The organism is Pseudomonas sp. NKUCC02_KPG (genome assembly GCF_019345465.1).
Lineage (GTDB): Bacteria > Pseudomonadota > Gammaproteobacteria > Pseudomonadales > Pseudomonadaceae > Aquipseudomonas.
Genome location: NZ_JAHKRC010000005.1, coordinates 1 through 225,401, shown reverse-complemented (window position 1 = coordinate 225,401; position 225,401 = coordinate 1). Strand labels below are relative to the sequence as shown.

General features: G+C 58.5%; 214 protein-coding genes and 2 pseudogenes (1 of these 216 running past the window's edge). 141 read left to right on the top strand and 75 right to left on the bottom strand.

What is annotated here, in order from left to right; genetic code table 11:
* From KO536_RS08970 to hisC, 10 genes are all read left to right on the top strand, one after another.
* On the top strand, window positions 1–476 hold the 3' portion of the coding sequence (locus KO536_RS08970) for an ATP-binding cassette domain-containing protein (protein ID WP_046809022.1). The gene continues 334 nt to the left of window position 1, outside the view; only the last 476 of its 810 coding nucleotides appear in the window; the start codon falls outside the window, past its left edge; the stop codon is at window positions 474–476.
* Window positions 476–1,273 (top strand): lipid asymmetry maintenance ABC transporter permease subunit MlaE, encoded by a 798-nt coding sequence (gene mlaE, locus KO536_RS08965; protein ID WP_133076362.1) that lies wholly within the window; start codon window positions 476–478, stop codon window positions 1,271–1,273. Before KO536_RS08970 ends, mlaE begins: the two co-directional genes overlap by 1 nt.
* The gene (gene mlaD / locus KO536_RS08960) at window positions 1,273–1,740 is read left to right on the top strand and encodes an outer membrane lipid asymmetry maintenance protein MlaD (RefSeq protein WP_019825010.1); all 468 of its coding nucleotides are present in this window, start codon (window positions 1,273–1,275) and stop codon (window positions 1,738–1,740) included. Before mlaE ends, mlaD begins: the two co-directional genes overlap by 1 nt.
* 11 nt (window positions 1,741–1,751) lie before the next feature.
* Window positions 1,752–2,411, top strand: coding sequence for a phospholipid-binding protein MlaC (locus KO536_RS08955; RefSeq protein WP_133076361.1), 660 nt, complete (start codon window positions 1,752–1,754; stop codon window positions 2,409–2,411).
* Window positions 2,408–2,713: a lipid asymmetry maintenance protein MlaB gene (locus tag KO536_RS08950; protein WP_019825006.1), complete on the top strand. Its 306-nt coding sequence runs from the start codon at window positions 2,408–2,410 to the stop codon at window positions 2,711–2,713. The genes KO536_RS08955 and KO536_RS08950 overlap by 4 nt, the downstream gene beginning before the upstream one ends.
* A gap of 115 nt (window positions 2,714–2,828) precedes the next feature.
* Window positions 2,829–3,068: a BolA family protein gene (locus KO536_RS08945; protein WP_003439919.1), complete on the top strand. Its 240-nt coding sequence runs from the start codon at window positions 2,829–2,831 to the stop codon at window positions 3,066–3,068.
* Between the two features lie 31 nt (window positions 3,069–3,099).
* Entirely contained in the window at window positions 3,100–4,365 is a 1,266-nt protein-coding gene (gene murA / locus KO536_RS08940) for a UDP-N-acetylglucosamine 1-carboxyvinyltransferase (protein ID WP_133076360.1), read from the top strand.
* A gap of 183 nt (window positions 4,366–4,548) precedes the next feature.
* The gene (hisG, locus tag KO536_RS08935; protein ID WP_133076359.1) at window positions 4,549–5,184 is read left to right on the top strand and encodes an ATP phosphoribosyltransferase; all 636 of its coding nucleotides are present in this window, start codon (window positions 4,549–4,551) and stop codon (window positions 5,182–5,184) included.
* Between the two features lie 147 nt (window positions 5,185–5,331).
* Window positions 5,332–6,657: a histidinol dehydrogenase gene (gene hisD / locus KO536_RS08930; RefSeq protein ID WP_133076358.1), complete on the top strand. Its 1,326-nt coding sequence runs from the start codon at window positions 5,332–5,334 to the stop codon at window positions 6,655–6,657.
* A 2-nt stretch (window positions 6,658–6,659) separates the two neighbouring features.
* Complete coding sequence (hisC, locus tag KO536_RS08925) at window positions 6,660–7,715, top strand: histidinol-phosphate transaminase (protein WP_219261678.1); 1,056 nt, start codon at window positions 6,660–6,662, stop codon at window positions 7,713–7,715.
* Window positions 7,716–7,841: 126 nt separating this feature from the next.
* Here hisC and algW read toward each other — a convergent pair whose 3' ends face one another.
* Entirely contained in the window at window positions 7,842–8,999 is a 1,158-nt protein-coding gene (algW, locus tag KO536_RS08920) for a Do family serine endopeptidase AlgW (protein ID WP_133076356.1), read from the bottom strand.
* 100 nt (window positions 9,000–9,099) lie between these two features.
* On the opposite strand from algW, the gene KO536_RS08915 reads away from it, so the two are divergent.
* From KO536_RS08915 to cysN, 3 genes are all read left to right on the top strand, one after another.
* Window positions 9,100–9,858: a Nif3-like dinuclear metal center hexameric protein gene (locus tag KO536_RS08915; protein ID WP_219261677.1), complete on the top strand. Its 759-nt coding sequence runs from the start codon at window positions 9,100–9,102 to the stop codon at window positions 9,856–9,858.
* Between the two features lie 169 nt (window positions 9,859–10,027).
* On the top strand, window positions 10,028–10,945 hold the full coding sequence (gene cysD, locus KO536_RS08910) for a sulfate adenylyltransferase subunit CysD (RefSeq protein ID WP_095028988.1): 918 nt from the start codon (window positions 10,028–10,030) through the stop codon (window positions 10,943–10,945).
* A 9-nt stretch (window positions 10,946–10,954) separates the two neighbouring features.
* Window positions 10,955–12,853, top strand: a complete 1,899-nt coding sequence (cysN, locus tag KO536_RS08905; protein ID WP_133076354.1) for a sulfate adenylyltransferase subunit CysN — start codon at window positions 10,955–10,957, stop codon at window positions 12,851–12,853.
* A gap of 226 nt (window positions 12,854–13,079) precedes the next feature.
* Here cysN and KO536_RS08900 read toward each other — a convergent pair whose 3' ends face one another.
* Genes KO536_RS08900 through KO536_RS08890 form a run of 3 tightly spaced genes read right to left on the bottom strand, consistent with a single transcriptional unit; the run spans window position 13,080 to window position 16,483 of the window.
* The gene (locus KO536_RS08900) at window positions 13,080–13,985 is read right to left on the bottom strand and encodes an acyltransferase (protein WP_133076353.1); all 906 of its coding nucleotides are present in this window, start codon (window positions 13,983–13,985) and stop codon (window positions 13,080–13,082) included.
* On the bottom strand, window positions 13,986–16,085 hold the full coding sequence (gene pta / locus KO536_RS08895) for a phosphate acetyltransferase (RefSeq protein ID WP_219261676.1): 2,100 nt from the start codon (window positions 16,083–16,085) through the stop codon (window positions 13,986–13,988).
* Between the two features lie 59 nt (window positions 16,086–16,144).
* Window positions 16,145–16,483, bottom strand: coding sequence for a DUF3565 domain-containing protein (locus tag KO536_RS08890; RefSeq protein WP_133076351.1), 339 nt, complete (start codon window positions 16,481–16,483; stop codon window positions 16,145–16,147).
* Between KO536_RS08890 and KO536_RS08885 the strand changes: the two genes are divergently transcribed.
* Both KO536_RS08885 and KO536_RS08880 read left to right on the top strand, forming a co-directional pair.
* The gene (locus tag KO536_RS08885) at window positions 16,452–16,937 is read left to right on the top strand and encodes a peptidylprolyl isomerase (RefSeq protein WP_019824979.1); all 486 of its coding nucleotides are present in this window, start codon (window positions 16,452–16,454) and stop codon (window positions 16,935–16,937) included. The two genes, KO536_RS08890 and KO536_RS08885, sit on opposite strands and share 32 nt — an antisense overlap.
* A 133-nt stretch (window positions 16,938–17,070) precedes the next feature.
* Window positions 17,071–17,553 (top strand): glutathione peroxidase, encoded by a 483-nt coding sequence (locus KO536_RS08880; RefSeq protein ID WP_133076350.1) that lies wholly within the window; start codon window positions 17,071–17,073, stop codon window positions 17,551–17,553.
* Here KO536_RS08880 and KO536_RS08875 read toward each other — a convergent pair.
* Together KO536_RS08875 and cysZ are read right to left on the bottom strand one after the other, a co-directional pair.
* On the bottom strand, window positions 17,550–18,740 hold the full coding sequence (locus KO536_RS08875; RefSeq protein WP_257622856.1) for a glycosyltransferase family 1 protein: 1,191 nt from the start codon (window positions 18,738–18,740) through the stop codon (window positions 17,550–17,552). The genes KO536_RS08880 and KO536_RS08875 overlap by 4 nt on opposite strands.
* 64 nt (window positions 18,741–18,804) lie before the next feature.
* Window positions 18,805–19,554 carry a sulfate transporter CysZ gene (cysZ, locus tag KO536_RS08870; RefSeq protein ID WP_133076348.1) on the bottom strand — a complete coding sequence of 250 codons (750 nt, stop codon included), beginning with the start codon at window positions 19,552–19,554 and terminating at the stop codon, window positions 18,805–18,807.
* 310 nt (window positions 19,555–19,864) lie between these two features.
* Between cysZ and trxB the strand changes: the two genes are divergently transcribed.
* Window positions 19,865–20,827, top strand: coding sequence for a thioredoxin-disulfide reductase (gene trxB, locus KO536_RS08865; protein ID WP_133076347.1), 963 nt, complete (start codon window positions 19,865–19,867; stop codon window positions 20,825–20,827).
* A gap of 70 nt (window positions 20,828–20,897) precedes the next feature.
* Here the strand turns inward: trxB and KO536_RS08860 are convergent, their stop codons facing one another.
* The 6 genes from KO536_RS08860 to KO536_RS08835 all read right to left on the bottom strand — a co-directional run bounded on the left by KO536_RS08860 (window position 20,898) and on the right by KO536_RS08835 (window position 23,883).
* Entirely contained in the window at window positions 20,898–21,239 is a 342-nt protein-coding gene (locus tag KO536_RS08860) for a HopJ type III effector protein (protein ID WP_219261674.1), read from the bottom strand.
* Window positions 21,236–21,529, bottom strand: coding sequence for a DUF1244 domain-containing protein (locus tag KO536_RS08855; RefSeq protein WP_133076345.1), 294 nt, complete (start codon window positions 21,527–21,529; stop codon window positions 21,236–21,238). The genes KO536_RS08860 and KO536_RS08855 overlap by 4 nt, the downstream gene beginning before the upstream one ends.
* A 14-nt stretch (window positions 21,530–21,543) precedes the next feature.
* Entirely contained in the window at window positions 21,544–21,930 is a 387-nt protein-coding gene (folX, locus tag KO536_RS08850) for a dihydroneopterin triphosphate 2'-epimerase (protein WP_133076344.1), read from the bottom strand.
* The gene (gene folE / locus KO536_RS08845) at window positions 21,930–22,490 is read right to left on the bottom strand and encodes a GTP cyclohydrolase I FolE (protein WP_133076343.1); all 561 of its coding nucleotides are present in this window, start codon (window positions 22,488–22,490) and stop codon (window positions 21,930–21,932) included. Before folE ends, folX begins: the two co-directional genes overlap by 1 nt.
* Before the next feature lie 24 nt (window positions 22,491–22,514).
* Window positions 22,515–23,225 carry a dihydromonapterin reductase gene (folM, locus tag KO536_RS08840; RefSeq protein WP_133076342.1) on the bottom strand — a complete coding sequence of 237 codons (711 nt, stop codon included), beginning with the start codon at window positions 23,223–23,225 and terminating at the stop codon, window positions 22,515–22,517.
* A gap of 88 nt (window positions 23,226–23,313) precedes the next feature.
* Window positions 23,314–23,883 carry an antibiotic biosynthesis monooxygenase gene (locus KO536_RS08835; RefSeq protein ID WP_219261673.1) on the bottom strand — a complete coding sequence of 190 codons (570 nt, stop codon included), beginning with the start codon at window positions 23,881–23,883 and terminating at the stop codon, window positions 23,314–23,316.
* Window positions 23,884–24,144: 261 nt separating this feature from the next.
* Here KO536_RS08835 and KO536_RS08830 point away from each other — a divergent pair, with 261 nt between their 5' ends.
* Complete coding sequence (locus tag KO536_RS08830) at window positions 24,145–25,077, top strand: MerR family transcriptional regulator (RefSeq protein WP_133076340.1); 933 nt, start codon at window positions 24,145–24,147, stop codon at window positions 25,075–25,077.
* 6 nt (window positions 25,078–25,083) lie between these two features.
* Here the strand turns inward: KO536_RS08830 and KO536_RS08825 are convergent, their stop codons facing one another.
* Together KO536_RS08825 and KO536_RS08820 are read right to left on the bottom strand one after the other, a co-directional pair.
* Entirely contained in the window at window positions 25,084–25,689 is a 606-nt protein-coding gene (locus KO536_RS08825; protein ID WP_133076339.1) for a hypothetical protein, read from the bottom strand.
* A 58-nt stretch (window positions 25,690–25,747) separates the two neighbouring features.
* Window positions 25,748–26,215: a PAS domain-containing protein gene (locus tag KO536_RS08820; protein ID WP_133076338.1), complete on the bottom strand. Its 468-nt coding sequence runs from the start codon at window positions 26,213–26,215 to the stop codon at window positions 25,748–25,750.
* Window positions 26,216–26,325: 110 nt separating this feature from the next.
* Between KO536_RS08820 and KO536_RS08815 the strand changes: the two genes are divergently transcribed.
* A complete protein-coding gene (locus KO536_RS08815) occupies window positions 26,326–26,781 on the top strand; it encodes a flavodoxin (RefSeq protein WP_133076337.1) in 456 nt (151 codons plus the stop codon).
* On the opposite strand, the gene KO536_RS08810 is transcribed toward KO536_RS08815, so the two are convergent.
* Window positions 26,762–27,658 (bottom strand): LysR family transcriptional regulator, encoded by an 897-nt coding sequence (locus tag KO536_RS08810; protein ID WP_133076336.1) that lies wholly within the window; start codon window positions 27,656–27,658, stop codon window positions 26,762–26,764. The genes KO536_RS08815 and KO536_RS08810 overlap by 20 nt on opposite strands.
* Window positions 27,659–27,757: 99 nt before the next feature.
* On the opposite strand from KO536_RS08810, the gene KO536_RS08805 reads away from it, so the two are divergent.
* The 3 genes from KO536_RS08805 to KO536_RS08795 all read left to right on the top strand — a co-directional run bounded on the left by KO536_RS08805 (window position 27,758) and on the right by KO536_RS08795 (window position 29,605).
* The gene (locus tag KO536_RS08805; protein WP_133076335.1) at window positions 27,758–28,144 is read left to right on the top strand and encodes a CidA/LrgA family protein; all 387 of its coding nucleotides are present in this window, start codon (window positions 27,758–27,760) and stop codon (window positions 28,142–28,144) included.
* The gene (locus KO536_RS08800) at window positions 28,134–28,820 is read left to right on the top strand and encodes an LrgB family protein (protein WP_133076334.1); all 687 of its coding nucleotides are present in this window, start codon (window positions 28,134–28,136) and stop codon (window positions 28,818–28,820) included. Before KO536_RS08805 ends, KO536_RS08800 begins: the two co-directional genes overlap by 11 nt.
* Before the next feature lie 410 nt (window positions 28,821–29,230).
* A complete protein-coding gene (locus KO536_RS08795; RefSeq protein ID WP_133076333.1) occupies window positions 29,231–29,605 on the top strand; it encodes a hypothetical protein in 375 nt (124 codons plus the stop codon).
* A 12-nt stretch (window positions 29,606–29,617) separates the two neighbouring features.
* On the opposite strand, the gene KO536_RS08790 is transcribed toward KO536_RS08795, so the two are convergent.
* The gene (locus KO536_RS08790; RefSeq protein ID WP_219261672.1) at window positions 29,618–30,412 is read right to left on the bottom strand and encodes an IclR family transcriptional regulator; all 795 of its coding nucleotides are present in this window, start codon (window positions 30,410–30,412) and stop codon (window positions 29,618–29,620) included.
* A gap of 164 nt (window positions 30,413–30,576) precedes the next feature.
* Here KO536_RS08790 and hmgA point away from each other — a divergent pair, with 164 nt between their 5' ends.
* The 4 genes from hmgA to KO536_RS08770 all read left to right on the top strand — a co-directional run bounded on the left by hmgA (window position 30,577) and on the right by KO536_RS08770 (window position 35,084).
* Window positions 30,577–31,881 (top strand): homogentisate 1,2-dioxygenase, encoded by a 1,305-nt coding sequence (gene hmgA, locus KO536_RS08785; protein ID WP_133076331.1) that lies wholly within the window; start codon window positions 30,577–30,579, stop codon window positions 31,879–31,881.
* Between the two features lie 3 nt (window positions 31,882–31,884).
* Window positions 31,885–33,189: a fumarylacetoacetase gene (fahA, locus tag KO536_RS08780; protein WP_133076330.1), complete on the top strand. Its 1,305-nt coding sequence runs from the start codon at window positions 31,885–31,887 to the stop codon at window positions 33,187–33,189.
* A 12-nt stretch (window positions 33,190–33,201) separates the two neighbouring features.
* Window positions 33,202–33,840, top strand: a complete 639-nt coding sequence (gene maiA / locus KO536_RS08775) for a maleylacetoacetate isomerase (protein ID WP_219261671.1) — start codon at window positions 33,202–33,204, stop codon at window positions 33,838–33,840.
* Window positions 33,841–34,058: 218 nt separating this feature from the next.
* A complete protein-coding gene (locus tag KO536_RS08770) occupies window positions 34,059–35,084 on the top strand; it encodes a Glu/Leu/Phe/Val dehydrogenase dimerization domain-containing protein (RefSeq protein ID WP_133076466.1) in 1,026 nt (341 codons plus the stop codon).
* Here the strand turns inward: KO536_RS08770 and KO536_RS08765 are convergent.
* The 3 genes from KO536_RS08765 to KO536_RS08755 all read right to left on the bottom strand — a co-directional run bounded on the left by KO536_RS08765 (window position 35,060) and on the right by KO536_RS08755 (window position 36,403).
* Window positions 35,060–35,452, bottom strand: coding sequence for a MerR family transcriptional regulator (locus KO536_RS08765; protein WP_133076328.1), 393 nt, complete (start codon window positions 35,450–35,452; stop codon window positions 35,060–35,062). The genes KO536_RS08770 and KO536_RS08765 overlap by 25 nt on opposite strands.
* A gap of 39 nt (window positions 35,453–35,491) precedes the next feature.
* Window positions 35,492–36,067 carry an NAD(P)H-dependent oxidoreductase gene (locus KO536_RS08760; RefSeq protein ID WP_133076327.1) on the bottom strand — a complete coding sequence of 192 codons (576 nt, stop codon included), beginning with the start codon at window positions 36,065–36,067 and terminating at the stop codon, window positions 35,492–35,494.
* Window positions 36,068–36,145: 78 nt separating this feature from the next.
* On the bottom strand, window positions 36,146–36,403 hold the full coding sequence (locus KO536_RS08755) for a YebG family protein (RefSeq protein ID WP_019410845.1): 258 nt from the start codon (window positions 36,401–36,403) through the stop codon (window positions 36,146–36,148).
* Window positions 36,404–36,659: 256 nt separating this feature from the next.
* Between KO536_RS08755 and KO536_RS08750 the strand changes: the two genes are divergently transcribed.
* On the top strand, window positions 36,660–37,160 hold the full coding sequence (locus KO536_RS08750) for a phosphate-starvation-inducible PsiE family protein (protein WP_133076326.1): 501 nt from the start codon (window positions 36,660–36,662) through the stop codon (window positions 37,158–37,160).
* A gap of 70 nt (window positions 37,161–37,230) precedes the next feature.
* Here KO536_RS08750 and KO536_RS08745 read toward each other — a convergent pair whose 3' ends face one another.
* From KO536_RS08745 to KO536_RS08730, 4 genes are all read right to left on the bottom strand, one after another.
* Window positions 37,231–37,659, bottom strand: a complete 429-nt coding sequence (locus KO536_RS08745; RefSeq protein ID WP_133076325.1) for an HPF/RaiA family ribosome-associated protein — start codon at window positions 37,657–37,659, stop codon at window positions 37,231–37,233.
* A gap of 202 nt (window positions 37,660–37,861) precedes the next feature.
* Window positions 37,862–40,198 carry a TonB-dependent Fe(3+) dicitrate receptor FecA gene (fecA, locus tag KO536_RS08740; RefSeq protein ID WP_133076324.1) on the bottom strand — a complete coding sequence of 779 codons (2,337 nt, stop codon included), beginning with the start codon at window positions 40,196–40,198 and terminating at the stop codon, window positions 37,862–37,864.
* Between the two features lie 109 nt (window positions 40,199–40,307).
* A complete protein-coding gene (locus KO536_RS08735; RefSeq protein ID WP_219261670.1) occupies window positions 40,308–41,273 on the bottom strand; it encodes a FecR domain-containing protein in 966 nt (321 codons plus the stop codon).
* Window positions 41,270–41,758 (bottom strand): sigma-70 family RNA polymerase sigma factor, encoded by a 489-nt coding sequence (locus tag KO536_RS08730; protein ID WP_219261669.1) that lies wholly within the window; start codon window positions 41,756–41,758, stop codon window positions 41,270–41,272. Before KO536_RS08730 ends, KO536_RS08735 begins: the two co-directional genes overlap by 4 nt.
* Before the next feature lie 176 nt (window positions 41,759–41,934).
* Here KO536_RS08730 and KO536_RS08725 point away from each other — a divergent pair, with 176 nt between their 5' ends.
* The 3 genes from KO536_RS08725 (at window position 41,935) to KO536_RS08715 (ending at window position 46,098) form a co-directional block, all read left to right on the top strand.
* A complete protein-coding gene (locus KO536_RS08725; protein WP_133076321.1) occupies window positions 41,935–42,495 on the top strand; it encodes an RNA polymerase sigma factor in 561 nt (186 codons plus the stop codon).
* Entirely contained in the window at window positions 42,492–43,478 is a 987-nt protein-coding gene (locus KO536_RS08720; RefSeq protein ID WP_219261668.1) for a FecR family protein, read from the top strand. Before KO536_RS08725 ends, KO536_RS08720 begins: the two co-directional genes overlap by 4 nt.
* A 202-nt stretch (window positions 43,479–43,680) precedes the next feature.
* Window positions 43,681–46,098 carry a TonB-dependent receptor gene (locus KO536_RS08715; RefSeq protein ID WP_219261726.1) on the top strand — a complete coding sequence of 806 codons (2,418 nt, stop codon included), beginning with the start codon at window positions 43,681–43,683 and terminating at the stop codon, window positions 46,096–46,098.
* A 54-nt stretch (window positions 46,099–46,152) separates the two neighbouring features.
* Here KO536_RS08715 and KO536_RS08710 read toward each other — a convergent pair whose 3' ends face one another.
* Window positions 46,153–47,025 carry a helix-turn-helix domain-containing protein gene (locus KO536_RS08710; RefSeq protein ID WP_133076319.1) on the bottom strand — a complete coding sequence of 291 codons (873 nt, stop codon included), beginning with the start codon at window positions 47,023–47,025 and terminating at the stop codon, window positions 46,153–46,155.
* 134 nt (window positions 47,026–47,159) lie between these two features.
* Here KO536_RS08710 and KO536_RS08705 point away from each other — a divergent pair, with 134 nt between their 5' ends.
* A complete protein-coding gene (locus KO536_RS08705) occupies window positions 47,160–48,056 on the top strand; it encodes a DMT family transporter (RefSeq protein ID WP_219261667.1) in 897 nt (298 codons plus the stop codon).
* Between the two features lie 109 nt (window positions 48,057–48,165).
* Here the strand turns inward: KO536_RS08705 and KO536_RS08700 are convergent, their stop codons facing one another.
* Both KO536_RS08700 and KO536_RS08695 read right to left on the bottom strand, forming a co-directional pair.
* Entirely contained in the window at window positions 48,166–49,155 is a 990-nt protein-coding gene (locus KO536_RS08700) for a D-glycerate dehydrogenase (RefSeq protein ID WP_133076317.1), read from the bottom strand.
* Window positions 49,156–49,319: 164 nt separating this feature from the next.
* The gene (locus KO536_RS08695; RefSeq protein ID WP_133076316.1) at window positions 49,320–50,252 is read right to left on the bottom strand and encodes a LysR family transcriptional regulator; all 933 of its coding nucleotides are present in this window, start codon (window positions 50,250–50,252) and stop codon (window positions 49,320–49,322) included.
* Between the two features lie 220 nt (window positions 50,253–50,472).
* On the opposite strand from KO536_RS08695, the gene KO536_RS08690 reads away from it, so the two are divergent.
* The 4 genes from KO536_RS08690 to KO536_RS08675 are packed head-to-tail and all read left to right on the top strand — an operon-like array spanning window position 50,473 to window position 55,265.
* A complete protein-coding gene (locus KO536_RS08690) occupies window positions 50,473–51,984 on the top strand; it encodes an efflux transporter outer membrane subunit (protein ID WP_133076315.1) in 1,512 nt (503 codons plus the stop codon).
* Window positions 51,985–52,014: 30 nt separating this feature from the next.
* Window positions 52,015–54,201: an FUSC family protein gene (locus KO536_RS08685; RefSeq protein ID WP_133076314.1), complete on the top strand. Its 2,187-nt coding sequence runs from the start codon at window positions 52,015–52,017 to the stop codon at window positions 54,199–54,201.
* Window positions 54,191–54,391 (top strand): DUF1656 domain-containing protein, encoded by a 201-nt coding sequence (locus KO536_RS08680; RefSeq protein ID WP_016781859.1) that lies wholly within the window; start codon window positions 54,191–54,193, stop codon window positions 54,389–54,391. The genes KO536_RS08685 and KO536_RS08680 overlap by 11 nt, the downstream gene beginning before the upstream one ends.
* A gap of 10 nt (window positions 54,392–54,401) precedes the next feature.
* Entirely contained in the window at window positions 54,402–55,265 is an 864-nt protein-coding gene (locus KO536_RS08675) for an HlyD family secretion protein (protein ID WP_133076313.1), read from the top strand.
* Between the two features lie 103 nt (window positions 55,266–55,368).
* Here KO536_RS08675 and KO536_RS08670 read toward each other — a convergent pair whose 3' ends face one another.
* A complete protein-coding gene (locus KO536_RS08670; RefSeq protein WP_133076312.1) occupies window positions 55,369–55,764 on the bottom strand; it encodes a DUF4440 domain-containing protein in 396 nt (131 codons plus the stop codon).
* A gap of 13 nt (window positions 55,765–55,777) precedes the next feature.
* On the bottom strand, window positions 55,778–57,001 hold the full coding sequence (locus KO536_RS08665) for an MFS transporter (RefSeq protein ID WP_133076311.1): 1,224 nt from the start codon (window positions 56,999–57,001) through the stop codon (window positions 55,778–55,780).
* Window positions 57,002–57,110: 109 nt separating this feature from the next.
* Here KO536_RS08665 and KO536_RS08660 point away from each other — a divergent pair, with 109 nt between their 5' ends.
* Window positions 57,111–57,995 (top strand): LysR family transcriptional regulator, encoded by an 885-nt coding sequence (locus tag KO536_RS08660; RefSeq protein WP_219261666.1) that lies wholly within the window; start codon window positions 57,111–57,113, stop codon window positions 57,993–57,995.
* Window positions 57,996–58,026: 31 nt separating this feature from the next.
* Here KO536_RS08660 and KO536_RS08655 read toward each other — a convergent pair whose 3' ends face one another.
* Together KO536_RS08655 and KO536_RS08650 are read right to left on the bottom strand one after the other, a co-directional pair.
* The gene (locus tag KO536_RS08655; protein ID WP_219261665.1) at window positions 58,027–58,851 is read right to left on the bottom strand and encodes an SDR family oxidoreductase; all 825 of its coding nucleotides are present in this window, start codon (window positions 58,849–58,851) and stop codon (window positions 58,027–58,029) included.
* Between the two features lie 10 nt (window positions 58,852–58,861).
* Complete coding sequence (locus tag KO536_RS08650; RefSeq protein ID WP_133076308.1) at window positions 58,862–59,326, bottom strand: multidrug transporter; 465 nt, start codon at window positions 59,324–59,326, stop codon at window positions 58,862–58,864.
* Between the two features lie 212 nt (window positions 59,327–59,538).
* Between KO536_RS08650 and KO536_RS08645 the strand changes: the two genes are divergently transcribed.
* On the top strand, window positions 59,539–62,394 hold the full coding sequence (locus tag KO536_RS08645; protein WP_219261664.1) for an RHS repeat domain-containing protein: 2,856 nt from the start codon (window positions 59,539–59,541) through the stop codon (window positions 62,392–62,394).
* A 48-nt stretch (window positions 62,395–62,442) separates the two neighbouring features.
* Here the strand turns inward: KO536_RS08645 and yaaA are convergent, their stop codons facing one another.
* Entirely contained in the window at window positions 62,443–63,222 is a 780-nt protein-coding gene (yaaA, locus tag KO536_RS08640) for a peroxide stress protein YaaA (protein ID WP_133076306.1), read from the bottom strand.
* Window positions 63,223–63,356: 134 nt separating this feature from the next.
* Here yaaA and KO536_RS08635 point away from each other — a divergent pair, with 134 nt between their 5' ends.
* The 3 genes from KO536_RS08635 (at window position 63,357) to KO536_RS08625 (ending at window position 67,269) form a co-directional block, all read left to right on the top strand.
* A complete protein-coding gene (locus KO536_RS08635; RefSeq protein ID WP_219261663.1) occupies window positions 63,357–64,475 on the top strand; it encodes a polysaccharide deacetylase family protein in 1,119 nt (372 codons plus the stop codon).
* A 259-nt stretch (window positions 64,476–64,734) separates the two neighbouring features.
* Entirely contained in the window at window positions 64,735–66,129 is a 1,395-nt protein-coding gene (locus KO536_RS08630; RefSeq protein WP_133076304.1) for a PhoH family protein, read from the top strand.
* Window positions 66,130–66,357: 228 nt separating this feature from the next.
* Complete coding sequence (locus KO536_RS08625) at window positions 66,358–67,269, top strand: LysR family transcriptional regulator (RefSeq protein ID WP_219261662.1); 912 nt, start codon at window positions 66,358–66,360, stop codon at window positions 67,267–67,269.
* Here the strand turns inward: KO536_RS08625 and KO536_RS08620 are convergent.
* Window positions 67,258–67,704, bottom strand: a complete 447-nt coding sequence (locus tag KO536_RS08620; protein WP_133076301.1) for a DMT family transporter — start codon at window positions 67,702–67,704, stop codon at window positions 67,258–67,260. The two genes, KO536_RS08625 and KO536_RS08620, sit on opposite strands and share 12 nt — an antisense overlap.
* Window positions 67,705–67,849: 145 nt before the next feature.
* On the opposite strand from KO536_RS08620, the gene moaC reads away from it, so the two are divergent.
* From moaC to moaE, 3 genes are read left to right on the top strand one after another with little or no spacing between them, the layout of a single operon-like run.
* Window positions 67,850–68,323: a cyclic pyranopterin monophosphate synthase MoaC gene (gene moaC / locus KO536_RS08615; RefSeq protein WP_133076300.1), complete on the top strand. Its 474-nt coding sequence runs from the start codon at window positions 67,850–67,852 to the stop codon at window positions 68,321–68,323.
* Window positions 68,320–68,565, top strand: a complete 246-nt coding sequence (locus KO536_RS08610; RefSeq protein ID WP_133076299.1) for a MoaD/ThiS family protein — start codon at window positions 68,320–68,322, stop codon at window positions 68,563–68,565. Before moaC ends, KO536_RS08610 begins: the two co-directional genes overlap by 4 nt.
* 2 nt (window positions 68,566–68,567) lie before the next feature.
* Entirely contained in the window at window positions 68,568–69,017 is a 450-nt protein-coding gene (gene moaE / locus KO536_RS08605) for a molybdopterin synthase catalytic subunit MoaE (protein WP_133076298.1), read from the top strand.
* A gap of 97 nt (window positions 69,018–69,114) precedes the next feature.
* Here moaE and rhlB read toward each other — a convergent pair whose 3' ends face one another.
* Window positions 69,115–70,617, bottom strand: a complete 1,503-nt coding sequence (gene rhlB / locus KO536_RS08600) for an ATP-dependent RNA helicase RhlB (protein ID WP_219261661.1) — start codon at window positions 70,615–70,617, stop codon at window positions 69,115–69,117.
* Between the two features lie 84 nt (window positions 70,618–70,701).
* Complete coding sequence (locus tag KO536_RS08595; protein ID WP_133076296.1) at window positions 70,702–71,358, bottom strand: alpha/beta hydrolase; 657 nt, start codon at window positions 71,356–71,358, stop codon at window positions 70,702–70,704.
* A gap of 420 nt (window positions 71,359–71,778) precedes the next feature.
* Here KO536_RS08595 and KO536_RS08590 point away from each other — a divergent pair, with 420 nt between their 5' ends.
* The 4 genes from KO536_RS08590 to KO536_RS08575 all read left to right on the top strand — a co-directional run bounded on the left by KO536_RS08590 (window position 71,779) and on the right by KO536_RS08575 (window position 75,939).
* Window positions 71,779–72,810, top strand: a complete 1,032-nt coding sequence (locus KO536_RS08590) for an amino acid ABC transporter substrate-binding protein (protein ID WP_133076295.1) — start codon at window positions 71,779–71,781, stop codon at window positions 72,808–72,810.
* Window positions 72,811–72,875: 65 nt separating this feature from the next.
* Window positions 72,876–74,057, top strand: coding sequence for an amino acid ABC transporter permease (locus tag KO536_RS08585; RefSeq protein WP_133076294.1), 1,182 nt, complete (start codon window positions 72,876–72,878; stop codon window positions 74,055–74,057).
* Window positions 74,058–74,067: 10 nt separating this feature from the next.
* Window positions 74,068–75,165 carry an amino acid ABC transporter permease gene (locus KO536_RS08580; RefSeq protein ID WP_133076293.1) on the top strand — a complete coding sequence of 366 codons (1,098 nt, stop codon included), beginning with the start codon at window positions 74,068–74,070 and terminating at the stop codon, window positions 75,163–75,165.
* Window positions 75,166–75,174: 9 nt separating this feature from the next.
* On the top strand, window positions 75,175–75,939 hold the full coding sequence (locus tag KO536_RS08575; RefSeq protein ID WP_133076292.1) for an amino acid ABC transporter ATP-binding protein: 765 nt from the start codon (window positions 75,175–75,177) through the stop codon (window positions 75,937–75,939).
* A 40-nt stretch (window positions 75,940–75,979) separates the two neighbouring features.
* Here the strand turns inward: KO536_RS08575 and KO536_RS08570 are convergent, their stop codons facing one another.
* Both KO536_RS08570 and KO536_RS08565 read right to left on the bottom strand, forming a co-directional pair.
* The gene (locus KO536_RS08570; RefSeq protein ID WP_133076291.1) at window positions 75,980–76,450 is read right to left on the bottom strand and encodes a type II toxin-antitoxin system MqsA family antitoxin; all 471 of its coding nucleotides are present in this window, start codon (window positions 76,448–76,450) and stop codon (window positions 75,980–75,982) included.
* A complete protein-coding gene (locus tag KO536_RS08565; protein WP_133076290.1) occupies window positions 76,447–76,758 on the bottom strand; it encodes a type II toxin-antitoxin system MqsR family toxin in 312 nt (103 codons plus the stop codon). The genes KO536_RS08570 and KO536_RS08565 overlap by 4 nt, the downstream gene beginning before the upstream one ends.
* Before the next feature lie 164 nt (window positions 76,759–76,922).
* Between KO536_RS08565 and KO536_RS08560 the strand changes: the two genes are divergently transcribed.
* The 4 genes from KO536_RS08560 to KO536_RS08545 all read left to right on the top strand — a co-directional run bounded on the left by KO536_RS08560 (window position 76,923) and on the right by KO536_RS08545 (window position 79,727).
* The gene (locus KO536_RS08560; RefSeq protein WP_133076289.1) at window positions 76,923–77,582 is read left to right on the top strand and encodes a FadR/GntR family transcriptional regulator; all 660 of its coding nucleotides are present in this window, start codon (window positions 76,923–76,925) and stop codon (window positions 77,580–77,582) included.
* Complete coding sequence (locus KO536_RS08555; protein WP_133076288.1) at window positions 77,572–78,891, top strand: CynX/NimT family MFS transporter; 1,320 nt, start codon at window positions 77,572–77,574, stop codon at window positions 78,889–78,891. Before KO536_RS08560 ends, KO536_RS08555 begins: the two co-directional genes overlap by 11 nt.
* Window positions 78,892–78,957: 66 nt before the next feature.
* On the top strand, window positions 78,958–79,428 hold the full coding sequence (locus tag KO536_RS08550; RefSeq protein ID WP_133076287.1) for a nuclear transport factor 2 family protein: 471 nt from the start codon (window positions 78,958–78,960) through the stop codon (window positions 79,426–79,428).
* Window positions 79,429–79,430: 2 nt separating this feature from the next.
* Entirely contained in the window at window positions 79,431–79,727 is a 297-nt protein-coding gene (locus KO536_RS08545; protein ID WP_338648707.1) for a GIY-YIG nuclease family protein, read from the top strand.
* On the opposite strand, the gene KO536_RS08540 is transcribed toward KO536_RS08545, so the two are convergent.
* Together KO536_RS08540 and yejK are read right to left on the bottom strand one after the other, a co-directional pair.
* Window positions 79,693–80,043, bottom strand: coding sequence for a glutaredoxin family protein (locus KO536_RS08540; protein ID WP_133076285.1), 351 nt, complete (start codon window positions 80,041–80,043; stop codon window positions 79,693–79,695). The two genes, KO536_RS08545 and KO536_RS08540, sit on opposite strands and share 35 nt — an antisense overlap.
* Window positions 80,043–81,047: a nucleoid-associated protein YejK gene (yejK, locus tag KO536_RS08535; protein ID WP_133076284.1), complete on the bottom strand. Its 1,005-nt coding sequence runs from the start codon at window positions 81,045–81,047 to the stop codon at window positions 80,043–80,045. The genes KO536_RS08540 and yejK overlap by 1 nt, the downstream gene beginning before the upstream one ends.
* Before the next feature lie 386 nt (window positions 81,048–81,433).
* Between yejK and KO536_RS08530 the strand changes: the two genes are divergently transcribed.
* Window positions 81,434–81,715, top strand: coding sequence for an HU family DNA-binding protein (locus KO536_RS08530; protein WP_003440137.1), 282 nt, complete (start codon window positions 81,434–81,436; stop codon window positions 81,713–81,715).
* Between the two features lie 174 nt (window positions 81,716–81,889).
* Here the strand turns inward: KO536_RS08530 and rlmF are convergent, their stop codons facing one another.
* From rlmF to KO536_RS08505, 5 genes are all read right to left on the bottom strand, one after another.
* Window positions 81,890–82,906: a 23S rRNA (adenine(1618)-N(6))-methyltransferase RlmF gene (rlmF, locus tag KO536_RS08525; protein WP_133076283.1), complete on the bottom strand. Its 1,017-nt coding sequence runs from the start codon at window positions 82,904–82,906 to the stop codon at window positions 81,890–81,892.
* A 98-nt stretch (window positions 82,907–83,004) separates the two neighbouring features.
* Window positions 83,005–85,851 carry a valine--tRNA ligase gene (locus KO536_RS08520; RefSeq protein WP_133076282.1) on the bottom strand — a complete coding sequence of 949 codons (2,847 nt, stop codon included), beginning with the start codon at window positions 85,849–85,851 and terminating at the stop codon, window positions 83,005–83,007.
* 172 nt (window positions 85,852–86,023) lie between these two features.
* Window positions 86,024–86,407 carry a DNA polymerase III subunit chi gene (locus tag KO536_RS08515; RefSeq protein WP_219261660.1) on the bottom strand — a complete coding sequence of 128 codons (384 nt, stop codon included), beginning with the start codon at window positions 86,405–86,407 and terminating at the stop codon, window positions 86,024–86,026.
* A 7-nt stretch (window positions 86,408–86,414) separates the two neighbouring features.
* Window positions 86,415–86,843 carry a DNA polymerase III subunit chi gene (locus KO536_RS08510; protein WP_219261725.1) on the bottom strand — a complete coding sequence of 143 codons (429 nt, stop codon included), beginning with the start codon at window positions 86,841–86,843 and terminating at the stop codon, window positions 86,415–86,417.
* Between the two features lie 83 nt (window positions 86,844–86,926).
* Window positions 86,927–88,417, bottom strand: a complete 1,491-nt coding sequence (locus tag KO536_RS08505) for a leucyl aminopeptidase (protein ID WP_219261659.1) — start codon at window positions 88,415–88,417, stop codon at window positions 86,927–86,929.
* A gap of 309 nt (window positions 88,418–88,726) precedes the next feature.
* Here KO536_RS08505 and lptF point away from each other — a divergent pair, with 309 nt between their 5' ends.
* From lptF to pdxJ, 8 genes are all read left to right on the top strand, one after another.
* Window positions 88,727–89,845, top strand: a complete 1,119-nt coding sequence (lptF, locus tag KO536_RS08500; protein WP_133076463.1) for an LPS export ABC transporter permease LptF — start codon at window positions 88,727–88,729, stop codon at window positions 89,843–89,845.
* Window positions 89,838–90,899: an LPS export ABC transporter permease LptG gene (gene lptG / locus KO536_RS08495; RefSeq protein WP_133076279.1), complete on the top strand. Its 1,062-nt coding sequence runs from the start codon at window positions 89,838–89,840 to the stop codon at window positions 90,897–90,899. Before lptF ends, lptG begins: the two co-directional genes overlap by 8 nt.
* A gap of 161 nt (window positions 90,900–91,060) precedes the next feature.
* Window positions 91,061–92,860 (top strand): translation elongation factor 4, encoded by a 1,800-nt coding sequence (gene lepA, locus KO536_RS08490; protein ID WP_133076278.1) that lies wholly within the window; start codon window positions 91,061–91,063, stop codon window positions 92,858–92,860.
* A 5-nt stretch (window positions 92,861–92,865) separates the two neighbouring features.
* On the top strand, window positions 92,866–93,720 hold the full coding sequence (gene lepB, locus KO536_RS08485) for a signal peptidase I (RefSeq protein ID WP_019822043.1): 855 nt from the start codon (window positions 92,866–92,868) through the stop codon (window positions 93,718–93,720).
* Between the two features lie 218 nt (window positions 93,721–93,938).
* Window positions 93,939–94,628: a ribonuclease III gene (rnc, locus tag KO536_RS08480; RefSeq protein WP_003440162.1), complete on the top strand. Its 690-nt coding sequence runs from the start codon at window positions 93,939–93,941 to the stop codon at window positions 94,626–94,628.
* Window positions 94,621–95,523: a GTPase Era gene (gene era, locus KO536_RS08475; protein ID WP_019822047.1), complete on the top strand. Its 903-nt coding sequence runs from the start codon at window positions 94,621–94,623 to the stop codon at window positions 95,521–95,523. The genes rnc and era overlap by 8 nt, the downstream gene beginning before the upstream one ends.
* A gap of 95 nt (window positions 95,524–95,618) precedes the next feature.
* Complete coding sequence (gene recO / locus KO536_RS08470) at window positions 95,619–96,308, top strand: DNA repair protein RecO (RefSeq protein ID WP_219261658.1); 690 nt, start codon at window positions 95,619–95,621, stop codon at window positions 96,306–96,308.
* A gap of 50 nt (window positions 96,309–96,358) precedes the next feature.
* Window positions 96,359–97,102, top strand: a complete 744-nt coding sequence (gene pdxJ, locus KO536_RS08465) for a pyridoxine 5'-phosphate synthase (protein WP_133076276.1) — start codon at window positions 96,359–96,361, stop codon at window positions 97,100–97,102.
* A gap of 21 nt (window positions 97,103–97,123) precedes the next feature.
* Here pdxJ and mltF read toward each other — a convergent pair whose 3' ends face one another.
* Window positions 97,124–98,581, bottom strand: coding sequence for a membrane-bound lytic murein transglycosylase MltF (gene mltF / locus KO536_RS08460; RefSeq protein WP_133076275.1), 1,458 nt, complete (start codon window positions 98,579–98,581; stop codon window positions 97,124–97,126).
* Window positions 98,582–98,866: 285 nt separating this feature from the next.
* On the opposite strand from mltF, the gene purL reads away from it, so the two are divergent.
* Both purL and KO536_RS08450 read left to right on the top strand, forming a co-directional pair.
* Window positions 98,867–102,763, top strand: coding sequence for a phosphoribosylformylglycinamidine synthase (gene purL, locus KO536_RS08455; protein WP_133076274.1), 3,897 nt, complete (start codon window positions 98,867–98,869; stop codon window positions 102,761–102,763).
* 21 nt (window positions 102,764–102,784) lie between these two features.
* Window positions 102,785–103,096 carry a YqfO family protein gene (locus KO536_RS08450; RefSeq protein WP_133076273.1) on the top strand — a complete coding sequence of 104 codons (312 nt, stop codon included), beginning with the start codon at window positions 102,785–102,787 and terminating at the stop codon, window positions 103,094–103,096.
* 72 nt (window positions 103,097–103,168) lie between these two features.
* On the opposite strand, the gene KO536_RS08445 is transcribed toward KO536_RS08450, so the two are convergent.
* Together KO536_RS08445 and KO536_RS08440 are read right to left on the bottom strand one after the other, a co-directional pair.
* Window positions 103,169–103,735, bottom strand: coding sequence for a murein L,D-transpeptidase family protein (locus tag KO536_RS08445; RefSeq protein ID WP_133076272.1), 567 nt, complete (start codon window positions 103,733–103,735; stop codon window positions 103,169–103,171).
* Window positions 103,736–103,770: 35 nt separating this feature from the next.
* A complete protein-coding gene (locus tag KO536_RS08440) occupies window positions 103,771–104,328 on the bottom strand; it encodes an NUDIX hydrolase (RefSeq protein WP_133076271.1) in 558 nt (185 codons plus the stop codon).
* Between the two features lie 145 nt (window positions 104,329–104,473).
* Here KO536_RS08440 and KO536_RS08435 point away from each other — a divergent pair, with 145 nt between their 5' ends.
* From KO536_RS08435 to purT, 5 genes are all read left to right on the top strand, one after another.
* A complete protein-coding gene (locus KO536_RS08435; protein WP_133076270.1) occupies window positions 104,474–105,076 on the top strand; it encodes a CoA pyrophosphatase in 603 nt (200 codons plus the stop codon).
* 40 nt (window positions 105,077–105,116) lie between these two features.
* Window positions 105,117–105,644 (top strand): gamma carbonic anhydrase family protein, encoded by a 528-nt coding sequence (locus KO536_RS08430; RefSeq protein WP_133076269.1) that lies wholly within the window; start codon window positions 105,117–105,119, stop codon window positions 105,642–105,644.
* A complete protein-coding gene (locus tag KO536_RS08425) occupies window positions 105,637–105,846 on the top strand; it encodes a DUF1289 domain-containing protein (protein WP_133076268.1) in 210 nt (69 codons plus the stop codon). The genes KO536_RS08430 and KO536_RS08425 overlap by 8 nt, the downstream gene beginning before the upstream one ends.
* A 93-nt stretch (window positions 105,847–105,939) precedes the next feature.
* The gene (locus KO536_RS08420; RefSeq protein WP_019822065.1) at window positions 105,940–106,401 is read left to right on the top strand and encodes a VUT family protein; all 462 of its coding nucleotides are present in this window, start codon (window positions 105,940–105,942) and stop codon (window positions 106,399–106,401) included.
* An 83-nt stretch (window positions 106,402–106,484) separates the two neighbouring features.
* Window positions 106,485–107,666, top strand: a complete 1,182-nt coding sequence (gene purT / locus KO536_RS08415) for a formate-dependent phosphoribosylglycinamide formyltransferase (protein ID WP_133076266.1) — start codon at window positions 106,485–106,487, stop codon at window positions 107,664–107,666.
* Window positions 107,667–107,774: 108 nt separating this feature from the next.
* Here the strand turns inward: purT and KO536_RS08410 are convergent, their stop codons facing one another.
* The 3 genes and pseudogenes from KO536_RS08410 to KO536_RS08400 form a co-directional block, all read right to left on the bottom strand.
* Window positions 107,775–109,091: an MFS transporter gene (locus KO536_RS08410; RefSeq protein WP_133076265.1), complete on the bottom strand. Its 1,317-nt coding sequence runs from the start codon at window positions 109,089–109,091 to the stop codon at window positions 107,775–107,777.
* Between the two features lie 258 nt (window positions 109,092–109,349).
* Window positions 109,350–110,054: pseudogene (locus KO536_RS08405) on the bottom strand (transporter associated domain-containing protein); the annotation flags it as partial.
* Between the two features lie 186 nt (window positions 110,055–110,240).
* Entirely contained in the window at window positions 110,241–111,053 is an 813-nt protein-coding gene (locus KO536_RS08400) for an inner membrane protein YpjD (protein ID WP_133076264.1), read from the bottom strand.
* Window positions 111,054–111,261: 208 nt separating this feature from the next.
* Between KO536_RS08400 and ffh the strand changes: the two genes are divergently transcribed.
* From ffh to KO536_RS08370, 6 genes are all read left to right on the top strand, one after another.
* The gene (ffh, locus tag KO536_RS08395; RefSeq protein WP_016781914.1) at window positions 111,262–112,638 is read left to right on the top strand and encodes a signal recognition particle protein; all 1,377 of its coding nucleotides are present in this window, start codon (window positions 111,262–111,264) and stop codon (window positions 112,636–112,638) included.
* 249 nt (window positions 112,639–112,887) lie between these two features.
* On the top strand, window positions 112,888–113,139 hold the full coding sequence (gene rpsP, locus KO536_RS08390; RefSeq protein WP_095001251.1) for a 30S ribosomal protein S16: 252 nt from the start codon (window positions 112,888–112,890) through the stop codon (window positions 113,137–113,139).
* Between the two features lie 5 nt (window positions 113,140–113,144).
* Window positions 113,145–113,684 (top strand): ribosome maturation factor RimM, encoded by a 540-nt coding sequence (rimM, locus tag KO536_RS08385; protein ID WP_133076263.1) that lies wholly within the window; start codon window positions 113,145–113,147, stop codon window positions 113,682–113,684.
* Window positions 113,685–113,686: 2 nt separating this feature from the next.
* Window positions 113,687–114,439: a tRNA (guanosine(37)-N1)-methyltransferase TrmD gene (trmD, locus tag KO536_RS08380; protein ID WP_003440270.1), complete on the top strand. Its 753-nt coding sequence runs from the start codon at window positions 113,687–113,689 to the stop codon at window positions 114,437–114,439.
* A 45-nt stretch (window positions 114,440–114,484) separates the two neighbouring features.
* Entirely contained in the window at window positions 114,485–114,835 is a 351-nt protein-coding gene (gene rplS / locus KO536_RS08375) for a 50S ribosomal protein L19 (protein WP_003440273.1), read from the top strand.
* Between the two features lie 95 nt (window positions 114,836–114,930).
* Complete coding sequence (locus KO536_RS08370) at window positions 114,931–115,344, top strand: acyl-CoA thioesterase (RefSeq protein WP_019822086.1); 414 nt, start codon at window positions 114,931–114,933, stop codon at window positions 115,342–115,344.
* A gap of 137 nt (window positions 115,345–115,481) precedes the next feature.
* On the opposite strand, the gene KO536_RS08365 is transcribed toward KO536_RS08370, so the two are convergent.
* Window positions 115,482–117,281, bottom strand: coding sequence for a sodium:proton antiporter (locus KO536_RS08365; RefSeq protein ID WP_219261656.1), 1,800 nt, complete (start codon window positions 117,279–117,281; stop codon window positions 115,482–115,484).
* Window positions 117,282–117,401: 120 nt separating this feature from the next.
* Here KO536_RS08365 and xerD point away from each other — a divergent pair, with 120 nt between their 5' ends.
* The 6 genes from xerD to KO536_RS08335 all read left to right on the top strand — a co-directional run bounded on the left by xerD (window position 117,402) and on the right by KO536_RS08335 (window position 124,831).
* On the top strand, window positions 117,402–118,298 hold the full coding sequence (xerD, locus tag KO536_RS08360; RefSeq protein WP_133077779.1) for a site-specific tyrosine recombinase XerD: 897 nt from the start codon (window positions 117,402–117,404) through the stop codon (window positions 118,296–118,298).
* Between the two features lie 123 nt (window positions 118,299–118,421).
* A complete protein-coding gene (locus tag KO536_RS08355) occupies window positions 118,422–119,153 on the top strand; it encodes a thioredoxin fold domain-containing protein (RefSeq protein WP_133077778.1) in 732 nt (243 codons plus the stop codon).
* Between the two features lie 136 nt (window positions 119,154–119,289).
* On the top strand, window positions 119,290–120,594 hold the full coding sequence (locus KO536_RS08350) for a homoserine dehydrogenase (RefSeq protein WP_133077777.1): 1,305 nt from the start codon (window positions 119,290–119,292) through the stop codon (window positions 120,592–120,594).
* 61 nt (window positions 120,595–120,655) lie between these two features.
* Window positions 120,656–122,065: a threonine synthase gene (thrC, locus tag KO536_RS08345; protein ID WP_133077776.1), complete on the top strand. Its 1,410-nt coding sequence runs from the start codon at window positions 120,656–120,658 to the stop codon at window positions 122,063–122,065.
* A gap of 119 nt (window positions 122,066–122,184) precedes the next feature.
* Window positions 122,185–124,278 carry a transporter substrate-binding domain-containing protein gene (locus tag KO536_RS08340; RefSeq protein ID WP_219261655.1) on the top strand — a complete coding sequence of 698 codons (2,094 nt, stop codon included), beginning with the start codon at window positions 122,185–122,187 and terminating at the stop codon, window positions 124,276–124,278.
* A 136-nt stretch (window positions 124,279–124,414) separates the two neighbouring features.
* Window positions 124,415–124,831, top strand: coding sequence for a response regulator (locus tag KO536_RS08335; RefSeq protein ID WP_219261654.1), 417 nt, complete (start codon window positions 124,415–124,417; stop codon window positions 124,829–124,831).
* A gap of 165 nt (window positions 124,832–124,996) precedes the next feature.
* On the opposite strand, the gene KO536_RS08330 is transcribed toward KO536_RS08335, so the two are convergent.
* Together KO536_RS08330 and KO536_RS08325 are read right to left on the bottom strand one after the other, a co-directional pair.
* Window positions 124,997–125,809 (bottom strand): TIGR02285 family protein, encoded by an 813-nt coding sequence (locus tag KO536_RS08330; RefSeq protein ID WP_219261653.1) that lies wholly within the window; start codon window positions 125,807–125,809, stop codon window positions 124,997–124,999.
* Window positions 125,810–125,851: 42 nt separating this feature from the next.
* Entirely contained in the window at window positions 125,852–127,051 is a 1,200-nt protein-coding gene (locus tag KO536_RS08325; RefSeq protein ID WP_133077772.1) for a CaiB/BaiF CoA-transferase family protein, read from the bottom strand.
* 135 nt (window positions 127,052–127,186) lie between these two features.
* Between KO536_RS08325 and KO536_RS08320 the strand changes: the two genes are divergently transcribed.
* The 12 genes from KO536_RS08320 (at window position 127,187) to KO536_RS08265 (ending at window position 142,238) form a co-directional block, all read left to right on the top strand.
* On the top strand, window positions 127,187–127,729 hold the full coding sequence (locus KO536_RS08320) for a YaeQ family protein (protein ID WP_019822101.1): 543 nt from the start codon (window positions 127,187–127,189) through the stop codon (window positions 127,727–127,729).
* A 42-nt stretch (window positions 127,730–127,771) separates the two neighbouring features.
* Window positions 127,772–129,481, top strand: coding sequence for a single-stranded-DNA-specific exonuclease RecJ (recJ, locus tag KO536_RS08315; protein ID WP_133077771.1), 1,710 nt, complete (start codon window positions 127,772–127,774; stop codon window positions 129,479–129,481).
* A 230-nt stretch (window positions 129,482–129,711) separates the two neighbouring features.
* Window positions 129,712–130,818, top strand: a complete 1,107-nt coding sequence (locus KO536_RS08310; protein WP_133077770.1) for an NADH:flavin oxidoreductase/NADH oxidase — start codon at window positions 129,712–129,714, stop codon at window positions 130,816–130,818.
* A gap of 80 nt (window positions 130,819–130,898) precedes the next feature.
* Window positions 130,899–131,618, top strand: coding sequence for a tellurite resistance TerB family protein (locus KO536_RS08305; protein WP_133077769.1), 720 nt, complete (start codon window positions 130,899–130,901; stop codon window positions 131,616–131,618).
* 209 nt (window positions 131,619–131,827) lie between these two features.
* Entirely contained in the window at window positions 131,828–133,498 is a 1,671-nt protein-coding gene (locus tag KO536_RS08300; protein ID WP_219261652.1) for an acid phosphatase, read from the top strand.
* A 278-nt stretch (window positions 133,499–133,776) separates the two neighbouring features.
* The gene (locus KO536_RS08295) at window positions 133,777–135,399 is read left to right on the top strand and encodes a methyl-accepting chemotaxis protein (RefSeq protein WP_133077767.1); all 1,623 of its coding nucleotides are present in this window, start codon (window positions 133,777–133,779) and stop codon (window positions 135,397–135,399) included.
* Complete coding sequence (locus KO536_RS08290; protein WP_133077766.1) at window positions 135,399–135,914, top strand: chemotaxis protein CheW; 516 nt, start codon at window positions 135,399–135,401, stop codon at window positions 135,912–135,914. The genes KO536_RS08295 and KO536_RS08290 overlap by 1 nt, the downstream gene beginning before the upstream one ends.
* Window positions 135,911–137,185: a CheR family methyltransferase gene (locus KO536_RS08285; protein WP_133077765.1), complete on the top strand. Its 1,275-nt coding sequence runs from the start codon at window positions 135,911–135,913 to the stop codon at window positions 137,183–137,185. Before KO536_RS08290 ends, KO536_RS08285 begins: the two co-directional genes overlap by 4 nt.
* Window positions 137,182–137,868 (top strand): chemotaxis protein CheW, encoded by a 687-nt coding sequence (locus KO536_RS08280; protein ID WP_219261651.1) that lies wholly within the window; start codon window positions 137,182–137,184, stop codon window positions 137,866–137,868. The genes KO536_RS08285 and KO536_RS08280 overlap by 4 nt, the downstream gene beginning before the upstream one ends.
* The gene (locus tag KO536_RS08275; RefSeq protein WP_133077763.1) at window positions 137,865–140,177 is read left to right on the top strand and encodes a hybrid sensor histidine kinase/response regulator; all 2,313 of its coding nucleotides are present in this window, start codon (window positions 137,865–137,867) and stop codon (window positions 140,175–140,177) included. Before KO536_RS08280 ends, KO536_RS08275 begins: the two co-directional genes overlap by 4 nt.
* Window positions 140,174–141,184, top strand: a complete 1,011-nt coding sequence (locus KO536_RS08270; protein ID WP_219261650.1) for a chemotaxis response regulator protein-glutamate methylesterase — start codon at window positions 140,174–140,176, stop codon at window positions 141,182–141,184. The genes KO536_RS08275 and KO536_RS08270 overlap by 4 nt, the downstream gene beginning before the upstream one ends.
* A gap of 52 nt (window positions 141,185–141,236) precedes the next feature.
* Window positions 141,237–142,238, top strand: coding sequence for a PleD family two-component system response regulator (locus KO536_RS08265; protein ID WP_133077761.1), 1,002 nt, complete (start codon window positions 141,237–141,239; stop codon window positions 142,236–142,238).
* Window positions 142,239–142,965: 727 nt separating this feature from the next.
* Here the strand turns inward: KO536_RS08265 and KO536_RS24250 are convergent.
* Window positions 142,966–143,301 carry a DUF3077 domain-containing protein gene (locus KO536_RS24250; protein WP_257622855.1) on the bottom strand — a complete coding sequence of 112 codons (336 nt, stop codon included), beginning with the start codon at window positions 143,299–143,301 and terminating at the stop codon, window positions 142,966–142,968.
* Window positions 143,302–143,677: 376 nt separating this feature from the next.
* Between KO536_RS24250 and prfB the strand changes: the two genes are divergently transcribed.
* The 7 genes from prfB (at window position 143,678) to KO536_RS08225 (ending at window position 150,506) form a co-directional block, all read left to right on the top strand.
* Window positions 143,678–144,773 (top strand): peptide chain release factor 2 gene (gene prfB / locus KO536_RS08255; protein ID WP_133077759.1). Its coding sequence is split into 2 segments (ribosomal slippage): window positions 143,678–143,749 and window positions 143,751–144,773, totalling 1,095 coding nucleotides; the frame shifts between segments, so codons are not numbered across the junction.
* Window positions 144,774–144,886: 113 nt separating this feature from the next.
* Entirely contained in the window at window positions 144,887–146,389 is a 1,503-nt protein-coding gene (lysS, locus tag KO536_RS08250) for a lysine--tRNA ligase (protein ID WP_219261649.1), read from the top strand.
* A gap of 178 nt (window positions 146,390–146,567) precedes the next feature.
* On the top strand, window positions 146,568–147,284 hold the full coding sequence (locus tag KO536_RS08245) for a TetR family transcriptional regulator (protein ID WP_219261648.1): 717 nt from the start codon (window positions 146,568–146,570) through the stop codon (window positions 147,282–147,284).
* A gap of 12 nt (window positions 147,285–147,296) precedes the next feature.
* Entirely contained in the window at window positions 147,297–147,845 is a 549-nt protein-coding gene (locus KO536_RS08240; protein WP_219261647.1) for a hypothetical protein, read from the top strand.
* Between the two features lie 25 nt (window positions 147,846–147,870).
* Window positions 147,871–149,148, top strand: a complete 1,278-nt coding sequence (locus KO536_RS08235; RefSeq protein ID WP_219261646.1) for a flavohemoglobin expression-modulating QEGLA motif protein — start codon at window positions 147,871–147,873, stop codon at window positions 149,146–149,148.
* Window positions 149,149–149,271: 123 nt separating this feature from the next.
* A complete protein-coding gene (locus KO536_RS08230; protein WP_219261645.1) occupies window positions 149,272–150,183 on the top strand; it encodes an alpha/beta hydrolase in 912 nt (303 codons plus the stop codon).
* Window positions 150,180–150,506 (top strand): hypothetical protein, encoded by a 327-nt coding sequence (locus KO536_RS08225; protein WP_219261644.1) that lies wholly within the window; start codon window positions 150,180–150,182, stop codon window positions 150,504–150,506. Before KO536_RS08230 ends, KO536_RS08225 begins: the two co-directional genes overlap by 4 nt.
* 77 nt (window positions 150,507–150,583) lie before the next feature.
* Here the strand turns inward: KO536_RS08225 and KO536_RS08220 are convergent, their stop codons facing one another.
* Window positions 150,584–151,363: an OmpA family protein gene (locus tag KO536_RS08220; RefSeq protein WP_133077753.1), complete on the bottom strand. Its 780-nt coding sequence runs from the start codon at window positions 151,361–151,363 to the stop codon at window positions 150,584–150,586.
* Between the two features lie 66 nt (window positions 151,364–151,429).
* A complete protein-coding gene (locus KO536_RS08215) occupies window positions 151,430–151,843 on the bottom strand; it encodes a DUF4398 domain-containing protein (protein ID WP_019822131.1) in 414 nt (137 codons plus the stop codon).
* Between the two features lie 270 nt (window positions 151,844–152,113).
* On the opposite strand from KO536_RS08215, the gene ppc reads away from it, so the two are divergent.
* From ppc to KO536_RS08190, 5 genes are all read left to right on the top strand, one after another.
* Window positions 152,114–154,744 (top strand): phosphoenolpyruvate carboxylase, encoded by a 2,631-nt coding sequence (gene ppc, locus KO536_RS08210; RefSeq protein WP_219261643.1) that lies wholly within the window; start codon window positions 152,114–152,116, stop codon window positions 154,742–154,744.
* A 287-nt stretch (window positions 154,745–155,031) separates the two neighbouring features.
* A complete protein-coding gene (gene adk / locus KO536_RS08205; RefSeq protein ID WP_095001284.1) occupies window positions 155,032–155,679 on the top strand; it encodes an adenylate kinase in 648 nt (215 codons plus the stop codon).
* A gap of 95 nt (window positions 155,680–155,774) precedes the next feature.
* Window positions 155,775–156,458 carry a tRNA (adenosine(37)-N6)-threonylcarbamoyltransferase complex dimerization subunit type 1 TsaB gene (gene tsaB / locus KO536_RS08200; protein ID WP_219261642.1) on the top strand — a complete coding sequence of 228 codons (684 nt, stop codon included), beginning with the start codon at window positions 155,775–155,777 and terminating at the stop codon, window positions 156,456–156,458.
* Window positions 156,459–156,583: 125 nt separating this feature from the next.
* Window positions 156,584–156,880 (top strand): hypothetical protein, encoded by a 297-nt coding sequence (locus tag KO536_RS08195; protein WP_219261641.1) that lies wholly within the window; start codon window positions 156,584–156,586, stop codon window positions 156,878–156,880.
* A 3-nt stretch (window positions 156,881–156,883) separates the two neighbouring features.
* Complete coding sequence (locus tag KO536_RS08190; protein WP_219261640.1) at window positions 156,884–157,753, top strand: DUF72 domain-containing protein; 870 nt, start codon at window positions 156,884–156,886, stop codon at window positions 157,751–157,753.
* On the opposite strand, the gene KO536_RS08185 is transcribed toward KO536_RS08190, so the two are convergent.
* Window positions 157,750–158,370, bottom strand: coding sequence for an energy transducer TonB (locus KO536_RS08185; RefSeq protein WP_219261639.1), 621 nt, complete (start codon window positions 158,368–158,370; stop codon window positions 157,750–157,752). The two genes, KO536_RS08190 and KO536_RS08185, sit on opposite strands and share 4 nt — an antisense overlap.
* A 93-nt stretch (window positions 158,371–158,463) precedes the next feature.
* Here KO536_RS08185 and KO536_RS08180 point away from each other — a divergent pair, with 93 nt between their 5' ends.
* The gene (locus tag KO536_RS08180) at window positions 158,464–159,246 is read left to right on the top strand and encodes a class I SAM-dependent methyltransferase (RefSeq protein WP_219261638.1); all 783 of its coding nucleotides are present in this window, start codon (window positions 158,464–158,466) and stop codon (window positions 159,244–159,246) included.
* A gap of 19 nt (window positions 159,247–159,265) precedes the next feature.
* Here the strand turns inward: KO536_RS08180 and KO536_RS08175 are convergent, their stop codons facing one another.
* Window positions 159,266–159,904: a TetR/AcrR family transcriptional regulator gene (locus KO536_RS08175; protein WP_133077747.1), complete on the bottom strand. Its 639-nt coding sequence runs from the start codon at window positions 159,902–159,904 to the stop codon at window positions 159,266–159,268.
* A gap of 89 nt (window positions 159,905–159,993) precedes the next feature.
* Between KO536_RS08175 and KO536_RS08170 the strand changes: the two genes are divergently transcribed.
* Together KO536_RS08170 and KO536_RS08165 are read left to right on the top strand one after the other, a co-directional pair.
* Entirely contained in the window at window positions 159,994–161,094 is a 1,101-nt protein-coding gene (locus KO536_RS08170) for an efflux RND transporter periplasmic adaptor subunit (RefSeq protein WP_219261637.1), read from the top strand.
* A 5-nt stretch (window positions 161,095–161,099) separates the two neighbouring features.
* Window positions 161,100–164,174: an efflux RND transporter permease subunit gene (locus KO536_RS08165; RefSeq protein WP_219261636.1), complete on the top strand. Its 3,075-nt coding sequence runs from the start codon at window positions 161,100–161,102 to the stop codon at window positions 164,172–164,174.
* A gap of 110 nt (window positions 164,175–164,284) precedes the next feature.
* Here the strand turns inward: KO536_RS08165 and KO536_RS08160 are convergent, their stop codons facing one another.
* The 3 genes from KO536_RS08160 to plsB are packed head-to-tail and all read right to left on the bottom strand — an operon-like array spanning window position 164,285 to window position 167,909.
* Entirely contained in the window at window positions 164,285–164,974 is a 690-nt protein-coding gene (locus KO536_RS08160; RefSeq protein ID WP_133077744.1) for a DUF4197 domain-containing protein, read from the bottom strand.
* Window positions 164,975–164,988: 14 nt separating this feature from the next.
* Window positions 164,989–165,387 carry a YbaY family lipoprotein gene (locus KO536_RS08155; RefSeq protein ID WP_219261635.1) on the bottom strand — a complete coding sequence of 133 codons (399 nt, stop codon included), beginning with the start codon at window positions 165,385–165,387 and terminating at the stop codon, window positions 164,989–164,991.
* Window positions 165,388–165,398: 11 nt separating this feature from the next.
* Entirely contained in the window at window positions 165,399–167,909 is a 2,511-nt protein-coding gene (gene plsB / locus KO536_RS08150) for a glycerol-3-phosphate 1-O-acyltransferase PlsB (RefSeq protein WP_219261634.1), read from the bottom strand.
* 240 nt (window positions 167,910–168,149) lie between these two features.
* Between plsB and KO536_RS08145 the strand changes: the two genes are divergently transcribed.
* The gene (locus KO536_RS08145) at window positions 168,150–168,359 is read left to right on the top strand and encodes a cold-shock protein (RefSeq protein ID WP_219261633.1); all 210 of its coding nucleotides are present in this window, start codon (window positions 168,150–168,152) and stop codon (window positions 168,357–168,359) included.
* 111 nt (window positions 168,360–168,470) lie between these two features.
* Here the strand turns inward: KO536_RS08145 and KO536_RS08140 are convergent, their stop codons facing one another.
* The 4 genes from KO536_RS08140 to KO536_RS08125 form a co-directional block, all read right to left on the bottom strand.
* Window positions 168,471–168,848, bottom strand: a complete 378-nt coding sequence (locus KO536_RS08140; RefSeq protein ID WP_219261632.1) for a hypothetical protein — start codon at window positions 168,846–168,848, stop codon at window positions 168,471–168,473.
* 80 nt (window positions 168,849–168,928) lie between these two features.
* On the bottom strand, window positions 168,929–169,738 hold the full coding sequence (locus tag KO536_RS08135; RefSeq protein ID WP_219261631.1) for a putative RNA methyltransferase: 810 nt from the start codon (window positions 169,736–169,738) through the stop codon (window positions 168,929–168,931).
* Window positions 169,738–170,889, bottom strand: a complete 1,152-nt coding sequence (gene dapE, locus KO536_RS08130; RefSeq protein ID WP_219261630.1) for a succinyl-diaminopimelate desuccinylase — start codon at window positions 170,887–170,889, stop codon at window positions 169,738–169,740. The genes KO536_RS08135 and dapE overlap by 1 nt, the downstream gene beginning before the upstream one ends.
* A 104-nt stretch (window positions 170,890–170,993) precedes the next feature.
* Window positions 170,994–173,585, bottom strand: coding sequence for a glycosyltransferase (locus KO536_RS08125; RefSeq protein ID WP_133077737.1), 2,592 nt, complete (start codon window positions 173,583–173,585; stop codon window positions 170,994–170,996).
* A gap of 275 nt (window positions 173,586–173,860) precedes the next feature.
* Here KO536_RS08125 and tcdA point away from each other — a divergent pair, with 275 nt between their 5' ends.
* Window positions 173,861–174,670 (top strand): tRNA cyclic N6-threonylcarbamoyladenosine(37) synthase TcdA, encoded by an 810-nt coding sequence (gene tcdA, locus KO536_RS08120; RefSeq protein ID WP_133077736.1) that lies wholly within the window; start codon window positions 173,861–173,863, stop codon window positions 174,668–174,670.
* Window positions 174,671–174,845: 175 nt separating this feature from the next.
* Here tcdA and KO536_RS08115 read toward each other — a convergent pair whose 3' ends face one another.
* The 4 genes from KO536_RS08115 to KO536_RS08100 are packed head-to-tail and all read right to left on the bottom strand — an operon-like array spanning window position 174,846 to window position 177,889.
* Window positions 174,846–175,250 carry a SufE family protein gene (locus KO536_RS08115; protein ID WP_133077735.1) on the bottom strand — a complete coding sequence of 135 codons (405 nt, stop codon included), beginning with the start codon at window positions 175,248–175,250 and terminating at the stop codon, window positions 174,846–174,848.
* Window positions 175,247–176,452: an aminotransferase class V-fold PLP-dependent enzyme gene (locus KO536_RS08110; RefSeq protein ID WP_219261629.1), complete on the bottom strand. Its 1,206-nt coding sequence runs from the start codon at window positions 176,450–176,452 to the stop codon at window positions 175,247–175,249. Before KO536_RS08110 ends, KO536_RS08115 begins: the two co-directional genes overlap by 4 nt.
* A gap of 58 nt (window positions 176,453–176,510) precedes the next feature.
* Window positions 176,511–177,545, bottom strand: a complete 1,035-nt coding sequence (dapD, locus tag KO536_RS08105; protein WP_133077733.1) for a 2,3,4,5-tetrahydropyridine-2,6-dicarboxylate N-succinyltransferase — start codon at window positions 177,543–177,545, stop codon at window positions 176,511–176,513.
* Window positions 177,546–177,580: 35 nt separating this feature from the next.
* Window positions 177,581–177,889 (bottom strand): arsenate reductase, encoded by a 309-nt coding sequence (locus KO536_RS08100; protein WP_228795906.1) that lies wholly within the window; start codon window positions 177,887–177,889, stop codon window positions 177,581–177,583.
* 282 nt (window positions 177,890–178,171) lie between these two features.
* Here KO536_RS08100 and KO536_RS08095 point away from each other — a divergent pair, with 282 nt between their 5' ends.
* On the top strand, window positions 178,172–179,818 hold the full coding sequence (locus KO536_RS08095) for a Na+/H+ antiporter (protein ID WP_133077732.1): 1,647 nt from the start codon (window positions 178,172–178,174) through the stop codon (window positions 179,816–179,818).
* A 155-nt stretch (window positions 179,819–179,973) separates the two neighbouring features.
* On the opposite strand, the gene dapC is transcribed toward KO536_RS08095, so the two are convergent.
* The 3 genes from dapC to map are packed head-to-tail and all read right to left on the bottom strand — an operon-like array spanning window position 179,974 to window position 184,812.
* Window positions 179,974–181,173 carry a succinyldiaminopimelate transaminase gene (dapC, locus tag KO536_RS08090; RefSeq protein WP_219261628.1) on the bottom strand — a complete coding sequence of 400 codons (1,200 nt, stop codon included), beginning with the start codon at window positions 181,171–181,173 and terminating at the stop codon, window positions 179,974–179,976.
* 26 nt (window positions 181,174–181,199) lie between these two features.
* Window positions 181,200–183,902 (bottom strand): [protein-PII] uridylyltransferase, encoded by a 2,703-nt coding sequence (locus KO536_RS08085; RefSeq protein ID WP_219261627.1) that lies wholly within the window; start codon window positions 183,900–183,902, stop codon window positions 181,200–181,202.
* Between the two features lie 55 nt (window positions 183,903–183,957).
* Window positions 183,958–184,812, bottom strand: a complete 855-nt coding sequence (gene map, locus KO536_RS08080) for a type I methionyl aminopeptidase (RefSeq protein ID WP_257622854.1) — start codon at window positions 184,810–184,812, stop codon at window positions 183,958–183,960.
* Between the two features lie 489 nt (window positions 184,813–185,301).
* Between map and rpsB the strand changes: the two genes are divergently transcribed.
* From rpsB to ispD, 23 genes and pseudogenes are all read left to right on the top strand, one after another.
* A complete protein-coding gene (gene rpsB, locus KO536_RS08075; protein ID WP_016781981.1) occupies window positions 185,302–186,045 on the top strand; it encodes a 30S ribosomal protein S2 in 744 nt (247 codons plus the stop codon).
* A 206-nt stretch (window positions 186,046–186,251) separates the two neighbouring features.
* Complete coding sequence (gene tsf / locus KO536_RS08070; RefSeq protein ID WP_133077728.1) at window positions 186,252–187,121, top strand: translation elongation factor Ts; 870 nt, start codon at window positions 186,252–186,254, stop codon at window positions 187,119–187,121.
* 208 nt (window positions 187,122–187,329) lie between these two features.
* Window positions 187,330–188,073: a UMP kinase gene (gene pyrH / locus KO536_RS08065; protein ID WP_003440426.1), complete on the top strand. Its 744-nt coding sequence runs from the start codon at window positions 187,330–187,332 to the stop codon at window positions 188,071–188,073.
* Window positions 188,070–188,627, top strand: a complete 558-nt coding sequence (gene frr, locus KO536_RS08060; protein ID WP_019822187.1) for a ribosome recycling factor — start codon at window positions 188,070–188,072, stop codon at window positions 188,625–188,627. Before pyrH ends, frr begins: the two co-directional genes overlap by 4 nt.
* A gap of 15 nt (window positions 188,628–188,642) precedes the next feature.
* Window positions 188,643–189,398 carry a polyprenyl diphosphate synthase gene (uppS, locus tag KO536_RS08055; RefSeq protein WP_133077727.1) on the top strand — a complete coding sequence of 252 codons (756 nt, stop codon included), beginning with the start codon at window positions 188,643–188,645 and terminating at the stop codon, window positions 189,396–189,398.
* Entirely contained in the window at window positions 189,398–190,204 is an 807-nt protein-coding gene (locus KO536_RS08050) for a phosphatidate cytidylyltransferase (RefSeq protein ID WP_219261625.1), read from the top strand. The genes uppS and KO536_RS08050 overlap by 1 nt, the downstream gene beginning before the upstream one ends.
* Window positions 190,201–191,388 carry a 1-deoxy-D-xylulose-5-phosphate reductoisomerase gene (ispC, locus tag KO536_RS08045; RefSeq protein WP_133077725.1) on the top strand — a complete coding sequence of 396 codons (1,188 nt, stop codon included), beginning with the start codon at window positions 190,201–190,203 and terminating at the stop codon, window positions 191,386–191,388. The genes KO536_RS08050 and ispC overlap by 4 nt, the downstream gene beginning before the upstream one ends.
* A gap of 43 nt (window positions 191,389–191,431) precedes the next feature.
* Entirely contained in the window at window positions 191,432–192,784 is a 1,353-nt protein-coding gene (rseP, locus tag KO536_RS08040; RefSeq protein WP_219261624.1) for a sigma E protease regulator RseP, read from the top strand.
* A 75-nt stretch (window positions 192,785–192,859) separates the two neighbouring features.
* On the top strand, window positions 192,860–195,208 hold the full coding sequence (bamA, locus tag KO536_RS08035; protein WP_133077723.1) for an outer membrane protein assembly factor BamA: 2,349 nt from the start codon (window positions 192,860–192,862) through the stop codon (window positions 195,206–195,208).
* 44 nt (window positions 195,209–195,252) lie between these two features.
* Entirely contained in the window at window positions 195,253–195,756 is a 504-nt protein-coding gene (locus KO536_RS08030) for an OmpH family outer membrane protein (protein ID WP_003440444.1), read from the top strand.
* Window positions 195,757–195,758: 2 nt separating this feature from the next.
* Window positions 195,759–196,813: pseudogene (lpxD, locus tag KO536_RS08025) on the top strand (UDP-3-O-(3-hydroxymyristoyl)glucosamine N-acyltransferase).
* Window positions 196,814–196,922: 109 nt separating this feature from the next.
* A complete protein-coding gene (gene fabZ / locus KO536_RS08020) occupies window positions 196,923–197,363 on the top strand; it encodes a 3-hydroxyacyl-ACP dehydratase FabZ (protein WP_016781990.1) in 441 nt (146 codons plus the stop codon).
* On the top strand, window positions 197,360–198,136 hold the full coding sequence (gene lpxA, locus KO536_RS08015; protein WP_133077721.1) for an acyl-ACP--UDP-N-acetylglucosamine O-acyltransferase: 777 nt from the start codon (window positions 197,360–197,362) through the stop codon (window positions 198,134–198,136). Before fabZ ends, lpxA begins: the two co-directional genes overlap by 4 nt.
* Window positions 198,137–198,138: 2 nt before the next feature.
* Window positions 198,139–199,269 carry a lipid-A-disaccharide synthase gene (gene lpxB, locus KO536_RS08010; protein WP_219261622.1) on the top strand — a complete coding sequence of 377 codons (1,131 nt, stop codon included), beginning with the start codon at window positions 198,139–198,141 and terminating at the stop codon, window positions 199,267–199,269.
* Window positions 199,270–199,280: 11 nt separating this feature from the next.
* A complete protein-coding gene (gene rnhB / locus KO536_RS08005; protein WP_133077719.1) occupies window positions 199,281–199,898 on the top strand; it encodes a ribonuclease HII in 618 nt (205 codons plus the stop codon).
* Between the two features lie 78 nt (window positions 199,899–199,976).
* Window positions 199,977–203,498, top strand: coding sequence for a DNA polymerase III subunit alpha (dnaE, locus tag KO536_RS08000; protein ID WP_133077718.1), 3,522 nt, complete (start codon window positions 199,977–199,979; stop codon window positions 203,496–203,498).
* Between the two features lie 184 nt (window positions 203,499–203,682).
* The gene (locus KO536_RS07995) at window positions 203,683–204,630 is read left to right on the top strand and encodes an acetyl-CoA carboxylase carboxyltransferase subunit alpha (RefSeq protein ID WP_046810490.1); all 948 of its coding nucleotides are present in this window, start codon (window positions 203,683–203,685) and stop codon (window positions 204,628–204,630) included.
* A gap of 108 nt (window positions 204,631–204,738) precedes the next feature.
* On the top strand, window positions 204,739–206,055 hold the full coding sequence (tilS, locus tag KO536_RS07990) for a tRNA lysidine(34) synthetase TilS (protein ID WP_219261621.1): 1,317 nt from the start codon (window positions 204,739–204,741) through the stop codon (window positions 206,053–206,055).
* A 272-nt stretch (window positions 206,056–206,327) separates the two neighbouring features.
* The gene (locus tag KO536_RS07985; RefSeq protein WP_019822213.1) at window positions 206,328–207,959 is read left to right on the top strand and encodes a CTP synthase; all 1,632 of its coding nucleotides are present in this window, start codon (window positions 206,328–206,330) and stop codon (window positions 207,957–207,959) included.
* 5 nt (window positions 207,960–207,964) lie between these two features.
* Window positions 207,965–208,810, top strand: a complete 846-nt coding sequence (kdsA, locus tag KO536_RS07980) for a 3-deoxy-8-phosphooctulonate synthase (RefSeq protein WP_019822215.1) — start codon at window positions 207,965–207,967, stop codon at window positions 208,808–208,810.
* Between the two features lie 153 nt (window positions 208,811–208,963).
* Window positions 208,964–210,253, top strand: a complete 1,290-nt coding sequence (gene eno / locus KO536_RS07975; protein ID WP_133077716.1) for a phosphopyruvate hydratase — start codon at window positions 208,964–208,966, stop codon at window positions 210,251–210,253.
* A 168-nt stretch (window positions 210,254–210,421) separates the two neighbouring features.
* On the top strand, window positions 210,422–210,700 hold the full coding sequence (gene ftsB, locus KO536_RS07970) for a cell division protein FtsB (RefSeq protein WP_019822218.1): 279 nt from the start codon (window positions 210,422–210,424) through the stop codon (window positions 210,698–210,700).
* Window positions 210,697–211,401, top strand: a complete 705-nt coding sequence (gene ispD, locus KO536_RS07965) for a 2-C-methyl-D-erythritol 4-phosphate cytidylyltransferase (RefSeq protein ID WP_219261620.1) — start codon at window positions 210,697–210,699, stop codon at window positions 211,399–211,401. The genes ftsB and ispD overlap by 4 nt, the downstream gene beginning before the upstream one ends.
* Window positions 211,402–211,425: 24 nt before the next feature.
* Here the strand turns inward: ispD and KO536_RS07960 are convergent, their stop codons facing one another.
* The gene (locus KO536_RS07960; protein ID WP_219261619.1) at window positions 211,426–212,331 is read right to left on the bottom strand and encodes a LysR substrate-binding domain-containing protein; all 906 of its coding nucleotides are present in this window, start codon (window positions 212,329–212,331) and stop codon (window positions 211,426–211,428) included.
* Window positions 212,332–212,439: 108 nt separating this feature from the next.
* Between KO536_RS07960 and KO536_RS07955 the strand changes: the two genes are divergently transcribed.
* From KO536_RS07955 to rpoS, 8 genes are all read left to right on the top strand, one after another.
* A complete protein-coding gene (locus tag KO536_RS07955; RefSeq protein WP_219261618.1) occupies window positions 212,440–213,552 on the top strand; it encodes an S-(hydroxymethyl)glutathione dehydrogenase/class III alcohol dehydrogenase in 1,113 nt (370 codons plus the stop codon).
* Window positions 213,553–213,644: 92 nt separating this feature from the next.
* A complete protein-coding gene (gene fghA / locus KO536_RS07950; protein WP_374105698.1) occupies window positions 213,645–214,487 on the top strand; it encodes an S-formylglutathione hydrolase in 843 nt (280 codons plus the stop codon).
* Between the two features lie 62 nt (window positions 214,488–214,549).
* Window positions 214,550–215,023 (top strand): 2-C-methyl-D-erythritol 2,4-cyclodiphosphate synthase, encoded by a 474-nt coding sequence (gene ispF / locus KO536_RS07945; protein ID WP_095001325.1) that lies wholly within the window; start codon window positions 214,550–214,552, stop codon window positions 215,021–215,023.
* Window positions 215,020–216,078 carry a tRNA pseudouridine(13) synthase TruD gene (truD, locus tag KO536_RS07940; protein WP_219261617.1) on the top strand — a complete coding sequence of 353 codons (1,059 nt, stop codon included), beginning with the start codon at window positions 215,020–215,022 and terminating at the stop codon, window positions 216,076–216,078. The genes ispF and truD overlap by 4 nt, the downstream gene beginning before the upstream one ends.
* On the top strand, window positions 216,066–216,815 hold the full coding sequence (gene surE / locus KO536_RS07935) for a 5'/3'-nucleotidase SurE (RefSeq protein ID WP_219261616.1): 750 nt from the start codon (window positions 216,066–216,068) through the stop codon (window positions 216,813–216,815). The genes truD and surE overlap by 13 nt, the downstream gene beginning before the upstream one ends.
* Before the next feature lie 41 nt (window positions 216,816–216,856).
* The gene (locus tag KO536_RS07930; RefSeq protein ID WP_219261723.1) at window positions 216,857–217,492 is read left to right on the top strand and encodes a protein-L-isoaspartate(D-aspartate) O-methyltransferase; all 636 of its coding nucleotides are present in this window, start codon (window positions 216,857–216,859) and stop codon (window positions 217,490–217,492) included.
* 209 nt (window positions 217,493–217,701) lie between these two features.
* A complete protein-coding gene (locus tag KO536_RS07925; RefSeq protein ID WP_133077708.1) occupies window positions 217,702–218,529 on the top strand; it encodes a peptidoglycan DD-metalloendopeptidase family protein in 828 nt (275 codons plus the stop codon).
* A 106-nt stretch (window positions 218,530–218,635) separates the two neighbouring features.
* Window positions 218,636–219,640: an RNA polymerase sigma factor RpoS gene (gene rpoS, locus KO536_RS07920; protein WP_046810484.1), complete on the top strand. Its 1,005-nt coding sequence runs from the start codon at window positions 218,636–218,638 to the stop codon at window positions 219,638–219,640.
* A gap of 627 nt (window positions 219,641–220,267) precedes the next feature.
* Here rpoS and KO536_RS07915 read toward each other — a convergent pair.
* The 3 genes from KO536_RS07915 to KO536_RS07905 are packed head-to-tail and all read right to left on the bottom strand — an operon-like array spanning window position 220,268 to window position 222,818.
* Complete coding sequence (locus tag KO536_RS07915) at window positions 220,268–221,317, bottom strand: alkene reductase (protein WP_133077706.1); 1,050 nt, start codon at window positions 221,315–221,317, stop codon at window positions 220,268–220,270.
* Between the two features lie 20 nt (window positions 221,318–221,337).
* On the bottom strand, window positions 221,338–222,504 hold the full coding sequence (locus KO536_RS07910) for an MFS transporter (protein ID WP_133077705.1): 1,167 nt from the start codon (window positions 222,502–222,504) through the stop codon (window positions 221,338–221,340).
* Window positions 222,505–222,515: 11 nt separating this feature from the next.
* Complete coding sequence (locus KO536_RS07905; protein WP_019822239.1) at window positions 222,516–222,818, bottom strand: helix-turn-helix transcriptional regulator; 303 nt, start codon at window positions 222,816–222,818, stop codon at window positions 222,516–222,518.
* A gap of 155 nt (window positions 222,819–222,973) precedes the next feature.
* Between KO536_RS07905 and KO536_RS07900 the strand changes: the two genes are divergently transcribed.
* Both KO536_RS07900 and KO536_RS07895 read left to right on the top strand, forming a co-directional pair.
* On the top strand, window positions 222,974–223,561 hold the full coding sequence (locus KO536_RS07900; RefSeq protein ID WP_133077704.1) for an ACP phosphodiesterase: 588 nt from the start codon (window positions 222,974–222,976) through the stop codon (window positions 223,559–223,561).
* A 424-nt stretch (window positions 223,562–223,985) separates the two neighbouring features.
* Entirely contained in the window at window positions 223,986–224,255 is a 270-nt protein-coding gene (locus KO536_RS07895) for a short-chain dehydrogenase (RefSeq protein ID WP_219261615.1), read from the top strand.
* The last annotated feature ends 1,146 nt before the right edge of the window (window positions 224,256–225,401 follow it).

Below are 225,401 nucleotides of genomic sequence, written 5' to 3'. Positions count from 1 at the left end.
TGCATACCCAGCTGCCTGAAGAAATGATTCGTGACATCGTGCTGCTGAAATTGCAGGCGGTGGGCTTGCGCGGGGCTATCGATTTGATGCCCGACGAGTTGTCCGGCGGCATGAAGCGTCGGGTGGCCCTGGCGCGGGCGATTGCCCTGGATCCGCAAATCCTGATGTATGACGAACCCTTCGTGGGCCAGGATCCCATCGCAATGGGAGTGCTGGTGCGGCTGATTCGCCTGCTTAACGATGCGCTGGGCATCACCAGTATTGTGGTGTCTCACGACCTGGCTGAAACCGCGAGCATCGCTGACTATCTCTATGTAGTCGGTGACGGTCAGGTGCTGGGGCAGGGTACGCCTGAAGAGTTGATGAACGCCGATAACCCGCGCATTCGCCAGTTCATGACCGGCGATCCGGATGGCCCGGTTCCGTTTCACTTTCCGGCGTCGGACTACCGAACCGATCTACTGGGGAAGCGCTGATGCGCAGACATTCATTAATGGACCGTATCGGTTTGTTTGGCCGAGCCGGGATCGACATCGTCGCGGTGCTGGGGCGTTCGACGATTTTCCTGTTTCATGCACTGCTGGGGCGAGGCGGTATCGGCGGCGGTTTCGGGCTGCTGATCAAGCAGCTGCACTCCGTTGGCGTCATGTCGCTGGTCATTATCGTGGTGTCCGGCATATTCATCGGCATGGTGCTGGCGCTGCAAGGCTTCAGCATTCTGTCCAGCTATGGTTCCGAGCAGGCGGTTGGGCAGATGGTGGCCCTCACCCTGTTGCGCGAATTGGGGCCGGTGGTGACTGCCTTGCTGTTCGCCGGTCGCGCGGGTTCTGCCTTGACCGCTGAAATCGGCAACATGAAATCGACAGAGCAGCTGTCCAGCCTGGAAATGATTGGGGTCGACCCACTCAAATACATTATCGCGCCGCGGTTATGGGCCGGTTTTATTTCCCTGCCTGTGCTGGCGATGATTTTCAGTGTGGTCGGCATCTGGGGCGGTTCGTGGGTTGCAGTGGACTGGCTGGGTGTCTATGACGGTTCCTACTGGGCCAATATGCAAAATAGCGTGACCTTCAGTGGTGACGTACTTAACGGGATCATCAAAAGTATCGTCTTTGCTTTCGTGGTGACCTGGATTGCCGTGTTTCAAGGTTATGACTGTGAGCCCACATCAGAGGGGATCAGCCGTGCCACTACCAAGACCGTGGTGTATGCCTCTCTGGCAGTCCTCGGGCTGGACTTCATTTTGACTGCCTTGATGTTTGGAGATTTCTGATGCAAAACCGCACCATGGAAATCGGTGTCGGCCTGTTCCTGCTGGCTGGCATCCTGGCTTTGCTTCTGCTTGCCCTGCGGGTCAGCGGACTGTCCCCGACCGCCAGCACTGACACCTACAAGCTGTACGCCAATTTTGACAACATTGCCGGCCTCACCGTGCGCGCCAAAGTCACCATGGCGGGCGTGACCATCGGCAAGGTTACGGCGATTGACCTGGACCGTGACAACTACATGGCCCGTGTCACCCTGCAGCTCGAAAAAGCTGTGGATAATCTGCCGACCGATTCGACTGCGTCTATTCTCACAGCGGGTCTGCTGGGCGAGAAATACATCGGTCTAAGCGTGGGTGGTGAAGACACTGTGCTCAAGGACGGTGGCACCATTCACGACACTCAGTCGTCGCTGGTCCTTGAAGACCTGATCGGTAAATTCCTGCTCAATACCGTTAGCAAAGACGCCAAATAAGGAGCTTTAAGATGATTTCTCTCTTGCGCCGTGGCCTGTTGGTAATTATGGCTGCAGCCCTCCCTCTGGTGGCAAATGCTGCGCCGGGGCAGTCTGCTCACGACATCGTTTCAGACACAACCACCCGGTTGCTGGCTGACCTGGCTGCCAATAAAGAGCAGTACAAGCAAAACCCGAGCAAGTTCTACGATGCCCTGAACGGTATTGTCGGGCCGGTGGTGGATGCCGACGGTATTTCGAAAAGCATCATGACCGTGAAGTACTCCCGTAGTGCGAGTCCTGAGCAAATGCAGCGCTTTCAAGAGAACTTCAAGCGCAGCCTGATGCAGTTCTATGGCAATGCCTTGCTTGAGTTCAAAAACCAGGGCATCACCGTTGCCCCGGCCAAGGATGAAAGCGGCGATCGCACCAGCGTCGATATGACCGTCAAGGGTGATAACGGGGCGATTTACCCGCTGTCCTATACCCTCAACAAGGTTAACGGCGAGTGGAAAGTGCGTAACGTGATCATTAACGGCATCAACATCGGCAAGCTGTTCCGTGATCAGTTCGCCGACGCCATGCAGCGCAACGGCAACAACCTGGATAAAACCATCGATAACTGGGCTGGCGAAGTAGCCAAGGCCAAGGAAACGACCGATGCAGCTTCGCCCAAGGCTGCAGGCCAATGAGTGAAGCGGCTGTAACCCTGGCCGGCGAGAGCGAGTTGCGCCTCAGTGGCGTACTCGATTATCAGACCGGCCCCCGCTTGCGCACTGAAGGTCAGGCACTGATCAAAAAAGCTCTGGCCAAGGCGTTGGTCGTTGACTGCTCGGGTGTCACCAAATCCAGCAGCGTCGGTTTGTCGCTGTTGCTGTGTTACATCCGTGATGCGCAAGCCCTGAACAAGCCATTGAGCATTCGTGACATGCCCGAAGACATGCGCGAAATCGCCCAGGTCTCGGGCTTGACCGAATTGCTGGCACATCATTAATAGCCACGTATAGAAAAGTCCCCCCGTCAGAGTCCTGTTATACGGGGTTCGCAGGCGCGGGGCTTTTTTGTATGATGGCCGACCCGCGCGCGTTAGGCGCCGATTGAGGTTGAGCATGCAGGCCGTAGAAGTGAAGAGCTTTCTTGAGGGAAAGCTGCCTGGAACCCAGGTAGAAGTTGAGGGCGAAGGCTGCAACTTTCAGCTGAACGTGATTAGTGACGAACTGGTGGCCTTGAGCCCGGTCAAACGTCAACAAAGCATCTATGCCCATTTGAACCCGTGGATCGCTGATGGCAGCATCCATGCGGTCACTATGAAATTCTTCAGCAGCGCGGCCTGGGCCGAGCGCACCTGAGCCCCCTGAGCCCATTGGCGTCGAGATTGTTATGGATAAATTGATTATTACCGGCGGCGTTCGTCTAGATGGCGAAATCCGCATTTCCGGGGCGAAGAACTCCGCCCTGCCGATTCTGGCAGCGACCTTGCTGTGCAATGGCCCGGTCACTGTAGCCAACCTGCCGCACTTGCATGACATCACCACCATGATCGAGCTGTTCGGTCGCATGGGCATTGAGCCGGTGATCGATGAAAAGCTGAGCGTCGAAATCAACCCGAACACCATCAAAACCCTGGTCGCACCGTACGAACTGGTTAAAACCATGCGTGCCTCGATCCTGGTTCTGGGCCCGATGGTTGCGCGTTTCGGTTATGCCGAAGTGGCCTTGCCTGGTGGTTGCGCCATTGGTTCGCGTCCGGTTGACCTGCACATCCGCGGCCTTGAAGCCATGGGCGCAGTGATCGACGTGGAAGGTGGCTACATCAAGGCCAAGGCTCCGGAAGGCGGCTTGCGCGGTGCCAACTTCTTCTTCGATACCGTCAGCGTGACCGGTACTGAAAACATCATGATGGCCGCCGCTCTGGCCAATGGCCGCAGCGTTTTGCAGAACTCTGCACGCGAGCCTGAAGTCGTCGACCTGGCCAACTTCCTGAACGCCATGGGCGCCAAGGTCAGCGGTGCAGGCACGGACACCATCACCATTGATGGCGTCAAAGAGTTGCACACCGCGACCTACCGCGTGATGCCGGACCGTATCGAGACCGGTACCTACCTGGTAGCCGCTGCCGTGACTGGCGGCCGTGTGAAGGTCAAGGACACCGATCCGACCATCCTCGAAGCCGTTCTTGAAAAACTCAAGGAAGCGGGCGCCGAAGTCACTACCGGTGAAGACTGGATCGAGCTGAACATGCACGGCAAGCGTCCTAAAGCGGTGAACGTGCGTACGGCTCCGTACCCGGCGTTCCCGACTGACATGCAGGCGCAGTTCATCTCCCTGAACGCCATTGCCGAAGGCACGGGCGCAGTGATCGAGACCATCTTCGAAAACCGCTTCATGCACGTGTACGAACTGCACCGCATGGGCGCCAAGATCCAGGTCGAAGGCAACACTGCCATCGTCACCGGTACTGAAACCCTCAAGGGTGCGCCAGTCATGGCTACCGACCTGCGTGCTTCGGCCAGCCTGGTTATTTCGGCTCTGGTCGCTGAAGGCGATACCCTGATCGACCGCATCTACCACATAGACCGTGGTTACGAGTGCATCGAAGAAAAACTGCAAATGCTGGGCGCCAAAATTCGCCGCGTTCCGGGCTAGTTTTTTGTTGTTTGGCATCATGGGCACAGGGATAGTGTCCAGCCGCCAGGTGACGTAACGGCTTGCAAGCGTTACCTTACCTGGCCTCGAATCGTTCAAGTCGAGCCTGATATCAGGCTCGATGCTTGTCCGGCGCCGATTGCGCCCGGGCAAAAAGTACCCTGATAAGGACTTACGTTTCCCATGTTGACCATTGCACTGTCCAAGGGCCGTATCCTTGACGACACCCTGCCGCTTCTCGCTGAAGCGGGCATTGTGCCGACCGAGAATCCGGACAAAAGCCGCAAGCTGATCATTCCGACTACCCAACCCGATGTACGTCTGCTGATCGTACGCGCCACCGACGTGCCGACGTACGTTGAACATGGCGCGGCAGACCTCGGTGTCGCGGGTAAAGACGTGCTGATGGAGTACGGCGGCCAGGGCCTTTACGAGCCGCTGGACCTTCAGATTGCCCAGTGCAAGCTGATGACTGCCGGTGCCATTGGTGTTCCCGAGCCTAAAGGCCGCCTGCGTGTTGCCACCAAGTTCGTGAATGTCGCCAAGCGCTACTACGCCGAGCAAGGCCGTCAGGTCGACATCATCAAGCTGTACGGCTCGATGGAGCTGGCGCCGCTGATTGGCCTGGCCGACAAGATCATCGACGTGGTCGACACCGGCAACACCTTGCGCGCCAATGGCCTGGAACCTCAGGAATTCATTGCCGCCATCAGCTCCCGTCTGGTGGTTAACAAGGCTTCGATGAAAATGCAGCACGCCCGTATTCAAGCCCTGATCGATACCCTGCGCAAGGCAGTGGAATCGCGACACCGCGGCTGACTCACCTGCGCGACCTTGAGTCGCGCCCATCTATCCGTGTAATAGCCAGAAATTTCAGCGACCTGCGCGGATGGCTTGGTAGTCTTGCTGCCTTCACTGTGTAACATCATTCATTCTAAGCATTCGCCCAATACCGAGGCCCTCGCTATGACCGCTCCCACTGCAATTCGCCGACTCAACGCTGCTGACCCGGATTTCGCGCAGCATCTGGATCATCTGCTGAGCTGGGAAAGTGTGTCTGACGACTCGGTCAACCAGCGTGTGCTCGACATCATCAAAGCCGTGCGTGAGCGTGGCGATGCTGCACTGGTTGAGTTCACCCAGCGCTTTGACGGGCTGAGCGTCAACTCGATGGCCGACTTGATCCTGCCCCGCGAGCGCCTGGAGCTGGCCCTGACCCGTATCACCGCGCCGCAACGTGAAGCGCTGGAAAAAGCCGCACAGCGTGTGCGCAGCTATCACGAAAAACAGAAGCAGGACTCCTGGAGCTACACCGAAGCCGACGGCACGGTGCTGGGCCAGAAAGTCACGCCACTGGACCGTGCAGGCTTGTATGTACCGGGCGGCAAAGCCTCTTACCCGTCATCGGTGTTGATGAACGCCATTCCGGCCAAGGTCGCAGGCGTTACCGAAGTGGTCATGGTGGTGCCGACCCCTCGTGGCGAAATCAATGAGCTGGTGCTGGCTGCCGCCTGCATTGCGGGCGTTGACCGAGTGTTCACCATCGGCGGTGCACAGGCCGTTGCGGCACTGGCCTACGGCACAGAAAGCGTTCCGAAAGTCGACAAAGTGGTCGGCCCGGGCAACATCTATGTCGCCACCGCCAAGCGCCACGTGTTCGGTCAGGTGGGCATCGACATGATCGCCGGCCCTTCGGAAATTCTGGTGGTGTGCGATGGCCTGACCGATCCGGACTGGATTGCCATGGACCTGTTTTCCCAGGCCGAGCACGATGAAGACGCACAGGCGATTCTGGTCAGCCCCGACGCCGAGTTCCTCGACAAGGTCGCGGCGAGCATTGCCAAGTTGTTGCCGACCATGGAGCGGGCCGACATCATCGAAACGTCGATCAATGGCCGTGGCGCACTGATTCTGGTGAATGACATGCAGCAAGCCATCGACGTTGCCAATCGCATTGCTCCGGAGCACCTGGAGTTGTCGGTGGCTGACCCGCAAGCCTGGCTGCCGCAGATCCGTCACGCTGGCGCGATCTTCATGGGCCGACACACGTCTGAAGCCCTGGGTGATTACTGCGCGGGCCCCAACCACGTATTGCCAACTTCCGGCACGGCACGTTTTTCGTCGCCGCTGGGGGTGTATGACTTCCAGAAGCGCTCCTCGATCATCTTCTGCTCCGAGCAGGGTGCTTCCGACCTGGGCAAGACCGCATCGATTCTCGCCCGTGGTGAGTCGCTGACCGGTCACGCCCGCAGTGCCGAATACCGCATCATCGCCGACGACAAGGGGCAATAAACATGAGCAAATTCTGGAGTCCATTCGTCAAGGATCTGGTGCCTTACGTGCCGGGTGAGCAGCCGAAGCTGACCAAGCTGGTCAAGCTCAACACCAACGAAAACCCTTATGGGCCTTCGCCCAAGGCCCTGGCGGCGATGCAGGCCGAGATCAACGACAACCTGCGTTTGTACCCTGACCCGAACAGCGACCTGCTCAAGCAGGCGGTGGCCGAGTACTACGGTGTACAGACTGCCCAGGTGTTTCTGGGCAACGGTTCGGACGAAGTCCTGGCCCATGTATTCAATGGCCTGTTCCAGCACGACAAGCCGCTGCTGTTCCCGGATATCAGCTACAGCTTCTATCCGGTTTACTGCGGTTTGTACGGCATCGAATTTGACGCCGTGCCTCTGGATGAGCAGTTCCAGATCCAGCCTGCGGACTATGCCAGGCCTAATGGCGGGATCATCTTCCCGAACCCGAATGCCCCGACCGGCTGTCTTTTGGCGCTGGAGGCCATCGAGCAGATCCTCAAGGCCAGCTCTGATTCAGTGGTTGTCGTGGATGAAGCGTACATCGACTTTGGTGGCGAGACGGCCATCAGCCTGGTGGATCGCTACCCGAACCTGCTGGTGACTCAGACCCTGTCCAAATCGCGCTCCCTGGCCGGCTTGCGGGTCGGGTTGGCAGTGGGCCACCCGGATCTGATCGAAGCGCTGGAACGGATCAAGAACAGCTTCAACTCCTACCCGCTGGACCGTATCGCCATTGCGGGCGCTGCGGCTGCGTTTGCCGACCGTGAATACTTCGAGCACACCTGCAAGCAGGTAATCGACAGTCGCGAACACGTGGTAGGGCAGTTGCAGGCACTGGGTTTTGAAGTGCTGCCGTCGGCGGCGAACTTTATCTTTGCCCGTCATCCGGAACACGATGCGGCGGCGCTGGCGGCCAAGTTGCGGGGGCAGGGCGTGATCGTGCGCCACTTCAAGCAATTGCGCATTGCCCAGTTCTTGCGCATCAGCATCGGTACGCCGGAGCAGAATGCGGCGTTGATTGAAGGGTTGTCGGATATCGAATAGAGGTTGACCGCGGCTCTTGTGGGAGCGGGCTTGCTCGCGATGCAGGCGCCGCGGTAGTTCAGGCAAACCGCGGCGATACCATCGCGAGCAAGCCCGCTCCCACATCAGGTGGTGAGGGCGCGTTACTTATTCTTCCTGCTGCGGCGGCTGTTCCTGTGGCGGTCGCAGGCCCACCTCGGCGGTGAGCTTAAGCTCTTTGCCGTTACGCATGACCTGGATCGTGATCTTGTCCGAAGGCTTGATCCGCGCCACCTGATTCATTGAGCGGCGCCCATCGCTGGCAGGCTCGCCATCGATGCTCAGAATCACGTCTCCCAGTTCAAGACCGGCTTTTTGCGCCGGACCCCCACGGAAAATGCCCGCGACAACAATTCCAGGGCGTCCACTGAGACCAAACGACTCGGCCAGTTCCTGGGTCAAGGGTTGAACCTCAATCCCCAGCCAGCCGCGAATGACCTGGCCGTGCTCGATAATCGACTTCATGACCTCCATCGCCAGATTGATCGGGATCGCGAAGCCGATGCCTTGCGAACCGCCTGACTTGGAAAAAATCGCGGTGTTAATGCCGGTCAGGTTGCCGTTGGCATCTACCAGTGCGCCGCCCGAGTTGCCCGGGTTGATCGCGGCATCGGTCTGGATAAAGTCTTCGTAGTTGTTCAGGCCCAACTGGTTGCGGCCTGTGGCACTGATGATGCCCATTGTGGTGGTTTGACCCACGCCGAACGGGTTGCCAATCGCCAGGGCGATATCACCGATACGCAAGGTGTCCGAGCGGCCGATGGTGATTGCCGGCAGATTCTTGAGGTCAATCTTTAGCACCGCGAGATCAGTTTCCGGGTCGCTGCCAATGACCCTGGCGTGTGTTTCACGACCGTCCTTCAGCGCCACCACAATCTGGTCGGCCCCTGCGACCACGTGGTTATTGGTCAGCAAATAGCCTTCGGGACTCATCAGAACCGCCGAACCCAGGCTGGACTCCATACGTTTTTGCTTGGGCTCGTTGTTGCCGAAAAAATGCCGGAACTGCGGGTCTTCGAACAAGGGCCTGGCGTTTTTGTTCACCACTTTGGTGGTGTACAGGTTGGCTACGGCAGGCGCGGCACGCACTACCGCGTCGGCATAGGTCACCGGTCCTTGCTGCATGTAACTGGTTTGCGGGGCTTGTTGCAGATTGACGTCCAGGCTCGGCAGTCCAACCCATTGCGGGTAACGCTGAATAATCAGCAAAGCGATAAGCACGCCAGCCAGCAATGGCCAGCCAAAAAAACGCAAAGCCTTAAACATTGAACTCAGTCCTGAAGGTTGCAGAGCCATTCTGACGGCCCATAATGGCGCCATTATACGAGGGCCGCCCGGCTCTGAACGCTATATTTAGGAGTCTTTTATGGCTGTCGCCCTGAGCACGCTGGTAGAAGAAGCAAATCGTTACCTCAATTGCGCCACCATCAATGATTACTGCCCCAATGGCCTGCAGGTCGAAGGTCGCCCCCAGGTGATGCGCATCGTCAGTGGCGTGACCGCCAGCCAGGCACTGCTGGATGCTGCAGTCGAGGCCCAGGCCGATCTGGTGCTGGTGCATCATGGTTACTTCTGGAAGGGTGAAGATCCCTGCGTGACCGGGATGAAGCAACGTCGCCTCAAGACGCTGCTCAAGCACGACATCAGCCTGCTGGCCTATCACTTGCCACTGGACCTGCATCCCGAGGTGGGCAACAACGTGCAATTGGCGCGGCAGCTGGACATCACCGTCGAAGGCCCGCTTGATCCTGGCAATTCGAAAGTGGTGGGGTTGGTGGGCTCTCTGGCCGAGCCTGTGACCGCCCGTGATTTTGCACGCCGTGTTCAAGAGGCGCTTGGGCGCGAGCCGCTGCTGATTGAAGGCAGTGAAATGATCCGCCGCGTGGGTTGGTGTACCGGTGGCGGGCAAGGCTATATCGATCAGGCGGTGCTGGCGGGCGTTGATCTGTACCTGAGTGGCGAAGCTTCGGAGCAGACTTTCCATAGTGCCCGGGAAAACGACATCAGCTTCATTGCCGCGGGGCACCATGCTACCGAACGCTATGGCGTGCAGGCATTGGGTGACTACCTGGCGCGGCGCTTTGCTTTGGAACACCTGTTTATCGATTGCCCGAATCCGATCTGATTATTGGAATCCAGCCCGCTCCCACATGGAGTAATCGCCCAAACTCCGGGGTCTATTCTTAGACCGTTTCGATCTAGTTGGGGTCATCTATAGAAGAGGACGCTGTGCTAGCATTCGACCCTCGAACACGGCCCGCAGGCCGTTCATAAGATAGCTTTCGTGAGTAGCCATGGTCGACAAACTGACGCACCTGAAACAGCTGGAGGCGGAAAGCATCCACATCATCCGCGAGGTGGCCGCCGAGTTCGATAACCCGGTGATGCTGTACTCGATCGGTAAAGATTCCGCCGTGATGCTGCACCTTGCACGCAAGGCGTTTTTCCCAGGCAAGCTGCCGTTTCCGGTGATGCATGTCGACACCCAGTGGAAATTCCAGGAGATGTACAGCTTTCGCGACAAGATGGTTGCCGAGCTGGGCCTGGACCTGATCACTCACGTCAACCCTGACGGCGTGGCTCAAGGGATCAACCCCTTCACCCACGGCAGTGCCAAGCACACCGACATCATGAAAACCGAGGGCCTGAAGCAGGCTCTGGACAAATACGGCTTCGATGCCGCCTTTGGTGGTGCCCGTCGCGACGAAGAAAAATCCCGTGCCAAAGAGCGCGTCTATTCCTTCCGTGACAGCAAGCACCGCTGGGATCCGAAAAACCAGCGCCCCGAGTTGTGGAACGTCTACAACGGCAACGTCAACAAGGGCGAATCCATTCGTGTGTTCCCGTTGTCGAACTGGACCGAGCTGGACATCTGGCAGTACATCTACCTTGAGGGCATCCCGATTGTGCCGCTGTACTTTGCGGCCGAGCGCGACGTCATCGAGAAGAACGGCACGCTGATCATGATCGACGACGACCGTATCCTTGAGCACCTGTCTGACGAAGACAAGGCTCGCATCGTCAAGAAAAAGGTCCGCTTCCGTACTCTGGGATGCTACCCGCTGACCGGCGCGGTGGAGTCAGAGGCTGAAACCCTGACCGACATCATCCAGGAAATGCTCCTGACGCGAACTTCCGAGCGCCAGGGCCGAGTCATCGATCACGATGGCGCAGGCTCAATGGAAGATAAAAAACGTCAAGGTTATTTCTAAGGGGTTGTCATGTCGCATGTATCTGATTTGATCAGCGAGGACATCCTCGCCTACCTGGGCCAGCACGAGCGCAAAGAGATGTTGCGCTTCCTGACCTGCGGCAACGTCGACGACGGCAAGAGCACCCTGATCGGGCGCCTGCTGCACGACTCCAAGATGATCTACGAAGACCATCTGGAAGCCATTACCCGCGACTCGAAAAAAAGTGGCACCACGGGCGACGATATCGACCTGGCACTGCTGGTTGACGGTCTGCAAGCCGAGCGCGAGCAGGGCATCACCATTGACGTGGCGTATCGCTATTTCTCTACCGCCAAGCGCAAATTCATCATTGCCGACACCCCAGGCCATGAGCAGTACACCCGCAACATGGCCACCGGTGCGTCCACCTGTGACCTGGCGATCATTCTGGTCGATGCCCGTTACGGCGTGCAGACCCAGACCCGTCGCCACAGCTTCATTGCCTCGTTGCTGGGCATCAAGCATATCGTCGTGGCCATCAACAAGATGGACCTCAAGGGTTTTGATGAAGGTGTGTTCGAGTCGATCAAGGCCGACTACCTGAAGTTTGCCGAGGGCTTGAAGCTCAAGCCGACCAGCCTGCACTTTGTGCCGATGTCTGCCCTTAAAGGCGACAACGTGGTGAACAAGTCCGAGCGCTCGCCGTGGTACACCGGTCAGTCGCTGATGGAAATCCTTGAAACCGTGGAAGTGGCGGCCGACCGCAACCTCACTGACCTGCGCTTCCCGGTGCAGTACGTGAACCGTCCGAACCTCAACTTCCGTGGTTTTGCCGGCACCCTGGCCAGCGGCATCGTGCACAAGGGCGATGAAATCGTCGTGTTGCCGTCGGGCAAGAGCAGCCGCGTCAAATCCATCGTCACTTTTGAAGGTGAACTGGAGCACGCAGGCCCCGGTCAGGCAGTTACCCTGACCATGGAAGACGAGATCGACATCTCCCGTGGCGACTTGTTGGTGCATGCCGACAACGTGCCGCTGGTGACTGACAACTTCGAAGCCATGCTGGTGTGGATGGCTGAAGAGCCGATGTTGCCGGGCAAGAAGTACGACATCAAGCGCGCTACCAGCTACGTACCGGGTTCGGTTGCCAGCATCGTCAACAAAGTCGATGTGAACACCCTGGAAGAAGGTCCGGCCAGTGCTTTGCAGCTGAACGAAATCGGCAAGGTCAAAATCAGCCTCGACGCGCCGATTGCGCTGGATGGTTATGACAGCAACCGCACGACCGGCTCGTTCATCATCATCGACCGCCTGACCAACGGCACCGTGGGTGCAGGCATGATCGTTGCCCAGCCGTTGAGTCATGGCAGCGCAACTCATCACGGCAAACTGGCCCATGTGGCTGTTGAAGAACGTGCCCAGCGTTTTGGCCAGCAACCGGCCACCGTGTTGTTCAGCGGGCTGTCGGGTGCCGGCAAAAGCACCTTGGCCTATGCGGTTGAACGCAAGTTGTTCGATATGGGACGTGCGGTATTCGTGCTGGATGGCCAGAACCTGCGCCATGACCTGAACAAGGGTCTGCCACAGGACCGTGCCGGACGTACTGAAAACTGGCGTCGTGCTGCTCACGTGGCGCGCCAGTTCAACGAAGCAGGCCTGCTGACACTGGCCGCCTTCGTGGCCCCGGACGCTGAAGGCCGTGAACAGGCCAAGGCGCTGATTGGCAGCGACCGTCTGGTGACCGTTTATGTTCAGGCATCCCCGGCCGTGTGCGCCGAGCGTGACCCGCAAGGGCTGTATGCAGCGGGTGGTGACAACATCCCGGGTGAATCCTTCCCGTACGACGTGCCGTTGAATGCCGACCTTGTGGTCGACACGCAATCGCTGTCCCTGGAAGAGAGCGTCAAACTGGTGCTCGACCTGTTGCGCCAACGCGGCGCGATTTAAGCCGCACTAAAAAGCCCGCCACCGAGAGATCGGTGGCGGGCTTTTTATTGGGTGCGGTTATCCACTACCTGTAGCCGCTGACGAGGTACGAAGGCTGCGATCGGCGGCGAAGCCGTCGTAAATAAGCCACCCCGGTGTTTCAGATCCATTCGGGACTGAGGTTGTACGGGCTCTTCGATCCCTATCGCAGCCTTCGGACCTCGGCAGCGACTACAGGGTTGAATCGTCAGGTGTTGGGAAACTCGCGATGCAACTCCTCCAGCAGCCGGTCCTTGTCTTCCCACAACTGGTTGATCCAGCCTTGGAATGCCAGCCGGTACTCGGGGTCCTGATCGTAGTTTTTACCCAGAAACTCAGCCGGGATATTCAGCTCTTCAAACACCACGACCACGTCTTTCACATTGCCGCACAGCAAGTCCCAATACCCTGGACGCCCGCCCGGATAGTGGATGGTCACGTTGATGATGGACTGCAGCTGTTCGCCCATTGCATCCAGCACAAAGGCGATGCCTCCGGCCTTGGGCTTGAGCAGGTAGCGGAACGGCGAGTTCTGCTGCGCGTGCTTGGCTTCTGTAAAGCGCGTGCCCTCGACGAAGTTGAAGATCCCCACGGACTGGTTTTTGAACTTGGCGCAGGTTTTACGTGTGGTCGCCAGATCCGCGCCTTTTTTCTCCGGGTGCTTGGCCAGGTAGGCCTTGGAGTAGCGTTTCATGAACGGAAAGCCCAGCGCCCACCATGCCAGGCCAATGACCGGCACCCAGATCAGCTCCTGCTTGAGGAAGAATTTGAGCGGGCGGATGCGTTTGTTGAGCACGTATTGCAGCACCATGATGTCGACCCAGCTCTGGTGGTTGCTGGTCACCAGATACGAGTGCTCATAGTCCAGCCCCTCAAGGCCCTTGATATGCCAGCGGGTCTTGCGCAGCAAGTCCATCCAGCGATTGTTGTTGGCGATCCAGGCTTCGTGGATACGGCGCATCAATTCATCGGTCACCCGTTGAGCTGCCGCAAAGGGCAGACACAGCTTGAAAATCGCGACGATGAACAGCGGCGTGCAACACACGATGGTGTTGATCGCCAGCAGCAGCGAAGCAATGACGCCGCGTAGCGGTGCAGGCAAGAAGTCCAACATTTAAATATCCATAGGTCGGTTGGCGGCTTGAATGGCCGTGAGGGCGATGGTGTAGACGATATCGTCCACTTGAGCGCCGCGTGGCAGATCGTTCACCGGCTTGCGCAGGCCTTGCAGCATTGGCCCGAGGCTGACGCAATCGGCGCTGCGTTGCACGGCTTTGTGAGTCGTATTGCCGGTGTTCAGGTCCGGGAACACAAAAACGGTGGCTCGGCCTGCCACCTGGCTGTTGGGGGCCAGTTGCCTGGCAACTACCTCGTTGGCGGCGGCATCGTATTGCAGCGGGCCGTCGATCAGCAGTGAGTGCTGGGCTTCGTGGGCCAGCAAGGTGGCTTCGCGGACTTTTTCGACCTCTTCACCGCTGGCCGATTCGCCGCTGGAATAGCTGATCATGGCCACCCGCGGGGTGATGCCGAACGCCGCGGCAGAGTCGGCGCTTTGCAGGGCGATTTCCGCCAGTTCAGAGGCGCTCGGGTGCGGGTTCATCACGCAGTCGCCGTACACCAGCACCTGCTCGGGGAACAGCATGAAGAACACCGACGATACCAGCGTGCAGCCCGGTGCCGTCTTGATCAACTGCAGGGCAGGCCGGATGGTGTTGGCGGTGGAGTGGATAACCCCTGAAACCAGCCCGTCGACCTCGTCCAGTGCCAGCATCATGGTGCCAATCACTACCGGGTCTTCCAGCTGCTGCTCGGCCATCGGCGCGTTGATGCTCTTGGTCTTGCGCAGGGCCACCATCGGTTCGACGTACCGGGCGCGAATCAGGTCCGGGTCGAGAATTTCCAGACCCTCGGGCAGTTCGAAACCGTGGGCCTTGGCGACCGCGTGGACTTCTTCGGGCTTGGCCAGCAATACGCAGCGGGCGATGCCGCGAGCCTGACAAATAGCTGCCGCCTGTACGGTCAGGGGCTCGCTGCCTTCGGGCAAAACGATGCGCTTTTTGGCCTGCTGGGCGCGCTGGATCAGTTGATAGCGGAAGACGGCAGGGGTCAGGCGCATTTCCCGTGGCGTGCCGCAGCGTTGATGCAGCCAGTGGGCGTCCAGATGGCTGGCAACAAAGTCGGTGATGATTTCCGCACGTTCGCGGTCATCGATCGGGATTTCCTTGTTCAGGCCATTGAGGCGGTTGGCGGTGTCGTAGGACCCCGTGCTCACCGACAGTACTGGCAGCCCGGCCTGCAACGCACCCCGGCAAAGCTCCATCAGGCGCGGATCGGGCTGGGTGTCGCTGGTCAGCAGCAGGCCCGCCAGCGGAACGCCATTCATCGCGGCCAGGCTGACGGCCAGGATGATGTCGTCGCGATCGCCGGGGGTGACGACCAGCACGCCCGGTTTGAGCAGTTGCAGGGTGTTGAGTACCGTGCGGGCGCACAGGATGATTTTCGACATGCGCCGGGTTTCATAGTCCCCGGCATTGAGCACCTGGGCGCCGAGCAGTTCGGCTACATCGCGGGTGCGCGGGGCGTTGAGTTCGGGTTGATACGGAATGCAGCCCAGTAGCTTGAAATCACCACTGCGCAGCAATGGGGAATGCTCTTTGAGGCGTGCCGAGAAGGCTTCCATGCTTTCGTCGGTGCGTACCTTGTTGAGGATCACACCGAGTACTTTAGGGTCCTTGGGCCCGCCAAACAGCTGCGCCTGTAACTCCACCCGTCCGGAAAGTTCGGTCAGCACTTCGTTTTCAGGGGCCGAGACCAGAATCACTTCGGCATCCAGGCTCTTGGCCAGGTGCAAGTTGACCCGAGCCGCGTAGCTGGCGGTACGGGTGGGCACCATGCCTTCTACGATCAGTACGTCCTTGCCGATGGCAGCCTGTTGATAGAGGTTGATGATCTCTTCGAGCAGCTCATCCAGCTGGCCGTCACCGAGCATGCGTTCGACATGGGCCAGACCCAGTGGTGTCGGCGGCTTGAGGCCGTGGGTGCGGGCGATCAGCTCGGTGGAACGTTCAGGGCCGAAGTCACCCGGATGCGGCTGGGCAATGGGCTTGAAAAACCCGACTTTCAACCCGGCGCGCTCCAGGGTGCGAACCAGGCCCAGGCTAATAGAGGTCAGACCCACACCAAAGTCGGTGGGAGCGATAAAGAAAGTTTGCATGCGAGCTTCCTGACGTGGCAGTGCAAGGGCAACACCCTTTAACCGGGCTTGTGCCTGAATCAATTGCCAAGATTAGCGCTATCCGCGTCTTGAGCACACCAGCCACAGTCAAAGGGCTGGCCTATTTTTGCCTGGCGCTGCTCAGGGTCAAGCACCCAGGGTCTTGATTGCCAGGGCGGTTGGTGACGCTGGTGCTGGGTGTGGCCACAGGAGAGCACGACAACCCAGTGCTGCTCTTCATCCTGACGCCAGCCAATGATCGTTGAAGTTTTCAAAATTATCCGTTGGTCTTTGTTGTGTTCGCTTTCGGGCGATTGCTTGGTTAAACTTGCGAACTCATTATTTTTTTGCAAAAGGTCTCGCCCCATGACGATCGCCGCCAATAAGGCTGTCTCCATCGACTATACCCTGACCAATGACGCTGGTGAGGTCATCGACAGCTCTGCCGGCGGCGCGCCGCTGGTCTACCTGCAAGGTGCAGGTAACATCATTCCGGGTCTGGAAAAGGCTCTGATCGGTAAGGCTGTTGGTGACGAGCTGGACGTTAGCGTTGAACCTGAAGACGCTTACGGCGAATACTCCGCCGAGCTGGTAAGCACCTTGAGCGCCAGCATGTTCGAAGGCGTTGACCAGCTGGAAGTTGGCATGCAGTTCCACGCTTCGGCGCCGGACGGCCAAATGCAGATCGTGACCATCCGTGATCTGGACGGCGACGATGTGACCGTTGATGGCAACCACCCACTGGCGGGTCAGCGTCTGAACTTCAAGGTCAAGGTTGTTGCAATTCGTGATGCAAGCGAAGAAGAAATCGCTCACGGCCACGTCCACGGTGAAGGCGGTCATCAGCACTGATAAGTGCTGCTACGCTCACTTGTGAACTAGCCAGGAAGGCGCCTACGGGCGCCTTTTTTGATCCTGGGAGATTACGGTAATCGGTACGTCGGACGATTGCTTGAACGTGGATACGGGAATTTTGGAGTCCGTCATGAGTGCTTTTCACGAACTTACCTTAGACGCGCTGGATGGCAAGCCGCTACCACTGGACACCTTTAAAGGCAAAGTGGTGCTGGTAGTGAACGTGGCCTCCAAGTGCGGTTTGACCCCTCAGTACGCAGCGCTGGAAAACCTGTATCAGCAATTCAAGGGCCAGGGTTTCAGCGTTTTGGGCGTGCCATGCAATCAGTTCGCCGGGCAAGAGCCGGGTACCGAGGAGCAAATTCAGGCGTTTTGCAGCCTCAACTACGGTGTCAGTTTTCCTCTGAGCAGCAAGCTTGAGGTCAACGGGCCTGACCGTCATCAGCTCTATCGTTTGCTGGCAGGCGAGGGGGCCGAGTTTGAGGGGGAAATCACCTGGAACTTCGAGAAGTTCCTGGTCGGCAAAGATGGGCGGGTGTTGGCGCGATTCTCACCGCGCACCGCGCCAGACGATGCGACGGTGATTCAGTCGATTGAAAAATCCCTGGCTTAAGGTTTTTTTACCGCGACGTGAATAGGCTCCGGGGCTTCGCACATGGAGCCCTGTCGAGCTCGCAACAACTGGCTTTCGAACTGCTCGACAATGCCTGGCCAGCTTTGGCGGCTGGCATGACGTCGGGCATTGAGGCGCAGGGTACGTAAGGTCTCTGGGTCTTCAAGGAGCCAGCAGGCGGCTTCGATCCAGGCGTATTCGTCCCCCGGCATGGCCAGTACGCCATTGTATCCATGGCGGATATGCAGGCCAGCAGCGGCCTCGTCATAGGCCACTACGCCCAAGCCAGAGGCCTGGGCTTCAAGCACCACATTGCCAAATGTCTCGCTCAGGCTCGGAAACAGAAACACATCCCCGCAGGCGTAGTGACAAGCCAGGGCGTGTCCTGACTGTTGCCCGCAAAAAATCGCTTCGGGCAATGAGGCTTCCAGGGCCGCACGTTTTGATCCGTCACCCACCACGATCAACTTGAACCGGCGCGCCGGATAGCGGGCTTGCAGCGCATCAAGACAGCGCTTGAGTGCATCCAGGTTTTTTTCCGGTGCCAGGCGCCCCACATGTAACAGCGCAATGTCGTTTTCCCTGAGTCCCCAGCTCTGGCGCAAGGCGTCCTGGCGTTTTGCCGGGCTGAACAACTGGCTGTCAACACCGCGAGGGAGCAGATCCAGGCGTTCAAAATGCCTGCGCGCAAGCTCCACGCGCTGGCTGGTGCTGGGGACCAGGGTCAGTGCAGAGCGGTTATGGAACCAGCGCAAGTAGTGCGTCAGTGCACGGGTGAACAGGGTCAGGCCGTGTTGACGCAAATACTGCTGGAAGTTGGTGTGAAACCCCGTGACCGCTGTAATGCCCAGGCGACGTGCAACCCGCAATGCACACAGGCCCAACGGTCCCTCTGTGGCGATGTAGACCACATCCGGAGGTTGTTGGCGCCAGCGTTTGGTCAGGCGATGGGTGGATGTCAGGCCCCACTGCAGGCCGGGGTAGCCGGGTAGCGGCAAGCCCCGGCACAGCATCAGTTCGTCGTTGCTGCGCTGGCCGCCATCGTCGGCCTGGCGCGGGCGTACCAGTTCCACGCGATGATTGCGCGCACGCAAGCCATCACACAGCTGGCCAAGGGTATTGGCGACACCATTGATTTCAGGCGCGAAGGTTTCGGTGATCAGGGCGATGTGCAGGGCTGTGGTCATGACCCCAGTGTGTTCTGGGGTCATGACGCCCGTGTGTCACGGTGATGATGGATTTATGAAGTCGTTAGCGAGATGCCAGCGCTTCATCGCCCCGCTCGCGCACCCAGAACAGGGTGGCGCCAGCGACAGCAGCGGGCATCATCAGCACATTGACCACCGGGATCAGCAGCACCAGATAGACGATGCCGCCGAAGCTCATGCTCTGCCAGCGCTTCTCGCGCAACCAGGCGAGCATCTCGTTCCAGCCCAGCTTGTGGTTATCAGCGGGGTAGTCGATGTACTGAATGGCCATCATCCAGACCCCGAACAGCAGCCACAACGGGGCCGCAATCAGGTTGAGCACCGGTATGAACGACAGGATCAGCAGCGCAACGGCCCGTGGCAGAAAGTAGCCCAGCTTGCGCATTTCCCGGGCCAGGGTGCGGGGCACCATCGCAGCCAGTTCGCCCCAGCTGAAGGGCGGTGAGTTATCGACCCCGCGTACGACGGCCTCGACTTTTTCCGAGAGAAAACCGTTGAACGGCGCCGCAATGATGTTGGCCAGCATGGTGAACGTGAAAAACACCATCAACGCCACCAGCACGACAAACAACGGCCACAACAGGTAGTTGAGGAAGCTGAGCCAGCTTGGCAGTGACGGCATCAGGGTATCGACCCAGAGGCTGAACTGATGCCCGGCGAAATAAATCAACCCGACGAACAGCACCAGATTGATCAGCAACGGCAGCAGCACGAACAAGCGCAGGCCAGGACTGAGAACCAACGTCAGGCCTTCACGCAGGTACTGCGGGCCAGAAAGAACGGGGGCGGGCATAGAGTGCTCCGAGCAGTGGAAAACCGGGCGACCTTAACGGCTTTATCTGTAGGACGAAAGCCTTGTCGCACTATCGACAATAACTGTAACAAAGCCGTCTAAAATCGAATTCGACTACATAGAGACCCGCTATGAGCTGGATTGTTAATGCGTATTTCCTTACTCTCTGCGGCCTCTATATGCTTCACCCATATTTTTCAGGACCTGCGTTTTTCAGGCTTGGCCTGGGCAGGTTTACGGTTTCTTTTTATTCCAGCCGGTAAACGGCGTTCCGACCCGGTTCCAATGCGGGCGGTCATAGGAGTGAGTCATGTCTGAAGTACGTCATTCGCGTGTGATTATTCTGGGTTCCGGCCCTGCCGGTTACAGCGCCGCGGTCTACGCGGCCCGCGCCAACCTCAAACCACTGCTGATCACGGGCATGCAGGCTGGCGGTCAATTGACCACCACGACTGAAGTCGACAACTGGCCAGGTGATGTTCACGGCCTGACCGGTCCGGCCCTGATGGACCGCATGCGTGAGCACGCCGAGCGCTTTGAGACTGAAATCATTTTCGACCACATCAATGAAGTGGATCTGAAAAACCGTCCGTTTACCTTGAAAGGTGACAGCGGCACGTTCACGTGTGATGCCCTGATCATTGCGACCGGCGCCAGCGCCCGTTACCTGGGCCTGCCGTCCGAAGAAGCGTTCATGGGCAAGGGCGTTTCCGCCTGTGCAACCTGTGACGGTTTCTTCTATCGCAACAAGCCGGTTGCCGTGGTCGGTGGTGGTAACACTGCCGTTGAAGAGGCGCTGTACCTGGCCAACATCGCCAGCAAAGTGACCCTGGTTCACCGTCGCGAAACCTTCCGCGCCGAGAAGATCCTGATCGACAAACTGCACGCCCGTGTCGCTGAAGGCAAGATCGAACTCAAGCTGAACGCAACCCTGGACGAAGTGTTGGGCGACAACATGGGTGTGACCGGCGCGCGCCTGAAAAACAACGATGGCAGCTTTGACGAGCTGAAAGTGGACGGCGTATTCATCGCCATCGGCCACACGCCGAACACCTCGTTGTTCGAAGGCCAGCTGGAGCTTAAAGACGGCTACATGGTTGTGCAGGGCGGCCGTGAAGGCAACGCTACGGCTACCAGCGTCGAAGGCGTGTTTGCTGCCGGCGACGTGGCTGATCACGTTTACCGTCAAGCCATCACCTCGGCTGGCGCCGGTTGCATGGCCGCGCTGGATACCGAGCGCTACCTGGACGGCCTGCAGAACGCTCAGTTCTGATAGCCCGCCCCAATAAAAAAACCGGCTTCGGCCGGTTTTTTTGTGTCTGCCCTGTGGGGCAGAGGCTGGCTTACGCCTTGCGGGTCAGCGGCTGTGCGTCGAGTTTGACACCTGCCAGGCCGTGGGCAATCAGCGCACGGATATTGCTGTGGTCTGTGCCTTCAGGCGTGGCAAGCACCGAACGGTAATGCTCGCCAAACGCCAACAGCGCCTGCTGATCACTCAAACCTTCCAGCAGCGCCAGGCCCAGGGTCTTGCACGAACCTTCATTCTGCCCGGCAGCGTTTTCCACGCCGCCGTTATTGAAGGCCTGCGGCTGGTAATCGTAGTGCGCTGCGATAAATGCCAGGGTGTCGGCGAAGAGGTGTTCGCCGCTGTCGAGGCTGGCGCGCAGGGTGTTCACATCAGTCATTGCTTTTTTCCTTGGGCAAACGCCGCGGCTTGTTCGGCGCTGGCTTCTTTCTGGTATTGGGATTTCCAGTCGGCATACGGCATGCCGTACACCGCTTCACGGGCGTCATCGAGGCTGATGTCGATCTGGCGCTCGTCAGCGGCAGCCTTGTACCACTTGGACAGGCAGTTGCGGCAAAAACCCGAGAGGTTCATCAGGTCAATGTTTTGCACGTCCTTGCGGCTGTCCAGATGTGCGACAAGGCGGCGGAAGGCGGCCGCCTCCAGTTCAAGCTGTTCTTGAGGAGTCATGGGGTTCACCGGGGTTATGAAGTTGCAGCCTGGCGGCTCGCCGCCAGCGTAATCGAGACCGATTCGGCAAAGCGCAGCGCGTGCGGCTTGTCGACTTCGACTTCGGCATACAGTACCGCGCCATTGGCCATTACCAGGTCCAGCAACTCCTGGGTCAGGCGCTCAAGCAGGGCGAAGCGGTTCTCTTCGACGTGCTGGATCACGGCCTTGGTGATGGTGCGGTAATTGAGCGCGTGGTCGATGTCGTTATCGCGCACCGCCTCTTGCGCGGCATAGAGGATGGTGAGGTTGATCAACACATCCTGCTTGTTGAGGATTTCTTCCTCATTGATACCGATGTAGGTGCGCAGGCACAGGTCCTTGACGCGAATACGGGCCATTCCTGGCTGAAGTTGTGGCATTACGACTTGCTCCGTCCAATCAGTTGCAAGAACTCCATGCGGGTGCTCGGCTCGCGAAACGCGCCAAGCATGACCGAGGTGTTCATGGTCGAATTCTGTTTTTCTACGCCGCGCATCATCATGCACATGTGCTGAGCTTCAATCACAACGGCTACGCCTGCGGCCTGGGTCACGCTTTCAATGGCGTCGGCGATTTCACGGGTGAGGTTTTCCTGAATTTGCAGGCGACGGGCAAACATGTCGACGATGCGGGCGATTTTCGACAACCCCAGTACTTTGCCCGTCGGGATGTAGGCCACATGGGCCTTGCCGATAAACGGCAGCAGGTGATGCTCGCACAGTGAGTACAGCTCGATATTGGCCACGATCACCATTTCGTCGCTGTCAGAGGCGAACAGGGCGCCGTTGACGATGGTCTCCAGGCTCTGCTCATAGCCATGACACAGGTACTGCATGGCTTTGGCTGCGCGCTTGGGGGTGTCGAGCAAACCTTCGCGGTCAGGGTCTTCACCGATATCGATGAGGATTTCGCGGTAATGCCCGGGCAGTGATGCGCTCATGAAAATACTTCCTCGCGGGGCGGCTTATTTTAGATGCCGGCCGCCATTGACGGTCAGGGTAGTGCCGGTCACATGGGGGTTGTCCAGCAGATAACGCAGGCTCTGGTAAATCACCTCGGCGCCGGGCTCTATGCCCAGCGCAGACTTGGCCAGCGCTTTGGTGCGGTACGCCGCATCGTCGTCAGGGTTGAACAACAGCATGGCCGGGGCGATGCCGTTGACTTTGATCTGCGGGGCCAGTTTAGCCGCGAATGACAGGGTCAGGCTGTCGAGCCCGGCCTTGGTGGCGCAATAGGCAATGTGCTTGCTGCTGCCCTTGCGGGTCACATCGTCGCTGATATGCACGATATCCGCCGGGGTCGAGCGCTTGAGCAGCTCGCTGCAATGCAGGTTGATCAGGTAAGGCGCGAGCATGTGCACGCTGAACATGTGCGTAAAGGCGTCGGTTTCTGTCTGCGGGGTTTCTGCCAGCCAGGCCGATGCGTTATGCACAATTGCCCGCAAGCAGTCGGTGTGCTCTTTAAGTCGCTGGATAAAATCCAGAATGCCAGCTTCGGTGGAGAAGTCGGCAAACAACGCAACAGCGCCCAGGTCACGCAGGGTTTGCACCCCGGGTTTTTCGCTGCGATAGGTAAAAACCACCGGGTAGCCGTCTGCCAGCAATTGCTGCGCGCAGTACAGGCCGATGCGCTGGCCGGCACCCGTGATCAGGATCGGAGCAGAAGAAGTGGGCATGACAGACTCGGAGCAGGTAAGCCGGAAACAGTCGCGGCGCAATGGCAAAACTATACCAGCGTCCGCGACGTAAAGCCCAAGCCCGAGCTTAGTTGCGCTGGGTTGCGATTGCGCTGCGCAGGGGTTTGCCTGGCGAGCTGTGCAGCCAGTTGGCCAGCAGGTGCGTGGACAGTGGAATAAACAGATAAACCATCAGCGGCGTCAGGGCCAGGGTGCTGACCAGGACCCGATGCAACAGGCTCAGCTCGCTCAATAAGGGCGCGCACACAAAATTGAACAGCAGCGATACGGGGAAGAACGCCAGCCAGATGGCAACGGCTTGTTTCCAGCGTGGTGGTCTTTGTCCGGCAGCGCCAAACCAGCCGTCGATCCCGCTGACGCGGTGCTCCGACGGGTTGGCAAACAAATCGCTGCCGCGCAGCAACCAGGCCTTGCGCGATACCGAGTGCTCCCAGGCATGCAAGGTGGTTTCGTCGGCAAAGCGGAAGATGATTTGAAATTCGTCGTCGCCCGGTGGCGGGGCCAGTACGCCGGAACCCAGGTATCCGGAAAAGTCCGTGGCCAGTTGTTCGCCTTCATGCAACCAGGCAATCAACTCCTGGTAGCGACCTTTGGCGACACGGCGCGCAACCATCAACGTGACAGGGGAGGTAGACATTGTGTATCTCCATGAGGCTAATGCTGCCCGGGTAGGGCAGGCACAAAACACAGCGCCGGGGTGGTGGGCTGAGTGATGAAAAACAAGCAAGTATTGTTCCTGAATGCTCACGGCGCCGTTTGTGGGGCGGGCGTGCCCGCAATAGCATCACCGCCGCTTATCTGGCAGGCAGCTCGGCCTGCATCGCGAGCAAGCCCGCTCCCACAGCGTCTGGATTGAGGGGTAGAATCCTGTCATCCCTTTCTGACTGTTGCCCGCCCAATGTCCGTGATTACTGAAGTTGAGCCCATTACACAGGCTGATGATTGCCAAGGTCTCTACCCGATCAGGGATGTGGCCAGGCTCACCGGCATCAACCCGGTGACCCTGCGTGCGTGGGAGCGGCGTTATGGTTTGATCGAACCAAAACGCACCGAAAGTGGGCATCGGCTGTATTCAGTGAGCGATATTGAGTCAATTCGCCTGATCATGGGCTGGCTTGAGCGTGGGGTTGCTGTCAGCAAAGTCGCGCAATTGCTCGCAAACACGAAGCCCGCTGACAATCCGCAACCCGAGGCCAGCGAGTATGGCGAATGGCAAACCCGTATAAGCAGCGCGCTCGCGGCCTTCAATGAGTCGGAGCTGGAGCGACTCTACGGTCAGATTTACTCCAGTTACCCGGTCGAAGTGGTGTTTCAGGGGATCTTCCTGCCCCTGTGGCAACAGTTGTCAAAAGCTCGGGATGTGTTTGGCCGAACCAGCGAATGGCTGATGCTGGATGGATTCTTGCGCGGGCGGGTGCAGCATCGCCTGCAGTTGCAGGCGGCAGATGCCAGGCAGTGTGTGATGGTGGTGGCGATGCCCGAGCTGTGCCGCGAGCTGGAACTGTTGGTGACGGGCTTGCTGTTGACCCGTAATGATCGCGTAGTCCGGGTTTTGGCCATCGGCCAACCCTTGGAAGAGCTGTCACTGGTCTGCGAAAAACTGGAGCCTCAGGCTGTCGTACTGTTTGCCAGTCATGCCCTGGGGACGGCGCACCACCGCCGGCTGATGCGGCTGGCGCAGACCTTGAATTGCTCGATGTCATTGGCCGGGGCCGGTTCGAACGTGGCCCAGGAGGCGCTGGCGGGTTCATCCATTGCTTGCCTGGGCAGTGAGGCCCGGTTGATGAATCAGCGATTGGACGCTGATCTCAAGGCAACACTGGGCAGCTGATCGAGATCAGCCGTGCAGGCTTGGGTGCGTCAGGCGGTGTTGCTGCAAGATGTATTGGCGCAGGCGTTCAGTCTCGCCCTTGTTACGCTGACTGAGCTGGTAGGCGTAAAGGCCCAGTTCGGTTTTACGTTCAAGGGTGCCGCGCAGGGCAATTCGCTCATGGCCGCCTGGGCTGAACCACTGTGCAAACTGGCGGGGTGGCTCGCTGTCGTGACGCATTTCAACCAGCATCCCTTTGAACGAAAGTTCGGTGACCCACAGGTGTCCGGCTTTGCCCCTGATGTTTTCCAGGGGGACTGGTTCTGCCAGGGTGAGGCGCCAGGGGCGGGATTTGGGCCCGTCTTCGAAGATGCTTGGCGTTCCGAGTTGCAGATGCTGGGCATGGAACTCGTCTTCAACCAGGCGCAGTGGAAAGCTCATTTGCTGGTTGGCGAATTGCGCCAGGATGGTGACCTGTTCATGGGCCGCCAGGCGTGTCAGCAGATCACGGATTTGCGACATCCCGTTGACCGTCAGGCTGGACGACGCATCCCGCGTATTGAGCAGCGGGTTTTGGTGAATCGTTCGGATGAAATCCAGCTCGTCCTGAGTCAAAAGGGCATCGTGAGACATGGATGGGGCTCAAAAAAAGGTCAGAAAAATCGTCATTGCGATTATCAGACCGCTCTTTTTACGTTTTGTTTGATCCGCTCGTCGCCTTGAGTGCCTGCAACTCGGCCTGGACAGCAGCCAGCTGGGCTTCGAGCTGCGCGACACGCTGTTCGGCCTTGACGTGCTGGGTGACATCTTTCTGCACGCCAATAAAGTAGGTCAGCTGGTCGTTCTCGTTGAACACCGGCGTGATCGACAGCTCATTCCAGAAGTGCGTGCCGTCCTTGCGATAGTTGCGCAGCACCTGGCGAGTCGGTTGCCCGCTGGCAATGGCTTCGCGGATCAACTGCAGGCCACGCTGGTCGCGGTCGCCAGCCTGCAAAAAACGGCAGTCCTGATACAGGATGTCGTCGCGGCTGTAGCCGGTGAGGGCCTCAAACGCATCGTTAACATAAATCAGAATGTTGTCTTCGCCTTCTTGTTCGGCCACCACAATGCCGTCCTGGGACGCGTCTACCATGCGCTGCAACAAGCGGGCGTTGATCATCGTGCAATTCTCTTTAGTCGAACAGATTGCTGCATCTTAAGGCATAGGTACGAGAGCTGTGTCGCACCTGTTAATATCCCAGCCTTTTAGTCAGTTACAGGATCAGATTGATGAAAGTCGCCATCCTTTGCGGCTCGGTGTACGGCACTGCTGAAGAAGTCGCCCGTAATGCCAAGCAACTGCTCACTGATGCCGGTTTTGAGGTGTTTCTCAATTCCCGCGCCACCCTTGCCGATCTCCAGGCGTTCGGCCCTGAGGCTTTGTTGGCCGTGACCTCGACCACGGGCATGGGCGAGCTGCCCGACAATCTTGTGGCGTTGTACAGCGCCATTCGTGACCAACTGCCAGCCGCCTGGCGCGGTTTGCCCGGTGCCGTGATCGCCTTGGGTGACGAGAGCTACGGCGATACGTTCTGTGGCGGTGGCGAGCAACTGCGCGAACTGTTTGCCGAGCTTGGCGTGGGCGAAGTACTGCCGATGCTGCGCCTGGACTCCAGTGTCACGGTGACGCCAGAGGAAGACTCCGAGCCCTGGATTGCAGACTTGATCAAAGCACTGAGCCAATAACCGGGCGTTCACGCAGCAGCTCAAGCCAGGCTTGGGCTGCCCGTGACAAATACGCGCCTTCGCGCCAGATGAACGCTATATCCCAGCGCAAATAGTCCGGTGCCAGCAGCTTTACCCGCACCACGCCGGGGCGCACCAGCCCGCGGGCAACCACGCTGGGCAGCAACACCACGCCCTGGCCTGCGGCCACCAGTGCCACCAAAAAATCCGCCTGCCCACTGCGTCCGCCTTCAATGGGGGTAAAGCCCGCTTGCTGGCAGGCCTTGAGCACGCGATCGTTGAGCACAAAACTGCGCTGATAGAGCAAAAAAGGAGTATCGGCCAATTGTTCAAGGCGCACGCTGGGGCCTTCTGCCAGCGGGTGATCTACCGGGATCAAAACGTCCAGAGGCTCGTCACAAAAGGGCTGATAAGCAAATGCGGGATTCTTCGGCGTCAAGCTACCGCCCAGTTCCAGCTCGCCGCTCAAAACCGCCTTTTCAATATTCAAGCTGCCTTCTTCCAACAACTGCACCTGAATATTCGGATAACGTCGCCGGTATTCGGCAAATAACCCGGCAAACAGCGTATTGCTGCCCAGCAATGGCAGGCCTACTCGCAGCTCGCCCCGGGTCAGATGGCTCAAATCGTCCAGCTCGCTCAGCAACTCGTTGTGCAAACGCAGCATGTCCTCGGCTCGCTGTAGCACCACCGTACCCGCAGCCGTCAGCCTGACCTGTGAGCCCAGGCGATCGAACAGGGGCGTGCCAAGGCTGTGCTCGAGCTGTGCCACCTGCTTGCTGACCGCCGACTGGCTGATATGCAGGCCGCTGGCGGCCTGGGTGAAGCCGCCCAGGCGTGCGACTTCAATAAAGGTGCGCAGGTGTTTGAATTCCATCGTCGTGATTCCGTTTTGGAATGGCTATAAGTCTGACAATTCGTTTTCGGGATGGTAGCAGGCTCTTTAGACTGATGGCCTGTCAGGAATGGAAAGATCATGAAACGCTTCGATGTAAAACGCTTGGGTCGGATGATCAGTGAGCTGGCGGTGTTGTTGGCGCTCTACTTCTTGGGCTGCCAGCTCGCGGCCTGGTGGCACCTGCCAATACCGGGAGGTGTTGTGGGCATGGCGTTGTTGCTGCTGGCGTTTGCCCTGGGCTGGGTCAAGCCTGCGACCCTGCAACTGGGGGCCGGCGTGTTGATGACTGAAATGCTGTTGTTTTTTATTCCCGCGCTGATGAGCCTGCTCGACTACGGCGTGATCATGCGTGATGACGGCTGGCGCATCCTGCTGGTGATTGGCGTCAGCACCCTGCTGGTGATGGTTGTGACGGCGTTTACCGTTGAGGCGGTATGCCGCTGGAGAGTGCGCCATGAAGTTTGAACTGATGCCCATGTTCTGGCTGTTGTTCACTCTGGCCACCTACGGTTTTAGCCGCTGGTTGTATCAGCGCACCGGCCGCTATCTGCTGTCACCGCTGATTCTGGTACCTGCCTTGCTGCTTGCCGTAGCCGTCCCGTTACACACCGCCTATGCCGAGTACTCCAGCAACACCCATTGGCTGATGCTGGTGTTGGGGCCTGTGACGGTCGCCTTCGCTGTGCCTATCTGGCAGCAGCGCAGGTTGCTGGCCCGGCATTGGGTGGCTTTGCTGCTGGGCATGCTGGCAGGCAGCGCAGCGTCCATCGGCAGTTCATTCTGGCTGGCCAGGGCGCTGTCACTCGATACTGAGCTCACCATGTCATTGGTGCCGCGCTCCATCACCACCCCGTTTGCCATGCCGCTGGCCCAGGGTTTGGGTGGTGTACCGGAGCTGACGGCTGTGTTTGTGATGTTTACCGGAGTATTTGGCGCATTGCTGGGCGGCATCCTGCTCAAGTGGTTGCCGCTGCGCAGCAGTCTGGCACGGGGTGCGCTGTTCGGTATCGGTGCCCATGGGGCGGGCGTGAGCCGCGCCCGGGAAGTGGGGAGCGAAGAAGGTTCGGTGGCAGGGCTGGTGATGGTGTTGACCGGCATTCTTAACCTGTTCGCCGCGCCGCTGCTGGCGATGGTGTTCTAGTTTGTACCGTTGCCACACAATCTGCGGGCATAAAAAAGGCCGCTGAAAACAGCGGCCAAGGAAGACGTTCATCAAGGAGCTACAAATCAACGTCAGGGTAAATCGGGTGCAGAGTCGATGCGACTCGATGCGTTGGACGTGTGTCCGTGCTGGAAAGTTCGACAAGAATAAGGACTTGCCCGCTGCGGAGTAAGGCCGCTTTACGACAATCTCTTTTACAGCTTCGACAACAGTGGTGGAGCAAAAAAGTGCTGTAGCTCAGAGGGTTATATGTCTGATGAGGGCGTGATAACTATGTACTTCATGCCCTGCATATTGGCCGTGTTGAATGCGCTTTCACATGATTTCTCCCGGCTGATCTGATGCAGCACGAGGCTGCACAGGCCGGGAGCAATGACAGGAGGTTCATCATGAGCGATATGGATAAGCGCGTGTTCGATGCTGCAAGCTTCACCCTCAAGCCGAGCCCGGACGTACTCGAGCGGGTACGCTCGTTTCTGAATGAGCAGTTGCTGCACCATGCAATAGATTGCGAAAGCATTTACATCAACACGGTCAACAACATCGTTGACCTGACATTGACCTACAGCCAGGACCTGCAGGGTCTTGGCATGGACACGCTGGAGTGGGGCACGGTCCAGTTGCACAACGACTGGGAAACAGGCGTGTTCTCTAAACCCTGGACGTTCCAGGACAGCCACCGAATGCATCAGTTTGCCATCGAGGACATCGAACAACTGATGAGAGACCTGCTCGATGAAGCCAAATACAAATGGATGATTTGACACCGCTGATCGTCAGCCCGGCTGATAGCCCATTCGCCAACTGATGGCCTGGCTGGCAGCCAGCAAACGCTTGGCTGCCGGCCCGTTTTCATCGGCGTGGAACAGTGATGTGGGGCCAACCACGGTCAGTACGCCGGCAACCTTGCCGGTAGCATCGAATACCGGGGCCGACAGTGCATCAACACCGGGCATCAGCAAGCCATGCACAAAGTGCAAGCCACGCTGACGGATGTGCTCACAAAGCCGGGTATAGGCCTCGGGTTTTTCCAGCGGGTGAACCAGATCGGTTTTTAATTCCAGTTCGCGCAAATCGGCGGTTTCGCGGTCCGGCAAAAAGGCGTTGAACACCAGCCCCGTTGATGAACTCAGCAGCGGTAAAACCGAGCCTAGCTGAGTGACCACCGTGATTGCCCGCACCGCCGGTTCGATATGCACCACCGTGGCCCCCTGATTGCCCCACACGGCCAGAAAGCAGGTTTCGTTCAAGTCATCACGCAACTCGGCCAGGGGCAGGGCGGCGACCTTTAGCACATCCATGCTGTTGAGCGCGGCCAGGCCCACTCGTAACGCCTCACGCCCCAGGCCGTAATGGTTGGTGGCGATATTCTGCTCGGCAAACCCGCTGGAAATAAGCGCCTGTAGATAGCGATGTACCTTGCTGGCGGGCATCTGCACGTGTTCGGCCAGGCGCGACAGCGAGGTCGAGGGTGACAGCTCGGCCAGGGCCTTGAGGATGTCTGTGCCGACCTCGGCCGAACGCACTTTTTGTTTGCCGGCACTGTCATTGCTGCTACGGGGCTTTTCCATGGTGATGCTTATATCTCGGGACGAATGGGCGTCTTTATAGCTTGACGCTTAATACCAATCAAATTACGTTATGCGTAATTGAATTACGATAAAAATAACGCAGCGACGCGCAGGTTGTCTCACAGCAATGCGCAGTCCACTGTCTTCTCCACTCTGGAGGCTCCATGAACCTCGACGCGTCTTCGCCAGTCCTTGGCTATCAATCCGGGTTTGGCAATGAATTCAGCAGCGAAGCACTTCCCGGCGCCTTGCCGGTCGGTCAGAACTCTCCGCAAAAAGCCCCGTACGGCCTGTACGCCGAATTGTTGTCCGGCACTGCATTCACCATGGTCCGCAGCGAGTCGCGGCGGACCTGGATGTACCGCATCCAGCCGTCCGCCAATCATCCTGCGTTCGTTAAACTGGAGCGGCAATTGGTCGGCGGCCCACTGGGCCCGGTGACGCCTAATCGCTTGCGATGGAATCCGCTGCCGATCCCTGCCGAGGCCACTGACTTTATCGATGGCCTGGTGGGCATGGTGGCCAATAGCGGGGCGGAAAAGCCCTCGGGCATCAGCATTTACCATTACCGTGCCAATACCTCGATGCAGCGTGTGTTTTTCAATGCTGACGGCGAGTTGCTGCTGGTGCCTGAGCAGGGTCGCTTGCGTATCTGCACGGAGCTGGGGCGTCTGGACCTGGAGCCTTTGGAGATTGCGGTCATCCCCCGTGGACTAAAGTTTCGCGTTGAGTTACTCGACCCGCAGGCCCGTGGTTATGTCGCCGAAAACCATGGCGCGCCGTTGCGTCTTCCGGACCTGGGGCCGATTGGCAGCAATGGTCTGGCCAACCCCCGCGACTTCCTGGCGCCGGTCGCCCATTACGAAGACGGCCAGGGCAGCACGACGCTGGTGCAAAAGTTTCTCGGCGAACTGTGGGGCTGCGAGCTGGATCACTCGCCGCTGAATGTGGTCGCGTGGCATGGCAATAACGTGCCCTACAAATACGACTTGCGCCGCTTCAATACCATTGGCACGGTCAGCTTCGACCATCCCGATCCGTCCATTTTTACCGTTCTGACTTCGCCGACCAGCGTGCCTGGCCTGGCCAATCTGGACTTCGTGATTTTTCCGCCGCGCTGGATGGTGGCTGAAAACACCTTCAGGCCACCGTGGTTCCACCGCAACCTGATGAACGAATTCATGGGCCTGATCCAGGGCAGCTACGATGCCAAGGCCGAAGGCTTCTTGCCGGGAGGCGCCTCTCTGCACAGCTGCATGAGCGCCCACGGCCCGGACGGCGAAACCTGTACCAAAGCGATTGCGGCTGAGCTGCAACCGGGCAAGATCGACAACACCATGGCTTTCATGTTTGAGACCAGCCAGGTGTTGCGTCCCAGCCGGTTTGCGCTTGAGTGCCCGCAACTGCAATCGAACTACGACGCTTGCTGGGCCTCCTTGCCCGCAACCTTCACCCCGAATCGGAGATAACCCATGACCCAGTCCACCTTCCCCCGTAGCTGGATTGCCTCCGCCAACGGTCACAGCGACTTCCCGCTGCAAAACCTGCCGATGGGCATTTTCAGTATTGATGGATCTGCTGCGCGCAGCGGGGTTGCCATTGGCGATTCCATTTTTGACCTTGAAGCCGGACTGGCGGCGGGTCTGTTCGAAGACCAGGCGAAGGCTGCAGTAGAAGCCTCGTTGGGCGGGGCCTTGAATGCCTATTTTGAGTTGGGCCGCAGCGCCCGGGTTGCCCTGCGCGAGCGCCTGCTTGAACTGCTGGTTGAAGGCAGCACCCTGCGTGGGAAAATCGAAGCCCAAGGCGCAAAGCTGCTGCCGTTGGCGGCGGATTGCCAGCTGCATCTGCCTGCCAGAATCGGTGACTACACCGACTTTTATGTCGGTATCGAGCACGCAAAAAACGTCGGCAAACTGTTTCGTCCCGACAATCCGCTGCTGCCCAACTATAAGTATGTGCCGATTGGCTATCACGGCCGCGCCTCTACCATTCGTGCGTCGGGTGCCGACGTACGCCGTCCAAAAGGGCAAACCTTGCCAGCGGGTCAGACTGAACCGACCTTTGGTCCATGCGCGCGCCTGGACTATGAGCTGGAGCTGGGGATCTGGATTGGCCAGGGCAATGAGATGGGGGACGCGATCCCTGTCAGCGAAGCAGGCAAGCACATTGCCGGTTTTTGCTTGCTCAACGACTGGTCGGCCCGGGATATCCAGGCCTGGGAATACCAGCCGCTGGGCCCGTTTCTGTCCAAGAGCTTTATCACCAGCATCTCGCCGTGGGTGGTAACGGCTGAAGCGCTGGAGCCGTTCCGCCGTGCGCAACCGGCCCGTCCTGAAGGTGATCCGCAGCCGTTGCCGTATCTGCTTGATCCCAAGGACCAGGCCGGTGGCGCCCTGGATATTGAACTTGAAGTGCTGTTGTTGACCGAGTCGATGCGCCAGCAAAATCTGCCCGCCCATCGCCTGGGGTTGAGCAATAGCCTGAACATGTACTGGACCGCTGCGCAGCTGGTGGCTCACCACAGCGTCAATGGGTGCCAATTGCAGTCAGGCGACCTGTTCGGTTCGGGGACTTTGTCGGGCCCTGACCGCTCGCAGCTGGGCAGCCTGCTGGAAATCACCGAAGGCGGCAAACTCCCGATCGAGCTGGCTTCGGGAGAGGTGCGCAAATTTTTGGAGGACGGTGATGAAATCATCCTGCGTGCCCGCTGCACCCGTGAAGGTCATGCCTCCATTGGTTTCGGCGAGTGCCGGGGCAAGGTTGTCGCAGCGCGTTAAAAGGAGCGGGTCATGGAACTCTTTACCTATTACCGCTCCACGTCTTCTTACCGGGTGCGGATCGCGCTGGCGCTCAAGGGACTGGATTATCAGGCAGTGCCGGTCAACCTGATTTCGCCGCCTGGCGGTGAACACCGCCAGGCGGCATATCTGGCGATCAACCCGCAAGGCCGCGTGCCGGCCTTGCGCACCGATGAGGGCAGCGTCCTGACCCAGTCGCCGGCGATCATTGAATATCTTGAAGAGCGTTACCCGCAGGTAGCGCTGCTGTCCCCGGACCTTACCGTCCGCGCTCACGAGCGGGCGGTGGCGGCCCTGGTGGCCTGCGATATTCACCCGTTGCACAACGTCAGCGTGCTCAATCAACTGCGTCAATTGGGGCAGAGCGAAGAGCAAGTGGTGCAGTGGATCAGTCACTGGATCACCCAAGGGCTGGGAGCCATTGAGCAATTGATCGGTGACAGCGGATATTGCTTCGGGTCGCAGCCAGGGTTGGCGGATGTGTACCTGATCCCGCAGTTGTACGCCGCGCATCGTTTTGGCGTGCCAATGGCGGCGTACCCGCGCATTGCCCGTGTGGCAGCGCTGGCTGAGCAACACCTGGCGTTTATCCAGGCGCATCCAGCCAATCAGCCCGATACACCTGCCTGAACTCACTGTGGGGCGGGCTTGCTCGCGATCGAATCAACGCGGTCTTGCTGGATAACCTCGTTGTCAGTATCGCGAGCAAGCCCGCTCCCACAGAATCCAATCCCGCCGGGATATGTCCGAAACCCCGAAAACCGCACAGGCTTATTCCTGCGCACTTCAACGATTTTTCTGGCGCCGCCTATACTGGCGATTACCCATAATCGTTCGAGGGCCTGATGATGTTTGCTCTCATGCAAAGCGCTCAGATGGAGTCGCTGCACCTTAGTGTGGACCCCGTTACAGGCCTCAAGGCCGTGATTGCGATTCATAACACTCATTTGGGTCCAGCATTGGGTGGCTGCCGTTATCTGGCGTATCCCAACGACGAAAGTGCTGTGAACGATGCCATTCATCTGGCTCAAGACATGAGCTACAAGGCGGCTCTGGCCGGTCTTGCCGTTGGGGGTGGGCAGGCAGTCGTCATTCGTGCGGCCCATGTCGAAAGCCGTGCGCAGCTGTTTGAAGCGTTTGGCCGCTGCGTGGAGCAACTGGACGGGCGCTACATCACCGCCATCGACAGCGGCACCTCTACCGCCGATATGGATTGCATTGCCCAACATACCCGACACGTCACCAGTACCAGCGCTGCAGGCGATCCTTCGCCCCATACGGCAATGGGTGTGTTTGCCGGTATTCGCAGCACCGCCTCGTCGCGCTTGGGCAGCGACAATCTCGAAGGTTTGCGGGTAGCGGTACAAGGGTTGGGCAAGGTGGGGTATGCGCTGGCCGAGCAACTGCATGCTGCGGGAGCCGAGTTGCTGGTCTGCGATACCGATCCGGTTAAAGTGCGCCTGGCCATGGAGCAACTCGGAGCGCATCCCATCGCGTGCGAAGCCTTGCTTAGTACCCCGTGCGATATTCTGGCGCCGTGTGGTCTGGGTGGCGTGCTGAACTGGCACAGTGTGGCGCAACTGCGCTGCTCGGCTGTGGCCGGATGTGCGAATAACCAGCTGACCAACCTGCAAGTGGCAGATCAGCTCGAGCGGCGTGGCATTTTGTACGCGCCCGATTACGTCATTAATTCTGGCGGCTTGATCTATATGGCGCTGACCCATGAAGGCGCAACGCCCGAGGCCATCAATGAGCAGTTATTGCGTATCAGCCGGCGATTGACCGGCATCTACGCCCATGCCCAGGCTGAAAAGCGCTCACCGGCACGGGTTTCGGATGAGCTGGCGCATCAATTGCTGTACCCCAAGGATTGAACGCAGGCCAAATCCAGCTCCAGGCCTCCCATGGCAAAGCGTGACTCAAACTCAACCAGCCCCGCATGCACCTGCTGCAATGCCTCGATCTGGCTTGCCACAGCGTGTTTTTTGCGGGCAATTGCGTTGCTGACGACTTCCCAGGGCAGTGTCTGGCCACGGTGCTCATCGAGAATGGCCTGCATCTCCTTGAGTTTGAAACCCAATTGCTGCGCGCACTTGATAAACATCAACAGCTCAACGCTCTGCTCGCAGTAGACGCGATAAGCCCCCCGGCGTTGCGGTGGTGGCAACAGGCCGATGTCTTCGTAATGGCGAATGCTTTTGACGGTGGTGCCCGACAGCTGGGCGGCTTTGCCGATGTACATGAAAAGTCCTTTTTCAATGGTCGCCCGCAAGGCTGATGCTCAGCGGATCGCGAGCGTGCGGGCTTGCTGCAGCCATGTGTTTTTTTGTGCGTGCGTGGCGTCCAGAAGCGGGCCGAACGTCAGGGTGGCGAGGGGCTTTATGCCACAAAACGCGAGGGTGGTTTTGCGTATTTGATGCAGCCCCGGCATGCGGTAAACCCATTTGTAGTACCAGGGGGGCGTGTCCATCGTCACCAGCAGGTGGGCACTGCGACCTTTCAGGAGCTTGTCGGGGAATGCCTTGCCCTTGCGGTACTGAAAGGCAAAGCCGGGTAGCAGGATCCGGTCGAAAAAACCTTTCATTAATGCGGGGATTCCACCCCACCAGATCGGGTAGACCAGGACCAGATGCTCAGCCCAGAGGATGTCTGCCTGAGCGTTGAGCAAATCAGGCTCCAGTGCCTGGATCTGCCTGTAACCCTCATGGAGTACCGGATCGAAGTGCAGGGTGCCCAATTGCATGACGCGAACATCATGGTTGGCACTCCTGGCAGCCTCAACATAGCTGTCTGCCAGTGCACCACAGAAACTGTCGGTGCCGGGGTGACCCAGGATCACCAGTACTCGCTTGCTCATCGTGACGCCAACCTGAAAGGGGGCCTTCGAGGTTAGGGGCTGCCCCATAGGGGAGAGTCAAGCGAGGACTGGGTGCGATTACTCGCTGTCGACCAGCAACTCGGACAGGGCGTCCGGCTGGCTCTTGAAGGCCTTGGCAAACACATCGCGATTTTTCGCCATGTAAATACCGGCTTCCTCGACTTGTTGCTCGCTCAGGGACGGCACAGCTTTTTGTAACACTTCGGCCAGCAATTCTGCCAGTTCCAGCATTTTGTCATGACGGTCAGCTTCGGCTTTATCCATGAACAAACGCTCCAGATCTCGGCTGCTGCGGTATACCACTTCGACGGCCATTTACCACCTCATATGCCTTCACGTAAATTATCTTGCGATTACTGTATTTATATACAGCTAAAAGGATAGTCCAATCACCTGGATTTGAATAGCGGCTTTTTCACTCTAGCTGCAATTGGTAGGTGCAACGGTAGCCTGACGTGTCTAATAGCCGCCCGCCATCATCTCACCAGGGGTCGCTGGCCTTTTTTCTGCATGTAAAAAGCGTCATGTGCATCGCGGATGATCCGTTCGAGTCGATTCAAGGAGCTGCATCGTGAGAGTTAACAAAGCTGAGAAGCTACGTCGCCAGGTTCATGAACTGGCCGAATCGATGGGCAATCTGTTCGTCGAAACCTTCCATTACCTGGCGTTGTTTGCCATTGGAGCGGTCACTGCCTGGGCGGCGGTGATGGAATTTCTGGGGATGGTGGAGAAAGGCAACATCTCGATTGATGACATCCTGCTGCTGTTCATCTACCTGGAACTGGGCGCCATGGTAGGCATTTATTTTAAAACCAACCACATGCCCGTGCGCTTCCTGATTTACGTGGCAATTACGGCGCTGACCCGCTTGCTGATTTCCAACGTGTCACACCACAACCCGCCGGACATGGGCGTGGTGTACCTGACCGGGGCAATCCTGTTGCTGGCGTTTGCCATCCTGGTGGTGCGCTATGCGTCTTCGCAGTTCCCGTCGGTGAAGATCGAGAATCCCCATCGCAAGACCGGTACCGGCTCCAGTGAGCATCCGGAAGTGGAGAAGGGCGAGTTGTAAGGGCTCTTCATGAAAAAGGGCGGGCTTACCGAAGTAAGCCCGCCCTTTTTTATGCGTCCTGGACGCGGTATCAGCTATTGAGTTCGAGTTCTTTTTCTTTTTCCAAAAACTCTTCTTCCAGCAAAGCGTCAGCGCTCTGCTTTGGTTCTTTTGCCTCAAACCCTTCCGGGGCGAGGGCCGCAGTGCGTTTGCCACGCAGCTTGCCAAACAGGTGTTCCAGAGCGTGCTCCAGCTTTTCAGCTGCACCCTCCACAGCCTGGGTCAGCGAATCAGCGTCGTGGGATACAAGAATCGGCTGGTGTCCTTTAGGTCGAGCCTCCATTTTGCAGCGTTTGTCCTTCGGACCAGACTTGCCACCATTTTCATCACTGAGATGGACCTCGACCCGGGTCAGATCTTCCAAATGGCGTTCGAGCGTTACTTCAACAGTAGCGGTGACCCAGTCTTGGGTGCGTTTGTCACTGTCGATATGTTTATCGGAAAAGACGTGAGTAAGCATAGTTCTTCCCTTATATAAGCGTGCTCGTGTGAGGTCTGACGGCCTCGTGTGTACAAAGGTTCATCGTCATTGCTCAGTTACAGTGTTTGGGCCGATGAGCAAATATTTCAAGCACTATTTTCAGGAAGTCTTTCAAGTCGTGATCGGCGTCAGTCTTTGCCGGTGAGAAAAGCCCGCGTGTGCGGGCTATGATCGATTTATATCAAAATGCGACAGAAGTCTGGACGTAGAGCGTGCGCGGTTCGCCCACGTATTTCCCCTTGTTGTTATCGTCAAACGAGCGTGTGTAGTACTCGTGATTGAGGATGTTTTTGACGCCCACCGCCACGTTCAGGTCAGACAGCTGATGACCGAAGTCATAGCCCACGCGGCTGTTGAACACCATGTAACCGGGGATTAGACCGGTGCTGCCGTCAGCGCTTTCGGCACGTGTGTTGGCGTTGTCGGCGAACTGGTTGCTCTGGAAGGTACTGTCCAGATTGGCTTTCCATTGGCCTTCGGTATAACCGACTCCGATGCTGCCTTTGTTTTTCGAGGAGAACGGCACACGATTGCCTTTGTTCGGTCCATCTTCGCGGATGGTCGCGTCAACATAGGCGTAGGTGGCGTATACGTCGAAACCCGCCAGTACCGGGCTCAGGCCATCCAGTGCGTAATTGATGCTGGCCTCGATGCCCTGGTGCCGTGTCTTGCCCCGGGCGATCACCGTATCGGTGGTCTGGTTGCTGTCGTACTGATTGTTGAAGTTGATGAGAAATGCGCCGATCTCCGCGCGCAGGTTGCCATTGTCATAGCGTGTGCCGATTTCCCAGGTGCGGGCTTTTTCCGGTTTTACTTCGCCGCCGGTGACGCGGTTGGGCATCTGGCTGTACTGCACGCTGCCGAAAGAACCTTCGGTATTGGCGTAGAGATTCCAGCTGTCTGTCACGTGGTACATCACGTTCAAGGCAGGCAGCGGAGTGTTGTAGTCGCCCTTGTATTTGACGTGGGTCAGCAGGTTGGTTTGCTGCTGTTCAATCATTTCGTAGCGAATGCCGGGGGTGAACGTCCACTTGCCGATGTCGATCTTGTCGTCGATAAAGAACGCATGGGCCTCGGTGGCGCCCCGGGTGTCGCGGTCATTGCGGCTATTGGTGGTAGGCAGCTGGTTGGCTGCAATGGGCGTGCGGTAGCGCAGTTCATGGCCGGCTTCGTTGATATAGCGATAGCCCGCGCCCACTTCGTGGCTGGTGTTGCCCAGATCAAAGCCCTGGGCTATGCGTGTTTCGATCCCCCGAACCCAGTATTCCCGTGGTGACAGCGAGAGAAAGGTGCCCTGGTCCAGGTAACCGCTGCGCAGGGTTTTGGTGAAGAAGCTGTTGACCGTGAATTCACGGCGGTCTTCCTGGTAGCGATAACCGAAGTTGACCAGTGTGCGGCGGCCCCAGAACTTGTCGTTCGGGCGGGTCGATTGATACGGGTCAGCCTTGTAGGCTGCTGTGCTCAGGCCGCCGGGCATATCGGCTTCGCCATCGTAGTACTGGGCCATGGCGTTCAGGCTGTTGGCTTCGTCGATCTGGTAATTGCCTTTGAGGATCAAGTCGTCGATGCGCGTGTCGCTGTGTTCGCGCCAGTCACCGCCGCGGGTACCGGAGTACAGCAAGGCGCCGCCCAGGCCATTGTCAGCGGTACCACCGGCCAGCAGGTTGGCGGTTTTCTTGAAGCCATCCTGTGTGGACGAGGGGCTGGTCTCGGTCTGGAAACCCGCCTTGACGGTAGGTTCGTCAGGAATGGCACGAGTCACGAAATTGACGATACCGCCTACGTTTTGCGGGCCATAACGCACTGCACCGCCGCCGCGAACCACGTCGACCGCATCCATGTTGCCCATGCTGATCGGGGCAAACGACAACTGCGGCTGACCGTAGGGCGCGAAGGGCACGGGGATGCCGTCCATCAACACGGTCGAACGGGTCGCCAGCCGTGGATTGAGCCCGCGAATACCGAAGTTGAGGGCCATATCATGGCTGCCAGTACCGTTGTTTTCCGGGGCGTTGACGCCGGGAATGCGATTGAGCACTTCCCGGGCAGTGGTCGCGCCCTGGCGTTCGAAGTCTTCGCGGCGGATCACGTCACGGGCGCCGGGGTGTTCGAATACATTGGTCTGCGCCGCGTCTCCCAGCCAGTCGCCGACCACGCTGGAAGCGCCCAGCTCAATGCTTGCCGGCGCTGTGGAGGCGGTCACCGGTTGCAGGCTGAACGCACCCTGGCCTTCGGCACGGGCTTGCAGGCCGGTGCCTTCGAGCAAGGCGTGCAAGCCTTGCTCGGGGTCGTAGGTGCCTTCCAGGCCCTTGCTCTGAATACCGCTGGCGGCGGTTGAACTGAAGGAAATCAGCACCCCGGCTTCACGACCGAACTGGTTCAGGGCGTTTTCCAGCGATGAGGGGGCGATGTGATAGGCCTTGGCGTCGGCCAAGGCCATCGGCAGAACGCTGAAACTCAAACTGGCACCCAGTAGCAAACGGGTCAGGGACATGAGACGCAAGGGCTGAGCAGGCATGAAAGGATCCTGAGAAGATGAAAAACGAAGTGGCTTGCCTTCTCTGTCACGCCAGATTTGAAATCAGCTCACAGTGTTTGAAATTTAAATTGCCCCTGTGTGGGCGTTATCAGGCCTTTGCTTCGACCGTCACCCAATACCGGGTGAAGCGCTTGATCCGCACCGGCAGGCTGACCGCCAGCAGGTCCAGCACGCGCTCGCTGTTGTCTACCGGATAGGTGCCTGAAATCAGCAAGTCGGCGACGTTCGGGTCACAGTGGAGCTGGCCCCGACGATAGCGTCCCAGCTCGGCCAGAAAGTCGGCCAGGCGCATGTGGGCGGCAACCAGCATGCCGTCGGTCCAGGCACCGCTCCCCGCATCCAGTGGGCGCGGCGGCTTCCAGTCCAGGCGATTGAAGCTCAGTTGCTGGTGGGGCTCGATCCACAGCGGGCTACCCGAATGCGCCGTTGGGGTGAGGGCAACCCGGCCATCAAATACGGCGACCTCCGTGCGATCGCTGAACTGGCGCACATTCAAGCGTGCGGCCTGGGGCTGCAGGGCGCCGTGGGCGGTAAGTACCTGTAAGGGACGCGGATCCTGGGCTGCGGTCAGCAGCATCTCGCCTTCGAGCAAGCGAATCACCCGCTGTTGACCGTCAAGCCTCACATCAACCGAACTGGCCGTGTTGAGCTGGATCTGGCTGCCATCGTGCAATTGCAGCGTGCGGCGCTGGCCCACCGGGCTGCTGAAGTCCGCCAGCAGCGGGGTGATGGGCAATTGATCGCGCAAGCCGTAGGTCAGCGCAGAACCGGCGCCCAACAACAGCAACAGTTTCAGGGCCTGACGGCGGCTGGTGCCTTTGGGTGCATTCAAGGCGGCATGGGCCAGTGGTGACGACAAACCGCGCAAACGCTGGTTGATCCGTTGAATATGCTCCCACGCCCGCTCGTGTTCGCTGTGGGCCTGCAGCCATTGCTGCCATGCCTGCTGGCGCCGTGGACTGAGCTCGCCGTCCTGCATTTCGATCAGCCAGTTCACGGCCTGCTCGGCGACAGCCGAACCAATGTCGGGTGCCTGGGGGAAGGCGCCGTTCACAGGGCGAAGTAGCAGCGCAGGGCCGCCTTGTTTAGATGGCGTTTGACGGTGGCGACCGAAATGCCCAGCCGGGCGCCGATTTCGGCGTGGCTCAGGCCGTCGATCTGGGCCAGCAGAAAGGCGCGCTTGACCGGGGAGGGCAAACCGTCGAGCAACTGATCCAGTTCCATCAGGGTTTGCAGGATGATTGCCCGTTCTTCTTCGCTGGGGACCACCTGTTCCGGCATTTGGGCCAGCGCCTGCAGATAGGCGCGCTCCAGATCCTGGCGGCGGTAGTGATTGAACAACACACGCTTGGCAACAACCGTCAAAAAAGCCCGGGGCTCGGCCAGGGTCGGGGTTTCGCGGGCGGTCAGCAGCCGCATGAACGTGTCCTGGGCCAGGTCGGCGGCGCTTTGCGGGCAACCCAGCTTGCGCCGCAACCAGCCCGTGAGCCAGCTGTGGTGGTCCTGATACAGAACCTCGACGGTGTTTGACTGCGACAACGACCACTCCAGCTGCGCTGAAAACGCTTTAGAGAACAAGAATTGTTCGCATTGTAGTGGTGCCTGATTGCATTGAGCAATCACCACTGATCAATGACAGCAGCGCACCCCGTCATCTGCTTTTGCATATGAGAATATTTATCATTAGTATCGCTTTCCTTTTAACCTGCGCGCCGATGTCCATGATCCCACCCGAACCTGAGAATGGTCCCACCCGCGAAGCCCGCCAAGGACGTGCGCATTTTCTGCAGGTGTTTTTATCCCAGCGTCCGCAAATGGAAGCGCTGGTGAGCCGTCGCGTCGGATGCCGGGCAACGGCTGCCGATCTGGTTCAGGATTTGTTTCTGCGTTTCTGGCGGCGGCCCCTGGTGCAAGTCGAAGAACTCAGCACCTATTTGCTGCGTTGCGCGGGCAACATCGCCATCGACCACTTGCGCAGCGAAGGTACGCGCGAGCGGATCAACCATCACTGGCAGCCCGAGCCGGACGCCAACGGTTGCGAGCCCCAGGCGGCGCTGGAGGCGGGCAATGATTTGCGTCAGGTCGAGGCCGCCTTGCGCAGCCTGCCTGAGCGCACGCGGCATATCTTCTTGCTCAACCGGATTCACGGTCGTACCTATGCCGAGATCGCCAAGGTCATGGGCCTGTCCCAAAGTGCCGTCGAAAAACATATGATGCGCGCCCTGGAGGCCTGCAAGGCCAGTCTGCGTGAGCCGCCATCAGAGACAGCGTTGTGATCAGTCGTTCGAAAGTTTCCGTCCCCCCCGAGCAAGAGCGCACCGCACTGGCGTGGCTCAGTGTGCTGCACGATCAGCCCGATAGCGGTGACCAGGCCACATTCAGCCGCTGGCTGCAGGCCGATCCTGCCCACGCCGAGGCCTACGCCCAGGCGCAAGTGGTGTGGGAGTTGAGCGAAGTGGCGGGCAGCACCCTGGCGGCCGAAGAAGCACGGGTCATGCAGCGTTATCTGTCAGCGATGAACACTTCCCGACGCAGCCGCGTCAGCCACTGGTCCGGCGGTCTGGCCATTGCTGCGTGTTTGCTGATGGTGGTCGGCGTGTTTGCCGGTTGGCAGCCAGCGCGATGGCTGGATGATCTGGGCGCTGATTATGTGAGCGCGCCGGGGCAAGTACGCACCGTAATTTTGGCCGATCAATCCAGGGTTACGCTCGATGCCGACAGCGCCATCGCGGTGAACTTCAGCGCTGGCGAACGGCATGTCGAGTTGCGCCGCGGCGTGGCCTTTTTTCACGTCACCCACACCGGTGATCCCTTTGTCGTTGATGCCGAGGGCGGCGAAGCGAGGGTGCTGGGTACCGAGTTCGAGGTGCGCCTGCAACCCGGTGGCGCGCAAGTCACGGTGCTGTCCGGGCGGGTAGGGGTCAAGGCGAGCAAGGACGCTGCGCAGCAGATTCTGATCGCCGATCAGCAAATGGCCTACGACGCTGGAGTGACCGATGCGGTGCATCGTGTCGACAGTGAGGCCCAGCTGGGTTGGCGCTCGGGCTGGCTGACCTACTACAAAACGCCGCTGGTCGACGTCGTGGCAGACCTGAAGCGCTATTACCCCGGTCAGATCGTGTTGCTCAACAGCCAGTTGGGCGCCAGGCGGATCAGCGGCAGCTTTCCCAGCCAGGACCCGCAGGCGGTGCTCAATTCGTTGCAGGGCGTGCTCGGGTTCGAGCAGCACAGCGTGCTTGGGCTGATTGTGTTGCGTTGATGCCTGTGGGAGCGGGCTTGCTCGCGATGCAGGCAGCTCGGTTCGCCAGGCACATCGCGGTGATCCGATCGCGAGCAAGCCCGCTCCCACATACGAAATTTTTTTTCAGCATCAGGTGAGGTATCCCCCGGCCGCATCCGTGTAGTGCTTGAAAATGCGAAAAATTCGTATTCCGTATCAGGTCGACACACAGGTCATGAGCATGAAGTCCAGGGCAAGTTCGGTGAAACAGTGGTTGGGGGCTTCTGCTTTAGTGATGACCGGGTTGGCACTCAACCCGCTTTACGTCGCGATGGCCGCCGAGGTTGCGCAGCAGCAGGTCAGCGCGTTGTTCGATTTCAACCAGCCGGCCAAACCGCTGCCCCAGGCCCTGAACGACTTCTCACGTTTGACCGGTCTCAGCGTGGTCTATACCGACGAAGCCCCTTTCGGCCTGCAGGCTCCCGCCATCAAGGGCCGCATGAGTGCTGATCAGGCCTTGCAGCAGTTGCTCGCGCAGTCGGGCTTCAATGCGCGCCGTACCGACGCCAACACCTTCGCCCTCGAACCCCAGCCCACGGCAGGCGCCCTGAACCTGGGTGCCACCAGCATCACCTCGCTGGCCTCAACCGACACCAGCTACCAGCCACCGGCCACCACTTCGGTCATGCGCGGCACGGGCTCGTCCATGGAAGTCCCGCAAACCATCAACGTGGTTGCCGCCCAGGTGATTCGCGATCAGGCGCCGCGCAATCTGGATGACGCGCTGAACAACGTCAGCGGTATCACCCAGGGCAATACGCTGGGCAGCACCCAGGACTCGGTGATGAAGCGCGGTTTTGGCGACAACCGCGACGGTTCGATCATGCGCGATGGCATGCCGCTGGTGCAGGGGCGGGCGATGAATGCCACCACTGAGCGGGTCGAAGTGCTCAAGGGGCCGGCCTCGTTGCTCTACGGGATTCAAGACCCGGGCGGCGTGGTCAACGTGGTCAGCAAAAAACCGCAGCTTGAGCAGTACAACGCACTGACGGTACGTGGCTCAACCTATGGCTCGGGCAAAAACGGCAGTGGTGGCAGCCTGGACAGCACCGGCCCGCTGGGTGATTCGGGGCTGGCTTACCGGATGATCATCGACCATCAGGACGAAGATTACTGGCGAAACTTCGGTGTGCACCGCGAGACGCTGATTGCACCGTCGCTGGTCTGGTATGGCGACAACACGCAGGTGTTGCTGGCATACGAACATCGGGAATTCTTGACGCCTTTTGATCGCGGTACGGCGATCAACCCGGCCACCAATCATCCGCTGGATATTCCGGCCACGCGCCGACTGGATGAGCCGTTCAACAATATGGAAGGGCGCTCTGACCTGTACCGTCTCGAAGTCGATCACGACCTCAACGACGACTGGAAAGCCCATTTCGGCTACAGCTGGAATCGTGAGACCTACGATGCCAGTCAGGTGCGCGTCACTCAGGTCAACTCCAATGGCACCCTGACCCGTAAAATGGACGGCACCCAAGGCGCACTCACCACCGACCGCTTCTCGACCTTCAGCCTGCAGGGCAAGGTCCAGGCGGCGGGGATGCAGCATGACCTGGTGTTTGGCGTGGATGATGAATACCGCAAGATCTACCGCGCCGAGCTGATCCGCCAGGACAGCCAGTCCGTGTTCAACTATGAAAACCCGGTGTATGGCAAGGAAGTTGCCGGCACCACCGTGAGCGCCAGTGACAGCAACCAGACCGACTTGCTGCGCAGTGACTCGCTCTTTGCCCAGGACTCCATCCACCTCACCGACCAATGGATTCTGGTAGCCGGGGCACGTTTTCAGAAGTACGACCAACTGGCAGGCAAGGCCATTCCGTTCAAGGCCAACACTGACACCAATGGCGTGAAATGGATCCCCCGTGCCGGACTGGTTTATCGCTACACCGATGAACTGTCGTTCTATGGCAGCTACACCGAATCGTTCAAACCCAACTCCACCATCGCGCCGCTGACAGGGGGTGTGGTACTGGATTCGGCCATTGCGCCGGAGGAGTCAAAATCCTGGGAACTGGGCGCCAAGCTCGATCTTCCCGGGCGTATCACCGGCAGCGTTGCGCTGTTCGACATCCAGAAGCGCAACGTACTGGTTTCCACCACCGAGGGCCGCAATACCGTGTATTCGGCTGCCGGTGAAGTTCGATCGCGAGGGCTGGAACTGGACGTGAGCGGCCAGTTGAGCGAACAGTGGAGCCTGATCGGCAGTTACGCCTACACCGATGCCGAAGTGACCAAGGACACTAAATACGAAGGCATGCGATTGCAGAACGTGGCCAAAAACAGCGGCTCGGTGTCGGCGGTGTATGACTTTGGCAACATCGTGGGCGGTGACAAATTACGGGTTGGTGCCGGTGCCCGCTATGTGGGCGAGCGGGCGGGGGATGCCCTGAACGACTTCGACCTGCCGGGCTACACCGTGGCCGATGCCTTCGCCACCTATGACACCCGGATCGAAGGGCAGAAGGTCAAATTCCAGGTCAACGTCAAAAACCTTTTCGACCGCACTTACTACACCTCGGCGGCCAGCCGGACCTTCGTCTCGATCGGGGATGCGCGGCAAATGACATTCTCCAGCACGCTGGAGTTTTAAGGGCCGGAACCTGTGGGTATGACTCGTTGAGGGAGCAAGCTTGCTCCCTCAACGTTACCTGAACGCCACTCGATACTCCCCCGGTGTACTGCCCAGGCTTTGCTTGAAACGGTTGGCGAAGTGGCTGGCGCTGGCAAAGCCGCAGGCCAGTGCCACGTCGCCCAGTGCCAGGGCGCTGTGGCGCAGCAAGTCGCGGGCGCGGGCCAGGCGGCGGGCCAACAGGTACTGGTGGGGCGGCACGCCGAAGCTTTCGCGGAACATGCGCGCAAAGTGATAAGGCGACAGCGCACACTGGGCCGCCAGTTGGCCGATGCTCAGGGGCTCGGCCAACTGGTGTTCGATGTAGTCGACCAGTTGGCGCCGTTGATAGGCCGCCAGCCCGCCCTTGAGTTGCAACCCGTCGCGCAAGCCCACTTGTGTCAGCACGGCATGGTCGAGCAGCGCGCCCGCCAGGCTGCTGGTCAGCAGGCGTTCGCCGGGTTCGTTCCAGTTCATGCCAATCAGTTGGTGAAAACGCCGGGTCTGCTGCTCGTCATCCTGAAAGGTGATTTCACGCAGTTGCAGTTCCCGTGGTTCGCGGTCGAGCAGGGTGATGCAGCTCAGCGCAAACTGCTCCTGGCTGACATAGACATGGGCCAGGCGAATCTCGCCATTGATGATCCAGGCCGATTGATGCCCGGCGGGCAGCACGCATAACTTGCCCGGAGCGCCTCTGGCGCCGGGTGTCTCACGACGAAAAGTGCCAGTGCCGCCAGAGATGTAGCACGACAACGTGTGGTGGGTCGGTGCTTCATAATCCCGGGTGTCGTGGTGATTGCTCCACATGGCCGCAGACATGCCGTCACCCAGTTCGGCACTGTTCTCCAGGCGCGCATTGGGCGAGCGGCCCATGGCTTGAAAGACTTGTAGGGTGTGCAGTGTGTGCATGGTCAGTTCTCCAACGCCTTGCATCCTACTCCGTAGCGCCCGGGCTGCCAGCCCCGGGCCAACAAAAGCGCAAGAATCTGCAAGTGCGCGCACAGGCTCGGGCACAGACTGAAAGCCATTGTCTGGAGTGCGCCATGAATCTTTTTTTGTATGTGTTGACCGTGCTGATCTGGGGGACCACGTGGATCGCCCTGAAGCTGCAACTGGGAGTGGTGGCGATTCCGGTGTCCATCGTGTATCGCTTTGGCCTGGCGGCGCTGGTGCTATTTGTTGTGCTGCTGCTCAGCCGCAAATTGCAGGTGATGAACAGGCGCGGGCATCTGATATGCCTGGCTCAGGGGCTGTGTTTGTTTTGCGTCAATTTCATGTGTTTTCTGACCGCCAGCCAGTGGGTGACAACGGGGTTGATCGCGGTGGTGTTTTCCACTGCAACGTTGTGGAACGCGCTGAATGCGCGGATTTTCTTCAAGCAGAAAGTCGCCCGTAACGTCATTGCCGGTGGTGCTCTGGGGATGCTCGGACTGGGTTTGTTGTTCTGGCCGGAATTAAGCGGGCATACGGCGACGCCGCAGATTTTGCTCGGACTGGGCCTGGCGTTGATCGGCACCCTGTGTTTTTCGGCGGGCAACATGCTGTCGAGCTTGCAACAGAAGGCTGGCCTCAAGCCGCTGACGACCAATGCCTGGGGCATGCTCTATGGCGCCAGCATGCTGGCGGTGTACTGCGTGTTCAGGGGTATCCCGTTCGACATGGAATGGAACGCGCGTTATGTCGGTTCGTTGCTGTATCTGGTGATACCGGGGTCGGTGATCGGTTTTACCGCGTACCTGACGCTGGTCGGGCGCATGGGCCCGGAACGCGCGGCGTATTGCACGGTGTTGTTCCCGCTGGTGGCGCTGAATGTGTCGGCCTTTGCAGAGGGCTATCAGTGGACGGCTCCGGCTTTGGCCGGGCTGGTGCTGGTGATGCTGGGTAACGTACTGGTCTTTCGCAAGCCCAAACCGGTGGCACTGAACGCCAAGCTGGCGTGAGCCTCCCCCCTGTGGGAGCGGGCTTGCTCGCGATCGGATCGCCGAGGTGTGACTGATACACCGCGTCGCTGCCATCGCGAGCAAGCCCGCTCCCACAACAGGCCCAGTGTCAGCCCTTGAACACCTGCGGGTTGACCAGGTCTTGCGGGCGATCACCCAGCAGGGCGCTGCGCAGGTTGGCCAGCGCACGGTTGGCCATCGCCTCACGGGTTTCATGGGTGGCCGAGCCGATGTGGGGCAGGGTTACGGCATTCTTGAGCTGGAACAGCGGTGAATCGCTCAGGGGCTCCTTCTCGTAAACGTCCAGGCCCGCGCCACGGATGGTGCCGTTTTGCAGGGCTTCGATCAGGGCCGGCTCGTCGACCACCGGGCCACGGGAGATGTTCACCAGAATCGCACTTTTCTTCATCAGGCCCAGTTCGCGATGGCTGATCAAGTGTTTGGTCTTCTCGCTGAGCGGCACCACCAGGCAGACGAAATCCGCCTCGGCCAGCAGTTGGTCCAGGCTGCGAAACTGAGCGCCCAGCTCTTGCTCAAGCTCGGTCTTGCGGCTGTTGCCGCTGTACAGGATGGGCATGTTGAAACCCAACCGTCCCCGGCGAGCAACCGCTGCGCCGATATTGCCCATGCCGACGATTCCCAGGGTTTTGCCGTACACATCGCTGCCGAACAAGGCCGGCGGAACACTGGCCTGCCACTGGCCGGCCTTGGTCCATGCGTCCAGCTCCGCGACCCGGCGGGCGCTGCTCATGATCAGGGTAAAACCCAGGTCAGCCGTGCTTTCAGTGAGGACGTCCGGGGTGTTGGTGAGCATGATGCCGCGCTCGTTGAAATAGTCGACATCGTAGTTGTCGTAGCCCACCGACACGCTGGACACCACTTCCAGCTGTGTAGCGTTTTCCAGCTGCTTGCGTCCCAGCTTGCGGCCGACGCCGATCAATCCGTGGGCGTGGGGCAGGGCCTCATCGAACTGTGCGTTGATATCCCCCAGCTTGGGGTTGGGGGCAATGACGTTGAAGTCCTGTTGCAGGCGCTCGATCATCTCGGGGGTGACGCGGCTGAAGGCGAGTACGGTTTTCTTTGTGCTGGAAAGGCTCATCGGAACAAGGCTCATCGGCTGTCGGGAATGTAAGCACGCTAACATTCCCGCCCGCCTTGCGCCAATCCCTGTAGTCGCTGCCGAAGGCTGCGAAGGGCTGCGTAGCAGCCCGTTTTCCGGAGCCAGTGAAGATCCTCTCGCAGCCCCCGGCAGCGTCTACAGGGTTAGCTGTAGGTGGTCAGCTCAGTCTGGTGTGCGGTCAAAATTTCCGGCAGCGAGCCGCGCAAGTACTCGACCCAGGTCTTGATCTTGGCATCCAGGTACTGGCGCGACGGGTAGATGGCGTACAGGTTCAGTTCCTGGGAGCGGTACTTGGGCAGCATGCGCACCAGTGTGCCGTTGCGCAGGCCCTCGATGGCGGCATAGACCGGCAATACGCCCACACCCATGCCGCTGGTGATCGCGGTTTTCATCGCATCGGCTGAGTTGACCAGAAACGGCGAGGAGTTGATCAGGACCATTTCCTGGCCTTCCGGCCCTTCGAACACCCATTTGTCCAGTGCAATCACCGGGCTGACCAGGCGCAGGCAGGCGTGGTTGAGCAGGTCACTGGGTGTGGTTGCGGTGCCGTTGGCTTTCACGTAACCGGGCGATGCGCAGACGATGCTGTAGGTGATGCCCAGGCGCTGGGACACAAAGCCCGAATCCGGTAGCTCACTGGCCAGCACGATGGAGACGTCGTAACCCTCATTGAGCAAGTCCGGCACGCGATTGGCCAAGGTCAGGTCGAAGGTCACATCCGGGTGAGTCTTGCGATAGCGGGCAATGGCGTCGATCACAAAGTGCTGGCCGATACCGGTCATGGTATGCACTTTCAACTGGCCGGCAGGGCGCGAGTGGGCGTCGCTGGCCTCGGCTTCGGCTTCCTCGACGTAAGCCAGGATTTGCTCGCAGCGCAGCAAGTAACGCTTGCCGGCTTCGGTCAGGGCGATGCGGCGGGTGGTGCGGTTAAGCAGACGTGTTTGCAGGTGGGCCTCAAGGTTGGAGACCGCGCGCGAGACGTTGGCAGTGGTTGTGTCCAGCATGACGGCAGCAGCCGTGAAACTTCCGGCTTCGGCCACGCAACTGAAGGCGCGCATGTTTTGCAAAGTGTCCATGAAGTGCTCTCAAGGGGCGATATAGGGGACAGCAACCGATTACACATCAACAAATTGTGACATGAAGTTTCGGACATTACTGGCCGGTTTTCATTCGACTAACGGATTATCCCAAGAACGGTAATAAAGATTCACATTTATGCCCGCTTATCGTGGTGCCTGCCAAGCCATAGACTTCTCTATCTCAAGACCCCCCCCTCCTTTTCAGGAATTTGCAGCAGTGCAGCGTCGCATCAGCAGAGAGCTTAAAGCCCTCAGTGTTCTGGCTTTATCGTTAGCATTAAATGGCTGCATCGGTTTTGGTGGTATTGCGCCCAAGGGCACGATGTTGCCAGCCAATGCCCTGGCCACCGACGAGGCGATTCAAAGCGCCGCGAAAGACGCAAACTGGCCCAAAGCCCAATGGTGGCACGCTTACGGCGACCCGCAACTGGATGAGTGGGTCAGTCTGGCTGTTCAGGGTAGTCCAACCCTGGCAATGGCTGCTGCCCGAGTACGCCAGGCCAGGGCGATGGCGGGGGTTGCCGAGTCGGCCGAGTCATTGCAAATCAACGGTGAGTCGACCCTCAAGCGGCACAACTGGCCGTCGGACCAGTTCTATGGCCCCGGCGCGCTGGACAACTCCACGACCTGGGACAACAACGCCGCACTGGGCTTCAGCTTTGCGCTGGACCTGTGGGGCCGTGAAAGCAATGCCACCGAGCAGGCCCTGGACATGGCGCACATGAGTGCAGCAGAGGCCCGTCAGGCCCAGCTCGAACTGCAGAACAATGTGGTTCGCGCCTATATCCAGCTGTCCCTGCATTACGCTCAGCTCGACATCATCGAATCGACCCTGCATCAGCAGGAGCAGATCCTCGATCTGGCGCAAAAGCGTCTGGACGGCGGCATCGGTACACATTTTGAAGTCAGTCAGGCGCAAGCGCCGCTGCCCGAGATCCATCGCCAGATTGACGCCCGGGAAGAAGAAATCGCCCTGACCCGCAACCAGTTGGCGGCGCTGGCCGGTAAAGGTCCGGGCGAGGGCGCACGGCTGAAACGTCCGACCCTTGCCTTGAACACGGCACTCAAGCTGCCATCGGCCTTGCCTGCGCAATTGCTGGGCCAACGTCCGGACGTGGTCGCCAGCCGCTGGGAAGTGGCGGCGCAGGCCCGAGGCATCGATGTCGCCCATGCCGGCTTCTACCCCAACGTGGACCTGGTTGGCAGCATCGGTTTCATGGCCACCGGGGGGAGCGCGCTGGGCTTTTTGACCGGCAAGAAACTCAACTACAACGTCGGTCCGGCGATTTCGCTGCCGATTTTTGACGGCGGCCGTCTGCGCTCGGAACTGGGCGTGGCGTCCGGTGGTTACGACATGGCCGTGGCCAAGTACAACCAGACGCTGGTGACAGCGCTCAAGGGTATTTCAGATCAGTTGATCAAGCGCGAATCGATGGAAAAACAGCAGGTCTTCGCCGCCGAGTCGGTGCAAGTGGCACAGAAAACCTATGACATCGCCGTGGTCGCGTTCCAGCGCGGGCTGACCGACTACCTCAACGTACTGAATGCCCAAACCCTGCTGTTCAAGCAGCAGCAGATCGAGCAGCAGGTCCAGGCGGCCCGCCTGAGTGCCCATGCCGAGCTGGTAACTGCTCTGGGTGGCGGCCTTGGGGCAGGTTTTGATGTCCCCAGGGATGATCGCTATGTCCCCGACAAACCCCCGGCCGTCATGGCGCTGTTCAATCACTAACCCCCCGATGGCCATTTTGAGAGCCTGTAGATGAACCACTTGCCCGCCCCGGTACGCTGGCTGTATTCCCTGGAATGGCGCCGTGGCTTTTTTGACTGGGCACGCAGTGATGGCGTGACCTGGGTGCATATTTTCAAAGTGCTGGTCGCGGCCTTCCTGACCCTGTGGCTGGCCATGCGTCTTGAGCTGCCGCAACCGCGCACGGCGATGATCACCGTGTTTATCGTGATGCAGCCGCAAAGTGGCCAGGTGTTCGCCAAAAGCTTTTACCGGTTTTTGGGCACCCTGACCGGCTCGGCAGTGATGGTCGCGCTGATCGCCTTATTTGCACAAAACACCGTGTTGTTTCTCGGTGCGATGGCGATCTGGGTAGGTATCTGCTCGGCCGGTGCAGCCCGTTGCCGCAACTTTCGCGCCTATGGTTTTGTGCTGGCCGGCTACACCGCGGCTATGGTTGGCCTGCCTGCGCTGGCGCATCCTGAAGGGGCCTTCATGGCTGCGGTGTGGCGGGTGCTCGAGATCTCGCTGGGCATCCTGTGTGCCACGGTGGTCAGCGCTGCCATTTTGCCTAAAACCGCAGGCGCGGCCATGCATGACGCGCTGTATAAGCGCTTTGGTGTGTTCGCCGGTTTCGTTGCCGAAGGCTTGCGCGGCCAGTCCTCCCAGGAGGCTTATGAAGCCAGTAATGTGCGCTTTATCGCTGAGAGCGTAGGGCTGGAAGGCATGCGCAGCGTAACGGTGTTTGAAGACCCGCACATGCGTCGTCGCAGTGGCCGCCTGAGCCGCCTGAACAGCGAGTTCATGGCCATCACCACGCGCTTCAATGCCCTGCACCAGTTGCTCGCACGTTTGCGCAGCCGTGGCGTGGTGGACGTGGTGTCGGCCATTGAGCCCGAGCTGGAAATGCTCGCTCAATTGCTCGACACCTACTCCGGTCGCTCGATGACCGATAAAGATGCGGCCTTGCTGGCCGAGCAACTGGATGTGTTCAAGGCGAGCCTGCCGGGGCACGTCCGTGCACTGCGGGTGAAGTTCCTGGAAAGTGAGCCCGGCTCATCGGACCTTCTGGACTTCAATACGGCTTACGAGCTGTTGTTCCGTTTTGTCGATGACTTGCACAACTATGCACTGACCCACGCCTCGCTGGCCGATCACACCCACGAACGGGAGCGCTGGGATCAGCCCTTTATCTCGCAAACCAACTGGTGGTCTGCCGCTGCCTCGGGGATCAGGGCCGCGTTCATTCTGGTGGTGCTCGGCACCTACTGGGTAATGACCGCCTGGCCCAGCGGCGCCACCATGACCCTGGTCGCTGCCGCCACCGTGGGCTTGTCTGCCGCCACGCCAAACCCCAAGCGCATGGCGTTTCAGATGGCTTGCGGCACCTTTATCGGGGCGCTGGTGGGTTTTGTCGAAATGTTCTTCGTACTCCCCAACATCGACGGCTTCCCGCTGCTGTGCCTGGTGCTGACGCCGGTGATTGTTTTTGGTTCGTTCCTGACTTCGCGGGCCAATTACGCCGGGGTCGGCCTGGGCCTGCTGATTTTTTTCAGCATCGGTTCGGTCCCCGACAACCTGACGATCTACAACCCGTACCAGTTCATCAATGACTACATCGCAATGGTGCTGGGCATGCTGGTCTGCGCTGCTGCGGGGGCAATTATTTTGCCGCCCAACAGCCGTTGGTTGTGGAGCCGTCTGGAGCAGGACCTGCGCGAGCAAGTGGTGTACGCCATCAGCGGCAAGTTGCGTGGCCTGAGCTCCAGCCTGGAAAGTCGTACCCGCGACCTGATGCACCAGGCCTATGGCCTGGCCGCCGGCAAACCCCAGGTACAGCGTGAACTGTTGCGCTGGATGTTTGTGGTGCTGGAAGTCGGTCACGCGATTATCGAGTTGCGTAAAGAGCAGGCGATTTTGCCGGTTCACCCGGCTTACGCCCCGGCCCAGCCGTGGCGTCAGGCCATTCGGGTGATGGGCCGGGCACTGGTCCGGCTGTTTATCGCCCCCAGCGAGAGCAACCTGGAGCGTGCGCTGATTGCCGTCGACCACGCCATTGGCCGGGTGCAATCCACCGACGAACCGTTTGCCCGCAACTTCGACACCTCGGCGCTGGTCCGGGTGCAAAGCTACCTGCACTTTATCCGTACTTCACTGCTCGACCCGCAATCGCCGCTGGCCGCCTACGCCCAGCCGCAAGGACTAGAACATGCCTCGTGAAATCGCCTTCCACGGCGTCTACATGCCCACCATGACCCTGATGTTTTTTATCGCGGCGGGGTTGGCATGGGGCTTTGACCGACTGTTTTCCGGCTACGACCTGTACCGCTTCTTCTGGCACCCGGCGCTGCTGCGTCTGAGCCTGTTTGCCTGTCTTTTTGGCGCCATGGCGCTCACTGTTTACCGTTGAGACCGATCCGATGAAAAAGTTCTTCAGCCTGCTCGCCACCTTGCTGGTTTTGGCCCTTGCGATATGGATCGGCCGAACCCTGTGGGAACATTACATGAACACCCCGTGGACCCGTGATGGACGGGTGCGGGCCGATATCATCAACGTTGCGGCCGACGTCAACGGCTATGTGGTCGGCGTGCCGGTCAAGGATAACCAGTGGGTGAAAAAGGGCGACGTGCTGCTGGAAATCGACCCCGAGCATTACCAGATCGTGGTCAGGCAGGCACAGTCCCTGGTGGCATCCCGCAAGGCGACCTGGGAAATGCGCAAGGTCAACGCCCATCGCCGGGCCGACATGGACAGTCTGGTGATCTCCCGCGAAAACCGTGACGACGCCAGCAACATCGCCGACTCGGCCCTGGCCGATTATCAGCACGCCCTGGCTCAACTGGACGCTGCGCAGCTCGATCTCAAGCGCACCAAAGTGTTGGCCACCGTCGACGGCTATGTGACTAACCTCAATGTGCATCGCGGTGACTATGCACGGGTGGGGGATCCGAAAATGGCCGTGATCGACCAGGATTCGTTCTGGGTGTATGGCTTTTTTGAAGAAACCAAGCTGCCGCACATCCGCGTGGGCGACAAAGCCGATCTGCAAATGATGAGCGGTGAAGTGTTGAAAGGCCACGTCGAGAGCATCTCCCGCGGCATCTACGACCGCGACAACCCCGAGAGCCGTGAACTGGTGGCGGACGTAAACCCTACGTTTAACTGGGTGCGCCTGGCGCAGCGGGTGCCGGTGCGCATCCACATCGATGAAATCCCGGAAGGTTTCCTGCTGGCAGCGGGTACGACGTGTACGGTGATCGTGGATCAGGGCAAGGCCGAGTAATGTGGGAGCGGGCTTGCCCGCGATGGCCACGACGCCGTTTAACTGAAACTGCGCAGTGACTGCATCGCGAGCAAGCCCGCCCCCACACGATCGAGACCGGGGTTCAAACCGCGCAAAACGTCTCGTGCAAATGCCGCCACAGTACCTTGCCGCTGGCGTCTTTCTCGAATACCACGGTGGCGCGGCGGTCGGTGCGGTTGCCGTTATGCTCTTCCTGCAGCTCGCGGTAACTGACCACTGCACCGCCCGCGTGCAGGGCAATACCCTTGAACTCGCTGAGGGTGATGTTCAGGCCCGGGCGCGCACCGCGCAGTTGTTCAAACAGTGCTTCAACGCCATCGATATCCAGCACTGTGCCGCTGGGTGCAATCATCGAAAACTGCGGCGAAAAACGTCCCAGTAGAACTGGCAACACGCCGGGCTCCAGCCCGGAAAACCAGCCTTCAATCTCGACGTGGGTTTCGGTTACAAGGTCGAAGTAGCTCGCATAATCAGTCATCAGGATCTCCAGGTCAGGGTGCGAGCAAGGCAAGCACGCGGGGTGTATTGAGGCGTAGAACGGGAATAAGCGGCACCAGCGTCAATGCGCACCCGATGGCAAAGCATAGGGCAAAGGCGTGGTGCGTCGAGGTGATCGCGGTCAATGCACCAAACAGGGCCATCATCAGCGCCGGGCCAAGCAGAAAACTCAACTGACGGTTGATATTGAAGAGTGCGCTGGCATGACCCATGTGCTCGGGCGAGATGTCGATAAATGCCGTGTTCTGCGCGGTACTGCTGCTCAGGCTGCCGCCAAATCCCATCAGTGCGTACAGCGCCATTGGCAGCCAGGTGCTGGAAGCATCGATCTGGATCAACAGGGCAATGCCCACGGCTTGTGCGCTCATGCCCAGCAGCAACAAGGGTTTGGGGCCAAGGCGGTTGAACTGGTAACGGCTCAATGTAATGCCCAGCGCCGACGCCAGCGCCCAGGGCAGCATCAGCGCACCGGTTTGCGTGGCGCTGAAACCCAGTTGGTGCAAATACAAAATACTCACCAGTTGCGTGCCGATAAAAATGCCGGGAATAAACAGGTAGGCAAGCATCGCCACTTGCAGCAACGGGCCTTTGAGCAAGCGGCCCATGCCGATGGCGCCCGCCCGGACACGTTGATAATCCAGAGGAGGCGGGTTTTGCAGGCGTGGTTCGGATTTTAGCCAATAACCGGCCAGCAGCAGGGTGAGCAGGGCCAGCGGCAGATTGGCGTAAAACACCCAGCGCCAGGACATCGCTTCGACCATCCAGCCCCCCAGAGCTGGCGAGAGTGCGGGCACCAGCAGGGCTACCAGCAAGATCACTGAAGTCAGGCGCGCCCGGTCACGGATCGGAAAGTGCCGATAGGCCATGGCCTGACCGACCGGTATCAGCAGTCCGCCACCGAGCCCCTGAAGCAGGCGCCAGCCAATCAGTGCCTCGATCGAAGCCGCCCGGGCCACGCACCACGACGCCACACTGAACAGCAGCAGGGAAAGTACGATCAGGCGTTTTTCCCCCACCCGCTGTGTCAGCCAGACACTGGGCACGATGATCAGGATCAGCCCGAGCATGTAGGCATTGCCGATCCACGCCAGCTGAGTGACTGAAGCCTGCAGCTCCTGGCTGATGTCCGGGTAGGCAATCGAGGCGGCGAACATGTTGACCAGGTCCAGCGCAAAGCCCAGTAGATACACCCCTGCGATTTTGTTGCGGTAGGCCATGGTCGGCTCCTTGACTGGAGGCCGCACAGTAAGCAGCTTTTGCGTGTGGAGGAACCGTCCGCTCGCTGCTAGATTGTCAAAAATATTTTGACAATAGGTGGGATGTTGCATGGTTAGCCTCGATCGATTCGACACCTTCAAAGCCGTTGTCGAGGCTGGTTCGCTGACGGCGGCCGCAGATCTGCTGGGACAAACCCGTGCTGTGGTCAGTTTCAATATCAAGCGGCTCGAGGCCGAACTGGGTGTGACCTTGCTGACGCGCAACACCCGAAGGCTGGCCCTCACCGAGGCCGGTGAGCGTTTCTATGTGCATTGCCTGAGCATGCTGCAGGCGGCCAGGCTGGCGATTGACGAAGCCCGCAGCGAACACACCCAACTCAAGGGCACCCTGCGTATCACCACCACGGTGGAGTATGCGCTGGCCAAGGTCGTGCCGGCGCTTGAGCTGTTTCGCACCGTGCACCCCGATCTCAATGTGCATTTGTCGACATCGTCGACCCACGCGGATCTGATCTCGGAGCGTTTCGATGTGGCCTTGAGACTGGGCCGGGTTCTTGATTCCAGTCATCGTGCCGTGCAGTTGAGTACGTTCGAGATTGTGCCCGTGGCGTCCCCGTCCTTTGTCGCCAGCGTGGCGCCCATCAACAGCGTGCAGGCCCTGGAGCAAACGCTGTGGCTGGAGCATGGTCGGGTAGGGGAATTGAACATTACCGAGTTGAGCAGTGGCCTGGTCAGGCCTTACCAGCCCAACCCTTCGCGGGCGCGGATCAAAGCGCAAAACTCATCGGTACTGCAGGCTTTTGCCTTGACGGGGCAGGGTGTGGCGATCTTGCCCGACTGGCTGGTCGAGGAGGACTTGCGGGCCGGGCGACTGGTGCGGCTGCTGCCCGGCTGGCAACTGACCCGCCAGGGGGTTTATGCGCTTTACCCTGACACCCGTCATCTACCGCTGAAAGTGCGGGTATTTATCGATTTCATGAAGGCCCATGCTTGAACGTGGTTTCGTTCCCACAAGTGCCTGGACATCACAACGATGCGTTCAGCCCAAAGCGTTTCATCAGGATTTTGTGCAGCAGCCTGCGGGGCACCAGTGCCGCCAGCAACGGCATGGCACGGCTGCCATTGCCGTAACGCAGCACCATCGGCGGGGAAGGTTTTTGTACGGCCTTGAGCACCGCTTGAGCGAAGTCTGTTACCGGGGTGGGGTTGTCTTGCGAGGCTTTTGCCCGGGCGCGAATACCCTCACGCACGGGCCACCAGGCGGACTGCTGGTCGATTAACTGTTCGGCCTGGGCACTGGCATTTTTGGCAAAGTGGGTGTCGATAGCGCCAGGCTGCACTTCCAGTACGCGAATGGCAAAAGGTGCCAGCTCCATGCGCAGGGCATCGCTCAATGCATGAACGGCGGCTTTTGAGGCGCAATAGGCTCCCGCAAACGGGGTCACCAGTACACCGGAGACACTGCCGATATTGACCACCAGGCCCTTGCTGCGGCGTAGCGCCGCAAACAGGGCACGGGTGACACCGACCACTGAAAACACATTGGTTTCAAACTGCTGTTGCAAGCCCTCGACGCCGCCATCGAGCAACGGACCCATGGCGCCGAAACCTGCGTTATTGATCAGTACGTCCAGCCCGCCACCGTCTCGTGTCAGGCGTTCGGCCAGCTGTGCCAGCGCCTGAGGGTCGTTCACGTCCAGCAGGACCGCGTTAAATCCCGCCGCTGCCAGTCGGGCCACATCTTCAGGCTTGCGGGCGCTGGCCCACACCTCATGACCCGCCGCCTTGAAGGCGTCGGCCAGGGCGCGACCAATACCACTGGAGCAACCGGTGATCAAAACACGCAGCATGGAAAAATCCTTAGTTGGAAAAACTGCCCTGCAGGCGTTCGGCCCGGAATTCCAGGGTTTGTGGACGATAACCGGCACGCAGGGGCGGCATCGGCAAGCAATCCTGCCAGCTTGCACCCGCCTGCAGTTCTCCGGGGCCGCGGTAGCGAGGGGCGGTATAGAGGTTGTCGGCAAGGTTGACGGTATCGCCCGGAGCATAGGCAGCAATGCGCCAGCCGAGTTCGACCAGTGGTACGTCATTGCTGTTTTTCAGGGTCAGCTGCAATGGCCGGTCTGCCGGGCATTGCGCGGGGTCATAGACGATACGCAGCTCCAGGCGTGCCAGTTGCGCATTTTCGCGGCTGTCCAGCCACGCTACCGAGGCTGCGACTACCGCAAGCCCGAACACTGCCGCCAACGAAACCGGCAAGGCCTTGGCCGGATAGCGCAGCAGCAGGACAAGCCAGGTGATGATCAGTAACACGCCGATAAGCATTGCAAGGTCTCGTTATACGACTGTGGACGCGTAGCGGATTCGCCCAGGCTCACTACCCAGTTTAGGCCCAGGCCCGGGTTTACGGACGATTTAACTCACAACCTTACCTGAGCCGGGGCAATGCCGTTAGTCGTAACTGTCATAGTTGACAGTCGCAGCGCGGCAGCCCCGAGGATTAACTATCGATAACTTCCCGCCTGCGAGTAGTGATGATGTTGGATCAGGATCGTTATACGCCCACCCTGGCTGTTTCGGACCCGCAAGGCCGGACGGTGCGCTCGGTCGCTTATTGCAGTGCTGCCAGCAGCACGGTTGCGGAGGCGCGTGTCAGTCGAATCAAGTTCGATGCAGTGGGCAGGGCTGCGACGCAATGGGATCCGCGGTTATGGGCGTTGCGGGCAGAGGATCCATCGACCCCGAGCAACCTTGAGAATATGTATTCCCTGTCGGGAGTGCTGTTGACCTCGCGCAGCGTGGATGCCGGTGTGCGGGTCAATCTGACCGGTGAGCTCGGGCAGGTGCTGCACAGTTGGGACGGGCGCTGGAGTCAGCAAAAGGTCGAGTACGACGAATTGCTGCGTCCCACGGCTGTTTTTGAACAGGCGTTGAACAGCTCTGAATCCTGCATTGCGCGTTACGTGTACGGCGCGGCGGATGGGGCTTTTGCCGGGCGTAACCAGTATGGCCAGGTAATCCGCCTCGATAGCCCGGCAGGCACCTGTCATTTCAGTCACTTCTCAATCAAAGGGGCGTTGCTTGCACAACAACAGTATTTTTTGCGGGCGCTGGAGCCGCCGCACTGGCCAGAGCCACTGAGTGATCGCGATGAGCTGCTTGAGTCCGGGGAGGGCGCCACCACGCAGATGGTCTTCAACGCCTTGGGTGAGCTTGTGATGCAAACCGATGCCCAGGGCAACCAGCAGCAGTTTGATCACAACGTGGACGGTCAGCTGCGCCAGACCCGGTTGCGCCTCAAGGAGGCCGAGCCGAAAGTGCTGGTGCGCGATATTCATTACAACGCCCAAGGTGAGGTCACGGGTCAAACCGCTGGCAATGGTGTTGTCAGCCTGTTTGATTACGCGCCTCGAACAGGCCGGATTTTACGTCTGTACGCCAGCCTGCCACAGCAACAACCCTTGCAGGACTTGAACTACGTCCATGACCCGGTCGGCAATATCCTGAGTATCGAGGACAAGGCCTTGGCGGTTCGTCATTTCGCCAACCAGCGCATCGAGCCGATCAACCACTACACCTACGACAGCCTTTACCAGCTGGTCGAGGCCACGGGGTGGGAGGCCGGAAGTGACAACCGTGGGCCAGACCAGATTGCGGATCCTCAGGCAGTGGCCTCATACCATCAAGCCTACCGTTACGACGGGGGAGGCAATTTACTGGAACTGGTTCACAAGGGGCCGCAAAGGCATGGGCGCGTGCTGACAGCTGGAAAATACAGCAATCGGTGCCTGGCCGAACACAATGGACAGGCACCCACGCAAGACGAGATTGAGGCAGGTTTTGATCCGTGCGGCAATCTGCGATCTCTGGATAATGCGCGGGCTCTGGGGTGGAATCTGCGCAATCAGCTAAGCGAAGTCAGACCGGTTGAGCGCGAGTCGGGACTCGATGACCGCGAGCATTATATTTACGATGTTGACGGCTTGCGTCAGCGCAAGATCCGTTCGGTACAAACCAATGTCCGTACCGTCATCAGCGAGACTCGCTATCTGCCGGGGCTGGAAGTTCGCATCAACAACGCCACCGGCGAAACCTTGTACGTGATCAGCGCGCAGGCGGGTCGCAACAGTGTGCAGGTGTTGCACTGGAAAGACTCACCCCCCAAAGGGCTAGCCAATCGACAATATCGCTACTCTCTTGGCGATCTTCTGGGCTCTTGCACCCTTGAACTGGACAGCCAGGCCAAGGTAGTCAGTCGCGAAACCTATCATCCGTTTGGCACCACGGCGTTCAGTGAGAGAGGAGATTCGAGCGAAAGCAGCTATCGCACGTTGTGTTACTCGGGCAAGGAGCGGGATGCAACGGGGCTTTATTATTACGGGCTTCGCTATTACATGCCCTGGCTACAGCGATGGGTCAACCCTGATCCCAAGGGTTATCTGGATGGGCCTAATATCTATGCGTTTGTTGGAGGCAACCCGATAACCTTCATGGACGGTGATGGTGCCGTACGCATTGACGTCAGTAACTTGACCAAAGAGCAAAAGAAAGCGATCGACCTTGAGGGGCCGCAGGTCAAGCCTGCCTGGAAGGTACATGATGCCGGTCGGGGCGAAGTAAAACCCAGCAGCAAGACACGAGAGTTGAGTTCTGAAATGTACAACTCTTTCAAACAGGGGCATGCGACTAACCTGATCACTAAAACCCTGTTGATTGAAGGTTCGCCCAATCAATTTGTTGATTTGTGGCGATCACGCAGGGATCCGGCAGACTTTCTCCAGCAGCGTCAGTTTAAACAGGGTACGAGCGCTTATATTCAATGCCGGACCGGTAATTGCGGTGAACACTCGGAAATTGCCTTTAGCCTGCTGGCCAGCACCAAAACCGAGCAACCGGTATTTCGCGTTAATGCTCAGGGCGTTGATCATGCTTTTGTAGTGATCGGCGACCGTCGCCAGATGAGCGATGAAAAACTGGTGATTGTTGATCCGTGGCCAAACTTTCCCATGGTGCATACCGCCGATGTCGGGGAATTCAGAATAGGCAATACGGCAGAAACAGCAGGCAGGGACGCGGATCCTGCGTTTCGATTGGATGATGCAACATTGAAGGGCAACAGCGAAATGTCGTTCCCTGTGTTAGCGATCACGGGAGGTGTCAGCGATAAGCGTAGAAAACTAATCAAGGAATATGATGACAACGCCAAAGCCCGGAGCCGAACAGGCAAGTCGCCGCTCTTTGAACAGTTGTTTTCAATTGAAGATAAATATCGGGGCATGTTGTACATGAAGTCGGGCAAGGAAAAAGTATTCAATAACTTGCCTGCCAGTTATGTGAATGACCGCATGAAACATTACTCAAGTTACATGAATGTTCACTACGGTTTGCAGTGACGTCAGTGAGGCGGGTGCAGTCAGCATTGGCTGGCTGCACCGCGTCCGTCATTGTGGGGCGTGGTCGCGCAAAAACACCAACAGATCAGGCCTGGACTGTTCAGCGCTAAAGCGATAGCCCTGCTCATCGAACTGCTTGAGGTGATCCGGGTTGTTGATGCGCTCCTTGATCACAAACCGGCTCATCATGCCGCGGGCTTTTTTCGCATAAAAGCTGATGATCTTGTGCTGGCCGTTTTTCAGATCCTTGAACTCGGTATTGATGATGCGTGCGTTCAAAGCCGACTTTTTGACCGCCGAGAAATACTCGTTGGACGCCAGGTTGAGCACGACGTCATCGCCCTGTTCGGCCAGGGCCTCGTTGAGCCATTCGCTGATTTGCGTGCCCCAGAACGCGTACAAATCCTTGCCCCGGGCATTGGCCAGCTTGGTGCCCATCTCCAGGCGATACGGCATCATCAGGTCCAGCGGGCGCAGCAGGCCATACAGCCCGGAGAGCATGCGCAGATGGGTTTGCGCGTAGTCAAAATCCGCTTCGCTGAAGTCGACGGCATTGAGGCCGGTGTACACATCACCCTTGAAGGCCAGCAGTGCCTGCTTGGCATTTTCGGGGGTGAAGGCGGGAGTCCAGCTGCCGAAGCGCGCCGCATTGAGGCCCGAAAGCTTGTCGGACAAGTGCATCAGCTCGCCAATCTGTTGCGGGCTCAGTTCGCGCAATTGTTCGATCAGTTCCTGGGAGTGGTCCAGATACTGTGGCTGGGTGAAACGTGCTGTTGCGGGCGGCGTTTCGTAATCGAGGGTTTTAGCGGGTGAAATCACCATCAGCATGAGTTCGTCTCCTTTTAGCGTCGGGGGATTCTAGGGGGTTGGGCGGTTTGACTCCACCTATGACGTTGATAGAGGGCAAATACAAAATCCTGTAGCCGCTATAGTGCTGCCAGTTTTCACAGGGAGATTGACCCGTGCGCATTGCTCTTTTTTTCTCGGCCTGGCTGGTGTGCCTGGGGGCTGTTGCAGCACCCAATGAACCGGCGACGCTGGGTCGCGACGCCTGGCCCGAGCAGTTGATCAGCCCGGCCTTGTTCGATGTGGCCTCAAGGGCCGAAATTCTTGCCTTCGCCCATGCCTTGCTGGCCAGCGAGGTGCTGGATGAAAACGCACTGAAACAGCGCCTGGGTCTGAAAAACATCAACCAGGATGCCATCAATCATGTGCGCAAGCGGATGTGGCAGCGGCTGTTGGCCAACTACAACGTTGCCCAGCAAAGCTGTGATCAGGATGCCTCGTTTTGCTATTACGTTGACGGCATGGACAGCTTGCGCGAGCAGGCGGGCAAGTTTGCAGTGGCCGATGACTCGTTTTATGCGGCCTGGGCTGAGCCAAGCCGTGAGTTTCACCGGCGTTATCTGGATGAGCAACTGCGCAAGGCCGCGCTGTTCCCGCAAATCAGCAGTGAAATCGAGCTGTTCGGCGAGCAGGAAAGTAACGGCGTCGGGATGCATGATCGGCTGTTTGTACTGACCTTCGACAGTGGTCCCTCCCAATTGCCGGGTACTACCGACTGGTTGACCGATTACTTGCGCAAGCAGTCCCTGAGTGCGAGGTTTTTTGTGTTGGGCAACAGCCTGCAAGTACGACTGGACAAAGGCGGTGAGCGGGCGCTGCAAGCACTGTACAAGGGTCAGTGCGTGGGTGTGCAGGGCTGGGAGTATCGCTCCCACAGTCATTGGCAAGAGTGGCAGGACTCGATTTTACGCAGCGTTGCCCTGGTCAAACAGGTTGTGCCGCACAACTATCTGGCACAGTTTCGCCCGCCCTACGGGCAGCGGCGGGCAGATAGCGGGGCGTTTTTCCAGGGACAGGGCTTGCAGGTGTCGCTGTGGGATATTGATGCCCAGGACATGGCGGCCAACCTGAGTGGCGAGGAGTCGGCACAGCGGGTGTTGAGTCTGATGCTGCTGTGGCGTCATGGCGTGATCAAGTTTCACGACACCCAGGACAAAATTCGTACCGCGTTGCCCTGGTTACTCAAGGCGACGGCACAGAGCGGGCTGGGTTGGGAAGACTGCGAAGTGCTGTAGAAACATGCAGTTAATATATGACTTTAGCCCTGCTTAAGGCATTCGCCAAGGCGATTCGTCACTCAAAAAAATAAAGTGTGTTATCGCTAAAAAAGCTTTTTTTTGTCACACATTTAGGAGTATTACGAAGACAGACGGCCGAAACCTGCGACACAGGTGGCGTCTTCCAAGACCCATCGGGCAGGGTATACGGCAGTCACTTCGAGGCGCAGCACTGTTGTGGTATTGCGTCGACTGGCTCCCACAAAGGTGACCGAGTATGGATGATCACGGACGCACTCCTTCTTCCAACCAGCCAATCCTTTATGTACTCGATACCAATGTTCTGATTCACGATCCAAACGCACTGCTTAACTTCGAGGAACACCACGTCGCGATCCCGATGACGGTGCTCGAAGAACTCGACAAGCTCAAGACCGGCAAGTTACTGGTGGCAGCCGAGTGCCGTCAGGCCATCCGTTTGATTGACCAGTTGTTGGGGGTTGCCAGCCCTGAGGATGTCGAAAAGGGTGTGCCGATCCAGCGAGGCAAAGGCGCACCCAAGGGCTTTCTGTCGATCATGATGAGCAAGCGCCGGGAACCCAACGCGCTGTTGCCTGAAAACCTCAACGACAACATCATCATCAACCAGTTGATTGACCTGCACGCCCGTGAGCCGAAGTTGCGCGTGGTGCTGGTCACCAAAGACATCAACATGCGCCTCAAGGCCCGGGCTTGCGGGATCGAGTCCGAGGATTACAGCACCGACCAACTGGTTGACGACGTGTCGATGTTGTCGCGCGGTTATCACACCATGACCGGCTCTTTCTGGGACCGGGTCAACAAAGTCGAAACCCGTCAGGGGCATGGCCGTACCTGGCATCAGGTACAGATGAACGAAAACCTGCCGGCGGTGCATATCAATGAATTCATCATCGATGAGCAGGGCTTTGTCGGCTGGATCAAAGAGGTGCGCAAGGACCAGTTGCTGATTCTGGACATGCATCAGGAGCCGTTGCTGCATCAGGAAGCCTGGGGTTTGAAACCACGGGATATTTACCAGGGGCTGGCGCTGTTTGCCTTGCTTGACCCGGATATTCATCTGGTCAACCTGTCGGGTGCGGCGGGTTCGGGCAAGACCATCCTGGCGCTGGCGGCGGCGATTGAACAAACCATGGTCAGCAAGCGCTACCGGCGGATTATCTGTACCCGCAGCGTGCAGGGCCTGGATCAGGAAATCGGCTTTTTGCCAGGCACCGAAGCCGAGAAAATGGAACCTTGGCTGGGGGCCATTACCGACAACCTCGAAGCTCTGCACATGGATGACGAAAACACCCACGGCAGCGTCGACTACATCCTGAGTAAAGTGCCGTTGCAGTTCAAATCCCTGAACTACATTCGCGGTCGCAGCTTCCAGCAAAGCCTGATTTTGATCGATGAGTGTCAAAACCTGACACCGCACCAGATGAAAACCATCATCACCCGTGCGGGCGCCGGTTCCAAAGTGGTGTGCCTGGGCAACCTGGCACAGATCGATACACCGTACCTGTCAGCCACCAGTTCGGGGCTGACCTACCTGACGGAGCGTTTCAAAGACTTCCCCAACGGCGTGCACATCGCGCTGCAAGGGGTGCCACGTTCGATTCTGGCCGAATACGCCGAATCTCATTTGTAACCGTTTGAAGGTGGGAGCGGGCTTGCTCGCGATGAAAGTGGCCGGTGTTTCAGATTGCACCGCGCCGTCTTCATCGCGAGCAAGCCCGCTCCCACCGTTGTTTTGGCTACATGTCTGGTAACCCGGTTTGTAAGGTAAGCTGGCGGAGGTTGCGCGCCGGGCCCTTGGGTCTTGTTGAATCTGGTAATGCAGCGCTGCCCTGGAGTTGACCAAGACAGGAGCGTCGGGGTGTTACTGCGCAATATTGATTTGAATCTGCTGGTGGTGCTCGATGCGCTGCTCACGGAAAAACACGTGACCCGCACCGGTGTCCGTTTGCACCTGAGTCAGCCAGCCATCAGTCATTCGCTGAGCAAACTCAGGGTGTTGCTCGATGATCCGTTGTTGATTCGTCAGGGCAACGACGTGGTGCTGAGCGCGTTGGCGCAAAATCTTCAGGCACCGCTCAAGGCGATCCTTGGGCAGATCGAAGCGCTGCTCGGCCAGTCCATCGATTTTGTGCCGGCCGACTCACAGCGCACCTTTCGCGTGGCGATGTCCGATTACGGCGCCGCTATTGTGTTGCCCAAATTGCTGGTGCAATTGCGGGCCAAGGCCCCTGATACCTCGCTTGTGGTGGTCCAGGACAGCCGCCTGGGCATGCTGGAGCAGATCGAACAAGGCAAGATCGACCTGGCCCTGGGGGTTTTTGCGGGGTTGCCGGCGGATGTTTCCAGCGATGTGCTGTTTGAAGAAACCTTCACGTGCCTGCTCGATCGTCGCTCGCTTGCGGACAATGCCGTGCTCGATCTGGAGAGTTATCTGGCTCGCCCGCACCTGTTGGTGTCGACGGATGGCAACACACAGGGCGAGGTCGACAACGTATTGCGCGCCCAGGGCCTGCATCGACGGGTTGCGGTCAACGTCCCTCATTGGGGCGCGGCGCCAGGGATGATTGCCGACACTGACCTGATTCTCACGGTGGCCACTCGTACGCTGGACAACCTGTCATATGGCGACACCCTGATAGCGCGGGCGCCGCCCATGACGGTGGCGCCGTTCAACTATGTGCAGGTCTGGCATCAACGTTTCAATGAAGACCCGGCCCATCGCTGGCTGCGAGATCTGATCAGGCAGGTGAGCCCGTCCTCAGCCCCGTGATGCAATGAAAAACCCTGCCAGCACCACGCTGACCCCGAGCAGTTTTTGCAGGCCAGGTGTGTTTTTAGGCAAGCCCAGCAGTCCGAAATAATCGATGAGCAGTGAAATGATCAGCTGGCCCACTACCACTGCCATGATGAAATTCAGCGCACCCAGTCGCGGTACGGTGATCAGAGCCACCGTGATGTAAAACACCCCGGCCAGCCCGCCCAGCCAGATCCACCAGGGACCGGTGATCAAGGCCTCGAGGTTGGGCCGTGGCACTTTGACGATCAGCATCACCAGCGCAATCGCGATACCACTCACCAGCAATGAGATCACGGTGGCCCAAAAGGGATGCCCCAGCATCAGGCCCAGTCGTGCGTTGCTGCCTGCCTGCAGGGGCACCGCAGCACCGGCCAGCAGGCTCAGGGTAATGGCTATAAAAAGTGGCATAAGGGCTTCTCCAGAGTTTCAACCGTTGTACGGCGAATGGTCGTGGGCGGCCAATTCGATGTTCTGATGCGCGGTATTCGCGGGGTCGATGGCCTTCCACTGAAACTCGGGTTTACAATCGAGTCTCCTGTCTGGAGTACCCCCTGTGCTGACACACTTAGATTCCCAAGGCCGCGCCAACATGGTCGATGTCACCGATAAAGCAGTGACTTCCCGTGAGGCCGTGGCACAAGCGGTGGTGCGCATGCGCCCTGAAACCCTGGAAATGATCGTCAGTGGCGGTCACCCCAAGGGTGATGTGTTCGCGGTGGCGCGCATTGCCGGGATACAGGCGGCGAAGAAAACCTCGGATTTGATCCCGCTGTGCCATCCCCTGATGCTCACCAGCGTCAAGGTTGAACTCAGCGCCCGTGGCAGCGATGCCGTGTTGATCGTGGCGCGTTGCAAATTGTCCGGGCAGACCGGTGTCGAGATGGAAGCCCTGACTGCCGCCAGCGTTGCGGCACTGACGATCTATGACATGTGCAAGGCCGTGGATCGCGGCATGACCATCGAAAACGTGGGTGTGCTGGAAAAGCTCGGCGGCAAGAGCGGGCACTTTCAGGCTGACCTGTCATGAAGCTCAACGTGGTGTTTTTTGCCCGCTACCGTGAAGCCCTGGGGCTGGATGGCGAATCAGTGGAAGGTGAATTCACCTCCATCGACGCGTTGCGCACGCACCTGACGCAACGCGGGGGTGCCTGGCAGGTATTGGCTGAGTCCAACCTGATGTGTGCGCGCAACGAGGAGCTGTGCAAGCTGGATGAAGGGGTGGCAGATGGCGATGAAGTCGCGTTCTTTCCGCCTGTGACCGGAGGCTGAACATGGCGATTCGGGTGCAAGCGGCAGCCTTTGACCCGGGCGCCGAAGTCAACGCGTTGCACGCGGCCGATATGGGCGTGGGGGCGGTGGTGAGTTTTGTCGGTTATGTGCGCGACTTCAATGACGGGCGTGACGTGGCGGGGATGTTTCTGGAGCACTATCCGGGGATGACTGAAAAGGCGCTGACCAACATCATGAATGAGGCCGGGCAGCGTTGGCCCTTGCTCAGGCTTGAAGTGCTGCACCGGGTGGGAGCGCTGGAGCCGGGTGAGCCAATTGTGTTTGTAGGTGTGGCGAGTGCCCATCGCCAGGCGGCATTTGATGCCTGTGCATTTGTGATGGACTACCTGAAGACCCGTGCCCCGTTCTGGAAAAAAGAACAGACCAATGACGGCCCGCGCTGGGTTGAAGGGCGGGCCAGCGATGAAGCGGCGGCGGATCGCTGGAAGTAGTCGCTGCCGAAGGCTGCGAAGGGTTGCGTAGCAACCCGTTTCTTGAAGACCCCAGGATCTCCATCGCAGCCTTCGGCAGCGACTACAATTGCGCTACCTAGGCGATTGACGCCGGATCGTGGGGCTTGCGCACGGCCCGTACAACAGGGCGCAGCAGTTCGGTCGGTGGTGTTTCGCAGCTGATTTTGCGGCCCAGCAAAGCTTCGATCGACGGCAGTTGATACGAGTCGTCCTCACCGGCAAAGCTGATGGAAACGCCGCTGGCGCCTGCACGGCCAGTACGACCAATGCGGTGTACGTAGTCGTCGGGCATTTCGGGCAGGGTGAAGTTGATCACATGGCTGATGCCGTCAATGTGAATCCCGCGTCCTGCCACGTCGGTGGCCACCAGTACGCGAATCTTGCCTTCGCGAAAGCCTTCGAGGGTCTTGATACGTTTGTGCTGCGGCACGTCACCCGACAGTTGGGCGGCGTTGATGCCATCACGCACCAGGCGTTCCTCAATGCGGCGTACTTCGTCCTTGCGGTTGGCGAAGACGATGACCCGCTCCCAACCATTGTCGTTCACCAGATTGAACAACAGTTTGTACTTGTCGGCACCGGCAACGGCATACACGTGCTGCTCAACCATGTCGCTAGCGACATTGACCGCCTCGATTTCGACGATGGCAGGGTCGGTGGTCCATTGCTTGGCCAGGTTCATCACGTCCTCGGTAAAGGTCGCAGAGAACAGCAGCGTCTGGCGCTCGGCTTTCGGCGGCGTTTGACGAATGATTTGACGTACTTGCGGGATGAAGCCCATATCCAGCATGCGGTCGGCTTCGTCGAGCACCATCACCTCGACCATGTCCAGATGCACTTCGCCGCGCTGGTTGAAGTCCAGCAGGCGGCCCGGCGTGGCGACCAGGATGTCGCAATGACGCGCTTCAAGCTGCTTGAGCTGCTTGTCGAAGTCCATACCGCCCACGAACGTCATGACGTTGAGGTCGGTGTATTTGGTCAGGTCGGCGGCGTCCTTGGCGATTTGCACCACCAGCTCGCGGGTCGGCGCGATGATCAGTGCGCGCGGCTCGCCCATGTAACGTTCTTTGGGTGGCGGGGTCTGGGTCAGCTGGCTGATGATCGAGATCAGGAATGCAGCGGTTTTACCCGTACCGGTCTGGGCACGGCCAATGGCGTCGCGACCGCTCAGGGTATAGCCCAGCACTTCAGCCTGGATCGGCGTGCAGTACGGAAAGCCCAGGTCTTGAATGGCGTGCATCAGCTCGGGGGTGAGCTTGAAATCGTGGAACCGGACTTTGCCTTCTTGTGGCTCGACCGCAAAATCTTCGAGCTTCCAGGGAATGACCGGTGGCTTGGGCGCTACTTCACGCCGTGGTTTTGCAGCTTTTGGTTTTTCGAGGCGTGGTTGTTCAGCAGCAGGTTGTGCGTCAGGAGTGCTCACCGGCGCAGCGGCTGGAACAGGAGCAGGAGCAGCACGGCCAGACTGTTGCGCGTCGGTTCGCGGGCCGGGGTTGCTCACAGGTGCGATGGATGCTGGCGCGAGCGGCTCAGCCTCGCTTTTACCGAATATTTTTTTGAGTGCTTTGAGCACGGTCATCTCATCAGTTGGTTAAGGAGTGTACGCCGGGCAGTGTAATGCAAGTCGGGTGCTCGGCGTAGTGAACGACAGGATGTTTCGGTTTTAGCCCAGGCGTTTCGCCAGCCAGGTGCCGATGTCGCGAATTTCTTCGGGTAACACTTCATGGCCCATTGGGTATTCCTGCCATGTAACCGCCACACCTGCGGCTTTTAAGCGTTCATAAGCCGTACGGCCCATAGCGTTTTGGACTACTTCGTCGTACTGCCCATGCAAGCAGAGCGCCGGGATGCGTTGCTGGCTGGCTGACAATGGCAGGGTTTCGCTGAAGGTCGGGGCATAAGTGGAGAGGGCAAGTACGCCACCCAATGGTCCCTGCCATTTCAGGTAGGCGGTGTGCAAGACCACGGCGCCGCCTTGGGAGAAACCGGCCAGAAAAATCCGGTTGGAGTCGATACCGCTCTGGCGCTGGGCCTCGATCAGTTGAATGACCATGTCGGCCGACTCTTCCAGCTCTTCTTCGCTGATGGAACGGGCAGGGCTCATGGCCTTGATGTCGTACCAGCTCGGCATGGCATAACCGCCATTAATGGTCACCGCGCGGGTCGGTGCCTGTGGCAATACGAAGCGTGTGGTCAGCAACGACTGTTGCAGTATTTCGGCCACCGGCATGAAGTCATAGCGGTCGGCACCCAGACCGTGGAGCCAGATAACACAGGCGTCTGCGGTCTTTTGGGGTTGGATGACAAGAGGTTGGGTCATGACTGCTCCATCGTTGTGCATGTGCGCAAACCGGGTGCGCTACAAATGTGCTTGATCGGTTAAAAGTTACAGAAAATGTCGCTTGCTTGAACGTTTTTTCCTGCATTACCTACTGAACTTACTTAAGCAGCAGGAGTGGTACGCGCTTTGCTTTGTGGACAGGGACGTGAATGCGCTCACCTTCGGCGGTAACACTAACAGGCTACTGCCGGTGGGGGGACAGCAAAAATCCCGAGGTTGAAGTTAGACAAGGAATTCAACAGCTCAAGTGAGCGCTTCAGTTTGACGGTTCGTGCGATGCACCCATCGCTCAAGACTTATGCCGCTTGACCCAATAAAAAGCCAACACGGGTCAACAGTGCCTCACAAGGGGGCGGCGGGTCTTGTTCAAACACAACAAAAGCATCACTGGAGGTTTGAATGAAGCAGTTGAAATCCACCCTGGCTCTGGCCACCGCAGCCATCGTGTTACTCAGTGCCAGTGGTTTTGCCCACGCAGGCGCAACCCTGGACAGCGTTAAAAAGAAAGGGTTTGTGCAATGTGGTGTCAGTGACGGATTGCCGGGTTTCTCGGTGCCGGATGCCACTGGCAAGATTCAGGGTATTGATGCAGACATTTGCCGAGCAGTGGCCGCCGCTGTATTTGGCGATGCAACCAAGGTCAAGTTCAGCCAGTTGAACGCCAAGGAGCGTTTCACCGCGCTGCAATCGGGCGAAGTGGACGTGCTGTCGCGCAACACCACCTGGACCAGCTCCCGTGATGCGGGCATGGGCATGGTGTTCGCAGGCGTTACCTATTACGACGGCATCGGTTTTTTGGTCAACAAAAAGCTGGGGGTTAAAAGTGCCAAGGAGCTGGACGGTGCAACCATCTGTATCCAGGCAGGTACCACCACCGAGTTGAACGTGTCGGATTACTTCCGCGGTAACAACCTCAAATACACCCCAATCACTTTCGATACCTCCGATGAAAGCGCCAAGTCGCTGGAAAGCGGCCGTTGCGACGTGCTGACCTCCGACAAGTCGCAGTTGTACGCACAGCGCAGCAAACTGGCGAACCCGAGCGACTACGTCGTATTGCCTGAAACCATCTCCAAGGAGCCGCTGGGCCCTGTCGTGCGCAAGGGCGACGAAGACTGGTTCAGCATTGTGAAGTGGACTCTGTTCGCCATGCTCAATGCTGAAGAGGCGGGCATCACCTCCAAAAACGTCCTGGCTGAAGCCAAGTCGACCAAAAACCCTGATGTGGCCCGTTTGCTGGGTGCTGACGGCGAATATGGCAAAGACCTGAAACTGCCAAAAGACTGGGTAGTACAGATTGTCAGCCAGGTCGGTAACTACGGCGAAGTCTTCGAGAAAAACCTCGGCAAAAATACCCCTTTGGCCATCGACCGCGGGCTGAACGCTCTGTGGAATAACGGCGGCATTCAATACGCACCACCTGTGCGCTGATAGCCCTTTCACCCGGCAGGCCAACTGCCGGGTGATGTTGTCTGATCCATTTTTAGGGGCACTTCATGCAAATTAAAGTCGGCGCACCCAAGCCAAGGCTCAGCCTCGGCGATCCACGTGTGCGTGCGTGGTTATTTCAGCTCATCACCGTTGCGCTGGTGGTGTTCATGGGCTGGTATCTGTTCAACAACACCCAGACCAACCTGCAGCATCGCGGCATTACTTCGGGTTTTGACTTTCTGGAACGCAGTGCCGGTTTTGGCATTGCGCAGCATTTGATCGATTACACCGAGTCCGACAGTTATGCCCGGGTTTTTCTGATCGGTTTGCTGAACACATTGCTGGTGTCGGTCATCGGTATTGTCCTGGCGACGGTTCTGGGCTTTATCATCGGTGTCGCGCGCCTGTCGTCGAACTGGATGATCAGCAAGCTGGCCACGGTGTATGTCGAGATCTTCCGCAATATCCCGCCTCTGCTGCAAATCCTCTTCTGGTACTTCGCGGTCTTTCTGACCATGCCGGGGCCACGCAACAGCCACAACTTTGCCGACACCTTTTATATGAGCAGCCGCGGCCTGAACATGCCTGCAGCTGTTGGTACCGAGGCCTTCTGGCCCTTTGTGGGCAGTGTGGTGCTGGCGATTGCAGCCGTGGTGCTGATGGTTCGCCGGGCCAACAAGCGCTTCGAAGAGACCGGCGTACCGTTTCACAAGTTCTGGGTCGGGCTGGCTCTGATGCTGGTGATTCCGGGCTTGAGCATTGTGTTGTTCGGCACTCCGGTGCACTGGGAAATGCCAGAGCTCAAGGGTTTCAACTTTGTTGGCGGCTGGGTGCTGATTCCGGAGCTGCTGGCGCTGACCATTGCATTGACGGTGTACACCGCGGCTTTCATTGCTGAAATCGTACGTTCGGGGATCAAGTCGGTCAGCCATGGCCAGACCGAGGCTGCCCGCTCGCTGGGTCTGCGTCCGGGGCCAACACTGCGCAAGGTGATTATTCCGCAAGCACTGCGGGTGATTATTCCGCCACTGACCAGCCAATACCTGAACCTGGTGAAAAACTCGTCGCTGGCGGCGGGCATCGGTTATCCGGAAATGGTTTCACTGTTTGCAGGCACGGTGCTTAACCAGACCGGGCAAGCGATTGAAGTCATTGCCATCACCATGAGCGTGTACCTGGCCATCAGTATCAGCATTTCGCTGCTGATGAATTGGTACAACACGCGTATTGCGCTGATCGAGCGATGAGGACGGGACTATGACAACTCATGTTTTTAAACCCGACATGCCGCCGCCGGGCAACCGCATCGGTATCGTTGCCTGGGCGCGGGCCAATCTGTTTTCCAATTGGCTCAACACCTTGCTCACCCTGTTTGCCTTTTACCTGATCTGGCTGATCGTGCCGCCGCTGCTGAGCTGGACGATCCTTGACGCCAACTGGGTCGGCAGCACCCAGGCGGACTGCACCAAGGAAGGCGCCTGCTGGGTGTTTATCCAGCAGCGTTTTGGCCAGTTCATGTATGGCTACTATCCGACCGGACTGCGCTGGCGTGTAGACCTGACCGTGTGGCTTGCCGTGGTGGGCGCCGCGCCGTTGTTTATCTCGCGCTTCAAGCACAAGGCCATCTGGGGACTGGGCTTTTTGGTGGTCTACCCGATTCTGGCATTCACCTTGTTGCATGGCGGCTACTGGGGCCTGAGCAACGTGGCCACGAGCCAGTGGGGCGGCCTGATGCTGACGCTGGTCATTGCCACCGTGGGCATTGCCGGTGCCTTGCCATTGGGGATTTTGCTGGCGTTGGGCCGACGTTCGGACATGCCCGCCATTCGTGTGGTGTGCGTGACCTTCATCGAGTTCTGGCGCGGCGTTCCTCTGATTACCGTGCTGTTCATGTCCTCGGTGATGTTGCCGTTGTTTCTGCCTGAGGGCATGAACTTCGACAAGCTGCTGCGTGCCTTGATCGGCGTGATCCTGTTTCAGTCGGCGTATGTGGCTGAAGTGGTACGCGGAGGCCTGCAAGCCATTCCCAAAGGGCAATACGAAGCGGCTGCGGCGATGGGCCTGGGTTACTGGCGCAGCATGGGCCTGGTGATTTTGCCGCAAGCCCTCAAGCTGGTGATCCCCGGCATCGTCAACACCTTTATTGCCCTGTTCAAGGACACCAGCCTGGTGATCATCATCGGTCTGTTCGATCTGCTCAACAGCGTCAAGCAAGCCGCCGCCGACCCGAAATGGCTGGGCATGGCTACTGAAGGCTATGTGTTTGCAGCGTTGGTGTTCTGGATTTTCTGTTTTGGTATGTCCCGCTACTCCATGCATCTGGAGCACAAGCTGGACACTGGCCACAAGCGTTAGGAGTGCGACATGAGTGAAGCAATCAAAAAGCCTGCAAGCGCCGAAGGCATTATTCAGATGCAGGGCGTCAACAAGTGGTACGGCCAGTTCCATGTGCTCAAGGACATCAACCTGAACGTCCAGCCAGGCGAGCGCATTGTGTTGTGCGGGCCTTCGGGCTCCGGCAAGTCGACGACCATTCGCTGCCTCAATCGCCTCGAAGAGCACCAGCAGGGGCGTATCGTGGTTGACGGTGTAGAGTTGACCAACGACATCAAGCAGATCGAGACGGTACGGCGCGAAGTGGGCATGGTGTTTCAGCACTTCAACCTGTTTCCGCACCTGACCATTTTGCAGAACTGCACGCTGGCGCCGATGTGGGTGCGCAAGATGCCCCGGCGCCAGGCTGAAGAAATCGCCATGCATTATCTGGAGCGGGTTCGAATTCCGGAGCAGGCGCACAAGTTTCCGGGGCAGTTGTCGGGCGGCCAGCAACAGCGTGTGGCGATTGCCCGGGCGTTGTGCATGAAACCAAAAATCATGCTGTTCGATGAGCCGACTTCAGCGCTCGATCCGGAGATGGTGAAAGAGGTGTTGGACACCATGATCGGCTTGGCCGAAGACGGCATGACCATGCTCTGCGTGACCCACGAAATGGGCTTTGCCCGCACAGTGGCCAACCGGGTGATCTTTATGGACAAGGGCGAAATCGTGGAAGAGGCTGCCCCGAATGACTTCTTCGACAACCCGCAGAATGACCGGACCAAATTGTTCCTGAATCAGATTTTGCATTGATTCAACCGCTGTAGCCGCAGCCCAAGGCTGCGGCTACAGGCTATTCGTGTCGCTGCTGTTGTTTTTGCACCAGCAGCGCATTGATATCGGTGCACTCATTGATGGCCTGTAATTCCCGAACCAGTTCGGGATGGCGATCCAGCAAGCGCATCAGCACAAACAAGGGTTTCGGTGGTTCGACCTCGGCACGTTCATAACGGCTGAACGCATTGTGGCCACCCCCCGACAGCAGTTGCACAGCACTTTTTTGAGTGAAATGTAGTTTGCGCCGAATGCGCTTCATCTCATCAGCTATCACCTGCTTGGCATCTTCAATCAGTTCATCTCCTGCCCGGGCATAACGCTCTGCACTGGGAGCATCGAACTCGACCTCTGCGCACTCCGTGCATTCATGGCCGCTCAGGCTGTGCACCATCCGGTTCATTTGCTTGAAATTCACATTGAAGCTACGCCCTTTGAAGGCGTGCATCGCGTTGGGGGCCCCGCAGGCGTAACAGTCATGTTTGCTCATAGGTCTTTTTCCTTGAAAGCGATGACTGGCGGCCCTCCACTCGGGCGAGAAGTCACCTTGATATAAATAGCCAAACCGTAGGCCTGTGCGTGATAGACGTCTTGCCAGACCTTGTGGTCTGAGTGGGTCGACATCGATTTGTACAGCGCCCGGCGTTCTAAAGAAGCAATGACCCGCTGCATTTGCGCCAGGGTCAGGCCCATGGTTCGTCCGCCATCCAGGGCGCTTTTGGTAAACGCTACAGCGCCAAGCCGTTGTACGTCGGCTTGAATGCACTGGAGGTTGTAGTGAGGTGTTTTCTTTTCCATAAGAGGCAGCCTCGATTTTTTTAAAATACCCTTTAAGGGTTGTTAATTCAATGCTCAATCAGCATTTTTTTGGGGCACTTAATCTGTAGTTGATTGCCGATGTGAAGACGTCTGGCTAACATGTAGGAAAATTCATCCTATGATTGGATGAAAAGGTAAATTCGATGACAGATGCTTCTCCACTGATAAAACGTTCCCTGGTTGACCAGGCGCTTGAGCAACTGCGTGCGCGAATAAACAACGGCACCTGGGCGGTGGGGCAGCGTTTGCCGACCGAGCCGGAGCTTGCGGCGCAACTGAACATCAGCCGTAACACCGTGCGTGAAGCCATGCGCGTGCTGGCATTCGCCGGGCTGATCGAAATCCGTCAGGGCGATGGCAGTTATCTGCGAGGGCGAGTCGACCCGATGGACACGTTGCGTGCCTTGTCATCCTGCTCAATGGAGCAGGGTCGGGAGATGCGGCACATCCTTGAGGTTGAAGCCGTTGGCCTGGCGGCCTTGCGTCGTACGGACGAGGACTTGCGGCTGCTGCATCAGGCGCTCGATGCAAGTGGCGAGCACTATCACGGTGAGCTCGATACCTATATTTGTTGCGACCTGGTGTTTCACCAGCGGCTGATAGATGCCGCACACAACCCGGCCTTGAGCGAGCTGTATCGCTACACCTCCAGCGTTGTGACCAACCATTTGCGCAAGACGATGGATGTTCATCCCAGGCGTCAATTGGTGTTCGACCTGCACGTCGAGCTACTCGAAGCCGTAGAACAACAAAACCCGCAACGGGCCATGGCGTTATGCCGGACGTTGATCAATGAACCCTGAGCCGGAGCACGCCATGACTCAACCTTTGTCAGTCGCCAATGCCAGCGCCGAGCCCGCTCGTCATCTGGATGAGCTGGAAGCGTTGCTGATCGATGCTGAGATAGACGACGAACAGGTGCAGCAAACGCCCCCGGTCGTGCTGAGGCCGTGGTTGCTGCTATTGGGCCTGGTACTGGTGGCGCTGAACCTGCGTCCGGCATTGTCGAGCATGGCGCCGCTGCTGGGAGAAGTGTCGGACAGCCTGGGGCTGTCGGCAGCGCAGGCCGGTTTATTGACCACTTTGCCGGTGCTTTGCCTGGGACTGTTCGCGCCTTTGGCACCGATTCTGGCCCGGCGTTTTGGTACTGAGTGGGTGGTACTGGGGATTCTGGTGGCACTGGGCGGCGGCATCGTTCTGCGCAGTTGCCTGGGAGAGGCAGGGCTGTTTGCCGGGAGCATTCTGGCGGGCGCCAGCATTGGCATCATCGGCGTGCTGTTGCCGGGCATTATCAAGCGTGATTTCGCAGGGCATGCCGGGACCATGACCGGTGTCTACACCATGGCCTTGTGCCTGGGCGCGGCACTGGCGGCGGGCGCGACGGTACCACTGAGCGAGTCGTTGGGTCAGAGCTGGGCACTGGGACTCGGCTTCTGGGCCTTGCCGGCTCTGGTTGCGGCCATTTTCTGGCTGCCCCAAGTGGGCAAGCGTCAGGGCTCACACAATGTTGCTTATCGGGTGAGTGGCCTGCTGCGTGATCCGCTGGCCTGGCAAGTGACGCTTTACATGGGCTTGCAGTCCTCGTTGTCCTATATCGTTTTTGGCTGGTTGCCCTCCATTCTGATCGGGCGCGGTTTGACCCCGACCCAGGCCGGGCTGGTGATGTCGGGCTCGGTCATCGTGCAATTGCTGACTGCACTGACAGCGCCCTGGCTGGCCACGCGGGGCAAAGATCAGCGGCTGGCCATTGTGCTGGTCATGAGCATGACCCTGGCCGGGCTGTTCGGCTGCCTGTATGCCTCCATCGAGGGCTTGTGGGGCTGGGCGATTGTGCTGGGCCTGGGGCAGGGCGGTACGTTCAGCCTGGCGCTGACGCTTATCGTATTGCGTTCGCGGGACGCTCATGTTGCGGCCAACCTGTCTGGCATGGCCCAGGGTATTGGTTACACCGTGGCCTCCATGGGGCCGCTGGCGGTCGGGATCGTGCATGAAGTCACGGGCGGCTGGAGTGCTGTGGGCTGGATTTTTGCCGTGGTGGGCCTGGGGGCTATCGTCGCCGGGCTCGGCGCGGGACGTTCCCTGTATGTGAATGTGCAGAGCGAGAAAATCTGAGGGCCATAGTGTTTCTGTTCATGGCAGATTATCGTGCACAGATTACTGACCCGCACGGACCCTGCCATGAGCCAAGACCATCAAGCATTGATCACTCGTTTCTACCAGGCCTTCCAGCAGCTCGATGCACAAGCGATGGCGGCCTGCTACACCGATGACGTCTTGTTCAGCGATCCGGTTTTTGGTGAATTGCGTGGCCAGGATGCCGCAGACATGTGGCGCATGCTGACCTCGCGGGCCAAGGATTTCAGCCTGACTTTCGATCAGGTCCAGGCTCAGGGGCAGCGCGGCAGCGCACACTGGGTGGCAACCTACGTGTTTGGCCAGACCGGGGCCACGGTGGTCAATGATATTCAGGCGCAGTTTGTGTTTCGCGACGGCAAGATTTGCGAGCACCACGATCACTTTGACCTGTGGCGCTGGTCGCGTCAGGCATTGGGCACCAAGGGCTTGTTGCTGGGGTGGACGCCGCTGGTGAAGAACGCCATCAGGGCTCAGGCGCAAAAAGGACTCAAGGCCTTTCAGGGCAGCCGTTGAAAGTGAGCGAAAAACCGTGGTTCGTTTATCTGGTGCGGGCCGCCAATGGCGCTCTGTACTGCGGGATCAGCGATGACCCGGTGCGCCGTTTTGCCAAACATCAAAGCGGTAAGGGCGCACGCTTTTTTGCTTCAAGCCCGGCAGTGGCCTTGGTGTATGTCGAATCCTGGCCTGACAGGGGCGAAGCCTTGCGCCAGGAACGACTGATCAAAAAACTCAGGAAGAGCGCCAAGGAATGCCTGGTGCAAAGTCAGGCGCAAGGGGTTATTTCAATGCCGCCAGTATCGCATCCGGCTTGAAGTCCCTTATCAGCGTGCCGTTCACGTCCAGTATCGGAATTCCGCGTCCGCCCAACGCTTCGTAAGCCTGGCGGGCGACCGCGTCTTTCTCGATATCAAACTCCTTGAACGGGATGCCTTTCTCATCCAGAAACCGGCGCGTCGCCTTGCAGTAGCCACACCATTGCGTGGAGTACAGCACCACACGGGCGCTGGCCCGGGTTTGCTCGGAGACGACACCCGAGGGATTGAGTACACGCTCGATCTTGCCCCAGTTCTGGAAGATGACCACCACCACCAGAACAAACAGGACTTTCTTCAAAATACCGTTGAGCATTATTTGCTGCGCTTGAGCTGGTCTAGCAGTTGGGTCGGCAAGCCCTTGATCACCAGCGTGCCGGCTTCTTCGTCGAACTCTACCTTGGAGCCCAGCAGGTGGGCTTCAAAGCTGATAGACAGGCCCTCAGCGCGCCCGGTGAAGCGGCGGAACTGGTTCAGGGTGCGTTTGTCTGCCGGGATCTCGGGAGAAAGGCCGTAGTCCTTGTTGCGGATATGGTCGTAGAAGGCTTTCGGACGCTCTTCGTCGATCAGCTCGGACAATTCGGCCAGACCCATCGGTTCGCCGATTTTGGCCTGGCTGCTGGCGTAGTCGACCAGGGTCTTGGTTTTTTCGCGGGCGGACTCTTCGGGCAGGTCTTCGCTTTCAACGAAGTCGCTGAAGGCCTTGAGCAGGGTCCGGGTTTCGCCTGGTCCGTCGACACCTTCCTGGCAGCCGATAAAGTCGCGGAAGTACTCCGAAACTTTCTTGCCGTTTTTGCCTTTGATAAACGAAATGTACTGCTTGGACTGCTTGTTGTTTTGCCACTCGGAAATGTTGATCCGTGCCGCCAGGTGCAGTTGGCCAAGGTCCAGGTGACGCGATGGGGTCACGTCCAGATCCGAGGTCACCGCCACGCCATCGCTGTGATGCAGCAGGGCGATCGCCAGGTAGTCGGTCATGCCTTGCTGGTAATGGGCAAACAGTACGTGACCACCGACGGAAAGGTTGGACTCTTCCATCAGCTTCTGCAGATGCTCGACGGCCACGCGGCTGAATGCGGTGAAGTCTTTGCCGCCGTCCAGGTACTCCTTGAGCCAGCCGCTGAACGGATGCGCGCCGGATTCAGCATGGAAGAGGCCCCATGCTTTGCCTTGCTTGGCGTTGTAGCTTTCGTTGAGGTCCGCGAGCATGTTCTCGATGGCTTGAGACGCGGCCAGTTCAGAGTCGCGGGCATGGAGAACAGCGGGCGTACCGTCGGGTTTTTTGTCAATCAAATGGACGATGCAATGACGGATCGGCATGGGCTTCTCGGCGAGTAATGAGAGGACAGGGGGCGCACCCCGCAAAGGCGCCAAGTGTACCGCACCTGAGCGCTGGGTCGGTGTTTGGGGGGCTTGAGACCACCCGGGACGGCTTTTTTACGGTTTTAAGGCGATAAAGCTGACCAAAAGCCCAGGTAGAGGCGGATATTTAACCGTCTCTGTGCTAGTTTTGCCCGGTCTTGCGCTCGGAAACGGCGTAAAGCGTGCATTCAGCATGTGTCAGGTCGAACCAAACCCCGTTTTAGCTATCTACATCCGCGATTCGTCGTGAAAGCTGGCGGGTGTGCCAGACCCTTGAGATCTGGCTCGATGGCTGACATTGCACTCTGCAAACCAAATGAATTTGATAGGGAAGGAACATCTCAATGGCTATTACTAAAGACCAACTGATCGCTGATATCGCTGAAGCCATCGACGCGCCGAAAACTACCGCGCGTAACGCTCTGGACCAACTGGCTCAGATCGTTGCTGATCAATTGGAAAATGGCGGCGAAATCACTCTGCCAGGTATTGGCAAACTGAAAGTGACCGAGCGTCCTGCCCGTACTGGCCGTAACCCTTCGACTGGCGCTGCCATCGAAATCGCTGCCAAAAAAGTTATCAAGCTCGTTGTGGCCAAAGGCCTGACTGACGCTGTTAACAAGTAAGCATTAAAAAAGCCGCGCTTCGGATCACTCCGAAGCGCGGCTTTTTTATGCCCGCAATTTGTGTAGTCGCTGTCGAGGCACGAGGCTGCGATGGGCTGCGAAGCGGCCCCGCTTTCTCAGGGCCCCTCAGCTCTTATCGCAGCCTTCGGCAGCGACTACAGGATTGCGCGGGGCTTACTTCCAGTTCTTCTCGCGCCACATCTGCTGCTGGTCCTTGTCATGGAAGGTCCAGGCCACAAAGCGGCTTTGCTTGTTGCCCTGGGACATTTCCACCACCTGGCTTTCCCGTGCACCGGCTTTTTTCAGCGCGGTCTGGATGGCTGGCAAGTTGGAAGCCTTGGACACCAGCACGCTGAACCACAGGATTTGACGCGCAACGTGGACGCTTTCGCGGATCAGTTGCGTGACAAAGCGCTGTTCGCCGCCTTCGCACCACAATTCGGCCGCCTGGCCACCAAAGTTCAGAACCGGCAGCTTGCGCTTTGGATCTGCCTTGCCCAGTGCGCGCCATTTACGCTCACTGCCGCGTGTGGCTTCGTCCAGCGAGGCGTGGAACGGCGGGTTGCACATGGTCAGGTCGAAACGTTCGCTGCTTTCCAGCACGTCCAGCAGGATTTTCTGCGGATTAGGCTGAAGGCGCAGGCTGATGGCTTTGTTCAGACCGTTGGACTGCACAATCGCCTTGGCCGCTTTAACGGCAGTCGGGTCGACTTCCGTACCCAGGAACTGCCAGCGATAGTCGCTGTGGCCGATCAGCGGGTAGACGCAGTTGGCACCCATGCCGATATCCAGCACGCGAACGTTTTGCCCGCGAGGGATCTCGCCGTCGTTCATGGTGGCCAGCAGGTCGGCCAGGAAGTGCACGTAGTCAGCGCGACCCGGTACGGGCGGGCACAGGTAGTCGGCCGGGATATCCCAGTGAGCAATGCCGTAGAACGCCTTGAGCAGGGCACGGTTGAATACGCGCACGGCACTCGGGTTGGCGAAGTCGATGCTTTCCTTGCCGTACGGGTTGATGATCACGAATTCGGCCAGTTCCGGGCACACCGAAATCAGCTGTGGGAAGTCGTAGCGGCCCTGGTGGCGGTTGCGCGGGTGCAGGCTGGGCTTGACGCGCGGCTCGACCGGTTTGGCATCGCTGGCAGCCTTGGGCTTGTGGCGTGTGGCTTTGGAAGTGCGTGGGGTAGTCATGTTCAATTCATTCCACAAAAGCAATCGCGGGCAAGCCCGTTCCTGCAGAGTTGAACCCTGCGGGAGCGGCCTTGCCCGCGATCAGGTGCGCAGCGTTATTACAGGCTGGAAATCCGCGCGTGCTGGTCTGCCAATTTGCTCAAGGCCTGTTCGGCTTCGGCCAATTTGGCACGTTCTTTTTCGATGACTTCGGCCGGGGCCTTGTCAACGAACGCGGCATTCGACAATTTGCCGCCCACTCGCGCAACTTCGCCGTGCAAGCGCTGGATTTCCTTGTCCAGGCGCGCCAACTCTGCATCTTTGTCGATCAGGCCGGCCATCGGCACCAGCACTTCCATCTCGCCTACCAGAGCGGTAGCGGACAAAGGTGCTTCGGCGCCGTCTTGCAGCACGGTGATCGATTCGAGTTTAGCCAGCTTTTTGAGCAAGGCATCGTTCTCGGTCAGACGGCGCTGGTCTTCGCTGCTGACGTTTTTCAGGTAGAGCTGCAATGGCTTGCCCGGGCCGATGTTCATTTCGCCACGGATGTTACGCGTGCCGAGCATCAAGCCCTTGAGCCATTCGATATCGTCTTCGGCCGCCTGGTCGATGCGTGCTTCGTTGGCCACTGGCCACGGTTGCAGCATGATGGTCTTGCCTTCAACGCCGGCCAGCGGCGCGATGCGCTGCCAGATCTCTTCGGTGATGAACGGCATGAACGGATGCGCCAGACGCAAGGCAACTTCCAGTACACGAACCAGCGTGCGACGGGTGCCGCGCTGACGTTCTACCGGAGCGTTTTCGTCCCACAGCACAGGCTTGGACAGTTCCAGATACCAGTCGCAGTACTGGTTCCAGATGAACTCGTACAGCGCTTGGGCGGCCAGGTCGAAACGGAACTGGTCGAGGTGACGGGTCACTTCGGCTTCGGTGCGCTGCAGTTGCGAGATGATCCAGCGGTCGGCCAGTGACAGCTCGTAGGCTTCGCCGTTCTGGCCGCAGTCCTCGCCCTTGTCCAGCACGTAACGTGCGGCGTTCCAGATCTTGTTGCAGAAGTTGCGATAGCCTTCAACGCGGCCCATGTCGAACTTGATGTCGCGACCGGTAGATGCCAGCGAGCAGAAGGTGAAGCGCAAGGCGTCGGTGCCATAGCTGGCGATGCCGTCTGCGAATTCGTCGCGGGTCTGTTTCTCGATTTTCTTCAGCAGTTTTGGCTGCATCAGGCCGGTGGTGCGTTTGGCCACCAGGTCTTCGAGTTCAATGCCGTCGATGATGTCCAGCGGGTCCAGGACGTTGCCCTTGGACTTGGACATCTTCTGGCCCTGACCGTCACGTACCAGGCCGTGTACATACACGGTCTTGAACGGAACTTGCGGGGTGCCGTCTTCGTTTTTCACCAGGTGCATGGTGAGCATGATCATCCGGGCAACCCAGAAGAAAATGATGTCGAAGCCCGTCACCAGCACGTCAGTGGAGTGGAAGGTTTTCAGCGCGTCGGTTTTTTCCGGCCAGCCCAGGGTGGAGAACGTCCACAGGCCCGAACTGAACCAGGTGTCGAGTACGTCGTTGTCCTGTTGCAGCGCAACGTCCGGGCCCAGGTTGTTTTTGGCGCGGACTTCAGCTTCGTCGCGGCCTACATAGACCTTGCCCGACTCGTCGTACCAGGCCGGGATGCGATGGCCCCACCACAGCTGGCGGCTGATGCACCAGTCCTGGATGTCGCGCATCCACGAAAAGTACATGTTTTCGTACTGTTTAGGCACAAACGCGATGCGCCCGTCTTCCACGGCTGCAATGGCTGGTTCTGCCAGAGGCTTGGTCGATACGTACCACTGGTCCGTCAGCCACGGCTCGATGATGGTGCCGGAGCGGTCGCCTTTCGGTACTTTCAGGGCGTGATCGTCAACGCTGACCAGCAGGCCTGCTTCGTCAAAATCAGCAACGATTTGCTTGCGCGCTTCGAAGCGGTCCAGGCCGGCGTATTTGGCCGGCAGGGTGCCGTCGACGGTTTCGTTGAGCTTGCCGTCGAGGTTGAACACCTGGGCAGCAGCCAGCACTTTGGCGTTTTTGTCGAAGATGTTCAGCAGCGGCAGGTTGTGGCGCTTGCCGACTTCGTAGTCGTTGAAATCGTGGGCCGGGGTGATCTTCACGCAACCGGTGCCGAATTCAGGGTCGCAGTAGTCGTCCGCGATGATCGGGATACGACGGCCAACCAGTGGCAGCTCGACGAACTTGCCGATCAGGGCCTTGTAGCGTTCGTCTTCCGGGTTAACGGCAACAGCGGCGTCGCCCAGCATGGTTTCCGGACGGGTGGTAGCAACCACCAGGTAGTCCAGACCTTCTGCGGTCGTTGCGCCGTCAGCCAGCGGGTAGCGCAGGTTCCACAGGAAACCTTTCTCGTCGTGGTTTTCCACTTCAAGGTCGGAAATGGCGGTGTGCAGCTTGGTGTCCCAGTTGACCAGGCGCTTGCCGCGATAGATCAGGCCGTCTTCGTGCAGGCGTACGAAGGCTTCTTTCACGGCTTCTGACAGGCCGTCATCCATGGTGAAGCGTTCGCGGCTCCAGTCTACGGACGAGCCAAGGCGACGGATCTGACGGCTGATATTGCCGCCGGACTGGTCTTTCCATTCCCAGATTTTATCGAGGAATTTTTCGCGACCCAGGTCGTGGCGGTTCAGACCTTGTGCTTCGATCTGACGCTCAACCAGCATCTGGGTGGCGATACCCGCATGGTCGGTGCCCGGCTGCCACAGGGTGTTGCGACCCTGCATGCGGCGGAAACGGATCAGGGCGTCCATGATCGCGTTGTTGAAACCGTGACCCATGTGCAAGCTGCCGGTGACGTTCGGCGGCGGGATCATGATGGTGTACGGGTCGCCCGCGCCTTGCGGGGCAAAATAATTCTCTTCTTCCCAGGTTTTGTACCAGGAAGTTTCAATGGCGTGCGGCTGGTAGGTCTTATCCATGCGCGGCGGGACCCTATTGGCATTAATTCAGGAAAGCCGACAAGTATAGCGGGGTGGGACTGCGCGGGGAACCTATTGCTGTTGTGGGAGCGGGCTGGCTCGCGATACGGGCGATGCGGTGCATCTGGTTCATCAAGGCGCTGCAGTCGCGAGCAAGCCCGCGGCCACAGGGTCAGCTTTGATGTTGTGCGAGCAAGCGCTCCATATGCGCATCGAGGCGGCGTTTGATCTCGGTTTCGATGTGCGGGGCGAAGTCGTTGATCACGTCCTGCATGATGGCCTGGGCTGCCGTGCGCAGCTCTTTGTCCAGATGCACCAGCAGTGCGTCCGGAGTTTTTTCTGCCACGGGTGCCGGGGTAATGCCGACCAGCGGTATTTGCTCGGGCTCGGGTTCTTCGCTGATGACTTCAGACAACAATGGAATCTGCGCGTCTTCGCCGCCCACCATCTCTGTCAGCAGCGGCGGTTGCAGGCCCTCATCGCCGAGCAGCTTGCGAATGGACTCAAGATCATCGAGCAGGTGTGCAGCTTTTTGCGGCGAATTGGAGGTGTCCATCGTGTGCTCAGAGTCGTTGTAGCTTGTGGTCTTGCAGAGGATAGCCCTGTTCACGGTAGAAGCGGAAACTCTCCCGTGCGGCCAGTCGGACGGCGGGGTCTTCGACCACCACTTCAGCCACGCGGGCGAAGCGTTTGAAGAATTCGGGGACTTTGAGGTCCAGGTTGATCAGTAAGTCCTGATGGCTTGGCGGTGCTTCTGTGCAGCCCATGACAACGACGCCGTCGGGTTCGTCTTCGGTGTTGCTGTGGGGCACGAAGCTTTCGCCCTTGAAGCGCCACAGGCGTTCATCCAGATCCTGACGTTGAGCGCTGTCGGTGCAGTGTAAATACACCCTGTGGCCCAGACGCCAGGCCTTTTCGGTGAGTTTGCAGGCGAAATCCAGCCGCGCGGAAGGTTCGGCGCTGGGCAGGATATAAAAGTCGACCTTGGTCAACTCGGCGTTGGGTTCCGGGGTCATTGCGGTTCCTGAATCGGGACCGCGCCGCCGTCAGGCGGCGCAGCCTTCGATTGTCAGCTTCAAGCGTTGGCGCGATCGAGCAGGTATTGAGTCAGCAGGGGGACCGGGCGGCCACTGGCACCCTTGTCCTTGCCGCCGCTGACCCATGCCGTGCCGGCGATATCCAGGTGAGCCCAGTTATAGGCCTTGGCGAAGCGCGACAGGAAGCAGCCTGCGGTAATGGCGCCACCTTTGGGACCGCCGATGTTGGCCATGTCAGCGAACGGGCTGTCCAGCTGTTCCTGGTACTCGTCGAACAACGGCAGTTGCCATGCACGGTCGTCTGCCAGTTTGCCGGCTTCCAGCAGTTGGCCGATCAACTCGTCGTTGTTGCCCATCAGGCCGGAGGTGTGAGCGCCCAGTGCAACCATGCAAGCGCCGGTCAGGGTGGCGATGTCGATCACGGCCTGAGGCTTGAAGCGCTCGGCGTAGGTCAGTGCATCGCACAGCACCAGGCGGCCTTCGGCGTCGGTGTTGAGGATTTCGACCGTCTGGCCGCTCATGGTGGTCACGATGTCGCCCGGGCGTGCAGCACCACCGCTCGGCATGTTCTCGGCGCACGCCAGGATGCATACCAGGTTGATCGGCAGTTTCAGTTCCAGTACGGCGCGCAGTGTGCCGAACACGCTGGCAGCACCGCCCATGTCGTACTTCATTTCATCCATGCCGGCGCCCGGCTTGAGGCTGATGCCGCCGGTGTCGAACGTAATGCCCTTGCCGACCAGTACGTACGGTTTTTCGGATTTCTTGCCGCCGGCGTAGTTCATTACGATCAGGCGAGGTGGCTGGTCACTGCCCTGGCCTACGGCATAGAACGCGCCCATGCCCAGATCCTTGATTTTCTTCTCATCAAGAATCTCGACTTTCAGGCCTTTGAATTCCTTGCCCAGATCCTTGGCCTGTTCGGCCAGGAAAATCGGATGGCAGATATTGGGTGGCAGGTTGCCCAGATCGCGGGTGAATGACATGCCCGAAGCGATCGCCTGGGCGTGGGTCACGGCGCGCTGAACTTCAGCCTGTGCTGCTTTAATGGTCAGCAGGGTGATTTTCTTCAGGGCACGAGGTTCGGCTTTCTGGCTTTTGAAACGGTCGAAGGTGTATCCGCCGTCGATCAGGGTTTCTGCCAGCAGGCGGTTTTTGCTGTAGCTGTCACGACCCTTGACCACCAGTTCGTCGAGAGCAAACACCGCATCGCTGCCGCCCAGGCCTTTTAATACGCCCAGTGCGCCGCTGATGATTTTACGGAACGGGCGGTCGCCCAACTCGTCATCCTTGCCGGTGCCCAGCAGCAGCACGCGCTCGGCCTTGAGGTTGGGCAGGCTGTGCAGCAGCAGGCTTTGACCGGTTTTACCCGCCAGATCCCCGCGCTTGAGTACTGCGCTAATGGCGCCGCCGGTGAGTTCGTCGATGATGGTGGCGGTAGGGCCCAGCTTGCGGCCTTCGCCGATGGCGACCACCAGAGTGGCGGTTTTCAACGTTTCTGGGCTAACGCTTTTTACAACCAGTTCCATGTCGGGGTCCCTGAATCAAATGGTCAACATGCGCACAAACAGTACTGTTTGCTTGCTTGATAGATGAAGCGCTTCACCTGTGATTAAGGCTGGCGTCAAGGCGGGCAGTTTGAACCCCGCCGCAGGAGCCTGACAACCCCGGTATTTGGCCAGCGGGGTACTTTCAAGACTGCGCAGTGACAGGGGCGGTCATTCACAGGATAATGCGCCATCTTTTTAGACGGCCCGTCTCATCTATGATGAGGTATGGGCCGACTCGTTATGCTGTTTGTTTGGCCGCCTTAGCCTGACGACCCTGGAGTGTCTGGTTTGATCGTCTTCCGTTATCTATCCCGCGAAGTCCTGCTTACATTGAGCGCTGTCAGCGCTGTGCTGCTGGTCATCATCATGAGCGGTCGTTTCATCAAGTATCTCGCTCAGGCCGCCTCGGGTGCCCTGGATCCGGGGTCATTGTTCCTGATCATGGGGTTCCGCCTGCCAGGCTTCATGCAGCTGATCCTGCCGCTGGGGCTGTTTCTGGGTATTCTGCTGTCCTACGGTCGCTTGTACCTTGAAAGCGAAATGACCGTTCTGTCGGCCACCGGCATGAGTCGTCAGCGCTTGCTGGCCATCACTATGGCTCCTGCTGCGCTGATTGCCCTGATCGTGGCCTGGCTCAGCCTGAGCCTGGCACCCCAGGGCGCCAATGAATTTCAGCTGTTGCTCAATAAGCAAGATGCCCTGACCGAGTTCGACACCCTGGAGGCTGGTCGTTTTCAGTCCTTGAGTGACGGCACGCGGGTGACTTACACCGAAGAACTGAGCAATAACCGTAGCCTTTTGTCCGGCGTCTTCATTACTCAGAAGAAGCTCGGAGAGGATGCTGCGGACCGCAGTATTTCTGTGCTGCTGGCGCAAAAGGGTCGCCAGGAGATTCGTCCTGACGGCAGTCGCTGGTTGATTCTGGACGATGGCTATCGCTATGACGGCAATCCGGGGCAGGCCGATTACCGTGCCATCAAGTACGACACCTACGGTGTATTGCTGCCAAAACCGGAAGTCAGCAATGATGTGACCGATCGTGACGCCATCCCGACTCCGGACCTTATCGGCAACCCGGCACCCCGTGCGGTCGCCGAGTTGCAATGGCGTATAGCTTTCCCGCTGCTGGTATTTATCGTGACCCTGATCGCGGTGCCGTTGTCGCGGGTCAATCCTCGCCAGGGGCGCTTCCTCAAGCTGTTGCCGGCCATTCTGCTTTATATGGGCTACCTCAGCATGCTGACCTGGGGGCGAGGCCTGCTTGAAGGCGGCAAAATCCCGTTGGCGCTGGGCTTGTGGTGGGTGCATGGCCTGTTCCTGGTCATTGGCCTGGGGCTGATGTATTGGGAGCCGCTGCGCTTGAAACTGGCAAGTCGCCGTAGTGCCGAGGAGATGGCCCGTGGTTAAGCTCGACCGCTACATTGGTAGCAGTGTGTTATTTGCGATTTTGGCCGTGCTGGGGATTATTCTGGGTCTGGCGCTGCTGTTTGCGTTGATCGATGAGATGCGCAGTATCAGCAGCAGCTACACCATCCTGGATGTGTTCAGTTTTGTCATGCTGACCGCGCCGCGCCGCTTGTATGAAATGCTGCCGATGGCAGCGTTGATTGGCTGTCTGATTGGCCTGGGTGGCCTTGCCAGCAACAGTGAACTGACCATCATGCGTGCTGCGGGCGTGTCCCTGGGGCGCATTGTTTGGGCCGTCATGAAGCCGATGCTGGTGCTGATGCTGGCGGGCGTGCTGATTGGCGAGTACGTGGTTCCGGCCACCGAGAACATCGCTCAGGCCAATCGCGCGCTGGCGCAGGGTGGCGGTGATTCCCAAAGCTCCAAGCACGGTCTGTGGCATCGTCAGGGGGACGAGTTCATCCACATCAACGCTGTTCAGCCCAATGGCCTGCTTTACGGCGTGACCCGGTATCGTTTTGACAAAGATCACCAGATGCAGTCGGCCAGCTTCGCCAAAAAGGCGCAGTTCGACCAGGGTAACTGGCAGTTGAGCGACGTGAGCACCACGCTTTTTCACGGTAACAGCACTGAAGTTGTAAAGACCCCTGAAGAGCGCTGGGATGTGTCATTGAGCCCGCAGTTGCTCAATACCGTGGTCATGGCTCCCGAGTCGCTGTCGATCGCGGGTTTGTGGAGCTACATCCATTACCTCAAGGATCAGGGGCTGAATAATGGCCGTTACTGGCTGGCCTTTTGGGTCAAGGTGTTGCAGCCGCTGGTAACGGCTGCGCTGGTGTTGATGGCCATATCCTTCATCTTCGGCCCGTTGCGCTCTGTTACTCTGGGCCAGCGGGTATTTACCGGGGTGCTGGTCGGATTCGTCTTCAAGATCGCGCAAGACCTGTTGGGGCCATTGAGCCTGGTGTTCGGTTTCTCGCCGCTGTTCGCGGTGCTGGTACCGGCTGCCATCTGTGCTCTGGCCGGTTTCTGGCTGTTACGCCGGGCGGGTTGATGAGCGGTCATTGAGTCAATCAAGAGCCTCTATCTCGCGATAGGGGCTTTTTTGTAGGTGTCCATTGGCCTGTGAACGTGACGCTTGGCGAGAGGATCAGGTACAATTCCCGGCTATTTTTCGGCGGGCAGTCTGCCTGCGACTTTTTTGAGTGTTGACCCGTGAGTGATTTGAGTCATATCCGCAATTTCTCCATCATCGCCCACATTGACCATGGCAAGTCGACGCTGGCCGATCGCTTCATCCAGATGTGCGGTGGCCTGAGTGCCCGCGAAATGGAAGCCCAGGTACTGGACTCCATGGACCTCGAGCGTGAGCGCGGGATCACTATCAAGGCCCACAGCGTCACCTTGTATTACACGGCCAAAGACGGCATTACCTATCAATTGAACTTCATTGATACGCCGGGACACGTTGACTTCACCTACGAAGTCAGCCGTTCCCTGGCAGCCTGTGAAGGTGCCTTGCTGGTAGTCGATGCGGGGCAGGGCGTAGAAGCCCAGTCCGTTGCCAACTGCTACACCGCCATCGAGCAGGGCCTTGAGGTCATGCCGGTGCTGAACAAGATCGACCTGCCGCAGGCCGATCCTGATCGCGTGAAGGAAGAAATCGAAAAAATCATTGGCATTGATGCCACTGATGCCGTGACCTGCAGCGCCAAAACCGGCCTGGGCGTCGACGAAGTGCTTGAGCGCCTGGTGCACACCATTCCTGCGCCAACCGGTAACTACGAAGATCCGCTGCAAGCGTTGATCATCGACTCCTGGTTCGACAACTACCTGGGCGTTGTGTCCCTGGTTCGCGTGCGCCACGGCCGCGTGAAAAAGGGCGACAAGATCCTGGTCAAGTCCACCGGCAAGATGCACCTGGTAGACAGCGTGGGTGTGTTCAACCCCAAGCACACGGCTACCACTGACCTGAAGGCCGGTGAAGTAGGCTTCATCATTGCCGGCATCAAGGACATTCATGGTGCGCCAGTGGGCGATACCCTGACCTTGAGCACGACGCCTGACGTCGACGTACTGCCAGGTTTCAAGCGTATTCAGCCTCAGGTTTACGCGGGTCTGTTCCCGGTAAGCTCTGACGACTTCGAAGACTTTCGCGAAGCCCTGCAAAAGCTCACGCTGAACGATTCGTCGCTGCAGTACACCCCGGAAAGCTCCGATGCACTGGGCTTCGGCTTCCGTTGCGGCTTCCTGGGCATGTTGCACATGGAGATCATCCAGGAGCGCCTTGAGCGCGAGTACGACCTGGACCTGATCACCACGGCCCCAACCGTAATTTTCGAACTGCTGCTCAAGACGGGCGAAACGATTTACGTCGACAACCCGTCCAAGCTACCAGACGTCTCTTCGATTGAAGACATTCGCGAGCCAATCGTGCGCGCCAATATCCTTGTGCCTCAAGAGCACCTGGGTAACGTCATTACCCTGTGCATTGAAAAGCGCGGCGTTCAGCACGACATGTTGTTCCTGGGTTCTCAGGTGCAAGTGACCTACGATTTGCCGATGAACGAAGTGGTTCTGGACTTCTTCGACCGTCTCAAATCCACCAGTCGCGGCTATGCTTCGCTTGATTACCATTTCAACCGTTATCAGTCGGCCAATCTGGTCAAGCTCGATGTACTGATCAACGGCGAGAAAGTTGATGCTCTGGCACTGATTGTTCACCGCGACAACGCTCACTACAAAGGGCGTGCGTTGACCGAGAAGATGAAAGAGCTGATTCCGCGTCAGATGTTCGATGTGGCAATTCAGGCTGCCATTGGCGGCCAAATCATTGCGCGCTCGTCTGTTAAAGCGCTCCGAAAAAACGTACTGGCCAAATGCTACGGTGGTGACGTTAGCCGTAAGCGCAAGCTGTTGGAAAAGCAGAAAGCCGGTAAAAAACGCATGAAGCAAGTGGGTAACGTGGAAATTCCACAAGAAGCCTTCCTTGCAGTGCTCAGGTTGGATAGCTAGGTCCTATGTCACTAAATTTCCCGCTGTTGCTGGTCATTGCTGTTGCCGTGTGCGGTTTGCTGGCGCTGCTCGATTTGGTCTTCCTGGCTCCTCGCCGGCGCAAGGCCATTGCCAACTATCAAGCCAGTGTTACTCCGGTTGATATGCAGGTAGTCGAAAAGCTCAACAAGGAACCGCTGCTGGTTGAATACGGCAAGTCGTTCTTCCCGGTGTTGTTCATCGTGCTGGTGCTGCGTTCGTTTCTGGTTGAGCCGTTCCAGATCCCGTCCGGTTCGATGAAGCCGACCCTGGATGTGGGCGACTTCATTTTGGTGAATAAATTTTCGTACGGGATCCGCTTGCCGGTACTGGACACGAAAATCATCGAAGTGGGTGATCCGAAGCGGGGCGATGTGATGGTGTTTCGTTACCCAAGCGATCCGACAGTCAACTACATCAAGCGTGTAGTGGGTCTGCCGGGCGACAAGATTCGCTACACCAGCGACAAGCATCTCTATGTCAACGACAAGCCGGTAGCCGAGCAATTGGTGGGTGTCGAAGCTGGCACCCTGGGCAGTGCCGAGTTGTACAAAGAGAAGCTGGGCGAAGTCGAGCACATGATCCGCAAGGAAATGAGCCGCTATCGTGCGCCGCCTGACAAGGAGTGGACGGTTCCGGCCGGGCATTACTTCATGATGGGCGACAATCGCGACAATTCGAACGACAGCCGTTACTGGGATGATCCGAACATTCCCAAAGACGAGCTGGGCATGGTCCCCGACAAGAACATTGTCGGCAAGGCCTTCGCTGTTTGGATGAGCTGGCCGGAGCCCAAGGCGAGCAACCTGCCGAACTTCTCGCGGGTTGGTCTGATCAAGTAGCCAAAAACGGCGCTGTTAATAACAGCGCCGAATGCTTTTCAGGTGTACGAATAAGTCGTATGCCTGAGTATTCAGGATGTGGATTTGAACAAAGCGTTAAGTGTGACGGCGGCGAACAGCCTGTTCCCTGTCCATTTGCTATGCGATAAACGAACATCACTGATCCCTAATATCGGTCCGGTGGTGACATTCGGCCACGAACTCAGCGTGGGTAAATCGTGAGTTTTTCTTTAGAACGTTTAGAGCGTCAGCTCGGCTACACCTTCAAAGACCAGGAACTGATGATTCTGGCCCTGACACACCGCAGTTTCGCGGGGCGCAATAACGAGCGCCTTGAGTTCCTGGGTGATGCCATTCTCAATTTTGTTGCCGGTGAAGCACTGTTTGACCGCTTCCCGTTGGCCCGAGAAGGCCAGTTGTCGCGTCTGCGCGCACGCCTGGTAAAAGGCGAAACCCTGGCCGTACTGGCCCGTGGTTTTGAGTTGGGCGAGTACCTGCGCCTGGGCTCGGGTGAGCTCAAAAGCGGTGGTTTTCGCCGCGAATCGATCCTGGCTGATGCCCTTGAAGCGCTGATTGGCGCCATTTACCTGGATGCGGGCATGGACGCCGCCCGTGACCGCGTACTGGCCTGGCTTGCCAGCGAGTTCGAGACGTTGACCCTGGTCGACACCAATAAAGATCCAAAGACCCGTCTGCAAGAGTTCTTGCAGTCGCGTGCCTGCGATCTGCCGCGTTACGAAGTGGTAGATATCCAGGGCGAACCGCATTGCCGCACATTCTTCGTTGAGTGCGAAATTGCCCTATTGAATGAAAAAAGCCGAGGTCAGGGTGTGAGTCGTCGTATTGCCGAACAGGTAGCGGCCGCCGCAGCACTGATAGCCCTTGGCGTGGAGAATGGCCATGACTGATACAACTGCAACTCGCTGTGGCTACGTTGCCATTGTTGGTCGACCAAACGTGGGTAAATCCACACTGCTGAACCACATTCTGGGTCAAAAGCTGGCGATCACTTCGCGCAAACCCCAGACCACCCGTCACAACATGCTGGGCATCAAGACCGAAGGCAACGTGCAAGCGGTCTACGTTGATACCCCGGGCATGCACAAGGGCGGCGAAAAGGCCCTTAACCGCTACATGAACAAAACCGCTTCGGCGGCGTTGAAAGACGTCGACGTAGTGATCTTCGTTGTCGACCGTACCAAGTGGACCGACGAAGATCAGATGGTGCTGGAACGTGTGCAGTATGTGACCGGACCGCTGATCGTAGCGCTGAACAAGACCGACCGCATCGAAGACAAGGCCGAGTTGATGCCGCACCTGAGCTGGCTTCAGGAGCAACTGCCGAACGCCCAGATCATTCCGATCTCCGCTCAGCATGGTCACAACCTTGAAGCCCTGGAGCGCGTGATCGCCGATCACCTGCCGGAAAACGATCACTTCTTCCCGGAAGACCAGATCACTGACCGCAGCAGCCGCTTCCTGGCTGCCGAGCTGGTGCGTGAAAAAATCATGCGCCAGATGGGCGCCGAGCTGCCGTACCAGATCACTGTCGAAATCGAAGAGTTCAAGCAGCAGGGCAAAACCCTGCATATCCATGCCTTGATTCTGGTTGAGCGTGACGGTCAGAAGAAAATCATCATTGGCGACAAGGGCGAGCGTATCAAGCGCATCGGCACCGAAGCGCGCAAGGACATGGAGCTGCTGTTCGACTCCAAGGTCATGCTGAACCTGTGGGTTAAAGTCAAAGGCGGCTGGTCCGACGACGAACGCGCCCTGCGTTCTCTGGGCTACGGCGACCTGTAAGCACGGCACTACCCCCTGTGGGAGCACCGCCGCTCCCACTTTGGTTTTGTGCTGTTCTTCCTGGCAGTGTTTGCCTTCTGAGATAGCTGAGTTCCATGTCCAGCAAAGCCCCCACAGCCCAACTCGCCTACGTCCTGCACAGTCGTCCCTATCGTGAGACCAGCGCTCTGGTGGATTTCATCACGCCTCAAGGTCGCCTGCGGGCAGTGTTGCGCAGTGCGCGGGGCAAGGCGGGCTCGTTGGCCAGGCCCTTTGTCCCGCTGGAAATCGAGTTTCGCGGGCGGGGCGAGTTGAAAAACGTAGGGCGCATGGAGAGCGCGGGTATCTCTACCTGGCTCAATGGCGAAGCGCTGTTCAGCGGTCTTTATCTCAACGAACTGCTGGTGCGGCTTTTGCCTGCCGAAGACCCTCATCCGGCGGTCTTCGACCACTATGCGGCAACGCTTTTGGCATTGGCTGAAGGGCGACCGCTGGAGCCACTGCTGCGGGCGTTCGAGTGGCGCTTGCTGGACGATTTGGGCTATGGCTTTTCCCTGGCTCATGACATTCACGGCGAGCCGGTGGCGGCTGATGGCATGTATCGGTTGCAGGTAGATGCGGGGCTTGAGCGGATTTATCTGGTGCAGCCCGGGCTGTTTCATGGCGCAGAACTGCACGGGATGGCCGAGGCTGACTGGACCGTTCCTGGCGCCTTGTCTGCTGCCAAGCGCCTGATGCGTCAGGCACTGGCCGTGCATTTGGCTGGCAAGCCCCTGGCCAGTCGCGAGTTGTTTCGCAAGCCCTGAATAGACCGGTATGCTGTGCGCCGAATCGTCAACTCTTCAGGAGAGCCCCAGTGACCCAAAGCAATCGCATTCTTCTCGGCGTGAACATCGACCACGTAGCCACGCTGCGTCAGGCTCGCGGCACGCGTTACCCTGACCCGGTCAAGGCTGCGCTGGACGCCGAAGAGGCGGGCGCCGACGGCATCACCGTACATCTGCGCGAAGACCGTCGGCACATTCAAGAGCGTGATGTGTTGCTGCTCAAGGACGTGCTGCAAACGCGCATGAACTTCGAAATGGGCGTGACTGAAGAAATGATGGTATTTGCCGAGCACATTCGCCCGGCTCATATCTGCCTGGTGCCCGAAACCCGTCAGGAACTGACCACTGAAGGCGGTCTGGATGTAGCCGGGCAAGAGGCGCGGATCAAAGCCGCTGTCGAGCGTCTGGCCAAAATCGGTTGTGAAGTGTCGCTGTTCATCGATGCGGACGAGCGTCAGATTGAAGCGTCAAGGCGTGTCGGTGCACCTGCTATCGAACTGCACACTGGCCGCTATGCCGACGCGCAAACCCCTTCCGACGTCGCTGAAGAGTTGCAGCGCGTGGCACAGGGGGTGGCGTTTGGTCTGGCCCAGGGGTTGATCGTCAACGCCGGCCACGGCTTGCACTACCACAACGTGGAAGCGGTAGCGGCAATCAAGGGGATTAACGAGTTGAACATTGGCCATGCGCTGGTGGCGCATGCGTTGTTCGTGGGCTTCAAATCAGCTGTGGCCGAGATGAAAGCGCTGATAGTGGCTGCTGCTAAGGTTTAAGTAGATCAGGCATGAATCGCTCTACAGCTGTGGCTCTTCCTTGGGCTTGGTCTTGTCGATACCGGGGATGTGCAGCTTGCTGTCAGCAGCCTGATCGCCTTCAAGTTGCGGCTGTGTGGCCCATGTCAGGATGTCGTAGTAACGACGGATGTTGGCCACAAAATGCACCGGCTCACCGCCTCGTGCGTAGCCATAGCGTGTCTTGCTGTACCACTGCTTCTGCGCAAGGCGAGGCAGCATCTTCTTCACGTCCAGCCACTTGTTCGGGTTCAGGCCTTCTTTCTTGGCCAGTTTGCGTGCGTCTTCCAGATGTCCGCCGCCAACGTTGTAGGCCGCCAGCGCAAACCACGTGCGGTCAGGCTCCTCAATGTCATCGTCCAGCTCGCTCTTGATCAGCGCGAGGTATTTGGCGCCGCCCATGATGCTCTGCTTTGCATCCAGGCGGTTGGAAACGCCCATGGCTTGCGCAGTGTTCTGGGTCAGCATCATCAGGCCGCGAACGCCGGTCTTGGACGTTACCGTGGGCTGCCACAATGATTCCTGGTAGCCCATGGCTGCGAGCAGGCGCCAGTCGATCTGTTCTTTTTTTGCGGCATCCTTGAAGAACTTTTCATACTTGGGCAGACGCTGCTGCAGGTGCTGGGCGAAGGTGTAGGCACCCACGTAGCCCAGTACATCCACGTGCCCGTAATAGCGGTCTTTGAGGCGTTGCAGGGTGCCGTTCTTCTCGACCTTGTCCAGGTACGCATTGATCTCGTTGAGCAGGCTGTTGTCTTCACCTGCGGCAACTGCCCAGCGCTGGCTGCGTGCGTCGCCCAGATCAAATGCCACACGAACATTGGGGAAGTACACCTGGTTCATGGCCACTTCGTTGGAGTCGACGAGTGTGAGGTCGATCTGGCCTTCATCGACCATGCGCAGCAAGTCAACGACTTCGACAGCGTCGGACTCGTCGTATTCAATCCCGGGGTATTGCTTCTTGAGTTCGGCAAGCTGCTCGGCGTGGGAGCTGCCTTTAAGTACGGTGATGCGTTTGCCAACCAGATCGGCTGGGGAGGTCGGACGCGATTGCCCGTTGCGATAGATGATCTGCGGCGTGACTTCAAGGTACGGGTGGGAGAACTTGGCTTGTTGCAGGCGCTTCTCGCTGCTGACCAGACCGGCAGCAGCCAAAACAGGGCCGTCGGGTTGGCTCAACTGATTGAACATTTCATCCAGGTTGTCAGCCGTTTCGATTTTAAGCTCTACCCCCAGATCGTCGGCAAAGCGCTTCACCAGCTCATATTCAAAGCCGGTTTCGCCATTGCGATCCTCGAAATAGGTCGCTGGGCTGTTACGGGTGATCACCCGCAGTACCCCGTCCTCCTTTACGCGCTCAAGGGTGCTGGGTTTTTCAACGCAGGCACCGAGCATCAGGAAGAGTCCGGTTGCGAAGAGCCATCTGGCGCAGCGCTGGCGGAATACAGTTAGAGAAAACATCCGCGCAGTATACGCAAAGCTGCGCAGGTGCCATATCTCGACAATTTTTGATCATTCTGATATTGGCTGCAAAAAACCCTGAAACCCCTGTGGAATGGGGGTCGGGTCACTGTCTAAAGATCATAAAAGACCATCTCTGAAGCGGCTGATAGCTATAAAGAATAAGGGTTTGGTCGATTAGCGACGTCTGGTGTGCGTCAGGTGTACCGTTTCGGGTGCCGAGGCGAACGGTTTAGGCTAGAATGCCGGGCCTCAAAGCATACCCCTCCCGAGGCTGTCCCGAAGATGTTGATCCTGCGCGGCGCTCCTGCCCTTTCTGCCTTTCGCCACAGCAAACTCCTTGCACAACTGAGCCTGAAGGTTCCGGCTGTCACTGGTTTGTATGCTGAATTCGCCCACTTTGCCGAAACGACCGGTGAGCTGACCAGCGATGAACAGCAGGTACTGGCTCGTCTCCTGAAGTACGGTCCAAGCGTACCGGTCCAAGAGCCGAGCGGCCGACTGTTCCTGGTGTTGCCGCGGTTTGGCACCATTTCCCCCTGGTCCAGCAAGGCCAGCGACATTGCCCGCAACTGTGGCCTGGCTAAAGTCCAGCGCCTGGAGCGAGGCATTGCGTTCTACGTGGCTGGCCAGTTCAGCGACGCTGATGCCGAGCTGATTGGTGCTGCACTGCATGACCGCATGACGCAAATCGTGCTGGGTAATCTCGAGCAGGCCAGCGGTCTGTTCAGTCACGCCGAGCCCAAGCCGCTGACAGCGATTGACGTGCTGGGTGGCGGTCGCGCCGCGCTGGAAAAAGCCAACGTCGAGTTGGGTCTGGCACTGGCTGAAGACGAAATCGACTATCTGGTCAACGCCTTCAACGGTTTGGGTCGCAACCCGCACGACATCGAACTGATGATGTTTGCCCAGGCCAACTCCGAGCATTGCCGTCACAAGATCTTCAACGCCAGTTGGGATATTGACGGCCAGAGCCAGGACAAAAGCCTGTTTGGCATGATCAAGAACACCTACGTGATGCACAGCGAGGGCGTTCTGTCTGCTTATAAGGACAACGCTTCGGTCATCGTAGGCAGTGTTGCCGGGCGTTTCTTCCCGGACCCTGAAACCCGCCAGTACGGCGCGGTGCAGGAGCCTGTACACATCCTGATGAAGGTCGAAACTCACAACCACCCAACCGCAATCGCCCCGTTCCCGGGTGCTGCGACCGGTTCCGGTGGCGAGATCCGTGACGAAGGCGCAACCGGTCGTGGTGCCAAGCCCAAGGCTGGCCTGACCGGCTTTACCGTATCCAACCTGCAGATCCCAGGCTTTGTACAGCCGTGGGAAGTGCCATACGGCAAGCCAGAGCGCATTGTTACCGCGCTGGACATCATGATCGAAGGCCCTCTGGGCGGTGCTGCGTTCAACAACGAATTCGGTCGTCCGGCCCTGACCGGTTACTTCCGTACCTTCGAGCAGTCCATCACGACTCCCCGCGGCGAAGAAGTCCGTGGTTACCACAAGCCCATCATGCTGGCTGGCGGCATGGGCAACATCCGCGCCGAACACGTACAGAAAGCCGAAATCACGGTTGGCTCCAAGCTGATCGTGCTCGGTGGCCCGGCGATGTTGATCGGCTTGGGCGGCGGCGCGGCTTCCTCGATGGCCACCGGCGCAAGCTCGGCTGACCTGGACTTCGCTTCGGTTCAGCGCGAAAACCCGGAAATGGAACGTCGTTGCCAGGAAGTGATCGACCGTTGCTGGCAGCTGGGCGACAAAAACCCGATCAGCTTCATCCACGACGTGGGTGCGGGCGGTCTGTCCAACGCTTTCCCGGAGTTGGTGAACGACGGTGAGCGTGGCGGTCGTTTTGAACTGCGCAATATTCCAAACGACGAGCCGGGCATGGCCCCGCACGAAATCTGGAGCAACGAATCCCAGGAACGTTACGTTCTGGCCGTGGGCGTCGAAGATTTCGACCGCTTCCAGGCGATTTGCGAACGCGAGCGTTGCCCGTTTGCCGTCGTCGGCGAAGCCACTGCCGAGCCGCAACTGACCGTCACCGACAGCCACTTCGGCAACAACCCGGTGGACATGCCACTGGAAGTGTTGCTGGGCAAGGCGCCGCGCATGCACCGTTCAGCAGTACGTGAAGCAGAGCTGGGCGATGATTTCGACCCGGCAGCGCTGAACATCGGCGAATGCGTTGAACGCGTCCTGCATCACCCGGCTGTAGCGAGCAAGAGCTTCCTGATCACCATCGGCGACCGTACCATCACCGGCCTGGTTGCTCGCGACCAGATGGTGGGTCCGTGGCAGGTGCCTGTGGCTGACGTTGCCGTCACCGCCACCAGCTTCGACGTCTACACCGGTGAAGCCATGGCCATGGGCGAGCGTACTCCGCTGGCACTGCTGGATGCCCCGGCATCGGGCCGCATGGCGATCGGCGAAACCCTGACCAACATCGCAGCTTCGCGGATCGGCAAGATCAGTGACATCAAGCTGTCTGCCAACTGGATGTCCGCTGCTGGTCACCCGGGTGAAGACGCCCGCCTGTACGACACCGTTAAAGCGGTCGGCATGGAGCTGTGCCCTGAGCTGGGCATCACCATTCCGGTGGGCAAGGACTCGATGTCCATGCAAACCCGCTGGAGCGAAGAGGGTACTGACAAGACGGTCACCTCGCCGCTGTCGTTGGTCGTTACCGGTTTTGCCCCGGTGCTCGATGTGCGCCAGACCCTGACCCCCGTGCTGCGCATGGACAAGGGCCTGACCGATCTGGTTCTGATCGATCTGGGTCGTGGCCAAAACCGTATGGGCGCCTCCATCCTGGCTCAAACCTACGGCAAGCTGGGTAAACAGGCTCCCGACGTTGATGACGCAGAAGACCTCAAGGCTTTCTTCGCCGTGATCCAGGGCTTGAATGCCGACGGCCATCTGCTGGCTTACCACGACCGTTCCGACGGTGGTTTGCTGACCAGCGTGATGGAAATGGCGTTTGCCGGTCACTGTGGTGTCAACCTGGTCCTCGACGGCCTGGCTGAAACTGCTGCCGACATTCCTGCGATCCTGTTCAACGAAGAGTTGGGTGCAGTGATCCAGGTTCGCCAGGACTCCATGGCAGACATCCTTGCGCAGTTCAGCGCTGCCGGTTTGGGCGACTGCGTATCGGTCATTGGCCAGCCGCGCAACTGTGACGATGTAAGCATCGAGTTCAATGGCGAGACCGTGTTTGAAGGTCAGCGCCGTCTGCTGCAACGTCAGTGGGCTGAAACCAGCTACCAGATCCAGCGTATGCGCGACAACGCCGAGTGCGCGGAGCAAGAGTTCGCCGTGTTGCTTGAAGAAGACAATCCGGGCCTGAGCGTCAAGCTGAGCTTTGATGTCAACGAGAACATCAGCGCGCCGTACATCAAGACAGGCATTCGCCCTCAAGTGGCCGTACTGCGTGAGCAGGGTGTAAACGGTCAGGTTGAAATGGCAGCGGCGTTCGATCGCGCCGGCTTCAATGCCATTGACGTCCACATGAGCGACATTCTGGCCGGCCGTGTCGACCTGAACGAGTTCAAGGGCCTGGTTGCCTGCGGTGGTTTCTCCTACGGCGACGTGCTGGGTGCCGGTGAAGGCTGGGCCAAGTCGGCTCTGTTCAATGCCCGTGCCCGTGATGCGTTCCAGAGCTTCTTTGAGCGTACCGACAGCTTCTCCCTGGGTGTGTGCAACGGTTGCCAGATGATGTCCAACCTGAGCGAATTGATTCCGGGCAGCGAGCTGTGGCCACACTTCGTGCGCAACCGCTCCGAGCAGTTCGAAGCCCGTGTGGCGATGGTCCAGGTGCAGGAGTCGAACTCGATCTTCCTGCAGGGCATGGCCGGTTCGCGCATGCCAATCGCCATTGCTCACGGTGAAGGTCATGCCGAGTTCGCCAGCGAAGAAGCCATGCTGCAAGCGGATCTGTCCGGTTCTGTGGCGCTGCGTTTCGTCGACAACCACGGCAAGGTCACTGAAAACTACCCGGCCAACCCGAACGGCTCGCCGCGCGGGATTACCGGCCTGACCAGCAGTGACGGGCGTGTCACCATCATGATGCCGCACCCTGAGCGTGTGTTCCGCGCCGTACAGAACTCGTGGCGTCCAGAAGAGTGGAACGAAGATGCGCCGTGGTTGCGCATGTTCCGTAACGCTCGTGCTTGGGTCAATTAAAGGCTGGGTAGATTAAAAGCGATGTACAAGCTCAGCTTCTTCGTTCCCCCAAGCCACGTGGACGTGGTCAAAAATGCCGTATTCGCCGCCGGTGGCGGACGAATCGGCAATTATGACCACTGCGCCTGGCAGACCTTGGGCCAGGGCCAGTTTCGCGCGCTGGACGGCAGTCAGCCGTTTATCGGGCAAACCGGCCAGGTCGAATATGTCGGGGAATGGAAAGTTGAGCTGGTCGTCGCAGACGATCTTGTCCACGACGTGGTGGCTGCGCTCAAGCACAGCCACCCGTATGAAACGCCCGCTTATGAAGTGTGGCGTTTGGCTGATCTCTAGCTGCAATGCGTATAAAAAACCCGCTGAACCGGTAACGGTCAGCGGGTTTTTTGTTATGTGCGTGGCGTGGGGCTAAGGGCGGATTTCAACCATCGTGCCGTCCTTGACCAGGTTCCAGACTTCGCGCATTTCGTGGTTTTTCATTGCGATGCAGCCATCGGTCCAGTCCAGGGTGTGGAACAGTTCTTCAGGGTTTTCTTCGCTGTCCGGCGTGCCGTGGATCATGATCATCGACCCGGGGTTCACGCCTTCACGCCGGGCGGTGGCCGCGTCGCTGATATTGGGGTAGTTGATGTGCATGGCCAGGTTGAACTTGTCGCTTTTTTTGCGCCAGTCGACCCAGTACAGCCCCTCAGGTGTGCGTTTGTCTCCCTCGCGCATTTTTGGCCCCTTGGGTTGTTTGCCCAGGGAGATGCGGTAGGTCTTGATCGGTTTGCCATCGCTGATCAGTTGCAACTTGCGGGCAGACTTGAGCACAAGAACCTTGTCGATACTTTGCCCGGCGTGCGCAGAGGGTGCCGATGGGGTTGACTGGAGTACCTGATTCTTATCGACGGGTTTGCCGTTTACGGTGATGACAACAGAAGCCTGGCAGGTAACGGCAAATGAAAAGCAAAGAGCAGCGAGCAACCAACGCATTAGAGGGATATTCCTGAGGTGCAAGGCGAACAGCATTATTGTTGGGGTTTGATCAGGCTGGACAGGGGCGCTACAGCCTCGCTGCGCACGGGGTAGGTGTTGTCCCGGCGGTCAGCGAAAAAGCATTCTAGGGTACGGCTGACCGTGCGGAAAGCCAGCTCTGACCAAGGGATGTCAGCTTCTTCAAAAAGCCGGACTTCAAGGCTCTCTTCACCGGCTGAAAAATCGAGGCTTTGCAGCTCGGCACGATAAAAAATATGCACCTGATTAATGTGCGGTACATCGATCAGGGTGTAGATGTTCAGGTTTTCAACTGCAGCGCAGGCTTCTTCGAGGGTTTCACGTCGAGCTGCATTTTCGACCGTCTCGCCGTTTTCCATGAAACCTGCGGGCAGCGTCCAGTAGCCTTTGCGCGGCTCGATGGCGCGACGGCACAACAGCACTTGTGTGCCCCAGGTCGGCAGGCAGCCGGCAACGATATTCGGGTTCTGATAGTGAATGGTCTGGCAGTGGTCGCACACATACCGCAGGCGTGAATCGCCTTGTGGGATGTGTTGGCTGACGGAGTGGCCGCACTGGCTGCAAAATTTCATGCTGGGGTCTCTGGCTCTGGCGCCTATCTTGGGGGCTGAGGCGGCCTCGCGGCAAGTGCGATATGGCGGCTGCGACACTGTGGGGCTTGGGTGCTGCCCACGATTTGGTGCATGATGCCCGATAAGTGACGGATCGAGATGACCTATGCTGGACGAGCTGCTTGGCCGTGTAAGCCGCTACACCCCGCGCACGCTGGAAACGGAACGGAATTTCCCCGAGGCTGCCGTGCTGTTGCCGGTGACGCGCAGCGCTGAACCCGAACTGATTCTGACCCTGCGTGCCAGCGGGTTGTCGACCCACGGCGGTGAAGTGGCTTTCCCGGGCGGGCGCCGCGATCCTGAAGACCCGGATCTGGTATTTACCGCCCTGCGTGAGGCCGAAGAAGAGATCGGTCTGCCGCCCGGGCTGGTCGAAGTCATCGGGCCGCTGAGCCCTTTGATTTCGTTGCACGGTATCCGTGTGACGCCCTACGTTGGCCTCGTCCCGGACTACGTTGAATACCTGGCCAACGACGCCGAAATTGCTGCCGTGTTCAGCGTACCTCTGGAGTTTTTTCGCCAGGACCCCCGTGAGCACACCCATCGCATCGATTATCAGGGGCGCAGCTGGTATGTGCCGAGCTACCGTTTTGGGGTTTATAAAATCTGGGGGCTCACGGCAATCATGATCGTTGAGCTGATGAACCTGCTGTACGACGACGTCAATATCAATCTGCATACCCCGCCTGAGCGTTCCATTCCAATCTAGAGCCGTCAGCAGACGGCCACGCTGCCTTGAGGACATCTGCATGAAATACAGCCTGGGCGACTCGCTCGTCGAAACCCATCCAGAAAGCTGGACCGCGCCCAACGCCACCCTGATCGGCAAGGTGCGCCTGGAGGAGGGTGCCAGTGTCTGGTTCAACGCCGTGTTGCGCGGTGATAACGAGCTGATCCTGATTGGCAAGAACAGTAACGTGCAAGATGGCGCGGTGATGCATACCGATATGGGCTACCCGCTGACCCTGGGGACGGGGGTGACCATTGGCCATAACGCCATGTTGCATGGTTGCACGGTGGGAGATTACAGCCTGATCGGGATCAATGCAGTCATCCTCAATGGCGCCAGAATCGGCAAGCATTGCATCATTGGCGCCAACTCGCTGATTGGTGAAGGCAAGGAAATCCCGGACGGTTCGCTGGTCATGGGGTCGCCGGGCAAGGTGGTGCGTGACTTGACCGACGAACAGAAAAAACTGCTGGAGGCCAGTGCCGCGCATTACGTGCAGAACGGCCAGCGTTATGCCCGTGATTTGAAGGTGCAGAGCAATGACTGAAGTGGAGCGCCCGGTCGCCTCTCCCTGTGTGAACATTTGCGCATTGGATGACGACGATGTGTGCAGTGGTTGTCAGCGTACCGTGGCTGAAATCACCCGTTGGAGCCGCATGACCAACGTCGAGCGCCGGGAAGTGCTGGTGCTGTGTCATGAGCGGGCCAAGTCCAGTGGCCTGGTGTGGATGCAGGGCGCCAGTACCTGACAAATACCGCTGCCACAGGGGCATGTGGCGGGTACAAAATCGGGTGCGACTCAAGTACCCTGTGCGCCTTATTCAGAGGTGTCGCCCGCTCCCATGCTGTTTCTTATCGCTTATATCGCCAGCGTCGTGCTGATCAACTTCGCGTTCTCAACGGCGCCGCACCTGGACATTATCTGGTCGGCCTGGGGCGGGCTGGTGTTTGTTTTGCGCGACATGGTGCAAACCCGCTTTGGCCACGGTGCGCTGTTGGCCATGCTGGCGGCACTGGTGCTGTCATACATCACCTCTGATCCTTCGATTGCCCTGGCCAGCGCCACCGCGTTCGCCGTCTCCGAATGCATCGACTGGCTGGTGTTCAGCATCACCAAGCGACCCTTGCATGACCGCTTGTGGATCAGCTCTGCGCTGAGTATCCCGATTGATACCTTTATCTTTTTCGGCATGATCGATGCGTTTACCCCGGGCGTGATTCTCATCGCCATGGCGTCGAAATTTGCCGGAGTGACCTGTGTGTGGCTGGCAATGGCCTGGCGACTGCGCAAAGCCGCCGTTTAGTCAGGTAAAATGCCGGCCTTTCTTCCCCTGCAGGCGCAGGTTGTGTGCGCGCCTTCGATGATTTGTTTCCATGAGGACCTGAAATGACCCGTATCGGAACCCCACTGTCGCCGACCGCGACCCGCGTATTGCTGTGTGGCTGCGGCGAACTGGGCAAAGAAGTTGTCATCGAATTGCAGCGTCTGGGGGTCGAAGTGATCGCTGTCGATCGCTATGCCAACGCACCGGCCATGCAGGTTGCCCATCGCAGCCACGTCATCAATATGCTCGATGGCGCAGCCTTGCGTGCCGTAATCGAAGCAGAAAAGCCGCACTTTATTGTTCCTGAAATCGAAGCCATTGCCACCGCGACCCTGGTTGAGCTGGAAGCCGAAGGCTTTACCGTCATTCCGACCGCCCGCGCCACTTCGCTGACCATGAACCGAGAAGGCATTCGACGTCTGGCGGCAGAAGAGTTGGACCTGCCAACCTCGCCGTATCACTTTGCCGATACCTTTGAAGACTACAGCGCCGCCGTGCTGGACCTGGGCTTCCCGTGTGTGGTCAAGCCGGTGATGAGCTCGTCGGGCAAGGGCCAGAGCCTGCTGCGCAGCACTGATGATGTGAAAGCTGCCTGGGACTACGCACAAGAAGGCGGTCGTGCGGGCAAGGGGCGGGTCATTGTCGAAGGCTTTATCGACTTCGACTACGAAATCACCCTGCTGACCGTACGCCACATCGGTGGCACCACGTTCTGCGCGCCGGTCGGTCACCGTCAGGAGAAGGGCGACTACCAGGAGTCCTGGCAGCCGCAGGCCATGAGCCCGATTGCTCTGGCCGAGTCCGAGCGTGTTGCCAAAGCCGTGACCGAGGCGCTGGGCGGCCGCGGCCTGTTTGGCGTTGAGCTGTTCATTAAGGGCGATCAGGTGTGGTTCAGCGAAGTCTCGCCGCGCCCGCACGATACCGGTCTGGTTACGCTGATTTCCCAGGACTTGTCCCAGTTCGCCCTGCATGCACGAGCGATTCTGGGCTTGCCGATTCCGCTGATCCGTCAGTTCGGGCCATCGGCCTCGGCGGTGATTCTGGTGGAAGGGCAGTCGACCCAGACTGCGTTCTCCAACCTGGGTGCGGCCTTGAGCGAGCCGGATACGGCCTTGCGCCTGTTCGGCAAGCCAGAGGTCAATGGCCAGCGCCGCATGGGCGTGGCCCTGGCCCGTGATGAGTCGATTGAAGCTGCACGCGCCAAGGCGACCCGTGCAGCCAAGGCTGTAGTGGTCGAGCTGTAAAAAAAACATCCCCGTAGTCGCTGCCGAGGCACGAAGGCTGCGAGCTTTTAAACTTTAAGAGCTCGCAGCCTTCGTGCCTCGACAGCGATTACGGATTTCCTGCGCCGATCAGGCCACCTTGTTCAGGTCAGCCTCTTTCGTTTCTTTCAGGCACAGCACAGCGATCAGGCTGAGCACTGCCGCACCCGAAACATACCCGCCCACCCAGCTCAAACCGCCCATGCTCACCAGCTTCTGGGCAAAGAACGGTGCGGCCGATGCGCCCACAATCCCGCCCAAGTTGTACGCCGCCGATGCGCCGGTATAGCGCACGCGGGTCGGGAACAGTTCAGGCAGCAGGGCGCCCATGGGGGCAAAGGTCACGCCCATCAGAAATAGCTCAATGCACAGAAACAGCGCCACGCCCCAGGTCGAACCCTGGGTGAGCAGAGGCTCCATCAGAAAGCCCGACAAGATCGCCAGTACACCGCCGACAATCAGCACCGGCTTGCGTCCATATCTATCGCTGGCCCAGGCTGAAAGAGGTGTTGCAGCGGCCATGAACAGCACGGCAAAGCACAGCAGGCCGAGGAAGGTCTCGCGGGTATAGCCCAGCGTGGACACGCCATAACTCAGCGAAAACACGGTCGAGATATAGAACAGTGCATAGCACACGACCATGGAGGCGGCGCCCAGCAGCATCGGTGCCCAGTATTGGCTGAAGAGCTCAACGATGGGCATTTTCACCCGCTCGTGTTGCGCTACGGCTTTGGCAAACACCGGTGTTTCTTCCAGTTTCAGGCGCACATACAAGCCGACCATCACCAGCGCCGCACTCAGCAGGAAGGGGATGCGCCAGCCCCATGAGCGGAACTGCTCATCGCTCAGGCTCATGGCCAGAATCAGGAACAGGCCGTTGGCTGCCAGAAACCCGATCGAGGGCCCCAGTTGCGGGAACATGCCATACCAGGCGCGCTTGCCTTTGGGAGCGTTCTCGGTGGCCAGCAATGCTGCGCCGCCCCATTCCCCGCCCAGCCCGAGCCCCTGACCGAAGCGCAGCACGCACAGCAGGATCGGAGCCCAGGCGCCGATCGTGGCGTAACCTGGCAGCACGCCGATCAGCGTGGTGCACACGCCCATCAGCAGCAGGGAGGCGACCAGTGTGGATTTGCGCCCGATACGGTCACCGAAGTGGCCAAACAGGAAAGAGCCCAGCGGGCGGGCGAGAAAGGCAATGCCGAAGGTCAGGAACGCCGACAGCATCTGCGCCGTGCCGGAGGTCTGCGGAAAAAATACCGGGCCAATGACCAGTGCGGCGGCGGTGGCATACACGTAAAAGTCGTAGAACTCGATGGCCGTGCCGATAAAACTGGCCGTGGCAACGCGGGTTGCGGAGTTGGCCGGCTTGTCGGGCGAGGCTTCGCTGTAAGTAGTGCTGGAGGTCATGCGTAAATCCCTGACAGTTATGAGCTCATTGGCCGATGCCAGCCTTTGCGGCGTGACGTGGCGAGCAATTTTTATGGTCGTTTGCCCTGAGGGATAACAGGGTGCAAGCGCAGTTCAGGATGGGAACGTACGCAGGTACTGCGTAAAGCAACGCGCCGACAGCGCTGGGTGCGGGTAGCACGCGTGTCGGCGAGGCTTGGGTAAGCGAGGAAGATTATAGGGAGGCCCGTTTAAATGTAACAAGACCTTACGCGGCGATTAAGCCGCGGGCTTGACGCTGTTGTGCCAGATAAGCACTCGGCTGACGCGGTTATCTTCGGTCTGGAGGATCTCCAGGCGGTAGCCGCCGATCTTCAGGCATACCGTGGTTTCCGGGATGGTTTCCAGCGCTTCGGTGACAAGGCCATTGAGGGTTTTGGGGCCGTCGCAGGGCAGGTGCCAGCCCAGGGCTTTGTTCAGCTCGCGTATGGAGGCTGCGCCATCAATCACATAGCGTCCGTCGGGCAGGGGATCGATATGGGGGTTGTCGATGTTTTGCTCATCTTCGAACTCGCCCACGATTTCTTCGAGGATGTCTTCAAGTGTCACGATGCCCAGCACTTCGCCGTACTCATCGACCACCACGCCCAGCCGACGCTGCTGCTTGTGGAAGTTCAGCAGTTGCAGTTGCAGCGGGGTGCTTTCGGGGATGAAGTAAGGTTCATGGCAGACGGCCAGCAATGCCTCTTTGGTCAGGCTGGCATCAGGCAGCATGTGTTGAATGTGGCGGGTGTTGAGGATGGCTTCGACCTGATTGATGTCGTTGTGAAACACCGGCAGGCGCGTGCGTGTGGTCTGGCGTAGTTGTTCGATCAGGTCTTCGATCGGATCATCCAGATTGAGGCCCTCGACTTCGCTGCGCGGGATCAGGATGTCGTTGACCGTGATGTTGTCCAGCGCATGGATACCGGAAAGCAGGTGCGGGCGACTGTTGTTTTGCTCGTCCAGTTGCTGGGGCGCTTCCTCGCGCGGTTGCAGGGCTTCTGCACGCTTGGCCGCTGCGCCAGTCTTGCCCAGAAAATAGCCGACAAGTATCCCGGCTCCTGCGATCAACAGCGCCGAGACCGCCAGAATCGGCCCAGGGGGCAAGCTATCCATAATTATCGCCCGTCAGATATGCAGAATGTATTCACGAACCAGCTTGCTGCCAAAGTAGGCCAGCATCAACAGGCAAAAGCCGGCAAACGTCCAGCGGATGGCTTTGTGGCCGCGCCAGCCGAGGTGATAACGGCCCAGCAGGAGCACGCTGAATACGATCCATGCCAGGCATGCCAGCAAGGTTTTGTGCACCAGGTGCTGGGCGAACAGGTTGCCCAAAAACAGCCAGCCGGAAATCAGGGACATCGAGAGCAGTGACCAGCCGGCCCACAAGAAGCCGAACAGCAGGCTTTCCATGGTTTGCAGCGGCGGGAAGTTCTTGATCAGGCCCTTGGGATGCTTGTGCTTGAGCTGATAGTTCTGCAGCGACAGCAGCAATGCCTGGAACACCGCGATGGTGAACATGCCATAGGCCAGGATCGACAGCAGGATATGCGCGAGTATGCCGGGCTCTTCATTAATGACCTGAACCGTGCCGGGCGGCGCGAATTCGGACAGCAGCACTGTCAGCATGCCCAGCGGATATAAAAGCAGCAGCAGGTTCTCGACCGGTATCCGTGCGCAGGCAACCAGGGTCACGGTGATCACGGCCGCGGCAATCAGGCTGGCTGCACTGAAAAAGTCCAGTTCAAGGCCGGCAGGCGTCATCAGGTGGGTAAACAGGCTGGCGGCGTGGGCGAGCACGGCAAGAATGCCAAGCGTCACCAACAGGCGTTTGTTCGCCTTTGCGCCTTGGCGCAGGCAAGAGCCTTGATAGAAGGTCGCAGCGGCATATAAGCAGGCGGCGGCGAGGCTGGGTAGCAAGCTGGGTGACAAGGGGAGCATAAATCCTGTTAGGCAAGCCCGAAAGGACTGAGTTTGGCATACAACCGCCTGTACACGAAAGACCACATAAGCCGACGGCAAGGTGTCGGACACGGCCAGTCTTCGCTATAATCCGCGACCTGCCCACGCCGCAGGCTCGCCGAGCATCAGTTTTACACGGGCTGGGCCGCAATAACCCCGGTCTACTTTGGGCCTGAAAGGATCGCGCATGTTTGAAAATTTAACCGATCGTCTCTCGCAGACGCTGCGCCATGTCACCGGCAAGGCCAAGCTGACCGAGGACAATATCAAAGACACCCTGCGTGAAGTGCGCATGGCGTTGCTGGAAGCCGACGTGGCGTTGCCAGTCGTCAAAGACTTCGTCAACGCGGTCAAAGAGCGCGCTGTAGGCACGGAAGTGTCCCGCAGCCTGACGCCTGGCCAGGCGTTTGTGAAGATCGTCCAGGCTGAGCTTGAAAGCCTGATGGGCGCTGCCAACGAGGATCTGGTCCTCAATGTCACGCCGCCAGCCGTTGTATTGATGGCCGGTTTGCAGGGTGCGGGTAAAACCACCACCGCCGGCAAGCTGGCGCGCTTCCTTAAAGAGCGCAAAAAGAAAACCGTGATGGTGGTCTCGGCCGACGTTTATCGTCCGGCAGCGATCAAGCAGCTCGAAACCCTGGCCAATGAAGTCGGCGTGACCTTCTTCCCGTCCGACTTGAGCCAGAAGCCGGTAGACATCGCTCGCGCAGCCATTGCTGAAGCGAAGCTGAAGTTCATCGACGTGGTCATCCTCGATACCGCGGGCCGCCTGCATATCGATGCCGAGATGATGGCTGAGATTCAGGAACTGCACGCGGCCGTCAAGCCTGCTGAAACCCTGTTTGTCGTTGACGCCATGACCGGCCAGGATGCGGCCAACACCGCCAAGGCTTTCGGTGACGCATTGCCGCTGACCGGCGTGATCCTGACCAAGGTCGACGGTGATGCCCGTGGCGGTGCGGCGCTGTCCGTGCGTGCCATTACCGGCAAGCCGATCAAGTTCATCGGTATGGGCGAGAAGAGCGACGCGCTTGAGCCTTTCCACCCGGACCGTATCGCTTCGCGCATCCTGGGCATGGGCGACGTGCTCAGCCTGATCGAGCAGGCCGAACAGACCCTCGATAAAGACAAAGCCGACAAGCTGGCCAAAAAGCTCAAGAAAGGTAAAGGCTTCGACCTCGAAGACTTCCGCGACCAACTGCAACAGATGAAGAACATGGGCGGCCTTGGCGGTCTCATGGACAAGCTGCCGAACATGGGCGGCGTCAATCTGGCGCAAATGGGCAATGCCCAGGGCGCAGCTGAAAAGCAGTTCAAGCAGATGGAAGCCATCATCAACTCCATGACCCCGGCCGAGCGCCGCGACCCTGAGCTGATCAGCGGTTCGCGTAAACGCCGTATTGCCATGGGTTCCGGCACTCAGGTGCAGGACATCGGTCGCTTGATCAAGCAGCACAAGCAGATGCAGAAGATGATGAAAAAGTTCTCCACCAAAGGTGGGATGGCCAAAATGATGCGCGGCATGGGCTCGATGATGCCCGGCGGCGGCATGCCAAAAATGTAATTTACCCGCCCGTACGCTTGCGTGCGGGCAACTCGCAGCAATGCGAGACACCCGGCAAACCCGCACTGTGCGGGAGCTGACCTGTCACCATTCATGGTGATCTCGTTGCAAGTCTGTACGGCATGCCGATAGGCGCCAGAAAAAGACATTTGCAAAAGTCCGGATATTCCTTAGAATATGCGGCCTTTCGGGCACCTATGCCCGCTGTGCCTTTAGATTTGCAGCACCGACTACAGGAACGATGTTCACATGCTAACAATCCGTCTTGCCCTTGGCGGCTCCAAAAAGCGCCCGTTTTACCACTTGACCGTTACCGACAGCCGTAACCCACGTGACGGTTCCCACAAGGAACAAATTGGTTTCTTCAACCCGGTTGCCCGTGGTCAGGAAATCCGTTTCTCCGTTAAAGAAGACCGCCTCGCCTACTGGCTGAGCGTTGGTGCTCAACTGTCTGAGCGTGTTGCTCAGCTGGTTAAAGAAAACGCTAAGGCTGCGGCCTGAGCAATATGAGCGTGACGCCTGAAACTGCTGATGATTTGATCGTTATCGGCAAAATCTATTCGATTCACGGCGTGCGCGGCGAAGTGAAGGTTTATTCCTTTACGGATCCAATTGATAACCTGTTGGACTACAAAAAGCTGACGCTTCGGCGCGGCAATGATGTACGACAGGCAGAGCTGGTCAGTGGCCGTTCTCATAACGGCAAGTTTCTGGTTGTGAAGCTCAAGGGTCTCGATGACCGTGATGAAGCTGGTCTTCTTCGTGAATTCGAAATCTGCGTGCCGCGTAACCTGTTTCCTGAACTGACCGACGGCGAGTACTACTGGTACCAGCTGCAGGGACTGAAAGTGACCAACCTTGAAGGGCAATTGCTCGGCAAGATTGTTGACCTGATGGAAACTGGCTCGAACGATGTCATGGAAGTCAAACCTTGCCCAGGTAGCCTGGATGATCGCGATCGCTTGTTGCCCTATACAGAGCAATGCGTGCTGAGCGTCGACCTGGTAGCGGGCGAGATGAAGGTGGATTGGGATGCGGACTTCTAAGCGTGGCTAAATTGCGCGTAGAAGTGATCAGTTTGTTTCCCGAAATGTTTTCCGCCATCAGCGACTACGGCATCACTAGTCGTGCGGTGAAACAAGGGCTCTTGCAGCTGACTTGTTGGAACCCGCGAGACTACACAACGGACCGACATCACACTGTGGACGATCGCCCATTTGGCGGTGGTCCGGGCATGGTGATGAAGATCAAGCCTCTGGAAGATGCACTGGTTCAGGCCAGAGAAGCAGCCGGAGAGGCGGCGAAGGTTATTTACCTGTCGCCCCAAGGCCGTCAACTGAATCAGTCGGCGGTACGCGAACTGGCGAATGAGGAAGCATTAATCCTCATTGCAGGTCGTTATGAAGGCATTGACGAGCGTTTTATAGACGCTTATGTCGATGAAGAGTGGTCGATTGGTGACTATGTACTCTCTGGTGGCGAGCTACCGGCGATGGTTCTGATTGATGCGGTTACACGACTGCTGCCTGGAGCTTTAGGGCATGCGGACTCCGCGGAGGAAGATTCCTTCACGGATGGTTTGCTGGATTGCCCGCACTACACCCGACCGGAGGTGTATGCGGATCAGCGTGTTCCCGACGTATTGCTTAGTGGCAATCATGCACACATCCGGCGTTGGCGTTTACAGCAGTCCCTTGGGCGGACCTTTGAACGACGCGCCGATCTTCTGGAAAGCCGCTCGCTTTCTGGAGAAGAGAAGAAGCTGCTCGAGGAATATATCCGCGAGCGGGACGATAGTTAACAACGTATCGATGGTAGATCAGTTGATCTACCTTAGGAGCACAGCATGACTAACAAAATCATCCTTGCACTCGAAGCAGAGCAGATGACCAAAGAGATCCCTCCTTTTGCCCCGGGCGACACCATTGTCGTTCAGGTGAAAGTGAAGGAAGGCGATCGTTCGCGTCTGCAAGCTTTCGAAGGTGTAGTGATTGCCAAGCGTAACCGTGGCGTGAACAGTGCTTTCACTGTTCGTAAAATCTCCAACGGTGTTGGCGTAGAGCGTACTTTCCAGACCTACAGCCCGCAAATCGACAGCATGGCAGTGAAACGTCGCGGTGACGTTCGTAAAGCCAAGCTGTACTACCTGCGTGACCTGTCCGGTAAAGCAGCTCGCATCAAGGAAAAACTGGCTTAAGTCCAGCTTCCCGATGCAGAAAAAAGCAGCCTTCGGGCTGCTTTTTTGTTGCCTGAGATTTGTCATACCTTTGTCCAGTTGTAGGTAGTAAAAGCATGACTTTGCGTGAGCAAGAGATTCAACGTCGTACTGAATTGTCCGTTACCCGTATTACCAAAGCGGTTTTCCCATCGACCACCAATCACCACAACACCCTGTTTGGCGGCACTGCGCTGGCCTGGATGGACGAAGTATCGTTTATCGCCGCCACTCGTTTTTGTCGTCTGCCGCTGGTGACGGTGTCTACCGATCGCATTGACTTCAACCACCCCATTGCCGCGGGTTGCATCGTTGAGCTGGTGGGGCGAGTGGTTAAAGTCGGCAACACCAGCCTCAAGGTCGAGGTTGAGGTGTATGTCGAAAGCATGAGTTGCGATGGCCGCGAATTGGCCATCCAGGGTTTGTTCAGCTTTGTTGCCATCGATGATGACAAGCGCCCGGTGCCGGTGTTGCCAGGGTTTGCCTCGTAAAACGGCATTGCGCAGTTTTGTGAGCAGCGCATTACATGTGGGAGCTGACTTGCCTGCGATGCAAGCGCCGCGGTCTGGCTGGCACACCGCAGGGATGCCATCGCGAGCAAGCCCGCTCCCACAAGGAAGGTGGGGCTTCAGCTCTGCTGCCTGATCAGTGCCAGCAACGTCCACCCGGTTCCCGGTTTCAGCTCGCTGTCGGGTGTTACCACATGGACCCAGCCATTCCCGTCTCGGGCGAACAGCAAGGTGACGCGTTTACCGTGCAGGTTCTGGTAGTCCTCCCAGGTGAAGTTGTCGGTCAAGTTCGTGCTGTACAACTCGGCACCCTGACTCAGTTCACTGGCCAGCTGGCCATAGGTCAGTGCCGGGTTGCCCAGCGCTTGCCCACGGTACTCGTGACTGGCGCGATGTTTGTCGGTGCGCCGGCTTTCCTGGCCATTGGTCAGGGCAAACAAGCGCTGGGGGCCGAACTCGTGGTGAAAACGAACCGCTGCCAGGGTGTTCAGCTCGCCAGACGGCGACAGGGCGAGCAAATACCCCAGGCCCACCAGGTCAAGATGGGATTCGGCGTGCTCTGATGCCGGGTTGCCAAAGTAAGTCGGCAGGTTTTCCATGCGCGCTGAGCGAATGTTTTCCCAGTTGGAGTCGGTCAGCAGTACCCGGCTGCCCAGTTGCTGAAGGGCTTTGCCAATGATCCGGGCCGGGCCATTGGCGCCGACGATCAAAAAGCCGCTGGGTGCGGGCTCGGCCACTTTCAGCAGGCGGGCCAGAGGCCGTGCCGTGGCGCTTTGCAGTACCACGGTGCCAATGATCACCGCAAACGTAAGCGGCACCAGCAGCAACGCGCCTTCGTGACCAGCTTCGTCCAGCCTGATTGCAAAAATCGCTGAAACGGCAGCCGCGACAATTCCGCGCGGAGCAATCCAGGCCAGTAGAGCGCGTTCACGCCAGTTCAGTTTTGAGCCAAACGTTGAGAGCACGACGTTCAGTGGACGAGCAATAAACTGAATAATCAGCAGCAACACCAGCACCACCGGCCCGAGGCCGATCATGGCGTTCAAGTCCAGGCGCGCGGCGAGCAGAATGAACAGGCCCGAGATCAGGAAAATGCTCAGGTTCTCCTTGAAGTGCAAGATGTTGCGTACATCCACGCCTTTCATGTTGGCCATCCACATGCCCATCAGCGTGACCGCCAGCAAGCCCGATTCATGCATGGCCTCATTTGCGCCAATAAACACAGCCAGCACCGCCGCCAGTGTTGCCAGGCTTTGCAGATACTCGGGCAGCCATTGGCGGCGCACGATATGCCCCATGATCCAGCCGCCCACGATGCCGAACACGCTGCCGCAGACAATCACCCCGGCAAAGGTCAGCAGGCTGTGGCTCAGGCCTTCGCCCGTGGCGCTGGCGATGATGAAGCTGTAAACCACGACCGCGAGCAACGCCCCAATCGGGTCGATGACAATGCCTTCCCAGCGCAGGATAGTGGCAATAGACGCCTTGGGCCGCACGACACGAAGCATCGGCACAATCACCGTCGGCCCTGTGACCAGCGTCAGGGTGCCGAACAGCAAGGCCAGCAGCCAGTCAAAGCCCAGCAGCCAATGGGTAGCCAGGGTGATCACCGCCCAGGTCGAGAGCGCTCCGATCGTGACCAGTCGATGCACCACTGTGCCGATTTCGCGCCACTCGGACAGGTGAAGGGTCAGGCTGCCTTCAAACAGAATCAACGCTACAGCCAGAGAAACCAGCGGCATCAGCAAGGGGCCGAACAGCTCTTGAGGGTTAAGCCAGCCTAATACGGGGCCCACTAAAATCCCGGTCAACAGCAAAAACAGAATGGCCGGCAACTTCAGTCGCCAGGCCAGCCACTGGGAGCCCAGGGCTGCGATGCCGATACCGCCGAAAGACAGCAAAATCTGTTGTTCGGTCATAAGGTGATCCTGTAGGAACTTGGGGTTTATGGCGTGCGCCGGCTATGAAAGACTAGCGGCCACTTTTGCACTTCACTTTTTATTTGTGCGCAGCCTCTGGCCTGCGCATTTCGAGAGCCAATGCCCGCTATAGACGATCCACTTATCGACCGTTTCCTGGATGCCTTGTGGTTGGAAAAAGGCCTTTCGGACAACACTCGCGGCGCTTATCGCAGTGATTTGGCCTTGTTCAATGGCTGGTTGGGCGAGCGCGACATTGCGTTGATCAATGCCGGGCGCGAATTGATCCTCGATCACTTGGCCTGGCGACTGGAGCATGGCTACAAGCCCCGATCCACCGCGCGCTTCCTGTCAGGCGCGCGGGGGTTCTATCGTTACTTGCTGCGAGAAAGGCTGATTGCCGTCGACCCGACGCTGCAGGTCGATATGCCGCAGTTAGGCCGGCCGTTGCCCAAGTCCCTGTCAGAGGCCGACGTTGAGGCGCTGCTCGCCGCTCCGGATCTGAGTGATGCCATCGGTCAGCGTGATCGGGCCATGCTCGAAGTGTTGTATGCCTGTGGCCTGCGGGTGACAGAGTTGATCAGCCTGACCCTGGAGCAGATCAATCTGCGTCAGGGGGTGTTGCGGGTGATGGGCAAGGGCAGCAAGGAGCGCCTGGTGCCGATGGGGGAGGAGGCCATCGTCTGGGTTGAGCGCTACATGCGCGATGCCAGGCATGAGCTGCTCGCAGGGCGCCCCAGTGATGTGATGTTTCCCAGCCAGCGAGGTGAGCAAATGACTCGCCAGACCTTCTGGCACCGCATCAAGCATCAAGCCAAAGTCGCGGGGATCGACAAGTCACTGTCGCCTCATACCTTGCGTCACGCCTTCGCCACCCACCTGCTCAACCACGGCGCCGACCTGCGTGTGGTGCAAATGCTGCTGGGGCATAGCGACCTGTCCACGACCCAGATCTACACCCATGTGGCCCGTGCCCGCCTGCAGGACCTCCACGCCCGCCATCACCCGCGTGGCTAGTGGTAGTCGGTCATGCAAGCCATCTGTGGTAGGCTTTGCCGGTTCAGAAAGCGCGCCGCCCCTACTCGAAGTTCCATGACGGGTATTGCGGGTTGGCCGCGTTGCCCGTCTTCAGGAGTTCCCATGCGCGTGACCCAGATTTTTGCCGCCGCAGCCATTGCGTTGGTCAGTACGTTTTCGTTCGCCGACACCGGCGCCGAGCAAGCTATTCGCAAGAGCCTCGAAACGTTACAGCTGGATGTTCCGGTCGAGAGCATCAGCGCAAGCCCGATGGCCGGCCTGTATGAAGTCAAACTCAAGGGCAGCCGCGTTCTGTACGCCAGTGCGGATGGACAGTTCATCGTTCAAGGCTATATGTTCCAGCTCAAGGACGGTAAGCCGGTCAATCTGACCGAGCAGGCAGAGCGTGTTGGCGTCGCCAAATTGATCAATGGCATTCCGGTGGCAGAGACCGTCGTTTACCCTGCAATCGGTGAAACCAAGTCGCACATCACGGTCTTTACCGACACCACTTGCCCGTATTGCCACAAATTGCACGCCGAAGTCCCTGAGCTGAACAAAATGGGGATCGAAGTGCGCTATGTTGCATTCCCGCGTCAGGGCCTTGGTTCTCCAGGTGACCAGCAACTGCAGGCCGTCTGGTGCTCCAAGGACAAAAAGTCGGCGATGGACAAGATGACTGACGGTAAAACGGTCGAGGCGCCAAAATGCGCCAACCCGGTCGCCAAGCAGTTCGCGATGGGCCAGTCCATCGGTGTAAATGGCACGCCAGCCATTGTTTTGGCTGACGGTCAGGTAATTCCGGGTTATCAGCCTGCTGCACAGGTTGGCAAGCTGGCACTCAGTGTTAAATAATCCTGCATCGTCACGGTAAGCCTTTGACGATCATGGCGGGGCAGTCCAACTGCCCGGCTATTAATAGAGAACCGTGGCAATCCACGGTTGTTTTCCACGGCCGACCTTGAGTCGGCCGTTTTATGGGGAGTTCAGCGTGAATCCGGTCAAAGTAGGTATCTGTGGGCTCGGGACCGTCGGTGGCGGCACCTTCAACGTACTAAAGCGTAACGCCGAAGAGATTGCGCGCCGTGCCGGGCGTGGTATCCAGGTTGCGCAAATTGCAATGCGTACGCCAAACCCTCAGTGCGACATTACCGGTACCCCCATTACCAACGATGTATTCGCTGTTGCGACCAACCCTGAAATCGACATTGTCATCGAGCTGATCGGTGGTTACACCATCGCTCGTGAGCTGGTGCTCAAGGCCATCGAGAACGGCAAGCATGTCGTGACTGCGAACAAGGCACTGATTGCCGTTCACGGTAACGAAATCTTCGCCAAGGCCCAGGAAAAGGGCGTGATCGTTGCGTTCGAAGCGGCCGTTGCAGGCGGCATCCCGGTGATCAAGGCCATTCGTGAAGGCCTGTCGGCCAACCGCATCAACTGGGTTGCGGGCATCATCAACGGTACCGGTAACTTCATCCTCACCGAGATGCGTGAAAAAGGCCGTACGTTCGAAGACGTGCTGGCTGAAGCGCAAGCGCTGGGGTATGCCGAAGCCGACCCGACGTTCGACGTTGAAGGGATCGATGCAGCACACAAGCTGACGATTCTGGCGTCGATTGCCTTCGGTATCCCGTTGCAATTCGACAAGGCCTACACCGAAGGCATCACCAAGCTGACAACCGCTGACGTGAATTACGCTGAAGCCCTGGGTTACCGCATCAAGCACCTGGGTGTTGCGCGCAGCACGGCCAATGGTATCGAACTGCGTGTTCACCCAACGCTGATTCCGGCTGATCGCCTGCTGGCCAACGTCAATGGCGTCATGAACGCCGTCATGGTCAATGGCGATGCTGCCGGTTCGACCCTGTTCTACGGCGCAGGTGCGGGCATGGAGCCAACGGCTTCGTCCGTGATTGCCGACCTGGTGGACGTGGTTCGCGCCATGACCAGCGACCCTGAAAACCGTGTGCCGCACCTGGCCTTCCAGCCAGACCTGTTGTCCGATCACCCGATCCTGCCGATCGATGCGTGTGAAAGCGCCTACTACCTGCGTATCCAGGCGAAGGATCATCCGGGCGTATTGGCTCAAGTGGCCAGTATCCTGTCCGAGCGCGGTATCAACATCGAGTCGATCATGCAAAAAGAGGTCGAGGAGCACGATGGTCTGGTGCCAATGATTCTGCTGACCCATCGGGTCATCGAGCAGCACATGAACGATGCGATCACGGCGCTTGAAACGTTGCAGGGCGTAGTGGGGCCAGTGGTTCGTATCCGAGTTGAACATCTCAATTAATTGATAGCGCCAAGCGGCAGGTTCCCGGCCGCTTGGCGCTCAAACCGAAGGTTTGAAAAACATGCGCTATATCAGCACCCGTGGCCAGGCACCGGCCCTGAATTTTGAAGATGTATTGCTGGCCGGGCTGGCCAGCGATGGCGGTTTGTATGTGCCGGAAAACCTGCCGCGCTTTACCCAGGAAGAAATCGCTTCCTGGGCCGGTTTGCCGTACCACGAGTTGGCGTTTCGGGTCATGCGCCCGTTTGTGACCGGCAGTATCCCGGACGCGGACTTCAAAAAGATTCTCGAAGAAACCTACGGCGCGTTTTCCCACGCAGCGGTAGCGCCGCTGCGTCAGCTCAATGGCAATGAATGGGTACTTGAGCTATTCCACGGCCCGACCCTGGCGTTCAAGGATTTCGCCCTGCAACTGCTCGGTCGCTTGCTCGACTACGTGCTGGCAAAGCGTGGCGAGCGCGTGGTGATTGTCGGAGCAACCTCAGGTGATACCGGCTCGGCTGCCATTGAAGGCTGCAAGCATTGCGAGAATGTCGACATTTTCATCCTGCACCCCAATAACCGGGTGTCGGAAGTTCAGCGTCGCCAGATGACTACGCTGTTCGGTGACAACATTCATAACATCGCCATCGAAGGCAACTTCGATGACTGCCAGGAAATGGTCAAGGCCAGTTTTGCCGACCAGGGTTTCCTCAAGGGCACACGCCTGGTCGCGGTGAACTCGATCAACTGGGCGCGGATCATGGCCCAGATCGTTTACTACTTCCATGCAGCCCTGCAACTGGGCGGACCGCACCGATCAGTGTCGTTCTCGGTGCCTACCGGCAACTTTGGCGACATCTTTGCGGGTTACCTGGCGCGCAACATGGGCTTGCCGATCAACCAGTTGATCGTTGCCACCAACCGCAACGACATCCTGCATCGCTTCATGAGCGGCAATCAGTACGCCAAGGACACCCTGCACGCGACCCTGTCGCCGTCGATGGACATCATGGTGTCTTCGAACTTCGAACGTTTGCTGTTCGATCTTCACGGTCGCAATGGCGCGGCGGTTGCAGCCCTGATGGACACGTTCAAGCAAACCGGCAACTTCAGCGTTGAAGATGATCGCTGGACCGAGGCGCGCCGTCTGTTCGACTCGTTGGCAGTCGATGATGAGCAGACCTGCGAAACCATCGCCCAGGTGTTTGCCGAGAGCGGTGAAGTGCTGGATCCGCACACTGCCATTGGCGTGCGTGCAGCTCGCGAATGCCGTCGCAGCCTGGATATTCCGATGGTTATCCTGGGCACGGCACACCCGGTCAAGTTCCCGGAAGCGGTTGAGAAAGCCGGCATAGGAAAAGCGCAGGAGTTGCCGTCGCACCTTTCCGACCTTTTTGAGCGAGAAGAGCGCTACACCGTGTTGGCAAATGATCTCAAGGCTGTTCAAGCCTTTGTCAGCCAGCATGGCAATCGAGGCAAGCCTCTTTAAGAGCATTTGTCTTACGCGTTTTGAAGCCCGTCATCTGACGGGCTTTTTTGTTTGCGCATGGCATCCTTGGCCGCTTTTAGACCCCGCATGTTGGCGGGTTTGTGGCCAAGGATTCTGTCATGTCACCACTTCACCAGGCATTTGAATCAGGGGCGCGCCTATTGCTGGCGATGGTTCTCCTGACCTGTATGCAGCCGGCCATTGCCAGCCATGGTTTGCCCTTCAGGCTTGCAACAAGCTTTATCGAGTTCAAGCCGCTGCAACTGGATGCCTCTGAACAGCAATGGCTGGCCGATCACCCAACGCTGCGTGTGGGTATCGCCCTCGGCGATTACGAACCTGTCGATATCACCAATGATCGCGATTACTACCAGGGCCTTAGCGCCGATTACCTGGGGCTCGTTCGTGACAGGCTGGGAGTGTCTGTCGAGCTTTTGGGCTACAAAAAGCGAGACCAGGCAGTGGCCGAGCTGCTGGCCGGGAAAATCGACATCCTGACCAGTGCCAGCGGCTTTGAACGGGGGATTGAAGGCATCGCTTTTTCCCGCAGCTACATGGTTGATCAAGGGGTCATCGTCGTGCGTGCCAGTGACTTCGAGCCGATTACGCGCTGGGCGGGTAAAAAGATCGGCTTTGTCGATGGTTACGTCGATATACAGACCGCCCATGGGTTTTACCCCGACAGCGAGCTCATCCTCACCCCCCATTTGCAGAGTGCCATGGAAGCGCTGGCTGAAGGGGATATCGATGCATTCATCGGTAACGAGCTCATGGTGCAGGCATTCAAGAATGTTCGGCCTTACTCAGGGGTGCGCATTATGGGTGATAGCGTTTTGCCGGCTGACGGGTTTGCTTTTGCCACTCGCCGCTCCGAGCCCCAGCTAGCAGCGTTGATTGAAAAGGCATTCGGCAGCATTGATGACGCAACGAGGCAGATGGTCCTGGCCCGCTGGACGACCGGGCTTGAAGGGAGCAGCGGGCAGCAGCCCATCGATCTGTTGCCCGACGAGCAGGAATGGATCAAGCGTCATCCGGTCGTGACCCTCGCCACCCAACAGTTTCCGTTGTACGCGTTCAGGGCTGGAGACGGTCGCTGGGTGGGGCTGAGCGTTGACATTCTGGCGCGTATATCTCGAATGACCGGGCTGCAGTTTGTGCACAAGGAAGCGTTTTCAACGGTGAACATTCTGGACATGCTCAAAAGTGGCGAGGCGCAAATGAACTCCAGCCTCTCCCGAAACCGTGAGCGTAGCGCTTTTCTGGACTTCACCTATTCCTACGGAGGGGCACCCTGGGTATTTGTGGTGCGCGTCAATGATTCCCGGCTGGGTTCGCTGGACCAGTTGGCGGGTAAGGTGCTGGTGCTTCCCGCCAGGCACGCCCTCGAAGACTTGATTCGACGAGAGTACCCCGCAATCACCTTGCTGCTGGTGGATACCTACGCCCAGGCACGCCACGCAGTGGCCACGGGTGATGCGGATGCAACGATCCAGAGCGAGACACAAGCTCACCTCTATCCGCCGGGGCGTCTAAAGGTCGGGCGCAGTGTGGATGGACGATGGACCGCTGCCAGTTTTTCGGTATCGACCCAATACCCTGAGCTGCTTGGCATCATGAACAAGGCGCTTGAGGCCATTCCGGTGGCCGAATTTCGAGCGCTGAGAACCCGATGGTTGGGAGGCGTTGGTCAACCACTTGTTATCGAGGGGGGGTCTTACCCTTCAGTCTGGTTGTATTGGGCATTTACAGCGTTGTTTACCGCTGGCCTCATGCTGTTTTCATGGAACCGGTCTCTGCGCAGGCAGCTAGGGATCAGGCGCCGGTTTGAGCAATCCCTGCGTGAGGAGTTGGAACTCAATCGACGTTATTTGGATGGCATCCCCAGCCCGATATTCGTGGTGGGCCTGGAAGGTGAGTTGCTCGCCTGCAATAAAAGCTATGAAGAGCGCTTGTCGGTGCAACTGGAGCAGATATGCGGATTGAAGGTCACGGACGTCAATTTATTTCCTGATGAGCTGGCTGAGCAGTTTCAGCAAGAGCTTATGCGCATGATCCAGAGCCGTAAGCCTTGCTACAAAAAACGGTGGGTGGAGTTTAAAGCGGGAGGTATGGAAATCTACCAGTGGACTGTCCCGTTTTACTCCGTATCAGGGCGGCTGGAAGGGCTGGTAGGCGGGTGGTTTGATACCTCCGAGACCAGGAAGTGGAGCTAGCAGGCTCACTTAAACGTTAAAAACAAACTTTGTATAAAACAGCACAACTTTCAGAAATTTCCTATGTTTCTTGGCTGCTGGGCCTACTAAAGTTCACACACTCTGTAACAGCAGGTTTATGCCCTGAAGGTTCAAGATGCGGCCTCTGAAAGTATTGATTCTTGAAGACAACCCGTTTCAGTTAATGGCGTTGCACCAAATGTTGAACGCTTTTCGGATTTTTGACGTCCTGACGGCTGAAAGCGTGGACTCGGCCCGGGAGTCCCTGCTCAAGTGCGGGGCAATCGATCTTGCCATTTGCGATCTCTACATGGACGGCACATCGGGGCTTGAGTTGATCAGCGAACTGGCCTGCGCGCGCAGTGCGAGGGCGGTGATCATTTTGAGTGCGGCGGCGCCCCCTGTGATCGAAAGAGCGGCCCAGCTGGCCCGCAAGCAAGGCCTGAGGGTGTTGGGCTGCTTGTCTAAACCCCTGACCCTGGGCAGCTTGGGGCAATTGCTGGACTCATATCAGCGCACGTGCTCAAGCGCTGGTGCTGCCAAGGGGAATTAACTGCTGGTATCGGGGAACTTTCAGCGGGCTTGGTGTGTCAGATTTTCCATCAACAGGAGCAAGTCTATTGCTCCGATGCTTGTAGCCTGTTGAGCGGGTCGTCAAGACCTTGTTAAAACCCGAGTAGCTTCCCCACTGCTCGGGTTTTTTTTATTGTTTTTTTTGTCATTGCGAATCCAGGTGCGACACGGGGGCTGGCCCCAATGTGTTGAGCAGGGTATTGACGCTGCGAATGACCTCGCGACCTTCAGGTGTGGCCGAACAACCAATGTAAATGGACTGAAACTCGGGTGCGCCCTGAATCGGGTAAAACGTCAGTGAGTCGGGCGGCAAACCTTGTTCGTTGGCCTTGGCCTGGATCTCCGGCCAATACCCCAGCAGTGCCGGCATGCGGCCAGCCTGCTGCATTTGCAGCAGGCTGCTCAGCGGATCGTTGCCGTAATGCATGACAATCTGGCTGGCAGGGGCCTGGGTCAGCTGGGCGTCAATCCACTCGCCGTAGCTGCGCTTGGCAATGACTCCAAGCTTCATGGTTTGAGCCTTTAGCAGCCCTGGCAGGTCAACCTTGTTGTTCTGGATGAAGGGTTCGACCAGGTGCCGGTTCTCACTCAGAATGGCCATGCCATTACTGTGCATGACTGCAACGGGTGCGGAGTAGACAATCGACTGGGCGCGAGCGGGGTTCCAGATCAAGGCCGGATCGCAGGCCAGTGCCCGTTCACCCAGCATCTGCAGGGCCCGCGCCCGGTTGACCTGCATGATGACGTGCTGGTACTGCGGCATGCTTTCGATCAGCACGGGCATCATTTGATCGATGACCCCCTGACCTTTTTGCTGCCCGTGAAACACCGTGAGCGGCGGCAGATCGCGCAGCAGCCAGATCAGCTTTGGCTCGGCCTGACTGCCGGAGGCCCAGACCAGAAGCAGCGGCGTTATCAGGCCTGCCCAAAGGCTTCGCCACTTCAAGCGATGAGTCATCGTGCTGATCTCCTTCGGTTGCCACTCAACGTGGCAACGGGCCTAAATGGCGCCCGCTTGCTTGAGGTTGGCGATGGCTGCTGCGTCGTAGCCCAGCGCGCTCAACAACTCATGATTATGGGCGCCCAACTCAGGCCCGACCCAGTCGGCCGAGCCGGGAGTCTCGGACAGCCTGGGCACGATACCGGGCATTTTGAAGTCTTTGCCGTCAGGCAGCTTGGCTTGCAGAAACATTTCACGGGCCAGAAATTGCGGGTCAGTGAACATGTCTTCTGCTGAAAAAATGCGGCTGGCGGGGACTTGCGCCGTGCTCAACTGCTCCAGCACCGTCTCAAGCGGCAGCGAGCCGACCCAGCGGTCAATCACGCCATACAGCTCATCACGACGGGCGTCACGGCCATCGTTGCTGGCCAGTGCCGGATCATTCGCCAGGTCGTCACGGCCAATGATGTGCATGAAACGCTTGAAGATAGCGTCGCCGTTGGCGCCGATCTGTACGTGCTTGCCGTCCAGGCTGGTATGAATCGAAGACGGGGTAATGCCCGGCATGATGTTGCCCGTGCGCTCGCGGATAAAACCGAACACATCGAATTCGGGGACCATGCTCTCCATCATGGCAAAAATGGCCTCGTAGAGTGCTACGTCCACCACCTGGCCTTGCCCGCCGTTGACCTCGCGATGACGCAACGCCATCAGGGCGCCAATGACGCCCCACAGCGCGGCAATCGAGTCGCCAATGGAGATGCCGGTTCGCACCGGAGGGCGGTCTTCAAAACCGGTGATGTAGCGCAGCCCGCCCATGGACTCGCCTACCGCGCCAAAGCCCGGCTGGTCTTTCATGGGGCCGGTCTGGCCAAAGCCGGACAGGCGCACCATCACCAGTTTCGGGTTCAGGGCATGCAGCACATCCCAGCCCAGGCCCAGTTTTTCGAGCACGCCGGGGCGAAAGTTTTCGATCAGGATATCGGCGTCAGCCAGCAAGGCCTTGAGGATGCCCAGGCCATCGGGATGCTTGAGGTTCAGGGTCAGGGATTTTTTGTTGCGCGCCTGGACGAACCACCACAGCGACGTGCCTTCGTACAACTTGCGCCATTTTCGCAGAGGATCGCCACCATCCGGGGACTCGACCTTGATCACCTGTGCGCCAAACTCAGCGCAAATGCGCGATGCAAAAGGCCCCGCGATCAGAGTGCCCAGTTCGACGACCTTTAGGCCTGATAGGGGTTTGGTGGCAAGCGGCATGTGGAATCCTTGTCCTGGGGGCGAGCGAGTACAGCCTTTTAACATAGCTGGTCGCTGGCAAGAAGCGGGTCGATTCGTTCAATGACAGCGTATCGGTTAGACTTGCCGCCTTTCTCAGTATCAAGAAGCCCGTTCATGGCACAGCCGTCCACGACCTACAAGTTTGAACTCAACCTGACCGATCTCGATCGCGGGGTTTATGAAAGCGTCAAGCAGACCATCGCCCGTCATCCTTCGGAAACCGAAGAACGCATGACCGTGCGCCTTCTTGCCTACGCCTTTTGGTACAACGAGCATCTGTCTTTTGGTCGTGGCCTGTCTGATGTAGACGAACCAGCTCTGTGGGAAAAAAGCCTGGATGACCGTGTTTTGCACTGGATCGAAGTTGGCCAGCCCGACGCCGACCGCCTGACCTGGTGCTCGCGCCGTACCGAGCGCACCAGTTTGCTGGCCTATGGCAGCTTGCGTGTGTGGGAAGGCAAGGTGATCCCGGCGATCAAAAACCTGAAAAACGTCAACATTGCTGCCGTCCCGCAAGAGATTCTTGAAGTGCTGGCCAAAGACATGCCACGGGTTATCAAGTGGGATGTCATGATCAGCGAAGGCACTATCTTCGTGACCGACGATCGCGGCCAGCACGAAGTGCAGTTGCAGTGGCTGCAAGGCGAACGCGGCTAAGCCACTCCACTTTATTACGACCAAGAGACTCTTCACCCGCTTATGCGCATCGAACCTCGTCCACTGCCTCAAACCCTGCCTTTTTTGGGCGAAATGCCAACCCTGCTGACGCGTCTCTACGCGGCACGGGGTGTGCAGTCGCAAGCTGAGCTGGACAAAAGTCTGGCGCGACTTATCCCGTACCAGCAGCTCAAGGGCATCGATGCGGCCGTGGATTTGCTGGTGGTGGCGCTCGAGCAGCGCCAGCGCATTCTGATCGTGGGCGACTTTGACGCCGACGGGGCTACGGCCAGTACGGTGGGCATGCTGGGCTTGCGTTTGCTGGGGGCGGCCCATGTCGATTATCTGGTGCCCAACCGCTTTGAATACGGCTACGGCCTGACCCCGGAAATCGTCGAAGTCGCGCTGACGCGTACCCCGCAGTTGCTGATTACGGTCGACAACGGGATCTCCAGTATTGAAGGCGTGGCCGCGGCCAAAAAAGCCGGATTGAGCGTGCTGGTTACCGACCACCACTTGCCGGGCAACGAACTGCCGGCAGCGGATGCCATCGTCAACCCCAACCAGCCCGGCTGCGAATTCCCCAGCAAAGCGCTGGCGGGGGTCGGGGTCATCTTTTACGTACTGATCGCCTTGCGTGCGCGCTTGAACAGCCTGGGCTGGTACCAGGACAGCAAGGCGCCGAACATCGCCGAGTTGCTGGACCTGGTGGCATTGGGCAGTGTGGCGGACGTGGTGCCGCTGGATGCCAACAACCGGATTCTGGTGCATCAAGGGCTTGAGCGAATCCGTGCCGGGCGCGCGCGTCCGGGGCTGAAGGCCATTTTGGAAGTGGCCAAGCGCGATCACTCAAAAATCACCTCGACCGATCTGGGCTTTATCCTGGGGCCGCGCCTGAACGCCGCCGGGCGACTGGACGACATGAGCCTGGGCATCGAGTGCCTGCTGACCGATGACGCCAATGCGGCTCGGGAAATGGCCGCGCAACTGGACGAGATGAACCAGGACCGAAAGTCCATCGAGCAGGGTATGCAGCGTGAAGCGCTGGCCCAACTCAAGGATCTGACAATCGACAGCATGCCGTTTGGCCTGTGTCTGTTTGATCCTGAGTGGCACCAGGGGGTGATCGGGATTCTGGCTTCGCGCCTCAAGGAGCGTTACTTCCGCCCAACCTTCGCCTTTGCCGATGCAGGCGACGGCATGCTCAAGGGGTCGGGGCGTTCGGTTCAGGGTTTTCATATCCGCGACGCACTCAGCGTAGTGGCCGCCCAGCATCCGGACTTGATCAGTAAATACGGCGGCCATGCGATGGCGGCCGGATTGACCTTGCCCGAGGCCAACTTCACGCTGTTCTCTCAGGCATTTGATGCCGAAGTCCGACGTCAACTGCGTGAAGAGGACCTCACCGGGCGTATGTTGTCCGACGGCAGCCTGGCAGTTGAAGAGTTTCACCTGGAGCTGGCGCGGGCCCTGCGCAATGCCGGGCCGTGGGGGCAGCACTTCCCGGAACCGTTGTTTCACGGGGTGTTCCAGTTGGTTGAGCAGCGCATCGTTGGCGAGCGGCATTTGAAAGTGGTGCTCAAAACTGAATGCGGCAGTGTGAAGCTCGACGGCATTGCCTTCGGGGTCGATCGCGAAGTGTGGCCGAACCCGACCATTCGCTGGGTTGAGCTGGCCTACAAACTCGACCTCAACGAGTTTCGCGGCAACGAAACCGTGCAACTGATGATTGCCCATATCGAACCACGTTAATACCTCCAGTCCCCCCTTTGTGGGAGCGGGCTTGCTCGCGATAACATCTCCCCGGGTTGTCTGACAGGTCGCGGCGCTTGTATCGCGAGCAAGCCCGCTCCCACAAAAAACGGGTTACTCGTACAGGAAATTTACTCCTGCCCTGTGCGATTTGAACTCGCCCTCATCCAGTGTTGTCGACTAGTCTCTAGAAGTACTTGGAGCCTACCCACTGGAATTAGAGGTGACCCATGAGTCTGCTGCTCGAGCCCTACACTCTGCGACAACTGACCCTTCTTAACCGCATTGCGGTCTCTCCCATGTGCCAGTACTCCAGTGTCGACGGACTGGCCAATGACTGGCATCTGGTCCATCTGGGCAGCCGTGCCGTAGGCGGCGCCGGACTGATTTTTACCGAAGCCACCGCCGTAAGCCCTGAAGGGCGAATCACCGCCCAGGACCTTGGCTTGTGGAACGACGAACAGATCGAACCCCTGCAGCGCATCACCCGCTTTATTCGGGCACAAGGTGCGGTGGCCGGTATTCAGTTGGCCCATGCCGGGCGCAAGGCCAGTACCCATCGTCCGTGGCTGGGCAAGCATGGCAGCGTCAAAGTGGAGGAGGGCGGCTGGGTGCCCGTCGGACCTTCACCGATTGCTTTCGATCCGCAACACACCGCGCCGACACAATTGGACGAAGCCCAGATACAGGATGTGATCCAGGCTTTCGTCGATGCCGCCAAGCGGGCGCTGGAAGCGGGCTTTTCGGTGGTTGAGGTGCACGCTGCCCACGGCTACCTGTTGCATCAATTCCTTTCGCCACTGAGCAATCAGCGGCGAGACCAGTACGGTGGCTCCTTCGAAAACCGCATTCGCCTGGTGCTGGAAGTCACCGAGGCCGTGCGCGGGGTGTGGCCACAAGAGTTGCCGCTGTTTGTGCGAGTGTCGGCCACCGACTGGGTCGAAGACGGCTGGAACCCCGACGAAACCGTTGAGCTGGCACGACGCCTCAAGGCGTTGGGTGTCGACCTGATCGACGTCTCCTCAGGCGGAACGGCGGCCAATGCCGAAATTCCGGTGGGGCCGGGTTACCAGACCCGTTTTGCCGAGCGCGTGCGCAAAGAGGCCTGCATCGCCACCGGCACGGTGGGGATGATCACCGAGCCTGCTCAGGCCGAACATATTCTGCGCACCGGTCAGGCCAATCTGATTCTGCTGGCTCGCGAGCTGTTGCGTGATCCGTATTGGCCGTTGCACGCCGATGATGACCTGGGTGGCAAAAAGGCCACGTGGCCTGCCCAGTACCAGCGTGCCACCCACCGTGACCAACCGATTCATGAGTCTGACTTGCGTGACTGAAACGCGTCTGTTTCCACCACAAGCCCGCCTGTTTGGCGGGCTTTGTGGCTTCCCTTGAACCCTGTTGCGAGAGGCTGCGTATGAGTACCCGTGGATTGCTTGATCAGTTACTGAAATCCGGCCAGCAAATGCTGGAGAAGAAAGCCGGCGCTCAAGGCAACGCTTCCAGTGCCGGAAAAGGTGGGTTGGGCGGGCTGCTGGGGGGTTCCGGTGGGCTGGGCGGCTTGCTTTCAGGTGCCGGTGGCGGCGCACTGGCGGCCAGTGCACTGGGCCTGCTGCTGGGTAACAAGAGTGCGCGCAAATATGGCGGGCAAGCTCTGACTTACGGCGGTCTGGCCGCCCTGGGCGTGCTGGCCTACAAGGCCTACGGCAACTGGCAGGCCAGCCAGGGCACTGCACCGCAAACCGAGCCGCAAACCATTGACCGAGTACCGGCGCCACAGGTTGAGCAACACAGCCAGGCGATTCTCAAAGCCCTGGTAGCGGCCGCCAAGGCCGATGGTCATGTGGATGAGCGCGAGCGCCAGTTGATCGAGGGCGAACTCAGCAAACTCAACGGCGACCCTGCACTGCGGCAATGGCTGCAGGCCGAGCTGAACAAACCCCTGGACCCTGCCGAAGTGGCCAGTGCTGCCAGCACCCCGGAAATAGCCGCCGAAATGTATATCGCCAGCCTGATCCTGGTGGATGAAGAGCACTTCATGGAGCGTGCCTACCTGGAAGAACTGGCCAAACAGCTCAAGCTTGACCCGGGCCTCAAGCTTGAGCTCGAAGCTCAGGTCAAGCAGGCGAGCAGCTAAAGTCCTTCTGCAGCCCTATGGGGGCAGGCTTCACCCCATGTTTTTTTCAGCGCCCCGGTCCGCAATGGTCCGGGGCGTTTTTTATGTGTGAAAACACCACACGAGCCAATTCGTGGTTCTTTTCTTCGAACCGTTGCCACTTCCTCGTCATAATCCCCTGATAGCGTGCCCGCAAGAAACATTTTGTTACGTTTGATCAGGAATGTGTAATGAGTGACGAGAAAGACAAGGCTCTCCAGGTCGATAGCAGCCGCCGTCGTTTCCTGGCCGGTGCTGCGGCAATGGGCGCAGGAGCGGCCACCTTGAGCGCTTGTGGCGGTTTTGAGCACGACGCTCCCACCAATCCGCAGCCATTGTCCCCGGTCGAGCTGGACAAAAAGCTCCACGAACAGGTCAAGACCATCGTGGTGATCTATGCCGAGAACCGCAGTTTCAACAACCTGTTCGCCAACTTTCCGGGTGTAGAAAAACCGTTGTCGGCACTCAAGCCCGCCGACTATCAGCAACGCGACCGCGATGGCAGCCTGTTGCAGACCTTGCCGCCAGCCTGGGGCGGGGTGCTGCAAGTGGGGCCGCAGACGGTCGATGGCGTGACCTATGCCCCGGGTGTGCAGTTCCAGGAAAACCTGCCCAATGCCCCCTTCGCCCTGAAGGGGCCGAATCAGGAAGACCTGCCGCTCAACCTGATCACCCGCGACTTGTGGCACGTGTTCTATCAGAACCAGATGCAGATCAATGACGGCAAGAATGATCAGTTCGTTGCCTGGGGAGACTCCGGTGGGTTCACCATGGGCTATTACGCCCAGTCCCAGTATTCCCTGCGTCTGTGGGACGTTGCCCGTGAGTTCGTGCTGTGTGACAACTTCTTCCAGGGCGCCTTTGGTGGCTCGTTTCTCAACCACCAGTACCTGATCAGCGCCACCGTGCCGTTCTATCCCAACGCGAACACCTCAGTGGCCGAGGCCCAGATCGCGGTGTTGCAAGGTGATGATCCCACCGGCACGCGCCTCAAACCCCTGGGCAAGTCCCCGGCCAGCGCCATGACCGGTGCTCCTCAGTTCGGCCCCAGCGCCCTGACGCCGGACGGCTTCGCGGTGAACACAATGGCCCCGCCCTACTGGCCGACCTGGATTCGCGACCCTGAACGACCGGACTACGCCAAGCCCGACCTGCCCAGTGTGCTGGTGCCACAAAGCCACGAGCATATTGGCGACAAGCTGAGTAAAAAGAACATCGACTGGGCCTGGTACGCTGGCGCCTGGCAGGCCACGCTGGAGCAGTATAAAGGGTCTGAAAGCCTCCCCAGGATCCCTAACTTCCAGTACCACCATCAGCCGTTCAACTACTTCGAGCGACAAGGCCCGCACAACCCGGCAGAGCGCAACAAGCGGCTGCGCGACGGTGGCCTGGGCGACGAGGCGACCACCAACCGCTTTCTGGCCGACGCCGAAGCCGGAAAACTGCCCGCAGTGAGCTTTTACAAGCCCCAGGGCAACCTCAACCTGCACGCGGGCTATGCCGATGTGGCCGCCGGTGATCGCCATCTCGACCGCACACTCAAGGTGCTGCGTAACAGCCCTCAATGGAAAAACATGGTGGTAGTGCTCACGGTGGACGAGAACGGTGGCTGGTGGGATCACGTTGCACCGCCCAAGGGGGACCGTTGGGGGCCGGGTACGCGAATTCCTGCCTTGGTGGTATCACCCTTCGCACGCAAGGGGACGGTGGATCACACGGTGTATGACACTGCTTCGATCCTTCGCCTGATCACCCGCGTGCACGGGCTGGAAGTCCTTGATGGGCTCAAACAGCGTGACGATGCAATGAAAGCGCGCGGACAGACGCCGATGGGTGACCTGACCAATGCCCTGATGTTTTGACTGGCAACCCCCGGGTTGTATGAGTGACATCTGACCTGCGGGAGCGCGCTTGCTCGCGATGAAAACAACGCGGTTTGCCAGATCCACCGCGTCGCCTGAATCGCGAGCAAGCCCGCTCCCACAGATTGAGCACAATTTGTGATCTCCTACTTATTTAGTCTGTTTTTATGCGTAGGCTTTTTTGTTTGTTGCTGTGAGATCTGTCTCAACGTCTGTACGAATCCTTGCGTACCCTCGGCTATACTCGCCTTCATTTGAATGGCTCCCGAGGATCGACTGTGAAGAACTGGACGTTACGCCAACGCATCTTGGCGAGCTTTGCTGTAATCATCGCCATTATGTTGCTGATGGTTGTGGCGTCTTACTCGCGCCTGCTCTCAATCCAAAGCAGCGAAGAGAAGGTGCAAACCGACTCGATCCCCGGGGTTTATTACAGCTCGATGATTCGCAGTGCCTGGGTCGACAGCTATGTCTTGACCCTGGAACTGGTGGGTTCGCTCAACCAGCGTGATCTGACCAACGAAGACCAAAAGCTGTACGCCAATTACGAAGACCGCTTGAACAGGGAACTGAAGAACTATCGCAGCACCATTTTTGAAGGTGACGACAACGCTCACTACGAGAGCTTCGTACGTCTTCATGAGGAATACGGCCTGGTGTTGGCGAAGGTTCTGGACCTGTATCAGAACAAGGACTTTGCACAGGCCCACAAGGTGCTTGGCGAGGAACTTGCCCCGGCCTGGATGGCTGGACGCAAGGCCCTCAACGATATTATCGATGGCAATCGCGAGTCCGCTGTTCTTGCAACCGACAACATTGGTCAAGCGGTAATGACTGCCAAGATCAGCATGATTGTTTCGCTGGTGATTGCCGTACTGGCCGCGGCGCTGTGTGGCTTCCTGTTGCTGCAGGCGATCATGTCGCCGATGCAGCGCATCGTTTCGATTCTCGAAGTCATGCGCTCCGGTGACTTGAGCTCGCGCTTGAACCTGGAGCGCAAGGACGAGTTCGGTGCAGTTGAAACCGGCTTTAACGACATGATGGCGGAGCTGACTTCGCTGGTATCCCAAGCCCAGCGCTCTTCGGTGCAGGTCACCACCTCGGTCACTGAAATCGCCGCCACCTCCAAGCAGCAACAGGCCACGGCCACTGAGACCGCTGCGACCACTACCGAGATCGGCGCCACGTCCCGTGAAATTGCAGCCACGTCCCGTGACCTGGTGCGCACCATGACCGAAGTGACTTCGGCAGCGGATCAGGCTTCGATACTGGCCGGTTCCGGGCAGCAAGGCCTGGCCCGCATGGAAGAAACCATGCACTCGGTCATGGGCGCCGCCGATCTGGTCAATGCCAAGCTGGCCATCCTCAACGAGAAGGCCGGCAACATTAATCAGGTGGTCGTGACCATCGTCAAAGTGGCCGACCAGACCAACCTGTTGTCGCTCAACGCCGCCATCGAAGCTGAAAAAGCCGGTGAATATGGCCGTGGTTTCGCCGTGGTCGCCACGGAAGTCCGGCGTTTGGCTGACCAGACCGCTGTGGCCACTTACGATATCGAGCAGATGGTGCGCGAAATTCAGTCGGCGGTCTCTGCAGGCGTAATGGGCATGGACAAGTTTTCTGAAGAGGTGCGTCGCGGCATGTCCGAGGTGCAGCAGGTGGGCGAGCAATTGTCGCAAATCATCCATCAGGTCCAGGCCCTTGCGCCGCGTGTGCTGATGGTCAATGAGGGCATGCAGGCTCAGGCCACGGGTGCCGAGCAGATCAACCTCGCGCTGGTACAACTGGGTGATGCCAGCAGCCAGACCGTCGAGTCCTTGCGCCAGGCCAGCTTTGCGATCGACGAACTCAGTCAGGTTGCCGTCGGGCTGCGCAGCGGCGTTTCGCGCTTCAAAGTCTGATGAGCGAGCCTCTAGCCAAGCACGCGGGCGCGAAGGTGCCCAAGCAACGCCTGTTTCTGGTGTTTTACATTGGCAACGAGCGCTATGCCCTGGCCGCCACCGATGTCGTCGAGGTGCTGCCGCGCTTGCCGCTCAAGCCCATTGCCCATGCCCCTGCGTGGGTGGCCGGGGTGTTCGCTCACCGTGACCGAATGATTCCGGTGATCGATATCAGCGCCATGACGTTTGGCACCGACGCCGTGGCCCGCACCAGCACCCGTCTGGTGCTGGTCAACTATCGCGGGCAATTGCTCGGTCTGCTGCTTGAGCAGGCCAGCGATACCTTGCGCTGTGATCCTGCGGAGTTTCAGCCCTATTGCATCGATAACTGCGATGCGCCTTATCTGGGGCCCGTGCGCAAAGACGAAGCGGGGCTGTTGCAGTGGTTGAGCGTCGATGAGTTGCTGAGCCCGGCGGTGTATGCGTTGCTTTTTGCCCAAGGTGAAGATGACGCCTGCGCGCAGGTGAGCCCATGAGTACCGATCAACGCTTTTTCGATTTTCTGAAGCAGCGAATCGGCCTGGATGTGGCTTCGGTCGGTCCGGCCATTATTGAACGTGCCGTTCGCCAGCGTTGCATTGCGCTGCACATGGTCGACAACGATCGCTACTGGCAGCACCTGCTCAGCTCCCAGGATGAACAGCAGGCCCTGATCGAATCCGTGATCGTGCCCGAAACCTGGTTTTTTCGTTATCCCGAGTCCTTTGTCACGCTGGGACGCCTGGCCAGACAGCGCCTGGCCCAAATCGGCAATCGGCGCGCCCTGCGAATCCTGAGCGTGCCGTGTTCGACCGGCGAAGAGCCGTATTCGATTGCAATGGCGCTGTTCGATGCCGGTTTTGCTGCGCATCAATTTAAAGTCGAAGCGCTGGATGTCAGCCCGCTTTCAGTCCAAAGGGCCCAGACTGCCCTGTATGGCAAAAACTCTTTTCGTGGTCAGCAAACTGATTTTCGCGAGCGCTACTTCAGCCTTGAGACTGACGGTTATCAACTGTCCGGGCGGGTCTGCGAACAGGTCCGCTTCACTGTCGCCAACTTGCTGGACCCGGCGCTGGCAGGCAGTCATGCGCCTTATGACTTTGTGTTCTGCCGCAACCTCTTGATCTACTTTGATCTTAAAACCCAGCAGAAGGCACTGGATGTGCTCAAGCGTCTGACCTGTGAGGACGGCGTTTTGTTTATTGGCCCGGCCGAGGGCAGCCTGCTCAGCCGCTTGGGCATGCGTTCGATCGGTGCGCCACAGTCGTTTGCCTTTTGCCACAGCCACGAACCTGCTCCTGCGGCTCGTCCTGTACTGGCAGAGTTCAAACCGCTGATGCGCCCCCAGCCGCCCACCCCGTTGCCTCCACCGGCCAACCGACCCTTTGCGCCGAGGCCCCAGGCCCATGCGGCGCCAAAAGCCCCTTCGACGGCTGAAGATCCGATGGTTTTGCTGGAGCGAATCGCGACCCTGGCCAACGAAGGTAAAAGCACAGAGGCCCGTGCGGTCTGCGAGCAGTTCTTGCAGCGCCATGACCCGCAGGCAGAAGTCTTTTACTGGCTGGGCCTGCTCAGTGATGTTCAGGGCCAGACGGCCGAGGCCCAGGTTTTTTATCGCAAGGCGCTGTACCTGGAACCCCAGCATTCGCAGGCATTGGCCCATCTGGCGGCCCTGCTGGCTTCGCAAGGCGATACGGCAGGCGCTCAGCGCTTGAACGAGCGCGCTGCCCGTAACGGGCGTTCGGCCCAAAGTGAGCGTAAACAATGAGCACTTTAGCCGCACAGAGCTTGATCCACTCCGAAGCGCAGGCTATCGATGACTGCTGGAACCGCATTGGTATCTACGGTGACAAGAGCTGTACGGTGTTGCCCCAGCATATCCATTGCCGTAACTGCGCCGTGTATTCGAGTGCTGCGACCCGTTTGCTGGATCGCTACGCCTTTGAGCACGAGAGCCAGGAAATACAGGCCTCCCAGGGGCATGAGCAGAAAGTGGCGACCTGCTCGCTGGTGATTTTTCGTTTGGGCGATGAATGGCTGGCGCTGGTCACGCGGTGTCTGGATGAAGTCGCGCCGATGCAGTCGATCCACTCCTTGCCTCACCAGCGCTCCAGCGCCTTGCGCGGGGTGGCGAATGTGCGCGGCACCCTGGTGCCGTGCCTGTCACTGGTTGAGCTGTTGGGGCTCGCCCCGGGAGTGCCCGGTGCAACATCGCTGCGGGTCATGCCGCGCATGTTGATTGTGGCGGCCCACGGCGGAGCGGTCGTGCTGCCGGTGGATGAAGTGGATGGCATCCACAATATCGCCGAGGGTGACATCAACGCAGCGTCAGTCTCTGGCGGGCATGCCAGCGCCAAATACACCCGGGGAGTGCTGCAGTGGAAAACCCGCAGTCTGCGTTTATTGGATGAAGAGCAACTGTTGAGTGCAATCACCCGGAGCCTTACATGACCCCTGAGCAAATGCGCGACGCCTCGTTGCTTGAGCTGTTCAGTCTTGAGGCCGAGGCGCAAACCCAGGTGCTCAATGCCGGTTTGCTCGCGCTGGAACGTAACCCGACCCAGGCCGACCAGCTTGAAGCCTGCATGCGTGCCGCCCATTCGCTCAAGGGTGCGGCACGGATTGTCGGGGTGGACGCCGGGGTCAGCGTGTCCCATGTCATGGAAGATTGCCTGGTCAGTGCCCAGGAAGGCCGTTTGTACCTGCAGCGCGAGCATATTGATGCCTTGCTGCAAGGGACTGACCTGCTGATGCGTATCGCGACCCCCGGCAACACGGTGGGCCCGCAAGATATCGACGCCTATGTGGCGCACATGAATGAACTGCTGGACCCTTCGGCCCCGGTGGCCCCGTCTGTGCAGGTAGCGCCCCCCGATTTTGACGTGTCGCAACTGCTGCTGATGCCGACGCCGGTTGCGCCAGAGCCCGTGATTGACGTGCCTGCGCAGGCTCAGGTCGAGCCCCAGGTGTCGCCAGAGCCGGTGCGTCGCCCGCAACGCCTGACCGAAAGCGGCGAACGGGTCTTGCGGGTCACGGCGCAGCGCCTGAACAGCCTGCTGGATCTGTCCAGTAAATCCCTGGTGGAAACCCAGCGGCTCAAGCCCTTTCTGGTGACATTGCAGCGCCTTAAACGCATGCAGAGCACCAACCTGCGGGCGATGGACACCCTCAGTGAGCAGCTCAAGGTCATGGGGCTTGGCCATGAAGCTGAAGAGGCGTTGATAGACGCCCGGCGGATCCTGGCGGAGTCCCAGCAATTGCTTGGCGAACAGACCGCCGAACTCGACGAGTTTTGCTGGCAGGCGGGTCAGCGTGCGCAAATGCTCTACGACACGGCCCTGGCTTGCCGCATGCGCCCGTTTGCCGATGTTCTGGTGGGGCAGGAGCGCATGGTGCGTGATTTGGGCCGCGCCCTGGGTAAACAGATTCGCCTGGAAATCGAAGGCGAGAAAACCCAGGTTGACCGCGATGTGCTGGAAAAGCTCGAAGCGCCATTGATCCATTTGCTGCGCAATGCCGTCGATCACGGCATTGAGACGCCGGAGCAGCGACTGCTGGCCGGCAAGCCGGCCGAGGGCCTGATTCGCTTGCGCATCTCCCATCAGGCCGGGCTGCTGGTGCTGGAGTTGAGCGATGACGGAGCCGGTGTCGACCTGGAACGTTTGCGCCGCACCATCGTTGAACGTCAGCTGTCCACCGAGCTTACAGTGGCGCAACTGAGCGAAGAAGAACTGCTGAGCTTTCTGTTTTTACCGGGCTTTAGCCTGCGCGACACCGTGACCGAAGTCTCGGGGCGCGGCGTGGGGCTGGATGCCGTTCAGCACATGGTGCGCCTGCTGCGCGGTGCCATTGTGCTGGAGCACACCCCCCAGCATGGCAGTCGCTTCCATCTGGAAGTACCGCTGACCTTGTCAGTGGTGCGCAGTCTGGTGGTGGAGGTCGCAGACGAGGCTTACGCGTTCCCGCTGGCGCATATCGAGCGCATGCGCGATGTGCATCCGGATGACATTGTGCAACTGGAGGGGCGCCAGCATTTCTGGCATGAGGGTCGGCATGTGGGGCTGGTGGCCGCCAGTCAATTGCTGCAGCGCCCGCCCAGTCAGAGCGATGACGAAACCCTCAAGGTGGTCGTGATTCGCGAGCGCGACGCCGTGTACGGCGTGGCTGTCGAGCGCTTTGTGGGTGAGCGTACCCTGGTGGTATTGCCCCTGGACCCGCGTTTGGGCAAGGTGCAGGACATTTCGGCCGGGGCCTTGCTTGACGATGGCTCGCCGGTGCTGATCGTGGATGTCGAAGACATGCTGCGATCGGTGGACAAACTGCTCAACACCGGGCGTCTGGAACGTATCGACCGGCGCAACCGGCACACCGCCGAACTGACTCGCAAACGTATCCTGGTCGTGGATGACTCCCTGACAGTGCGCGAGTTGCAACGCAAGTTGCTGCTCAATCGTGGCTATGAAGTCGCTGTGGCGGTTGACGGCATGGATGGCTGGAATGCCTTGCGTGCCGAACACTTTGATCTGTTGATCACCGACATCGATATGCCGCGCATGGATGGCATCGAACTGGTTACGCTGTTACGTCGCGACAGTCGATTGCAATCGATGCCGGTGATGGTGGTGTCTTACAAAGATCGTGAAGAAGACCGTCGGCGCGGCCTGGATGCAGGAGCCGACTATTATCTAGCCAAAGCCAGTTTCCATGACGATGCGCTGCTTGATGCAGTGGTTGAGCTGATTGGAGGAGCCCAGACATGAGAATAGCCATCGTCAACGATATGCCCTTGGCGGTTGAAGCCTTGCGTCGAGCCCTTGCATTCGAACCTGCCCACCAGGTGGTCTGGGTCGCCAGTGATGGCGAAGAGGCCGTGCGCCTGTGTGCCGAAAACACGCCAGACCTGATCTTGATGGACCTGATCATGCCGGTCATGGACGGGGTCGAAGCGACACGCCGGATCATGGCCGAAAGCCCGTGTGCCATCGTCATTGTGACCATCGACCGTGAGCAGAATGTCCACCGGGTGTTCGAAGCCATGGGCTTTGGCGCGCTGGACGTGGTGGATACCCCCGTGCTGGGTGGCAGCAATCCCAAAGAGGCCTCGGCGCCACTCCTGCGCAAGATCCTCAATGTCGGCTGGTTGATGGGCCAAAGCGAAAAACGGGTCTCCCCGGTTTCTGCTCAGCCACGTGTTCCGGGTTTACGGGGCGGGCTGGTGGCCATCGGTTCGTCGGCGGGCGGGCCGGCAGCGCTCGAAACATTGCTCAAGGGCCTGCCGAGGAACTTTGGTGCGGCCATCGTGCTGGTCCAGCATGTGGATCAGGTCTTCGCTGCCGGCATGGCCGAGTGGCTGAGCAGCTCGTGCGGGCTTGACGTGCGTTTGGCCCGTGACGGCGAAACCCCTCAGGTGGGGACAGTCCTGCTGGCAGGGACCAACCACCACATACGGTTATTGAAAAACGGCACGCTGGCCTATACCGCCGAGCCGGTTAATGAAATCTACCGACCTTCGATAGATGTTTTTTTTGAAAGTGTTGCCCAGTACTGGAATGGTGATGCGGTAGGGGTGCTGTTGACCGGCATGGGACGTGACGGGGCTCAAGGTCTCAAACTCATGCGTCAGCAGGGTTTTCTCACCATTGCCCAGGATCAACAGAGCAGCTCGGTGTACGGCATGCCCAAAGCGGCGGCCGCCATCGATGCAGCGGTTGAGATCCGCCCCTTGGACAAGATTGCGCCACGCTTGCTGGAGAAATTTGCCAAATGACTGGTAAAACCCGGCAGGTCTGGCTTGAAGGAAGTAATTCAGGTGAACGCGCATGAGCGACTTGCAGTTGGACGACGTTAAAACTGACGAAAACGCGGCCATGGTGTTGCTGGTGGACGATCAGGCAATGATCGGCGAAGCCGTGCGCCGTGGGTTGGCCCTTGAGCAGAACATTGATTTTCACTTTTGTGCGGACCCGCATCAGGCCATTGCTCAGGCCATCCGCATCAAGCCCACGGTGATCTTGCAGGATCTGGTGATGCCGGGTCTGGACGGGCTGAGCCTGGTGCGCGAGTACCGCAATCACCCTGCGACCCAGAACATCCCGATCATCGTGCTTTCCACCAAAGAAGACCCGCTGATCAAGAGCGCGGCGTTTTCGGCGGGGGCCAATGATTACCTGGTGAAACTGCCGGACAACATCGAGCTGGTGGCGCGGATCCGCTATCACTCGCGGTCCTACATGACACTGTTGCAGCGGGATGCCGCCTACCGTGCGCTACGAGTCAGCCAGCAGCAGTTGCTGGACACCAACCTGGTGCTGCAGCGGCTGATGAATTCCGACGGCCTGACCGGACTGTCCAACCGTCGGCACTTCGATGAGTACCTGGAGCTGGAGTGGCGCCGAGCCCTGCGCGAGCAAACCCAGTTGTCGTTGCTGATGATCGATGTTGATTACTTCAAGTCCTACAACGACACCTTTGGTCATCTGGACGGTGATGAAGCGTTGCGCAAGGTGGCAGGGGCCATTCGTGATGCCAGCAGCCGACCGTCTGACTTGCCGGCCCGCTACGGTGGCGAGGAGTTTGCCATCGTGCTGCCCAATACGTCCCAGGGTGGCGCCCGACTGGTGGCTGAAAAACTGCGGATGTCGGTTGAAGCCATGAACATTCCGCACATTTCGCCGGTCGCTGGCAGCAGCCTGACCATCAGCATTGGTCTGTCGACCATGACCCCGCAGCAGAACAGCAACTGCCGCGAGCTGATTTCGGCAGCGGACAAGGGGCTTTATCTGGCCAAGAAGAATGGGCGTAATCGGGTGGGGATTGAGTAGAGGGGCGAGGTACGCCGATCTTTGTAGTCGCTGACGAGCCGTGCGAGGCTGCGTTCGGTTTGGTGAGTCGTTCGGATATAACGAGGACTACGGTGTTAACTGGAATACCGAGTACATATCCGGCATTTGGTTCTAACTGAAAGATTGGTTTCGCTCTTACAGCGAGTCCCTTTTTGAAGGACCAAAAAGGAACCAAAAAGTCCTCGCCCCAGCGTACGGCCTTCGCTTCGCTCAGGTTCCCTCGTTCCGGCCCCGCTCCGTGGGTCCGCCGTGACGGGCCGTCCCTGGCCCAACACGGCTCTCCCGGCATCCATGCCGGTCGACCCACTGCGCAGAACCTCCTCTCGGCCTCCCGAAGGGGCGGGCAGATCAACAGCAAACCCGCCGAGGCGGCCAACCGGCCGGCCTGTTTTGTGTAAGTGTGCGCTGCTCAATCTGTAGTCGCTGACGAGCTGTGCGAGGCTGCGTTCGGTTGCGAAGCGACCGTAAAACCTGAGTCCGGGTTTTACCTGAACGACCGTAGTATCCGGTTTTACGACTGCAACGTCGCAGTGGCGCACCAAACCGGACGCAGCCTCGTTCTACTCGTCAGCTGCTACAGATTTTGCGCGGGGTTCTGTGACGCATTTTTAAGAGTGAAACCCATCTTTCAGTTGGACGGCAATGCTGGATATGTACTCGGTATTGCAGTGAAAACCACCGAGTACAAACCCAATCGATGCATCACTTACCCGGCACGTTCCAGCAATGAGTCCACCACGGCGCGCGCCATTTCGACCGAGTGCACCATCGACCAGATCAGGCCGCGTTCAACACCGCTGCCCAACTCGGTAATGTCATCACTGGTTTGTTCCGCGCAGAGCAAAAGCAATGAAACATGGGCCAGCGCATCCTGTGCGCTGATACCGGCACGCAAGGTGAACATGGGTTGCAAGGTCGAATCGACCGGGCCGAAGGCACGTTCGGTGGTCGCGGGAAGGGTTGAAACAATCGTGGGGGCTGGGGCTTTAAATGCTTTGAGTACGCGGGTTTGGGTAGTTTTAAGGGTTTGAAGTGTCGGCAAGTTGGGGATTTTTTTTCAAGAGGTGAAAGCTCCGTTGGTTAATTCCCGTGTGCTTGATTAGCTTCGGACTTCCACTTCCGTCCGCTGAAAGGTCAGCGAAGAGCGCACACTAAAGCTCCGTTTTTCCAAGGTGCAAGCTGATCTGGACCGGGGACAAACTTCCAGGATCTAGCCTTCACCGGAAAGAGGAAATCTCTGACGGAATGCGTCAATAAGCTATTACCCCTGATCATCTGTGAGCGAGATCGTTCGAGATTGGATCGGTGCGGTTTATCTGCACTTTCCTGCCCAGAACCCCGCCAGGCGGGCTGCTGATACGCTCTGTTTACGGTATACTCCCCGGCTTTGTAAAAATCGCCTACGAGTGCCGCCAGCCATGGAAATCAACCCGATCCTTAACAGCATCAAGGACCTGTCAGAGCGCTCCGAAACCATTCGGGGGTATCTTTGACTACGATCAAAAGCATGAGCGTCTGACTGAAGTCAATCGCGAGCTTGAAGATCCGAGTGTCTGGAACAACCCTTCGTACGCCCAGGAACTGGGGCGCGAGCGCTCCCTGCTGGCGCAGATCGTTGAAACCCTCGATGAGATGCACACGGGTCTGGCCGACGCCAAAGACCTGCTGCTGATGTCTGCCGAGGAAGAAGATCAGGCCGCTGTAGATGACGTTGCCGCTGAAGTGGAACGTCTGCGCGAAGCCCTTGAAAAACTCGAATTCCGCCGCATGTTCAGCGGTGAGATGGATGCCAACAACGCTTACCTGGACATCCAGGCCGGCTCCGGTGGCACCGAAGCGCAAGACTGGGCCAATATCCTGTTGCGGATGTATTTGCGTTGGGCCGACAAGCGCGGCTTCGATGCCACCATCATGGAATTGTCTGCCGGTGAAGTGGCCGGGATCAAAGGCGCAACCGTACACATCAAAGGCGAATACGCGTTTGGTTGGTTGCGTACCGAGATTGGCGTCCATCGTCTGGTTCGCAAAAGCCCGTACGACTCGGGCAACCGTCGTCACACCTCGTTCTCGGCTGTATTCGTTTCGCCGGAAATCGACGACAACATCGAAATCGACATCAACCCCTCCGACCTGCGGATCGACACCTATCGTTCCTCCGGTGCGGGTGGTCAGCACGTAAACACCACCGACTCGGCCGTACGTATCACTCACGTACCGACCAACACCGTGGTGAGCTGCCAGAACGAACGTTCGCAGCATGCGAACAAAGACACCGCGATGAAAATGCTGCGGGCGCGTCTTTACGAGCAGGAAATCCAGAAGCGCAATGCCGCTTCCCAGGCCCTGGAAGACACCAAGTCGGACATTGGCTGGGGTCATCAGATCCGCTCGTACGTACTCGACGCCTCGCGTATCAAGGATTTGCGTACCAACATCGAACGCAGCGATTGCGACAAGGTGCTCGACGGCGATATCGACGAATACCTGGTAGCCAGCCTGAAACAAGGGCTGTAAGTCGCGCAACAAAACGTGTGCGAAGCCAGTGCGATGCCCACAAGGCGCGCTAAAGCCCGCTTCCCCCTGCCGCCAGGCGGGGGCAACGAACCTGTGATGGAATTTTTAAAGACATGAGCGACCAACAACTCGACCCGCAAGACCTGCAACAGGAAGAAAACGCCCTGATCGCCCTGCGCAAGGAAAAACTTGCAGCCGAGCGCACCAAGGGCAATGCCTTCCCGAATGACTTCCGCCGTGACAACTACTGCGCCGACCTGCAGAAGAAGTACGCCGAAGCCACCAAGGAAGAGCTGGCTGAAGCCGCCATCCCGGTCAAGGTTGCTGGTCGCATCATGCTTAACCGTGGCTCGTTCATGGTGATCCAGGACATGACCGGTCGCATCCAGGTCTACGTCAACCGCAAGACCCTGCCGGAAGAAACCCTGGCCGAAGTGAAAACCTGGGACCTGGGCGACATCATCGCCGCCGAAGGCACCCTGGCCCGCTCCGGCAAAGGCGATCTGTACGTTGAAATGACCAACGTGCGCCTGCTGACCAAATCCCTGCGCCCGCTGCCGGACAAGCACCACGGCCTGACCGACACCGAGCAGCGCTATCGCCAGCGTTACGTTGACCTGATCGTCAACGAAGACGTGCGCCACACGTTCCGTGTGCGTTCGCAAGTGATCGCCCACATCCGCAGCTTCCTGATGGCGCGTGATTTCCTTGAAGTGGAAACGCCGATGCTGCAAACCATCCCGGGCGGCGCGGCAGCCAAGCCGTTCGAAACTCACCACAACGCTCTGGACATGGACATGTACCTGCGCATCGCGCCGGAACTGTTCCTCAAGCGTCTGGTAGTGGGTGGTTTTGAGAAAGTGTTCGAGATCAACCGCAACTTCCGTAACGAAGGTGTTTCGACTCGTCACAACCCTGAATTCACCATGTTGGAGTTCTACCAGGCTTACGCCGACTACGAAGACAACATGGACCTGACCGAAGAACTGTTCCGTGAGCTGGCTCAGCTGGTTCTGGGCACGACCGACGTGCAGTACGGCGACAAGGTATTCCACTTTGGCGAACCGTTTGTGCGTCTGTCGGTATTCGACTCGATCCTCAAGTACAACCCTGAGCTGACCGCTGACGACCTGAACGACATCGACAAGGCTCGTGCCATTGCCAAAAAAGCCGGCGCCAAGGTGCTGGGCTTCGAAGGCCTGGGCAAGCTGCAAGTGATGATTTTCGAAGAACTGGTCGAGCACAAGCTGGAGCAGCCGCACTTCATCACCCAGTACCCGTTCGAAGTGTCGCCGCTGGCCCGTCGCAATGACGAGAACCCGAACGTCACTGACCGCTTCGAGCTGTTTATCGGTGGCCGTGAAATCGCCAACGCCTACTCCGAGCTCAACGACGCCGAAGATCAGGCCGAGCGCTTCATGGCGCAGGTTGCTGACAAGGATGCAGGCGACGACGAAGCCATGCACTACGACGCAGACTTCGTACGTGCCCTGGAATACGGCATGCCGCCGACTGCCGGTGAAGGTATCGGTATCGACCGTCTGGTGATGTTGTTGACCAACTCGCCGTCGATTCGTGACGTGATCCTGTTCCCGCATATGCGCCCACAAGCGTAACGATGCAGAATAAAAAGCCGCCGTCAAAGGCGGCTTTTTATTGTCTGGCGTTTCCTGTAGTCGCTGCCGCAGGCTGCGAAGGGTTGCGTAGCAAACCGTTTTCTCGAAAACACTACGGTCCCCTCGCAGCCTTCGGCAGCGACTACAAGGTTCCCATCAGCATTAAAAGGATTTTCCCGTGAATCTCGTCAAGTCTTCCCAGGGCGCAGCAAATGTCGCGGTGGCGCTCGCGCACAGTGTTGAGTATCAGGGCCGCAAGGCCAGCCGCCATGGCAGCGAACAGCGTCGCCAATTGATCCTCGATGCCGCCATGCGCATTGTCGTGCGCGACGGCGTACGTGGTGTACGCCATCGGGCCGTGGCGGCTGAAGCCGGGGTGCCTCTGTCGGCAACCACTTACTACTTCAAGGACATTGACGATTTGCTCAATGACACCTTCGCCCAGTATGTGGAACGCAGCGCGGCCTATATGGCCAAGCTATGGCAAAGCACTGAAGGCAAGCTGCGTGAACTGGTGGCCAAGGGCGATGGCAGACAGCAGTCGCGCGCCATGCTGGCCGACGAGATCGCACAGATGACCGCGCATTACCTTCATCACCAGATGCTGACCCGTCGCGACCAGTTGATGGCCGAGCAGGCCTTTCACCAGGCGGCGTTGATCAACCCCCGGCTGGCGGTGCTGGTACGTGCCCATCAGCAGATTTTCCTACAGGGCGCCTGTCAGATCTTCGAAGTGCTAGGCTCCAGGCAACCTCGCCAGGATGCCAAAGTCTTGACGGCGATTATCGGTCGGATGGAATATCAGGCCCTACTTGATGGCGCGCAGCCTGAGGCGGATGACGACCGGCTGGCTATTCTTGCGCGTTATATGCACTTGGTGCTGGCGGCTCTATAGAAGGATGCAGGCATGAAAGCTTGGCGCGTGATGCTCATGGCATTGTCGTTTTTAATGTTGAACGGATGCCTGGTGACTTTTAGTCAGGCGCCGCTTGTGGCACAGCCGGCACCTAAACAGCTGCTGGGCAAATGGGTCAGCAAGGACGCCTGGGGGCAAGCCCGCAATCTCGAAATCAGTGCCATCGACAAAACGCGTTACCAGGCGGTGGTCTATCCCAAGGGCGAGCCCAAGGCCCGTGAGCGTTATGTGTTCATTGTTGCCCGCCACGGCAGTCGCTGGTATGCCTCGGCTGCGATACCGGCCAAACTGGGGGGCAATCACACGCTGAGCGGTTTCGAGTTGACCGATAACGGCGAACTGGTGATCTACGATCTGGACCTGGAGCAAGTCAAGCAGGCCATCGGCCAGTCCGTATTGAACGGCGACCCGGTTGAAACCGCCGAAGGCCCTGGCACCTTGATCAAAAGCCCGTCGGCTGAAGTCTTTGCCTACCTGGACGACCCGGCCAATTCCGACGTATTTGTCGAAGCGGCCCGCTATAAACGTGTGGCCAAGTAACGCTCTTAATTAAAGGAAGCTTCCGGTGGACGACTACCAGCGCACGATACGCACGTTGTCTGACCGCATCGTGCTGGCACAAACACCGATCCGCGTGCTGGATGCGGTGAAGTGGGACGACAGCATCCGCCAAGGCTTTTTAAAGGCCAAGGGCAAGGAAATGCCCGCGGTCAATCGCGACTATTACCTCGGCCGGCCGCTGTCCTTTGATTCGGGGGCGGTGAAGTCCGAGTTTCAGAACATCGAGCGTGATATCACTCGCCAGCTGGGGCAGTTCAACCCGGTCGGGCAGATCATGCGCCGTATGTGCAAAGAGTACCGGATGGTGGTGCGCATGCTTGAAGCGCGCGGCACTGAAGATTTCGGCCTGATCTCCCAGGAACTGTATGGCGCGGCCTCCGACGCGTTCCATGCCGGCGACCCGACCCTGGCCGACCTGGGCCTGATGATGTCCGACTACCTGGACAACATCGACGGGCGTGGCGCGCTCAAGGACGAAGCCAAGACCCTGACGGCCAAGGATGCCGTGAACCTGCTGCAAAGCCGTCTGAACAAGGTGTTTGGCGAGGCCGAAGAGACCATCCGCGTGTTCGAGTCCGACGGCATTGTCGCGGATGCGGCGGCGGGGGCTGATTACATCAAGATCCGCACCGATGCGATGTTCAACGAGCGCGACGTGCGTGCGCTGGAAGTTCACGAAGGGCTGGTGCATGTGGGCACCACGCTCAATGGTCTGAACCAGCCGATCTGCACCTTCCTGTCCAAGGGGCCGCCGTCGTCCACCGTGACCCAGGAGGGGCTGGCGATTCTGATGGAGATCATCACCTTTGCCTCCTACCCCAGCCGCCTGCGCAAACTGACCAACCGCACCCGTGCCATTCATATGGTGGAGGAGGGCGCGGACTTTATGCAGGTGTACGAGTTCTTCCGTGAACAAGGCTTTGAGATGCCAGAAAGCTATGGCAATGCGAGTCGGGTTTTCCGTGGGTCGGTGCCAAACGGCCTGCCATTCACCAAAGACTTGTCCTATCTCAAGGGCTTTATCATGGTTTACAACTACATTCAGCTGGCCGTGCGTAAAGGCAAGCTGGAACAAGTGCCGCTATTGTTCTGTGGCAAAACCACGCTGGAAGACATGCGTACCTTGCGCCAGTTGGTGGATGAAGGATTGGTGGTGGCGCCCAAGTACTTGCCGGATCAGTTCAGGGACATGAACGCGCTCTCGGCCTGGATGTGTTTCTCCAACTTCCTCAACCATTTGAGCCTTGATCGTATCGAAGCGGATTACTCCAACATTTTGTAAGCAACACAAAACCTGTAGTCGCTGCCGAAGGCTGCGAAGGGTTGCGCAGCAAGCCGTTTTTATTGAAGGCCCCACAAACCCCATCGCAGCCTTCGGCAGCGACTACATAGGGTAGCTAGTAAGATGAAAACCCTGGCTGCACTCTGCCTGCTGTTGAGCCTCAGCGGATGCAGTTCATTGCTGTTCTATCCCGAGCCCGGCCTGCCGATCACCCCGACGGCGGCAGGCCTGGAATATCGTGACGTGACCTTGACGGCCGCCGATGGCACGCGCCTGAGTGGCTGGTGGTTGCCGGCCAAAAAAGGTGTACCCCTCAAGGGTACCGTGCTGCACCTGCACGGCAATGGCGGCAACCTGGCCTATCACCTTGGCGCTACTGCGTGGCTGCCAGCTCAGGGCTATCAGGTGCTGATGCTTGATTATCGCGGCTACGGCCTGTCCCAGGGCTCGCCGGGCTTGCCTGGGGTGTATCAGGACATCGACGCGGCGTTCGAGTGGTTGCAGCACCAGCCGCACACCCAGGGCTTGCCGCTGATTGTGCTGGGGCAAAGCCTGGGCGGCGCGATGGGGATTCACTACCTGAGCGAGCACCCGCAGCAGCGGGCGCGAATCACGGCCATGGTGCTCGATGGCGTTCCGGCAAGTTACCGCGAAGTGGGGCAGTTTGCCTTGAGTACGTCCTGGCTGACCTGGCCGTTGCAGGTGCCGTTATCGTGGCTGGTGCCCGATGCCGACAGTGCCATCTATGCCATGCCGCACATGGGCGGCGTGCCGATGCTGATCTTCCACAGCCTGGATGATCCGGTCGTGCCGCTTTCCAATGGCCTGCGCCTGTATCAAGCTGCGCCCCCGCCCAAGGTGCTGCAACTGACCCGTGGTGGTCACGTACAGACATTTGCCGACCCGACCTGGCGTCAGGTGATGCTGCGCTACCTGGATGACCCCCAACATTTCAATGGCGTGCGGCGACTGGGCGAAATCGCCAATTACCCCGCCTCACCGAACACCGAACGTGAACCCGAGAGCCAACAATGAGTGAAGAACGCAACGCCATCCCCCTGATCATTACGGGTGTCTGCAGCATCATCGGCACCGTGGGGGCCCTGTGGTACTACGGCTACCTGCACTTCGCCAAGCCTGAAGACGCCTTGCTGCTCAGTGACTACACCATGCTCAAGACCATCCCGGGCGAAGACTATAAAGTCTCCCTCACTCCGGCCAATCAGGTGGCGAAGTGCATTGACGGCATCATCGTGTTGTTCGATACCGAACAAAAAGGCCTGACCGGGGTACTGGTCAACAACAAGAAACAGGCGGTGCGTTGCCTGGACCAGGAAACACCGAAGCTGCAGCAGTAAAGCGCCACAGTTGTGGATTTATCTGCGCCCAAAAAAAGCCCCGCTTGATCACTCAGGCGGGGCTTTTTTACAGGGGGTTACTGCATCGAGGAGCGCGGTGCTACAGGCTGGTTGTCATTGGAGATGGTCACTTCAACGCGACGGTTCTGGGCACGGCCCGAATCGGTGCTGTTGCTCGCGACAGGGTATTCCTTGCCATAGCCCTGAGCCACGATGCGGGTCGGGTCTACGCCTTTGCGCACCAGTGCATTACGCACCGATTCAGCACGGCGCTCAGACAACGTCTGGTTGAAAGCTGCCGAACCGACACTGTCGGTGTAACCCTCGACAATCACCTTGCGGTCCGGGTTCTGGATCAGGTACTCGGCCAGGGTATTGATATTGCGCATGCCGTTGGGCTGCAGGTCGGACTTGCCGAACTGGAACAGCACATCACCAAAGGTGACCAGCGTGCCGCGCTCGGTTTGCTTGGCGTTCATGCCCTTGAGTTGCTTGATCTGCGCATCACGGGCATCAAGCAATGCCTGGTTACGGGCTGCGCCTGCGTTCTTCAGGTTGTTTTCAGCGGTGCGCAACGCGATGGTTTGCTTGGCCACTTCAACACGCTGATTGGTCAGGTAAGCCAGTTGATCAACCTTGGACTCGTCTTCCTTGTTCAGGTAAGCCTTCTCGGCCTTGTCCAGCCATTCGCTGGCGTCCTTGGTTTCCAGCGCTGCAACCTTGGTCGACTCAGGGTTGGTTTGCAGGGCCGAGAAGTTGGTCTTGGCGTTTTCCAGGTTGACGTTCGGCTGATGCGAGCACGCCGCCAGGCCAACGCTCAGAGCTAACAGGGCGGGGATCATTACTGTATTGCGCATGATATTTAGTCCTTTCTATCGATTAGGAGTGCTGTGTCGCCAGGTGCAGTCAAAAAGGGGCAGCGTTTATTGAACGCTGCGCATGCCTTCCTGACGCAGTTGCTGAACGGCATTCTGAGCATCCTGAACGGCCTTCTCTGCCTTGGCGGCCTGGGCTTTGCGCTCTGCTACGCGAGCGTCCCATTCCGCTTGCTCGGAGAGACGACGGGCTTCATCGTATTTTTTGTCATGCATGGCCAGCTCGGCCTGCTTGAGCTTGTCCTGAGCCGACTTCATTTCTACCGGTGCATATTCAGTAGCGCCTGCGCTCACGGCGTTGTTCACGGCCGATTGGGTCACGGCGTACTGCTCTGACGGTGGATTGCCAGCACAACCGGCCAAAACGAAGCTGGTGCCGATTGCCAGCGCAGCCAGTTTTAGCCCGCGCAGGCGAGGGGAGGTGGTTTTGACAGTGCGGGTCATCATGGTCTTCAACTCCATTGGGAAACTCCTTAATAACAGCTAATTCCATCACGACTGGTGGCGTCACCCGGAGTGTTGGAACACGAGTTCCAGCGGTGATGGTTAATGGCTGTGACCGAAACGATTTTTGAATAGTTCAAAAAAAGATGGCAAATGGCCTAAAAGATTTTTGACCGATTGGTCAGGCGCCTATTTACGTTTTGCCCCGTGCAAGACTTGTCAAAAGCAGGCGTTGCAAAGCACTCTTGGGGACGAGCTGTCCCCCGGATACTGCTGGAGAAACTGCTGATGACCGATATTGATGCACGCTTGCGCGATGATGTTCACCTGCTGGGTGAACTGTTGGGTAATACGATTCGTGACCAATACGGCGAAGCTTTTCTCGCCAAGATCGAGCGCATTCGCCAGGGGGCCAAGGCCGACCGGCGCGGCACTACCGGCGAAGAGCTGAGTGCGATTCTGGATGCCTTGAGCGACGATGAAGTGCTGCCGGTTGCGCGAGCGTTCAACCAGTTTTTGAACCTGGCGAACATTGCCGAGCAGTACGAGCTGATCCACCGCCGTGAAGAAGGTCAGGCCGAGCCTTTCGAGGCGCTGGTCCTGCCTCAATTGCTCGAACGGCTGCTGGCCGAAGGGCATGACCCCGAGTCGCTGGCGCGGCAGGTCAGCCGTCTTGACATCGAACTGGTGCTCACCGCACACCCCACCGAGGTGACTCGTCGCACGCTGATTCAAAAGTACGACGCAATCGCTGAGCAACTGGCTGCCCAGGACCATCGTGACCTGACCCTTGCGGAAAAATCCGAAATCGAACAGCGCTTGCAGCGGCTGATCGCTGAAGCCTGGCACACCGAAGAAATCCGTCGCACCCGCCCCACACCTGTCGATGAGGCCAAGTGGGGGTTTGCTGTGATCGAACACTCCTTGTGGCACGCCGTGCCGCACATGCTGCGCAAGGCTGACAAGGCGCTGCATGCGGCGACCGGTTTGCACCTGCCCCTGGAGGCGGCACCGATTCGCTTTGCTTCCTGGATGGGCGGCGACCGCGATGGCAACCCCAATGTCACCGCCAGCGTCACCCGCGAAGTGCTGCTGCTGGCGCGCTGGATGGCCGCTGACTTGTACCTGCGCGACATCGATAAACTGGCCGCTGACCTGTCGATGCAACAGGCCACCCCGCAACTGCTGGCAGTCGCAGGGGAGAGTGCCGAGCCGTACCGCGCCGTGCTCAAGCAATTGCGTGAGCGCCTGCGGGCGACCCGCAGCTGGGCCCATAGCGCCCTGAACAGCACGCAGCCTGCACCGAGCGATGTGTTGCAGGACAATCGCGAGCTGCTGGAGCCGCTGCAGCTTTGCTATCAATCACTGCATGCCTGCGGCATGGGCGTGATCGCTGATGGCCCATTGCTCGATTTCCTTCGCCGAGCCGTGACGTTTGGCCTGTTTCTGGTGCGCCTCGATGTGCGTCAGGACGCGGCCCGTCACGCCTCGGCCATGACCGAAATCACCGACTACCTGGGCCTTGGCCGCTATGAAGACTGGGACGAAGATGCGCGCCTGATCTTCCTGATGCGCGAGTTGAACAACCGCCGCCCGTTGTTGCCCAGTTACTTCAAACCCGGTGCCGACACCGCCGAAGTACTGGCGACCTGTCGCGAAGTGGCAGCCGCACCGGGGGCTTCCCTGGGGTCCTATGTGATCTCGATGGCCGGTGCCGCCTCTGATGTTCTGGCCGTGCAATTGCTGCTCAAAGAGGCCGGGCTTGAGCGCCCGATGCGTGTGGTTCCGTTGTTTGAAACCCTGGCCGACCTGGACAACGCGGGACCGGTGATCGAGCGGCTGTTGCTGTTGCCGGGTTATCGCGCACACCTGAAGGGCCCGCAGGAAGTGATGATCGGCTACTCCGACTCAGCCAAGGATGCAGGCACCACCGCGGCGGCCTGGGCGCAGTACCGGGCGCAGGAGTCACTGGTCAATATCTGCCGCGAGCAAGGCGTTGAATTGTTGTTGTTCCATGGTCGTGGCGGCACCGTGGGGCGCGGCGGTGGCCCGGCTCACGCGGCGATCCTGTCGCAGCCGCCGGGCTCTGTCGCGGGGCGCTTCCGTACCACGGAACAGGGCGAAATGATCCGTTTCAAGTTCGGCCTGCCGGACATTGCCGAGCAGAATCTCAATCTCTACCTGGCGGCCGTACTGGAAGCCACCTTGCTCCCGCCGCCCCTGCCGGAACCTGGCTGGCGGGTACTGATGGACGAATTGGCAGCTGACGGGGTCAAGGCCTACCGTGGGGTGGTGCGTGATAATCCACAGTTCGTGGAGTACTTCCGCCAGTCAACGCCGGAGCAGGAACTGGGGCGATTGCCGCTGGGAAGTCGTCCGGCCAAACGCCGGGCAGGCGGGATTGAAAGCCTGCGGGCCATCCCGTGGATTTTCGGCTGGACCCAGACCCGCCTGATGCTGCCCGCCTGGCTGGGTTGGGAAACCGCACTGAGCCAGGCACTGGCACGGGGCGAAGGCGAGCAGTTGGCACAAATGCGCGAGCAGTGGCCGTTCTTCCGTACCCGCATCGACATGCTGGAAATGGTCCTGGCCAAGGCCGATGCCGATATCGCCCGGCTCTACGACGAGCGTTTGGTGAGCCCGGAACTGCTGCCATTGGGTGCGCACTTACGCGACTTATTGTCGCAGGCGTGCTCGGTGGTGCTGGGCTTGACCGGTCAGGCGCAGTTGATGGCACACAGCCCAGAGACCCTTGAATTCATCCGCTTGCGCAACACTTACCTCGATCCTCTTCATCTATTGCAGGCCGAGCTTCTGGCACGTTCGCGACGCCAGCAAGCGGCGCAGGACAGCCCTCTGGAACAAGCGTTGCTGGTGACTGTGGCCGGGATCGCGGCAGGCTTGCGTAACACCGGTTAAAGCAAAAGAGCGGCGAATGTCGCGCCAAGGCAGGCGGGGGGCCGGGCCGGATTGATGCCGACCCCCGTGCGGGCGCGACACTTTATTGTGGGGTTGCGACCTGTGACACCCGGCCGCAGAGGCCGGTTTGCCTGTAATTTTTCCTACTTTGGGCGGCTTGTGTGGGCCGGGCCTGCTGTGTATCTTGATCAGCCCTTGGCCGTTTTGATGGCCATAATCCGATTTTGAGACTGGCCCAAAGAGGCGAGTCTGTTGTCATTTAAATAAAAAATTTGAGGAGCACATCGATGCGCGTAATTCTGCTGGGAGCTCCCGGGGCCGGTAAAGGTACTCAGGCAAAGTTCATCACTGAAAAATTTGGCATCCCGCAAATCTCCACCGGCGACATGTTGCGTGCAGCCGTTAAAGCCGGCACCGAGCTGGGCCTGATCGCCAAAGGCGTAATGGACAGCGGTGGTCTGGTATCCGATGACCTGATCATCAACCTGGTGAAAGAGCGCATTGCTCAGCCAGACTGCGTCAACGGTTTCCTGTTCGACGGTTTCCCGCGCACCATTCCGCAAGCTGAAGCCCTGGTAAAAGCCGGTGTGGAGCTGGACCACGTGCTGGAAATCGCCGTTGAAGACGAAGAGATCGTTCAGCGTATTGCCGGCCGTCGTGTACACGAAGCTTCGGGCCGCGTTTACCACACCGTCTACAACCCGCCAAAAGTGGAAGGCAAGGACGATGTGACCGGCGAAGACCTGGTACAGCGCAAGGACGACACCGAAGAAACCGTTCGTCACCGCCTGTCGGTCTACCACTCGCAAACCAAGCCGCTGGTGGACTTCTACCAGAAGCTGGCTGCTGCCCAGGGCAAGCCCAAGTACAGCCACGTTGAAGGTGTTGGCTCGGTCGAATCGATCACGGCCAAGGTGCTTGAAGCGCTGAGCTGATAAGTCGATTTTGCGTCATCACAACAGCCCGCTTGCGGGCTGTTGTTGTTTATACTGCTGCACTTTTTTCAATTCTGATTCTGACGGGAACACCGATGAGCACCTTGCTGGCCCTGGATACCGCGACTGAAGCTTGCTCAGTTGCCTTGTTGCACGATGGCAAGGTTACTAGCCACTACGAGGTGATCCCGCGCCTGCACGCGCAAAAGCTGTTGCCGATGATCAAAGACTTGCTGGCTGCGGCCGGGATCGAGTTGTCGGCGGTCGATGCCATTGCTTTTGGCCGCGGTCCTGGCGCGTTTACCGGTGTGCGCATTGCCATTGGCGTGGTCCAGGGGCTGGCCTTTGCGCTGGAGCGCCCGGTGTTGCCGATCTCCAATCTGGCGGTACTGGCCCAGCGAGCCCATCGCGAGCACGGCGCGACCCAGGTTGTGTCGGCCATCGATGCGCGAATGGACGAAGTGTATTGGGGTTGCTATCGCGAGCAGGCGGGGGAGATGCGTCTGCAAGGCGCTGAAGCCGTGCTCGCACCGGAAACAGCTGCCTTGCCGGATGGCGCCAGTGGTGACTGGTTTGGCGCCGGGACTGGCTGGGGGTATGCCGAGCGCTTGAACGTCAAGCCGTACGCAATGGACGCTGGCATGTTGCCTCACGCCGAAGACCTGCTGACCCTGGCCCGATTTGCCTGGGCCCGTGGCGAGGCCATCCGGGCCGATGATGCACAGCCGGTGTACTTGCGCGACAAGGTGGCGGCTACAAAAGCTGAACGTGGCGTTTGATCCGCTGTTGTAGCCGCTGACGAACGCAGCCTCGTTCCTTCGGCAGCGACTACAAAATAGCCGGCCCATTTGCTTAGTCTGGCCAGCGCCGCTAAATTGTAACTATCGCTAACGAGCTTGTTGCCATGCGCATTGACGGCTTTTCTTCCCAGTCCTACCCGATCAAGCGCAAGCCGCGTAAAGGTCAGCCGCTGGTCGATGAGTCGGTTGACGACAGTGAAGCCTCGTTCGAAAACACCCCCCAGGCTGCCCGTACCCCACCTTCCGGTGAGCGCATCAGCCAGTTGCCGGTCCGCTCCCAGGACATGATCTTCCAGCGTGCCATGAGCAAAAGCGCAGCCAGTGCCCTTGCCAGCTACCTGACCACCGCAGGCTTCGTCGATTGGGAAACAGAAGTGCTGGGGCTGGATCTGTATATTTGAGCCATGACCCTCACGTCCCTCCCTTATTACCTCGGTTGTCCGTCCTGGAGTGAAAACGCCTGGCGCGAAGGCCTGTACCCGCAGAACGCGCGCTCAACTGATTTCCTGAGCCTGTATGCGCAGGTCTTCAATGCCGTCGAAGGCAACACCACGTTCTATGCCCGCCCGGCACCGGCCACGGTTGAACGCTGGGCGCAAAGCCTGCCTGAACACTTCAGGTTCACCGCCAAGTTCCCACGGGATATCAGCCACGGCGGCGATTTGCGTGAGCAGTTGCAAGCCGCCGAAGACTTCTTGCAACTCATGGGGCCCCTGGGAGGGCGGGTAGCGCCGTTTTGGCTGCAACTGCCAGCCAGTTTCGGGCCTCAGCGTTTGAGCGAGCTGGTGAGCTTCATGGACACCTTGCAGCGCCCGCTGGCCATTGAGGTTCGTCATCCGGAGTTCTTTGCCAGGGGCGATGCCGAGCGGCTGCTCAACCGCTTGCTGATGGATCGCGGTGTTGAGCGTATCTGCCTTGATCCCCGGGCACTGTTCAGTTGCCACTCGAGCGATCCTGCCGTGCTCCACGCTCAATCGAAAAAACCCAAAGTGCCGCCTCGCCCGGCGGCCTTTACCCAATGTCCGCAGGTGCGATTTATTGGCCGCCCGGAGCTGGAGGCCAACGATCCTTATTTGTTGCCCTGGATTGAAAAAGTCGCGGGCTGGATCGAGGAGGGGCGTACGCCCTACGTGTTTTTGCATACGCCGGACAATCACCGCGCTCCTGAGCTGGCGCGGCGTTTTCATCGCCAATTGAGTGAGCGCTTACCGGGCCTGCCCCCACTGCCCGAGTTGCATCAATCCCAGGCTCGCGAGCAATTGGGCCTGCTTTAAGCGGCCAGGCGCAGGTTGTTGATGACAATCGGGCGGGCCCAGCCCAGGTCGAAGTCCATCGCCCGTTGTTGCTCTATCAGCGTAATGGCGTCGAATGGCTCGGCGGGGGGTGGCAGCAAGTCCTGTTCAAACTCGGCTATGGGCAGATGCAAAGGTCGTGGCTCAGGCCCCGGGCCTGGATCGGGCAGCGGATGACCCTGGGTCATGACGATCGGGCGCACCCATGTGTTGTTGAAATCTTGCTGGTGCTGTTGCTCGACAATGTCTTCAGGCGGGTAGGGCACGGCGGGTGGCGGCAGCAGGTCCAGTTCGAATTCGGCAATGGGCAAGAACAGGGCTTCAGGCGGGCGCAGTTCGGTGTCCTGAACCTCGCAGTGGCGCTGGATCACGATAGTACCCAACAGGTGGGTGCCACCACGGGGCTCGGCGTTTTCAGTAGTGGCTGGCAGCTCGACATCCATGGCCGCCAATGCATCGGTACCGGACTGTTCTGCCAATGCCTGGGCGTAGAAGTCCTTCCACAGGTGATTGACGCTGCCTGTGATCTGCGAATTGTGGCGGCCAAAGTCGCCAATTGGCGCAATAAAGCCGATAGGTGCGCAATGAATGTCTGACATAGCTCTCGGTCGACGCCCAGCTCTGGCAAAATGGCGGATATTTCATTTATCGGCAGCCTTTGCCGATCATTAAATTTTTGAGCGTGTTTTTAGATGATTGAGCAAGCAGCGGGCTGTCGTATCAAAGTCGAAGCGCTGGACGAGGCCTTTCAGGCCTTGGCCGAGCAATGGGCTGAGCGCCTGGGTTTGCCTCTGGATGAGCCTGACGCGGAGTTCGCCTTGCAGTTGAGCGCCCAGGGTTTGCAGTTGCAGCAACTGGGGCCGGATGCACCAGGTCCGGTGCGGGTCGACTTTGTCGAAGGCGGCGCGGCCCATCGTCGTTTGTTTGGCGGCGGTACGGGGCAGATGATTGCCAAGGCGGTGGGTATTCAGCAAGGCGTGCGCCCACGGGTGCTGGATGCCACGGCGGGCTTGGGCAAGGACGCGTTCGTGCTGGCAAGCCTGGGCTGTGAGATGAGCCTGATCGAGCGCCAGCCGCTGATCGGTGCCTTGCTTGAGGACGGGCTGGCCCGTGGCCTGGATGACTTTGAAGTGGCGCCAATCGTGTCGCGCATGCACTTGCTCAAAGGCAACTCGATTGAAGTGATGCGCAATTGGGAGGGGGAGCCACCGCAGGTGATCTACCTGGACCCCATGTTCCCCCATCGTGAGAAAACCGCGCTGGTGAAAAAAGAAATGCGCCTGTTTCGCCCGTTAGTGGGCGATGACAATGATGCTCCGGCCCTGCTTGAAGCTGCGTTGGCGCTGGCGACCCACCGTGTGGTGGTCAAGCGGCCCCGCAAGGCACCGTGCATTGCGGGGCCCAAGCCAAGTCATGCGCTGGATGGCAAATCGAGCCGGTACGATATCTATCCGAAGAAAGCACTCAAGCCCTGAACATGTGGGAGCGGGTGTTTCACTCTGGTCGATAAGCCCGCATGAACATCCCCACCACTTCCTGCACATGGGCTTCGCTTTCCTGCGGCCCCAGCGGTTCACCGCCGCCAAACAGCAGGCGAAAGTTGGGGGCGCCTTTGAGCATGCAGAAGAAGTGTTCTGCCGCGTAATGCGGGTCGTCGATCCGCAGCGCGCCGCTCTGATCCATCTTGCGCAGCAAGCCCTCCATCTCGTGCACCACGCGCTCCGGTCCGGCCTCAAGGAAGATCTGCGAAAGCTTTGGATCCTGGCTGCCGAGGGTGACCATCAATCGGTGCAGGTTCAGTGATTCTTCACTGTTGATCAGGACTTGAAAGCCTCGGGCAATGTTCAGCAACACCCCTTCAATGGGCTTGCCGGCCGGCAGCTCAAAAAACAGTACCGGTAGCTGCTCTGTGCATTTGGACATGATCGCCGAAGAAAACAGGGTCTCCTTGTCGGTGAAGTGACTGTAGACCGTCAGTTTTGACACGCCCGCCAGGCCCGCAACGGCATCCATGCTGGTGTTGGCATAGCCCTTGGTCAAAAACAGGGTTTTGGCGGCGTCGAGGATGGACTGGCGTTTTGCCAGGTCCTTGGGGCGGCCGAGAGCGTTAGGGGGTAAAGGATGGTCAGACATAGCCGTTTATTACTGGACTGGTGAGTTTAGTATTAATAACATGCTGCCAGTATAAATATTCCAAGCCCCTTTAGCGAAAGGTCGTCAACATGTTGCGCCATGCCTTGTCCCGCGCTGTGCCTGTCTGTCTGGTGTTTTTATTGTCTGGATGCGGGCAGCAAGAGCCTGCAAAAATCAGCATCAGCCCGGCGATGGTGGTGCATCCGCAGCCTTCAGCGCTGGCAAGTCAGAGCTATCCCGGCGAAGTGCGCGCGCGTTTCGATCCGCAACTGGCGTTTCGTATCGCAGGCAAAGTCACCAGGCGCCTGGTCGATGAAGGTGAGCGGGTCAAGGCCAATCAGCCCCTGGCAGAGCTGGACCCGCAAGACGTGCGCCTGCAACTGGACGCTACCCGTGCTCAAGTGGCGGCAGGGCAGGCCAATCTGAACCTGGTGCGTGCTGAGCGCGATCGCTACAAGACCCTGCTGGATCGGCAGATGGTCAGCCGCTCACAGTTCGACAACGCCGAAAACCTCTACCGCTCTGGCGTTGCCAAGCTCCAGCAGCTCAAGGCCGAGCAGGATGTGGCCAGCAATCAGGCCAGCTATGCCGTGTTGCGCGCCCCACAAGATGGCGTGATCGCCCAGCGCCAGGTTGAAGTGGGGCAAGTGGTCAATGCCGGGCAAACCGTGTTCACCCTGGCAGCCGATGGTGAGCGTGAAGTGCTGATCAGCCTGCCGGAGCAGGATTTCAGCCGCTTCAAGATCGGTATGCCGGTGGCGGTTGAGTTGTGGTCGCAGCCCGGCCAGCGTTTCAGCGGCCGTATCCGCGAGCTGTCGCCATCGGCAGATCCAAAGTCACGTACCTTTGCTGCCCGTATCACGTTCACCTCTGGCAAGGTGCCTGCCGAACTGGGCCAAAGTGCCCGGGTTTTCATTCAGGGCGAAGGCGACAGTTCGCTGTCGGTGCCGCTGTCATCCTTGACCGCCGAGAACGGCGCGGCCTACGTGTGGCGAGTCGGCCAAGGCAACAAGCTTGAGCAAGTGCCGGTGCGTGTGGGGCCTTTTGGCGAAAAAAGCGTGCCGGTTCTCGAAGGCCTCAAGGCCGATGACTGGATCGTCGCTGCCGGCGTGCATGTGCTGCATCCCGGGCAAGAGGTGCGGCCGATTGATCGCTCCAACCGGGCAATCAATGTTTCGGCCAAGGAGTAACCCCCATGGGCTTTAACCTTTCTGCCTGGGCGTTGCGCAATCGCCAGATCGTCCTGTTCCTGATGCTGTTGCTGGCTATTGTCGGCGGGCTTTCATACACCAAATTAGGGCAAAGCGAAGACCCACCGTTCACCTTCAAGGCCATGGTCATTCGCACCCTGTGGCCGGGTGCTACGGCTGAGGAAGTCTCTCGGCAGGTCACCGAACGTATTGAAAAAAAGCTGATGGAGACCGGTGAGTACGAGCGCATTGTTTCGTTCTCGCGCCCTGGCGAGTCGCAAGTGACCTTTATGGCCCGCGATTCGATGCACTCGAATCAGATTCCGGAGCTGTGGTATCAGGTTCGCAAAAAGATCAGTGACATTCGCCACACCTTGCCGCCTGATGTGCAGGGGCCGTTTTTCAACGATGAATTCGGTACGACCTTCGGCAATATCTACAGTTTGAGCGGTGAAGGTTACGACTACGCAGTGCTCAAAGACTACGCCGACCGCATCCAGATCCAGCTACAACGGGTCAAGGATGTAGGCAAAGTCGAATTGCTGGGGCTGCAGGACGAAAAAATCTGGATCGAGCTGTCCAACCTCAAACTGGCCACCCTGGGATTGCCGCTGGCCGCCGTGCAAAAAGCCCTTGAGGAGCAAAACGCGGTGTCGACTGCGGGCTTCTTTGAAACACCGACAGAACGGGTGCAACTGCGCGTCAGCGGTAATTTCAAGACGGTAGAGGAGATCGAGCGTTTCCCGATCCGCGTGGGCGAGCGCACCTTTCGCATCAGCGACGTGGCGGATGTGCGTCGCGGCTTTAATGATCCACCGGCACCGCGTATGCGCTTTATGGGCCAGGATGCGATTGGTCTGGCCGTGGCCATGAAAGACGGTGGCGATATCCTGGTGCTGGGCAAGGCGCTGGATACCGAGTTCGAACGGATCCAGAAGAACCTTCCGGCCGGGATGCAATTGGGCAAGGTCTCTGACCAGCCAGCGGCTGTGAAAACCAGCGTCGGCGAGTTCGTTCAAGTGTTGGTGGAAGCCCTGGTGATCGTGCTGCTGGTCAGCTTCTTCTCCCTGGGTGCGCGCACCGGCATGGTGGTGGCACTCACCATCCCGCTGGTGCTGGCAATGACGTTTGCCGCCATGCATTACTTCGGGATCGGCCTGCACAAGATTTCACTGGGGGCGTTGGTGCTGGCCCTGGGCTTGTTGGTGGACGACGCGATCATTGCCGTGGAAATGATGGCGATCAAGATGGAGCAGGGTTACGACCGGATGAAGGCGGCGAGCTTCGCCTGGACCAGCACCGCGTTCCCCATGCTCACCGGTACGCTGATCACGGCAGCAGGCTTTTTGCCGATTGCCATGGCGCAGTCGAGCACGGGTGAGTACACCCGCTCGATTTTCCAGGTGGTGACCATTGCCCTGTTGGCGTCGTGGATTGCGGCGGTGGTGTTTGTGCCGTATCTGGGGGCGCTGTTGTTGCCGGACCTGGCGAAAATTCATGCCGCCAAACACGGTTCGGGCGCAGGTGCTCCCGACCCTTACGCCACACCGTTTTACCAGCGGGTCCGACGGTTGGTGGAGTGGTGCGTCACCCGGCGCAAGACCGTGATTGCATTGACGGTGCTGCTGTTCCTGGGGTCGGTCGTGCTCTTCAAGTTTGTTCCGCAGCAGTTCTTTCCCGCGTCCAGCCGACTGGAATTGATGGTCGACTTGAAACTGGCCGAAGGCGCTTCGTTGAGCAATACCACCGATCAGGTCAAGCAACTCGAAGCACTGCTCAAGGACCATCCGGGTATTGCCAATTATGTGGCGTATGCCGGGACCGGCTCGCCACGCTATTACCTGCCACTGGATCAGCAGTTGCCAGCGGCCAGCTTTGCCCAGTTTGTGGTACTGGCCAAGACCATTGAGGACAGGGAAGAACTGCGCACCTGGTTGATTGACACCCTTAACGAACAATTCCCGACCGTACGCTCGCGGGTCACGCGTCTGGAAAACGGTCCGCCTGTGGGCTATCCGGTGCAGTTCCGGGTGACGGGCGAACATATCGAAGAGGTACGGGCACTGGCGCGCAAGGTGGCGGCCAAGGTTCGCGACAACCCCCATGTGGTGAACGTGCACCTGGACTGGGAAGAACCGAGCAAGGTGGTGTATCTCAACATCGATCAGGACCGTGCGCGGGCCCTGGGTGTGAGCACGGCCAACCTGTCGCGCTTTTTGCAAAGCACGTTGCTGGGATCCGCCGTCAGCCAGTACCGCGAAGACAACGAGTTGATCGAAATCCTGTTGCGCGGCACGCCTCAGGAACGCACCGAGCTGGCGTTGCTGCCTAGCCTGGCGGTACCGACCGACAACGGCCAGAGCGTTGCCCTGTCGCAAGTTGCGACGCTGGAATATGGCTTCGAAGAGGGCATCATCTGGCACCGTAACCGCCTGCCGAACGTGACCGTGCGTGCGGATATCTACGGCAAGGAGCAACCGGCGACACTGGTGCAGCAGATTCTGCCGACCCTTGAGGGCGTTCGCGCCGAGCTGCCGGATGGTTATCTGCTGGACGTGGGCGGTACGGTCGAAGACTCCACCCGTGGCCAGGACTCGGTGAAGGCCGGTGTGCCGTTGTTTATCGTGGTGGTGCTGACCCTGTTGATGGTGCAGCTGCGCAGTTTCTCGCGCATGGTGATGGTGTTCCTGACGGCGCCGCTGGGGCTGATCGGGGTCACGCTGTTTCTGCTGTTGTTCGGCAAGCCGTTCGGCTTTGTGGCGATGCTGGGCACCATTGCGTTGTCGGGGATGATCATGCGCAACTCGGTGATCCTGGTGGATCAGATCGAACAGGACAAGGCGGCGGGGCTGGACCCGTGGCGGGCGATCATTGAAGCGACGGTACGGCGTTTCCGCCCGATCGTGCTGACCGCACTGGCGGCGGTACTGGCGATGATTCCACTGTCACGCAGTGTGTTCTTCGGCCCGATGGCGGTTGCCATCATGGGTGGGCTGATTGTGGCGACTGCACTGACCTTGCTGTTCTTGCCGGCGCTGTATGCGGCGTGGTTCAAGGTCAAGAAGCCAGCAGAGGCTTGAAGCCCCTGTGGGAGCGGGCAAGCCCTGCTCCCACAGGGTTTGTGTGGCTCACATCATCCGGGCCTGGGCACCCATTGTTGTGGAGGCGGGCAAGCCCGCCTTCGCAAGGGTTACAGCGTTCCGAAGACTTTTTTCGCCAAACTGGTAGCAGCCGCTGCCGGGTTCTGGCGGATGGTTTCTTCCTGTTTGCCGATCATTTCAAACAAGCCGTCCAGGGCCTTTTCGGTCACGTAGCTTTCGATGTTGGCGCTTTTGGCGTCCACCACACCCAGCGTGGCGGCTTGCCCTGCAAATGAGTTGTACTGCTGGGCCAGACCGACCTTGTCCGTGGCGGCCTTGACGATAGGCAGGAACTTGGCGCGGATCTGATCCCGGCTACTTTTGCTCAGGTATTGGGTCGCCGAATCCTGGCCGCCGCTGAGGATACCCTTGGCATCCGCCACGGTCATTTTCTTCACCGCATCGACCAGCAGGGCTTGCGCCTGTGGCACGGCCGCTTCTGCGGCTTTGTTCATGCTGGTTTCGAGTTGATCGACCTGATCGCCCATGCCGAATTGCTTCATCTTTTTCGCGACTTTGCCAAGGTTGCCCGGCAGCTCGATCTTGACTTCGGGGTTATTGCTGAAGCCCCCAGGGGTGCCCAGTTGCTTGACCGCAATTTGCGCACCTTGGGTCAGGGCATCTTTGAGGCCGCCCGTGGCGTCACCTTGGGACAGATCGCTCAGCGATAACGCCAGGGCATTGGCCGAAATCAACAGGCCTGCGCACAGGCCCGCAAAGCGTATGGAAGGTCGCAGCATGGCAAACTCCTTGATTAGCGAACCTGATCGACACGCAGGCGGACAGGTTGCTGGGCTTTTGCAGTCAGATCGACGCTGTTGCGCTCTGTGCTGATAAACAGCAACTGGCCGTTCTCTTCGATCCGCGCACTCACCGCGTAGGTATGGCCGGGTTTGATCTGCGCCGGGTCATAGGTCAAGTGAAATGGCAGGGGTACCTGGCCCTTGATTGGGCCACTTTGCTTGGCAAGTGTCACCGCTGGAGCGTCGGCCAGCGATACATCCTGCAAGCTAACTTCCAGTGTAGCTGTAGGCGGCAGGGCAATACGCTGCAGGTAGAACACTTCGCCATCGAGGGATGCTTGAGGGGTCGAGGTCATAGAGCTACAGGCTCCAAGCAGGGCGGTGAGGCTGAGTAAAAGTACTTTTTTCATGGATTTCTCCTTCAAGATGTTTTTTCGAGCGAGAGCGGTGGCTGCTCGTGGGTGTCTTCACTGCGGTGCAACGCAACCTGGCGAATCGACAGGCGAATTTCGGCAGGCAACACACGCTTGGCAGCACCTTCGGCCAGTTCGCCAAGCAGTTCGTGATAGCTCAACTTGCCGTTGGCATCGCGGCGCAGCACGTCTTCTTCAAGTAATGTCTGGATAAAGTGGCGGAACAGGCTCTTGTCGAAGAACTCCGGGGCGTTGAGCCCATGCAAAATCGACAGGCGTTGGGCCATCATGGTGCACAGGTCTTCCAGTTCTTCGGCGCTCAGGGTGTTTTGCCCGCTGTTGAGCAGCAGGGAAATGGCCATGTAGAAGCGTTGCAGGGTTTGCGCAATGCTTCTGGACAACAGCGTCAGCAATACAAAGTGTCGCGAACTCGGCGCCGGGCGCAGGTACACGCCGTTCTCAAAGCGCAACAAACCTTGCTCGACAAAGGACTCCAGCCACTGGTCGACCACGGCGTCCAGTTCCTCTGCTGACCAGCGAATAAACAGCTCTGACTGCAGGTAGGGATAGAGCGCGTGGGTGTAGCGCAGGATCTGTTCGCGGCTCATGCGCGAGGCGCTTTGGAAAAAGCTGGCCAGCAACGAAGGCAATGCAAAAATATGCAGCACGTTGTTGCGGTAGTACGTCATCAGCACCGCGTTCTGCTCATCCAGATAGAGGATCTTGCCCAGCGCATCGCTTTGCTCGGCCAGCAGGTTCATGTCCTTTACATGGTTGATCAGCGCCTTGCCATCGCCTTCGGGCAAGGTGGTGTAGGGCGAGTAGGGGACACGGCGCAGCAGGGCCAGATACAGATCCAGCACCCGGGCCATGGCCTGTTCGTCCAGTGCCAGCCGGGTGGTTGAAAGCAGGGCCAGTGCCACCAGGTTCACCGGGTTGATGGCTGCCGCTTCATTCAGATGCTGGGCAACCTTTTCGCCCAGGCGATTGGTGGTCGGGCTCAGCCAGTCAGGACGATACAGGGGCGCAAGCTCCTGCTGGCGCCAGCCCGGCTGCTCCTGTTCAAGGAACTCGGCGAGTTTGATCGGTTCACCAAAGTTGACCGCGACCTGACCGAACTTCTGTTTCTTGAGGGCGCCGATCACTTTGAAAATGTCGAAAATCGACTCTTTCTTCTTGCTGGCGCCGCGCAGTTCGCCCAGGTAGGTGCGGCCTTCGAGCACACGCTCGTAACCGATATAGACCGGGACAAACACGATCGGCGTACGGGAAGAACGCAAGAAACTGCGCACGGTAATGGCCAGCATCCCGGTTTTCGGTTGCAGCATGCGCCCCGTGCGCGAGCGGCCGCCCTCGACGAAGTACTCCACCGGGAAGCCCTTGGTGAACAGGGTATGCATGTACTCGTTGAACACTGAGGTGTACAGCGGGTTGCCCTTGAACGTGCGGCGCATGAAAAAAGCCCCGCCACGGCGCAGCAGGCGGCCCAGCACCGGCATGTTGAGGTTGATCCCGGCGGCAATGTGCGGCGGGGTCAGGCCGTTGCGAAACAGCAGGTAGGACAGCAGCAGGTAGTCGATATGGCTGCGGTGGCACGGCACGTAAATGATCTCGTGACCCTGGGCAACCTTCTGCACGCTCTCGATATGGTTGACCTTGACCCCGTCGTAAATCTTGTTCCAGAACCAGCTCAGGAGCACTTCAAAAAAACGGATCGCGGTGTAGGTGTAGTCCGAGGCGATTTCATTGGCGTAGCGCAGTGCCTGGGCACGGGCCTTGTCCGGCGAGATGTTCTCGCGCTCGGCTTCGTCAAGGATGGCCTGGCGCACGGCGGGTTCATTGACCAGCCCCTTGACCAGGTTGCGACGGTGGGAAAGGTCCGGGCCGATGGTGGCGGTTTTCAGGTTGCGAAAGTGCACGCGCAAAATACGCTGGGCCATGCGCACGGTGCGTTCATGACCCTTGTTGAGGTCGACCAGTTCGCGCAAGTGAATGGGGGCCGAGAATTGCACGCGGGTTTTGCGACCCAGGATCAGGATGTGCAGCAAGCGGCGCAGGCGCCCGGTGACGGCCCAGCTGTCGGCAAACAGCAGTTTCCAGGGGCTGGACTCGCTGTCGGGTGACTGCCCCCAAAACACGCTGACCGGAATGATTTGCGCATCCTCGCCCGGGTTTTGGGTCAGGCCGTCGACCAGGCGGGTCAAGGTTGGCGGAGCTCCGCGCTTGTCCTGTCGCCCCAGCCAGTCGGGCTCGGGGGTCAGGTAGAAAAAGGCGGCAGGCTCGATCATCTCTCCCACTGCAACCGGCAATACCGGGCGCGGCAGGCCGGCCTTGGAACACTCGGTATCGATCACGGCCAGTTCGGTCAGCGAGGGCGATTGCAGTACGTAGAACACGGGTCGGCAGCGATCCAGGTTCAGGGTCAGGGAAGACTGATTAATGGTCTCCGAGCGCACCCACAGGTACAGCAAGCGACGCAGGGCGCCAAATACAAGGCGGCGGAATGGGGAGGGGGTCATACGGCTTCTGCGTTAGTGGATAAAACGAGCGTTTACTCGGCCGGGTAGTGTGCCGTATCTCCCGAAAATCGGCAAAAAAGCGGCGAACTAATATTGATTGAGTGTTTTTTTGCCTGACTTATACTCGGTGGTCTTTCGCGACACCGCGCAAGACCCAGTAGTGAAGCGTCAGGTTCAAACACTAGTTCTCAAAGGGCCAATTAACGAGCCCGATCAATAATAAAAAGGGGGAAAGGATCCATGACAACGCGCGTAACAGGCAGTGTGAAGTGGTTCAACGATGCCAAGGGCTACGGCTTTATTCAGTGTGAAAACGGGGCGGATGTGTTTGTGCATTACCGCGCCATTCGCGGTGAAGGCCATCGCAGCCTGGCTGAAGGCCAGCAGGTCGAGTACACCCAGGTCAAAGGTGACAAGGGTTTGCAGGCTGAAGATGTAGTGGGGCTGTAATGCAGTTCCTGTAGTCGCTGCCGAAGGCTGCGATGGGTTGCGAAGCGACCCTGAAGGTCCTTCGGCCCTTGTCGCAGCCTGCGGCAGCGGCTACAGGGTGTTATTTGCAGCTCAGGAACCGGTTTTCCAGGTGATTTCTTCCTGGCCGTCTTCACTGATGCGGATCCAGCGATCAGCATCAGCCTCGCCCTGTTCCTCGACCCAGCTGCCCGGCGCGCAACGCACTTCGATCTTCAGTGCGTCAAAAGCGGCCTTGGCACAGGCAATGTCGTCTTCCCACGGTGTCTGGTCGCTGTCCAGGTACAGGCTGTTCCATTTGCCGACGGCTTTTGGCATCCAGGTAACGGGTACGTCACCTGCGGTGCACTTCCAGGTTTCGCCTTTCTTTTTCCATTCGGTGCACGGGCCCAGCACTTTGGCCAGCCAGGCTTCGACGTCCTTGTAGGTGACCGCTTCTTTCAGGTAGATCTCGATATCGGGTTGGCGCATGGATGTCCTCACTGCGGGTCTGAAAAATCCACTCGCGGATTAATCGGGCCAAGGGCGTGTGCCCTTGGCCGTAAAGTTGGTTATTGAAGCACGAAGTAATCGTAGCGCATCGACACCGTCACCACTAAAGGCTCGGGGTGTTCGATGACCTGGGCGCGACGCTCGGCACTGGCGCGCCAGCCATGGGGGGTCATGGCCAGCAGATTGGCGCGATCCTGGGGCTCACTCAGGCTGAGGGTGAATTCCAGTGTCTCGCTGTGCTGCACCTGCATGCCTTCGGGCACCAGGGCCAAATGCTTGTCGTCTGCGTAGTCGCGCACTTCGTCGTACAGCCGTTCGCGCAGCTCCATCAAGTGCCCGCGAGTCGGGCCAACACGCATCAGGCCGCCCCCCGGGCTGAGCAGGCGTTTGGCTTCAAGCCAGTCCAGCGGGCTGAAGACGCTGGCCAAAAACTGGCAGCTGGCATCGGCCAGTGGCACGCGGGCCATGCTGGCGATCAACCAGGTCAGTTGCGGGCTGCGTTTGCAGGCGCGCTTGACCGCCTCGCGGGAGATATCCAGTGCGTAGCCATCGGCGTTGGGCAGTGCCTCGGCGATTTGCGCGGTGTAGTAACCCTCGCCACAACCGATGTCGAGCCAGCGTTGCGGCGCTCGTTCCCTCGCCAGTTCGGCCAGGCGCTTGGCCACGGGCGCGTAATGGCCTGCATTGAGAAAGTCGCGGCGGGCTTCAACCATTGCCTGGTTATCGCCAGGGTCACGGCTGTTCTTGTGTTGCACGGGCAGCAGGTTCAAATAACCCTGGCGGGCGCGGTCAAAGCGATGCCCGGCCGGGCACGCCACGCCGTTGTCGACCGCGTTCAGCGGTGCACTGCAAATTGGGCAGGCGAGCATCAGGCGAGCAACTTGATCAGGGTTTGGTAGTAGATCTCGGTCAGTACATCAAGATCGCTGGCCAGAACCCGCTCGTTGACCTGGTGAATGGTCGCGTTGACCGGTCCCAGTTCGACGACCTGGGTACCCAGGGTCGCGATAAAGCGCCCGTCCGAAGTCCCGCCGCTGGTAGACGCTTTGGTTTCGCGGCCAGTGACCTGCTTGATGCTCGACGACACCGCGTCCAGCAGGGCGCCCGGCTCGGTCAGGAACGGCAGGCCGGATAGCGCCCAGTCGATGTGCCAGTCCAGGTCGTGCTTGTCCAGTATGTCCGCCACGCGCTTTTGCAGGCCTTCAACGGTGGACTCGGTGGAGAAGCGGAAATTGAAGACCGCCACCAGATCCCCCGGGATCACGTTGGTTGCGCCCGTGCCGGAGTTCAGATTGGAAATCTGGAAGCTGGTCGGCGGGAAGAAGGCGTTGCCGTTATCCCAATGCTCGGCGGCCAGTTCGGTCAGCGCAGGTACTGCCAGGTGAATCGGATTCTTGGCCAGGTGCGGGTAGGCCACATGGCCTTGAACGCCGCGAACGGTGAGCTTGGCGCCCAGGGAGCCGCGACGGCCATTTTTGACCACATCGCCCACCAGGGAAGTGCTTGACGGTTCACCGACGATGCACCAGTCCAGACGCTCGTTACGGGCAGCAAAGCGCTCGATCACGGCCTTGGTGCCGTGATGGGCCGGGCCTTCTTCGTCACTGGTGATCAGAAATGCGACCGAGCCCTTGTGGTCCGGGTAGTCGGCGACGAAACGCTCGGCCGCCACCAGCATGGCGGCAAGGCTGCCTTTCATGTCTGCGGCGCCACGGCCGCAGAGCATGCCGTGTTCATCGATCAGCGCGTCGAACGGGTCGTTTTGCCAGGCTTGCACCGGGCCGGTCGGTACCACGTCAGTGTGGCCAGCGAAGCACAGCACCGGGCCTTCGTGTTTGCCGTGGGTGGCCCAGAAGTTGTCTACGTCCTCGATGCGCATCGGCTCAAGCTTGAAACCGGCATCGCCCAGGCGCTGCATCATCAGCTTCTGGCAATCGGCGTCGATCGGGGTCACGGAAGGGCGACGGATCAGATCGCAGGCAAGTTGCAGGGTCGGCGAAAGGTCGGCGTGGGCCGTCATGGTGTGGACTCCGAAGCAGGGCATGTGCGGGGCGGGCGAGAAAGGGCGGTTATCTTAAAGCAAAACGGCGGCCAGAGGCCGCCGTTTAGGAGGTTGCAGTCAATTTATGCAGCCGGTTGCTCTTGTGCCGCGTCCACCGGTTTGGGCAGCGAAGACATAAAGGCCATGATCAGCGCCGCCAGATACGGCAGCGACTGCACCAGCAACATCACCACCCAGAAGCGCATGTCGTTGCTTGGCAGACCCTGGACCAGGAAGATCCCCAGCGCCGCGCCCCAGAGCAACAGCATGATGAACACTTCTTCACGGGCTTCCGAAATGGCGACCCAGAAGCCGTGGTTATCGGCGTTCTTGGGTGTCCGGAAGAACGGAATGCTGGTGGTGAAGAATCCGTACAGCACCGCTTTCGCGATGGTGTGGGACAACGCCAGCCCGGCCAGTGCTGCCGCAAACGCATCCTTGAGGTTAACCCCCACGGCACGGCGGTACAGGAAGATGATCTTGCCGACCTTGAACACGAACAGTGCCAATGGCGGGATGGCGAAAATCAGCAGCGGCGGATCGACCCGCGTCGGCACGATAATCATCGCCGCCGACCACAACAGGGCGCCCACGGTGAAGAAGATGTTCATGCCATCGGCCACCCACGGCAGCCAGCCCGCGAGGAAGTGATAGCGCTGGCCACGGGTCAGTTCAGTGTCTTTACCGCGCAACAGGCTTGAGGTGTGACGCTTGATGATCTGAATCGCACCGTAGGCCCAGCGGAATCGCTGTTTCTTGAAGTCGATAAAGGTGTCAGGCATCAGGCCCTTGCCGTAGCTGTTGTGGGAATACGCTGCGGAATAGCCTTTTTCGAATACGCGCAGGCCCAGCTCGGCGTCTTCACAGATGCACCAGTCCGCCCAGCCGAGCTCTTCGAGCACGGAACGTCGGGTCATGGTCATGGTGCCGTGCTGAATGATCGCGTCGCGGTCGTTGCGGGTGACCATGCCGATGTGGAAGAAACCCTTGTATTCCGAGTAGCAGAGCTTCTTGAAGGTGCTTTCGTTCTGGTCGCGGTAGTCCTGGGGCGATTGCACAATGGCGATTTTCGGATCGGCAAAGTGCGGCACCATGTGCTTGAGCCAGTTGCGATCCACACAGTAATCGGAGTCGATCACAGCAATCACTTCGGCATCCGGCGCGGTGTGCGGGATCAGGTAGTTCAGCGCGCCGCCCTTGAAGCCGGCCAGGGGGGCCACGTGGAAGAACTTGAAGCGCGGGCCCAGGGTGGCGCAGTAGTCGCGCACGGGCTCCCAGACTGCCGGATCCTTGGTGTTGTTATCGATGATCAACACTTCGAAATCGGGGTAGTCGAGGTTCGCCAGGGCATCGAGGGTCTGTTTGACCATCTCTGGCGGCTCGTTGTAGCAGGGCACATGGATCGAGACTTTCGGGCGATAGGCGTCGTCGCTTTCGACCGGCAGGAACTCTCGTCGCCGCTTATGCGTCCAGACCGCCTCGGCCAGTTCATGGGCCTCGGTCAACAGGACAATAAAAACCCCGAGCGCGCCCAGTCCGAGCAGGAAGCCGACGGTCAGGCTGAACCATGTGCTGTATTGCTGGCTGTAGTCGTAACCGATCCACACCAGCACCGATCCGCACAGGAACGCGGTGAAGGTCAGGAAGGTGCGACCCCGCTGGCGCAGTGCGGAGCCGTCGATCAACAGCAGCGCCAGCGACAGCAAGCCCATCACCACCGAACCAATGGCCAGTACGCGCCATTGCGGGATGGCGACCACCGGGCCTTCAAAGTTGAATTTTTGCTGGCGTGCAGCGTTGTACACGCCCCAGTACGCGCCTACGGAGCCTTCATCGCTGGCCTTCCACGGCTGGTCGAAGGCTTCGATCACAAAGTAGTTGTAGCCGCGACGGTTCAGGGTGTTGACCAGCGTACGCAGATAAATCGCCTGGTCGGCCGGGGTGGCATCAGCGCCACCGCGCATGCGGCCATTGCTCGGCCAGCCAACCTCCGACAGCAGCAGGGGCTTTTTCGGGAACAGTTTTTTCAGGTCGCGGGCACGGTCCAGTACGAACTCACCGGCCTTGTCCACCGGGATAAACTCCCAGTACGGCAGGATGTGCGCGGCGATCAGGTCAACGTGCTTGGCCAGTTGCGGGTATTTCTCCCAGATATGCCATTGCTCGGACGTGGTGACAGGCACCTTGACTGCGGCCCGGACCCGATCCAGCAGCACGATCAGGTCTTCTGGCGTGATCTCTTCACGGAACAGGGCTTCGTTACCCACCACAACCCGCACGACGCTGCGCGAGTTATTGGCCAGCTCGATGGCTTTCTGGATTTCGCGTTCGTTGCGCTCCAGATCAGGGCTGATCCAGATCCCGATGGTCACGCGCAAACCGAACTCTTCCGCCAGCTTGGGGATATCACCCAAGGTGCCGTCGACCGAGTAGGTCCGAATGTTGTCGGTCAGCTTGCTGAGGATCTCCAGGTCGCGACGCATTTCATCGTCGGTCGGGTACTGGTCTTTCTGCGGGTACTGGCCTTGTTGGAACGGCGAATACGAAAAACCGGAGATTTGATCGGGCCAGTTGGGTGCAGACACCGGGCGATTGATCAGCGCCCAGAAGCCTGTGAACAGTGCGGCAATGGCCAGTACCACCACCAGGTTGAGTCCAAATTTACGCGATGACATAACTATTTCGGGTTCCAAAGGGAGTGGAACGAAGATCGGTCGGCGGGTGCCAAGCGGCGCGCATCCTACACTGTGCTCAGACCTATCGTATAGCTGATGGAATTGGGTCTGGCATTTGGCAGTTGCAGCGAACTTAAGTTCTTTATTTATTTCTTGTAGCTCTTGTCTTCCTACTCTATAGGCCATTAAAGCAGTCTTGGTCGGATAGCTTGTAGGAAAAATACTCAATGTCATGTCATCCCCCTATAATGCGCGCCGGTTTTTGGGGGTTGGTCATGAGTACAGAAGATCCACGTTTTGCTGGTGTAGCCCGGTTATATGGGCTGGAAGGCCTTGAACGACTGAAGGCGGCACATGTGGCGATCGTCGGTGTGGGCGGTGTCGGGTCCTGGGCTGCGGAAGCGATTGCGCGCTGCGGTGTGGGCGAAATTTCGCTGTTTGACCTGGATGACGTTTGCGTCAGCAACAGCAACCGGCAGTTGCACGCCTTGAGCACGACCATTGGTCGGGACAAGGTCGAGGTGATGGCCGAGCGTCTGCGTCAGATCAACCCGGACTGCATCGTTCACGAAGTCGCGGATTTCGTGACGCGCGAAACCATGGCCGAGTACATCACCCCGAATATTGACTGCGTGATCGACTGCATCGACAGCGTCAATGCCAAGGCAGCACTGATTGCCTGGTGCAAGCGCCGCAAGATCCAGATCATCACGACCGGTGGTGCGGGCGGGCAAATCGACCCGACGCTGATTCAGGTCTGTGACTTGAACCGCACGTTCAATGACCCGCTGGCCTCGAAAGTTCGTTCGACCTTGCGCCGCGACTATGGCTTTTCGCGGACCATGACGCGCCATTACAGCGTGCCATGCGTGTTCTCCACCGAGCAGCTGCGCTATCCCAAGCCGGACGGCAGTATTTGCCTGCAGAAGAGCTTTGTCGGTGATGGCGTCAAACTGGACTGCGCCGGTGGTTTTGGCGCGGTGATGATGGTGACGGCGACCTTCGGCATGGTCGCGGCCACCAAGGCGGTGGACAAAATCGTAGCGGGCGTGCGCCGGCCTTCGGAGCGGGTCAAGCCTGAATGAGTGCGATGCGGTCCTTGTAGTCGCTGACGAGGAACGAGGCTGCGATCGGGGTGAGTAGCACCCCGCACAGTCTGAATCCTCGAGATTCCTGCTACACATGAACGGCTAATTCATGACTGCTACGCAGCCAATCGCAGCCTCGTTCCTCGTCAGCGACTACAGGTATCGCTGCGGTTCAGCCTGCCAATTCCCGCATCCGCTGCAGCACGGCGTTCAAGCCATTGCTGCGCGACGGTGATAGCTGGCGGCTCAGACCCAGCTGGTCGAACCAGTCAGGCAAGTCAACCTGTTGCAGTTGCTCGGTGCTCAAGCCATTGACTCGCGCCAGCAGTAACGCCACCAAACCGCGAATCAGTCGCGCATCACTGCTGGCAGCAAATTGCCAATGGCCATCGACCCGTTCGCCCACCAGCCACACCTGGCTTTCACAGCCATGCACGCGATGAGCATCGGTTTTGTCGGCGTCGCTCAATGGCGCCAGGCGCTGGCCCCATTGCATGAGCAGGCGTGCGCGCTGCTCCCAGCCCGAGCAGTGCTCAAAACTGTCGAGTGCGGCCTGGGCGTCGGCGGGCAGGGTCATTGCAAAAGCTCCAAAGCCTGATCAAGGGCGTCGAAGAAGCGTTCCAGATCTTCCGAGTCGTTGTACAGCGCCAGCGAGACACGGATGGCACCGGCCAGCCCAAAGCTTTTCAGTAGCGGCATGGCGCAGTGATGCCCGGCGCGAACGGCAATCCCCTGTTCGGTCAACAAGTGGGCCAGGTCGGCGTTGTGCACGCCCTCAACCACAAAGCTGACCAGCGCCAAGTGTGGCGACCCGAGCAGTTGAATGCCTTGGCGCTGTTTCAAGCCATCGACCAGTAGCGCGTGCAGCGCTGCTTCGTGGGCTTGGACGGCGGCCTGATCGAGGTTGGCCAGGTAGTTGAGGGTTGCCCCCAGCCCGATCACGCTGGCAATCGGCGGAGTGCCAGCCTCAAACCCGAGCGGGGCGGGGCGGAAGGTGGCGTGCTGGTAGTCGGCTTCTTGCACCATCTCGCCGCCAAACTGCCAGTGCTGCAATCGGGCCAGTGCTTCGTGGCGACCGAACAGCACGCCCAGCCCGTCGGGACCGTAGAGTTTGTGGCTGGAAAATACGTAGAAGTCGCAGCCCAGCGCTTGCACGTCATGCCGGCCATGGACCACCCCTTGTGCGCCATCAACCACCGTCAGTGCATGTTGTGCCTTGGCCAGGGCCAACAGCGCGGGCAAGGGCTGCCACACGCCGAGTACGTTGGACAGTTGGCTCACGGCCAGCAGGCGGGTGCGCGGGGTGATCAGGCGAGCGGCCGCATCGAGGTCGATGACGCCATCGGCATCCAGTGGCAATACCACCAGGTTCAGTTGTTTACGTTGGGCAAGCTGTTGCCACGGCAGCAGGTTGGCGTGGTGTTCCAGGGCGCTGATAACAATGTCATCGCCCGCATTGAATTGATGCTCCAGGCCATAGGCCAGAAGGTTCAGGGCCGAGGTGGCGCCGTGGGTGAAAACGATTTGCCCGCATTCGCCGGCATTGAGCCATTGCGTCACTTTGTGGCGGGTGTTTTCGAATGCCTGGGTCGCGTGAGCACCCGGCAGGTGTTGGGCCCTGTGCACGTTGGCTGCGCCGTTGGCGTAGTAGTGCGTCAGTGCGTCGAGCAGGGCTTGGGGTTTTTGCGTGGTTGCAGCGTTGTCCAGATAAGTCTGGTCCTGACGTTGCAAGGCGGCGATGGCTGGGAAGTCAGCGCGCCAGGGAGAAGGCAAAAGCATGGTGTTCGGGCTCTGTTGACGAGGCTGGAAACCAGCCTCGTCAGTGGCAGATAAACGCTTAGTTGTGAGCGTGCAGTGCTTCGTTCAGCTCGATGGCCGACTTGTGGGTTTTGCATTCCACAGCGCCGGTTTGCGAGTTGCGACGGAACAGCAGGTCAGGTTGGCCTGCAAGGTCACGGGCTTTAAGTACTTTAACCAGCTGGTTGTTTTCGTCCAGCAGCGCCACTTTGGTGCCAGCCGTCAGGTACAGGCCGGATTCAACCGTGTTGCGGTCGCCCAGCGGGATGCCGATACCGGCGTTAGCGCCGATCAGGCAGCCTTCGCCCACCTTGATCACGATGTTGCCACCACCCGACAGGGTGCCCATGGTGGAGCAACCGCCGCCCAGGTCCGAACCCTTGCCGACGAATACGCCAGCCGAGACGCGGCCTTCGATCATGCCCGGGCCTTCGGTGCCCGCGTTGAAGTTGACGAAACCTTCGTGCATCACGGTGGTGCCTTCGCCGATGTAAGCACCCAGGCGAAGACGGGCCGCGTCAGCGATACGCACGCCTGCCGGCACCACGTAGTCGGTCATTTTCGGGAACTTGTCGACCGAGAACACTTCCAGCAGTTCGCCACGCAGGCGCGCTTCGAGTTGACGCTCGGCCAGCTCGCTCAGGTCGATGGCGCCCTGGCTGGTCCAGGCCACGTTCGGCAGCAGCGGGAACACACCGGCCAGGTTCAGGCCGTGGGGCTTGACCAGGCGATGGGACAGCAGGTGCAGCTTGAGGTAGGCCTCTGGCGTTGAGGTCAGCGCGGCATCTTCGGCCAGTAAAGTGGCGACCAGCGGCTTGTGGCTTTCGGCCAGACGGGTCAGCAGGGCTGCTTGAGCTGCATCGACCGGTTTAACGGCTTCAGCCATTTGTGCTGCTTGCGCGGTGGTAAAGGTGATTGCCTGATTGCCGCCGGTGTAGCCCAGGATTGGGGCTACGGCTGCGATCAGCTCGGCCGATGGATTGATCAGGGGTTGTGCGTAGAACACTTCCAGCCATGCGCCTTGACGGTTTTGGGTGCCGACGCCGAAGGCTGCGCTGAACAGGGTAGTAGACATGCAATTACCTCTTACAAAAATAAATGGGCGGTCGCTTAAAGAAGGGCCGCCGCATAAAGATCTGGCTTGAAGCCAATCAGGGTTTTGTCACCGAGATCGAGCACAGGGCGCTTGATCATCGAGGGTTGGGCGAGCATCAGTTCAATGGCTTTGGCTTGGTCGAGATCGGCTTTGCGTTCGTCGTCGAGCTTGCGAAAGGTTGTACCTGCGCGATTGAGCACCACTTGCCAGCCGTGCTCGTTGCACCACTGGGTCAGGTGTTCACGGTCAATGCCGCTGCTTTTGTAGTCATGGAAGTCGTAGCGCACAGCATGTTCATCCAGCCAGGTGCGAGCCTTTTTCATGGTGTCGCAGGCTTTGATGCCGAAAAGGTGCAACGTCTTGCTTGAATCGGTCACGGAAATTGCCCCCCTTGGAGATGCGTGAAAATGATCAGCCGCGGATTATGCCATGGGCAGCGTGCTTGGGCGTGGATGGCTTGAGCATCTCATGTTCTTGTGACATGTCGTCGCACTGCGACTTATGTTCAGGCTCCAGATGTATCGCCAGCGGCTACTATGACCTGCAATGCAAAAATGTTGCTAGCTGTGTCTAGTAGAAGCTGATTGTTTGGGAACCTTGTCGATATGCAAACCGCCTATACCGTCCTCATCCTGCTGATGCTGGTGGGAGTCTCGCGTCTATTGGGGCGTTTGATTCCCTTGCCTTTGCCATTGGTGCAGATTGCTGCTGGCGCTGTACTGGCCTGGCCGACCCTGGGCCTGCACGTGGCCCTGGAGCCAGAACTGTTCCTGTTTCTGTTCCTGCCGCCGCTGCTGTTCTCGGATGGCTGGCGCATGCCCAAACGCGAGTTCTGGCGCCTGCGCGGGCCGATCCTGACGCTGGCGGTCGGGTTGGTGCTGTTCACGGTGGTGGGTGCAGGTTATTTCATTCACTGGCTATTGCCGACCATCCCCTTGCCGGTGGCGTTTGCGCTGGCGGCGGTGCTGTCACCCACCGATGCCGTGGCGGTATCGGCCATCGCGCAAAATCGTTTGCCCGCACCCTTGATGCACATGCTTCAAGGCGAGGCATTGATGAATGATGCGACGGGCCTGGTGACATTCAAGTTTGCACTGGTGGCCGCCATTACCGGGGTGTTTTCCCTGACCAATGCCAGCCTGGCGTTTGTGCTGGTGGCGTGCGGCGGTTTGGCCATCGGTGTGGCCCTGAGCTGGCTGGTGGGGCGCCTGCGCTCGTGGATGATCGCCCGTGGCTGGGATGACCCGGCAACCCACGTGGTGTTTATGTTGCTGCTGCCTTTTGCGGCCTATGTGCTGGCCGAGCGCCTGGGCGCGTCGGGTATCTTGTCAGCCGTTGCTGCAGGGATGATGCAGAGCTGGCTGGACCTGTTGCCGCGCCAGACCAGCACCCGGATGCTTAACCGCAGTGTGTGGTCGCTGCTGGAGTTTGCGTTCAACGGTTTGATCTTTTTGCTGTTGGGCCTGCAACTGCCGGACATCATCAAGGCTGTGGTCCACCTGGAGCCAACACTGTGGCCCGCCTTGATGTATCGCTGCCTGGATGTCGTGGCGATTTTTCTGGTGTTGCTGGCGCTGCGATTTATCTGGGTACAGAGCATCTGGCGTTTGTCCGGCCTGTTGCGCCGCCTGCGCGGCAAGGGTGAGCTGACAATGGTGCCGACTGCACGCTCCTGCTGGCTCTTGACCGTCGGGGGTGTGCGCGGCGCAGTGACGCTGGCGGGTGTGATGTCCATACCGCTGTTACTGAACGAGGGGCTGGATTTTCCCGAGCGTGACCTGCTGATCTTTATTGCTGCGGGGGTGATCCTGCTGTCTCTGGTGGCGGCTTGCATTGCGCTGCCCTTGTTGTTGCGCGGGATTGAAAAAAGCCCGGACGATGCCATGCGCAATGAAGTGCGAGAAGCCTGGCGACGCACTGCCGAGGCGGCGATCCACGCGCTGGAAGCTGAAGACGTGGTCGAGGCAGTTGGGCAGCAGGATGCCGCTCAGGCAGCGTTGGCGGCTGAGTTGAAGGCGCGGATCATGTCCGAATATCGTCATCAACTTGAGGTGTATAACGACACGGCGCAGGCGCAGGAACTGGCGACCCAGATGGACCAGCTGGAAAGCCGGCTGCGACTCAAGGCGCTCAGGGCGCAACGGCTGGAGCTTTACAGCTTGAGACGTCATCACGAAATCGGGGATGACGCATTGAGCGAGATTCTCAAGGATCTGGACTTGAGCGAGGCCAATCTGGGGTCGGTGAAGTAATACACCAGCCTTGTGTGGGAGCGGGCTTGCTCGCGATTGTATCGCCGCGGTTTGTCAGTCAGACCGAGTTGATGGCATCGCAGGCAAGCCCGCTCCCACCGGTTTTATAGCGCCTTGCAGTGCCATTGTGTGGGAGCGGGTCAGTGTCGAGGGGTTCAGCCCCGGCGCTGGATAAAGTCGCGAATGCGCTCGGCGGCTTCTACGCACTCAGCCAGTGGCGCGACCAGTGCCATGCGTACCCGTCCTGCTCCAGGGTTGAAACCGTCGACTTCACGGGACAGGTAAGAGCCCGGCACCACGGTCACGTGCTCTTGCGCAAACAGGTCGCGGCAGAACCCGGCGTCGTCGCCCTCAACCCTTGGCCACAGGTAAAACCCGCCATCCGGGCGCTGTACGTCCAGTACCGGGGCCAGGATCGCCAGCACCGCATCGAATTTCTCGCGATACAAATCGCGGTTGGTGCGTACGTGAGCCTCGTCATTCCAGGCGGCAATGCTGGCCAGCTGGGTTTGTACCGGCATGGCGCAGCCGTGGTAGGTGCGATACAGCAAAAATGCCTTGAGGATCTCGGCGTCGCCCGCCACGAAGCCTGAGCGCAGGCCTGGCAGGTTCGAGCGCTTGGACAGGCTGTGGAACACCACGCAACGCTTGAAGTCTTCACGGCCCAGTGCCACGCAAGCGCTGAGCAGGCCCACTGGCGGCGTTTGCTCGTCGAAGTACAGCTCGCTGTAACACTCGTCGGCAGCGATCACGAAATCGTGTTCGTCGGCCAGGGCGATGAGTTTTTTCAAGGTGTCGAGGGGGATCAGTGCGCCGGTCGGGTTGCCCGGTGAGCACAGGAACAGAATCTGGCAGCGCTTCCAGGTCTCGGCCGATACCGCGTCGAAATCCGGGTTGAAGCCATGTTCGGCCTGGCATGGCAGGTAGTGCGGCTGGGCCCCGGCAAGGAAGGCTGCGCCTTCGTAGATCTGATAGAACGGGTTCGGGCTGACGACCAGTGCGTCGTCGCCACGGTTGACCACGGTTTGGGTGAAGGCGAACAGGGCTTCACGGGTGCCGTTGACCGGCAGGATATTGCGCGCCGGGTCTAGCCAGCCTTTTGGCACGTTGAAGCGACGCTCGGCCCAGCCAGCGATGGCTTCACGCAGCGCGGGGATGCCCAGGGTGGTCGGGTAGACCGCCATCTGGTCGAGATTGTCAGCCAGTGCCTTGGCCACGAAGTCCGGCGAGCGGTGTTTCGGTTCGCCAATCGACAGCGCAATCGGTCGCTTGTCGGCATTGGGCTGCACGCTGCCAAGCAGGGCGCGCAGTTTTTCGAACGGGTAAGGCTGAAGCTGGTTTAGAGCGTTGTTCATGGGGTGCGGGTCTCACTCGGCGGCGGTTAAATGCTAAGGCGCCACGGTTCTGGGGTTGAATCCTGGTTGACCGTCAGTTGTTCGACGATCGCTTCCTGCAGGCGCATGCACAGCTGTGGGTCGGACAACGGTTGGTTGTGTGCATCGGTAATGAAAAATACGTCTTCGACGCGCTCGCCCAGGGTGGCGATCTTGGCGTTTTGCAACGACAGGTCGAACTCCAGAAAGATCATCCCGATCCGGGCCAGCAGGCCCGGACGGTCTGGGGCGCTGAGTTCCAGTACGGTGACCGGGCGCTGGGCGTCGTTGTGGATTGTCACTTGGGGCGCGAAGGCAAAGTGTTTCAGTTGGCGCGGTACCCGGCGCTGGATAATGGTCGGGTAGTCGTCCGGGTTGCGCAGGGCTTCGGTCAGGCCCTTGCGGATTTTTTCAATGCGCGCCGGATCGTTGCCGATGGAGCCGCCGTCGTTGTCGAGCACGATATAGGTGTCGAGGGTGAACTGGCTGCTGGACGTGATGATGCGTGCGTCATGGATGTTCAGGTTGAGCTGGTCCATGGCCGCCACGGTCACGGCGAAGAAGTCGTGCTGATCGGGTGCATAGATGAAGATCTGCGTGCCGCCCTCGAACTCGCGCTGGGTGGTTTCCTTGATCAGCACCAGCGGCCCGCCATCGGCGGGCTGTTGCAGGATGGCTTCGGTGTGCAGGGCTACGTCGGCCGAGGTGTGGCGCAAGAAGTAGTCATCACCCAGCTGTGACCAGAGCTGCTCCACATCATCCTGATCGTTGCCATTGCGTACCAGGGTGTCCAGCGCAGCACTTTGGGTCTGGCGAATCTGTTCTTCGCGGTCTACCGGGTTTTCCAGGCCGCGACGCAAGGCACGCTTGGTTTCGGTGTAGAGCTGGCGCAACAGGCTGGCGCGCCAGGAGTTCCACAGCGTCGGGTTGGTGGCGTTGATGTCGGCGACGGTCAGTACATAGAGGTAGTCGAGATGAGTTTCGTCGACCACGATCTGGGCAAAGTCATGGATGACCTGCGGATCTGACAGGTCTTTGCGTTGAGCGGTGGTGGACATCACCAGATGGTTTTGCACCAGCCAGACGATCAGGCGCGTGTCCCACAGCGGCAACTGGTGGCGAATGCAGAACACCTCGGCATCCACTGCGCCAATTTCGGAATGGTCGCCGTGTCGGCCTTTGCCGATGTCGTGGTACAGCCCGGCCAGATAGATCAGTTCGGGTTTTGGCAGCTTGGCCATCAGCTTGCTGGCCAGCGGGAATTTCTCTGATACCTGGGTGTATTGCAGCTTACGCAGGTGCTTGATCAGGTTCAGGGTATGGGCGTCGACCGTATAGATGTGGAACAGGTCGTGCTGCATCTGCCCGACGATAAAGCCGAATTCGGGCAGGTAGCGTCCGAGAATGCCGTAGCGGTTCATGCGGCGCAGGTTGCGGTGGATACCGATCTTGCACTTGAACAGCTCGATAAACAGGCTGGTATTGCGAATGTCTTTACGGAAATCGTCGTCGATCAGGTAGCGATGTTCGCGCAGCAGGCGGATTGTGTCGGCCCGTACGCCCTTGATTTCAGGGTGTTGGGCCATCAGCAGGAAAATTTCGAGCATAGCGAAGGGCGTGCGCTTGAACACGTAGTCGCTGGTGGCTTCGATATAGCCATCGTGCAACTGGAAGCGTGAGTTCAAGGGCGTTGGCGGCGCTTCGTCTTCGGGAGCGAGGATGATCTCTTCGAAGTGCTGGATGATCAGGTCGCTGAGCTGGGCAATGCTCATGACCACCCGGTAGTACTGCTGCATGAAGTTTTCGATGGTTTGCTTGGCATCTTCGCCGGCAAAGCCCAGCAACTCGCCGATGCTGCGCTGATGATCGAACAGCAGGCGGTCTTCGGAGCGGCCTGCGAGCATGTGCAGGGCGTAGCGCACCTTCCACAAAAACTCCTGGGATGAGGCGAGCAGGGCGTGCTCGCTTTCGACCAGAAAGCCTTCGCCCGCCAGGGCGCGCAGGTTCAGGGTCCCGTACTGGCGGCGGGCTACCCACAACAGGGTCTGGATATCGCGCAGGCCGCCAGGGGAGCCTTTGACGTTGGGTTCCAGGTTGTATTCGGTGTCGTTGTACTTGTGGTGGCGAGCCTTCTGCTCGGCGCGCTTGGCCAGGAAAAAGTCTTTGCTGGGCCACATGTGCTCGGTGCTGGTGACGTCCAGCATGCGCTGGCGCAGATGCTCGGGACCAGCAACGGTGCGGCTTTCCATCAGGTTGGTGATGATGGTCAGGTCGGCACGGGCTTGCTCTGCGCACTCGGCCACCGACCGCACGCTCTGGCCGACTTCCAGGCCAATGTCCCAGAGAAGCGTCAGAAAACGCTCAATGGAATCGCGGAAAATTTCGTGGTCGGCGTTGTCCAGCAGGATCAACAGGTCGATGTCGGAGTAGGGGTGCAGTTCGCCGCGGCCATAACCGCCGACTGCGACCAGAGCGATGTCCGCCTGGTCGCTCCAGGTGAACTGATCCCACGCCTGTTGCAGGATGTTGTCGACGAACCATGCACGATCTTCGATCAGGCGGCGAATATCGCGCCCTTTTTTGAAGCGTTCGTCGAGCACCTCGCGTGCCTGGCGGATCGCCTTTTTGAAAGCGGCAATGGGGCTTGCCTTTAATGCCAGCTCGGCCTGGAACTGGCCGCGGTCAAAAAGTTCTGGATCCACCTGCGGCATCGATTGGCATTCCTATCGTGGTTTTTTCTGTTTATACGGTGGCAACAGGCAAGTATCAGGCCGAAGCGCGCGGGATGGTGTCATCGCTGCGCAGGGTGAAGATCTCGTAGCCGGTCTCGGTCACCAGCAGGGTGTGCTCCCACTGTGCGGACAGCTTGCGGTCCTTGGTGATGGCGGTCCAGCCATCGCCCAGCACCTTGGTGTCGGCCTTGCCCTGGTTGATCATCGGCTCGATGGTGAAGGTCATGCCTGCCTTGAGCTCCATGCCGGTGCCAGCGCGACCGTAGTGCAGGATTTGCGGTTCTTCGTGGAAGACCTTGCCGATACCGTGGCCGCAGAACTCGCGAACCACCGAGAAGCCGTTCTTTTCAGCGTGCTTCTGGATCACTTCGCCGATATCGCCCAGGCGGCAGCCCGGTTTGACGATCTCGATGGCCTTGTACATGCATTCCTGAGTCACCTGCGACAGGCGCTCGGCCCAGACCGGTACCTTGCCGACGTGGAACATGCGGCTGGTGTCGCCGTGGTAGCCGTCCTTGATCACGGTGACATCGATGTTCAGGGTGTCGCCGTCTTTCAGGACCTTGTCGCCAGGGATGCCGTGGCACACCACGTGGTTGATCGAGGTGCAGATAGACTTCGGGAAGCCTTTATAGTTGAGCGGAGCAGGGATGGCGTGCTGCACGTTGACAATATAGTCGTGGCAGATGCGGTCCAGCTCTTCGGTGGTCACGCCGGGCTTGACGTGCTCGGCGATCATTTCCAGGACTTCGGCGGCCAGTTTGCCGGCGACACGCATTTTTGCGATGTCCTCGGGGGTTTTGAGGGTGACGGTCATTCGGGCTCTCTTCGCGCGTTGGCGCTCATCATCAGGATTGCGGGTGTGCTGTTTGTCGCTGCACACCGTCATAAAAACGCGATTCTAACAGACGGTCGGCGTTAATCATGGGCCTGTTGCCATCGCTTCTATTAATAGAATGGACAGTCTGGTTCTATTTCAGGGCCTGGGTAAAAAAGGTGCAGGTCCAATGAGTCAGATTTTGATCTGGTTTTTGATCTTTTCGTAAGGGCGCACCTGTAGAAAGCCGTGATGCATCGAATGGATATGTACTCAGTGGTGTTTGGAATATTTCAGTGGCGGCAGTAACATTGTCAGGTCAGCGGCAAGCGCAAAATCTGACGTAAACCCTTGCCATGCAACGGCTTGGCAATAAAATCAGAATCCGTGCTTCGTTTATTGACCATCTTGTGGTATAAAATGCGCCGCTTTGCGGGTATAGCCCGCAGAGCACAAACCCACACACGTGTCGACACGATGACCTGGGTGCCTTCAGCTTTGAAGCTGCTGGTTGGTCGTTGGGATACGTGGAGGCCTAACCCGACTTATTAAGGAACTATCATGTCCCAAGTCAATATGCGCGATATGCTGAAGGCCGGTGTGCACTTCGGTCACCAAACCCGTTACTGGAACCCGAAGATGGGTAAATACATCTTTGGCGCGCGTAACAAGATCCATATCATCAACCTTGAAAAAACCCTGCCAATGTTCAACGAAGCTCTGACTTTCGTAGAGCGTCTGGCCCAGGGCAAAAACAAGATTCTGTTCGTCGGCACCAAGCGTTCCGCTGGCAAGATCGTTGCTGAAGAAGCAGCACGTTGCGGTTCGCCGTACGTGGATCACCGCTGGTTGGGCGGCATGCTCACCAACTTCAAAACCATTCGTGCTTCGATCAAGCGTCTGCGTGACCTTGAAATCCAGGCAGAAGACGGTACTTTCGCCAAGCTGACCAAGAAAGAGGCGCTGATGCGCACTCGCGATCTGCAGAAGCTGGATCGTAGCCTGGGTGGTATCAAGGACATGGGCGGTCTGCCAGACGCTCTGTTCGTTATCGACGTTGACCACGAGCGTATCGCGATCACCGAAGCTAACAAGTTGGGTATCCCGGTAATCGGCGTTGTCGATACCAACAGCAGCCCAGAAGGTGTTGACTACATCATCCCGGGTAACGATGACGCAATCCGCGCTATCCAGCTGTACATGGGTGCGATGGCTGATGCTGTGATCAAAGGCCGTAACCACGTTGCTGGCGGCACCGACGTTTTCGTCGAAGAAGCTCCAGCTGCAGCGGTAGTTGAAGGCTGAGTAATTAACGCCTAGCGTTTACTCAGTACGCAAAAAGGGGGCTTGGCCCCCTTTTTGCCACCTCGAAATCCATTTGTTGTAACCATGTTTGTCGTATCTGTATCAGATGGCGACCTGCACAGTTGATTCGGGGTGCGCTTCAAACGAATTGAACGCCCGTTCGGTCGGGTGGAATGGTTGAAAACCTATCCAAGAGGAATTTTGAAATGGCAGAGATTACTGCAGCGTTGGTTAAAGAACTGCGTGAGCGTACTGGCGAAGGCATGATGGATTGCAAGAAAGCCTTGACCAAGGCTGGCGGCGACATCGAAAAAGCCATTGATGACATGCGTGCTTCGGGCGCCATCAAGGCAGCCAAAAAAGCAGGCAACGTTGCTGCTGAAGGCGCTATCGCAGTTAAAGTTGCGGACGACAACAAGTCGGCCGTCATTCTTGAAGTCAACTCGCAAACCGACTTCCTGGCTCTGCAAGAAGACTTCAAAAACTTCGTCGCTGCCAGCGTTGAAAAAGCGTTTGCTGACAAACTGACCGACGCAGCTCCGCTGATCGCCGCTCAAGAAGAAGCTCGTCTGATTCTGGTTGGTAAAGTAGGCGAGAACGTTAACATTCGTCGCCTGGCGCGCATCGAAGGTGACGTTGTTGACGCTTACCTGCACGGCAACAAGATCGGTGTTGTAGTGGCTCTGAAAGGCGGCAACGCTGAGCTGGCTCGTGACATCGCCATGCACGTAGCTGCAAGCAACCCTGAGTTCCTGCTGCCATCGCAAGTTTCCGCTGATGCTATCGAACGCGAAAAAACCGTGTTCATGAGCCTCAACGAAGACAAGATCAAAGGCAAGCCAGCAGAAATCGTTGAAAAAATGGTTGCCGGTCGCATCAGCAAGTTCCTGGCCGAAGCCAGCCTGGTTGAGCAAGCTTTCGTTAAGAATCCGGAAATCAAAGTCGGCGACCTGGCCAAGAAAGCCGGCGCTGAAATCGTTTCCTTCACTTACTTCAAAGTAGGTGATGGCATCGAGAAGCCAGTTGATGACTTCGCTGCAGAAGTTGCTGCACAAGTGGCTGCAAGCAAGCAATAAGACGGTTTACAACTGTCGACCCGAAGAGGCTGCCCGCTCACGCGCGCAGCCTCTTTTCAAATGGGAGGGGTTTTTCCCTTCTCGACGGAACCGGTTTGCAAAATCGTGTTCCGATGGTGCTGCTGTGCAGTACCACAGCTAGAGTATGCGCAGGCTGCAAAATGGCCTCGCACAGATTTTTAATAAAACGCGGCAGGAGAGATTCGCAATGGCTCAGCAGGGCAGTGGTTATCAAGCTCGCTATAAACGCATTCTACTCAAGCTAAGCGGCGAAGCCCTGATGGGCTCTGAAGAGTTCGGGATCGACCCCAAAGTACTCGACCGCATGGCGCTGGAAGTGGGCCAGTTGGTCGGCATCGGCGTTCAGGTAGGATTGGTAATTGGTGGTGGCAACCTGTTCCGTGGTGCTGCATTGAGCGCCGCCGGTATGGACCGTGTAACGGGCGACCATATGGGCATGCTGGCTACCGTGATGAACGCCCTGGCCATGCGCGATGCGCTGGAACGTGCGAATATCTCTGCCATCGTTATGTCGGCTATTTCCATGGTTGGCGTGACCGATCATTACGATCGTCGTAAGGCCATGCGCCATCTCAATGCCAAGGATGTGGTGATTTTCGCTGCGGGTACCGGTAATCCATTCTTTACGACGGATTCGGCGGCCTGCTTGCGCGCCATTGAAATCGACGCTGATGTGGTGCTCAAGGCAACCAAGGTTGACGGCGTGTATACCGCAGATCCATTCAAAGATCCCCATGCCGAGAAGTTCGATCATCTGACTTACGATGAAGTTCTGGATCGCAAACTGGGTGTGATGGACCTGACGGCTATCTGTCTGTGCCGCGACCACAAAATGCCATTGCGTGTATTTAATATGAACAAGCCTGGCGCCCTGCTTAATATTGTCCATGGCGGTGCTGAAGGCACTCTGATCGAGGAAGGTCAACAATGATCAACGAAATCAAGAAAGACGCTCAAACGCGCATGCAGAAATCGCTGGAATCCCTGGCCCATTCATTTGGCCAGATTCGTACCGGCAAGGCCCACCCAAGCATCCTGGGCAGCGTGATGGTGCCTTACTACGGCTCGGATACTCCGATCAGCCAGGTAGCCAACATCACGGTTAAAGATTCGCGCACCCTGCAAGTTGTTGCATTCGAGCGCAACATGCTTGGCGCAGTAGACAAGGCAATCCAGAGCGCGGGCCTGAACCTCAATCCGACCAACCTGGGCGAATTGTTGCTGATCTCCATGCCAGCTCTGACTGAAGAAACCCGTAAGGTTTTCGCCAAGCAGGCTCGTGACGCAGCTGAAGATGCGCGTATTGCCGTGCGCAATATCCGTCGTGACGCGTTGAGCCAGTTGAAAGACCTGGTCAAGGAAAAGGAAATCAGCGAAGACGAAGAGCGTCGTGCTGCTGATGACATTCAGAAGCTGACCGACAAGGCCGTGGCTGATATTGAAGTGGCCACCAAGCAGAAAGAAGCGGACCTGATGGCCGTATAAGGGTCAGGGCGTTTTATGGAAAAGACGAAGCAGGCTGATCCGTCATCTGTTCCGCGACATGTCGCGATCATCATGGACGGTAATAATCGCTGGGCGAAAAAACGCTTTATGCCGGGTGTTGCCGGGCATAAAGCAGGTGTGGATGCAGTTCGTGCGGTCATTGAGGTGTGTGTCGAGGCCAAGGTCGAGGTACTCACCCTGTTCGCGTTCTCCAGTGAAAACTGGCGGCGTCCTGCGGCTGAAGTCAGTGCCTTGATGGATTTATTCTTCAGGGCACTGCGTCGTGAGGCCAAGCGCCTCAACGAAAACGAGATCAGTCTGCGGATCATCGGCGACCGCTCACGCTTTCATCCCGACTTGCAAAAGGCGATGCGTGAAGCGGAAGAAATGACGGTGGGCGAAGGTCGCTTTGTCTTGCAGATTGCCGCTAACTACGGTGGTCAGTGGGACATTGCCCAGGCTGCGCAGCAACTGGCGCGTCAAGTCCAGGCAGGCCACTTGCAGCCTGAGGACATTTCGCCGGAGTTGCTGCAAACCTGTCTGGTAACGGGCGATCTGCCTTTGCCTGACCTGTGTATTCGCACCGGTGGCGAGCATCGCATCAGCAATTTCTTGCTGTGGCAGCTCGCCTATTCCGAGTTGTACTTCTCCGACCTGTTCTGGCCGGACTTCAAACACGAGGCCATGCGTCATGCATTGGCTGATTTCGCTTCTCGCCAGCGCCGCTTCGGTAAAACGAGCGAGCAGGTTGAGGCTGGAGCCCGGATTTAATGCTTAAACAACGAATCATCACTGCACTTATCTTGCTGCCAATTGCCTTGTGCGGCTTTTTCCTGCTTGAGGGTAGCGGCTTTGCGCTGTTTATAGGCCTGGTCGTTACCTTGGGGGCCTGGGAGTGGGCCCGTCTTGCAGGTTTTGAGGCTCAATCTGCACGGGTTTTATTTGCAGCGGTAGTGGCCTTGCTGCTCTTTGGTTTGCACATTTTTCCTGATCTGGCGCCGTGGGTGCTGGGTGCGGCGGTGTTGTGGTGGGCGCTGGCAACCTTTCTGGTGCTGACCTTTCCGCAATCCGCTGTGCATTGGTCGAGTATTGCAACCAAGCTGGTGATTGGCCTGTTGATCCTGTTGCCAGCCTGGCAAGGTCTGGTTTTGATCAAGGCGATGCCGTTGGGCAATTGGCTGATCATGGCAGTGATGGTTCTGGTGTGGGGCGCAGATATCGGCGCTTATTTTTCAGGTCGCAAATTTGGCAAGCGCAAGCTCGCCCCTAAAGTCAGCCCGGGTAAAAGCTGGGAAGGTGTTTTTGGCGGTCTGTTACTGAGCCTGCTGATCACCGCTGCAGTAGGTATTGTGCGTGACTGGAGCGCCTCACAGATGTTTGCTGCGCTGGTAGGTGCTGCCTTGATCGTACTGATTTCGGTGGTGGGTGACCTCACAGAGAGCATGTTCAAGCGCCAGGCCGGTGTTAAAGACAGCAGTAACCTGCTGCCGGGCCATGGTGGTGTTCTGGATCGCATCGACAGCCTGACGGCGGCGATCCCTGTATTTGCTGTATTGCTGTGGATGGCTGCCTCATGAGTCGTCCACAACAGATTACTGTTCTGGGGGCTACGGGTTCCATTGGCCTGAGTACCCTGGATGTTATTGCGCGTCACCCTGATCGTTATCAGGTATTTGCCCTGAGTGGCTACAGTCGTCTCGCCGAGTTACTGGCCTTGTGCATCAAGCACAGGCCTCAGGTTGCTGTGGTGCCCCATGAAGGTGCTGCCGTCCAGTTGCAGGCAGATCTGCGCGCTGCCGGGCTCAACACCGAGGTGTTGGTGGGTGAGGAGGGCTTGTGCCAGGTGTCGTCTGCCCCTGAAGTCGACTCGGTGATGGCGGCAATCGTCGGTGCTGCAGGTCTGCGCCCGACGCTGGCAGCGGTCAATGCCGGCAAGAAGATCCTGTTGGCCAACAAAGAAGCGCTGGTGATGACGGGCGACCTGTTCATGCAGGCTGTGCGTCGCAGCGGTTCGGTTTTGCTGCCTATCGACAGTGAACACAACGCGATCTTCCAGTGCTTGCCGCAAGACTTTGCGCGGGGACTGGGTAATGTGGGCGTTCGTCGCATTTTGCTGACGGCGTCTGGTGGCCCTTTCCGTGAAACACCGCTGGCAGAGCTTGAGCACGTCACGCCGGATCAAGCCTGCGCTCATCCCAATTGGTCGATGGGGCGCAAGATTTCCGTAGATTCTGCGAGCATGATGAACAAGGGGCTGGAGCTGATCGAGGCGTGCTGGTTGTTCGATGCCCGGCCGGATCAAGTTGAAGTGGTGATTCATCCGCAGAGCGTGATTCATTCATTGGTTGATTACGTGGATGGCTCGGTACTGGCGCAGTTGGGTAATCCGGATATGCGAACACCGATTTCCAATGCCCTGGCCTGGCCTGAGCGTATTGATTCGGGTGTTGCACCACTGGATCTTTTTGCGGTCGCGCGGCTGGACTTCGAGCGTCCTGACGAGCAACGTTTCCCTTGTTTGCGTTTGGCTCGAGAGGCTGCGCTGGCAGGCAATAGCGCCCCGGCGATGCTCAATGCGGCAAACGAGGTGGCAGTGGCTGCCTTTTTGGACGGGCGCATCCGTTACCCACAGATCGCCCGTATCATCGAAGATGTATTGAATAGCGAGCCTGTGGTTGCCGTAGATGAATTGGAAGCGGTATTTGCCGCTGACGGCAAAGCCCGGATGCTGGCTGAACAGTGGTTGAGTCGTAACGGCTAAAAGTGGTGATTGCCGGACCCGGACAGAATCGCGGAGAAAGTAGATGAGCGCACTCTATATGATTGTTGGCACCCTGGTGGCATTGGGGGTGCTGGTCACTTTTCATGAATTCGGTCACTTTTGGGTGGCGCGTCGTTGCGGCGTCAAGGTTCTGCGTTTCTCCGTGGGCTTCGGTACGCCTTTGCTGCGCTGGCATGATCGCCAGGGCACCGAGTTTGTTGTCGCAGCCATACCGTTGGGTGGCTACGTAAAAATGCTCGACGAGCGCGAAGGCGAAGTACCGGCCGACCAGCTCGACCAGTCTTTCAATCGCAAGACCGTGGGTCAGCGCATTGCCATCGTCGCGGCGGGGCCAATTGCCAACTTCATGTTGGCGATGGCCTTTTTCTGGGTGCTGGCAATGATGGGCAGCCAGCAAGTGCGCCCTGTCATTGGTTCGGTAGAAAGCGGCAGTCTGGCGGCCCAGGCCGGTTTGGCAGCGGGTCAGGAAATCATTTCCATTGATGGCGAGCCGACGACGGGCTGGTCCAACGTTAATCTGCAACTGGTTCGCCGTCTGGGTGAGAGCGGTTCTCTGCAGGTTGTTGTGAGTGAGCCGGGCTCCACCGCCCAGGCGTCGCATCAGCTGGTATTAAAAGATTGGCTCAAGGGCGCTGACGAACCGAACCCGATCACCTCTCTGGGGATTCATCCGTGGCGCCCCGAGTTGCCTGCGGTTCTGGCGGAGCTGGATCCGAAAGGTCCTGCCCAGGCTGCCGGGCTTAAAGCTGGCGACAAACTGCTGGCGATGAACGATCAGGCTATCAAGGATTGGCAGCAAGTCGTGGACTGGGTGCGTGTGCGTCCAGGCAGTCGTGTTGTGCTGCACGTCGAGCGCGATGGCGTCCCTGTTGATATTCCTGTCACGCTGGCTGCTCGGGGCGAAGGCAAGGACGCTACGGGTTACCTGGGAGCCGGGGTTAAAGGTGTCGACTGGCCACCAGCGATGATCCGGGAGGTCAGTTACGGCCCGCTTGCTGCAATCGGGGAAGGGGCAAAACGTACCTGGACCATGAGCATATTGACGCTCGACTCACTCAAGAAAATGTTGTTCGGTGAGCTCTCGGTAAAAAACTTGAGTGGACCGATAACCATTGCTAAAGTGGCGGGCGCTTCTGCCCAGTCGGGTGTTGCGGATTTCCTGAATTTTCTGGCTTATCTGAGCATAAGCCTGGGGGTTCTGAACTTGTTGCCCATACCAGTACTGGATGGGGGGCATTTGTTGTTTTATCTGATCGAGTGGGCGCGTGGTCGTCCCTTGTCGGATCGGGTGCAGGGTTGGGGAATGCAGATCGGTATCAGTTTGGTGGTCGGGGTGATGTTGCTTGCCTTGATCAACGATTTGGGCCGTCTGTAAACGCTTCGCTGAATTGCGAATCTGCCGCATTTTGCGGCAGTTTGTTTATTGCCAGTTGGAATAAGAAAGGACTTCATGAAACGTCTGCTGCTAACTGCGGTTCTCGCCGTACTGATGATCGCCGAAGTTCACGCCGAGTCCTTCACTATCTCTGATATCCGTGTCAACGGGCTCCAGCGGGTTTCCGCCGGTAGCGTGTTTGGTGCGTTGCCCCTGAACGTGGGTGAGGTAGCGGATGACCGCCGTTTGGTGGAATCCACTCGTGCGTTGTTCAAAACCGGGTTCTTTCAGGATATCCAACTGGGTCGTGATGGCAACGTGCTTGTTATCACGGTTGTCGAGCGTCCTTCTGTCTCCAGCATCACCATTGACGGGAACAAGGCGATCTCCACTGATGACCTGATGAAAGGTCTTAAACAGTCGGGGCTGGCCGAAGGTGAAATTTTCCAGCGCGCTACCCTTGAAGGTGTGCGTAACGAACTGCAACGTCAGTATGTTGCCCAGGGCCGCTACTCGGCGACTGTCGACACCGAAGTGGTGTCCGAGCCGCGTAACCGCGTTGCCTTGAAGGTCAACATCAACGAAGGCACTGTTGCCGCTATCCAGCACATCAACGTGGTGGGCAACACGGTTTTCCCGGAATCTGACCTGGTTGACCTGTTCGAGCTCAAAACCACGAACTGGTTGTCGTTCTTCAAGAACGACGACAAGTACGCACGTGAAAAACTGTCGGGTGACCTTGAGCGCCTGCGCTCTTACTACCTCGATCGTGGCTATATCAATATGGATATCGCTTCGACCCAGGTTTCGATCACTCCCGACAAGAAAAGCGTCTACATCACCGTCAACGTGAATGAAGGCGAGAAATACAACGTCGGCGAAGTGAAACTGAGCGGTGACCTCAAGGTTCCGGAAGACCAGATCAAGTCGCTGTTGCTTGTTCAGCCGGGCCAGGTGTTCTCGCGCAAGCTGATGACCACCACCTCCGAGCTGATTACCCGTCGCCTGGGTAACGAGGGTTACACCTTCGCCAACGTTAACGGCGTACCTCAGCCAAACCCTGAAAATCACACCGTTGCCATCACCTTTGTGGTTGATCCGGGCAAGCGTGCTTACGTAAACCGCATCAACTACCGCGGTAACACCAAGTCGGAAGACGAAGTGCTGCGTCGCGAAATGCGTCAGATGGAAGGTGGCTGGGCGTCGACTTACCTGATTGATCAGTCCAAGGTCCGCCTCGAGCGCCTGGGCTTCTTCAAAGAAGTGAACGTCGAAACCCCGGCAGTGCCGGGTACTGACGATATGGTGGACGTAAACTACGCAGTTGAAGAACAGGCGTCGGGTTCGATCACTGCAAGCGTCGGTTTTGCCCAGAGCGCCGGTTTGATCCTTGGCGGCTCGATCACCCAGAACAACTTCCTGGGTACGGGTAACAAGGTCAGCCTTGGTTTGACGCGCAGCGAATACCAGAGCCGCTACAACTTCAGCTACGTTGATCCGTACTGGACTGCTGATGGCGTGAGCCTGGGTTACAACGCGTTCTACCGCACCACCGACTACAAAGATCTCGACGTTGACGTAGCAAACTACTCGGTGGACAGCCTGGGCGCTGGTATCACCATGGGCTACCCGATCAGCGACACATCGCGTCTGACCTACGGCTTGACTGTGCAGCAGGATGAAATCAGCACGGGTCAGTACACCGTTGACGAGATTTTCGACTTCGTAAACCGTGAAGGTGACAAGTACCTCAACTTCAAGGCGTCGGTTGGCTGGTCTGAGTCGACCCTGAACAAAGGGGTATTGCCAACTCGCGGCAGCTCGCAGAGCCTGGTGCTCGAGACGACAATCCCGGGCAGCGACCTGCAGTTCTACAAACTTGATTATCGCGCCCAGTTGTTCCAGCCGTTGACCGATACCTACACCATGCGTTTGCACACAGAGTTGGGCTATGGTGATGGTTACGGTTCGACTGCGGGCTTGCCGTTCTACGAGAACTACTACGCCGGTGGTTTCAACTCGGTACGTGGCTTCAAGGACAGCGCTCTTGGCCCTCGCAGTACGCCAAGTACCGGTAAAAACCCGGGCACCATTGCTGACCCGGACCAGGACCCGCTGCCATTTGGTGGTAACGTGCTGATCCAGGGTGGTGTCGAGGTTCTGTTCCCTATGCCGTTTGTGAAAGACCAGCGTTCCCTGCGTACCTCCGTGTTCTGGGATGTGGGTAACGTGTTTGACACCAACTGCAAGGGCGAAACCAAGGATTGCGATATCAGCTTCAGCAATATGGCCAGTTCTGTTGGTGTTGGTGTGACCTGGGTGACTGCGCTTGGCCCGTTGAGCTTTAGCTTGGCCATGCCGATCAAGAAACCGGATGACGCAGACACTCAAGTGTTCCAATTCTCCCTCGGCCAGACTTTCTAAAGCCTGACCTTAGATACAGACAACGGATTTTTTAGGAGTGCATCGTGCGTAAGTTGACTCAATTGGTTCTCCTGGCTTCGGTTTTGGTAGCTGGCCCGGCTTTCGCCGATATGAAAATTGCCGTACTGAACTATCAGATGGCTTTGCTTGAATCGGACGCTGCCAAGCGTTATGCCGTAGATGCCGAGAAGAAATTTGGCCCGCAACTGACCAAGCTCAAAAGCCTGGAAAGCAGCGCCAAAGGTATTCAGGACCGCCTGGTGAAGGGCGGCGACAAAATGCAGCAGGGCGAGCGTGAGCGTCTGGAGCTTGAATTCAAGCAAAAGGCCCGTGACTTCCAGTTCCAGTCCAAGGAACTGAACGAAGCCAAAGCCGTTGCTGACCGCGAAATGCTGAAACAGCTGAAGCCAAAACTGGACAGCGCTGTTGAAGAAGTCATCAAAAAAGGCGCCTTTGACCTGGTATTCGAGCGTGGTGCTGTGATTGATGTTAAGCCTCAGTACGACATCACTCGCCAAGTTATCGAGCGCATGAACCAGCTGAAGTAATTATGACTGCGACTATAAAACTCGGCCAATTGGCCGAGTTCCTCGGCGCCACCTTGCGTGGCTCTGCGGAGAAAGAAATCACTGGGCTAGCCACTTTGCAAGAGGCTGGCCCAGCTCAGTTGAGCTTTCTGGCCAACCCCCAGTACCGGAAATTTCTCGTCGATTGCCAGGCTGGAGCTGTATTGCTCAAGGCTGCTGACGCCGAAGAGTATGTCGGTGATGCCCTGGTTGTACCTGATCCTTACCTGGCATATGCACGCATCTCCCATCTGTTCGATCCCAAGCCCAAGGCGGCTGCCGGCGTTCATCCATCGGCGGTCATTGCTGCTGACGCGGTGGTTGACCCTGCGGCGAGCATTGGTGCTTTTGCCGTGATCGAAAGCGGTGCTCGCATCGCTGCCGGTGTCACGGTCGGGCCTCATTGCTTCATCGGGGCTCGTTGCGAAATTGGCGAAGGCGGCTGGCTGGCTCCACGAGTGACGCTCTATCACGATGTCCGCATCGGCAAGCGAGTCGTCATTCAATCGGGTGCTGTGCTGGGAGGCGAAGGTTTTGGCTTTGCCAATGAGAAGGGTGTTTGGCAAAAAATTGCGCAAATCGGTGGCGTGACCATCGGTGATGATGTCGAAATCGGTGTCAATACCGCTATCGATCGCGGTGCTTTGGCTGACACGCTGATCGGTAATGGCGTCAAGCTGGACAACCAGATCCAGATCGCGCACAACGTTCAGATCGGTGACCATACGGCTATGGCCGCCTGTGTAGGGATTTCCGGTAGCACTAAAATCGGCAAGCACTGCATGTTGGCGGGGGGTGTCGGTTTGGTGGGGCACATTGAAATTTGTGACAATGTGTTCTTGACTGGCATGACGATGGTGACCCACTCGATTACCGAGCCTGGCGCCTACTCTTCCGGCACCGCCATGCAGCCAGCCGCTGAGTGGCGCAAAAGTGCGGCACGTATTCGTCAGTTGGACGATATAGCCCGGCGGTTGAAACAACTGGAAAAGCGCGTCGGTAAGTGACCCCCGACGGTAATGCTTCTTCAAAAGGCTAATACAATTTCCATATCAAGCATGCAGAGCCTCTGGTTTGCTTCCTTGATTTGCTAGAGGAGCGCGCCTTAGTCGCGCGCGCCCAATCTTTATTACAGGCTTCCCCACGAAATGATGGACATCAACGAGATTCGCGAATATCTGCCCCACCGTTACCCGTTCCTGCTGGTGGACCGAGTGGTGGATCTGGATGTCGAGAACAAGCGCATTCGTGCCTACAAGAATGTCAGCATCAACGAGCCATTTTTCAACGGTCACTTCCCGGCGCACCCGATCATGCCCGGTGTATTGATCATTGAAGCCATGGCTCAGGCTGCTGGCATCCTTGGCTTCAAGATGATGGACCTCAAGCCGGCTGACGGTACGCTCTACTACTTCGTAGGCTCCGACAAACTACGCTTCCGTCAACCTGTGCTGCCAGGTGATCAACTGATCCTGGAGGCCAAGTTCCTGAGCTGCAAACGCTCCATCTGGAAGTTTGAATGCCAGGCAACGGTTGATGGCAAGCCGGTATGCTCAGCTGAAATTATCTGTGCGGAACGCAAACTATGAGTTTGATTGACCCTCGCGCAATCATCGATCCGACGGCCATTTTGGCCGACGACGTCGAGGTCGGCCCTTGGTCGATCGTCGGCGCTGGTGTGGAAATCGGCGAGGGGACAGTGATTGGGCCGCATGTAATTCTCAAAGGCCCAACCAAAATCGGTAAGCACAATCGCATCTACCAGTTTTCTTCGGTAGGTGAAGACACTCCTGATCTCAAGTACAAGGGGGAGGAAACTCGCCTGGTGATCGGTGACCATAACGTTATTCGTGAAGGGGTCACTATTCATCGCGGAACGATTCAGGACCGTGCCGAAACTACCCTGGGCGATCACAATCTGGTGATGGCTTATGCTCACATCGGCCATGACAGCGTCATCGGCAACCATTGCATTCTGGTCAATAACGCCGCGTTGGCGGGTCATGTGCATATGGGAGATTGGGCGATCCTGTCAGGTTTCACGCTGGTTCATCAGTTCTGCCACATTGGTGCCCACAGCTTTTCGGGCATGGGTACTGCAATCGGCAAGGATGTGCCTGCGTTCGTGACCGTGTTTGGCAGTCCTGCCGAAGCACGCAGCATGAACTTCGAAGGTATGCGTCGTCGCGGCTTCAGTGAAGATGCCATTCATGCGTTGCGTCGTGCCTACAAAGTGGTTTATCGCCAGGGCTTGACCGTTGACCAGGCGCTCGCCGAGCTGGCTGAGCCTGCGGTGCAGTTCCCGGAAGTTGCCATGTTTGTAGAGTCCATTCGTTCTTCCTCCCGCGGCATTACGCGCTAGTCATGGCCAGATTGCGTATCGCGCTGGTGGCGGGAGAGGCCTCGGGCGACATTTTGGGCTCAGGATTGATGAGAGCGCTCAAGGCTCAGCATTCTGATATCGAATTTATCGGCGTTGGCGGTCCATTGATGGAAGCTGAGGGCATGAGCTCCTACTTCCCGATGGAGCGTCTGTCGGTAATGGGCCTGGTCGAAGTGTTGGGTCGTCTGCGAGAACTGCTTAAGCGCCGCAAACTCCTTGTCCAGACCCTGATCGCCGAAAAACCCGATGTGTTTATCGGTATCGATGCGCCCGATTTCACCCTCAATATTGAACTTCAATTGCGCCGTGCCGGGATCAAGACCGTGCATTACGTCAGCCCGTCCGTATGGGCGTGGCGTCAGAAGCGAGTGCTGAAAATTCGCGAAGGTTGCGATTTGATGCTGACGCTGCTGCCGTTTGAAGCCAAATTCTACGAAGAGCACGGCGTGCCCGTGCGCTTCGTTGGTCATTCATTGGCCGACACTATCCCCCTTGAAGCCGATAAAACCGGTGCCCGAGCCGAGTTGGGCCTGTCTGACGGGCCGTTGGTCGCCTTGATGCCGGGCAGCCGCGGCGGAGAAGTGGGCAAGCTGGGCGGTCTGTTTCTCGATGCAGCGCAGATAATTCGAGAGGCCCGGCCAGATGTGCATTTTGTATTGCCATGCGCGAGCGCCGCACGTCGCGAGCAGATCGAGCAGATGCTGGTGGGGCGTGATCTGCCGCTGACCTTGCTTGACGGTCAATCCCATCTGGCACTGGCGGCCTGTGATGCGGTATTGATTGCATCCGGTACCGCGACGCTTGAGGCCTTGCTCTACAAACGGCCAATGGTGGTGGCTTATCGCCTTGCACGTCTGACGTTCTGGATCCTCAAGCGGCTGGTCAAAAGCCCTTACGTGTCCCTGCCCAATTTGCTGGCTCAGCGCATGTTGGTGCCCGAGCTCTTGCAGGATGCCGCCACGCCTGAGGCGCTGGCCCGCACGTTGCTGCCTTTGCTCGAGGGTGGCGAAGAGCAGACCCGCGGCTTTGACGAAATTCATCGTACATTGCGTCTCGACGCTTCCAATCAGGCCGCTAAAGCGGTACTGGACCTGATTGCACAATCCAAATGAGTAAAGTAACCATGCAAATCGGGTTGGATTTCAATCTGGTCGAAGACCTCGTGGCCGGTGTCGACGAAGTGGGGCGCGGCCCATTGTGCGGCGCTGTCGTGACGGCGGCCGTTATTCTTGACCCCAACCGGCCTATAGCCGGGCTCAACGACTCGAAAAAACTCACCGAGGCCCGTCGCGAAAAGCTGTACGACGAAATCCGTGAAAAGGCTTTGAGCTGGTGTATTGCCCGGGCCGAAGTTGAAGAAATCGATGAGCTGAATATTTTGCACGCCACGATGCTGGCCATGCAGCGCGCTGTCGAAGGGCTGAGCATTACCCCTAAACTGGCGATGATCGACGGTAATCGCTGCCCCAAGCTGACAATGCCTTCTGAGGCTGTGGTGAAGGGTGATAGCAAGGTGCCTGCGATTGCGGCAGCATCGATTTTGGCCAAGGTCAGTCGTGACCGTGAAATGGCTGCCTTTGAGCTGCAATACCCGGGCTATGGGATTGGTGGGCACAAGGGGTATCCAACGGCTGTTCACCTCGAAGCGCTTGAGCGTCTGGGCCCGACACCGATTCACCGGCGTTCGTTTGGCCCGGTTCGTCGTGCGTATGAGGCGCTTGAAGGTCTTGCCAAGGTTTAGCCGCAAGGCTGATGTTTTTGCCAAGGCCCGGTACAATCCGGGCCTTGTTGTTTCTCAAAGCTTATAGACAGGATCACCATGCCGGCTTCATTCGTTCACCTGCGCCTGCACACTGAATATTCCCTGGTCGATGGCCTGGTGCGGATCAAACCGCTGATCAAAACCCTAGCTGGCATGAATATGCCCGCTGTTGCGGTGACCGATCAGAACAACATGTGCTCCCTGGTCAAGTTCTATAAGGCCGCCATGGGGGGCGGGATCAAGCCGATCAGTGGTGCGGACCTGTGGCTGTCGAACAAGGATCCGGAAAACCCGCTCAGCCGAATCAGCCTGCTGGCAATGAACCCGTTGGGTTATCGCAACCTGACCGAGCTTATTTCCCGTGGTTACATCGATGGCCAGCGTAATGGCCAGGTCATCATTGAGCGCGAATGGGTTGCCGAGGCTGCAGAAGGCCTGATCATGTTGTCGGCGGCGAAAGAGGGCGAGATTGGCGTCGCGCTGATCAGTGGCAACACTGAAGAAGCCGAGGCCCTGGCCCGCGAATGGATGGCGGTGTTCCCGGATCGTTTCTACATCGAAGTTCAGCGCACCAAGCGTCCCAACGATGAAGAGCATCTGCATGCTGCCGTCGCCCTGGCGGACAAAATTGGCGCGCCACTGGTTGCGACCAACGATGTGCGTTTCATCAAGCAGCAGGATTTCGAAGCCCACGAAACCCGTGTTTGCATCGGTGAAGGCCGGGCGCTGGATGACCCGCGCCGTTCAAAGAATTACAGCGATCAGCAGTATCTGAAAAGCGCCGAGGAAATGGCCGAGCTGTTCAGTGACTTGCCTGAGGCGCTGGCAAACACGGTTGAAATTGCCAAGCGCTGCAATATCGAAGTGAAGCTGGGTACTCACTTTTTGCCCAACTTTCCGATTCCCGATGGCATGACCATCGATGAGTATTTCCGCAAGGTGTCGTTTGATGGTCTGGAAGACCGTCTGAGCGTTCTGCTGCCCAGGGACACCACCGAGGATTACGACGCCAAGCGGCAGGTGTATGTCGACCGGCTGAATTTCGAGCTGGATATCATCATCCAGATGGGGTTCCCGGGCTACTTCCTGATCGTGATGGACTTTATCCAGTGGGCCAAGAGCAACGGCGTACCTGTGGGGCCGGGCCGTGGATCGGGTGCCGGATCGCTGGTGGCCTATGTGCAGAAGATTACTGACCTCGACCCGCTGGAATATGACTTGCTGTTCGAGCGATTCCTTAACCCGGAACGGGTATCGATGCCCGACTTCGACGTCGACTTCTGCATGGACGGTCGTGACCGGGTGATCGAGTATGTGGCCGAAAAATATGGCCGCAACGCTGTAAGCCAGATCATCACGTTTGGTTCGATGGCTGCCAAGGCGGTAATCCGTGACGTGGCGCGGGTGCAGGGCAAGTCTTACGGCCTGGCGGATCGTCTGTCGAAGATGATTCCTTTTGAAGTCGGCATGACGCTTGAAAAAGCCTTTGAGCAAGAAGAAATCCTGCGTGACTTCATCAAGGTCGATGAGGAAGCCGCTGAAATCTGGGAAATGGCCCGCAAACTTGAAGGCGTTGTGCGTAACGTCGGCAAGCACGCCGGTGGTGTGGTTATTGCGCCGACCAAACTGACCGACTTCTCGCCGATTTACTGCGATGAAGAGGGCGGCGGTCTGGTTACCCAGTTCGATAAAGATGACGTTGAGTCTGCCGGCCTGGTGAAGTTCGACTTCCTGGGTCTGCGGACCCTGACGGTTATTGACTGGGCGCTGAAAACCATCAACCGCGATCGCGCCAAGGTTGATGAGCCGCCACTGGATATCGCCTTTATCCCGCTCGACGACAAGCCGACGTATCAATTGCTGCAAAAGGCCGAGACCACTGCGGTGTTCCAGCTTGAGTCGCGCGGCATGAAAGAGCTGATCAAAAAGCTCAAGCCCGACTGCCTGGAAGACTTGATCGCACTGGTGGCCCTGTTCCGTCCGGGTCCGCTGCAGTCCGGCATGGTTGATGACTTTATCAACCGCAAGCACGGTCGCGCCGAATTGGCGTACCCGCATTCCGACTATCAGTACGAAGGTCTCAAGCCAGTCTTGGCGCCGACCTACGGCATCATCCTGTACCAGGAACAGGTGATGCAGATTGCCCAGGTCATGGCCGGTTATACCCTCGGCGGCGCCGACATGCTGCGTCGGGCAATGGGTAAGAAAAAACCCGAAGAAATGGCCAAGCAGCGCGGCGGTTTTATTGAAGGTTGTGCCAACAACAACATTGATGGCGACCTGGCCGGTAACATTTTTGACCTGGTAGAGAAATTCGCCGGTTACGGATTCAACAAATCCCACTCCGCTGCCTACGGCCTGGTGTCGTACCAGACTGCCTGGCTGAAAACCCACTACCCGGCACCTTTCATGGCCGCGGTACTGTCGGCGGATATGCATAACACCGACAAGGTCGTGATCCTGATCGAAGAAATTCGCAGCATGAAGCTGCGTCTGGACGCGCCGGACGTGAACGCCTCGGAGTTCAAATTCACCGTAAACGATGAAGGCCGGATCATTTACGGCCTTGGGGCGATCAAGGGTGTTGGCGAGGGGCCTGTAGAGGCCATCACCGAAGCGCGTCAGGACGGTCCGTTCACGGATCTGTTCGATTTCTGTGCCCGGGTTGACCTCAAGCGCATCAACAAGCGCACACTCGACGGTCTGATTCGAAGTGGTGCACTGGACCGTCTTGGGCCGTTCTTTCATGACGAGCCCAAAGCCTGGCAAGCCAGCATCGACCAGAACCGCGCGGTGTTGTTGTCGGCCCTGGAAGAAGCAATCAAGGCTGCCGAACAAACCGCGCGCACCCATGACAGCGGTCACGCCGACCTGTTTGGCGGGTTGTTTGTCGAAGTGGACGCAGACGTCTACGCCAATCACCGCAAGGCCAAGGAACTGACGCTCAAGGAGCGACTCAAAGGCGAGAAGGACACGTTGGGCCTGTACCTGACCGGTCATCCAATTGACGAATATGAAGGCGAAATCCGTCGTTTTGCGCGTCAGCGCATTATTGATCTCAAGCCTGCGCGCGATACTCAGACCGTTGCCGGGATGATCATTGCGTTGCGGGTGATGAAGAACAAAAAAGGCGACAAGATGGGCTTTATCACCCTCGACGACCGGTCGGCGCGTATCGAAGCCTCGCTGTTTGCCGAGGCCTTCCATTCGGCACAGTCATTGTTGCAGACCGATGCGATGGTGGTGGTCGAAGGGGAGGTCAGTAATGATGACTTCTCTGGCGGGCTGCGCCTGAGGGTCAAGCGGGTGATGAGCATGGAAGATGCCCGCACCAGCCTGGCCGAGAGCTTGCGCCTGAAAGTGAATCGGGCTGCACTCAAGGGCGATCAGTTGCGCTGGTTGGGCGAATTGTTCAAGAAACATCGTGGTGCGTGCCCGATCACCATGGATTACACCGGCGAAGACGCCAAGGCCATGTTGCAGTTTGGCGAGACCTGGCGGATCGATCCGGCAGACAGCTTGATTCAAGCCCTGCGTGACCAGTTCGGGCGAGACAACGTCTTCCTCCAATACCGTTGACGGTCAGGGGCTACAGCTGCGCCCTGACCTCGACCTGAATTTTTAATCTCGACCTGAGAGCGCCTGTCCCTTAAGGTAGGCGCGATACAGATCAACCGGCTGCCCCAGCTCGGTTCGAAACGCCAGTAAATGCTGGGTTTCAGACCTTCTGGCATGCTTTGCCGCCGACCCAAGACGGATGCTTATGAACCCGAATTTTCTTGATTTCGAACAGCCGATTGCTGACCTGCAAGCCAAAATCGAAGAGTTGCGCTTGGTTGGTAATGACAATTCGCTGAATATCAGTGATGAAATCTCTCGTCTGCAAGACAAAAGCAAAACGCTGACTGAAGATATTTTCGGCAAGCTGACCAGCTGGCAGATTGCCCGTTTGGCCCGTCACCCGCGTCGTCCATACACACTGGACTACATCGATCACATCTTCACCGAGTTCGATGAGCTGCATGGCGACCGTCATTTCTCGGATGATGCGGCCATCGTTGGCGGTATTGCCCGCCTGGACGATCAGCCAGTGATGGTGATTGGTCACCAGAAAGGCCGTGAAGTCCGTGAAAAGGTACGCCGCAACTTCGGTATGCCGCGTCCTGAAGGCTATCGCAAGGCCTGCCGTTTGATGGAAATGGCCGAGCGTTTCAAAATGCCGATCCTGACCTTCATCGACACGCCGGGTGCTTACCCTGGCATCGACGCTGAAGAGCGTAACCAGAGCGAGGCCATTGCCTGGAACCTGCGTGTCATGTCGCGCCTGAAAACCCCGATCATCGCCACCGTTATCGGCGAAGGCGGTTCGGGCGGTGCCTTGGCGATTGGCGTTTGCGACCAGTTGAACATGCTGCAGTACTCGACCTACGCGGTGATCTCGCCGGAAGGTTGCGCATCGATTCTGTGGAAAACCGCAGAAAAAGCACCGGACGCCGCTGAGGCCATGGGCATAACCGCCGAGCGCCTCAAAGGCCTGGGTATCGTGGACAAGGTGATTGGCGAGCCATTGGGTGGCGCACACCGTGACCCGGCTGCTGCGTCTGCCAGCATTCGTGCCGACCTGATTTCCCAGCTGGACATGCTGAACAAGCTGGATCACGAAACACTGCTCAAGCGTCGTTACGATCGTCTGATGAGCTACGGTCTCTGATTCGGATTTAGTGTGGGAGCGGGCTTGCCCGCGATGGCATCTGCGCGGTTTGGCTCAAAGATCGAGTAGTCAGCATCGCGAGCAAGCCCGCTCCTACAGGATTGCGTAATGCCCAGTCTATCGATTCCGCTGCTGCAAGCCCTCAGCCCCTGGCGCAACGCCAAGGCCTGGCATGTCGCGCTCTCCGGCGGTCTCGATTCGACTGTGCTGCTTCACCTTCTCGTTCAATTGCGCCAGACCCACCCATTACCGCCCATTACCGCTGTCCATGTTCATCATGGCCTGCAGGCGGCGGCTGATGCGTGGCCGGATCATTGTCAGGCGCTGTGTGACCGGTTGAGCGTGCCGTTGCAGGTGATTCGCGTGCAGGTGCAGGCAGGCGCAAGTGTCGAGCGTGCGGCGCGGGATGCGCGCTATCAGGCGTTTGCTGCGCTGACGGGTGTTGAAGAGGTGCTGCTGGTCGGGCAGCACCGTGACGATCAGGCTGAAACCCTGCTGTTTCGCCTGCTGAGAGGGGCAGGGGTCAACGGGTTGGCGGCCATGCCTCGTCAACGACGTTTGGGGGCAGGGCACCTGTGCCGGCCTTTGCTGGACGTTTCTCGCGCTCAGCTTGAGGCTTGCGCCCTTGAGCAGGGACTGGGCTGGATCGAAGACCCGTCCAACGCCCAAACAGATTTTTCCCGTAATTATTTGCGCCATGAAGTGTTTCCAGTCCTCGCACGGCGATGGCCACAGGCGGCTGCCAGCCTGGCCCGCAGTGCAGCCCATTGTGCCGAGGCTCAAGGCCTGCTTGATGAGTTGGCGCAACAGGATCTTCGCGATGCGGGTACAGACACCGAATTTGCCTGGCTCGGGGTGCCCTCGCTGGCGCTTGCGCCCATCGTCCGTCTGTCGCCTGCACGTCAGCGCAACGCATTGCGTCACTGGCTGGCAGCATTCACCCCATTGCCTGATACCGATCACTGGGCTGGGTGGAATGCCCTGCGTGACGCCCGTGAGGGTGCCCAACCGCTCTGGAAACTCGCCGGCGGTGAGCTGCATCGCGCTGGCGGCCGCATCTGGTGGTTGTCCGGTGACTGGTTGCTCCCGCCCGCTGTGCCAGGATTGTGGACGCAACCCGACCAGGCGCTGACCCTGCCGGGTAATGGTCAGGTGCGCTTTGTCGGGACGACGGCCGATGGCCCCTTGCAAGTGAGCTATCGTCAAGGGGGCGAAGTGATGGCGCTGGAACAGCGCGGTCACCGTGATCTGAAGCGGTTGTTCAACGAGCGGGGTGTTCCGTTGTTTGCCCGTGGCAGATTGCCGCTTCTGTACCGCAATGAGCAGTTATTGGCCGTGGCAAACCTCAATGGACTGGACTCCAGCCCCTGTGGACGCTGGCAATTACAGTGGCTGCCAACTTCGAGCGATCAAGGTTTGAGCTGAAAGGGGGTTTCCGGTAGACTACGCTCCCTTCTTGATACAACTTCTGTGGATTCACCGGAATTACAGAAGTTGCCGATTACCAAGCAGTCTTTGCTGGGCGATTTTAAAAAAATGTGTGGCTTGCATCGAACCGATGATTTACGTCGGTCTGTTTCAACGCAGCAGTTTTTCGAAAGGTGCACTGTGACTAATGCTGGTGATTGGGGGCTTCGGCCTTCCTTCGCTTTCCCCGGCGGCTCTGACCGCTTTAACGCAGACTTCTAGGGTTTTTCATGACGCGCTACATCTTCGTCACGGGCGGTGTTGTTTCTTCATTGGGGAAAGGCATTGCCTCGGCTTCATTGGCAGCCATCCTGGAGGCGCGGGGACTTAAGGTCACCATGCTGAAGCTGGACCCCTACATCAACGTTGATCCGGGCACCATGAGCCCGTTCCAGCACGGTGAAGTGTTCGTCACTCACGACGGCGCCGAAACCGACCTGGACTTGGGGCATTACGAGCGGTTCATCCGCACGACCATGACCCAGAACAACAACTTCACCACGGGCCGCGTTTACGAACACGTCCTGCGCAAGGAGCGCCGTGGTGATTACCTGGGTGCAACCATCCAGGTGATTCCGCACATCACCGACGAAATCAAACGTCGGATCATCAAGGGCGCCGGCGATGCCGACGTAGCGATGGTTGAGATTGGCGGTACTGTGGGTGACATTGAGTCCCAACCGTTCCTCGAGGCTATCCGTCAGTTGCGCATCGAAGTGGGCGCCAAGCGCGCCATGCTGATGCACCTGACGCTGGTTCCGTACATCGCCACTGCTGGCGAAACGAAAACCAAACCAACGCAACACTCGGTTAAAGAATTGCGCTCCATCGGCCTGCAGCCAGATGTCCTGATCTGCCGTTCCGATCACCACGTTGATATTTCTTCGCGTCGCAAGATTGCGTTGTTCACCAACGTTGAAGAGCGTGCCGTTATTTCGCTGGAAGACGCCGACACCATCTACCGCATCCCGGGCATGCTGCACGCCCAGGGTCTGGATGATTTCGTTGTCGAGCGTTTCGGCCTTGAATGCAACAGCGCCGACCTGTCCGAATGGGAACAGGTTGTCGATGCCAAGCTCAATCCAGAGCACGAAGTCACCATCGCGATGGTGGGCAAGTACATGGAGCTGCTGGACGCGTACAAGTCGCTGATCGAAGCGATGAGTCACGCCGGTATTTCCAACCGTACCAAGGTCAACCTGCGTTATATCGACTCCGAAGACATCGAAAACAAAGGCACTGAACTGCTTGAAGGCTGTGATGCCATTCTGGTTCCGGGCGGCTTCGGTCTGCGCGGCGTAGAAGGCAAGATCACTGCTGTTCAGTACGCTCGCGAGAACAAGGTTCCATACCTGGGTATCTGCCTGGGCATGCAAGTAGCGGTAATCGAGTTCGCACGTAACGTGCTGGGCTGGAAAGACGCCAACTCCACCGAGTTCGATCGCAGCAGCGGCCATCCGGTTGTGGGCCTGATCACTGAGTGGGAAGACGCCACCGGTGCAGTCGAAACCCGTACCGAAACGTCGGATCTGGGCGGCACCATGCGTCTGGGTGCGCAGGATTGCCAGCTGCAAGCCGGTTCCCTGGTTCACGACTGCTATGCCAAGGACGTGATTGTTGAGCGTCATCGTCATCGCTACGAAGTGAACAACAACCTGCTGCCGCAACTGACTGAAGCAGGCCTGAAAGTGACCGGTCGCTCCGGTGACGGCGCGCTGGTAGAAGTGGTTGAAGCTCCGGATCATCCTTGGTTCGTCGCTTGCCAGTTCCACCCGGAGTTCACCTCCACGCCACGTGATGGCCATCCACTGTTCACCGGTTTCGTCAAAGCTGCACTGGCGCAACACGAGAAGAAGGCGTAATCAGAATGGCGCAAAAGATTATCCGTGTAGGCAATATCGAAATTGCCAACGACAAGCCAATGGTCTTGTTCGGTGGCATGAACGTGCTGGAAAGCCGTGATATGGCCATGCAGGTGTGCGAAGAATACGTACGGGTTACCGAAAAGCTCGGCATCCCTTACGTGTTCAAGGCCAGTTTCGACAAGGCCAACCGTTCATCTGTCAGCTCTTACCGTGGCCCCGGCCTCGAAGAAGGCATGCGGATTTTTCAGGACATCAAGGCTGCATTCGGTGTGCCGCTGATCACCGACGTTCACGAGCCTGCGCAAGCAGCCGTGGTCGCCGAAGTCTGCGACATCATCCAGTTGCCGGCGTTCCTGTCGCGTCAGACTGACCTGGTCGTGGCCATGGCCAAGACCGGCGCCGTGATCAACATCAAAAAGGCCCAATTCCTTGCGCCTCAGGAAATGAAGCACATCCTGAGCAAATGCGAAGAAGCGGGCAATGATCAGTTGATCCTTTGCGAGCGTGGTTCCAGCTTTGGCTACAACAACCTTGTTGTAGACATGCTGGGCTTCGGCATCATGAAGCAGTTCGAATACCCGGTCTTTTTCGACGTGACCCACGCGCTGCAAATGCCCGGTGGTCGCTCGGACTCAGCCGGTGGTCGTCGTGCCCAAGTGACCGACCTGGCCAAGGCTGGCATCAGCCAGGGCCTGGCGGGCCTGTTCCTTGAGGCGCACCCGGATCCGGACAATGCCAAATGCGACGGCCCTTGCGCCTTGCGTCTGGACAAGCTGGAGCCTTTCCTGGCCCAGCTGAAGTCTCTGGATGAGTTGGTTAAAAGTTTTCCGACAATAGAAACCGCGTAAACCTCGTTTCTCCGGTAAAGTACCGCACGATTTCTCGGGCCTCAGGGCCCGAGCCTTATCGCCCGCAAGGCTGCCCGCTATTTGCCCCTTGCCGCCGATAACAATATTTCCCTCAGCTGCGTCGTTTTCGTCAACTTTGGAGTGTTTACAACAATGGCAAAAATCGTCGACATCAAAGGTCGTGAAGTTCTCGACTCCCGTGGCAATCCCACTGTGGAAGCGGACGTGCTTCTCGACAACGGCATCATCGGCAGTGCTTGCGCGCCGTCCGGTGCATCCACTGGTTCCCGTGAAGCGCTGGAACTGCGTGATGGCGACAAGAGCCGTTACCTGGGCAAAGGCGTGCTGAAAGCCGTTGCCAACATCAATGGCCCGATTCGTGATTTGCTGCTGGGTAAAGACCCGGTTGACCAAAAGGCGCTGGACCACGCGATGATCGCGCTGGACGGCACTGAGAACAAAGGCTCCCTGGGCGCCAACGCCATCCTGGCCGTGTCTCTGGCTGCTGCCAAAGCCGCTGCCCAGGACCAGGACCTGCCGCTGTACGCACACATTGCCAACCTGAACGGCACTCCGGGTGTTTACTCGATGCCGGTTCCGATGATGAACATCATCAACGGTGGCGAGCACGCTGATAACAACGTCGACATTCAAGAGTTCATGGTTCAGCCGGTTGGCGCCAAGACTTTTTCTGACGCGCTGCGCATGGGCACCGAAATCTTCCATCACCTCAAAGCTGTGCTCAAGGCCCGTGGCCTGAACACCGCAGTGGGCGACGAAGGTGGTTTCGCACCGAACCTGGCTTCCAACGAAGATGCACTTAAAGTGATCTCCGAAGCCGTTGCAAACGCCGGTTACACCCTGGGCACTGACGTGACCCTGGCTCTGGACTGCGCTGCCAGCGAATTCTACGAAGACGGTAAATACAACCTGTCGGGCGAAGGTCAAGTCTTCAGTTCCGAAGGTTTTGCTGAATACCTCAAGGGTCTGACTCAGCGCTACCCGATCATCTCCATCGAAGACGGCCTGGACGAGTCTGACTGGGATGGCTGGAAAATCCTGACCGACAAAATCGGTGAGAAGGTTCAACTGGTGGGTGACGACCTGTTCGTAACCAACACCAAGATCCTGAAAGAAGGCATCGACAAGAGCATTGCCAACTCGATCCTGATCAAGTTCAACCAGATCGGTACCCTGACCGAAACGCTGGAAGCCATTCAGATGGCCAAGGCTGCTGGTTACACGGCTGTGATCTCGCACCGCTCCGGCGAAACCGAAGATTCCACGATTGCCGATCTGGCGGTGGGTACTTCGGCTGGCCAGATCAAGACCGGCTCTCTGTGCCGTTCTGATCGTGTTTCCAAGTACAACCAATTGCTGCGTATCGAAGAGCAATTGGGTGCAAAAGCCAAGTACAACGGTCGTGGCGAGTTCCGCGGCTGAGTACTGAATCGTAAAAAGTCAGCAGATTGTGTTGAAAAGCTCGTCAATGCGGGTCTTTTGACACTAATCTGATGCTTCTGTATACAAGCCTGGTTCTTCCAGGCTTTGTACTATTCGATGTTTACGTTTGTCGGCATGGCTGTCTTTTTACTGGATACCTGATATTCGATGCGCAGTCCCTATTGGTTGTTTCTCGTCCTGCTCTTGCTGCTGGCTGGCCTACAGTATCGCCTGTGGGTGGGGAATGGCAGTTTGGCGCAGGTTACCGACCTGACTCAGCAAATCGCCGATCAGCGTGCTGAAAACGAAATTTTGCTGGAGCGTAACCGCGTGCTGGATGCGGAAGTGCTGGAGCTTAAAAAAGGCATGGAGACCGTTGAAGAGCGCGCTCGCCATGAGTTGGGCATGATCAAGGAGGGTGAAACCCTCTATCAGTTGGCCCAATGAGTCATTCATCACCGGCCTTTTGGGCCGTGATTCCTGCCGCGGGCGTGGGTGCCCGTATGGCCGCGGACCGTCCCAAGCAATATTTGCAATTGGGCGGGCGCAGTATTCTCGAACACAGCATCAGCTGTTTTCTCGATCATCCAGGCCTCAAGGGGCTGGTGGTCAGCGTTGCTTTTGATGATCCCTTCTGGCCGTCATTGCCGTGTGCTTCTGATCCGCGGGTTGTGCGGGTGGACGGCGGGCGGGAACGGGCGGACTCCGTACTCAACGCGTTACTGTACCTGCATGCGCAAGGTGCGGCGGATGACGACTGGGTATTGGTCCACGATGCGGCACGTCCAAACCTGTCCCGTGAAGACCTGGACAAGCTGCTGGGTGAGTTGGCTGACGACCCGGTGGGTGGTTTGCTGGCTGTTCCTGCGCGGGACACACTCAAGCGAGTGGACAAAAAAGGTCGTGTGGTTGAAACCGTTGATCGCAGTTTGATCTGGCAAGCCTATACACCGCAGATGTTTCGCCTGGGGCCATTGCATCGCGCTCTGGCGGACAGCCTTGTAGCCGATGCGACCATCACGGATGAATCTTCGGCAATGGAGTGGGCCGGCCTGGCCCCGCGACTGATCGAAGGGCGTGGGGACAATATCAAGGTCACTCGCCCGGAAGACCTTGAGTGGTTGCGTTTGCGTTGGGTTAACCGTTGAGTAAACACAAACCTTCGGCAGCTGCTACAGAGATAGCGTCAGATACTCCTCCCGCTTGGCCAGACCTTCCTTCAGGTAATCCACCAGCTTTCTGACCTTGGGCGACAAGTGCCGCTGTTGCGGATAAAGCGCCCAGACAGCAGTGTTTGGCGGCTGGTGAGTGTCGAGCAAAGACACCAGGGCCCCTGTCTTCAAGTGCTCCAATACGTAATAGTCCGGCAGTTGACAAAGCCCTACACCTTGAAGTGCCGCATCCAATACCGCTTGCCCACTATTGCAGCGCCAATTCCCCTGCACCCGTTGCGAAAACTCACGCCCGTCCTGCTGCAATTGCCATAGATCCGAGCTACCAATCAGACAGTTATGTCGGCTCAGCTCTGACAGGCTGTGGGGGCGGCCATAATGTTCCAGGTAGGAAGGTGACGCGCAGACATACATGCGCCTGGGTGCGAGCCGCGTGGCCACCAGCCTTGAGTCCTGCAAGCGTCCCAGTCGAATCGCCAGGTCCAGGCTTTCATGTACCAGGTCCAGTGGTCGATTGCTGAGTTCTATGTCGACCCGCAACTGCGGATACAGCCCCATGAAGCGCGTCACCAATGGCACGATAAATCGTTCGCCATAGGCCACCGCGCAGGTCATGCGCAACATGCCCTTGGGCTCGCTGGCCAGATCTCCTACCGCTCGCAGTGCTTCTTCACGTCCGTCCTGCAGGCGCTGGCAATGCTGCAAAAAAGTTTGCCCTGCCTCTGTCAGCGTTACCTTGCGGGTACTGCGATAAAACAGACGGGTCTGCAGACGCTCTTCGAGGCGCGCGACCTGGCGACTGATATGGGATGACGAGACGCCAAGGCGCTCGGCCGCCGCCGTAAATTGGCCGCACTCGGCCACGGCGACAAACTCATCGATACCTTCCCAGCGGTTTTCATTCACGGCTGATTATCCCTGCATGGCAATAATGTTTTGCTTTTGCCTGGATTATTAATCACTGAGCGCTGATTTACACTCGTCGTCTTGTTTTTACTTTGCTGGAGACGATCGATGATCAAGTCACGTGCTGCCGTAGCTTTCGAGGCCAAAAAGCCCCTGGAAATCGTAGAGGTTGACGTTGCCATGCCCAAGGCTGGCGAAGTGCTGCTGCGGGTTGTGGCGTCGGGTGTTTGCCATACCGATGCCTACACCTTGTCAGGCGCGGACCCGGAAGGCATCTTCCCGTCGATCCTGGGCCATGAGGGCGGCGCCATCGTTGAAGCGATTGGCGAGGGCGTTACCTCCGTTGCGGTCGGTGATCATGTCATCCCGCTGTACACACCCGAGTGCGGCCAGTGCAAATTCTGTCTGTCGGGCAAGACCAACCTGTGCCAGGCGATTCGCTCGACCCAAGGCAAGGGCTTGATGCCGGACGGCACTACGCGTTTCTCCTACAAGGGTCAGCCGATTTTCCACTACATGGGGACTTCGACCTTTTCTGAATACACCGTGCTTCCGGAAATATCGGTCGCCAAGATTCAGAAAGATGCGCCGCTTGAGAAGGTTTGCTTGCTGGGTTGCGGCGTGACGACCGGGATCGGCGCGGTGCTCAACACCGCCAAGGTCAAGCCGGGTGACACCGTGGCCATCTTCGGTCTGGGCGGCATTGGCCTGTCCGCGGTGATCGGTGCGGTGAAAGCCAAGGCTGCACGGATCATTGCCATCGACATCAACCCGGCCAAGTTTGAAATCGCCCGGCAGTTGGGTGCGACCGATTGCGTCAACCCGAAAGACTTCGATCGCCCGATTCAGGAAGTGATCGTCGACATGACGGATGGGGGTGTCGATTTCTCCTTTGAATGCATTGGCAATGTGCATTTGATGCGTGCGGCGCTGGAATGCTGTCACAAAGGGTGGGGCGAGTCTGTGATCATCGGCGTAGCCGGTGCAGGCCAGGAAATTTCCACCCGTCCATTCCAGTTGGTGACCGGTCGCGTCTGGCGCGGTTCGGCGTTTGGTGGCGTGCGTGGTCGTACGGAACTGCCGAGCTATGTCGACATGGCGCAAAGCGGCGAGATTCCGCTGGATACCTTCATTACTCACACCATGGGCCTGGAAGATATCAATAAGGCATTTGACCTGATGCATGAAGGCAAAAGCATTCGTACCGTCATCCATTTCTAATTAACAGCGGTAAGTCTAAACACTGCTAAACACGTGTGGGAGCGGGCTTGCTCCCACAGGTGGGGTGTTTTGCTTGCGGTCTGGAGTTGCCCATGACACTGGAAAATATCTCCTGCCAAAAAAGCTTCGGCGGTTGGCACAAGCGTTACAAGCATCGTTCTGAAGTGCTGGGCTGCGACATGGTATTCGCCGTGTACTTGCCGCCGCAGGCGGAGCAGGGGGCAAAGTTGCCGGTGCTCTACTGGCTGTCTGGCTTGACCTGTACCGACGAGAATTTCATGCACAAGGCAGGTGCAATGAAAATGGCCGCCGAGTTGGGGCTGATCATCGTGGCGCCGGACACCAGCCCCCGTGGCGAAGGTGTGCCGGATGACCCGCAGGGCGCCTGGGACTTTGGATTGGGTGCAGGTTTTTACCTGAACGCTACGCAAGAGCCTTGGGCGCAGCATTATCGGATGCACGATTATGTAGTGCAGGAGTTGCCGGCTTTGGTCGAAGCGCATTTTCCCGCTTCGCAAAAGCGCGGTATCAGCGGGCACTCGATGGGCGGGCACGGGGCATTGGTTTGTGCATTGCGCAATCCAGGACGCTATCAGTCGGTGTCAGCCTTCGCGCCGATCAGTAATCCGATGGACTGCCCATGGGGGCAAAAGGCGTTCTCCAACTATTTGGGCGAGGAACGTGCTCGCTGGCGTGAGTGGGATGCCAGCGTGTTGATTGGCGAAACGCGCGAAAAACTGCCGCTGCTGGTTGATCAGGGTGATCGGGATGACTTCCTGGCTGTCCAGCTCAAGCCTGAGGTGCTGCAGCAGGCTGCCAAACTGGCCGACTACCCGCTGACCCTGCGACTGCAGCCAGGCTACGACCATAGCTATTTCTTCATCGCAAGTTTCATCGATGACCACTTGCGTCATCACGCCAATGCACTGAGCTAATAGCGCCCAATGTTGGTCAAAGTAGGTAGAATCACGCCCTGACTTAATCGGGGCGTTTTTTTATGCGTATTGGCCACGGCTATGATGTGCACTGTTTCGCTGAAGGCGATTTCATTACGTTGGGCGGCGTGCGGATCTCCCACAAATTCGGGCTGCTGGCCCATTCTGATGGCGATGTGCTTTTGCATGCCCTCAGCGATGCCTTGCTGGGGGCTGCGGCGCTTGGCGATATAGGCAAACATTTCCCGGACACCGATCCGACCTTCAAGGGCGCTGACAGTCGTGTCCTGCTGCGTCATGTCGTGGGTCTGATCCATGCCAAGGGCTGGAAAGTCGGCAATGTCGACAACACCATCATTGCCCAGGCGCCAAAAATGGCGCCGCATATTGAAACGATGCGTGCGCTGATTGCCGCGGATCTAGAGGTTGACTTGGACCAGGTAAACGTAAAGGCCACGACCACCGAAAAGCTTGGCTTCGTGGGTCGTGAAGAAGGTATTGCGGTGCATTCCATTGCGTTGTTGGTTCGCTCATGAACGAGTCGGATCTGCTCGGCCCTCGGGCCTACGGCGAGGCATTGGGCAGTGCCGTGCTCAAAGCGACGGCTGAAGACTTTCAAGTCGACGAGGTGCTTGATATACCGCTGTCCGGGGACGGCGAGCACCTGTGGTTGTGGGTTGAAAAGCGTGGCCTGAATACCGAAGAAGCAGCGCGTCGCATTGCCAAGGCGGCGGGCGTGCCTTTGCGCACGGTCAGTTACGCGGGCCTCAAGGACCGCCAGGCGTTAACTCGCCAATGGTTCAGCGTGCAGCTGCCGGGCAAGGCAGACCCTGACTTGTCGGGCGCTGAAAACGACACCCTGAAAATTCTCAAGACCTCACGCCACAAACGTAAATTGCAGCGTGGTGCCCATGCGGCCAACGGATTCACACTGCGCCTGACGCAACTGGCCGGGGACAAGGACGCGCTGCAGCAACGCCTTGAACTGATCGCCAAACAGGGTGTGCCGAACTATTTCGGCACCCAGCGTTTCGGCTGGCAGGGTGGCAATGTGGGCGAGGCGCGTGACTATGCTGCGCGCAAGGCCTTGCCCGAGCAGCGCAACGTTCGCTCGCGTCTGTTATCCACTGCCCGCAGCTATCTGTTCAATCAGGTGCTGGCCGCACGGGTGGCGGATGGTAGCTGGCAGCGGGCACAGGTCGGCGATTTGCTGGCCTTTACCGACAGTCGCAGTTTTTTCCCGGCAGGCGAGGCTGAATGCAGCGATCCGCGGCTGGCTATTCTCGATCTGCACCCCACCGGCCCCCAGTGGGGCGAGGGTGAGTCACCGACCACCGGCGTGACCCATGCGCTGGAGCAGTCGATTGCAGAGCGTGAAGCCCAATTGCGTGACTGGCTGGTTCGCGCAGGCATGAGCCATGAGCGACGTATCCTGCGACTGCCCATTGGACGATTGACGTGGCATTATCCGCAGCCTGACATTCTGCAACTGGAATTTGTTCTGCCGGCCGGATGCTTCGCCACTGTTCTGGTGCGCGAGCTTGTTGATCTGGTGCCTTTGGATCAAGCGGATAGCCTATGCGTATTCTGATTTCAAACGATGATGGGGTCACAGCCCCGGGGTTGACTGCGCTCTACGGTGCGCTGGCCGACTACGCCGAGTGCGTGGTGGTTGCCCCGGATCAAGACAAAAGCGGGGCGAGCAGTTCGCTTACCCTGGATCGTCCCCTGCATCCACACACCTTGGCCAATGGCTTTATCAGCATTAATGGCACACCCACCGACTGCGTGCACCTGGGCCTTAACGGCTTGCTGGAGCCGCAACCGGACATGGTGGTGTCAGGTATCAACCTGGGTGCCAATCTGGGTGACGACGTGTTGTATTCCGGCACTGTAGCGGCGGCACTTGAGGGGCGTTTTCTGGATCGTCCATCCTTTGCCTTTTCGTTGGTGTCGCGCCAGGTGGACAACTTGGCGACTGCGGCTTTTTTTGCCCGCAAGCTGCTTGAAGCCCACGCATCGCTGGACTTGCCGCCGCGTACGGTCCTCAATGTGAATATTCCCAACTTGCCGCTCGAGAAAATTCGCGGCATTCAACTGACCCGCCTCGGGCATCGGGCACGCGCTGCGGCGCCGGTGCGGGTGGTTGATCCGCGAGGCAAGGCCGGTTACTGGATTGCCGCGGCAGGTGACGCCGAAGATGGCGGTCCGGGCACCGACTTTCATGCCGTGATGCAGGGGTATGTGTCGATCACGCCGCTGCAACTGGATCGCACCTTTGGGGATGGTTTCAAAAGCCTGAATGACTGGCTGGAGGGCATGGGCTGATGGCGCGCGAGCAGGATGGCATGATGCACCGTGGCATTGGCATGACCTCTGAGCGCACACGAGAGCGGCTGATCCAGCGCCTGCGTGAAGAGGGCATCGTTAACCAGGACGTGCTTGAGGTCATTCGCCGCACGCCACGTCATTTGTTTGTGGATGAAGCCTTGGCCCACCGGGCATACGAAGACACGGCGCTGCCCATCGGCAATAACCAGACCATCTCTCAGCCTTACATGGTGGCGCGCATGAGCGAGCTGCTGCTTGAGGACGGGCCGTTGGACAAGGTGATGGAGATCGGCACCGGATCGGGTTATCAAACCGCCGTGCTCTCGCAGCTGGTTGAACGGATATTCTCGGTCGAGCGCATCAAGGTGCTGCAGGATCGGGCCAAGGAACGATTGCTTGAACTCAATCTGCGCAACCTGGTGTTCCGTTGGGGCGATGGCTGGGAAGGCTGGCCTGCGCTGGCGCCTTACAACGGCATCATCGTGACGGCCGTCGCGACCGATGTGCCTCAGGCATTGCTCGACCAACTGGCCCCCGGTGGACGCATGGTGATCCCGGTCGGTGCGGGAGAGGTCCAGCAGTTGATGTTGATCGTACGCGAAGAGCACGGCTTTGCCCGACGGGTAATCGGTAATGTGCGCTTTGTGCCACTGCTTAACGGGCCGCTGGCCTGAGTCTTTATTGGCGTCAGGTGAATTATAGGGTGAGCTGCGGGTCATAAAGCCCGTCACCCGGGCCCTGCCCAGTGTTTGTTTATATTTTATACAGTGTGTTTATGATTCGGCTTTGCAGTCTGTAAAAGCCCTGTAGCCAGTTATACTTGCGCTAAACCATGGCCAGTACTGGCGTTTTACTATTTAGCCATCTTCAAAGGGAGCGGCGGGTGAGTCTCACAGTCATTGCGCAGCGTATGAGCAGCAAAAGCCTTCAGAGGCTGGTGGTCGGTCTGTTCCTGAGTGCCACACTGGCATTGTTGGCCGCGTGCTCCAGCAGCCCCAAAAGTGGCGTAAATGTCGTTGACCGTAACGGGGTAGCCCAGCGTCCGGCAGTGACCACAGGGCAATACGCCGTACGTCGTGGCGATACCTTGTTTTCGATTGCTTTTCGCTACGGCTGGGACTGGAAGGCTCTGGCCGCCCGTAACAATATTGGCGCCCCGTTCACCATTGTCCCAGGCCAGGTGATTCGTTTTGACGGACGCTCTGGGAGCCAGCCAGCAGGTGGCACGACCAGCACCGTGGTTTCGTCTTCTGCGGGCAGCAAGACCACGGTTATCAAGCGTACCGGCACTGTCGCAGCTGCGCCGGCAGCCGCCGCGCCGCTGCCAGCAGGCCCCGCACCCAAGGGTTGGGGATGGCCTTCGAACGGTATTTTGATCGGCAAATTTTCTTCAAACGGTAGTTTGAATAAAGGTATTGATATCGCCGGTGATTTGGGACAGCCTGTTTTAGCTGCGTCTGATGGGTCGGTTGTATACGCTGGCAGTGGATTGAGGGGCTACGGCGAACTGATCATCATCAAACACAGCGATACCTACGTCAGTGCTTACGGCCATAACCGTAGGCTGTTGGTTCGGGAGGGGCAGCAGGTCAAGGTCGGACAGACAATTGCCGAAATGGGGTCAACTGGTACAGACCGGGTGAAGCTTCACTTTGAAATTCGCCGTCAAGGTAAACCTGTAGATCCATTGCAATTCCTTCCTCGCCGTTGATCGCTTACCAGCCTGTTCCTGATGTGGATAAGGAACAGGCTCCAGCGTTGCCAAGGACTTGGGCGATGCTTGAGCTTGAGGTCGAACTCATCAAAGGACTATAGCAATGGCTCTCAACAAAGAAGCGCCGGGGTTTGACATCGACGATGAGGTGCTCCTTATGGACTCCAACATCGACAGCGACTTGATGTCAGAAGAAGACGATTCAACCCCTACAGCTCGAACCAAGTCCAAAAAAGCACCCGCTACAAAACAGCATAAGTACATTGACTACACGCGGGCGCTCGATGCGACCCAGCTGTACCTCAATGAAATAGGCTTCTCTCCGTTGCTCTCCCCTGCAGAAGAAGTCCACTTTGCTCGTTTGTCGCAAAGTGGCGATCCCGCCGGGCGAAAACGCATGATTGAAAGCAACTTGCGGCTGGTGGTGAAAATCGCACGTCGCTACGTCAATCGTGGGTTGTCGTTGCTTGACCTGATTGAAGAGGGCAACCTGGGACTGATTCGGGCCGTCGAGAAATTCGACCCGGAACGAGGGTTTCGCTTCTCGACTTACGCCACCTGGTGGATCCGCCAAACGATTGAACGGGCGATCATGAACCAGACCCGCACCATCCGTTTGCCGATCCATGTCGTTAAAGAACTCAATGTCTATCTACGGGCTGCGCGTGAACTCACGCAAAAGCTCGATCATGAACCTTCCCCTGAAGAAATCGCCAATCTGCTCGAAAAACCTGTCGCAGAGGTCAAGCGCATGCTTGGGCTCAACGAGCGGGTGTCCTCGGTAGACGTTTCTCTAGGCCCTGACTCAGACAAAACGCTGCTTGATACCCTTACCGATGATCGTCCTACAGATCCTTGCGAGCTGCTCCAGGACGATGATTTGTCGCAAAGTATCGATCAGTGGTTGTCTGAACTCACAGACAAGCAGCGTGAGGTGGTGATTCGCCGTTTCGGGCTGCGTGGTCATGAAAGCAGCACCCTTGAAGATGTAGGTTTGGAAATCGGTCTGACACGTGAACGCGTGCGCCAGATCCAGGTCGAGGGTCTCAAGCGCCTGCGGGAAATCCTTGAACGCAACGGTCTGTCGAGTGAGTCGCTGTTCCAGTAACTCACAACAGGCTGACTTGAAACCCCGAGCTTTTCGGGGTTTTTTGTGTGTGATGGAAAATGTTTCGATTGCCGTTTTGTCTTGTGCCTTATCGGTTTGTTTGGAAATGGGATGTCACGGACAAGATTGATTATTATCTGCGTAGTGCTGTAAGCCTTTACTTACCTTTCACGTAAGCCAAGGGCTTAAATAGGTCAGGCAAGCACCTTTTTCTTACTTCATTGTTTTCATAACTCAATGAAAAATAAGGTTTTTTAATACAAGTCCAAAGAGGCTGTGTAATAAAAATCTATAACTGATGCGCTTGCAGCAATCCTATAAAACTCTAGTATTTGAACTGTGTCGACGGATCGACACGGCGCTCAAGGAAGAACGCAGACGGACATCGCGGGATGCGATTCATCAGGATGATGAGAAGGAAAAAAGGGACTAGGGAAAAAATGTGGGCGGGTCAAACCGCCCCTTTTTTTTGCCTGAATAATAACCGGGTGTGCTGCTTTAGAGCCTCAAGACTCGCGAAAAACACTTTACCGAATCGTGCAACGCAAAACGCCCAAGGTCACAGACCTCGGGCGTTTTGCGTTGTGGTGCCAGCCAGCCTGTTTCTGCAGGCCGACGGTTCAGTACTTACAGCGCTGGATAGTCGATATAGCCCACAGGACCTTTCACATAAAAGGTTTCAGGGTGTGCTTCATTGAGTGGCGCATCGGCCTTCAGGCGTGCAGGCAAGTCCGGGTTGGCGATAAAAGGTACGCCGAAGGCTACGGCATCTGCCTTGCCCGCAGCGAGCCATGCATTGGCGCTGTCCTTGGTGAAGCTTTCGTTGGCGATGTATGGGCCACCAAAGGCTTGCTTGAGTTGTGGGCCGAGGCTGTCTGCTGCTTCGTGCTCACGGGCGCAGATATACGCAATGCCACGTTTGCCCAGTTCGCGGGCTACATAACCAAAGGTTTCAGCCAGGTTGTCGTCACCCATATCGTGCAGGTCGGCCCGTGGCGACAGATGCACGCCAACCCGGCCAGCACCCCAGACTTCGATGGCTGCGTCGGTGACTTCAAGCAACAGGCGAGCGCGATTCTCCACGCTGCCACCGTACTGGTCGGTGCGCTTGTTGGTGCTGCTTTGCAGGAACTGATCGAGCAGGTAGCCATTCGCGCCATGAATCTCTACACCATCAAAGCCGGCAGCCTTGGCGTTTTCTGCGCCTGTGCGGTAGGCCTCTACAACATCGGCGATCTCGGCCGTTTCCAGTGCGCGAGGTGTCGGGTATTCAACCTTGGGGCGAACCAGGCTGACATGGCCTTTGGCGGCAATGGCGCTTGGGGCGACTGGCGCTTCGCCGTTCAGGTACATCGGGTGCGAGATGCGCCCGACATGCCACAACTGCAGAGCGATCCGGCCACCGGCAGCGTGTACTGCCTTGGTGATGTTGGTCCAGCCGCGGACCTGGTCGTTGGACCAGATTCCTGGGGTGTCGGGGTAGCCGACGCCCATCGGCGTCACCGAAGTTGCTTCGCTCAGGATCAAGCCCGCAGAGGCGCGCTGAACGTAGTATTCAGCCATCAGCGCATTGGGAACCCGACCTTCATCGGCGCGGCAGCGGGTTAGCGGAGCCATGATGATGCGGTTGGGCAGTTCAAGATCACCCAGCTTGATCGGATCAAAAATCGTGGTCATTTATGCAGCCCTCTCAGGGATCAATGTGTGGCAGTTGCCAGCTCGGCATTGCCGTTCTGGCGAAAAGTAATCAGGGTGACCAGCAGTGCCAGAATCGCCAGCGCTGCAGCAGCCAGGGGAACGCTGGTCAGGCCGAAACCGTGGGCGATGACACTGCCGCCGACCCAGGCGCCCAGCGCATTACCGACGTTGAAAGCGCCGATGTTCAAGGTTGAAACCAGGTTGGGTGCGGCCTTGCCGAAGGTCACGACGTTGATTTGCAGCGCCGGTACGGCGGCAAACGAAGCGGCGGCCCACAGGAACAGGGTTATTTCGGTCGGGATCACGGCGACGCTGGTCCAGGTCAGTACGGTCGACATCACGGCCATCGCGATAAAAACACCGATCAATGTAGCGGCCAGGCGCTTGTCCGCCAGCTTGCCCCCGATGATGTTGCCTACCGTCAGGCCAAGGCCGATCAGCAGCAAGGTCCAGGTCACGCCGCTTGGCGATACGCCGGTGACATCACCGAGCAGGGGCGCTACGTAAGTGAACAGGGTGAACATGGACGCGGAAAACAGCGCAGTCATGCTCAGGGAAAGCCAGATCCCGGCGCCTTTGAGTGCGGCCAGTTCGGCACGCATGTCGAGTTTTTCTTCGTCACGCTTGGCGGGCAGAAAGCGGATCAGGCCGATCAGCGCCACGACACCAATCACGGTGACTGCAAAAAACGTTGAACGCCATCCTGCGGCCTGCCCCAGAGCGGTGCCCAAGGGAACGCCCAGCACGTTGGCCAGGGTCAGGCCGGTAAACATCAGTGCTACCGCCGAAGCGCGCTTGTTGGCTGGTACCAGGCCTGCAGCCACGACCGAGCCGATGCCGAAGAACGCACCGTGACACAAGGCTGTAACGACACGGGCAAACATCAGCACGTTGTAATCACTGGCCAGGGCACAGAGCAGGTTGCCGATGATAAAGATCACCATCAAGGCGACGAGAGCGGCTTTGCGCGGCAACTTGGCCGTGGCCAGTGCCATGAACGGAGCACCGATGGCCACGCCCAGCGCGTAACCGGTCACCAGCCAACCCGCACCCGGGATCGATACGCCAAGATCGGCTGCTACATCAGGCAGCAAGCCCATGATCACGAACTCGGTGGTCCCGATGGCGAAAGCGCTGAGCGCCAGAATGAGTAGCGAGAGTGGCATGGAAGTCCTTGTTAAAGCTCTTGGCTGATTTTTTCGAGGAAGACCTTGATGGTTTCCTCATTACGTTTGAAGAAGTGCCACTGGCCGTGCTTCTGACTGGTAATCAGGCCCGCTCGTTGTAGCGTTGCCAGGTGGGCAGAGACCGTCGACTGCGACAGGCCGCAGAGTTGATCAAACTGCCCGGCGCACACACCGTGTTCGGTGGAGTGGATTTGGTCAGGGAACGAAGCATCAGGGTTTTTGAGTGCGTTGAGAATTTCTCGGCGTACTGGGTGTGCCAGGGCTTTTATTATTTCGTCGAGGTCGATCGGCATGGTGGCAGTGCTCAATGGGTACAACGTTATATCGCGATGAGGCGAACTTTAAATCGTTATATCGCGATATACAAATATGGATTTGATCTTAGGTCAGTTCAAATCGGTATATCGGGTTATAACGATATTGGTGTGGCAGTGCTAAACTGCGCGCCATGAATTATCTCGCACATCTGCACCTGGGCGGCCAGCGTCCTGAAGAATTACTTGGCAGTCTTTATGGCGATTTCGTCAAAGGTCGGCTGCACGGTCAGTACAGCCCCGAGATTGAACACGGGATTCAACTGCATCGCAGCATTGATGTCTTCACGGACAATCACCCGTTGGTTGATCAGTCGTTGACGCGTTTTACCCGCACCCGCAGGCGCTATGCCGGCATCGTGCTGGATGTGTTTTTCGACCACTGCCTGGCCCGGGACTGGGGGCAGTATGCCGAGGGGCCGCTGGAGCGTTTTACCTCGGATTTTTATCGCGTGCTGGTGGCTGAGCAGCAGTTGCCGCGCAGGCTGGCCAGTATCGCACCGCACATGGCGGCCCATGACTGGTTGGGTTCGTACCGGGATTTTGATGTGCTGGAGCAGGTGTTCAACGGGATTGCGCGGCGTCTGTCGCGCCCCGAAGAGCTGGCGGGGGCGATGCAGGATTTAAAGGCGTTGTATGAGCCGTTGAGTGAGGATTTCCGGTTGTTTTATCCGCAGTTGCAGGGGTTTGCAGCGGGCTGCTACCGGCAGGGATCTCTGTAGTCGCTGCCGAAGGCTGCGATCTGCTGCGAAGCAGCAGCAAAAACCCTATGTTGACACGTGCATTGATGTGGACTCGATTTCCCTTGGCCATGGGATTGCCCGCGTTGTTTAACGCTCACGTTTTTTCGGGATTTTTCGCACAGGGTTGGCAATTGCTGGTGCTTGGTGCGCGGCCTATAGTCGGTGCTCGCCGATAAGGCGACCGGGTTTGGCGACTTGGAACATTTTCAAAAATATGTGCAATTGCTATATATGGCGGAGCGTGTATTTTGCGCGCTGTGTTTTATGGCGGCTGTACGTGGGAGACCTTCGGGTCTGCCGGGTTTTGGGGATGACCGGTTCGCCAACCCGCGTACAGCGGCCACCTGTTTTTGTTTGGCGACGAAAACGGATGGCTATTACATATAGCATCAGAGGTTTACTTATGACTCATTCCCAGTTTATCCCCCTCACCGCTATCGACTGCACCATCCCCGCCTTATTGATCGACCGCAACGCGCCCCTGGACGTACTTCACGCCAACGCCGTCGCCCGCGTTCTGGCCGTCACCCAGTTGATGGAAATGTTCTCCGCCCGCGAAGTGCAGCAGGCCGATTCTGTCGACCTCAAACACCTGGCCACGGTTTCGGCGCAATTGCTGCGCGACGGTTGTGACATGCTTGATGTCTTGGGCTGGCGCTTGCGGCCTGTTTGATACCGTTTTTATTACTGATGTATTGAGTACATATCCGGCATCAGCGTTTAACTGGAATATTGGTTTCGCTCTTACAGCGAGTCCCTTTTTGAAGGACCAAAAAGGAACCAAAAAGTCCTCGCCCCAGCGTACGGCCTTCGCTTCGCTCAGGTTCCCTCGTTCCGGTCCCGCTCCGTGGGCCCGCCGTGACGGGCCATCCCTGGCCCAACACGGCTCTCCCGGCATCCATGCCGGGATGCCCACTGCGCAGAACCTCCTCTCGGCCTCCCGAAGGGGCGGGCAGTTCAAAAGCACTGTGCCCCGAGGCGGCCGACCGGCCGGCCTGTTTGGTGAAAGTGTGCGCGGCTCAGTCTGTAGTCGCTGACGAGCCGTGCGAGGCTGCGTCCGGTTGCGAAGCGACCGTAAAACCTGAGTCCGGGATTTACCTGAACGATCGCTGTGTCCGGTTTTACGACTGCTGCGTCGCAGTGGCGCACCAAAGCGAACGCAGCCTTCGTTCCTCGTCAGCGACTACGGGTTTTGCGCAAGGTTTTGTGACGTCTGCGACGCATTTGTAGCCACTCGATTACCTGGGCGCCACGAATGCCCATAACAGTGCCGGAGTTGGTGTAAGTCTGCGCGGCTCAATCTGTAGTCGCTGACGAGCCGTGCGAGGCTGCGTCCGGTTGCGAAGCGACCGTAAAACCTGAGTCCGGGATTTACCTGAACGATCGCTGTGTCCGGTTTTACGACTGCCGCGTCGCAGTGTCGCACCAAACCGAACGCAGCCTTCGTTCCTCGTCAGCGACTACGGGGTTTTGCGCAAGGTTTTGTGACGTCTGCGACGCATTTGTAGCCACTCGATTACCTGAGCACCACGAATGCCCATAACAGTGCCGGAGTTGGTGTAAGTGCGCGCGGCTCAATCTGTAGTCGCTGACGAGCCGTGCGAGGCTGCGTCCGGTTGCGAAGCGACCGTAAACCTGAGTCCGGGATTTACTTGAACGATCGCTGTGTCCGGTTTTACGACTGCTGCGTCGCAGTGGCGCACCAAAGCGAACGCAGCCTTCGTTCCTCGTCAGCGACTACGGGGTTTTGCGCAAGGTTTTGTGACGTCTGCGACGCATTTGTAGCCACTCGATTACCTGAGCACCACGAATGCCCATA

What these genes read in the sequence shown, in the direction of transcription:
- dapE (WP_219261630.1), bottom strand. Translation starts at nt 170,889, where the DNA reads ATGACGGCCCACGCCGACCTTTCGCCGACCCTGCAACTTGCCTGCGAT.
- KO536_RS08880 (WP_133076350.1), top strand. Translation starts at nt 17,071, where the DNA reads ATGAGTGCTTTTCACGAACTTACCTTAGACGCGCTGGATGGCAAGCCG.
- KO536_RS08565 (WP_133076290.1), bottom strand. Translation starts at nt 76,758, where the DNA reads ATGGAAAAGAAAACACCTCACTACAACCTCCAGTGCATTCAAGCCGAC.
- lepB (WP_019822043.1), top strand. Translation starts at nt 92,866, where the DNA reads ATGTCACTAAATTTCCCGCTGTTGCTGGTCATTGCTGTTGCCGTGTGC.
- KO536_RS08570 (WP_133076291.1), bottom strand. Translation starts at nt 76,450, where the DNA reads ATGAGCAAACATGACTGTTACGCCTGCGGGGCCCCCAACGCGATGCAC.
- map (WP_257622854.1), bottom strand. Translation starts at nt 184,812, where the DNA reads ATGACGGTGTGCAGCGACAAACAGCACACCCGCAATCCTGATGATGAG.
- lpxB (WP_219261622.1), top strand. Translation starts at nt 198,139, where the DNA reads ATGGCCAGATTGCGTATCGCGCTGGTGGCGGGAGAGGCCTCGGGCGAC.
- KO536_RS08695 (WP_133076316.1), bottom strand. Translation starts at nt 50,252, where the DNA reads ATGGACACTTTGCAAAACATGCGCGCCTTCAGTTGCGTGGCCGAAGCC.
- KO536_RS07900 (WP_133077704.1), top strand. Translation starts at nt 222,974, where the DNA reads ATGAATTATCTCGCACATCTGCACCTGGGCGGCCAGCGTCCTGAAGAA.
- ppc (WP_219261643.1), top strand. Translation starts at nt 152,114, where the DNA reads ATGACCGATATTGATGCACGCTTGCGCGATGATGTTCACCTGCTGGGT.
- KO536_RS08290 (WP_133077766.1), top strand. Translation starts at nt 135,399, where the DNA reads ATGAGCGAGCCTCTAGCCAAGCACGCGGGCGCGAAGGTGCCCAAGCAA.
- KO536_RS08340 (WP_219261655.1), top strand. Translation starts at nt 122,185, where the DNA reads ATGTCACCACTTCACCAGGCATTTGAATCAGGGGCGCGCCTATTGCTG.
- tcdA (WP_133077736.1), top strand. Translation starts at nt 173,861, where the DNA reads ATGAGTACAGAAGATCCACGTTTTGCTGGTGTAGCCCGGTTATATGGG.
- KO536_RS08620 (WP_133076301.1), bottom strand. Translation starts at nt 67,704, where the DNA reads ATGCCACTTTTTATAGCCATTACCCTGAGCCTGCTGGCCGGTGCTGCG.
- moaE (WP_133076298.1), top strand. Translation starts at nt 68,568, where the DNA reads ATGGCGATTCGGGTGCAAGCGGCAGCCTTTGACCCGGGCGCCGAAGTC.
- KO536_RS08950 (WP_019825006.1), top strand. Translation starts at nt 2,408, where the DNA reads ATGAGTGAAGCGGCTGTAACCCTGGCCGGCGAGAGCGAGTTGCGCCTC.
- pyrH (WP_003440426.1), top strand. Translation starts at nt 187,330, where the DNA reads ATGGCTCAGCAGGGCAGTGGTTATCAAGCTCGCTATAAACGCATTCTA.
- folX (WP_133076344.1), bottom strand. Translation starts at nt 21,930, where the DNA reads ATGCCACAACTTCAGCCAGGAATGGCCCGTATTCGCGTCAAGGACCTG.
- fahA (WP_133076330.1), top strand. Translation starts at nt 31,885, where the DNA reads ATGACCCAGTCCACCTTCCCCCGTAGCTGGATTGCCTCCGCCAACGGT.
- frr (WP_019822187.1), top strand. Translation starts at nt 188,070, where the DNA reads ATGATCAACGAAATCAAGAAAGACGCTCAAACGCGCATGCAGAAATCG.
- hisD (WP_133076358.1), top strand. Translation starts at nt 5,332, where the DNA reads ATGACCGCTCCCACTGCAATTCGCCGACTCAACGCTGCTGACCCGGAT.
- maiA (WP_219261671.1), top strand. Translation starts at nt 33,202, where the DNA reads ATGGAACTCTTTACCTATTACCGCTCCACGTCTTCTTACCGGGTGCGG.
- yaaA (WP_133076306.1), bottom strand. Translation starts at nt 63,222, where the DNA reads ATGCTGATGGTGATTTCACCCGCTAAAACCCTCGATTACGAAACGCCG.
- ftsB (WP_019822218.1), top strand. Translation starts at nt 210,422, where the DNA reads ATGCGCAGTCCCTATTGGTTGTTTCTCGTCCTGCTCTTGCTGCTGGCT.
- KO536_RS08590 (WP_133076295.1), top strand. Translation starts at nt 71,779, where the DNA reads ATGAAGCAGTTGAAATCCACCCTGGCTCTGGCCACCGCAGCCATCGTG.
- KO536_RS08330 (WP_219261653.1), bottom strand. Translation starts at nt 125,809, where the DNA reads ATGACTCATCGCTTGAAGTGGCGAAGCCTTTGGGCAGGCCTGATAACG.
- KO536_RS08195 (WP_219261641.1), top strand. Translation starts at nt 156,584, where the DNA reads ATGCGCATTGACGGCTTTTCTTCCCAGTCCTACCCGATCAAGCGCAAG.
- KO536_RS08145 (WP_219261633.1), top strand. Translation starts at nt 168,150, where the DNA reads ATGACAACGCGCGTAACAGGCAGTGTGAAGTGGTTCAACGATGCCAAG.
- KO536_RS08270 (WP_219261650.1), top strand. Translation starts at nt 140,174, where the DNA reads ATGAGAATAGCCATCGTCAACGATATGCCCTTGGCGGTTGAAGCCTTG.
- uppS (WP_133077727.1), top strand. Translation starts at nt 188,643, where the DNA reads ATGGAAAAGACGAAGCAGGCTGATCCGTCATCTGTTCCGCGACATGTC.
- ispF (WP_095001325.1), top strand. Translation starts at nt 214,550, where the DNA reads ATGCGTATTGGCCACGGCTATGATGTGCACTGTTTCGCTGAAGGCGAT.
- KO536_RS08835 (WP_219261673.1), bottom strand. Translation starts at nt 23,883, where the DNA reads ATGTCTACCTCCCCTGTCACGTTGATGGTTGCGCGCCGTGTCGCCAAA.
- KO536_RS08185 (WP_219261639.1), bottom strand. Translation starts at nt 158,370, where the DNA reads ATGTCAGACATTCATTGCGCACCTATCGGCTTTATTGCGCCAATTGGC.
- plsB (WP_219261634.1), bottom strand. Translation starts at nt 167,909, where the DNA reads ATGACCCCCTCCCCATTCCGCCGCCTTGTATTTGGCGCCCTGCGTCGC.
- KO536_RS08220 (WP_133077753.1), bottom strand. Translation starts at nt 151,363, where the DNA reads ATGCGCAATACAGTAATGATCCCCGCCCTGTTAGCTCTGAGCGTTGGC.
- KO536_RS08190 (WP_219261640.1), top strand. Translation starts at nt 156,884, where the DNA reads ATGACCCTCACGTCCCTCCCTTATTACCTCGGTTGTCCGTCCTGGAGT.
- yejK (WP_133076284.1), bottom strand. Translation starts at nt 81,047, where the DNA reads ATGCCGATCCGTCATTGCATCGTCCATTTGATTGACAAAAAACCCGAC.
- KO536_RS07995 (WP_046810490.1), top strand. Translation starts at nt 203,683, where the DNA reads ATGAACCCGAATTTTCTTGATTTCGAACAGCCGATTGCTGACCTGCAA.
- KO536_RS08540 (WP_133076285.1), bottom strand. Translation starts at nt 80,043, where the DNA reads ATGCTCAACGGTATTTTGAAGAAAGTCCTGTTTGTTCTGGTGGTGGTG.
- KO536_RS08300 (WP_219261652.1), top strand. Translation starts at nt 131,828, where the DNA reads ATGAGTGACGAGAAAGACAAGGCTCTCCAGGTCGATAGCAGCCGCCGT.
- KO536_RS08765 (WP_133076328.1), bottom strand. Translation starts at nt 35,452, where the DNA reads ATGTACATCGGCAAAGCCGCCCAGCTGTCGGGCACCACCGTCAAAAGC.
- mltF (WP_133076275.1), bottom strand. Translation starts at nt 98,581, where the DNA reads ATGTTTTCTCTAACTGTATTCCGCCAGCGCTGCGCCAGATGGCTCTTC.
- tilS (WP_219261621.1), top strand. Translation starts at nt 204,739, where the DNA reads ATGCCCAGTCTATCGATTCCGCTGCTGCAAGCCCTCAGCCCCTGGCGC.
- eno (WP_133077716.1), top strand. Translation starts at nt 208,964, where the DNA reads ATGGCAAAAATCGTCGACATCAAAGGTCGTGAAGTTCTCGACTCCCGT.
- rnhB (WP_133077719.1), top strand. Translation starts at nt 199,281, where the DNA reads ATGCAAATCGGGTTGGATTTCAATCTGGTCGAAGACCTCGTGGCCGGT.
- KO536_RS08585 (WP_133076294.1), top strand. Translation starts at nt 72,876, where the DNA reads ATGCAAATTAAAGTCGGCGCACCCAAGCCAAGGCTCAGCCTCGGCGAT.
- KO536_RS08370 (WP_019822086.1), top strand. Translation starts at nt 114,931, where the DNA reads ATGACTTTGCGTGAGCAAGAGATTCAACGTCGTACTGAATTGTCCGTT.
- KO536_RS08630 (WP_133076304.1), top strand. Translation starts at nt 64,735, where the DNA reads ATGGATGATCACGGACGCACTCCTTCTTCCAACCAGCCAATCCTTTAT.
- KO536_RS08085 (WP_219261627.1), bottom strand. Translation starts at nt 183,902, where the DNA reads ATGCCGCAGGTGGATCCAGAACTTTTTGACCGCGGCCAGTTCCAGGCC.
- murA (WP_133076360.1), top strand. Translation starts at nt 3,100, where the DNA reads ATGGATAAATTGATTATTACCGGCGGCGTTCGTCTAGATGGCGAAATC.
- rlmF (WP_133076283.1), bottom strand. Translation starts at nt 82,906, where the DNA reads ATGACTACCCCACGCACTTCCAAAGCCACACGCCACAAGCCCAAGGCT.
- algW (WP_133076356.1), bottom strand. Translation starts at nt 8,999, where the DNA reads ATGTTTAAGGCTTTGCGTTTTTTTGGCTGGCCATTGCTGGCTGGCGTG.
- KO536_RS08100 (WP_228795906.1), bottom strand. Translation starts at nt 177,889, where the DNA reads ATGAAAAAGGCTCGCACCTGGCTGGATGAACATGCTGTGCGCTACGAC.
- KO536_RS08505 (WP_219261659.1), bottom strand. Translation starts at nt 88,417, where the DNA reads ATGGAACTGGTTGTAAAAAGCGTTAGCCCAGAAACGTTGAAAACCGCC.
- lpxA (WP_133077721.1), top strand. Translation starts at nt 197,360, where the DNA reads ATGAGTTTGATTGACCCTCGCGCAATCATCGATCCGACGGCCATTTTG.
- KO536_RS08050 (WP_219261625.1), top strand. Translation starts at nt 189,398, where the DNA reads ATGCTTAAACAACGAATCATCACTGCACTTATCTTGCTGCCAATTGCC.
- KO536_RS08410 (WP_133076265.1), bottom strand. Translation starts at nt 109,091, where the DNA reads ATGACCTCCAGCACTACTTACAGCGAAGCCTCGCCCGACAAGCCGGCC.
- purL (WP_133076274.1), top strand. Translation starts at nt 98,867, where the DNA reads ATGTTGATCCTGCGCGGCGCTCCTGCCCTTTCTGCCTTTCGCCACAGC.
- KO536_RS08355 (WP_133077778.1), top strand. Translation starts at nt 118,422, where the DNA reads ATGCGCGTGACCCAGATTTTTGCCGCCGCAGCCATTGCGTTGGTCAGT.
- KO536_RS08430 (WP_133076269.1), top strand. Translation starts at nt 105,117, where the DNA reads ATGAAATACAGCCTGGGCGACTCGCTCGTCGAAACCCATCCAGAAAGC.
- KO536_RS08420 (WP_019822065.1), top strand. Translation starts at nt 105,940, where the DNA reads ATGCTGTTTCTTATCGCTTATATCGCCAGCGTCGTGCTGATCAACTTC.
- KO536_RS08175 (WP_133077747.1), bottom strand. Translation starts at nt 159,904, where the DNA reads ATGTCTGACCATCCTTTACCCCCTAACGCTCTCGGCCGCCCCAAGGAC.
- KO536_RS08890 (WP_133076351.1), bottom strand. Translation starts at nt 16,483, where the DNA reads ATGGAGACAGCCTTATTGGCGGCGATCGTCATGGGGCGAGACCTTTTG.
- KO536_RS08710 (WP_133076319.1), bottom strand. Translation starts at nt 47,025, where the DNA reads ATGCACACACTGCACACCCTACAAGTCTTTCAAGCCATGGGCCGCTCG.
- KO536_RS08745 (WP_133076325.1), bottom strand. Translation starts at nt 37,659, where the DNA reads ATGCTTACTCACGTCTTTTCCGATAAACATATCGACAGTGACAAACGC.
- KO536_RS08900 (WP_133076353.1), bottom strand. Translation starts at nt 13,985, where the DNA reads ATGTTGGACTTCTTGCCTGCACCGCTACGCGGCGTCATTGCTTCGCTG.
- KO536_RS07910 (WP_133077705.1), bottom strand. Translation starts at nt 222,504, where the DNA reads ATGCCACTCTCGCTACTCATTCTGGCGCTCAGCGCTTTCGCCATCGGG.
- KO536_RS08140 (WP_219261632.1), bottom strand. Translation starts at nt 168,848, where the DNA reads ATGCGCCAACCCGATATCGAGATCTACCTGAAAGAAGCGGTCACCTAC.
- KO536_RS08860 (WP_219261674.1), bottom strand. Translation starts at nt 21,239, where the DNA reads ATGACTGATGTGAACACCCTGCGCGCCAGCCTCGACAGCGGCGAACAC.
- rplS (WP_003440273.1), top strand. Translation starts at nt 114,485, where the DNA reads ATGACTAACAAAATCATCCTTGCACTCGAAGCAGAGCAGATGACCAAA.
- KO536_RS08800 (WP_133076334.1), top strand. Translation starts at nt 28,134, where the DNA reads ATGAAGTTTGAACTGATGCCCATGTTCTGGCTGTTGTTCACTCTGGCC.
- rpsP (WP_095001251.1), top strand. Translation starts at nt 112,888, where the DNA reads ATGCTAACAATCCGTCTTGCCCTTGGCGGCTCCAAAAAGCGCCCGTTT.
- KO536_RS08685 (WP_133076314.1), top strand. Translation starts at nt 52,015, where the DNA reads ATGAACCACTTGCCCGCCCCGGTACGCTGGCTGTATTCCCTGGAATGG.
- KO536_RS07930 (WP_219261723.1), top strand. Translation starts at nt 216,857, where the DNA reads ATGACCTCTGAGCGCACACGAGAGCGGCTGATCCAGCGCCTGCGTGAA.
- KO536_RS08530 (WP_003440137.1), top strand. Translation starts at nt 81,434, where the DNA reads ATGGCTATTACTAAAGACCAACTGATCGCTGATATCGCTGAAGCCATC.
- KO536_RS08855 (WP_133076345.1), bottom strand. Translation starts at nt 21,529, where the DNA reads ATGACTCCTCAAGAACAGCTTGAACTGGAGGCGGCCGCCTTCCGCCGC.
- KO536_RS08945 (WP_003439919.1), top strand. Translation starts at nt 2,829, where the DNA reads ATGCAGGCCGTAGAAGTGAAGAGCTTTCTTGAGGGAAAGCTGCCTGGA.
- KO536_RS08155 (WP_219261635.1), bottom strand. Translation starts at nt 165,387, where the DNA reads ATGAAAAAAGTACTTTTACTCAGCCTCACCGCCCTGCTTGGAGCCTGT.
- pta (WP_219261676.1), bottom strand. Translation starts at nt 16,085, where the DNA reads ATGCAAACTTTCTTTATCGCTCCCACCGACTTTGGTGTGGGTCTGACC.
- KO536_RS08660 (WP_219261666.1), top strand. Translation starts at nt 57,111, where the DNA reads ATGGTTAGCCTCGATCGATTCGACACCTTCAAAGCCGTTGTCGAGGCT.
- truD (WP_219261617.1), top strand. Translation starts at nt 215,020, where the DNA reads ATGAACGAGTCGGATCTGCTCGGCCCTCGGGCCTACGGCGAGGCATTG.
- KO536_RS08665 (WP_133076311.1), bottom strand. Translation starts at nt 57,001, where the DNA reads ATGGCCTACCGCAACAAAATCGCAGGGGTGTATCTACTGGGCTTTGCG.
- KO536_RS08180 (WP_219261638.1), top strand. Translation starts at nt 158,464, where the DNA reads ATGATTGAGCAAGCAGCGGGCTGTCGTATCAAAGTCGAAGCGCTGGAC.
- mlaD (WP_019825010.1), top strand. Translation starts at nt 1,273, where the DNA reads ATGCAAAACCGCACCATGGAAATCGGTGTCGGCCTGTTCCTGCTGGCT.
- KO536_RS08555 (WP_133076288.1), top strand. Translation starts at nt 77,572, where the DNA reads ATGAACCCTGAGCCGGAGCACGCCATGACTCAACCTTTGTCAGTCGCC.
- ispC (WP_133077725.1), top strand. Translation starts at nt 190,201, where the DNA reads ATGAGTCGTCCACAACAGATTACTGTTCTGGGGGCTACGGGTTCCATT.
- KO536_RS08365 (WP_219261656.1), bottom strand. Translation starts at nt 117,281, where the DNA reads ATGACCGAACAACAGATTTTGCTGTCTTTCGGCGGTATCGGCATCGCA.
- tsaB (WP_219261642.1), top strand. Translation starts at nt 155,775, where the DNA reads ATGAGCACCTTGCTGGCCCTGGATACCGCGACTGAAGCTTGCTCAGTT.
- KO536_RS07915 (WP_133077706.1), bottom strand. Translation starts at nt 221,317, where the DNA reads ATGACCACGATTTTTGATCCGATCAAGCTGGGTGATCTTGAACTGCCC.
- fabZ (WP_016781990.1), top strand. Translation starts at nt 196,923, where the DNA reads ATGATGGACATCAACGAGATTCGCGAATATCTGCCCCACCGTTACCCG.
- KO536_RS08875 (WP_257622856.1), bottom strand. Translation starts at nt 18,740, where the DNA reads ATGACCACAGCCCTGCACATCGCCCTGATCACCGAAACCTTCGCGCCT.
- KO536_RS08955 (WP_133076361.1), top strand. Translation starts at nt 1,752, where the DNA reads ATGATTTCTCTCTTGCGCCGTGGCCTGTTGGTAATTATGGCTGCAGCC.
- KO536_RS08705 (WP_219261667.1), top strand. Translation starts at nt 47,160, where the DNA reads ATGAATCTTTTTTTGTATGTGTTGACCGTGCTGATCTGGGGGACCACG.
- KO536_RS08915 (WP_219261677.1), top strand. Translation starts at nt 9,100, where the DNA reads ATGGCTGTCGCCCTGAGCACGCTGGTAGAAGAAGCAAATCGTTACCTC.
- KO536_RS08450 (WP_133076273.1), top strand. Translation starts at nt 102,785, where the DNA reads ATGTACAAGCTCAGCTTCTTCGTTCCCCCAAGCCACGTGGACGTGGTC.
- adk (WP_095001284.1), top strand. Translation starts at nt 155,032, where the DNA reads ATGCGCGTAATTCTGCTGGGAGCTCCCGGGGCCGGTAAAGGTACTCAG.
- dapD (WP_133077733.1), bottom strand. Translation starts at nt 177,545, where the DNA reads ATGTCTACTACCCTGTTCAGCGCAGCCTTCGGCGTCGGCACCCAAAAC.
- KO536_RS08265 (WP_133077761.1), top strand. Translation starts at nt 141,237, where the DNA reads ATGAGCGACTTGCAGTTGGACGACGTTAAAACTGACGAAAACGCGGCC.
- folM (WP_133076342.1), bottom strand. Translation starts at nt 23,225, where the DNA reads ATGCCCACTTCTTCTGCTCCGATCCTGATCACGGGTGCCGGCCAGCGC.
- KO536_RS08170 (WP_219261637.1), top strand. Translation starts at nt 159,994, where the DNA reads ATGTTGCGCCATGCCTTGTCCCGCGCTGTGCCTGTCTGTCTGGTGTTT.
- KO536_RS08820 (WP_133076338.1), bottom strand. Translation starts at nt 26,215, where the DNA reads ATGATCAACGCCCGCTTGTTGCAGCGCATGGTAGACGCGTCCCAGGAC.
- KO536_RS08580 (WP_133076293.1), top strand. Translation starts at nt 74,068, where the DNA reads ATGACAACTCATGTTTTTAAACCCGACATGCCGCCGCCGGGCAACCGC.
- KO536_RS08825 (WP_133076339.1), bottom strand. Translation starts at nt 25,689, where the DNA reads ATGTCTCACGATGCCCTTTTGACTCAGGACGAGCTGGATTTCATCCGA.
- trxB (WP_133076347.1), top strand. Translation starts at nt 19,865, where the DNA reads ATGTCTGAAGTACGTCATTCGCGTGTGATTATTCTGGGTTCCGGCCCT.
- rpoS (WP_046810484.1), top strand. Translation starts at nt 218,636, where the DNA reads ATGGCTCTCAACAAAGAAGCGCCGGGGTTTGACATCGACGATGAGGTG.
- KO536_RS08320 (WP_019822101.1), top strand. Translation starts at nt 127,187, where the DNA reads ATGGCACAGCCGTCCACGACCTACAAGTTTGAACTCAACCTGACCGAT.
- mlaE (WP_133076362.1), top strand. Translation starts at nt 476, where the DNA reads ATGCGCAGACATTCATTAATGGACCGTATCGGTTTGTTTGGCCGAGCC.
- KO536_RS07895 (WP_219261615.1), top strand. Translation starts at nt 223,986, where the DNA reads ATGACTCATTCCCAGTTTATCCCCCTCACCGCTATCGACTGCACCATC.
- KO536_RS08435 (WP_133076270.1), top strand. Translation starts at nt 104,474, where the DNA reads ATGCTGGACGAGCTGCTTGGCCGTGTAAGCCGCTACACCCCGCGCACG.
- KO536_RS08815 (WP_133076337.1), top strand. Translation starts at nt 26,326, where the DNA reads ATGAAAGTCGCCATCCTTTGCGGCTCGGTGTACGGCACTGCTGAAGAA.
- KO536_RS08515 (WP_219261660.1), bottom strand. Translation starts at nt 86,407, where the DNA reads ATGGACACCTCCAATTCGCCGCAAAAAGCTGCACACCTGCTCGATGAT.
- xerD (WP_133077779.1), top strand. Translation starts at nt 117,402, where the DNA reads ATGCCCGCTATAGACGATCCACTTATCGACCGTTTCCTGGATGCCTTG.
- KO536_RS08275 (WP_133077763.1), top strand. Translation starts at nt 137,865, where the DNA reads ATGACCCCTGAGCAAATGCGCGACGCCTCGTTGCTTGAGCTGTTCAGT.
- KO536_RS08135 (WP_219261631.1), bottom strand. Translation starts at nt 169,738, where the DNA reads ATGCTCGCCTGCCCAATTTGCAGTGCACCGCTGAACGCGGTCGACAAC.
- KO536_RS08165 (WP_219261636.1), top strand. Translation starts at nt 161,100, where the DNA reads ATGGGCTTTAACCTTTCTGCCTGGGCGTTGCGCAATCGCCAGATCGTC.
- dnaE (WP_133077718.1), top strand. Translation starts at nt 199,977, where the DNA reads ATGCCGGCTTCATTCGTTCACCTGCGCCTGCACACTGAATATTCCCTG.
- KO536_RS08400 (WP_133076264.1), bottom strand. Translation starts at nt 111,053, where the DNA reads ATGCTCCCCTTGTCACCCAGCTTGCTACCCAGCCTCGCCGCCGCCTGC.
- bamA (WP_133077723.1), top strand. Translation starts at nt 192,860, where the DNA reads ATGAAACGTCTGCTGCTAACTGCGGTTCTCGCCGTACTGATGATCGCC.
- cysZ (WP_133076348.1), bottom strand. Translation starts at nt 19,554, where the DNA reads ATGCCCGCCCCCGTTCTTTCTGGCCCGCAGTACCTGCGTGAAGGCCTG.
- KO536_RS08655 (WP_219261665.1), bottom strand. Translation starts at nt 58,851, where the DNA reads ATGCTGCGTGTTTTGATCACCGGTTGCTCCAGTGGTATTGGTCGCGCC.
- ispD (WP_219261620.1), top strand. Translation starts at nt 210,697, where the DNA reads ATGAGTCATTCATCACCGGCCTTTTGGGCCGTGATTCCTGCCGCGGGC.
- cysD (WP_095028988.1), top strand. Translation starts at nt 10,028, where the DNA reads ATGGTCGACAAACTGACGCACCTGAAACAGCTGGAGGCGGAAAGCATC.
- tsf (WP_133077728.1), top strand. Translation starts at nt 186,252, where the DNA reads ATGGCAGAGATTACTGCAGCGTTGGTTAAAGAACTGCGTGAGCGTACT.
- KO536_RS08595 (WP_133076296.1), bottom strand. Translation starts at nt 71,358, where the DNA reads ATGACCCAACCTCTTGTCATCCAACCCCAAAAGACCGCAGACGCCTGT.
- thrC (WP_133077776.1), top strand. Translation starts at nt 120,656, where the DNA reads ATGCGCTATATCAGCACCCGTGGCCAGGCACCGGCCCTGAATTTTGAA.
- KO536_RS08830 (WP_133076340.1), top strand. Translation starts at nt 24,145, where the DNA reads ATGTCCGTGATTACTGAAGTTGAGCCCATTACACAGGCTGATGATTGC.
- KO536_RS08425 (WP_133076268.1), top strand. Translation starts at nt 105,637, where the DNA reads ATGACTGAAGTGGAGCGCCCGGTCGCCTCTCCCTGTGTGAACATTTGC.
- KO536_RS08755 (WP_019410845.1), bottom strand. Translation starts at nt 36,403, where the DNA reads ATGGCCGTCGAAGTGGTATACCGCAGCAGCCGAGATCTGGAGCGTTTG.
- hmgA (WP_133076331.1), top strand. Translation starts at nt 30,577, where the DNA reads ATGAACCTCGACGCGTCTTCGCCAGTCCTTGGCTATCAATCCGGGTTT.
- KO536_RS08885 (WP_019824979.1), top strand. Translation starts at nt 16,452, where the DNA reads ATGACGATCGCCGCCAATAAGGCTGTCTCCATCGACTATACCCTGACC.
- KO536_RS08440 (WP_133076271.1), bottom strand. Translation starts at nt 104,328, where the DNA reads ATGAAATTTTGCAGCCAGTGCGGCCACTCCGTCAGCCAACACATCCCA.
- era (WP_019822047.1), top strand. Translation starts at nt 94,621, where the DNA reads ATGACTGATACAACTGCAACTCGCTGTGGCTACGTTGCCATTGTTGGT.
- KO536_RS08670 (WP_133076312.1), bottom strand. Translation starts at nt 55,764, where the DNA reads ATGACTGATTATGCGAGCTACTTCGACCTTGTAACCGAAACCCACGTC.
- rhlB (WP_219261661.1), bottom strand. Translation starts at nt 70,617, where the DNA reads ATGACCGTGCTCAAAGCACTCAAAAAAATATTCGGTAAAAGCGAGGCT.
- KO536_RS08725 (WP_133076321.1), top strand. Translation starts at nt 41,935, where the DNA reads ATGTCCATGATCCCACCCGAACCTGAGAATGGTCCCACCCGCGAAGCC.
- KO536_RS08715 (WP_219261726.1), top strand. Translation starts at nt 43,681, where the DNA reads ATGAAGTCCAGGGCAAGTTCGGTGAAACAGTGGTTGGGGGCTTCTGCT.
- hisG (WP_133076359.1), top strand. Translation starts at nt 4,549, where the DNA reads ATGTTGACCATTGCACTGTCCAAGGGCCGTATCCTTGACGACACCCTG.
- KO536_RS07955 (WP_219261618.1), top strand. Translation starts at nt 212,440, where the DNA reads ATGATCAAGTCACGTGCTGCCGTAGCTTTCGAGGCCAAAAAGCCCCTG.
- KO536_RS08560 (WP_133076289.1), top strand. Translation starts at nt 76,923, where the DNA reads ATGACAGATGCTTCTCCACTGATAAAACGTTCCCTGGTTGACCAGGCG.
- KO536_RS08445 (WP_133076272.1), bottom strand. Translation starts at nt 103,735, where the DNA reads ATGCGTTGGTTGCTCGCTGCTCTTTGCTTTTCATTTGCCGTTACCTGC.
- KO536_RS08680 (WP_016781859.1), top strand. Translation starts at nt 54,191, where the DNA reads ATGCCTCGTGAAATCGCCTTCCACGGCGTCTACATGCCCACCATGACC.
- recJ (WP_133077771.1), top strand. Translation starts at nt 127,772, where the DNA reads ATGCGCATCGAACCTCGTCCACTGCCTCAAACCCTGCCTTTTTTGGGC.
- folE (WP_133076343.1), bottom strand. Translation starts at nt 22,490, where the DNA reads ATGAGCGCATCACTGCCCGGGCATTACCGCGAAATCCTCATCGATATC.
- KO536_RS08305 (WP_133077769.1), top strand. Translation starts at nt 130,899, where the DNA reads ATGAGTACCCGTGGATTGCTTGATCAGTTACTGAAATCCGGCCAGCAA.
- KO536_RS08125 (WP_133077737.1), bottom strand. Translation starts at nt 173,585, where the DNA reads ATGTCATCGCGTAAATTTGGACTCAACCTGGTGGTGGTACTGGCCATT.
- purT (WP_133076266.1), top strand. Translation starts at nt 106,485, where the DNA reads ATGACCCGTATCGGAACCCCACTGTCGCCGACCGCGACCCGCGTATTG.
- cysN (WP_133076354.1), top strand. Translation starts at nt 10,955, where the DNA reads ATGTCGCATGTATCTGATTTGATCAGCGAGGACATCCTCGCCTACCTG.
- KO536_RS08795 (WP_133076333.1), top strand. Translation starts at nt 29,231, where the DNA reads ATGAGCGATATGGATAAGCGCGTGTTCGATGCTGCAAGCTTCACCCTC.
- KO536_RS08230 (WP_219261645.1), top strand. Translation starts at nt 149,272, where the DNA reads ATGAAAACCCTGGCTGCACTCTGCCTGCTGTTGAGCCTCAGCGGATGC.
- dapC (WP_219261628.1), bottom strand. Translation starts at nt 181,173, where the DNA reads ATGAACAACGCTCTAAACCAGCTTCAGCCTTACCCGTTCGAAAAACTG.
- KO536_RS08810 (WP_133076336.1), bottom strand. Translation starts at nt 27,658, where the DNA reads ATGGAATTCAAACACCTGCGCACCTTTATTGAAGTCGCACGCCTGGGC.
- KO536_RS08760 (WP_133076327.1), bottom strand. Translation starts at nt 36,067, where the DNA reads ATGAGCAAGCGAGTACTGGTGATCCTGGGTCACCCCGGCACCGACAGT.
- fecA (WP_133076324.1), bottom strand. Translation starts at nt 40,198, where the DNA reads ATGCCTGCTCAGCCCTTGCGTCTCATGTCCCTGACCCGTTTGCTACTG.
- KO536_RS08610 (WP_133076299.1), top strand. Translation starts at nt 68,320, where the DNA reads ATGAAGCTCAACGTGGTGTTTTTTGCCCGCTACCGTGAAGCCCTGGGG.
- KO536_RS08550 (WP_133076287.1), top strand. Translation starts at nt 78,958, where the DNA reads ATGAGCCAAGACCATCAAGCATTGATCACTCGTTTCTACCAGGCCTTC.
- KO536_RS08285 (WP_133077765.1), top strand. Translation starts at nt 135,911, where the DNA reads ATGAGTACCGATCAACGCTTTTTCGATTTTCTGAAGCAGCGAATCGGC.
- KO536_RS08115 (WP_133077735.1), bottom strand. Translation starts at nt 175,250, where the DNA reads ATGACCCTGCCCGCCGACGCCCAGGCCGCACTCGACAGTTTTGAGCAC.
- KO536_RS08575 (WP_133076292.1), top strand. Translation starts at nt 75,175, where the DNA reads ATGAGTGAAGCAATCAAAAAGCCTGCAAGCGCCGAAGGCATTATTCAG.
- KO536_RS08335 (WP_219261654.1), top strand. Translation starts at nt 124,415, where the DNA reads ATGCGGCCTCTGAAAGTATTGATTCTTGAAGACAACCCGTTTCAGTTA.
- KO536_RS08645 (WP_219261664.1), top strand. Translation starts at nt 59,539, where the DNA reads ATGTTGGATCAGGATCGTTATACGCCCACCCTGGCTGTTTCGGACCCG.
- rpsB (WP_016781981.1), top strand. Translation starts at nt 185,302, where the DNA reads ATGTCCCAAGTCAATATGCGCGATATGCTGAAGGCCGGTGTGCACTTC.
- KO536_RS08280 (WP_219261651.1), top strand. Translation starts at nt 137,182, where the DNA reads ATGAGCACTTTAGCCGCACAGAGCTTGATCCACTCCGAAGCGCAGGCT.
- KO536_RS08650 (WP_133076308.1), bottom strand. Translation starts at nt 59,326, where the DNA reads ATGCTTATCGGCGTGTTACTGATCATCACCTGGCTTGTCCTGCTGCTG.
- KO536_RS08240 (WP_219261647.1), top strand. Translation starts at nt 147,297, where the DNA reads ATGAAAGCTTGGCGCGTGATGCTCATGGCATTGTCGTTTTTAATGTTG.
- KO536_RS07905 (WP_019822239.1), bottom strand. Translation starts at nt 222,818, where the DNA reads ATGCCGATCGACCTCGACGAAATAATAAAAGCCCTGGCACACCCAGTA.
- recO (WP_219261658.1), top strand. Translation starts at nt 95,619, where the DNA reads ATGTCCAGCAAAGCCCCCACAGCCCAACTCGCCTACGTCCTGCACAGT.
- rseP (WP_219261624.1), top strand. Translation starts at nt 191,432, where the DNA reads ATGAGCGCACTCTATATGATTGTTGGCACCCTGGTGGCATTGGGGGTG.
- kdsA (WP_019822215.1), top strand. Translation starts at nt 207,965, where the DNA reads ATGGCGCAAAAGATTATCCGTGTAGGCAATATCGAAATTGCCAACGAC.
- KO536_RS08325 (WP_133077772.1), bottom strand. Translation starts at nt 127,051, where the DNA reads ATGCCGCTTGCCACCAAACCCCTATCAGGCCTAAAGGTCGTCGAACTG.
- KO536_RS08805 (WP_133076335.1), top strand. Translation starts at nt 27,758, where the DNA reads ATGAAACGCTTCGATGTAAAACGCTTGGGTCGGATGATCAGTGAGCTG.
- KO536_RS07985 (WP_019822213.1), top strand. Translation starts at nt 206,328, where the DNA reads ATGACGCGCTACATCTTCGTCACGGGCGGTGTTGTTTCTTCATTGGGG.
- fghA (WP_374105698.1), top strand. Translation starts at nt 213,645, where the DNA reads ATGACACTGGAAAATATCTCCTGCCAAAAAAGCTTCGGCGGTTGGCAC.
- KO536_RS08700 (WP_133076317.1), bottom strand. Translation starts at nt 49,155, where the DNA reads ATGAGCCTTTCCAGCACAAAGAAAACCGTACTCGCCTTCAGCCGCGTC.
- lysS (WP_219261649.1), top strand. Translation starts at nt 144,887, where the DNA reads ATGAGCGACCAACAACTCGACCCGCAAGACCTGCAACAGGAAGAAAAC.
- surE (WP_219261616.1), top strand. Translation starts at nt 216,066, where the DNA reads ATGCGTATTCTGATTTCAAACGATGATGGGGTCACAGCCCCGGGGTTG.
- KO536_RS08770 (WP_133076466.1), top strand. Translation starts at nt 34,059, where the DNA reads ATGTTTGCTCTCATGCAAAGCGCTCAGATGGAGTCGCTGCACCTTAGT.
- KO536_RS08110 (WP_219261629.1), bottom strand. Translation starts at nt 176,452, where the DNA reads ATGCTTTTGCCTTCTCCCTGGCGCGCTGACTTCCCAGCCATCGCCGCC.
- KO536_RS08095 (WP_133077732.1), top strand. Translation starts at nt 178,172, where the DNA reads ATGCAAACCGCCTATACCGTCCTCATCCTGCTGATGCTGGTGGGAGTC.
- ffh (WP_016781914.1), top strand. Translation starts at nt 111,262, where the DNA reads ATGTTTGAAAATTTAACCGATCGTCTCTCGCAGACGCTGCGCCATGTC.
- KO536_RS08310 (WP_133077770.1), top strand. Translation starts at nt 129,712, where the DNA reads ATGAGTCTGCTGCTCGAGCCCTACACTCTGCGACAACTGACCCTTCTT.
- KO536_RS08790 (WP_219261672.1), bottom strand. Translation starts at nt 30,412, where the DNA reads ATGGAAAAGCCCCGTAGCAGCAATGACAGTGCCGGCAAACAAAAAGTG.
- rimM (WP_133076263.1), top strand. Translation starts at nt 113,145, where the DNA reads ATGAGCGTGACGCCTGAAACTGCTGATGATTTGATCGTTATCGGCAAA.
- KO536_RS08225 (WP_219261644.1), top strand. Translation starts at nt 150,180, where the DNA reads ATGAGTGAAGAACGCAACGCCATCCCCCTGATCATTACGGGTGTCTGC.
- KO536_RS08160 (WP_133077744.1), bottom strand. Translation starts at nt 164,974, where the DNA reads ATGCTGCGACCTTCCATACGCTTTGCGGGCCTGTGCGCAGGCCTGTTG.
- hisC (WP_219261678.1), top strand. Translation starts at nt 6,660, where the DNA reads ATGAGCAAATTCTGGAGTCCATTCGTCAAGGATCTGGTGCCTTACGTG.
- KO536_RS08675 (WP_133076313.1), top strand. Translation starts at nt 54,402, where the DNA reads ATGAAAAAGTTCTTCAGCCTGCTCGCCACCTTGCTGGTTTTGGCCCTT.
- KO536_RS08520 (WP_133076282.1), bottom strand. Translation starts at nt 85,851, where the DNA reads ATGGATAAGACCTACCAGCCGCACGCCATTGAAACTTCCTGGTACAAA.
- KO536_RS08215 (WP_019822131.1), bottom strand. Translation starts at nt 151,843, where the DNA reads ATGGAGTTGAAGACCATGATGACCCGCACTGTCAAAACCACCTCCCCT.